General features: G+C 32.4%; 212 protein-coding genes and 1 tRNA gene (1 of these 213 cut by a window edge). 123 read left to right on the top strand and 90 right to left on the bottom strand.

The window, feature by feature from the left end:
* Positions 1-383, bottom strand: the start of a protein-coding gene (gene metG, locus Q0891_RS13910) for a methionine--tRNA ligase (protein WP_299102540.1). The gene continues 1678 nt to the left of window position 1, outside the view; only the first 383 of its 2061 coding nucleotides appear in the window; it begins with the start codon at positions 381-383; the stop codon falls past the left edge of the window.
* A gap of 150 nt (positions 384-533) precedes the next feature.
* Between metG and Q0891_RS13905 the strand changes: the two genes are divergently transcribed.
* Positions 534-1127, top strand: coding sequence for a hypothetical protein (locus Q0891_RS13905; protein ID WP_299102539.1), 594 nt, complete (start codon positions 534-536; stop codon positions 1125-1127).
* Positions 1128-1189: 62 nt separating this feature from the next.
* Here the strand turns inward: Q0891_RS13905 and Q0891_RS13900 are convergent, their stop codons facing one another.
* Both Q0891_RS13900 and Q0891_RS13895 read right to left on the bottom strand, forming a co-directional pair.
* Positions 1190-2797 (bottom strand): DUF1501 domain-containing protein, encoded by a 1608-nt coding sequence (locus Q0891_RS13900; protein WP_299102538.1) that lies wholly within the window; start codon positions 2795-2797, stop codon positions 1190-1192.
* Between the two features lie 9 nt (positions 2798-2806).
* Entirely contained in the window at positions 2807-4264 is a 1458-nt protein-coding gene (locus Q0891_RS13895) for a DUF1800 domain-containing protein (protein ID WP_299102537.1), read from the bottom strand.
* Positions 4265-4448: 184 nt separating this feature from the next.
* Between Q0891_RS13895 and Q0891_RS13890 the strand changes: the two genes are divergently transcribed.
* The gene (locus tag Q0891_RS13890; RefSeq protein WP_299102536.1) at positions 4449-5474 is read left to right on the top strand and encodes an LD-carboxypeptidase; all 1026 of its coding nucleotides are present in this window, start codon (positions 4449-4451) and stop codon (positions 5472-5474) included.
* A gap of 46 nt (positions 5475-5520) precedes the next feature.
* On the top strand, positions 5521-5880 hold the full coding sequence (locus Q0891_RS13885) for a YraN family protein (protein ID WP_299102534.1): 360 nt from the start codon (positions 5521-5523) through the stop codon (positions 5878-5880).
* A 29-nt stretch (positions 5881-5909) separates the two neighbouring features.
* Here Q0891_RS13885 and nadD read toward each other — a convergent pair whose 3' ends face one another.
* From nadD to Q0891_RS13870, 3 genes are read right to left on the bottom strand one after another with little or no spacing between them, the layout of a single operon-like run.
* Positions 5910-6488 (bottom strand): nicotinate (nicotinamide) nucleotide adenylyltransferase, encoded by a 579-nt coding sequence (gene nadD, locus Q0891_RS13880; protein WP_299102532.1) that lies wholly within the window; start codon positions 6486-6488, stop codon positions 5910-5912.
* 23 nt (positions 6489-6511) lie between these two features.
* Entirely contained in the window at positions 6512-7102 is a 591-nt protein-coding gene (gene gmk, locus Q0891_RS13875; protein ID WP_299102530.1) for a guanylate kinase, read from the bottom strand.
* Between the two features lie 39 nt (positions 7103-7141).
* Positions 7142-7999, bottom strand: a complete 858-nt coding sequence (locus Q0891_RS13870) for a YicC/YloC family endoribonuclease (protein ID WP_299102528.1) — start codon at positions 7997-7999, stop codon at positions 7142-7144.
* A gap of 132 nt (positions 8000-8131) precedes the next feature.
* On the opposite strand from Q0891_RS13870, the gene Q0891_RS13865 reads away from it, so the two are divergent.
* Positions 8132-8611 (top strand): thioesterase family protein, encoded by a 480-nt coding sequence (locus tag Q0891_RS13865; RefSeq protein ID WP_299102560.1) that lies wholly within the window; start codon positions 8132-8134, stop codon positions 8609-8611.
* 53 nt (positions 8612-8664) lie between these two features.
* Here the strand turns inward: Q0891_RS13865 and Q0891_RS13860 are convergent, their stop codons facing one another.
* From Q0891_RS13860 to Q0891_RS13850, 3 genes are read right to left on the bottom strand one after another with little or no spacing between them, the layout of a single operon-like run.
* Complete coding sequence (locus Q0891_RS13860) at positions 8665-9798, bottom strand: hypothetical protein (RefSeq protein ID WP_299102526.1); 1134 nt, start codon at positions 9796-9798, stop codon at positions 8665-8667.
* Position 9799: 1 nt separating this feature from the next.
* Positions 9800-10693 (bottom strand): DMT family transporter, encoded by an 894-nt coding sequence (locus tag Q0891_RS13855; protein ID WP_299102524.1) that lies wholly within the window; start codon positions 10691-10693, stop codon positions 9800-9802.
* Positions 10683-11039: an arsenate reductase family protein gene (locus Q0891_RS13850; protein WP_299102523.1), complete on the bottom strand. Its 357-nt coding sequence runs from the start codon at positions 11037-11039 to the stop codon at positions 10683-10685. Before Q0891_RS13850 ends, Q0891_RS13855 begins: the two co-directional genes overlap by 11 nt.
* Positions 11040-11122: 83 nt before the next feature.
* On the opposite strand from Q0891_RS13850, the gene Q0891_RS13845 reads away from it, so the two are divergent.
* Positions 11123-12367, top strand: a complete 1245-nt coding sequence (locus tag Q0891_RS13845; protein ID WP_299102521.1) for a sodium:proton antiporter — start codon at positions 11123-11125, stop codon at positions 12365-12367.
* Here the strand turns inward: Q0891_RS13845 and Q0891_RS13840 are convergent, their stop codons facing one another.
* Positions 12368-13087, bottom strand: a complete 720-nt coding sequence (locus tag Q0891_RS13840; protein WP_299102520.1) for a DUF3298 and DUF4163 domain-containing protein — start codon at positions 13085-13087, stop codon at positions 12368-12370. It lies immediately after the preceding gene.
* Between the two features lie 117 nt (positions 13088-13204).
* Between Q0891_RS13840 and Q0891_RS13835 the strand changes: the two genes are divergently transcribed.
* The gene (locus Q0891_RS13835; RefSeq protein WP_299102519.1) at positions 13205-14344 is read left to right on the top strand and encodes a cystathionine gamma-synthase; all 1140 of its coding nucleotides are present in this window, start codon (positions 13205-13207) and stop codon (positions 14342-14344) included.
* Between the two features lie 74 nt (positions 14345-14418).
* Here Q0891_RS13835 and Q0891_RS13830 read toward each other — a convergent pair whose 3' ends face one another.
* The gene (locus tag Q0891_RS13830; RefSeq protein WP_299102518.1) at positions 14419-15222 is read right to left on the bottom strand and encodes a glutamate dehydrogenase; all 804 of its coding nucleotides are present in this window, start codon (positions 15220-15222) and stop codon (positions 14419-14421) included.
* A 314-nt stretch (positions 15223-15536) separates the two neighbouring features.
* On the opposite strand from Q0891_RS13830, the gene gdhA reads away from it, so the two are divergent.
* The 5 genes from gdhA to Q0891_RS13805 all read left to right on the top strand — a co-directional run bounded on the left by gdhA (position 15537) and on the right by Q0891_RS13805 (position 23140).
* Positions 15537-16880, top strand: coding sequence for an NADP-specific glutamate dehydrogenase (gene gdhA / locus Q0891_RS13825; protein ID WP_299102517.1), 1344 nt, complete (start codon positions 15537-15539; stop codon positions 16878-16880).
* Between the two features lie 124 nt (positions 16881-17004).
* A complete protein-coding gene (locus Q0891_RS13820) occupies positions 17005-19392 on the top strand; it encodes an ABC transporter substrate-binding protein (protein WP_299102516.1) in 2388 nt (795 codons plus the stop codon).
* Positions 19393-19395: 3 nt separating this feature from the next.
* Complete coding sequence (recO, locus tag Q0891_RS13815) at positions 19396-20115, top strand: DNA repair protein RecO (RefSeq protein ID WP_299102515.1); 720 nt, start codon at positions 19396-19398, stop codon at positions 20113-20115.
* A 27-nt stretch (positions 20116-20142) separates the two neighbouring features.
* On the top strand, positions 20143-22563 hold the full coding sequence (locus tag Q0891_RS13810; RefSeq protein ID WP_299102514.1) for a TonB-dependent siderophore receptor: 2421 nt from the start codon (positions 20143-20145) through the stop codon (positions 22561-22563).
* 109 nt (positions 22564-22672) lie between these two features.
* On the top strand, positions 22673-23140 hold the full coding sequence (locus Q0891_RS13805) for a hypothetical protein (RefSeq protein ID WP_299102512.1): 468 nt from the start codon (positions 22673-22675) through the stop codon (positions 23138-23140).
* A gap of 241 nt (positions 23141-23381) precedes the next feature.
* On the opposite strand, the gene Q0891_RS13800 is transcribed toward Q0891_RS13805, so the two are convergent.
* Positions 23382-27941: a choice-of-anchor D domain-containing protein gene (locus Q0891_RS13800; RefSeq protein ID WP_299102510.1), complete on the bottom strand. Its 4560-nt coding sequence runs from the start codon at positions 27939-27941 to the stop codon at positions 23382-23384.
* A 214-nt stretch (positions 27942-28155) separates the two neighbouring features.
* Between Q0891_RS13800 and Q0891_RS13795 the strand changes: the two genes are divergently transcribed.
* On the top strand, positions 28156-28629 hold the full coding sequence (locus tag Q0891_RS13795; protein ID WP_299102509.1) for a regulatory protein RecX: 474 nt from the start codon (positions 28156-28158) through the stop codon (positions 28627-28629).
* Positions 28630-28686: 57 nt separating this feature from the next.
* Here the strand turns inward: Q0891_RS13795 and Q0891_RS13790 are convergent, their stop codons facing one another.
* From Q0891_RS13790 to Q0891_RS13760, 7 genes are all read right to left on the bottom strand, one after another.
* Positions 28687-29169, bottom strand: a complete 483-nt coding sequence (locus Q0891_RS13790) for a DUF6646 family protein (RefSeq protein ID WP_299102508.1) — start codon at positions 29167-29169, stop codon at positions 28687-28689.
* 61 nt (positions 29170-29230) lie between these two features.
* Positions 29231-30091: a cupin-like domain-containing protein gene (locus tag Q0891_RS13785; protein WP_299102507.1), complete on the bottom strand. Its 861-nt coding sequence runs from the start codon at positions 30089-30091 to the stop codon at positions 29231-29233.
* Between the two features lie 67 nt (positions 30092-30158).
* Positions 30159-30632 carry a hypothetical protein gene (locus Q0891_RS13780; RefSeq protein WP_299102505.1) on the bottom strand — a complete coding sequence of 158 codons (474 nt, stop codon included), beginning with the start codon at positions 30630-30632 and terminating at the stop codon, positions 30159-30161.
* A gap of 67 nt (positions 30633-30699) precedes the next feature.
* Complete coding sequence (locus Q0891_RS13775) at positions 30700-32124, bottom strand: flotillin family protein (RefSeq protein ID WP_299102503.1); 1425 nt, start codon at positions 32122-32124, stop codon at positions 30700-30702.
* 27 nt (positions 32125-32151) lie between these two features.
* Positions 32152-32775 carry a hypothetical protein gene (locus tag Q0891_RS13770; protein WP_299102501.1) on the bottom strand — a complete coding sequence of 208 codons (624 nt, stop codon included), beginning with the start codon at positions 32773-32775 and terminating at the stop codon, positions 32152-32154.
* 1320 nt (positions 32776-34095) lie between these two features.
* Positions 34096-34404 carry a GIY-YIG nuclease family protein gene (locus tag Q0891_RS13765; protein WP_299102499.1) on the bottom strand — a complete coding sequence of 103 codons (309 nt, stop codon included), beginning with the start codon at positions 34402-34404 and terminating at the stop codon, positions 34096-34098.
* Between the two features lie 551 nt (positions 34405-34955).
* On the bottom strand, positions 34956-36791 hold the full coding sequence (locus Q0891_RS13760) for a TonB-dependent siderophore receptor (RefSeq protein WP_299102497.1): 1836 nt from the start codon (positions 36789-36791) through the stop codon (positions 34956-34958).
* A 97-nt stretch (positions 36792-36888) separates the two neighbouring features.
* On the opposite strand from Q0891_RS13760, the gene Q0891_RS13755 reads away from it, so the two are divergent.
* Positions 36889-38385, top strand: a complete 1497-nt coding sequence (locus Q0891_RS13755) for a PLP-dependent aminotransferase family protein (protein ID WP_299102494.1) — start codon at positions 36889-36891, stop codon at positions 38383-38385.
* On the opposite strand, the gene Q0891_RS13750 is transcribed toward Q0891_RS13755, so the two are convergent.
* Together Q0891_RS13750 and Q0891_RS13745 are read right to left on the bottom strand one after the other, a co-directional pair.
* Positions 38372-38791, bottom strand: a complete 420-nt coding sequence (locus Q0891_RS13750) for a DUF2007 domain-containing protein (protein WP_299102492.1) — start codon at positions 38789-38791, stop codon at positions 38372-38374. The two genes, Q0891_RS13755 and Q0891_RS13750, sit on opposite strands and share 14 nt — an antisense overlap.
* A gap of 68 nt (positions 38792-38859) precedes the next feature.
* Positions 38860-39408 (bottom strand): hypothetical protein, encoded by a 549-nt coding sequence (locus Q0891_RS13745; protein WP_299102490.1) that lies wholly within the window; start codon positions 39406-39408, stop codon positions 38860-38862.
* Positions 39409-39556: 148 nt separating this feature from the next.
* Between Q0891_RS13745 and Q0891_RS13740 the strand changes: the two genes are divergently transcribed.
* Genes Q0891_RS13740 through Q0891_RS13730 form a run of 3 tightly spaced genes read left to right on the top strand, consistent with a single transcriptional unit; the run spans position 39557 to position 40766 of the window.
* Positions 39557-40066 (top strand): hypothetical protein, encoded by a 510-nt coding sequence (locus Q0891_RS13740; RefSeq protein ID WP_299102488.1) that lies wholly within the window; start codon positions 39557-39559, stop codon positions 40064-40066.
* Positions 40067-40068: 2 nt separating this feature from the next.
* The gene (locus Q0891_RS13735) at positions 40069-40557 is read left to right on the top strand and encodes a DUF2975 domain-containing protein (protein ID WP_299102487.1); all 489 of its coding nucleotides are present in this window, start codon (positions 40069-40071) and stop codon (positions 40555-40557) included.
* Positions 40558-40559: 2 nt separating this feature from the next.
* Positions 40560-40766, top strand: a complete 207-nt coding sequence (locus Q0891_RS13730) for a helix-turn-helix transcriptional regulator (protein ID WP_299102485.1) — start codon at positions 40560-40562, stop codon at positions 40764-40766.
* Between the two features lie 59 nt (positions 40767-40825).
* Here the strand turns inward: Q0891_RS13730 and dinB are convergent, their stop codons facing one another.
* Together dinB and Q0891_RS13720 are read right to left on the bottom strand one after the other, a co-directional pair.
* Positions 40826-42043: a DNA polymerase IV gene (gene dinB / locus Q0891_RS13725; RefSeq protein WP_299102483.1), complete on the bottom strand. Its 1218-nt coding sequence runs from the start codon at positions 42041-42043 to the stop codon at positions 40826-40828.
* 167 nt (positions 42044-42210) lie between these two features.
* Positions 42211-45231: a DNA polymerase III subunit alpha gene (locus Q0891_RS13720; RefSeq protein WP_299102481.1), complete on the bottom strand. Its 3021-nt coding sequence runs from the start codon at positions 45229-45231 to the stop codon at positions 42211-42213.
* 213 nt (positions 45232-45444) lie between these two features.
* On the opposite strand from Q0891_RS13720, the gene Q0891_RS13715 reads away from it, so the two are divergent.
* A complete protein-coding gene (locus Q0891_RS13715; protein WP_299102479.1) occupies positions 45445-46212 on the top strand; it encodes a LexA family transcriptional regulator in 768 nt (255 codons plus the stop codon).
* Positions 46213-46304: 92 nt separating this feature from the next.
* On the opposite strand, the gene Q0891_RS13710 is transcribed toward Q0891_RS13715, so the two are convergent.
* The 7 genes from Q0891_RS13710 to Q0891_RS13680 all read right to left on the bottom strand — a co-directional run bounded on the left by Q0891_RS13710 (position 46305) and on the right by Q0891_RS13680 (position 57237).
* Positions 46305-46580, bottom strand: coding sequence for a F0F1 ATP synthase subunit epsilon (locus Q0891_RS13710; RefSeq protein WP_299102477.1), 276 nt, complete (start codon positions 46578-46580; stop codon positions 46305-46307).
* A 76-nt stretch (positions 46581-46656) separates the two neighbouring features.
* Complete coding sequence (atpD, locus tag Q0891_RS13705) at positions 46657-48165, bottom strand: F0F1 ATP synthase subunit beta (RefSeq protein WP_299102475.1); 1509 nt, start codon at positions 48163-48165, stop codon at positions 46657-46659.
* Positions 48166-48357: 192 nt separating this feature from the next.
* On the bottom strand, positions 48358-49941 hold the full coding sequence (locus tag Q0891_RS13700) for an SGNH/GDSL hydrolase family protein (protein ID WP_299102473.1): 1584 nt from the start codon (positions 49939-49941) through the stop codon (positions 48358-48360).
* 10 nt (positions 49942-49951) lie between these two features.
* Complete coding sequence (locus Q0891_RS13695) at positions 49952-52684, bottom strand: TonB-dependent receptor (RefSeq protein WP_299102471.1); 2733 nt, start codon at positions 52682-52684, stop codon at positions 49952-49954.
* 175 nt (positions 52685-52859) lie between these two features.
* Complete coding sequence (glmS, locus tag Q0891_RS13690) at positions 52860-54707, bottom strand: glutamine--fructose-6-phosphate transaminase (isomerizing) (protein ID WP_299102469.1); 1848 nt, start codon at positions 54705-54707, stop codon at positions 52860-52862.
* Between the two features lie 11 nt (positions 54708-54718).
* Positions 54719-56416, bottom strand: coding sequence for a DUF4270 domain-containing protein (locus Q0891_RS13685; RefSeq protein ID WP_299102467.1), 1698 nt, complete (start codon positions 56414-56416; stop codon positions 54719-54721).
* A gap of 5 nt (positions 56417-56421) precedes the next feature.
* On the bottom strand, positions 56422-57237 hold the full coding sequence (locus tag Q0891_RS13680) for a glycogen/starch synthase (protein WP_299102465.1): 816 nt from the start codon (positions 57235-57237) through the stop codon (positions 56422-56424).
* 110 nt (positions 57238-57347) lie between these two features.
* Between Q0891_RS13680 and panC the strand changes: the two genes are divergently transcribed.
* The 14 genes from panC (at position 57348) to Q0891_RS13610 (ending at position 70246) form a co-directional block, all read left to right on the top strand.
* Positions 57348-58199, top strand: a complete 852-nt coding sequence (gene panC, locus Q0891_RS13675; protein ID WP_299102463.1) for a pantoate--beta-alanine ligase — start codon at positions 57348-57350, stop codon at positions 58197-58199.
* A 13-nt stretch (positions 58200-58212) separates the two neighbouring features.
* Positions 58213-58563, top strand: a complete 351-nt coding sequence (gene panD, locus Q0891_RS13670) for an aspartate 1-decarboxylase (RefSeq protein ID WP_173299659.1) — start codon at positions 58213-58215, stop codon at positions 58561-58563.
* A gap of 4 nt (positions 58564-58567) precedes the next feature.
* A complete protein-coding gene (locus tag Q0891_RS13665) occupies positions 58568-59527 on the top strand; it encodes a lysylphosphatidylglycerol synthase transmembrane domain-containing protein (protein ID WP_299102461.1) in 960 nt (319 codons plus the stop codon).
* 37 nt (positions 59528-59564) lie between these two features.
* Positions 59565-60713 (top strand): alpha/beta hydrolase-fold protein, encoded by a 1149-nt coding sequence (locus Q0891_RS13660; RefSeq protein ID WP_299102458.1) that lies wholly within the window; start codon positions 59565-59567, stop codon positions 60711-60713.
* Positions 60714-60791: 78 nt separating this feature from the next.
* Positions 60792-61988, top strand: a complete 1197-nt coding sequence (locus Q0891_RS13655; protein WP_299102456.1) for an alpha/beta hydrolase-fold protein — start codon at positions 60792-60794, stop codon at positions 61986-61988.
* A complete protein-coding gene (locus Q0891_RS13650) occupies positions 61978-62127 on the top strand; it encodes a hypothetical protein (RefSeq protein WP_299102454.1) in 150 nt (49 codons plus the stop codon). The genes Q0891_RS13655 and Q0891_RS13650 overlap by 11 nt, the downstream gene beginning before the upstream one ends.
* 62 nt (positions 62128-62189) lie before the next feature.
* Positions 62190-63548 carry a DNA repair protein RadA gene (gene radA, locus Q0891_RS13645; protein WP_299102452.1) on the top strand — a complete coding sequence of 453 codons (1359 nt, stop codon included), beginning with the start codon at positions 62190-62192 and terminating at the stop codon, positions 63546-63548.
* 47 nt (positions 63549-63595) lie between these two features.
* Positions 63596-63973 (top strand): hypothetical protein, encoded by a 378-nt coding sequence (locus Q0891_RS13640; RefSeq protein ID WP_299102450.1) that lies wholly within the window; start codon positions 63596-63598, stop codon positions 63971-63973.
* An 88-nt stretch (positions 63974-64061) separates the two neighbouring features.
* Positions 64062-67466: an isoleucine--tRNA ligase gene (gene ileS, locus Q0891_RS13635; protein ID WP_299102448.1), complete on the top strand. Its 3405-nt coding sequence runs from the start codon at positions 64062-64064 to the stop codon at positions 67464-67466.
* A gap of 5 nt (positions 67467-67471) precedes the next feature.
* On the top strand, positions 67472-67852 hold the full coding sequence (locus Q0891_RS13630) for a TraR/DksA C4-type zinc finger protein (protein WP_299102446.1): 381 nt from the start codon (positions 67472-67474) through the stop codon (positions 67850-67852).
* An 86-nt stretch (positions 67853-67938) separates the two neighbouring features.
* Complete coding sequence (locus Q0891_RS13625) at positions 67939-68550, top strand: hypothetical protein (RefSeq protein WP_299102445.1); 612 nt, start codon at positions 67939-67941, stop codon at positions 68548-68550.
* A 6-nt stretch (positions 68551-68556) separates the two neighbouring features.
* Positions 68557-69414: a hypothetical protein gene (locus Q0891_RS13620; protein ID WP_299102443.1), complete on the top strand. Its 858-nt coding sequence runs from the start codon at positions 68557-68559 to the stop codon at positions 69412-69414.
* 23 nt (positions 69415-69437) lie between these two features.
* Positions 69438-69599 (top strand): hypothetical protein, encoded by a 162-nt coding sequence (locus Q0891_RS13615; protein ID WP_299102441.1) that lies wholly within the window; start codon positions 69438-69440, stop codon positions 69597-69599.
* Between the two features lie 32 nt (positions 69600-69631).
* Positions 69632-70246 (top strand): lipoprotein signal peptidase, encoded by a 615-nt coding sequence (locus tag Q0891_RS13610; RefSeq protein WP_299102439.1) that lies wholly within the window; start codon positions 69632-69634, stop codon positions 70244-70246.
* A gap of 1 nt (position 70247) precedes the next feature.
* Here the strand turns inward: Q0891_RS13610 and Q0891_RS13605 are convergent, their stop codons facing one another.
* The 6 genes from Q0891_RS13605 to Q0891_RS13580 form a co-directional block, all read right to left on the bottom strand.
* The gene (locus tag Q0891_RS13605; protein WP_299102437.1) at positions 70248-70658 is read right to left on the bottom strand and encodes a response regulator; all 411 of its coding nucleotides are present in this window, start codon (positions 70656-70658) and stop codon (positions 70248-70250) included.
* A 5-nt stretch (positions 70659-70663) separates the two neighbouring features.
* Positions 70664-71791, bottom strand: coding sequence for a PAS domain-containing sensor histidine kinase (locus Q0891_RS13600; RefSeq protein ID WP_299102435.1), 1128 nt, complete (start codon positions 71789-71791; stop codon positions 70664-70666).
* Positions 71792-71892: 101 nt separating this feature from the next.
* Positions 71893-72456: a 5-formyltetrahydrofolate cyclo-ligase gene (locus Q0891_RS13595; RefSeq protein ID WP_299102433.1), complete on the bottom strand. Its 564-nt coding sequence runs from the start codon at positions 72454-72456 to the stop codon at positions 71893-71895.
* Entirely contained in the window at positions 72453-73421 is a 969-nt protein-coding gene (locus Q0891_RS13590) for a succinylglutamate desuccinylase/aspartoacylase family protein (protein WP_299102431.1), read from the bottom strand. Before Q0891_RS13590 ends, Q0891_RS13595 begins: the two co-directional genes overlap by 4 nt.
* A gap of 20 nt (positions 73422-73441) precedes the next feature.
* A complete protein-coding gene (rimK, locus tag Q0891_RS13585) occupies positions 73442-74317 on the bottom strand; it encodes a 30S ribosomal protein S6--L-glutamate ligase (RefSeq protein WP_299102429.1) in 876 nt (291 codons plus the stop codon).
* Complete coding sequence (locus Q0891_RS13580) at positions 74314-74742, bottom strand: RimK/LysX family protein (protein WP_299102427.1); 429 nt, start codon at positions 74740-74742, stop codon at positions 74314-74316. Before Q0891_RS13580 ends, rimK begins: the two co-directional genes overlap by 4 nt.
* An 89-nt stretch (positions 74743-74831) precedes the next feature.
* Between Q0891_RS13580 and uvrC the strand changes: the two genes are divergently transcribed.
* Positions 74832-76625, top strand: a complete 1794-nt coding sequence (gene uvrC / locus Q0891_RS13575) for an excinuclease ABC subunit UvrC (RefSeq protein ID WP_299102425.1) — start codon at positions 74832-74834, stop codon at positions 76623-76625.
* A gap of 49 nt (positions 76626-76674) precedes the next feature.
* Positions 76675-78912, top strand: a complete 2238-nt coding sequence (locus tag Q0891_RS13570; protein WP_299102423.1) for a patatin-like phospholipase family protein — start codon at positions 76675-76677, stop codon at positions 78910-78912.
* Between the two features lie 44 nt (positions 78913-78956).
* Here Q0891_RS13570 and Q0891_RS13565 read toward each other — a convergent pair whose 3' ends face one another.
* The 3 genes from Q0891_RS13565 to Q0891_RS13555 are packed head-to-tail and all read right to left on the bottom strand — an operon-like array spanning position 78957 to position 82627.
* Entirely contained in the window at positions 78957-81626 is a 2670-nt protein-coding gene (locus Q0891_RS13565; RefSeq protein WP_299102421.1) for a carboxypeptidase-like regulatory domain-containing protein, read from the bottom strand.
* Positions 81627-81651: 25 nt separating this feature from the next.
* Complete coding sequence (locus Q0891_RS13560; protein WP_299102419.1) at positions 81652-82392, bottom strand: GLPGLI family protein; 741 nt, start codon at positions 82390-82392, stop codon at positions 81652-81654.
* Positions 82385-82627: a hypothetical protein gene (locus Q0891_RS13555; protein WP_299102417.1), complete on the bottom strand. Its 243-nt coding sequence runs from the start codon at positions 82625-82627 to the stop codon at positions 82385-82387. Before Q0891_RS13555 ends, Q0891_RS13560 begins: the two co-directional genes overlap by 8 nt.
* A gap of 677 nt (positions 82628-83304) precedes the next feature.
* Between Q0891_RS13555 and Q0891_RS13550 the strand changes: the two genes are divergently transcribed.
* From Q0891_RS13550 to Q0891_RS13510, 9 genes are all read left to right on the top strand, one after another.
* On the top strand, positions 83305-84465 hold the full coding sequence (locus tag Q0891_RS13550; protein ID WP_299102415.1) for a homogentisate 1,2-dioxygenase: 1161 nt from the start codon (positions 83305-83307) through the stop codon (positions 84463-84465).
* 12 nt (positions 84466-84477) lie between these two features.
* The gene (locus tag Q0891_RS13545; RefSeq protein WP_299102413.1) at positions 84478-84918 is read left to right on the top strand and encodes a CCC motif membrane protein; all 441 of its coding nucleotides are present in this window, start codon (positions 84478-84480) and stop codon (positions 84916-84918) included.
* A 57-nt stretch (positions 84919-84975) separates the two neighbouring features.
* The gene (gene hppD, locus Q0891_RS13540) at positions 84976-86136 is read left to right on the top strand and encodes a 4-hydroxyphenylpyruvate dioxygenase (RefSeq protein WP_299102411.1); all 1161 of its coding nucleotides are present in this window, start codon (positions 84976-84978) and stop codon (positions 86134-86136) included.
* 239 nt (positions 86137-86375) lie between these two features.
* Positions 86376-87164 carry a DUF3108 domain-containing protein gene (locus Q0891_RS13535; protein ID WP_299102409.1) on the top strand — a complete coding sequence of 263 codons (789 nt, stop codon included), beginning with the start codon at positions 86376-86378 and terminating at the stop codon, positions 87162-87164.
* Positions 87165-87179: 15 nt separating this feature from the next.
* Positions 87180-88112, top strand: coding sequence for a tryptophan 2,3-dioxygenase family protein (locus Q0891_RS13530; protein WP_299102407.1), 933 nt, complete (start codon positions 87180-87182; stop codon positions 88110-88112).
* A gap of 12 nt (positions 88113-88124) precedes the next feature.
* Positions 88125-89432, top strand: a complete 1308-nt coding sequence (locus Q0891_RS13525) for a peptidoglycan DD-metalloendopeptidase family protein (RefSeq protein ID WP_299102405.1) — start codon at positions 88125-88127, stop codon at positions 89430-89432.
* Between the two features lie 9 nt (positions 89433-89441).
* Complete coding sequence (gene pgi / locus Q0891_RS13520) at positions 89442-91088, top strand: glucose-6-phosphate isomerase (RefSeq protein ID WP_299102403.1); 1647 nt, start codon at positions 89442-89444, stop codon at positions 91086-91088.
* Between the two features lie 162 nt (positions 91089-91250).
* A complete protein-coding gene (locus Q0891_RS13515) occupies positions 91251-93785 on the top strand; it encodes a carboxypeptidase-like regulatory domain-containing protein (RefSeq protein ID WP_299102401.1) in 2535 nt (844 codons plus the stop codon).
* Positions 93786-93797: 12 nt separating this feature from the next.
* Positions 93798-95441 carry a choice-of-anchor J domain-containing protein gene (locus tag Q0891_RS13510; protein ID WP_299102399.1) on the top strand — a complete coding sequence of 548 codons (1644 nt, stop codon included), beginning with the start codon at positions 93798-93800 and terminating at the stop codon, positions 95439-95441.
* A gap of 80 nt (positions 95442-95521) precedes the next feature.
* Here the strand turns inward: Q0891_RS13510 and gldD are convergent, their stop codons facing one another.
* The 4 genes from gldD to mutY form a co-directional block, all read right to left on the bottom strand.
* Entirely contained in the window at positions 95522-96088 is a 567-nt protein-coding gene (gene gldD, locus Q0891_RS13505; RefSeq protein WP_299102397.1) for a gliding motility lipoprotein GldD, read from the bottom strand.
* A gap of 5 nt (positions 96089-96093) precedes the next feature.
* Complete coding sequence (gene gldE, locus Q0891_RS13500) at positions 96094-97404, bottom strand: gliding motility-associated protein GldE (protein WP_299102395.1); 1311 nt, start codon at positions 97402-97404, stop codon at positions 96094-96096.
* Between the two features lie 19 nt (positions 97405-97423).
* On the bottom strand, positions 97424-97876 hold the full coding sequence (locus Q0891_RS13495; protein WP_299102393.1) for a single-stranded DNA-binding protein: 453 nt from the start codon (positions 97874-97876) through the stop codon (positions 97424-97426).
* Positions 97877-97961: 85 nt separating this feature from the next.
* The gene (mutY, locus tag Q0891_RS13490) at positions 97962-99002 is read right to left on the bottom strand and encodes an A/G-specific adenine glycosylase (RefSeq protein ID WP_299102390.1); all 1041 of its coding nucleotides are present in this window, start codon (positions 99000-99002) and stop codon (positions 97962-97964) included.
* Positions 99003-99138: 136 nt separating this feature from the next.
* Between mutY and Q0891_RS13485 the strand changes: the two genes are divergently transcribed.
* Positions 99139-99429 (top strand): HU family DNA-binding protein, encoded by a 291-nt coding sequence (locus Q0891_RS13485; protein ID WP_008270198.1) that lies wholly within the window; start codon positions 99139-99141, stop codon positions 99427-99429.
* A 304-nt stretch (positions 99430-99733) separates the two neighbouring features.
* Positions 99734-101278 (top strand): ribonuclease E/G, encoded by a 1545-nt coding sequence (locus Q0891_RS13480; protein WP_299102388.1) that lies wholly within the window; start codon positions 99734-99736, stop codon positions 101276-101278.
* A gap of 388 nt (positions 101279-101666) precedes the next feature.
* On the opposite strand, the gene Q0891_RS13475 is transcribed toward Q0891_RS13480, so the two are convergent.
* From Q0891_RS13475 to leuS, 6 genes are all read right to left on the bottom strand, one after another.
* The gene (locus Q0891_RS13475) at positions 101667-102383 is read right to left on the bottom strand and encodes a Bax inhibitor-1 family protein (protein WP_299102387.1); all 717 of its coding nucleotides are present in this window, start codon (positions 102381-102383) and stop codon (positions 101667-101669) included.
* A 130-nt stretch (positions 102384-102513) separates the two neighbouring features.
* On the bottom strand, positions 102514-103203 hold the full coding sequence (locus Q0891_RS13470; RefSeq protein ID WP_299102385.1) for a zinc metallopeptidase: 690 nt from the start codon (positions 103201-103203) through the stop codon (positions 102514-102516).
* 103 nt (positions 103204-103306) lie between these two features.
* Positions 103307-104407 (bottom strand): alanine dehydrogenase, encoded by a 1101-nt coding sequence (gene ald, locus Q0891_RS13465; protein ID WP_299102383.1) that lies wholly within the window; start codon positions 104405-104407, stop codon positions 103307-103309.
* Positions 104408-104621: 214 nt separating this feature from the next.
* The gene (locus Q0891_RS13460) at positions 104622-105056 is read right to left on the bottom strand and encodes a hypothetical protein (protein ID WP_299102381.1); all 435 of its coding nucleotides are present in this window, start codon (positions 105054-105056) and stop codon (positions 104622-104624) included.
* 4 nt (positions 105057-105060) lie between these two features.
* The gene (locus Q0891_RS13455) at positions 105061-105999 is read right to left on the bottom strand and encodes a hypothetical protein (RefSeq protein WP_299102379.1); all 939 of its coding nucleotides are present in this window, start codon (positions 105997-105999) and stop codon (positions 105061-105063) included.
* Positions 106000-106024: 25 nt separating this feature from the next.
* The gene (gene leuS / locus Q0891_RS13450; RefSeq protein WP_299102377.1) at positions 106025-108853 is read right to left on the bottom strand and encodes a leucine--tRNA ligase; all 2829 of its coding nucleotides are present in this window, start codon (positions 108851-108853) and stop codon (positions 106025-106027) included.
* 165 nt (positions 108854-109018) lie between these two features.
* Between leuS and Q0891_RS13445 the strand changes: the two genes are divergently transcribed.
* From Q0891_RS13445 to Q0891_RS13415, 7 genes are all read left to right on the top strand, one after another.
* Positions 109019-109714 carry a hypothetical protein gene (locus tag Q0891_RS13445; RefSeq protein WP_299102375.1) on the top strand — a complete coding sequence of 232 codons (696 nt, stop codon included), beginning with the start codon at positions 109019-109021 and terminating at the stop codon, positions 109712-109714.
* Between the two features lie 25 nt (positions 109715-109739).
* Positions 109740-110618 carry a permease-like cell division protein FtsX gene (locus Q0891_RS13440; RefSeq protein ID WP_299102373.1) on the top strand — a complete coding sequence of 293 codons (879 nt, stop codon included), beginning with the start codon at positions 109740-109742 and terminating at the stop codon, positions 110616-110618.
* Positions 110619-110667: 49 nt separating this feature from the next.
* Entirely contained in the window at positions 110668-111027 is a 360-nt protein-coding gene (locus tag Q0891_RS13435; RefSeq protein WP_299102372.1) for a hypothetical protein, read from the top strand.
* Positions 111027-111290, top strand: coding sequence for a DUF3098 domain-containing protein (locus Q0891_RS13430; RefSeq protein ID WP_299102370.1), 264 nt, complete (start codon positions 111027-111029; stop codon positions 111288-111290). Before Q0891_RS13435 ends, Q0891_RS13430 begins: the two co-directional genes overlap by 1 nt.
* 55 nt (positions 111291-111345) lie before the next feature.
* Positions 111346-112149: an undecaprenyl-diphosphate phosphatase gene (locus Q0891_RS13425; RefSeq protein ID WP_299102368.1), complete on the top strand. Its 804-nt coding sequence runs from the start codon at positions 111346-111348 to the stop codon at positions 112147-112149.
* Complete coding sequence (gene truB / locus Q0891_RS13420; protein WP_299102366.1) at positions 112149-112847, top strand: tRNA pseudouridine(55) synthase TruB; 699 nt, start codon at positions 112149-112151, stop codon at positions 112845-112847. Before Q0891_RS13425 ends, truB begins: the two co-directional genes overlap by 1 nt.
* Before the next feature lie 151 nt (positions 112848-112998).
* A complete protein-coding gene (locus Q0891_RS13415; protein ID WP_299102364.1) occupies positions 112999-113664 on the top strand; it encodes a hypothetical protein in 666 nt (221 codons plus the stop codon).
* 3 nt (positions 113665-113667) lie between these two features.
* Here the strand turns inward: Q0891_RS13415 and Q0891_RS13410 are convergent, their stop codons facing one another.
* Complete coding sequence (locus Q0891_RS13410) at positions 113668-114282, bottom strand: thioredoxin family protein (RefSeq protein WP_299102362.1); 615 nt, start codon at positions 114280-114282, stop codon at positions 113668-113670.
* Between the two features lie 79 nt (positions 114283-114361).
* Between Q0891_RS13410 and Q0891_RS13405 the strand changes: the two genes are divergently transcribed.
* Positions 114362-114925 (top strand): DNA-3-methyladenine glycosylase I, encoded by a 564-nt coding sequence (locus Q0891_RS13405; RefSeq protein WP_299102360.1) that lies wholly within the window; start codon positions 114362-114364, stop codon positions 114923-114925.
* Positions 114926-114969: 44 nt separating this feature from the next.
* On the opposite strand, the gene aat is transcribed toward Q0891_RS13405, so the two are convergent.
* From aat to Q0891_RS13390, 3 genes are all read right to left on the bottom strand, one after another.
* Positions 114970-115593, bottom strand: a complete 624-nt coding sequence (gene aat / locus Q0891_RS13400) for a leucyl/phenylalanyl-tRNA--protein transferase (protein ID WP_299102358.1) — start codon at positions 115591-115593, stop codon at positions 114970-114972.
* 282 nt (positions 115594-115875) lie between these two features.
* Positions 115876-116250 (bottom strand): DUF3127 domain-containing protein, encoded by a 375-nt coding sequence (locus tag Q0891_RS13395; RefSeq protein WP_299102356.1) that lies wholly within the window; start codon positions 116248-116250, stop codon positions 115876-115878.
* Positions 116251-116294: 44 nt separating this feature from the next.
* Positions 116295-117164: a flavin reductase family protein gene (locus Q0891_RS13390; RefSeq protein ID WP_299102355.1), complete on the bottom strand. Its 870-nt coding sequence runs from the start codon at positions 117162-117164 to the stop codon at positions 116295-116297.
* Between the two features lie 124 nt (positions 117165-117288).
* Between Q0891_RS13390 and Q0891_RS13385 the strand changes: the two genes are divergently transcribed.
* Together Q0891_RS13385 and Q0891_RS13380 are read left to right on the top strand one after the other, a co-directional pair.
* Positions 117289-118446 carry a HAMP domain-containing sensor histidine kinase gene (locus tag Q0891_RS13385; protein ID WP_299102559.1) on the top strand — a complete coding sequence of 386 codons (1158 nt, stop codon included), beginning with the start codon at positions 117289-117291 and terminating at the stop codon, positions 118444-118446.
* Between the two features lie 70 nt (positions 118447-118516).
* The gene (locus tag Q0891_RS13380) at positions 118517-118873 is read left to right on the top strand and encodes a hypothetical protein (protein WP_299102353.1); all 357 of its coding nucleotides are present in this window, start codon (positions 118517-118519) and stop codon (positions 118871-118873) included.
* 1 nt (position 118874) lies between these two features.
* On the opposite strand, the gene Q0891_RS13375 is transcribed toward Q0891_RS13380, so the two are convergent.
* Both Q0891_RS13375 and greA read right to left on the bottom strand, forming a co-directional pair.
* A complete protein-coding gene (locus Q0891_RS13375; protein WP_299102347.1) occupies positions 118875-119264 on the bottom strand; it encodes an HIT family protein in 390 nt (129 codons plus the stop codon).
* Between the two features lie 99 nt (positions 119265-119363).
* Positions 119364-119837 carry a transcription elongation factor GreA gene (gene greA, locus Q0891_RS13370; RefSeq protein WP_299102345.1) on the bottom strand — a complete coding sequence of 158 codons (474 nt, stop codon included), beginning with the start codon at positions 119835-119837 and terminating at the stop codon, positions 119364-119366.
* 139 nt (positions 119838-119976) lie between these two features.
* On the opposite strand from greA, the gene Q0891_RS13365 reads away from it, so the two are divergent.
* Complete coding sequence (locus tag Q0891_RS13365; protein WP_299102343.1) at positions 119977-120414, top strand: hypothetical protein; 438 nt, start codon at positions 119977-119979, stop codon at positions 120412-120414.
* Here Q0891_RS13365 and Q0891_RS13360 read toward each other — a convergent pair.
* The 8 genes from Q0891_RS13360 to Q0891_RS13325 form a co-directional block, all read right to left on the bottom strand.
* On the bottom strand, positions 120411-122606 hold the full coding sequence (locus Q0891_RS13360; RefSeq protein ID WP_299102341.1) for a TonB-dependent receptor: 2196 nt from the start codon (positions 122604-122606) through the stop codon (positions 120411-120413). The two genes, Q0891_RS13365 and Q0891_RS13360, sit on opposite strands and share 4 nt — an antisense overlap.
* 471 nt (positions 122607-123077) lie before the next feature.
* On the bottom strand, positions 123078-123482 hold the full coding sequence (arfB, locus tag Q0891_RS13355; RefSeq protein WP_299102339.1) for an alternative ribosome rescue aminoacyl-tRNA hydrolase ArfB: 405 nt from the start codon (positions 123480-123482) through the stop codon (positions 123078-123080).
* Positions 123482-125041, bottom strand: a complete 1560-nt coding sequence (locus Q0891_RS13350; protein WP_299102337.1) for a DUF4301 family protein — start codon at positions 125039-125041, stop codon at positions 123482-123484. The genes arfB and Q0891_RS13350 overlap by 1 nt, the downstream gene beginning before the upstream one ends.
* A complete protein-coding gene (locus Q0891_RS13345; RefSeq protein WP_299102335.1) occupies positions 125038-125607 on the bottom strand; it encodes an ATP-binding protein in 570 nt (189 codons plus the stop codon). The genes Q0891_RS13350 and Q0891_RS13345 overlap by 4 nt, the downstream gene beginning before the upstream one ends.
* Positions 125568-126200, bottom strand: coding sequence for a nicotinamide riboside transporter PnuC (pnuC, locus tag Q0891_RS13340; RefSeq protein WP_299102333.1), 633 nt, complete (start codon positions 126198-126200; stop codon positions 125568-125570). Before pnuC ends, Q0891_RS13345 begins: the two co-directional genes overlap by 40 nt.
* A complete protein-coding gene (locus Q0891_RS13335) occupies positions 126184-126444 on the bottom strand; it encodes a hypothetical protein (protein WP_299102331.1) in 261 nt (86 codons plus the stop codon). The genes pnuC and Q0891_RS13335 overlap by 17 nt, the downstream gene beginning before the upstream one ends.
* An 88-nt stretch (positions 126445-126532) precedes the next feature.
* A complete protein-coding gene (locus Q0891_RS13330; protein ID WP_299102329.1) occupies positions 126533-127267 on the bottom strand; it encodes a geranylgeranylglyceryl/heptaprenylglyceryl phosphate synthase in 735 nt (244 codons plus the stop codon).
* The gene (locus tag Q0891_RS13325; RefSeq protein WP_299102327.1) at positions 127267-127893 is read right to left on the bottom strand and encodes a 4'-phosphopantetheinyl transferase superfamily protein; all 627 of its coding nucleotides are present in this window, start codon (positions 127891-127893) and stop codon (positions 127267-127269) included. Before Q0891_RS13325 ends, Q0891_RS13330 begins: the two co-directional genes overlap by 1 nt.
* 132 nt (positions 127894-128025) lie before the next feature.
* On the opposite strand from Q0891_RS13325, the gene ahcY reads away from it, so the two are divergent.
* Both ahcY and Q0891_RS13315 read left to right on the top strand, forming a co-directional pair.
* Positions 128026-129342, top strand: a complete 1317-nt coding sequence (gene ahcY / locus Q0891_RS13320; protein ID WP_299102325.1) for an adenosylhomocysteinase — start codon at positions 128026-128028, stop codon at positions 129340-129342.
* Between the two features lie 112 nt (positions 129343-129454).
* Complete coding sequence (locus tag Q0891_RS13315) at positions 129455-129925, top strand: DUF1569 domain-containing protein (RefSeq protein ID WP_299102323.1); 471 nt, start codon at positions 129455-129457, stop codon at positions 129923-129925.
* Between the two features lies 1 nt (position 129926).
* On the opposite strand, the gene Q0891_RS13310 is transcribed toward Q0891_RS13315, so the two are convergent.
* Both Q0891_RS13310 and Q0891_RS13305 read right to left on the bottom strand, forming a co-directional pair.
* Positions 129927-130697, bottom strand: coding sequence for a hypothetical protein (locus Q0891_RS13310; protein ID WP_299102321.1), 771 nt, complete (start codon positions 130695-130697; stop codon positions 129927-129929).
* A gap of 116 nt (positions 130698-130813) precedes the next feature.
* A complete protein-coding gene (locus Q0891_RS13305; RefSeq protein WP_299102319.1) occupies positions 130814-132952 on the bottom strand; it encodes a S46 family peptidase in 2139 nt (712 codons plus the stop codon).
* Positions 132953-133031: 79 nt separating this feature from the next.
* Between Q0891_RS13305 and Q0891_RS13300 the strand changes: the two genes are divergently transcribed.
* The 4 genes from Q0891_RS13300 to Q0891_RS13285 all read left to right on the top strand — a co-directional run bounded on the left by Q0891_RS13300 (position 133032) and on the right by Q0891_RS13285 (position 136381).
* A complete protein-coding gene (locus tag Q0891_RS13300) occupies positions 133032-134174 on the top strand; it encodes a methionine aminotransferase (RefSeq protein WP_299102317.1) in 1143 nt (380 codons plus the stop codon).
* 69 nt (positions 134175-134243) lie between these two features.
* On the top strand, positions 134244-134762 hold the full coding sequence (locus Q0891_RS13295; RefSeq protein WP_299102315.1) for a hypothetical protein: 519 nt from the start codon (positions 134244-134246) through the stop codon (positions 134760-134762).
* A 65-nt stretch (positions 134763-134827) separates the two neighbouring features.
* Positions 134828-135496, top strand: a complete 669-nt coding sequence (locus Q0891_RS13290) for a hypothetical protein (RefSeq protein ID WP_299102313.1) — start codon at positions 134828-134830, stop codon at positions 135494-135496.
* A 108-nt stretch (positions 135497-135604) separates the two neighbouring features.
* Entirely contained in the window at positions 135605-136381 is a 777-nt protein-coding gene (locus Q0891_RS13285; protein WP_299102311.1) for an amidohydrolase, read from the top strand.
* Here Q0891_RS13285 and Q0891_RS13280 read toward each other — a convergent pair.
* Positions 136371-137930, bottom strand: a complete 1560-nt coding sequence (locus Q0891_RS13280) for an Ig-like domain-containing protein (RefSeq protein ID WP_299102309.1) — start codon at positions 137928-137930, stop codon at positions 136371-136373. The genes Q0891_RS13285 and Q0891_RS13280 overlap by 11 nt on opposite strands.
* A 128-nt stretch (positions 137931-138058) precedes the next feature.
* A complete protein-coding gene (locus tag Q0891_RS13275; protein WP_299102307.1) occupies positions 138059-138736 on the bottom strand; it encodes a ComF family protein in 678 nt (225 codons plus the stop codon).
* Between the two features lie 70 nt (positions 138737-138806).
* On the opposite strand from Q0891_RS13275, the gene Q0891_RS13270 reads away from it, so the two are divergent.
* Together Q0891_RS13270 and Q0891_RS13265 are read left to right on the top strand one after the other, a co-directional pair.
* Positions 138807-139712, top strand: coding sequence for a hypothetical protein (locus tag Q0891_RS13270; protein WP_299102305.1), 906 nt, complete (start codon positions 138807-138809; stop codon positions 139710-139712).
* Between the two features lie 77 nt (positions 139713-139789).
* The gene (locus tag Q0891_RS13265; RefSeq protein ID WP_299102303.1) at positions 139790-141328 is read left to right on the top strand and encodes a glycine--tRNA ligase; all 1539 of its coding nucleotides are present in this window, start codon (positions 139790-139792) and stop codon (positions 141326-141328) included.
* 72 nt (positions 141329-141400) lie between these two features.
* On the opposite strand, the gene Q0891_RS13260 is transcribed toward Q0891_RS13265, so the two are convergent.
* A complete protein-coding gene (locus Q0891_RS13260) occupies positions 141401-144844 on the bottom strand; it encodes a hypothetical protein (RefSeq protein WP_299102301.1) in 3444 nt (1147 codons plus the stop codon).
* 145 nt (positions 144845-144989) lie between these two features.
* On the opposite strand from Q0891_RS13260, the gene Q0891_RS13255 reads away from it, so the two are divergent.
* From Q0891_RS13255 to Q0891_RS13240, 4 genes are all read left to right on the top strand, one after another.
* Positions 144990-145757, top strand: a complete 768-nt coding sequence (locus Q0891_RS13255) for an exodeoxyribonuclease III (protein ID WP_299102299.1) — start codon at positions 144990-144992, stop codon at positions 145755-145757.
* Between the two features lie 44 nt (positions 145758-145801).
* Positions 145802-146761 (top strand): OmpA family protein, encoded by a 960-nt coding sequence (locus Q0891_RS13250; protein ID WP_299102558.1) that lies wholly within the window; start codon positions 145802-145804, stop codon positions 146759-146761.
* A 139-nt stretch (positions 146762-146900) separates the two neighbouring features.
* On the top strand, positions 146901-147938 hold the full coding sequence (locus Q0891_RS13245) for an aldo/keto reductase (RefSeq protein WP_299102557.1): 1038 nt from the start codon (positions 146901-146903) through the stop codon (positions 147936-147938).
* Positions 147939-147953: 15 nt separating this feature from the next.
* On the top strand, positions 147954-148460 hold the full coding sequence (locus Q0891_RS13240; protein ID WP_299102298.1) for a hypothetical protein: 507 nt from the start codon (positions 147954-147956) through the stop codon (positions 148458-148460).
* A gap of 1 nt (position 148461) precedes the next feature.
* On the opposite strand, the gene Q0891_RS13235 is transcribed toward Q0891_RS13240, so the two are convergent.
* A complete protein-coding gene (locus tag Q0891_RS13235) occupies positions 148462-148932 on the bottom strand; it encodes an Lrp/AsnC ligand binding domain-containing protein (protein WP_299102296.1) in 471 nt (156 codons plus the stop codon).
* A gap of 83 nt (positions 148933-149015) precedes the next feature.
* A complete protein-coding gene (locus tag Q0891_RS13230; RefSeq protein WP_299102294.1) occupies positions 149016-150380 on the bottom strand; it encodes a saccharopine dehydrogenase C-terminal domain-containing protein in 1365 nt (454 codons plus the stop codon).
* A 69-nt stretch (positions 150381-150449) separates the two neighbouring features.
* On the opposite strand from Q0891_RS13230, the gene Q0891_RS13225 reads away from it, so the two are divergent.
* On the top strand, positions 150450-150842 hold the full coding sequence (locus Q0891_RS13225) for a DUF423 domain-containing protein (protein ID WP_299102291.1): 393 nt from the start codon (positions 150450-150452) through the stop codon (positions 150840-150842).
* A gap of 62 nt (positions 150843-150904) precedes the next feature.
* Positions 150905-152521 carry a phosphoenolpyruvate carboxykinase (ATP) gene (gene pckA, locus Q0891_RS13220; protein WP_299102289.1) on the top strand — a complete coding sequence of 539 codons (1617 nt, stop codon included), beginning with the start codon at positions 150905-150907 and terminating at the stop codon, positions 152519-152521.
* Between the two features lie 77 nt (positions 152522-152598).
* Here pckA and Q0891_RS13215 read toward each other — a convergent pair whose 3' ends face one another.
* Entirely contained in the window at positions 152599-153348 is a 750-nt protein-coding gene (locus tag Q0891_RS13215) for a uroporphyrinogen-III synthase (RefSeq protein WP_299102556.1), read from the bottom strand.
* Between the two features lie 16 nt (positions 153349-153364).
* Entirely contained in the window at positions 153365-154015 is a 651-nt protein-coding gene (locus Q0891_RS13210; protein WP_299102287.1) for a DUF4271 domain-containing protein, read from the bottom strand.
* Positions 154016-154265: 250 nt separating this feature from the next.
* On the opposite strand from Q0891_RS13210, the gene Q0891_RS13205 reads away from it, so the two are divergent.
* From Q0891_RS13205 to Q0891_RS13195, 3 genes are read left to right on the top strand one after another with little or no spacing between them, the layout of a single operon-like run.
* Positions 154266-154988 carry a polyprenol monophosphomannose synthase gene (locus Q0891_RS13205; RefSeq protein WP_299102284.1) on the top strand — a complete coding sequence of 241 codons (723 nt, stop codon included), beginning with the start codon at positions 154266-154268 and terminating at the stop codon, positions 154986-154988.
* 6 nt (positions 154989-154994) lie between these two features.
* Positions 154995-156338 (top strand): dihydroorotase, encoded by a 1344-nt coding sequence (locus tag Q0891_RS13200; RefSeq protein WP_299102282.1) that lies wholly within the window; start codon positions 154995-154997, stop codon positions 156336-156338.
* Positions 156339-156803 carry a DUF4296 domain-containing protein gene (locus Q0891_RS13195; RefSeq protein ID WP_299102280.1) on the top strand — a complete coding sequence of 155 codons (465 nt, stop codon included), beginning with the start codon at positions 156339-156341 and terminating at the stop codon, positions 156801-156803.
* On the opposite strand, the gene Q0891_RS13190 is transcribed toward Q0891_RS13195, so the two are convergent.
* Positions 156784-157812: an NAD-dependent epimerase/dehydratase family protein gene (locus Q0891_RS13190; RefSeq protein WP_299102278.1), complete on the bottom strand. Its 1029-nt coding sequence runs from the start codon at positions 157810-157812 to the stop codon at positions 156784-156786. The genes Q0891_RS13195 and Q0891_RS13190 overlap by 20 nt on opposite strands.
* A gap of 150 nt (positions 157813-157962) precedes the next feature.
* On the opposite strand from Q0891_RS13190, the gene tyrS reads away from it, so the two are divergent.
* The gene (gene tyrS, locus Q0891_RS13185; protein ID WP_299102277.1) at positions 157963-159273 is read left to right on the top strand and encodes a tyrosine--tRNA ligase; all 1311 of its coding nucleotides are present in this window, start codon (positions 157963-157965) and stop codon (positions 159271-159273) included.
* A gap of 96 nt (positions 159274-159369) precedes the next feature.
* Positions 159370-159852: a DUF1572 family protein gene (locus Q0891_RS13180; protein WP_299102275.1), complete on the top strand. Its 483-nt coding sequence runs from the start codon at positions 159370-159372 to the stop codon at positions 159850-159852.
* Between the two features lie 131 nt (positions 159853-159983).
* Here the strand turns inward: Q0891_RS13180 and Q0891_RS13175 are convergent, their stop codons facing one another.
* Both Q0891_RS13175 and Q0891_RS13170 read right to left on the bottom strand, forming a co-directional pair.
* Positions 159984-160964, bottom strand: a complete 981-nt coding sequence (locus Q0891_RS13175; protein ID WP_299102273.1) for an acyl transferase — start codon at positions 160962-160964, stop codon at positions 159984-159986.
* Between the two features lie 135 nt (positions 160965-161099).
* Positions 161100-162779 carry a T9SS type A sorting domain-containing protein gene (locus Q0891_RS13170; RefSeq protein ID WP_299102271.1) on the bottom strand — a complete coding sequence of 560 codons (1680 nt, stop codon included), beginning with the start codon at positions 162777-162779 and terminating at the stop codon, positions 161100-161102.
* 233 nt (positions 162780-163012) lie between these two features.
* On the opposite strand from Q0891_RS13170, the gene Q0891_RS13165 reads away from it, so the two are divergent.
* Together Q0891_RS13165 and Q0891_RS13160 are read left to right on the top strand one after the other, a co-directional pair.
* The gene (locus tag Q0891_RS13165) at positions 163013-163699 is read left to right on the top strand and encodes a response regulator transcription factor (protein WP_299102269.1); all 687 of its coding nucleotides are present in this window, start codon (positions 163013-163015) and stop codon (positions 163697-163699) included.
* Complete coding sequence (locus Q0891_RS13160) at positions 163699-164742, top strand: ATP-binding protein (protein ID WP_299102268.1); 1044 nt, start codon at positions 163699-163701, stop codon at positions 164740-164742. The genes Q0891_RS13165 and Q0891_RS13160 overlap by 1 nt, the downstream gene beginning before the upstream one ends.
* Here Q0891_RS13160 and Q0891_RS13155 read toward each other — a convergent pair.
* Positions 164725-165777, bottom strand: coding sequence for a glycosyltransferase (locus Q0891_RS13155; RefSeq protein WP_299102267.1), 1053 nt, complete (start codon positions 165775-165777; stop codon positions 164725-164727). The genes Q0891_RS13160 and Q0891_RS13155 overlap by 18 nt on opposite strands.
* A 100-nt stretch (positions 165778-165877) precedes the next feature.
* Between Q0891_RS13155 and trmB the strand changes: the two genes are divergently transcribed.
* From trmB to Q0891_RS13120, 7 genes are all read left to right on the top strand, one after another.
* Positions 165878-166552, top strand: coding sequence for a tRNA (guanosine(46)-N7)-methyltransferase TrmB (gene trmB, locus Q0891_RS13150; RefSeq protein WP_299102266.1), 675 nt, complete (start codon positions 165878-165880; stop codon positions 166550-166552).
* Between the two features lie 2 nt (positions 166553-166554).
* Positions 166555-167184, top strand: coding sequence for a LysE family transporter (locus tag Q0891_RS13145; protein WP_299102265.1), 630 nt, complete (start codon positions 166555-166557; stop codon positions 167182-167184).
* Positions 167185-167517, top strand: a complete 333-nt coding sequence (locus Q0891_RS13140) for an MGMT family protein (RefSeq protein WP_299102264.1) — start codon at positions 167185-167187, stop codon at positions 167515-167517.
* Positions 167518-167736: 219 nt separating this feature from the next.
* On the top strand, positions 167737-168876 hold the full coding sequence (locus Q0891_RS13135) for an Mrp/NBP35 family ATP-binding protein (protein WP_299102263.1): 1140 nt from the start codon (positions 167737-167739) through the stop codon (positions 168874-168876).
* Positions 168877-169119, top strand: coding sequence for a NifU family protein (locus Q0891_RS13130; RefSeq protein ID WP_299102261.1), 243 nt, complete (start codon positions 168877-168879; stop codon positions 169117-169119). It abuts the gene before it with no gap.
* Between the two features lie 62 nt (positions 169120-169181).
* The gene (locus Q0891_RS13125; RefSeq protein ID WP_299102259.1) at positions 169182-170243 is read left to right on the top strand and encodes an NAD(P)/FAD-dependent oxidoreductase; all 1062 of its coding nucleotides are present in this window, start codon (positions 169182-169184) and stop codon (positions 170241-170243) included.
* Entirely contained in the window at positions 170243-170578 is a 336-nt protein-coding gene (locus Q0891_RS13120; RefSeq protein WP_299102257.1) for a 2Fe-2S iron-sulfur cluster-binding protein, read from the top strand. The genes Q0891_RS13125 and Q0891_RS13120 overlap by 1 nt, the downstream gene beginning before the upstream one ends.
* 156 nt (positions 170579-170734) lie before the next feature.
* Here the strand turns inward: Q0891_RS13120 and Q0891_RS13115 are convergent, their stop codons facing one another.
* From Q0891_RS13115 to Q0891_RS13090, 6 genes are all read right to left on the bottom strand, one after another.
* Positions 170735-171631: a metallophosphoesterase family protein gene (locus Q0891_RS13115; protein ID WP_299102255.1), complete on the bottom strand. Its 897-nt coding sequence runs from the start codon at positions 171629-171631 to the stop codon at positions 170735-170737.
* Positions 171632-171717: 86 nt separating this feature from the next.
* A complete protein-coding gene (locus Q0891_RS13110; protein WP_299102254.1) occupies positions 171718-175167 on the bottom strand; it encodes a hypothetical protein in 3450 nt (1149 codons plus the stop codon).
* Positions 175168-175311: 144 nt separating this feature from the next.
* Positions 175312-176490, bottom strand: coding sequence for an acyl-CoA dehydrogenase family protein (locus Q0891_RS13105; RefSeq protein WP_299102253.1), 1179 nt, complete (start codon positions 176488-176490; stop codon positions 175312-175314).
* A gap of 111 nt (positions 176491-176601) precedes the next feature.
* Positions 176602-177261, bottom strand: a complete 660-nt coding sequence (locus Q0891_RS13100) for a methyltransferase (protein ID WP_299102250.1) — start codon at positions 177259-177261, stop codon at positions 176602-176604.
* Positions 177262-177317: 56 nt separating this feature from the next.
* Positions 177318-177848, bottom strand: a complete 531-nt coding sequence (gene rimM, locus Q0891_RS13095) for a ribosome maturation factor RimM (RefSeq protein ID WP_299102248.1) — start codon at positions 177846-177848, stop codon at positions 177318-177320.
* 174 nt (positions 177849-178022) lie between these two features.
* On the bottom strand, positions 178023-178535 hold the full coding sequence (locus Q0891_RS13090) for a 30S ribosomal protein S16 (protein WP_299102247.1): 513 nt from the start codon (positions 178533-178535) through the stop codon (positions 178023-178025).
* A 213-nt stretch (positions 178536-178748) separates the two neighbouring features.
* Here Q0891_RS13090 and Q0891_RS13085 point away from each other — a divergent pair, with 213 nt between their 5' ends.
* From Q0891_RS13085 to Q0891_RS13055, 7 genes are all read left to right on the top strand, one after another.
* Positions 178749-179969: a DUF6252 family protein gene (locus tag Q0891_RS13085; protein ID WP_299102245.1), complete on the top strand. Its 1221-nt coding sequence runs from the start codon at positions 178749-178751 to the stop codon at positions 179967-179969.
* Between the two features lie 195 nt (positions 179970-180164).
* Positions 180165-180614: a PA2169 family four-helix-bundle protein gene (locus Q0891_RS13080; RefSeq protein WP_299102243.1), complete on the top strand. Its 450-nt coding sequence runs from the start codon at positions 180165-180167 to the stop codon at positions 180612-180614.
* Between the two features lie 201 nt (positions 180615-180815).
* Positions 180816-185201, top strand: coding sequence for a DNA polymerase III subunit alpha (gene dnaE, locus Q0891_RS13075; protein WP_299102241.1), 4386 nt, complete (start codon positions 180816-180818; stop codon positions 185199-185201).
* Between the two features lie 109 nt (positions 185202-185310).
* Positions 185311-185874, top strand: a complete 564-nt coding sequence (locus tag Q0891_RS13070; RefSeq protein WP_299102240.1) for a TetR/AcrR family transcriptional regulator — start codon at positions 185311-185313, stop codon at positions 185872-185874.
* Between the two features lie 64 nt (positions 185875-185938).
* Complete coding sequence (locus Q0891_RS13065; protein WP_299102239.1) at positions 185939-186685, top strand: SDR family NAD(P)-dependent oxidoreductase; 747 nt, start codon at positions 185939-185941, stop codon at positions 186683-186685.
* Positions 186686-186790: 105 nt separating this feature from the next.
* On the top strand, positions 186791-187771 hold the full coding sequence (locus Q0891_RS13060) for an alpha/beta hydrolase (RefSeq protein ID WP_299102238.1): 981 nt from the start codon (positions 186791-186793) through the stop codon (positions 187769-187771).
* Positions 187772-187780: 9 nt separating this feature from the next.
* Positions 187781-188746 carry an alpha/beta hydrolase gene (locus Q0891_RS13055; protein WP_299102237.1) on the top strand — a complete coding sequence of 322 codons (966 nt, stop codon included), beginning with the start codon at positions 187781-187783 and terminating at the stop codon, positions 188744-188746.
* A gap of 208 nt (positions 188747-188954) precedes the next feature.
* Here the strand turns inward: Q0891_RS13055 and Q0891_RS13050 are convergent, their stop codons facing one another.
* On the bottom strand, positions 188955-190523 hold the full coding sequence (locus Q0891_RS13050; protein WP_299102236.1) for a hypothetical protein: 1569 nt from the start codon (positions 190521-190523) through the stop codon (positions 188955-188957).
* A 357-nt stretch (positions 190524-190880) separates the two neighbouring features.
* Between Q0891_RS13050 and trxA the strand changes: the two genes are divergently transcribed.
* From trxA to Q0891_RS13015, 7 genes are all read left to right on the top strand, one after another.
* Entirely contained in the window at positions 190881-191198 is a 318-nt protein-coding gene (gene trxA / locus Q0891_RS13045; protein WP_179004445.1) for a thioredoxin, read from the top strand.
* A gap of 79 nt (positions 191199-191277) precedes the next feature.
* The gene (locus Q0891_RS13040; RefSeq protein ID WP_299102235.1) at positions 191278-192207 is read left to right on the top strand and encodes a DUF58 domain-containing protein; all 930 of its coding nucleotides are present in this window, start codon (positions 191278-191280) and stop codon (positions 192205-192207) included.
* A 210-nt stretch (positions 192208-192417) separates the two neighbouring features.
* Positions 192418-192491: transfer RNA gene (locus Q0891_RS13035), tRNA-Asp, on the top strand.
* A gap of 302 nt (positions 192492-192793) precedes the next feature.
* Complete coding sequence (locus Q0891_RS13030) at positions 192794-193111, top strand: hypothetical protein (RefSeq protein ID WP_299102234.1); 318 nt, start codon at positions 192794-192796, stop codon at positions 193109-193111.
* Positions 193112-193751: 640 nt separating this feature from the next.
* Complete coding sequence (locus Q0891_RS13025) at positions 193752-193928, top strand: hypothetical protein (protein ID WP_299102233.1); 177 nt, start codon at positions 193752-193754, stop codon at positions 193926-193928.
* 148 nt (positions 193929-194076) lie between these two features.
* On the top strand, positions 194077-196095 hold the full coding sequence (locus Q0891_RS13020) for a tetratricopeptide repeat-containing sensor histidine kinase (RefSeq protein WP_299102232.1): 2019 nt from the start codon (positions 194077-194079) through the stop codon (positions 196093-196095).
* Between the two features lie 3 nt (positions 196096-196098).
* Positions 196099-196767, top strand: coding sequence for a response regulator (locus Q0891_RS13015; RefSeq protein ID WP_299102231.1), 669 nt, complete (start codon positions 196099-196101; stop codon positions 196765-196767).
* A gap of 229 nt (positions 196768-196996) precedes the next feature.
* Here the strand turns inward: Q0891_RS13015 and Q0891_RS13010 are convergent, their stop codons facing one another.
* The gene (locus Q0891_RS13010) at positions 196997-197494 is read right to left on the bottom strand and encodes a DUF456 domain-containing protein (protein ID WP_299102230.1); all 498 of its coding nucleotides are present in this window, start codon (positions 197492-197494) and stop codon (positions 196997-196999) included.
* A 121-nt stretch (positions 197495-197615) separates the two neighbouring features.
* Here Q0891_RS13010 and Q0891_RS13005 point away from each other — a divergent pair, with 121 nt between their 5' ends.
* The 4 genes from Q0891_RS13005 (at position 197616) to Q0891_RS12990 (ending at position 202114) form a co-directional block, all read left to right on the top strand.
* Positions 197616-197975, top strand: a complete 360-nt coding sequence (locus Q0891_RS13005) for a BlaI/MecI/CopY family transcriptional regulator (protein WP_299102229.1) — start codon at positions 197616-197618, stop codon at positions 197973-197975.
* A gap of 2 nt (positions 197976-197977) precedes the next feature.
* On the top strand, positions 197978-200380 hold the full coding sequence (locus Q0891_RS13000) for a M56 family metallopeptidase (protein ID WP_299102228.1): 2403 nt from the start codon (positions 197978-197980) through the stop codon (positions 200378-200380).
* 11 nt (positions 200381-200391) lie between these two features.
* The gene (locus Q0891_RS12995) at positions 200392-201522 is read left to right on the top strand and encodes a tetratricopeptide repeat protein (protein ID WP_299102227.1); all 1131 of its coding nucleotides are present in this window, start codon (positions 200392-200394) and stop codon (positions 201520-201522) included.
* Between the two features lie 115 nt (positions 201523-201637).
* Positions 201638-202114: a hypothetical protein gene (locus Q0891_RS12990; RefSeq protein ID WP_299102226.1), complete on the top strand. Its 477-nt coding sequence runs from the start codon at positions 201638-201640 to the stop codon at positions 202112-202114.
* Positions 202115-202129: 15 nt separating this feature from the next.
* On the opposite strand, the gene Q0891_RS12985 is transcribed toward Q0891_RS12990, so the two are convergent.
* From Q0891_RS12985 to Q0891_RS12970, 4 genes are read right to left on the bottom strand one after another with little or no spacing between them, the layout of a single operon-like run.
* Complete coding sequence (locus tag Q0891_RS12985) at positions 202130-202867, bottom strand: Bax inhibitor-1/YccA family protein (RefSeq protein ID WP_299102225.1); 738 nt, start codon at positions 202865-202867, stop codon at positions 202130-202132.
* A 3-nt stretch (positions 202868-202870) separates the two neighbouring features.
* Positions 202871-203731: a hypothetical protein gene (locus tag Q0891_RS12980; RefSeq protein ID WP_299102224.1), complete on the bottom strand. Its 861-nt coding sequence runs from the start codon at positions 203729-203731 to the stop codon at positions 202871-202873.
* Positions 203732-203782: 51 nt separating this feature from the next.
* On the bottom strand, positions 203783-204919 hold the full coding sequence (locus Q0891_RS12975; RefSeq protein WP_299102223.1) for a glycosyltransferase: 1137 nt from the start codon (positions 204917-204919) through the stop codon (positions 203783-203785).
* Positions 204913-205875: a lysylphosphatidylglycerol synthase domain-containing protein gene (locus Q0891_RS12970; protein ID WP_299102222.1), complete on the bottom strand. Its 963-nt coding sequence runs from the start codon at positions 205873-205875 to the stop codon at positions 204913-204915. Before Q0891_RS12970 ends, Q0891_RS12975 begins: the two co-directional genes overlap by 7 nt.
* Positions 205876-205914: 39 nt before the next feature.
* On the opposite strand from Q0891_RS12970, the gene Q0891_RS12965 reads away from it, so the two are divergent.
* The 19 genes from Q0891_RS12965 to Q0891_RS12875 all read left to right on the top strand — a co-directional run bounded on the left by Q0891_RS12965 (position 205915) and on the right by Q0891_RS12875 (position 222619).
* Positions 205915-206553 (top strand): cell envelope biogenesis protein OmpA, encoded by a 639-nt coding sequence (locus Q0891_RS12965; RefSeq protein ID WP_299102221.1) that lies wholly within the window; start codon positions 205915-205917, stop codon positions 206551-206553.
* Between the two features lie 12 nt (positions 206554-206565).
* Positions 206566-207120: a crossover junction endodeoxyribonuclease RuvC gene (ruvC, locus tag Q0891_RS12960; protein WP_299102220.1), complete on the top strand. Its 555-nt coding sequence runs from the start codon at positions 206566-206568 to the stop codon at positions 207118-207120.
* A 43-nt stretch (positions 207121-207163) separates the two neighbouring features.
* Positions 207164-207529 carry a hypothetical protein gene (locus tag Q0891_RS12955; protein ID WP_299102219.1) on the top strand — a complete coding sequence of 122 codons (366 nt, stop codon included), beginning with the start codon at positions 207164-207166 and terminating at the stop codon, positions 207527-207529.
* 6 nt (positions 207530-207535) lie between these two features.
* Positions 207536-208663, top strand: a complete 1128-nt coding sequence (gene hemW, locus Q0891_RS12950) for a radical SAM family heme chaperone HemW (RefSeq protein ID WP_299102218.1) — start codon at positions 207536-207538, stop codon at positions 208661-208663.
* Positions 208664-208665: 2 nt separating this feature from the next.
* Positions 208666-209415, top strand: a complete 750-nt coding sequence (locus Q0891_RS12945; RefSeq protein ID WP_299102217.1) for a cyclase family protein — start codon at positions 208666-208668, stop codon at positions 209413-209415.
* A 68-nt stretch (positions 209416-209483) separates the two neighbouring features.
* Positions 209484-210095 (top strand): DUF4230 domain-containing protein, encoded by a 612-nt coding sequence (locus Q0891_RS12940; protein ID WP_299102216.1) that lies wholly within the window; start codon positions 209484-209486, stop codon positions 210093-210095.
* Positions 210092-210490, top strand: coding sequence for a GNAT family N-acetyltransferase (locus tag Q0891_RS12935; protein ID WP_299102215.1), 399 nt, complete (start codon positions 210092-210094; stop codon positions 210488-210490). Before Q0891_RS12940 ends, Q0891_RS12935 begins: the two co-directional genes overlap by 4 nt.
* On the top strand, positions 210490-210849 hold the full coding sequence (locus Q0891_RS12930; RefSeq protein ID WP_299102214.1) for an MmcQ/YjbR family DNA-binding protein: 360 nt from the start codon (positions 210490-210492) through the stop codon (positions 210847-210849). Before Q0891_RS12935 ends, Q0891_RS12930 begins: the two co-directional genes overlap by 1 nt.
* A gap of 145 nt (positions 210850-210994) precedes the next feature.
* Positions 210995-211369 carry a hypothetical protein gene (locus tag Q0891_RS12925; protein ID WP_299102213.1) on the top strand — a complete coding sequence of 125 codons (375 nt, stop codon included), beginning with the start codon at positions 210995-210997 and terminating at the stop codon, positions 211367-211369.
* Between the two features lie 133 nt (positions 211370-211502).
* Positions 211503-211913 (top strand): response regulator, encoded by a 411-nt coding sequence (locus Q0891_RS12920; protein WP_299102212.1) that lies wholly within the window; start codon positions 211503-211505, stop codon positions 211911-211913.
* Between the two features lie 2 nt (positions 211914-211915).
* Complete coding sequence (locus tag Q0891_RS12915; protein ID WP_299102211.1) at positions 211916-212455, top strand: heme NO-binding domain-containing protein; 540 nt, start codon at positions 211916-211918, stop codon at positions 212453-212455.
* Entirely contained in the window at positions 212455-214410 is a 1956-nt protein-coding gene (locus Q0891_RS12910) for a PAS domain S-box protein (protein WP_299102210.1), read from the top strand. Before Q0891_RS12915 ends, Q0891_RS12910 begins: the two co-directional genes overlap by 1 nt.
* 2 nt (positions 214411-214412) lie before the next feature.
* On the top strand, positions 214413-215546 hold the full coding sequence (locus Q0891_RS12905; protein WP_299102209.1) for an FIST N-terminal domain-containing protein: 1134 nt from the start codon (positions 214413-214415) through the stop codon (positions 215544-215546).
* Complete coding sequence (locus Q0891_RS12900; RefSeq protein ID WP_299102207.1) at positions 215546-216610, top strand: ATP-binding protein; 1065 nt, start codon at positions 215546-215548, stop codon at positions 216608-216610. Before Q0891_RS12905 ends, Q0891_RS12900 begins: the two co-directional genes overlap by 1 nt.
* Complete coding sequence (locus tag Q0891_RS12895; RefSeq protein WP_299102206.1) at positions 216597-216914, top strand: Hpt domain-containing protein; 318 nt, start codon at positions 216597-216599, stop codon at positions 216912-216914. The genes Q0891_RS12900 and Q0891_RS12895 overlap by 14 nt, the downstream gene beginning before the upstream one ends.
* Before the next feature lie 9 nt (positions 216915-216923).
* Complete coding sequence (locus Q0891_RS12890; RefSeq protein ID WP_299102205.1) at positions 216924-217640, top strand: LytTR family DNA-binding domain-containing protein; 717 nt, start codon at positions 216924-216926, stop codon at positions 217638-217640.
* Between the two features lie 368 nt (positions 217641-218008).
* The gene (locus Q0891_RS12885; RefSeq protein WP_299102204.1) at positions 218009-218506 is read left to right on the top strand and encodes a CAP domain-containing protein; all 498 of its coding nucleotides are present in this window, start codon (positions 218009-218011) and stop codon (positions 218504-218506) included.
* Positions 218507-218768: 262 nt separating this feature from the next.
* Positions 218769-221369 (top strand): T9SS type A sorting domain-containing protein, encoded by a 2601-nt coding sequence (locus Q0891_RS12880; protein WP_299102202.1) that lies wholly within the window; start codon positions 218769-218771, stop codon positions 221367-221369.
* A gap of 200 nt (positions 221370-221569) precedes the next feature.
* Positions 221570-222619, top strand: a complete 1050-nt coding sequence (locus tag Q0891_RS12875; RefSeq protein ID WP_299102200.1) for a nuclease-related domain-containing protein — start codon at positions 221570-221572, stop codon at positions 222617-222619.
* Positions 222620-222729: 110 nt separating this feature from the next.
* Here Q0891_RS12875 and Q0891_RS12870 read toward each other — a convergent pair whose 3' ends face one another.
* Together Q0891_RS12870 and Q0891_RS12865 are read right to left on the bottom strand one after the other, a co-directional pair.
* Positions 222730-224790, bottom strand: coding sequence for a tetratricopeptide repeat protein (locus Q0891_RS12870; protein WP_299102199.1), 2061 nt, complete (start codon positions 224788-224790; stop codon positions 222730-222732).
* A gap of 136 nt (positions 224791-224926) precedes the next feature.
* The gene (locus Q0891_RS12865; protein WP_299102555.1) at positions 224927-226063 is read right to left on the bottom strand and encodes a response regulator; all 1137 of its coding nucleotides are present in this window, start codon (positions 226061-226063) and stop codon (positions 224927-224929) included.
* 346 nt (positions 226064-226409) lie between these two features.
* Here Q0891_RS12865 and Q0891_RS12860 point away from each other — a divergent pair, with 346 nt between their 5' ends.
* From Q0891_RS12860 to Q0891_RS12850, 3 genes are all read left to right on the top strand, one after another.
* On the top strand, positions 226410-227672 hold the full coding sequence (locus tag Q0891_RS12860) for an oligosaccharide flippase family protein (protein ID WP_299102197.1): 1263 nt from the start codon (positions 226410-226412) through the stop codon (positions 227670-227672).
* A gap of 13 nt (positions 227673-227685) precedes the next feature.
* Positions 227686-228891, top strand: a complete 1206-nt coding sequence (locus Q0891_RS12855) for a glycosyltransferase (RefSeq protein WP_299102196.1) — start codon at positions 227686-227688, stop codon at positions 228889-228891.
* Positions 228892-229297: 406 nt separating this feature from the next.
* Positions 229298-230503 (top strand): glycosyltransferase, encoded by a 1206-nt coding sequence (locus Q0891_RS12850; protein ID WP_299102194.1) that lies wholly within the window; start codon positions 229298-229300, stop codon positions 230501-230503.
* The last annotated feature ends 183 nt before the right edge of the window (positions 230504-230686 follow it).

Here is a 230686-nt window from a genome sequence, read left to right as displayed (position 1 = left end):
TCGTAAAGTTGCTCAGTGACTTCTTCTACAAATTCATTTTTGTCGTAAAGGGTTTTAAAAAACTCTTGAGCAGTATCATGATGAATTTTTGCAGATGTACGAGAATAGTTGTCAAAAGTAATCCCAAAATCCTCAAAAGATTGCTTAATAATAGCATGATATTTATCTACAATATCTTGTGGTGTTACACCTTCTTTTTTTGCTTTTATAGTAATTGGTACACCATGCTCATCACTACCACAAATAAAGGCAACATCATTACCAGTTAAACGCATATAACGTGCATAAATATCTGCTGGTACATAAACACCTGCTAAATGGCCAATATGTATTGGGCCGTTAGTATAAGGTAAAGCTGCTGTTATGGTATATCTTTTTGACATGATCTTTCTTTTATTAATGCACAAAAGTAAACATTTTGTAGTGTGATTTATAATGAAAAGTGGAATCGCTTAGGCGAATAATGAAAGAAAAATCTTTGTGTTCTAATAAAATATTTTAAATTTAACCACTTAACCTATAAATCATTAACAATGAAAAACTTAAAGCAAATTATTTTACTATTAACCGTTAGTGTAATGTCTTTTTCTTGCGGAAGCGATGATGATGGAAACTCTAATGACAATGGCGTATTAATCTATGGAGGTACTGAATACCAACTAAAAGCGGGAATGATTCAAGATTACGGAGAATACTATGATGGTCTTTATAATTTTGATATTTATTTAGTAACATCTGATATTGTAGAATCTGATGGAGAACCAATACCTGAAGACAGTGAATTCTCTGGTGTTTATTTTGAATTATTTACAAGTAACCCATCTGATTTAGCTGAAGGTACTTACGCATTTGGTGATAATGTAGAAGTAAATAGTTATACTTATGCGAATTTATTTATTGATAGCTCAATTGAAGATTATAACGGAATTTCAATCAATTCAGGTACTTTCACTGTGTTAGAAAATGGTTCTACTTATGAATTTTCATTTCAAGGAACTTCTACTGATGGAACTTCTTTTTCTGGAAGTTACACAGGTTCTTTAGGAACATATGATTATTCAGATGAGTTTGATAGATCTGCAAATGCGTCTGCTGTTGAAACAAACAGAACATCTTTAAGAAAATAGAAACTACGATTTTTACCTTATAAAGAAAGACTGCTATGTAAATGGCAGTCTTTTTTTTATCCTTATTTTATGATTAAAGATTTACTATAACTCTGACTTCCAACTGAGATTTTATATATATACTGACCTATACTCAATTTTTTACCAATAGAATTTTTAACACTTATACTATTTTCGCCAGCAAAGAGCATGGCATTTTTAAGTGTACCAATTTCTCTACCCATTATATCATACAGTTTTATAACCGTGTGTTGTGTATAAGGATTTGTTATTTTAATTATAGAATCGGTATCTGTGTATAAAACATAGTGTTTAAATCTATCGCGATTAAAGTCATCTAAAGTAAGCGCATCACAGCTAAATCCTAGATCTACTCTAGCAAAAGTAGTATTCAATAAGGCTTCATCGACCAAACCACTTTCTATACAGAGCCAATTTTCTAATATACTTGCATAGACTTCTCTAAAATCTTGAGTGAATTCTAAATTGCCTTCGCCATCACCTGTGGTTAAATCTGGATGTGTACCTACAAAACCATTACCTTCTATAGCTGGACCAAATAATAATAGTGGTGCTGCTTTGCCATGATCTGTTCCGTTAGATCCATTCTCATAAATACGACGACCAAATTCGCTGATGCTCATGGACAATACTTTATCATCAAAACCACCTTGTGCTAAATCATCATAAAATAATTTTATAGAATTTGATAAATCTTGAAGTAATGTGCTGTGGTCTACAAGTTGATTAGCGTGCGTATCAAAACCGCCTAAAGTGACCATATACACTTTGGTGCCTAAATTTCCTTTAATAAGTCTAGCAACAATAGATAATTGTTGGCCAAGCTCAGAGTCCATGTATGTAACATTATTAGATCCGGCTGTATAGGCATCATGTATAGTACCTGCGTATTGATAAGTTGTATTCGTTGTGCCTCTCATAAACTCTAATTGTTCCCCATAGATACAATCGGGAAAACTTGTCATATCATGTACGGCTCCACTTTGTGCAATAGCTTCTAATTGATTGGGATTAGCAACTGAAAATGCATAATTATTAGAGCTACCATCAAATATAAGATTACCAATGCTTCCTATTTGTACAGCAGCAGGAACAGCTGGTGGATTTAATAAATACTCAGGATATATGTCTTCAAAATGACGGCCTAACCAACCCGATTTAACAGTACTTGTAGGATCAGTTGATGCCCAAATATCTGAACCAGCAAAATGCGATTGGTTGTGGTTTTCATAACCTACACCATGTACAACTTTCATAGCGCCATTATCCCAAAGATTAACGAGGTCAGACATGTAATTTGGTATCCCAAAATCTGGTGTTAATGCTGTAACATCATTTAGATTATGCTTAATGGTTGGTCTGTTAAATGCATAAGTATCATAATCATAAATTGGTACAATAGTATTAAGACCATCATTGCCACCTTTTAATCTAATAATCACAAGGATTCTATCTGATTCTGAATTGTTAATAGCGGAAGCTAACTTTGTTGAGGAAGACGCAGAAAGTGGCATTCCGCCCAACATCATTGTTCCTGCGCTAGATAAGCCTAAGGCTTGTAAAAAGGATCGTCGGTTCCATTTTTTATGCTCCATATCATGAGCACTTGGTCCTGATTTTGTTTTGTTTTTAGATTGATCATTACACATAATACAGGCTTATTTAAGTTGAAATTCAGGAAATTTTATAAGATGAATAAGTAAGAGAACGACCTGGTATGGAACAGAGTCCCATTGTAAATTCCAGATTTGGTTTTCGTAATAATTCTCGGGTAGGTCGTGTTTAAAAACATCAGTTGCAGCTTGGTAATCTTCAATAGAAAACAATTCTAGCGGCATAAACCTATCGATTATAGTTTTTGTGACTACATAAGGATCATTACTGTTATTAGAACTTTCTACCGCTAAGGTTCTTAATTCTTCATTATAACTATTCCAAGTATGCCAAATAAACCATTGTAATATTTCCCATCGACCACCTAAAGTACTAGAGTTAATCCAATCTCTATCGCCTTGCCAACCAGCCACATCAACTGGTTCAAACATATTCTGGCCCAAAACGCCGTTATAATAAATCATGCCTTGATAAAAATCTGGCGACAAACTAAAGTTAGTGACTTTAAGATATGAAATTGTCATATCATAAGGGCTTTTAATTTGGGTTCCAATGGTTTTCTGATCAAAAAAATGGTCGCTTTTAAAAAGAATTCTTAAAACATTTTCAATATTAAAATCTAAAACAAAGCTATTTGCCATTGCTGCAACGATATCTTCATTAACCGTAGGACTTACAAAATATTTATATAGTTTTTTGCATATATGTTGTGCTATTAATGGCGCTTTTTCCTGGAATAAAATATCAATAACATCATCATAACCCCAATTTCCAGTTTGACCAAAAATGGTCTTATCCGTTTCATTAAACGTACTATTGTCATAGTTAATTGGGTAAGTCCAGTTAACTCTATGGTTGTAACCAGTTAAAGCTTTGGACGTTTCAACAATATCATTCTGTGTATAACCATTATCTACACCAAGTGTAAAAAGTTCGTAAAGTTCTCTTGCATAGTTCTCATTAGGACTATAGCTTGTGTTTTCTACACCATTAAGAAAAACTAGCATAGCACCAGTTGTACCAATGGCTCTTACAAAATCTTGAAAGTTACCAAGCGCATGAATTTCTAGTGTATTATAATACTCGTAGAGATGATTACTCACATAATAGTCTTCTAAACGTGTCACAAAATGGTTACTCCAAAACATTATGAGTCTACTTTTTAAACCTACTGTTTGCATTTGGTCTACAAGAGCAATCATAAGTTCTACTTGATTGGCTTGTGTTTGTTCATCAAAATCAAAACCTAAATTATTATAATCATCATTTGTAAATTCTGCCCAAGTTGGTGTTGGCCAATGTGGAGCATTTAAAGACGCGTCAATAAGTTGATCTATAAAAACATCTGGCGCTAAGGATAGAGCATTCGAAATTGTTGATTTATTGGCGTCGTAGCCAATTCGGCGAAAAGCATGTCTTACTCTTTCTTCGTTCCATGGGTTTTCTGTGGAGGGTACATACGGTTGTAATGTTGAAGTAATACACGATGTATAAACAGCCATATCATTGTGGTTTTTAGTTGTTACCTTTGTCGATAGTAACTTAAAAGGTATGAAAATATTGAGGGAATTATAAAATATTTACGTTAAATACTTGAATTTTAGACGTTTTTAGTTAAAATAGTATTAATAATTTATATCCCTTAGCCTTCAGAATTAACTTTTTATCTTTACAAAAACTCAATTTATGATTTTAAAAAAGCACTTTGTATTTTTTACTTTAATTCTTCTTTTAGTTGTAAATACTACTATTAGCGCTCAATCTGAATCTGAAAATTCTACAGATATGACTTCAAAATTAATTCAACCACCATATTTAAAAGCTGGCGATACAGTAGCAATAGTTGCACCGTCTGGAATATTAAAAAATAACGAAGATGAGGTGCAAAAGGCAACTAGTATTTTACAAAGTTGGGGTTTACATGTAGTGATTGGTAAACATTTGTATAATAAAGCAGATCATTTTGCTGGTACAGATGATGAGCGTTGTGAAGATCTTCAAAATGCTATGGATGACCCTAAAATAAGTGCTATTTGGTGCGCAAAAGGAGGCTACGGAACTGTAAGAGTTTTAGATAAATTAAATTATTCAAAGTTTAAGGAAAGCCCAAAATGGGTTATAGGTTATTCTGATATTACAGCCCTACATAATCAGGTGCATAATGAAGGTTTTCAGTCCTTACATGCTTTAATGTGTATTAGTTTAACTAAAGATTTAAACGAAGTAGAAAATGCTCTTGAGACGTTTAAATCAGCAATTTTTGGAAATCCTGTAAACTATACATTAGAAGGCTCTAACTATAATAAAATAGGAGAAACATCAGGAGAATTGGTTGGTGGTAATCTTACCGTTTTGCATACCATGTTAGGATCAGAGACCAGTTTAGATACTTCTGGTAAAGTACTTTTTATTGAAGAAATAGGAGAGTATAAATATCATATAGACAGAATGTTGCAAAGTATGAAGCGTGCTGGTTATTTTGATAACTTAAATGGATTAGTTGTTGGTAATATGTCTAAGATGCGAAAGAATACCACACTTTGGGGAACATCTATAGAGCAATTAATCATAGATGCGTTAAAAGAATATGATTTCCCCATAGCTTTTAATATGCCTGCAGGCCATGAAAAAGACAATAGAGCATTAGTTTTAGGAAGAACTATTGATTTAAAGGTTAATAAAACGGAATCTTATATTAACTTTAATAAATAAGAAATAAAATAGATTATAAAGATTTCCACTTTTGTGGGTAGTAAACATGGCAGATCATAATGAACTTGGCAAACTTGGAGAACAATTAGCTGTAGATTTGCTAGTTGCAAAAGGTTACGAGATAATTACACGTAATTATGTGTTTCAAAAAGCAGAAATAGACATTATTGCCAAGCACAAAGATTTTATGATTTGTGTTGAAGTAAAAACTCGAAACTCTGATTTTTTTGGAGATCCTCAAGAGTTTGTGACACCTAAAAAGATTAAATTAATGGTTAAGGCTATGGATGAATTTATAACAAGTAATAATATAGATTTAGAAACTAGATTTGATATTATTGCCGTTCTAAAAAACAAAACTACCGAACATCTCACACATTATGAAGATGCCTTTTATCACTTTTAACTCCTACAGCCGCAGAAACCTGATAACCATTAGCGATAAAAATTCATTTCATCAATAAACTGCCATACATTTTCTGGTAACATAGGCCTCACATTTTTTCCTTCATTGATTTCTTTTCTTATAAAGGTTGAAGATATTTCCATTATTGGCGCATTTACTTTTATAATCTTAGGATGGTCATTAAATTGGGTTTCAATTTTTCCTTCAGAAATTCTAGGATAGACGTAAATACTGTGATTTTCTAATATGAGCTCATAGTTTTTCCATTTATGAAAACTCTTTAAATTGTCTTCGCCCATAATTAATGAAAAATCATGGTCTGGATGTTTTTCAAATAAATAGGTCAACGTATCAATAGTGTAGTTAGGTTGTTTTAACCCAAATTCTATATCGCTAGGTTTTAATTTGTCGTACTCCTTAGTAGCTTGATATACCATTTCTAAACGATGATAATTATCTAGCAAACTACTTTTCTTCTTAAAAGGACTTAATGGTGTGACTACAAACCAAATTTGGTCTAAATCGCTATGCTCTGCTAAATGATTAGCAATGGTTAAATGCCCAACGTGAATAGGGTTAAATGTACCAAAATATAGACCTACTTTCATTTCGTGTAAATTTATTTCAGAATCTATTTTTTTACAAAATCTGATACTAACTGATAAGCTTGTTCTAAAGCTTTATCTAAGACAGAGTTAATTACAATTTCATCAAAAAGTGGCGCAGTAGCTAATTCAGCAGGTGCCTTAGATACACGCATGCTAATTTTTTCTTCACTTTCTTCTCCACGATCTTTTAAACGTCTTACGAGTTCGTTTAAATCTGGTGGTTTTACAAAAATTGCGATTGTTTGGTCTGGGAATTTTCGTTTTATACGTAAACCACCTGATACATCAATATCAAAGATAACGTGTTTACCTTTTGCCCAAATTCGTTCAATTTCAGTTTTTAAAGTGCCATAAAAATTATCTCTATAAACTTCTTCCCACTCTAAAAACTCATCATTTTTAATTCGGTTTTTAAATTCTTTTAGAGATAAGTAATAATAATCTTTTCCATTTATTTCATTGCCACGCTTATCACGAGAGGTTGCTGAAATAGAAAATTCTAGATTTAACTCTTGTTGTTTTAGCAAATGACGAACTATAGTTGTTTTTCCAGATCCAGAAGGTGCTGAAAACACTATAAGTTTACCTTGTACTTCGTTTTTAATTTCTGACACTTTTCTTGTTTTTACGATATAATTAAACTGTCAATTGAGTTAAAGGACATTAAGCATTTGTTCCTTTATTTTTTCGAGCTCATCTTTCATCTGTACTACTAACTTTTGCATAGGTGCATAATTAGATTTTGAACCAATGGTATTGATTTCTCTACCAATTTCTTGAGAGATAAAACCTAATTTTTTTCCGTTAGAATCGTCAGAATTTAAAGTTTGGGTAAAATAATCTAAGTGATTATCTAGTCTTACTTTCTCTTCAGTGATATCAAATTTTTCTATGTAGTAAACTAGTTCTTGTTCAAAACGGTTTTCATCAACTTTTTCTTTAATATCTGAAATCCCTTTTTCTAAACGTGCTCTTACGCCATCAATACGATCTGGATCCATGGCAATAACCTCGTTGAGTAAACGTCTCAAGGTCGTAATTCTATCTATAAAATCTTGCTTAAGCATTTGGCCTTCGTCTTTACGGTAGCCTACAATTTTGGAAATAGCTTCGTTAATTTCTTTGCTGATAAGCGACCATTCTTCTTCGTCAATTTCTTCGCGTTCAGTAGTTACAGCATCTGGCAATCTAATCGCCATTTTAAGTAACTCAGTAGTGTCGCCATCTACAACCTCTTTAAGTTGCTTAATATACTCGTTAACAACCGTTTTGTTAATTTTAGAACTGGTATCTTCTCCTGTAATTTCTACAAATAATGAAAAGTCTACCTTTCCTCTTCCCAGATTTTTTGCAATAAGTTTTCTTATCTCTAATTCTTTTGCTCTATACATAGAAGGCATGCGAGCGTTGAGGTCTAAACTTTTACTGTTTAGTGATTTTAATTCTATTGAGATTTTTTTTGTTGGGAGCTGTAAAACAGATTTCCCATAACCTGTCATTGATTGTATCATTAAGACTTTGCTGTTAAAGTTGGGCAAAGGTACAAAATTGAACTGTTTTAGTGTGTATTAAAATTTTTACAAACACTTATGCGTGCATAGGATACTTTCTTAACTTTGTTTTTTTAAATTTAAGATATGAAGATGTACAAAAAACAGTTTGAAATAAGATGGAGTGATGTTGATGCTAATGGCCATTTAGCCAACTCTGCATATACCAATTTTATGAGTCATGCAAGGATGTCTTTCTTTTCTGAGCAAGGGTTTTCAATGCCAGAAATAATGAAGTATAATGTTGGTCCTGTGGTGTTTTATGAACATATGTTCTATTTTAAAGAATCATTTATTGGTACACCAATTACGGTAACTATAGAGGTTTCTGGTTTAAGTGAAGATGGTATGTTATTTATGTTTGAACATAACTTTTACAATCATAAAGGCGAAAATTTAGCCTATTGCGAAATGCAAGGAGGTTGGATAGATTTAAAAGCCAGAAAATTAACAGGCCTACCAAAACCGTTATTAGATTTGGCACAAACATTCCCAAAATCTGAAAGTTTTAAAGTATTAACAAAAGCAGATACGCGTAAACATGGTGTAAAGCCAAAACCAATGGAACTATAGGTTTATAGTTTTATTAATAGATAGTATTAAATTCCTACCAAGGCAGGAATTTTTTATTTAAAAACAGAATGTTGCTTAAAAGATTTGATATGCACATTTTGTATAAATGGTTTTAAAACCTGGTTTGGTAAATAGCATTTGTGCTTGCAATAACACGTTAACGTTTTGGGTTGTGCGCCAAGTGTACTTTTTATTTCAGAAGCTGTACGTCCTAAATTAATTTGGTCTGATTTGGTTTTGATGCCAAGTCTCACATAATCATTTAAAATCCTAGGATAGATGGAAAATTCTTTATTGATATTGTAATCGATACCAATAAAATGCGCATCTAAATATCTACCATTTTGCATAGCAGATAAAAAACCAACTAAGGTATCATCTAAAAAGTAACCCTTAACAATGAATTGAGTTTTGAAGGCTTTTTTAAGATGAATATAAGTGTCTAAATTTAATATTTGAGCATTAAAATCTGAATTATCAATAGTATTATGATACAATGCTTGAAGCTGATGTTTGTAGGTTTCAATATCAGTTTCAGAAAATAATTTAGCCTTTAAAGCTTTACTTTTGGCATCTGCTCTGTTGGCTTTTACGCGGTATTTCGATTTTAAAGCGTTGGTATAATCTTCAAAAGAATGCCATTCTAGTTTTAAACTAATAATCATATTAGGTTCTACTTGCATGACAGCATAATCAAAGGACTTCAAATGATTGGCAATAGGAAGTGATTCGTTTTCAAAATCTTTTACAAAAATAGCACTCAGTTTTTTCGTGTTTTTCGATAATTTCTTAACGCCTTCTGCAATGGCTTTAAAGGTTTCAATTTTGTCTTCGTCTTCTTTTAAAAATGTCCCATATTCTCCACTTAAAAATACATTACCACAAAACAAAACACGTACATGGTTGTTGCAAAACATATTATTTACAATCCGTCTAATTTTATCAGACATTTTAATGTTTTTGGTAATAGTTTCTATACCAATAGTTACAATTTGAGTGTTAGCAAACGCTATAGCTTCTTCGTCTTTTAAAATAAAAATATAATTGAATTCTATATCTGTATTAGCGATTTCAAATGCCTTTAAAAACTTTGGGGAGTAGTAAATATTTGTACAACAGTTTACACTATCCCAATATGGTTGTGGAATAGCATCTATAGATGTAAAAATTTTAGATGATAAGGACAAATTAGTCGTCTTTTTTAGATTTTAAAGAGACTAAATATACACCTGAAAATATAAGAAGCATGGCAATGATTTTTAAAGTGTCTATGTTGTCGGCTCCCATAACAAGTGCAAATAAACCTGCAATTACAGGTTGTAAATAAATAAAAACACCAACGGTTGAAGCTTTAAGTTTATTTAGAGCTATTGGATTAAGGAGATAGGTTCCAAAGGTGGCACCAACAATGACAAAGGCTAAGGAAAAATAGATATAAGGTGAAAACGAGGACCAGGACACAGCTTGTAATTCTTTATATCCAAATGGTAAGACCATAAAAAAACCAAAGAGGAATAACCATTTTATAAATGTAAATGGATGGTATTTTTTAGTTAATTGTTTAATTAGAATGACGTAAATGCTATAAAAAATAGCGTTTAAAAAAATAAAAGTATTTCCTAATACAATATTGTCAGCAGCTCTATTGGAGTCTCCAAAAAGTGTTAGAGCTAAGGCGCCAGATAAGGCAATTGTTATTCCTATTATTTTTAATACCGTTACTTTTTCTTTTAAAACAAAGGCAGATAAAATTAAAATAATAACAGGTGTTATAGTCGTTATTGCGGCTGCATGTATTGGTGTGGTGAGTTCTACACCTTTTAAAAAGAAAAGCATGTTTACGCATACACCAAACAAAGCGGCAATAAAAAATTTAAAAAAGTCCTTACGTTCTATTTTTTCCTTAGGTAGCCATATACTTATGAGCCAAAAAAGAATAGATGCACCACCAACTCTTAAAATGGTTAAAGCAAATGGCGGAACAAAATTGCCGTTCATTACAATTTTTGCAAACGTATAATTTAGTCCATATAAAACTTGGACCATAATGAGGGCAAAAATAGCAAAGCCTCTACTGTGCATGTATAGCTGTTTTTGCGGCTTCCACTGTTTTTTTAGAATTACCTATAAATATTTGGTTATTAAAAAGTATAACAGGTCGTTTTAAAAACGTGTAATGTTCTAAAATGTAGTTTTTAAAATCGTTTTCTGAAAGGGATTTTTCTTTTAAACCCAATTCTTTATAAAGTCTTGCGCGTTTACTAAATAGGTTTTCATAGCTATCTGTACGCGCTCGCATGTCTTCAATTTGTTGTTCAGTAATAGGTTCGGTTTTGATATCTTGTAACTGAAACACTTCTGGTAAATCTAGCTCATTAATTATTCTAGTACAGGTGTTGCAAGTGCTTAAATAATATATTTTTTTCATATCAGAAATCTATATAATTTTGAAAACACAAAGTAACCGTATTTAAAAGGAATTTTAAGTACATTTAAGAAAAATAATATTTTATGGATTACTATTCAATTGCCACTATATTAATTGTGTTATCGGCAATCTTTGGCTATATAAATGTGAAGTTTTTAAAACTACCAATTACTATAGGATTGATGGTTATTACCATAGTTTTTACAGTCGTTTTAGTAGGTATTGCACAGTTTGATGATACATTACTGGTTAAAGAACGAGAATTTATAGCATTAATAGATTTTGAAACAGTGCTACTAGATATTATGCTGAGTTTTCTACTCTTTGCTGGTGCTTTGCATACTAATTTTAATCAATTAAAAGTGCAACGTTGGCCTATAATGGCATTTGCCACTTTAGGGGTTTTAGTTTCTACTTTTTTAGTAGGTATTACGATGTTTTACGTTCTAAAAGTGATGAGTTTAGAAGTCAATTTTATCTATTGTTTATTGTTTGGTGCTTTAATTTCGCCAACAGACCCAATTGCGGTTTTAGGTATATTGAAAAAAGCTGGAGCGCCTAAAAAATTAGAAACCAAAATTGTAGGCGAATCATTATTTAATGATGGTGTTGGTGTGGTTGTCTTTTTAACCATTTTTGCTATTGCAGCTAAACCGGATACAGCTATTGAATTTTCGGATATTGCTACACTTTTTGGACAAGAAGTTATTGGTGGTATTGCATTAGGTCTTTTATTAGGTTGGGTTACGTATCGCTTAATGAAATCTATTGATAATTACGAAATTGAAGTTATTTTAACCTTAGCTACAGTTATGGGAGGAACCATGTTAGCACATCAGTTTCATCTGTCTGCACCTTTAGCTATGGTAACAGCGGGTCTTATTGTAGGTAACGATACGGTAAGAAATACGGCAATGTCTGAAACTACTGAAGTATACGTGGATAAATTTTGGGAACTTGTTGATGTGTTATTAAACACTATTTTATTTGTAATGATTGGTATGGAAATGCTGGTCTTAACCGTAGAAGGTAAATTTATTTATGCAGGCTTATTGGCGATTCCGATTATCTTAATGTGTCGTTATATTTCACTATTTATACCAATTAAATTCTTTGAAAAACGATTGGATTTTGTGCCTAAAACCAATTTAATTATGACTTGGGGCGGATTACGAGGTGGAATCTCAATTGCACTAGCGTTAAGCTTAACCGCAGAGATGCACAGAGAATTATTTTTAGTAATTACCTATGTGGTTGTGGTTGTTTCTATTGTAGGACAAGGTTTAACCGTTGGCCCAATTATAAAACGATTAACAAGAGTTAAATAATTATTTCATTTCTAGATACGGTTCCACGGCATCAAACGGAATTACAAATTCAAAATAACCTTGATCGTAAGACACAACTTCGTAAGGATTATAAAGTAAAACGAGTCCATCGTCGCTATAACCTATGTTTTCTGGTAATTGAAATGATTTACCAAAGAAAAAATCTTCCATGTTTAGAGCGGCCTCTTTTAATTCTGAAGCTTTTTTAAAATGGGTTTGTGCAAGGGTTTTAAAATCGTCTTTATTTTCAATAAGATCCTCAAATTTTAAAACGTTTCCTGTTTTTGCATCAAGATTTAAAAACTTAATTTGATCATTACCATGCGCACCACCTTTAAACTCGTAAGTACTAACAACAATAGTTAAAACATTCTCAGATTGATAAACGAGTTCAGTTTCAATATCTAACTCCCAAACCGGTTCTGAGGCTTCGTCAAAGTTTTTATTAAAATCAAGAAACTCTTTATTAAAATCCTTTAAAAGTGTCTTTAAGTCGCTATGCTTTTCAGTAGTACTTAAGGTTTCCACTATGGCATTTTCAATATTTGAGTTGATTGTTTTACTGAGTTGGTCCTTTCCTTCTGCCATACTATAGGTAGCAGTTATATTGGCATCAAAGGATTCTTCAACAGAAATAGTTTTAAAAGTAGCTGGTTTTATTTCTTCCGAACAAGACGTTAAAACAATAGTAAAAATGAATAAAGAAAGAATACGTTTCATAATAAATGATGCTTATGATTTAGAAACAATAAAGGTATTATTTAGATTTAAGATAGAACGAATATTCCATTAAATTTGTTGTGATTATAATTCGAAATTTCAAATACCATAATAATTATGAAATTCAATACAAAAACCATTCATGGAGGCCAAAAACCAGATGCTGCTTATGGCGCAATAATGCCACCAATTTATCAGACATCAACGTTTGCTCAGTCTACGCCAGGTGGACATAAGGGTTATGAGTATGCACGTTCTGCTAACCCAACACGTCATGCCTTAGAAGAAGCATTTGCTAGTATTGAAAACGGAAAATTTGGTTTGGCTTTTGGCTCTGGTTTGGCAGCTATTGATGCGGTTTTAAAATTGTTGAAGCCAGGAGATGAGGTGGTTTCTACTAACGATTTGTATGGTGGTACGTATCGCTTATTTACCAAAATTTATGAGGATTTCGGTATAAGATTTAATTTCATTGGTATGCAAAATGCCAAACACATTGAAGATTACATTACTGATAAAACCAAACTGATTTGGGTAGAAACGCCAACCAACCCAATGATGAATATTATAGATATAGTAACAACCGCTAATATTGCTAAAAAGCATAAGGTGCTTTTCGCTGTCGATAATACATTTGCTACACCTTATTTGCAACAGCCTTTAGAGTTGGGTGCAGACATTGTTATGCATTCTGCAACCAAATATCTTGGAGGACATAGTGATTTGGTAATGGGAGCTTTAATTGTAAAGGATAAAGAATTGGCAGACCGTTTGTATTTTATTCAGAATGCAAGTGGTGCCATTTGTGGTCCTCAAGATGCTTTTTTAGGGTTGCGAGGTATAAAAACATTACATGTAAGAATGCAAAGACATTGCGAAAATGGTAGAGCAGTGGCAGAATATTTAGAAAATCATCCTAAAATTGAAAATGTATATTGGCCAGGATTTAAACATCATCCTAATCATAATATTGCTAAGGTACAAATGACTGATTTTGGAGGTATGGTATCGTTTACAACAAAAGGGAATAATTATGAGGCATCTATAAAAATTGTAGAAAACTTAAAAATATTTACGCTTGCCGAATCTCTTGGAGGTGTTGAGTCTTTAGCTGGTCATCCTGCAAGTATGACGCATGCGAGTATACCCAAAGAAGAACGCGAAAAAATAGGAGTTGTAGATTCTTTAATACGCTTGAGTGTTGGTATTGAAGATGAAGCTGATTTAATTGCCGATTTAAAACAAGCTATTGGTTAATGAGGTTTAAGACTTTAAACAAAAAAAGACCAAGTCAGAAGATTTGGTCTTTTTTGTATAATATAATTTGATTTTTAATCTAAGTAATAAATATAACCAAAGTTAAGCCAAACCATCCAATCGTTAGCTTTGTTAGACTCTAATTGGTGGTTTAAACCATCTGTCCAATCACTAAAAAAGTATTGAAATCTAAGATCAATCATAAAATCAGATAGTACAGAAAGTTTATATCGTGTACCAACACTACTAACTATAGACCAAGTAGAACCGCTCATGTCATCAACAGAACCAGCTTCCCAAGGGGAATAAAAGTTATTAGGATCATTAGGGTTTCCTACATCATTAGGATTTAATGGATCAGAACTAACATAATCAGTATAAGTTTCGGGACGATAAGATACATAATGTGCACCTAAGCTAGCAAAAGGAGCAAACTTATAGATACCTGCCGAGAACGCTCTAATACTTCTTGGAAAAAATTCTAATTGCATACCAATATCCCAGTTTTGTGCCTGTCCACTATGACCTCTTAAACGATCTGCATTTTCGGAGTCTTTATCAGGATCTACCCATTCACCAAAATGTGTAAGATTTGTTTTGTTCCAAGATAATTCGCTACGTAATTTAAAATGGTCATTAAAGTATTTATCAGTTGTGTAACAGTTACAATCTGCTCTGTAAGCAAAATTAATGTAATGTATTAGACCCAATCCAATACCAGAATTACCAACGTTCGTTTCAAAATCAGAGCGTACTCCAAAATCAGATTGGTAAATCACTGGTCCTGCAATAATGCCAATCTCATGAGAGAAGCCTAATTGTGAGTAACTTAATTGCATTGTTAAAAGGAATGCAAAAGGGATGATTAATTTTTTCATGTTTAGTATTATGTAAATCAAAAAATTGAAATGCTTACGTCGCAAATATATAAAATATCGACGAACTACCAAATAAAACGGATAAAATGCATAAAATATTATTTTAAGTTGAAAATATTATAAATGAATTTTGAAAAACAAATTGAGAATAATAAAAAAATACACACTTATTTTTATAGATAATGTATATTTGCATGCAAAATATAGAAATAGAATAATTAATCTTTAATATATTGATTATTATATAATTCCATTATTTTGTAATTGTTAGTATAAGTCAACAATTTAAACATTAAATGTAACAAATCATAAGTATGAAACAAAAGATTGAAGCTTTTTTAGATTTAGTAGAAAAACGTAATGGTCACGAGCCAGAGTTTTTACAAGCCGTAAGAGAAGTTGCAGAAACTGTAATTCCTTACATTGTTGAGAATGATATATATAGTGGAAAAAATATTCTTTTGAGAATGGTTGAACCAGAACGCCTTATTTCATTTAGAGTGAGTTGGGTAGATGATTCTGGAGAAATACAAGTAAATAGAGGCTATAGAATTCAAATGAATTCTGCTATTGGTCCTTACAAAGGTGGTTTGCGTTTTCATCCTACCGTGAATGCTAGTATTTTAAAGTTTTTGGCATTTGAGCAGGTTTTTAAAAATTCATTAACAACCTTACCAATGGGTGGAGGAAAAGGTGGATCTGATTTTGATCCAAAAGGAAAATCAGATAATGAAATTATGCGTTTTTGCCATGCATTTATGTCTGAGTTGTTTAGACATATTGGTCATAATACTGATGTACCAGCTGGTGATATTGGTGTAGGAGCAAGAGAGATTGGTTTTATGTTTGGAATGTACAAGAAATTAAAAAATTCTTTTACAGGTGTATTAACTGGTAAAGGTGCGTCTTGGGGAGGATCTTTAATTAGACCAGAAGCAACAGGATACGGAAACGTATATTTTGCTCAAAATATGCTACAAAGAAATGGCGATTCATTTGAAGGAAAAACAGTAGTGATCTCTGGTTCTGGTAACGTGGCACAATTCGCGGCAGAAAAAGCAATAGAATTAGGCGCTAAAGTATTAACCTTATCAGATTCTGGAGGATTTATTCATGATAAAGATGGAATAGATACTGAAAAGCTTGAACACGTAATGTATTTGAAAAATGAAAAACGTGGTAGAATCAGTGAGTACTTAGATAAATATCCTAATGCAGAATATACCGCAGGAGAGCGACCATGGTCTGTAAAATGTGATATTGCTTTACCATGTGCAACTCAAAATGAGTTAAATGGAGAAGAAGCAAAGCTATTAATAGAGAATGGTTGTCAATGTGTATCAGAAGGCGCAAATATGCCATCTACTCCAGATGCAGTACACGAATTTCAAAAAGCAAAAATATTGTTTGCGCCAGGAAAAGCTTCTAATGCAGGTGGTGTAGCAACATCAGGTTTAGAAATGAGCCAAAATTCGTTACGTCTTAGTTGGTCTAGAGAAGAAGTAGATTCTAGATTAAAAGACATAATGGAAGATATTCATGATTCTTGTGTAGAATATGGGAAAAACGAAGATGGTTCTATTGATTATATCAAAGGTGCAAATATTGCAGGCTTTGTTAAAGTAGCAGATGCCATGTTAGCACAAGGTGTTGTTTAAATAAAATAAACTGTAAATAATTAAGCTTCTGTGATTTTCATGGAAGCTTTTTTTATGACATAATATATGATATACATCTTATTTCCGTTACTATTAAATATCTTTGACCAAATTTAATTATCGAATGCGTCATACCATTTTAAAAACTTTTGTACTTCTATTTGGGTTTTCAATGTCTTGTTATAGTCAAGATTTTGCGGCATTATGGGAAGGTCATTTCTCTTACAACAGTATAATTGATGTTGTAAAAGGCGAAGACAGAATTTTTGCGGCAGGAGAAAATGCGGTATTTGAATATAATACCTTAACCAACGAAATTAAGACCATTACTACTATAGATGGTCTTTCAGGAGAAACTATAACAACCATATATTATAGTGAAGCTTATCAAACCTTACTTATAGGTTATGATTCTGGTTTAATAGAATTGTATTCAGAAGACGAGGATCCGGTTTTAACTATTGTAGATATTTTAGATAAGCAAAATATTACACCTGCCAATAAACGAATTAATCATTTTTATGAACTTGATGGGTTAGTCTATATTTCTACGGATTATGGTGTTTCAATTTACGATTTAGATGGCTTAGAATTTGGTGATACCTATTTTTTAGGTAATGGAGGCGCTCAGGTTTCTGTTAAACAAGTATCTATTAGCAACAACGAAATATTTGTCGCCTGTTTAGATGAAAACGGTATTAAAAAAGCAGATCTCAGTAATCCTAACTTAATAGATTACCAACAATGGCAAACAGTGATTTCAGGTAATTATTATTCTATGAGTACATTAAATAATAAAATCTATTCGGTAAGATCTAACCGCGTATTGTATGAAATTGATGGTGCTTCTATAAATACATTATTTACGTTGCCATTGTTACCATTAGATACAGAGGTTACAGCTTCAAATTTAATTTTTTCAATGACCAATAGTAGCGTAATTTATAATACGAACTTACAAGAAGTAAATACGTTTCAGCCCAATTCAGAATTTAGTACAAGTTTTACATCTACAACGATTGTTGATGAGGATGTATTTATAGGTACAACAGATTTTGGCGTACTTAAAGCAAGTATAAACAATCCAAGTTTATATACAGAAGTCAAACCTAATGGCCCATTATACAACAATGTTTTTAGATTGAATTCTGAATCAGCAGCAGTTTGGGCAACCTATGGCGATTACTCGTCTAGTCTTAATTCTTTTCCTCTAAGAAGTAGAGGTTTAAGTTATTTTAGAAATGAAGCTTGGGAAAGCATTCCATACGATAGCCTCTTAGGTGCAAAAAACCTATCTGAAATTACAGTAAACCCATTCAATTTAAGTCAAGTATTTGTTAGTGCTATGCACACAGGTTTATTAGAGTTTAACAACTATGAGCTTACGGATTTATATGATGAAAATAATAGTGGATTAGAATCGCTCTTTGCTCCAACTAATCCAACGGCAATTAGTGTGAGAATAACAGACACTAAATTTGATAGTAATGGTTTGCTTTGGTCTGTGTCTAGTAGAATAGATAGTCCATTAAAATCATACAATCCTGCAACTGGTAATTGGCAGAGCTACAGTTTTACAAGCTTAATTGAAGATGGTTTTGACGATGAGGATGGTTTTTTTGAAATTGAAATAGACAATAATGGCACCAAATGGATTGGTTCTTATGACAATGGTTTATTAGCTTACAATGAGAGTATTACTAATAATCCGTTACGTAATATTAATTCGGCAGAACAAAATGTACAACCTTTTACAAGATTTATAAGTCTAGCCATAGACAACAATAATCAACTTTGGGTTGGCACAACAAAGGGTTTAAGAGTACTTTATAATACATCTGGTTTTTATGACGATCCTAACCCAACACTTAGTCAAGTAATTATATTAGAAGATGGCATTGCTAAAGAATTACTAGAAGGGCAAATAATTACAGATATTGAAGTAGATGGGTCTAATAACAAATGGATTAGTACAGCAGATTCTGGTGTTTTTTATTTTACTTCAGATGGTCAGAGCACCATTTATCATTTTACAACAGATAATTCGCCTTTGCCTTCAAACACTATTAATGATGTGGCATTAGACTCTAATAATGGTATTGTTTATATAGCCACAAACAAGGGTTTATTAGGTTTTAAATCTGGAGGAACCAAAGTGCAAGAAACTTTAGAAGATGCATATGTTTATCCTAATCCTGTAAGACCAGAATACAATATTCTTGGCTTAAATGACCTTACCGATATTAACAAAGGCATAAAAGTTAATGGACTTACAGATAATGTAAATATTAAAATCACTGATATTGAAGGTAACCTTGTAGCAGAAGCACAATCTAATATTAACTTAAGGTCGTCTAACAACAGTTATAATTTTGCCATTGATGGCGGAACTGCGATTTGGAATGGTAAAAACATGGGCAATTCAGTAGTAAGAACAGGTGTTTATTTAATATTAATTTCAGATTTAGATTCGTTTGAAACCAAAGTTCTTAAAGTCCTAATAGTTAGATAAGCCATGCTTTCAAAAAATAATAGTATTGTACTTTCCAAATTAAAATATAGAGAGTACGACCTTATTGTTAAATGTTATACGCAACAAAGAGGTGTCGTTAGCTATTTGCTAAAAGGCGTTTTAAAATCTAAAAAAGGATTATCTAAAACGGTTTATTATCAAGCATTGTCACAGCTTCAAATAGAAGAATCTTATAAGCCCAACCAAACCCTTCATTTTATAAGAGAAGTAAAGTTTAATTATATATACAAAACACTTCATACTAATATTTATAAAAGCTCTATCGTTTTATTTCTAGCCGAAATTCTTTCAAATGTTTTAAAAGAAGAAGAGAAAAATGACGATTTATATCAATTTATAGTAGCTGCGCTTCAATATTTAGATAACGAAGATGAGTTTTCTAATTTTCATCTTTTATTCCTTTTAAAACTAACACGTTATCTTGGTTTTCAACCCGAAAATTTAAAAAATAATTACCCTTTTTTTAATTTAGAATCCGGAATATTTGAAGCTCAAAACAACGGAATTTACTCAGTTTCTGGCGCAAATTTAACATTGCTAAAACAGCTATTGGGCACAAATTTTGATGGTTTAAATACTATAAAAATCAATGCTACGCAAAGACAAGAGTTTTTGAATATGCTATTGTATTATTTTGAATTACATTTGGGCAGCTTTAGAAAACCAAAATCATTACAAGTCCTAAACGACGTATTTCATTAAGTTTTTGTCAATAACGATTAATTAAAAGTGAAAAATAATTATCTATTTAGTATTATTATATTTTTAGTGCTGCAATTCAGTTATGGACAAACCGTAACGGTTCTAGAAGCAGATACTAAAACACCAATTTTGGGTGTATCGTTATATAATAATAGTAAAACAAAAACCTTAGTTACAGATATTAACGGACAAGCGCCATTAGACCGTTTTAAGAATAATGAAACTATTATTTTTAAAGACTTTTTATATCAAAAATTAGCATTAACCAAGTTACAAATAGCGCAATTTAATGATACTATTTATTTAATTCCAAAGGTAGAAGGGTTAAAGCAAATAGTTATTTCGGCATCTAAGTTTGAACAAAATAAACGCGAAATTCCCCAAACCATAGTTAGTTTAAGTGCTAATGATATTGTTTTTTCCAATCCGCAAACCAGTGCAGATCTATTAGAGAATACAGGTAATATTTACGTGCAAAAAAGCCAACTAGGTGGCGGAAGTCCTATGATTAGAGGGTTCTCTACCAACAGGTTATTAATTACTGTAGATGGTGTGCGTATGAATAATGCCATTTTTAGAGGAGGTAATCTTCAAAATGTTATATCCATAGATCCTCTTGCTATTCATAATACAGAAGTAACTTTAGGTGCAGGCTCAGTAGTTTATGGTAGTGATGCTATTGGTGGTGTTATGAGTTTTTATACCAAAAAGCCGCAATTATCTTACAAAGACAAGATGTATTTTAGTGCTAATGCAATGACGCGCTTTGCTAGTGCTAGTCATGAAAAAACAGGCCATGTAGATTTTAATTTGGGGTATAATAAATGGGCTTTTTTAACGAGTATCAGTTATACAGATTTTGAGGATTTACGTATGGGAAGTCATGGACCAGACGATTACCTGCGATTAGAATACGTAGAACAACAAAACGGCGAAGATGTGGTTGTAGAAAATCCGAATCCTAAAGTTCAGAATCCTACAGGTTATAATCAAATTAATCTCATGCAAAAGGTACGTTATGAGCCTTCAGACAATCTCGATTTTGATTTAGGCTTATACTACTCGTCTACTTCAGATTACTCAAGGTACGATAGGTTGTTGCGTTATAGAGACGACACCTTGCGTTCTGCAGAATGGAGTTATGGTCCGCAACAATGGTTTATGGGAAATTTTCAGTTAACCAAACTGAGTAGTAGCTCTAGTTTTTATAATAAAATACAAACTACTCTAGCGTATCAAAATTTTAAAGAGAGTAGAAGAGATCGCGATTTTCAATCGGTTCTACGGAATGTTAACGAAGAAAATGTAGATGCTATTTCGCTTAATGTAGATTTTGAAAAACGTTTTAATTCTAAGATTTCATTGTTTTATGGTGCTGAGTACCTCTATAATTTAGTAGGTTCAGTTGGCGAAGAACAAAATATAGAAACCCAAAACAGTGTTGCTGCAGTAACGCGTTATCCAGATGGTTCTACATGGCAATCTTTTGCTGCTTATACAAGTTTAAAGTATAAACCCAATAGTAAATTTATTTTTCAGTCTGGTTTACGATATAATCAAGTGATTTCTGAATCAGATTTTACAGCGAATAATGAATTTTTAAACTTACCATTTAACGAGGCTAAAGTGAATACTGGTGCCTTAACTGGTACTGCTGGTTTTACTTGGTCACCTAGTGATATGATTCAATGGAAATTAAATGCTTCTACGGCATTTAGAGCACCAAATATAGATGATATTGGTAAGGTGTTCGATTCAGAACCTGGTGCTGTGGTTGTACCTAATAAAGATTTAAAAGCCGAATATGCCTACAGTGGAGAACTAGGCCTAAAACTAAATTTTGACGATAAAGTCGTTATAGATTTAGCGACGTATTATACATTTTTAGACAATGCCTTAATCCGAAGAGATTATGAGCTAAATGGCGAAACAGAAATTATGTACAATGGCGAGTTGAGTACAGTACAAGCCATGCAAAACGCATCGAAAGCCTGGATTTATGGGTTTGAAGTGGCTATGGATGTTAATTTTTCTAAGCATTTACAGTTGCGTACGCAATACAACATTATAGGTGGCACTGAAGATAATGAAGGCGTGGAAGAACCTACAAGACACGTGGCGCCAAATTTTGGAAAAACACATTTAAAGTTTAAAAAGAATAAACTATTAATTGATGGATTTCTGGTGTACAATAGTAAGTTTACTAATAGTCAGTTAGCACCATCAGAAACAGAGAAGGATTATATATATGCTAAGGATAGTAATGGAAATCCGTATGTGCCATCTTGGTACACACTTAATTTAAGAACCCAATATAAGTATAACGACAATTGGACCTTAACGGCTAGTTTAGAAAACATCACAGACCAACGCTACAGACCTTATTCTTCTGGAATTACAGCAGCAGGTAGAAATTTTATTTTAGCTTTAAAATATACGTTGTTGTAAACACTGAAGAGAGCGTATTTACTCAACGAAAAGACTTGTTTACTCATTCATCATTTTATTACTTCAAAATAAGAAATAGATTTGATTGCAGATTAAAACCGAAAACAATATGAGAAGACTTTTGACCATAATTCTAATTTTGACCATTATTTCGTGTGAACAAAAAGAAACAACAAAAGCGGATTTATCATTTAAACTAATAAGTTGGGGAAGTTTTTATGGAGCAGAACCTGAACAAATCGAAAAATTTGAAAAAATATTTGACAGTATAAATAAAAATCCTAACTCTAGAAAACAAGACAAAGAATTAAATGACTTTTTCTTAAGGTTAAAAGATAATGGATTATTCACTTCACCTTACATAAACCTTCGAATTGGAACTGACTCGACTTTGGTTGTTTACCTTTCGGAATCTGAATACAAAAAAGTAAAAGATTTTAATCATAACGACTTACTCAAACGGAATAAAAAAGTGGAATTAGAATTAGATATTATAAAAAAAGACATTGACATATATTATGCTGAACGAATTATAAGCGTGAATGAAGTTGATGGACAGACATATTGGAAAAAATAACTGTTTACAACACCGTATATAAAAAATCGCTAGATTAGTGCTTAAATAAAAGGCGTTGCTTTTTTACCAACTTCCGATTTTCCTTCGGAAAATCATCGCTGATAAAAACGCAACTTTCCATATACCAAACCGTAAGCTAAATTTTAAAAGTTACAAAAAGCAAAAAACTTTCTTGATATAGTCATCAAGAAAGCTTTTTTTGTAATTGATTCATTGACTATGTACAATGAATTTCATTCTATTATTTCTTTATCGCCTTTTTACTTATTACTTGACCGTTGGATAAAGTGACTTTAGCAATATACGCAGCTTGGCTTAATTGGTTGAGGTTATAAACTTCAGTAGAACTATTCCCTTTTAAGTTGTAAATACGTCTTCCTAAAACATCTAATATTTCTACATTGGTAATGATTACCTGTTTAGAGTTTGTTCTAAATTCTACATTATCGTTAGCTAACTCTACAATTGAAATCGTATTAGCATCGATCACAGCATCATTAATAGAAAGGGCATTTGTTGTAAACACAATTTCAAAACGCTCGTTAAATTCACCAGTTTCAGATGTGAATGTGTAGTTAGACGCTTTTAAATTATGAGTTATGTTTAAGAGATTATCTTTAATATAGATGTTATTGTCTGTATAAAAAACGCCTTCAAATTGAGCAATCGAAATTGTATACAATGTTTCAACATCAATAATTGTTTTAAATCCTAGCGGAATAACCTCATTAAGGTCTAAACTATTTATGTCTTTACCTTGAATTACAAATTGTTCTTCTGAATTGTCTTCAATAATAGAATAGAATGTTGCAGCGAGGCGAGAAGATTTATTCTCTGTAACATCGTAGTAAGAGCCATCATAACTATCAGTTGCTCCATCTAAATGTGCTATGGCAATTTGTTTCGCAATACCATTGTCTGAAGTTAAGTTTAGCCATAATACTTTTCTATTGAAATTTTCACTTCTAAAAAACTGATCGTTATTTCCTGTTACTCTCATAGAGTTATTGAAAACTACATTTGAACTATTTAAGGTTTCAATAAAAAAGCCCTGACCTGAAGGAACAAAGTTATCAGGAATTAAAGATAAGTCACCACCAGCTGTATTCACTCCACTGCCAGAAATTATAGCATAATCTGAGGCAGAGAAGTTATATCCTTGACTACCTGATGCATTTGCATTTTCAGGAGTGGCATGACTCCATAAATATATCGTATTAACTATACCTGCATTCTGGGCAAAAAAGATTCCTGTATCGATAGCGGAAGGATAAGGATTTCCTATAAGATTCCAGTCTTTGTATGGACTGCCAGGCACATATACAACTGGAGGCGTAATTACTCCATTATTAAATGCTCCGCTAAAAGTGTATTGTTGAGCCGTTGGTAATGGTGGACCAAATGAATTTGCTGTGGCTGCATAGCCTCGTCCTAATACCATGGAACCAGTTGCATACTGCCAATCGTTACCATCGTCATCAATGTCATCTTGACCGTTAGTAAAAACACCTGTATTTCCTGTTTCTATTAATATATCAACAAAATTTGATGCGTCAAAAATAAAGCGTCGTCCTACAGGTACTCCTGAGAAAACATTTTCTACTGTTTCATTTGATACAGGAGAACTCCAATAGGTATATTCTAATGGAGTATTTATCATAGTACTAAATTTTTGTACAGTTATATTTCCATTCGCTGTTACTGTTGCTAAATCATTATTTTGTACAACTGAACCTTCGGTGAAAACTGTAATATCTCCATCTGCAGTGATATCATTTTCAATCTCAATATAGGTTGCGTTAGAAATTTGTAATTCATAGCCCGCGTTAACTATTAAACTACAGCCACTAAAACTAGTTTCTCCATTAGTGCCAACACTAGTGTCATAATCACCATCAATAATTATGGCTCTGTTTAAACTTGGAGGTGTAGACCAACTTGTCCCATCCCAAGTAGAAGATAATGCTTCTAATTTAACAGCATTGGAGGCTTCAAAACAAGTGGCTGTATCTTCTCTTAATTGGCAATAGTATTGGTAGCCATCAAAGTTAAATGTGTTTGGTATAGAAAGGGTAGCCGATTGTTGACCAGAATAATCTGTGTTACCTGCTAAAATTTCACTCCAGGTTGCTGAACCAGGCACATTGTAAAACCATTGGTAAGCAAGCTCTTGAGTGTCACCACCTGCATTATACCCTTCTGCTCCAGATATTGTAAAACTAGCAGAAAAAGCACAAGCAAATGCTGTAGCCATAGGATGGGTATTTACTGTTGGTGGTACACCTGTAGAATAACTAAAGAGGCCTATATCACTATAGTCATTTCCACTACATGAAGAGGCACCATCACCAACCCAATCAATGACTATCCAATTGCTTAATTCTGCCAAAGTAAATGTTGGGTCTGGTAATTGTGTGGCTGTATTAGAACGTCTAAAGTTAAATCCTCTATCTCCAGTAATAATGGTAGAATCCATCCAATCGTCATCTAAATACACTCCAAATTCATCTATTGTAGTTCCTGTGTTAACGAGTCTAATAACATCGTGCTGATCTGTCTTCTTGTTAATTCCTCCACTAGAGAATTGTGCATTTGCACTACTCGCCAATTCACCTGAACCACCTGTAATTGTAGTACAAGCGTTTGTAGTAGTAACTGGGCTTTGTCTACCAATTGCTATAACATAAGTGCTGCCACTAGGAACAATCACGTTTTCAAGATCAAAAATATTAAGAGCCGATGCTGTTGGGTCTCCATTGGCAATAACTTCAAGCGAGTAATTATCTATATTAATAGGTGAACCTGTACCGTTATACAATTCTACATAACTAAGACCGCCATAAGTTGCATCTGTAACCTCACTAATAAATAAATCTGTTGGTACTACGCCTGTATTACCTTCACAACTTGTAATTTGAGAATCAATAACTGTAAATGGTGTTGAAGCCGGACAACCTAAACTGTCAGAAATTTCTAAACTACCACTAGTTGCACCAACTGGTACAGTGACTTCCATTTTTGTTGCGGAAATATTATTAACCGTTGCTGCTAAACCATTAAATGAAGCTGTTGCTGTAGCTAAATTTGTTCCTGTTACCGTTACTATAGTTTCAACAGGACCAGATGCAGGACTAATTGTAAAACTACCTGCCGCACATATACCTTCACCTTGTACACCAAAAGTATATGGGTTTTCATCACTATCATTATTTACAATGGTAATTGTGCCATTTCTTGTTCCTGTATTTGTTGGAGAAAATTCTATATCAAAAGCAACTAAAGCACCAGGTGCTAACGTTAATGGTACAGGATTGGTTGAAATTGAAAACTCGGCTGCGTTTGATGAAGTAATACTAGACACATTTAAATCTGCTGAACCTTCATTTCTTATATAATATGTTTTTACAGGAGGTGTTGCTGTGCCAACTTCTGTAGAAGCAAAAATAGTATTGTTACCTGTGTTAGCTGCGTTTCCGTTAGCAATTGATGCATAAGTATTTCGTTCTACATCTATTTCATTTGCTGAGTATGCACAAAGATTAAAAGTGTCAAAATCATTATTGTTATATTCCCAAACACGCACGTAAATTGTGGAACCTGGTGTTAAACCAGAAGCTGAAATCATAGACATATTTCCATCGCCATCATCATCATCACATTCTATTAAGGTTAAACTTCCACAAGAACCAGAGTATAAAGCTAATCCTGAATCGGTAATACCACCATTATTAGAGGTTTCTACAGTTACTGCGCCACTTGTAGGCACTATCAAATTAAACCAAGCGTCGCCTCCACCATATGATCCACAACCAGGATCGGTTACACCACTATCAGTCGCACCGACATTTGTAAAGGATTGGGTTGTACACGATGAATTAACTGGAATATTTGTTGATGTTAAACAAGAATCATAATAATCATTATCGGTAATTGTAACTGTATGAGTTGTTATACCATTTATGGAGGCTGAATCACCTCCAGTAGGATTAATAAGATTTAATACAACCGTTTCATCTCCTTCTATAACCGTGTCATCATTAGAAATGTAGAAGGTAAAACACACATCAGCACTACTGTTAGCTGGGAATGTTATTGTCTGCGGAAACGAAATAGCTGCAGGTACACCAGCACCATCATCATAATCTGTACCATTTATTGCTGTAGAACTTCCATTTAATGTTATATCTACTGTGGTCGCTAATGTAGCAGAAGGATTAGAAATACTAGCGCAAACATCAAAAAATAAACCGTCTTCTGCAACAGTAGATGCTACTGTACTAAATTGTACAGTTGTTGTACTAGGAGCCGAATTATTAATTATTGTAAAATCATCGACATAAACTATTTCCGCTCCATCAAAACCTGTTTGGTCATAAAATCGTAATCCAACTTCTATACTTGTTGAGGTTGCAGTAAATGTATATGTAATTTCTTGCCAAGTTGATGTATTTCCATTTGCAGAATAACCTTCATAACCATCAACGTAAAGTCTAGCACGCATGTTTCCTTCTGTGTGTCTTACCCAACAGCTTACGGTATAATTATCTCCATTAATTAAAGGTATTGTTTGCCTAAGGTCTGTGCTTGCCTGTGTTCCAGTTGTGACATTGATACTTGCTGAAGAGCTGCCACCATGAACTATTGTTGTTTCTTCTGCAGTTGTGATTCCAGCATCAATAGTTGTCCAATTATCAGGTGTTGAACCAGTCCAAGATTCAAAATCACCATTGGATACTTGCCCATAACCTAAGCTAACAGCAAAACAAATAAGTATAAGTGGGAAAAAGTAGTTTTTAATCATAAGGGATAATTAAAATGAATTAATGACTCACAAATTTAGTTTAAAATGCTTGTAAGACAGTAACTTGTAAGTTACGTATTTATTAACAAATCATTTAGTTTAGATAGAATTTATCTATAAAAGACACGATATGTCGATGTAGTGTAAAACTCAGGTTTTAATCGTAAGAAATTTAAGATGTCTTCAAACAAAAATCTATCGTATTTTTGGCACAATGAATTCTACCAAAACTTATACTGTAACAGAAGCCAAACGAAAGTTAGAAAGTTATTGTGCCTACCAAGAACGTTGCCACAAAGAAGTGCGACAAAAGCTTAGAGATATGCGTATGATACCAGAGGCTATTGATGTTATCTTGGTGCATTTAATTGAACATAATTTTTTAAACGAAGAACGCTTTGCTCAGGCCTTTGTCCGTGGGAAATTTAGAATTAAAAAATGGGGAAAAAACCGATTGGTTAGAGAATTAAAACAGCGAGAAATTTCTAAATATAGCATTGATAATGCCCTTAAAGAAATTGACTTAGATGATTATTACCAAACCTTAGATGAATTAACTCAAAAACGTATAGCACAAGTTAAAGAAAATAATGTGTTTAAAAAGAAGAAAAAAGTAGCAGATTACTTGTTGTATCGTGGTTGGGAATCTCATTTAATCTACGAGAAACTCAATGAGCATTTAAAATAAAAAAAGCCTTTTCAAGTTAATGAAAAGGCTTTTTAAATTATAAAAACTTATAATAGGTTACATATTAAAAACAGCACCAATATTTAATGTAAATTGGTTATGTATATCAATAGAATCTGTATCGTATTTAGCTAATGGAAAGTTAGCTTCGCCATAGACACCAAAACCTTCAGAAAAGAAATAACGTGCACCAACATGGCCACCAAAGTTTTTAAGGCTAAGATTTAAACCAGGATATAAATCAAGATTTTCATCAATATTAATTACATTTCCTAAATTGGCATTAAAACGCGCTTTTAGATCAAAACGATCACCAAAATCTAATTTTGAGATAAAGCTTGAACCACCTAAAGCATAAGATGAAGATACACCTACAGAGATGTTTTCACCTAAGCCGTAATCGTAACTTAAGTTAATACCTGTAGCATAATCTTGAATATTTGCACCTACTTGAAATTTTTGGTCACCTTCACCAATAAAGGCTTGAGAATTACCAAAACTAAACGTCAGTATAGTGATAAAAAGTAAAATATTTTTCATGTTTTTTATTTTTAAATAATAGCGACAAAGATACAAATAGAATTTTAAATAGGTCAGAAAATTAACCGAATAGCTTCGTATTTGCAATTGCTTTATTGTTTTTATGGTCTATCCATTTTTGCCCTTTTAGGCGTCGCATTACATTGTCAAAATTCCGCATTATTAAAATATTATAAAATGCTTTACCTAAATTCTTAGGGTTTCTAGCAATAGCACGTAAACTCATAGAAAATCCTGGTGTATTATAACGCATATAATGCCAATAACCTTCTGGTATGTAGAGTGTTTCACCATGATTTAATTGGCAAGTCCAACCTTTGGCATGTTTTAAGGCTGGCCATTTTTTAAAATCGGGATTACTAAAATCTATATCTTCTCTAGTAATTAAGGAATGTGGTACTTTGTAAAGGTATTTGCTTTGCTTTTGATCGAATAAGATGCATTGCTTTTCACCTTCAAAATGAAAATGAAAAATATTAGCCAAATCAATATCGTAGTGCATAAAGGTGTACGAATCTGTACCACCAAAAAATAGCATAGGTAATTTCTTCATTAACCGAAGTCCAAAATCCGGAAAATTGAAATCCTCTTTTAGTTGAGGAACTTCTTTAAAAATATTCCAAAGGAAAATACGGAATTTGGTGGGTTTGCATTGTAATAAATTGATGTAATCACGCATTTTCATTTCTGCATGTGCTTGATTAAATCCATCTTTATAGTTTACTGGTCTATCATCATACAACGGAACGATTTTTTCACCTGCAACGTCTTTTATATAGTCTAAATTCCATTTGGTATAGGCTGGCCAATGATCAATAAAACGCTCAATCACAACCGGTTTTTGTGGCTTAAAATAGTGTGTAATAAATTCTTCCTTAGAGAGAGAGGTTACACGTGGAATATCTTGAAGATTAAGTTTCAAAAGTCAGTTGAATTTAGACGTCAAAATTATAAAAAGCTTTGTAGACTAACTTTTAAAAGTTGTTAAATTACAACCAAGTTGTTTCTCGTGTGGTCGCATCTAAAACATCAATTTGTAGAATTGAAGCGACTTGCTTGGCTTTTGTGAAGGCGTCATCTACGTCTTTAGTATCGTAAATTTCAATTTTCTGATTGGTGTTATAAAAAAGAATGACCTTAACAATATCACTAGAAATATTTGCGCTTGCACTAGCTGCCCAAACTGTTGTAGTTTCTATGGTTTTAAAAACAGAGACATAATCTATTTCTGGAAGTGGTTGCCATTTGCCTACACTAATACCAAATACGGATTTAGTACGTCTGTAGGTGTTTTGTTCAAAATTTAGCTCAACACCAGCTTGTATCAATAAATAGACACCTATAAATAGTGGAACTATGCCTTTTAGGTCATCTAAAGTGGCTATAACTCCAACAACTAAGGCAAAAATTCCTAGAACTTGCTGCCATAGTAAATTTTTTTGTTTGAATTTAAATATCGTCATAGTTGACTTTTAAGGTTAAAAAAAGCCCATTCGGTTACAAATGGACTTTTTTGAGTTTTAGTACGTCTTAAGACTTTTCAATTTTAGCATCTTCTGCTTCAATTTGTTTTTTGTCTTTACCTTTTAAATACTCTGGTAAATCCATACCAGCCATATTAAACATATCTTGTAAAGGTGGTACTGATTTGTACATACCTGATAAGAAATTAGCCGTAGATGATTTGCCATCTTCACTGCTAGAACCACCATCCCAAACAGTTACTTTATCTATTTTAATATTCTTAATAGCGTCTGCTTGTGCTTGTACTAATTCTGGTAATTTGTCTGCAATTAATAATAATACGGCATCTCTACTGTTGTTACCAGCCGCTTTTACAATTTGCTCCATACCAGCTGCTTGCTTAGTTAAGATTTCAAACTGACCTTGTGCTTCGGCTTGTGCTTTAAACAATATCGCATCTGCCTCACCTTTTGCTTTACGTCTAATACGCTCAGCTTCTGCTTCTGCATCAATTTCAGCCTTTTGTTTATCAATTTCAGCAGGTACAATAATATCTGCCATTTGAGATGAACGCTCACGTTCTGCTCTTGCGGTTTCTGCTTCTTGCTCTGCAGCATAAGACTCTTCTAAGGCTTTTGCAGCTTGTACTTTCTCAGACGCAATAGCCACACGTTCTGCTTCGGCTTCACGCTGACGACGTGTAGAATCTGAATTGGCAACTGCAATTTTTGCTGTGTTTTCGCCTTCTACAGCTTGTGCATTGGCAGCAGCAACTTGTGTTCTTTCATCTTGTACAGCATTAGCTTCACCAATAGAACCATCTCTAGTTTTCTCTGCAACCGATTTACGCGCTGCGTTAATAGCGTGTGCAGCAGCTTCTTTACCAAGGGCTTCAATATAACCAGACTCGTCAACAATATCTGTAATGTTTACGTTGATTAATTTTAAACCTACTTTCTTCAATTCCGTTTCAACCGACTGCGAAATGTTAGTTAAAAACTTATCGCGATCGTTGTTAATTTCTTCAATATCCATAGAAGCAACTACCAAACGTAACTGACCGAAAATAATTTCTTTCGCTAATTCTTGTACATCTTGTGCGCCTAAACCTAATAAACGTTCTGCAGCATTTTGCATTACTCCAGGTTCTGTAGACACACCAATTGTAAAACGTGAAGGTACATTAACACGAATGTTTTGTTTAGATAACGCATTAACCAAATTCACCTCAATAGAAATTGGCGTTAAATCTAAAAATTCATAATCTTGAATCACAGGAATAATAAAGGCTGCTCCACCGTGAATACACTTGGCCGACTGTCCGCCACCGACTTTACCATAGACTACTAAGATTCTATCCGAAGGACAACGTTTGTAGCGTTTGATTAAAATAATTAAGGTCAGTACAATAAATAAGACCACAAAAATGGCGAGCATAGGAACGCCTAAGCTGTCCACATTAAAATTTTCTTGAATGGTTAGTAATGTCATAGTTTTTAAATTTGAAGGTTTGTTTTTTTAGTTAGATATTTTCTTTTGAGTGTCGTTACTCAATAAAGGGTCAGGTTGTACTTTAGAAGCTTCAATAGGTTTTCGGGTTTGGTCCACAATTAAAATACCGTTTGAGGTTACATCAACGACTTTTATAATGGTTCCGGTTTTTAATGGTGTTAACGAATCTGTTAGTGCATCTAATTCTCTCATTGTACCTTGTACGCTAACATTTACTTTTCCCATTCTAGAACGGTCTTCGCCAATAGTTAAATAGACTTCGCCAACAGCATCAATAGCATTTTTATAATTTAAAGTACCACTATCCGTTAGTTTACTAATAAAGTAGAAAAGTGTTGCCATAATAACCATCATTAATAGACCACAAACTGTAGAAACTATAATAGTTAATGGTGTTGAAAGTCCTGTGTCTAAACACGCAATGCCACTCCAACCAAAAATGGTAAAGAAGCCAACAAGGTTTTTAAAGGAAATAAACTGAAATCCGGCTTCTATATCGCCATCAATATCATCAGCATCGCCTCCTGTAAATGCCATAATCATAACTACAGAAAACACAAGAGAACCAAGGATAGCCGTTAACCAATATATTTTGGAAAGTAATTCTAAATTTGAAAACCAGTCTGCCATAATTCTAGGGTTTTATTTGAGTTAATAAATATACAACCTAATAAGGTTTTAGGCTTATTAATTTGAAAGTAAATTAGACACAAAATGGCCACCAAATAAGACATATAATGTCCTGGTTATTTCTAAATCTTGGATTGGATAAGTATTTATCCAAAATTAGGAATGTAAAATGTATATGATGGTTATTTGTAGTGTGGTTGTTTTAATGCTTTTGAAGCTTCATAAAAGATTAAAATCTTAACCACTTTCAAGATATAAGTAGCAGATGAAAGAATTTTGTTACAGTTTTATTGAAAAATATTTTATTTGATTGATTTGTGGTTATTTAGAATACATTAGTCTATAGTTACTAAAACCCTCTGTTTGTCATTCCTGCTCTTTGTCATTCCTGCTTTTTGTTATTCCTGCGTAGGCAGGAATCTACTCAGTATCCTTAATTATTGTATGTGATACTACTTTATAAAATTACTCGTTGTTGGAATTATAGAAATTATTTAAGCTGTATTCTGTTATTGTGGATTCCTGCCTACGCAGGAATGACAGTAACTTGTTTACTTGTAAGAGTGAGATTGTTCGATTAAGGATTATAAAAATAAAAAGATTATGCGGTATAATTAGGATAAAAATTTTGTTACCGCTCTTTGTCATTCCTGCGCAGGCAGGAATCTACAACGACCTTTTTGTTAGTCTAGTTTTACTCTTTGCGTAATTGAATATTATAGGAATTATAGGAAATGTTGGAGCTGTGTTCTATTGTTGTGGATTCCTGCCTTCGCAGGAATGACAGTAACTTGTTTATAGGTAAGAGTGAGATTGTCCCATTAAGGATTAGAAAAATAAAAAGATTATGCGGTATAATTAGGATAAAAATTTTGTTACCGCTCTTTGTCATTCCTGCGCAGGCAGGAATCTACTAATGTCCTTTTTGTTCGTCTAGTTTTACTCTTTGCGTAGTTGAAAATTATAGAAATTATAGGAAATATTGAAGATGTGTTCAGTTATTGTGGATTCCTGCCTTCGCAGGAATGACAGTAACTTGTTTATAGGTAAGAGTGAGATTGTCCCATTAAGGGTTAGAAAAATAAAAAGATTATGCATTATAATTAGGATAAGAATTATGTTCCTCTGTTTGTCATTCCTGCGCAGGCAGGAATCTACTAATGTCCTTTTTGTTCGTCTAGTTTTATTCTTTGTATAATTGAATATTATAGGAATTATAGGAAATGTTGGAGCTGTGTTCTATTGTTGTGGATTCCTGCCTTCGCAGGAATGACAAATTGGAATGAAAATGTATATCCTAAATGATTAAAACCTATTCAACTATTGAAAACAAGTCCAGTCTTTAGATAAATCTTTCCAGATAGGATTCTCTTCTTCAATAAGATTTATCTTCCATTGACGTTTCCATTTTTTCATATTCTTTTCTCTCTTAATAGCATCATTAACATACTGATAGGTTTCAAAATATATTAATCTATTTAGACTGTATTTTTTAGTGAAACCTTCGATTAACTTGTTCTTGTGTTCAAACATTCTGCGCTCTAAATCATTGGTAACACCAATATACAAAGTTCCATTATACTTGTTGGATAGTATGTAGAGGTAATATTGATGTACGTTTCTATGCATGATTTTATTGATGCATTGTGGATGAACTTTTTTTAAACTGAGGGTTTGTCTCTTTTTTAGAGGTAAAAGAATTTTTGATTTTAATAAAGATATGAATTGTTTTTAAGTTGAGAAATTCAGTAGGTTTTTTTCTGTAAATAGCCGCATTTTCAAACATAAGCCCTTTGTCATTCCTGCGCAGGCAGGAATCCACTCATTATCATAATTATTGTATGTGATATTACTTTCTATAATTACTCGTTGTTAGAATTATAGGAATTGTTTTAAACTAGGTTGCTTTATTGTGGATTCCTGCCTGCGCAGGAATGACATAAATTTCAAGAATGCCAATAACTTTTTGTTTTTAAGAATGATATTCCTGTTTTACTCATAGACTTCTAGTTTATTCAAACGCATTCGTGACTAATTAGTTTAATAGCTGTCCTGAAAGGTTTCAAAAACCTTGTATGTATAAAAAAATCCTGCAAAATCAAAAAAAGACTTAGCAGGATTTTTACAAGAATAATTATGTTTACTCTGTTTGTCATTCCTGCGAAGGCAGGAATCCACAATTATTTAAATTTGTAACGCATACCAAACAACACATTACTTGGTGGCATTGGTGTAAACCCAGATTCAATATAATCAGCATCAAAAATATTACTTGCTGTAATTGATAATTCCACTTGTTTTAATGCCATTACAATAGAAGCATCCCAAACGTTGTAAGTTTGTCCTATGGTACGTTCCGCGTATTTGTAAACGATATTCTGACTTATATTTTTAAATAATTTTGTGCTTAATCGTGTTGTAAAATGATGTTTTAGCGTGTTTAAGGAGTAACGCGATAATTCTGGGTTTTGGTCTAAAATATCATCTTCTAAAAAGCTATAACCAATAGCTAAAGTTTGGCTGATGTTATTCAACTTAAAATTATAAGACGCATCAAACTCAAACCCTTTTGTGTTGACTTCGGCAATATTGGTTGCTGTAAAGGATTCTTCAGTAGTATTTTGTCTTACATAATCAATAAGGTTTTTAGCATCTCTGTTAAAAGCGGCCAAGGTTACTGAGAATTTTGGCGTTATATATTTTAGTCCTAGTTCTTGAGCTAAGGCATCTTCTGGTTCTAAATCCGGATTCCCAATACTTCCGCCACCGTTGTAATACAAATCTGTGTAGGTTGGTATTCTGTAGGTATAACCAACATTTCCGTAAGCTTTTAAGTTGTTAGTAATATCAAAACCAATTTCTAATCCAGGAAAGGCATTAAATTTAAAATCCGAAAAATACGTCATTGCCACACCAGGTGTAATGTCTAATCGGTTATCGGCAAGTTCAAATCTATGTTCTAAGAAAACCGTTGCCATAAAACGATTACGTTGCCCTAAATTGTTACTTTTTAAATAGGTTTTAGAAAGGTCGACACCAAAACCAGTTTCGCCTAATTCAGATTTATAGGACGCATTGGCTTCAGCACCAATTTTATTCGAAATATGAAAATTTCTAAAAAAATTAGGGTCATCACGTTGTAATAAGAACATGTCTTGATTACGTTTCCAATACACACGTGGTTGAATTTTTAGTCGTTCAGATTTAAAAGTTGTTGTAAAAGCAATTAAACTGTTTTGTGTTTCTTCATATTCATTAAAACCCCAACTCGATGGTGTATAGAAATTTTCAGCACCAAAATTCTTTTCAAAAAATGTGGCAATCATTTCAATAGGTTGTGCTTTTTTGTTGAAAACACTCTTTAAGAAATAATTCGAATTTTCATAATCTGTATTATTTCGATAACCATCAGACGTCATTTTCCCAGCATGAAAAATATGTGTTGAGTTTTCTAATTTTGATCCAACGGTTACAGAACCGTTAAGCTGACCAAAAGAACCAGCTTCAACATTTGCAGAAACAGCGTTGTTTACGTTAGATTTAGTCACAATATTAATAGCACCAGTAAAAGCATTTTGTCCAAAAACTCGAGCTGCAGGCCCTTTTATAATTTCAATACGCTCAATAACTTCTAGAGGTAAAGCGGCATTCATGGTGTGATGACCAGTTTGAGCATCGTCCATTTTTATACCATCAATTAATAGAAGTGTTTGGTCAAAACCACCACCTCTAATAAATAAATCGGCCTGACTTCCGCCTGTGCCACGTCTTCTAATATCTACACCAGCAACTTGCTGTAATAAATCTGCCATGTTGGTCGCAGAACTATTTTTAATATCAGTTGCTGTAATAATGTTTATGGTTCTAGAATTTTCTTTAAAGGGTAAATCTATTCGTGTAGACGTCACTATAACTTCACTTAAAGAATCCGTTTTAATTTCTGGTTGTTCGTTTTGTGCGCTCGATTGAAAGACACTAAAAGCTAAAACGATAAAAAGTAAGATTGATTTTTTCATCTCTATAAGTTTTGCAATACAGGTTATTGCTTGGTTTAATTTTATGTTGCAAAAGTCGTAACTTTCCGGACGATTAAACTAGTCCAGTTTTAAAACAATGAATAGTCCGGTTAACGATATTTTAAAGCAACTTGTCACGTTTAATAAGACTTTGGTTCAACCTGTTTACATTCAAGTGGCGCAGCAAGTCATAAATGCGATACAGCGTGGTTATTTAGAAAAAGGAACTAAATTACCAGGTACACGTGTGTTGAGTGAGTTATTAAATATTCACAGAAATACTGCAGTAGCTATTTATGATGAATTGGCATCACAAGGTTGGGTGGAAATTGTAGCCAATAAAGGCACGTTTGTATTAATACCAGATGCCTCAGACACCAAAATTAAAGCAGCAACGCAGCATATTCATCAAGCTTATGCATATCCAAAAGTGGCTGGTTTCCCGTTTCAGCAATCGTTTCATTTAGCATCAACAACAGAAGAAACTGTTGCAAAATATACCATTAGTGATGGTAAACCCGATTTAAGATTACATCCTGTGCATCAATTTTCAAGATGGTACAGTGCAGCCATGAAACGGAAACCGCTTATCATTAAGTGGAATAGAACGAGTGCGCTAATCCCTTCGGTTTTTAGTAAGCAACTTTGTAATTTCCTGAACGCAACACGTGGATTTCATATAAAACCCAACAATTTATTGAACACGCGAAGCACAGAAATGAGCTTATACATTGTATCTCAATTGATAATTAAACAAAACGATTTAGTCTTAGTTGGGCAGTTGAGTAATTATGCGGCAAATATGATTTTTCAGCAAGCAGGTGCAACTATAAGAACCATTCCTGTAGATGAAGAAGGTCTAAATGTTGAATATATAAAAAGCCACTTTTTAGCTGGAAGTATTCGATGTCTGTACATCTGCGCCAATAGAGATTACCCAACCACAGTAACTTTAAGTGCTAATCGTCGATTAGAATTATTGCAACTGGCTAAAAATTATGGTTTTGCCATTATAGAAGATGATTACGATTACGATTTTCAATTTACAGGTTCTGCCATGTTACCAATGGCAAGTGCAGATGTTAATGGTATGGTTATTTATTTAGGCAAATTAGGACAGTCGTTATTTCCAAGTTTTCATACAGGTTTTGTGGTGGCACCAGAAAATTTAATTTCAGAAGCTAAAAACTATCTGCAATTATTAGATAAGCAAGGTGATTTAATACAAGAACAAATGCTAGCCGAATTAATTTCTGAAGGCGAAATATACCGTTTAAAGAAAAAGAATATTGTTACTTACAAACAGCGTCTCGATAGCTTATGTCGTTTTTTAAAGCTGCATTTTGAAGCTATTATCACTTGGGAACAACCGTCAGGTGGATTAGCTATTTGGTTACAATTTATCGAAACCATATCATTAGTTAAATTGGCTGAAGAAGCTGAAAAATTAGATTTATTTCTGCCGAAAACCATTTTATATCAAGATAAAAATACCTGTGCTATTCGTTTTGGTTTTGGTCATTTAAACGAAGAAGAACTCGAAATTGTGATTCAGAAATTGAAAAATGCGTATACTAATGTTATAGCGCTTTAATTGGGAATTCAGTATTGCAATCTTCACATTTATACTTGTAACGTGTGCTAAAAGGTAAAGTGCCAGTAATAAAACCAATAAGAAAAGACATTAAAGATTTTAAATTAGTGATGGTGGTGTACATTTCAATATGTTCGCCTTTACAATTTGGGCAAACAATAGGATTACCATCGTCATCTACGGAATAGGCTTTAATGGATTGTAGAATAACTCTCGCTTTTTCTTCGTCTTTAGCCAGTACTTTTAGTTTTACACCACCAATAGCTTGGCTCACCAAAGGATCTGTGTCTATGGTTAAATTATCTCTAAGAAAAACGTCTATGCCATCTGCTTCTAAGCGTCCTTTGGCAATTTGGGCTTCCGTAGAATAAGGGAATTTTGCTATGGTTACAAAGATGTTTTGCATTTGGTAAAGATAATGTAATGTTGTTTAGACCTAACAGGTTTCAAAAACCTGTCAGGTCTATGTTCAGGTTATTCAGTTGTTCCAGAATTCATTTTAATTTTCCAAGCCTCTTTATCAACCCATTTAAAATTATTGGGTTCTGTGGCATCTAATAAATCAATGTTTAATTGTTCTGAAAGGTCAAAACCGATGAGAAAGGCTTCTTGGTAATCGTGTTCTTCGTAGAGTTCAAAATGTTTATTGGTATCGTACCAAAGGTTGACTTCAAAAATATAATCGCCACCAATTGTTGGTTGATGAAAAACCGAAACATATTGATAGTTTTTAATGGTTTGCCAAGACCCAAATTTTATAGGACCTATATTATAAGTAGGTCTAAATCTTGAATTTTTAATATCTATATGAATGCTTTTTGTTAAGGTAAATGCAATGCCAATGGATACTAAATAAATACTTGGTTCAATGCCATATATAAATTTTATAAATCCCTTCTCATTAAATTCTATGTTGTATAATGCAAAAAGTATGATTAGTGTGGCTATAGAAAAGAATAATGCAGCTATGGGAATTTGCCAAATTGGTCGCGGACTTTCTGAAATTATGGTGTTAGGTTTCATAGATTCAAATATATGAAAAGACCTAGTAGGTTTACTTAGCACTGAACTTGTTTCATTATCTAACCTGACAGGTTTGAAAAGTGTTTTTTTGATAAATATTATTGTTTATCGATAATTTTTATATATTTGTTATCGTAAAACGATAATTATGAGTTCCACGAAAATACTTTATGTAATACTAAATGTCATTATTATTCTTATTCTAGCAAGTATAGGTTTAGGGATTTTTGTTTTATCAACGACGCTTTTAGGTATTGAACAAAATTTTGTGCTTTTCAGTGAAGATGTATTAACATATAAAACTGAAGGCATGCTTTATCGTTATATCTTTTTTAAGCTTGTAATTTATGCTGTTTTTGTTGCTGCGCTTTGGAAATTAAGAAAGGCAACAAAATTGTTATTGAATAATGATTTTCATAACGCCGAACTTATAATGGAAATGTTCTCTTCGGGAAAACTTATGGTGCTTTCTTCAGTAGCTTTGTGGGTTATTGATGAGATGAGCAATATGTTTTTTAAAAAGAAAGTTATACTTGGTTTAAGTGAAAAAACATTAGTCTATTTATTAATAATTGCAATGGGATTATTTTTAATGCTAGTGAGTACAGTGCTTAGAGATACTAAGATTATAAAGGAAGAAAATGACTTAACTATATAATTATGAAAACAATGAATATTTTAAAAAAGCTAATAACGGTATATTATTATGTTGTTGGTATAGTATTATTAGTATCCATTTTATTACCTCTATTTTGGGTGTTTAATTTTATGGTTTTAGGTAATAATACGAATATAACTTTGCCTAGTGTATATAAACTTACTATCCTTATTTTGTTGTTAGTGTCTTTATTATTTTTTCATTTTAAATCTATTCGAATTATAAAAATGTCATTGAATGATTTATCTAATGGAGATTATTTTTCAAAATCGGTCATTGAGAATTTTAAAAAAGCAGGTATATACTTTTTAGTATGTGCTGTATTACAGACTATTTCTAAAATTTTTAGTTCTGTTTATCGTTTTGAAATAGAATTAGGTGTTGATGTAAGTGTCTTACCATTTATAATCACAGGTTTGTTTCTTATGTTTTTAAGTGAATCGTTTTTAAAAGGACAAAAGCTTCAACAAGAAAACGACTTAACTATATAATCATGCCAATAATAGTCAATCTAGATATGATGCTCGTTAAACGAGACATGAAAAGCAAAGAACTCGCTGAAATTATTGGTATTACCACAGCAAATCTATCTATATTAAAATCTGGAAAAGCAAAGGCGATTCGGTTTTCAACTTTAGAAGCCATTTGTAAAGCCTTAGAGTGTCAGCCTAGTGATATTTTAGAGTATGTAGAAGATTAATCATAGACTTTTATTAGACCTGACAGGTTTCAAAAACCTGTCAGGTTTTATATTATAATTCAACGTCGTCGATTTGCCAATAAAGGTGGTGGTTCGCCATTAAAAGGGTTAAAACGACTAATGGTTTTGGCTTCCATACCAGCAGCACTCATTACGGCTCTGTCGCCATAACGTTCGCGCATTTTGTCCATTGCGTTGGTTAGGTTAAGGTGCATTTCGTTGTCTTCAAATAAATTAACTTGATGTCCACCTTCTACCAAATGGCTAAATTTTACACCAATCAGTCGTACCAAAAGTCGACGATGGTATAGTTTTTTGAATAAATCTAACACCACAGGAATAATAGTGTGGTCCATAGCATTATAAGGAATCCTTTGCTGTTGCGTGTACGTCTGAAAATCTGAATATCGAATCTTAAACATCACACAAGCTGTTAATTTATTGCCTCGTCGTAATTGATACGCTAAATTTTCTGCCATAGCAATTACCATCCCTTTCAGCTTCGCCACATCTGTAGTATCTTGATTAAACGTACGTTCTGTAGAAATGGATTTACGCTCGTGGTATTGCACCACTGGCGAATTGTCTATACCATTGGCCTTTTTCCAGATGACAAGTCCGTTTTTGCCCAATACTTTATGCATGAGTTCCATAGGCATATCTTGTATGGTTTGAATGCGTTTGACACCCAAATCGCACAAAGCTTTATAAGTGACATTACCAACCATAGGAATTTTTTTAACCGAAAGTGGTGCTAAAAATGGTTTTTCGGTACCAGACAGAATACGTATTTCATTATTAGGTTTGGCTTCGCCTGTGGCAATTTTAGACACCGTTTTATTAAGCGATAAGCCAAAAGAAATCGGTAAGCCAGTTTCTTTAATGATTTTTTGGCGGAGTTCTGAAGCCAGTTTATGGCAGCCGAAAAACTTATCCATTCCGGTAAGGTCTATGTAAAATTCATCGATGGATGTTTTTTCGTAAAGCGGTACACTTTCCTTAATCACATCTGTAACGGCATTAGAAAATTTAGTGTAAACACCAGAGTTTCCTCTAAGCACAATAGCTTCTGGACACAATTGTTTTGCCATACGCATGGGCATGGCAGAATGAATACCAAAAGTTCGGGCTTCATAGCTACAAGAAGCCACAACACCTCTGTCGCTTGTGCCACCAATAAGTATAGGTTTGCCGTTAAGGCTACTATCCATATGCCTTTCGCACGACACAAAAAAGGTGTCTAAATCCATATGTACGATGCTGCGGTTTTTGTTCATTTTTTAATTTGGGAAATTTCCGTCAGTTCGAGTGGCCATTTTTGTAGCTAAAGCTGAAAAAAAATGGTTGTATCGAGAACCTTATGATTAATGAAAGCTTTTCGATACAAATTTGCTCGTGCCTCACAAATTCACTCGAAGTGACGAAATACTGTTTTTAAAATTCTTTAACTGATAGCCCTTCTCAAATCGATAAAACTGCGTTTATTCTGAAACGTAGGATTTAAAGATTTTACCGCATAACGCGGATCTTCAATAATGGCTAAGCGTTCCATTTTTGAAACTTCAATCGTGACACAATCAAACTCTACCATCACTTTTCCTATAATGCTATAAATGCCTTTCCCTCTAAAAGGGTATTTGGCAGCAATAGGAGGAAAGTGAACGGTGTCTAAAAAATCGCCATCGCGATCCAGAAAGGTTCCAAAATGCATTATTTTTCCATTGGCTGTTTTGGTGTTTTTTGTGGTTATTAAATAGCCTTCAATAATAACTAGCTTATTTTCTAGCTTTATAAGGTGTTTTGCTCTTAAGTTACTAATCGAAGGTTTTTCTAGTAGAAAGAAAGGATTACAAAGTGAAAAACCGAGTAATTCGATAGAGTCGAAAGCATTTTCTAATTCTGTACTTGGCAATTCTGGTGTGTTATAGTTAATCCGTTGGGTTTTAAATAGTGTAACGACCTCGTCTTGAATGACGGTTTTACTAATTTTTAAATGCGCTTCCCAAAGCAATTCACGTTTATTAATATTTGTAAACCGAAAAGCATTTATTTTTATTAAAATAGACATCTGCTCAATAGAAATGGGGACACGTTCTATAAAGTCATCTAACGATTGAAAAACCCCATTTTTTTCACGTTCATTAAGTATGCGATTGATGGTTTTAGATTCTAGAGATTGCAAAAACATAAAACCCAAGTAAATGGTTGTGCCTTTTATAAGGGCTTGCGTAAACGAACGATTTATACATGGTGCTTCAATAGTGGCATTGTGCATTCTGGCTTCGTGTACGTAGAGTTCTGTGCTATAAAATCCACCAAAATTATTGATGGTGGCTGTCATATATTCCAACGGATAATAGGCTTTTAAAAACAGACTTTGATAACTTTCTACGGCATAAGATGCGGAATGTCCTTTGGCAAACGCATAGCCAGCAAAACTTTCAATTTGTCGCCAAACATCAGCGACTAAAGCTTCAGGTTTACCGTCGTTTATACAATTATCGAAGAATTTTTGTTTCACTTTTAAAAACTCATTTCGCGAACGGAATTTTCCAGACATACCACGACGCAACATATCCGATTCGCCCAAATCTAAACCACCAAAAAGGTGCGCAACTTTTATCACATCTTCTTGATACACCATAATGCCATAAGTTTCTGGCATAATTTTTTGCAACACAGGATGTGCTTCTTTTCGTTTTTCGGGATAACGATAGCGTAAAATGTATTGCCTCATCATACCGCTTTTGGCAACACCAGGTCTAATGATAGAACTTGCCGCGACTAAACCTAGATAATTATCCACTTGCAACTTTTTTAAGAGCATACGCATGGCTGGCGATTCTACATAAAAGCAACCAATGGCTTTGGCATGTCGTAGTAAATCTTTTATGCGTTCATCTTTTTTAAACCCTTTTATATCATGGATATCAATTGGAGGTTGTTCTGTGTAATTGGCGTCAATAATTTCTACTGCTTCCTTTATTTTTCCTAGACCACGTTGACTCAGAATATCGAATTTGTACAAGCCAATATCTTCGGCAACCACCATATCAAATTGTGTTGTTGCAAACCCTTTTGGTGGCATAAATGTGGCACAATACGTATGAATGGGTTCTTCAGAAATTAAAATGCCACCAGCATGAATCCCTAAATAATTAGGAAAGCCTTGAATGTATTCCGCATATTTAATAACCAATTGTGAGAGTGTATCGAGTTGATTAAGATTGTATTTTCTTCGGGTTAATTTGTCCATTTCGGCTTTTGGTAAGCCAAAAACTTTTCCTAATTCACGCACCGAAGCCTTAAATTTAAACGTATTGTAAACCGCAATAAGCGCTGTGTGTTTAAAGGTTTTGAAAATGTAATTGGTAATATCATCTCTATCGCGCCAAGAAAAATCGAGGTCGAAATCTGGTGGATTTTGTCTGAATAAATTAATAAAACGCTCAAAATATAAGTCGAGCTCAATGGGATCTACATCGGTAATCCGCAACAAATACGCAATAATACTATTGGCACCACTACCACGACCAACATAGTAATAATCTTTGCTGCGTGCGTATTCTAAAATTTTCCAATTGATAAGAAAATAGGACACAAAGTTTTGTTGTTTTATAATATTAAGTTCTTTTTCAATACGGTCATACACCTTTTGCCCTACATCAGTTCCGTAGCGATACGGAATGCCATCGTAGGTTAATTGTCTCAACAGTTGATAATCTGACGTTTTATTGTCTGTCAGGCATTTTTGGTTTTTAGGGGTTACGTTTTCAAAATTAAAATCTGTCTTACAGCGTTGTAAAAGTTGTTCGGTATTACTAATGAGTTTTGGGAATTCGGCATAGGTTTCGCAGAGTTCGTTATAAGGTAACATCATGTCGTTTATGCTCCCTTCTTCAGACTTTGGAAGTTTGCTTAATAAGGTATTATTATTAATAGCGCGTAATAAACGATGTGTGTTGAATCCTTTTTTATTTTGAAAGGATACTGTTTTTAAAACCACGAGTTTGTGTTTGAATTGATTCCATTTTGAAAATTTAAGGCGATTAAGGTTTTGAGGTGTGATGCCTAAAAATTCATTGGGTTTTAATTCGAAATCTTTTCCGGATTGATACGGATAAATCACGAAACTATCTGGTATCGCTTCATCTGGTCGTTCAGGAATTTGTACGTCTGAATTATGAAGAAACTTTGAAAGGTAATTATTGATATTGTGAAAGCCATTATTATTTTTAGCAATAAGAATAAATTGTTGTTTGGCGCGGTTTCTAAAATCGACACCAAGGACGGATTTGATTTTATATTTCTTAGATAAACGCATCACATCTAGGCATGCCGATGTGCTGTTGATATCAGTTAATGCAAGGGTTTGTACGCCATTTTCTGAAGCAATAGCGAGTAGTTGCTCTGGCTTTATGGTGCCATAACGAAGACTAAAATAGGTGTGACAATTTAAATACATAAAAACGCTGTTTTTTTGATAAAAGACCGCTTTGCTTTTAGAGATAAGAACAAAGACTAAATTTTAACGAACTGATAAAGAGATATCAATGGATTGCTAAAAATATTTGCGTTCTACCCTTGATTATTTCTATTAGCAGATTGTAAAATTAGCTACTATGTGTAGTTTTTATTGCTTACATTTGTAGTAATATTAAATAAATCTCAAATTGTAATGAAACCTATTCAGGCCAACATAAAACATTTACGCGCGCTTAGAAAGCTGTCTCAAGAGCGTTTTGCAGACGAACTCAACTGGACACGCTCAGTTGTGGGTTCTTATGAAGAAGGGCGTTCTGAGCCACCAATAGACCGTTTAATAGACTTGTCTAACTTCTTTGATATTCCTATTGATATTTTAGTAAAAAACGATTTACGTAAGGCAAAGGACACCTCGTTTATAGAAGTAGGAAATAAGCGTGTGTTGTTTCCGGTAACGGTTAGTGAAAACAATGAAGATCTCATTGAAATTATACCAGCAAAGACCTCTGCAGGATATTTATCTGGTTATGATGACCCAGAATATATAGAGCAACTTCAAAAAATTAAATTGCCGTTTTTGCCCACAGGTACGCACAGGGCATTTCCTATTAAAGGCGATTCTATGTTGCCAGTAAAAGATGGTGCTTTTATAGTTGCAAAATTTTTGGAAGACATTGCTGATATTAAAAATGGACGCACGTATATTATATTAACTAAGGATGATGGTTTGGTTTATAAAAGGGTTTATATTCCGGAAGGAGATATAACGAGTTTATTATTAAGTTCAGATAATAAAACGTATCAACCGTATTTGGTTAAGCGTGAAACTATTTTAGAGGTTTGGGAATTTACTTGTTGTATTAACACTCAAGAATATGATGAAAAGGAATTGAAATTGAGTAGTATTATGATGTTGTTTCAAGAATTGAAAGTTGAGTTGGAGGCTGTGAAGCAGATGTAATTTCAACAGATTAACTGTCGTCGAAAAAGATTAGACATAAAAAAAGCGCGAAATTAATATTTCGCGCTTTTTTAATTTATATAATGAAGAGATTAATCGGCTAAAATAATTAGCTTATTATCTTTCATTTCTAATGTTCCAGAATTGATAGCTAACCAAACACCTTTATCAGATTTAGTGAACTTTTCTTCAACCTCTTTTTCAAGAGTAACTGAACCAGCAACTTTTACATGTCCTTCTTTAAGAATAGAGACAATAGGAGCGTGGTTGGTTAACATTTCAAACTCACCATTTACACCAGGAACCGTTACTGAAGTAACTTCTCCGCTAAATAATGTTGCTTCTGGTGATACAATTTCTAAATACATAATCTTTTAAGTTTGCAGTCGCAGTTTGCAGTTTGCAGTCACACTTTGGGCTGAATACTGAATACTACTAACTGATTTACGCTTCAGCTAACATTTTCTCTCCTGCTTCAATAGCTTCTTCAATAGAACCTTTAAGGTTAAATGCCGCTTCTGGTAAGTGATCTAATTCACCATCCATAATTTGGTTAAAACCTTTAATCGTTTCTTTAATATCTACTAATACACCAGGAATACCTGTAAACTGCTCAGCTACGTGGAAAGGTTGTGATAAGAAACGTTGTACACGTCTTGCTCTACCTACAGCCATTTTATCTTCTTCAGATAATTCTTCCATACCTAAGATGGCAATAATATCTTGTAATTCTTTATAACGTTGTAATAACTCTTTTACACGTTGTGCACAAGCATAGTGCTCATCACCTAAAATATCAGCAGTAAGAATTCTTGATGTAGAATCTAATGGGTCTACAGCAGGATAAATACCTAACTCTGCAATTTTACGAGATAATACTGTTGTTGCATCTAAGTGAGCAAACGTTGTTGCTGGAGCTGGATCCGTTAAATCATCCGCAGGTACGTAAACCGCTTGTACAGATGTAATAGATCCTCTTTTAGTTGATGTAATACGCTCTTGCATAGCACCCATTTCGGTTGCTAATGTTGGTTGGTAACCTACCGCAGAAGGCATACGACCTAATAATGCAGATACCTCAGAACCAGCTTGTGTGAAACGGAAGATATTATCTACGAAAAATAATACATCTTTTCCTTGTCCTTCACCAGCACCATCACGGAAATATTCTGCTATAGTTAATCCTGAAAGTGCCACACGAGCACGAGCTCCAGGAGGCTCATTCATTTGTCCGAATACGAAAGTTGCTTTAGAATCTTTCATAGCTGATTTATCAACCTTTTGAAGATCCCATCCACCATCTTCCATAGAATGCATAAAGTCATCACCATATTTGATAATTCCTGACTCTAACATTTCACGAAGTAAATCGTTTCCTTCACGTGTTCTTTCACCAACACCTGCAAATACAGAAAGTCCACCGTGACCTTTTGCAATATTGTTAATCAACTCTTGAATTAATACTGTTTTACCAACACCAGCACCACCAAATAAACCAATTTTACCACCTTTTGCATAAGGCTCAATTAAATCGATTACTTTAATACCAGTAAATAAAACTTCAGTAGATGTTGATAAATCCTCAAATTTAGGAGCTTGTCTGTGAATAGGTAAACCAGCTTCACCAGCTTTAGGTAAATCACCTAATCCATCAATAGCATCACCAATAACATTGAAAAGACGTCCGTAAACATCATCACCGATTGGCATTTGAATTGGAGCACCAGTTGAATGAACTTCTGTTCCTCTACTTAAACCATCTGAAGAGTCCATAGCAATAGTACGTACTGTATCTTCACCAATGTGAGATTGTACTTCTAATACTAATTTAGAACCATCTTGGTTGTTAATTTCTAACGAATCATAAATCTTTGGAAGCTCTGAACCAGCAGCGAATTCTACATCGATAACTGGGCCTACGATTTGTGCAACTTTACCTGTAACTTTTGACATTACTTATATGTTTTTGTTTTGCAATAGTTTAAATGCGAAAAATTAGCTTACCTAATCAAGTTGAGTGCATGCGTTTTTCGCGCTGCAAAGATAGGAGTTTTAATTTAAAAAACATATCAAAATTTCGGCTTTTTTAAGCATAGAAAACGCTCCCAATTTGAGAGCGTTTTTATAATTGTATTTAATCTGATTTTACTGTAAAGTTGGCGGGTAATTTGTTGGGTAATTACCAATATCTAATAAGCTACCCGAAGCTTCAAAGTTAGAACCATACGTAGCATCTATAGCTTTCATAAATTCATTTGCCAATAATGCGTAACCTCGAGCTGTTGGATGAACACCATCTAATGAAAATGCACCTCCTGTTACTAAACTTGATGTTAATATAAAATCTCCATCTGAATAACCACCATTATCTAATTGTTGCATTAACGTATTAGCATCTACAAAAGCAAATCCTGCAGATGTTGCTGCAGATTGTAATGTCGCATTAAAACTATCCGTTGCAGTTATAATTTCGGCTTGTTCTTCTGGAGTTAAAACCCACTTATCTGCTAAAGGTATCGCAACACCATTAACAGTGGTTGGATTTCCTGGTATAGCCTCTGTACCAATAAAACTAGAGGCAGGTAATACTAATAAATCATCTTCAGTAGCTTGACGCATACTAACCAAAGCAGCGTTTATAGCCGTTAAATCGGTTAAGTTTTCATCCATAATAACAACTGCATTGCCAGCGCCTTCAGAAAAGTAAATTTTTCTTTTAGCTATTTCAGCCGTTGCTAATTCCTCAGATGTCATACTATCATTAGGAGGAAAGAAGAAAGCAAGTTGAGCAGGATTGGCCATTAGAAACGCTAATGTCGCATCAAGTCCGCCGTTATATGCTCCATAAGCACTTGCACTGTTTAAAAAGCCTGCAGTAGCGGCATCTAAAGGAACAGGGTTATGAGGAACAGTTGTAAAATGTGGAATAGTTGTTACATAAGGAATATTTGCCATTACGCCTTGTGCGCCAGATGCTTGTATTGAATTTACAATAGCACCTATAGTTTGGTCGAACCCTACACCTGGAGGACCATCGATTGGAGTTATAGCTGCTGCAGTTTGATCTCCACCAGAAGTTGCATAACCTAATACGTCGTTATTTCCAATCCATAAAGAAACGAAAGTTGGTTGTTGTGCTAATGCATCTCCTAAAACAGTTGCGTTTGGAGCTGAAGCCATACGAACATAATAAGGGTTTGCAGTTGGCGGAGTTGTCAATAAGTTACCTGGATTACCATAACCGTCATACAACAAGTGATAACTTGCGGCACCAGGAACTCCCATATTATTTTGACTACCAACAGAAGGAGCAAAGGCCTCAGTTGTAGAAACAGCAGGTAAACCAGATGGTCCTGAACCGTCAAAAAAGAGTCGAGGTCCAAAACTTCCGTCAACATTTTGCATTCCACCAAAAAGTAATCCACCAATATTATCATCCATTAATGGTTGAGTAAAACTACCGCCACCTATCGATGCGAATTGTTGCGATAACATATTTGGTATTGAGTTTACTTGTCCTTGAATAAATAAGGCATTATCTGTAAAACCCGCAGTTAGAGAATTACCAATAGATACATAATTTGAAAAATTGGCAGAGCCAGCAGTTAAAGGTGGCAATACTTCTTCTGTTAATGGATTATCTAATTGGTCTTCAAAATCACTTTCATCATTACATGCCGTAAATCCTATTAGAACAGCCGATAATAATATATATTTAATATTTTTCATTTTGCGTTTTTTATAAGTTATTAATCGTCCATGATACATAATACATTGAACCAATATATCCAGAACCAAATATTGTGAAATATTCCTTACCTCCAATATTTGTACCGCCTACTTTTATAATAGATTTTAGGCTTGGGATCTTATAGTTAATCTGTGCATCTACCGTATGGAATTCAGGTACTATACCGTCACCAAATGTTGCTTGCCAAAAATAATCATCACTGAATTTGTAAGCGATGTTGAATCCGAAGTTTTTAAATAACTCAGTATTTCCAAAATGCGCTTTAAATTTGTGTTCTGGAGTATTAAAATTAGTTTCAAAATTTGGATTTGCAGCTTGATCAAAATCTTGTTTTGTGAACGTATAGCTTCCTCCTAGGTCAAAATCACCAAATACCTTTGCAGATAACCCAATAGATGCACCATAAGAATTAACATCAGCTTCGGAATTTGTATATGTGCTGTAAGTTCTGAAATCACTATTAGCTATTGCTGCAATTGCCGAACCATCAGCTACTGAACCATATAAAGGAGCAATAACAACTTCAGACGAGATAAAGTCTTCATATTTATTATAATACGTACTGAAATCTACTGTTAACTTATTAATTTTACCTCTATAACCAATTTCAAAAGAAGTGACTTTTTCAGGAGAAACAAGATCTGGGTTTGCAATCTCTAAAACGGAAGGATCACCTGTTGCACCTAATTGTTGTACAGACGTTGCAGTATAAGAATTGTTATATGCCGCAGCACCAGTTTGCGTATAAGTATTACCATCATTGGCTACAAAATCTCTAGAATAACGATCTAGGTTATCTGGTGAAGAACCAACTAATATAGCTCTACCTGCATCTAAACCAATAAATAAATCTTGTGTAGTTGGATTTCTAAATCCTGTCTGAGCGGAAGCTCTAATGTTATGATTTTCATTTAAAGTTAAACCTAGAGAAAGTCTTGGTGAAACGAAACCGTCAAAGAATTCAGACTTATCGTAACGTGCAGAAGCAGTAACTTTTAAAGCCATCATTTCACTTAATTCTAGGTTTTTCTGTATCTGAGTATAAACACCGAATTCACTATATTTAATAGGACCATCATAATCTGTGTAGATTGACCCTAAAGAATTTAAATCATATTGTCTAAATGAACCACCAACTTGAATATCTGCAAAATCTATTAACTCACTAAAATTGTAGTTACCATCTGCATGATAATACTTAGATTGATCTTGAAATTTAGATCCTGTTGCTAAATCTGGGTCTTTAATAATTCTATCAAAAGCATTGTTAAATTCTTCTGATCCTGGTTCAAATCTTCCGTTTTCAGCTGCTGCTCTTGCCGCGGCATGCGCTTGTTCATCTGTTGCGCCACCACCTAAGGTTGCGGCAACATATGTGTTTATGTAATCACCAAACCATTCTTCATCACTTTTCCAAGATCTGTTAATGTTAATTCCAGTAAATACCATATCATATGAATCTCCCGCTCTATCAGCTACGACATAACCTCTTAAAAAGTAATTATCGTTTTTTACTTCTAATTTGTGTTGTTGTTGAAAGAAACCGTCAATGTTATATCGGTTAGTTCCTTGGTAAATAGTTGTACCTGTACCTACTTTACCAACATATTGGATTTCAAAATTGCTATCAGTAATCGGACGGTAATATAAGCCCCAATCAGCTTTAACACTTTCAGCTTTATGTTCTGTAAGGTCACTTTCGTTATAACCTGTTCTACTAACAAACACGTCTGGTACAATTCCGGTACCACCTGCTAAATCGTTAAGGTTTGCAGATACTTCATCGCCATATACGTTAATACCGTTATAATTTCTGTTGGTTGCTCTCGTACCACCTGGCATATCACTATCAACTTCGCTAGTTGCTGCCCAATCCTTACCATGTAAGTAACCAAAGTTAACCTTTGCAGCAAATTTATCACTAAACTTATATGCCATTCTAACACCTAAGTCAGTATACGCATTATCTCCAGCAGCTTCTTGTGAAGTAATTCCTCTTTTTACAAAAGCACTTATACCTTGATGATCAAAAGGGCTTTTACTTCTCATAAAAAGTATACCATTAAAAGCGTTGGCACCATATAATGCCGATGAAGCTCCTGGAAGTAATTCAACACTTTGAACATCAGTTTCAATCATACCAACTAAATTTCCAATTGGAAAGTTTAAGGCTGGAGTAGAGTTATCCATACCATCAACTAATTGCATGAAACGTGTATTAGCTGTAGTTGCGAAGCCTCTTGTGTTTACGGACTTAAATGTTAAACTACTCGTATTAACATCTACGCCCTTTAAGTTCTCAAGACCTCCATAAAAATCTGCAGATGCCGTATTTTTTATCTCTTTAAGCCCAAAACGCTCTACTGTTACAGGAGATTCAAAAATTCGTTCTGGAGTACGAGAAGCTGAAATTACGACTTCATCTAGCTCATTCCCTTCTTTTAAAGAAATATCCACAGTTTGATTATTTGTAGTTATCTCAACGGTTGCTGTTTCGAATCCTGCATAACTTATTTGGATTGAAAAAGGAGGATCTTGATTTACGGTTAAAGAATAGTTACCATCAAAATCAGTTATAGTACCCGAACTGGTACCTAAAACAACAATATTTGCTCCAGGTAAGGGTAACCCAGTATTGTCAGTAATTTTACCTTTTACTGTGGTTTGTGCAAAAGATACCACGCAAAAAAGCATTGTGAAAAGCTTTAAGATTGTCTTCATGTTAGAAAATTAGTTAATTTATTAGACGAGCAATTTAATTAAATATATGATAATTCGGTAAGAAATCCATAAAAAATTATGCACGCATAGGAAAATTTAAAAAAATAAACGCCTTTAAATTGATGATTTCTCAATTTAAAGGCGTTTTAATGAAAATTTAATAGTCTAAATGTTACTATTCTACAGTAACTGATTTTGCTAAATTTCTTGGTTGATCCACGTTTTTATCTAACAAGACTGCGATATGATAAGATAATAATTGTAATGGAATTGTAGTTAACAGTGGTGTAAGGCATTCTAGTGTTTCAGGTACTTCAATAACGTGATCAGCTAATTCCTTTACACTCTCATCGCCTTTAGTAACTATGCCAATAATCTTACCTTTTCTAGATTTAATTTCTTGAATATTACTTACAACTTTTTCGTAATGTCCTTTCTTAGTTGCAATTACAAATACTGGCATTTGCTCATCTATTAATGCAATAGGGCCATGCTTCATTTCAGCAGCAGGATAACCTTCTGCATGTATATAAGAAATCTCTTTTAGTTTTAATGCACCTTCTAATGCAACAGGAAAATTAAAACCTCTACCTAAGTAAAGACAATTTTTAGAATCCTTGTAAATCTCTGCTACGGTTTTTACATAAGCATCTGACTTTAAGGCTTCTTCTACTTTACCTGGAATAGTTTCTAATTCTATTAAGTGATGTCTAAATTCTGAACTTGACATAGTTCCTTTTGCACGAGCTAAACGTAAAGCAATTAACGTTAAGACAGTAATTTGAGTTGTAAATGCCTTTGTAGAAGCAACTCCAATCTCAGGTCCTGCATGTGTGTATGCGCCTGCATCTGATTCTCTTGCAATAGAAGATCCTACAACATTACAAACACCAAATACAAATGCACCTTTAGATTTTGCTAACTTTATTGCAGCTAAAGTATCTGCTGTCTCACCAGATTGAGAAATTGCAATTACAATATCCTTTTCTGTAATTACCGGATTTCTATATCTAAACTCTGAGGCATATTCCACTTCTACAGGAATTCTTGCTAAATCTTCAAATATATATTCGGCTACTAAGCCAGCATGCCAAGATGTACCGCAGGCAACTACGATAATCCTATCTGCAGCTAAGAATTTTTTCATATTATCCTCAACTCCTGCCATTTTTATTATGGCTTCGTTACTTAATAAACGACCCCTAAATGTATCTAAAATAGCTTCAGGTTGTTCATAAATTTCTTTAAGCATAAAATGATCATAACCACCTTTTTCAATTTGCTCTAAATTTAATTGCAATTCTTGTACGTAAGGATCAACTAAGCTATCATTTTTGATTTTTCTAATCTTGATGTCTTTTCCTCGTCTAATAATAGCCATCTCTTCGTCTTCAAGATAAATGGCATTCTTAGTATATTCGATAAAAGGCGATGCATCACTAGCAATAAAAAATTCATCTTCACCAACACCAATAGCCAAAGGGCTACCAAGTTTTGCTACTACAATTTCATTAGGTTTGTTTTTATCAAAAACCGCAATAGCATAAGCTCCTACAACTTGATTTAATGCAATTTGAATAGCTTTACCAAGTTTAATGTTTTCGTTTTTCTTTACATCTTCAATGAGGTTGACTAATACTTCAGTGTCAGTATCGGACTTAAAAGTGTAACCACGTTTTATTAATTCTTTCTTAAGTGAATCATAATTTTCAATTATCCCGTTGTGAATAATCACAAGATCACCTGAGTTAGAATAGTGTGGGTGAGAGTTTACATCATTAGGCACACCATGTGTTGCCCAACGCGTATGTCCTATTCCTAAAGTACCATCAATAGAAATTTCATTTTCAAGTTTCTCTTTTAAATCAACGACTTTACCTTTGGTTTTAGAAAGTTTAATTTCTTTTCCGTCGTAAAGAGCAATACCAGCACTGTCGTAGCCACGATATTCTAATCTTTGGAGTCCTTTTATTACAATAGGATAGGCCTCTCTATGGCCAATATATCCAACAATTCCACACATAGGTTAATTTTTTAGTTATTTGGTTCTGTATAATAAATTTCTAAATAAACACGCTTATCGGCATCGCTTGTAGCGTTACCATGTAATATTAAACCTCTCGGTGAAACGGTAGAACTTGCAGGTATATTAAAATCTAAATTAGTTGGGGTTTGTACTTCTCTTTGTGTGATCGCTTCTTCAATATTAACATTTAAAGAAACAGCCAAACCTAGTTCTACATTAGTAGAATCCCTCAAAAGAAGATTATTTATATGCTCTGTAATTCTAAATTTATATTTAACACCTTCACTATTTGGATCATCGTTATCAACTCGTTCTAATGGACCAAGATGGTTTACTATTGAAAACGAAGGTAACGTATTATTAATACCATCTAAATAATAATCTACCAACGGTGACTTATTATCTATATCATACAAATAGAGGCGATTAGGTTCGTTGTTCTGCTCATTATTTTGGTCAACTAAGTAAAATATTAGGTTAGCTTCATTGACTAAACGTTTAGAACTTTCAAACTCATTGTTTTCATCGAGATTTACAAAATCACTTCTAAATTTATCAAAGTTTGTAATACCAGCACCTTCATCGTAGAAACCTTGAAACAATTTAATTCCGGCTACAGCTCCTTCACCTCCTTTTAAGTAAATTTCACTATCACCTGTTTCTGAATTACCTTCAGCTATTGGTTGCGTAAAATCGTTGTCGAAAAAATTGATTTTATTTGGGCCAAAGTTTAAAACATAAGTATCTGAGTTTGTAGAATCCACACCATCAGTAGATGTTGTTGTGTTACTGTAATAAATGGTAATATTGGCGTTAGCATTATTTGTATTTAAAATAAAGAAATCACCATCGTTATCTTCATTAGGTTCTGCTACAAAATATAAACCTCTAAAATAGTCCTCAAAATTGTTTTGACTACTTAAAACCGCATCACCTTCTTTGTCTATAATTTTGTTTTGCCAAAATGCATGATCTAATTTAATTCTAATACCTGGATTTTGGGTTTCTAATATAGTTTCAATACCATCATCATCTACATCATTAACATCAGTTAGAATAAAAGGGTCTGAATTGATTTTAATAGTGTTACCCACAACACTGCCTTCAGGATCTTCATTATCAGTAAATTCTAATTCTTCACCCATTAGCGTTGTAATAGTCTCAGTATTAGACGCTGTTTTATTTGAAAAATAAGCTTGACTTTCATTAAAATCGCCTTCAGGATCAAAATCTCTAATGAAATATTCATTCTCATAGATTCGCAATTTTAAATCTTTATAAGTATCACCATTTGGTATAATTGAATCTACATCGTAAACAACGTTTCCATCATCATCAAAACTAGAAGCTGTACTGAAAAATGGAATAGTTACAACCACGGAATCTATTATTGTTTCGTTGCCAAAATCTGGATCAAAAGTTTCAGGCGATAATTGGGTTACGAAACTAGCTGTGGTTCTACCATATACATCATCATAAATACCTAAAGTACTTAAACCTGTTCCAAAATCATTGGTTTGTACAGGGCCCAAAGGCTTTGTGTAAGTGATAATGTTGCTTGTAAAATCTTCTATAGTGAAGTTTGTTGCATTATCTGAATTAACAACATCTGATTCGATCGCTGCAAAATCATTATCACATGCAATAAAACTAAATACAATTAATCCAAAAACTAATAATTGTAAGGCAAATTTATTTCTTTTCATAGTAATTATTTACTGTTAAGTACAGTATTGGTATAAAAATCAGTATATGGATCTGCAAATTCTTCAATAGAAAAATAATCTAAAACTGGTTTTGATAAATCGTTTAAATAGGTATCTAACTCTTCAGATAAATTTTCAGATCCTCTAATAATTGCATCAGAATTATCAATTGCAATTTTCATTAAATTATTATAATCTGGCTGCTCTAATAATTTAGTCGATTCAGTGTCTAGTCCGTCAAAGTTAATTTTAGAGATCATGTTTTTATCTAACGTACCATCAAAAGATTGATTGTATACAGAGGTTACAATTTTGCTTTCAGTAAAAAGAGGTTCCGTTTTGTAAAATTCCTTTAGATATAAAGGTAATAGTGAGGCTAACCATCCATTTACATGAATAATATCTGGAGCCCAATTTAATTTTTTTACAGTTTCTATTACACCTTTAGCAAAGAAAATAGCACGTTCATCATTATCTGAAAACAACTTTCCATTTTCGTCAGTTAAAGTGGCTTTTCTTTTAAAATAATCTTCGTTATCTATAAAGTAAACTTGAATTCTTTCTTTAGGTATAGAAGCTACTTTAATTATCAATGGCATATCTAAGTCATTAATCACTAAGTTTATACCAGATAGTCTAATCACTTCATGAAGTTGGTGTCTTCTTTCGTTAATGTTTCCAAAACGAGGCATAAATATTCTTATCTGACCTCCTTGTTTGTTTACCATTCGAGGCGCTTCAAATGACATTGAAGAAATCTCTGTTTCTGGTAAATATGGAACTACTTCCGAGGACACATACAATATTCGTTTATCTTTCATAAATCTGCTTCTTTTGAAAATTAAGAGTAAAAAACATGCAAAATTACAAAATTTTGGGCAGATTGCTAGTATTATATTATGTTTGCACGCGTTAATTTTTTGTTAGAATTGTGAAAGTATATTACAATAAATCCGAATTATCTAAATATTTAGACAGCCTAAGAGAAAACGGAAACTCCATAGGGTTTGTTCCTACAATGGGAGCATTACATAACGGTCATTTATCTTTAGTTAATAAAGCGCTTAGCGAAAACGACTTTCTTGTAGTTAGTATTTTTGTAAACCCTACACAGTTTGATAATCAAGAAGATCTCGTAAAATACCCAAGAACTTTAGAAGCAGATGTTAATTTATTAAAAACGGTTAATGAAAATGCAATTATTGTCTACGCACCAACTGTAGACGATATTTACGGCGATAAAATAGAATCTAAATCTTTTAAATTTGATGGTTTAGAACATCAAATGGAAGGTGCTTTTAGAGCAGGTCATTTTGATGGTGTAGGAACTATTGTTAAACGATTGTTTGAAATTGTTGAGCCTAAAAGCGCTTATTTTGGAGAAAAGGATTTTCAACAACTACAAATAATTAGAAAGCTAGTAGAATTATACAATCTGCCAGTAAATATAATTGGCTGCCCAATCCACAGAGCTAAAGATGGTTTGGCAATGAGCTCTAGAAATACGAGGTTAACTTCAGCGCATAGAAATGCAGCACCATTTATATATAAAACTTTAGTTGAAGCTAAAAATAAGTTTGAAACTAGAAGTGCACAAAATGTGACAGAATGGGTAGAAATACAATTCAAAACACAAGAACTTTTAGAGTTAGAGTATATCATAATTGCAAGTATTGATACCTTAAAAACTGTAAAAAGAAAATCGTTGAAAAAGAAATATAGAGCATTTATTGCGGTATATGCAGGCGATATTAGACTAATTGATAATATCGCATTAAATTAATTATCTTTGTAAAATGCAAATACAAGTCGTAAAATCAAAAATTCACCGTGTAAAGGTTACAGGTGCAGCACTAAATTATATTGGTAGTATTACTATTGATGAAGATTTAATGGATGCAGCTAACATTATTCAAGGTGAAAAAGTTCAGATTGTAAATAATGACAATGGTGAACGTTTAGAAACCTATTGTATTCCTGGTCCTAGAAAAAGTGGAGAAATTACTTTAAATGGAGCTGCAGCTAGAAAAGTTTCCATAGGTGATACATTAATTCTTATTACATATGCCTTTATGGATATTGAGGACGCTAAAGTTTTTAAACCATCTTTAGTATTTCCTGATGAAGCTACAAATCTTCTAAACTAAGAAGTTGGCTTCCCCTAAATCCATCCTAAAAGTTGTCATTCCTCTTCTATTAGGTGTAGGTTTGGTATGGTATTCACTATCTAAAATTTCTGTACCAACGTTATTACAGTATTTTAAAGATGCGGACTATTCTTGGATAATTCTGGGTGTGTTTATGGGCCTTTTAAGTCATGCATCTAGAGCCTACCGTTGGCTTTTTATGGCAGAACCATTGGGTTATAAACCAAAATTTGGAAACAGTTTTATGGCAGTGTACGCCGCATATCTCATTAATTTTACCATTCCAAGAGCAGGAGAAATTGCAAGAGCATCCATATTAACAAATTATGAAGAAATTCCATTTGATAAAGGTATAGGATCTATAGTTGCAGAACGCGTGGCAGATACTATAATGTTATTGTTAATTATTGCAATAGCATTTTTTTTAGAATTTGAATTTATCTATGATTTTTTCGCTTCAAAATTTAATTCGACCTTGATTTTAGTTGGTATTGCTGTGCTCTTTATTGGTGCATTGATTGTGTTTCTCTTAATAAAAAAAAGCCACAGAAAGTTTGCCTTAAAAGTAAAAGGATTCGTTTCTGGTCTCATTCAAGGTGCGTTGAGTATTTTTAAAATGAAAAAGAAATGGGCTTTTATAGGTCACACCATATTTATTTGGGTTATGTATGTGCTAATGTTCTATATCACAACATTTGCGTTGCCAGAATTACAGAACATTTCTATAGCAGCTATATTAATTGGCTTCATTCTTGCAAGCTTTAGTATTGCAGCCACTAATGGCGGAATTGGATCATTCCCTGAGGCAGTAGTCATTGCTTTTTCGTTATTTAGTATGTTAGAAGAACCAAGTAGAGCATTTGGTTGGATAATGTGGTCAACTCAAACTTTAGTTATTATTGTGATAGGTGGCCTATCGTTATTATATTTGCCTATCTATAATAGAAATAAAACGGCAGCTTAGAAATATTTTTTAACTTGCTAATATTATCAATATAAATATGAAGAATTTTTACCTACTTCTAATAAGTTTCTTTTTTGTGTATAATCTTCAAGCACAAGCTATTTATAAAACAATAGATTCTTATAAACTTGAAGGAAAACGTGAATTAAAAATTCAGTTACCGAGAAATTATGATCCTGAAGAAAAACGAACCTATCCATTAATTATCGTTTTAGATGGAGATTATTTGTTTGAGCCAATAGCTGGTAACATTGATTATCAGTCTTATTGGGAAGACATACCAGATTGTATTGTAGTTGGTATTAAACAAGGAACTACCAGAAATGATGATTTCTTCTATGACGATGAATCTTTTTTTCCAGCGCATGAAGGTGCCGCTTTCTACGAGTTTATGGCAGCTGAATTATTACCATATATTGAGGATAACTACAAGGCATCAAACTTTAGAATAATTGTAGGGCACGACCTTAGTGCTAATTTTATTAATTATTATTTGTTTAAAAACGAGCCCCTTTTTAGAGCATATGTGGCCTTGAGTCCAGATTTTGCACCAGAGATGAAAGATAGATTGAAACAGCGTTTAGAAATTCTGCAACAAGAAACATTTTATTATCTAGCAACTGGTGATGCGGATTTAAAAAGTTTAAGATCTTCAATTATAGAAAGTGATTCCATTATTTCTACCATAGAAAATGAAAAATTACTTTACACATTTGATGATTTTGAAGATGCCAACCACTACGGTTTAGTAGGTAGAGGAATTCCCAAGGCTTTAAATCAAATTTTTGGGCTCTTTAAACCTATAAATGCCAAAGAATATAAAGAAAAAGTTCTCACTTATGAAGGTTCTCCGTACGAGTATCTGGTTAAAAAATACGAAGACATAGAATATTTCTACGGATTTGAAAAAAAGTTGATTGAAAATGATATTAGAGCCATAGCAGCAGCAAGCAATAAAAAAGACGATTTAGAATCTTTAGAAAAATTAACGAAGTTGGTTAAGAAAAATTTTCCAAAATCGATGCTAAGTTCTTATTACTCAGGTATGTTATATGAAAAAGAAGGTAATCTGCGAAAGGCCTTAATTCAATATAAATCTGGATTATTATTGCAGCCTTCACAATTTATAGATAAGGAAATTATGCTCGAAAAAATGTACGATACGCAAGAAGCATTAAACGATTAAGTGCATTTCATCGAAAAAAATTGACTATTTGACGATAATTAACTATGTTTGGTGTCCCAAAACTAAACCTACTTAATTATGAGAAAAACTATCTTAGTAGTTCTTACTTGTTTTATTTGCGTGCTATCCTATGCGCAAATTTCATACGAAGAGATTTCTTCGTCTCGCTTAAACTCTATTCGACAATTAAAAATTAAGTTACCAACCGATTATGATTCTAAAGCAGATAAAAAGTATCCGCTTATTATCGTTTTTGATGGTGATTACTTATTTGAACCCGTAACTGGTCAAGTAGATTTTCAAACCTATTTTGATGATATGCCAAGCTCAATTGTCGTTGGTGTAATGCAAGGTGAAGAACGAGTTTACGATAGTTACTACGAACCACAAACAGGATTACCTACAGAGTCTGGTATAAGATTCCACGAGTTCGTATCAGAAGAATTATTACCGTATTTAGATGACAAATACAAAACAAGCAAATTTAGAGTTGCCGTAGGTCATGATATAATGGGTAATTTTATAAACTCATATTTATTTAAAGAAGACCTAGAGTTTCAGGCCTATGTATGTATTAGTCCTGATTTCGTTGGTTCCTTGAGAAATTTTGTATCTAAGCGGTTAGCACTTTATAAGAGCGATGTCTTTTATTATATGGCAACTGCAGAAAAAGATATTCCAGCAATAAGAGAGAATATACTATCTACAAACGAATTAATTAAAACCGTTGAAAATAAAAACTTAACGTACTATTTTGATGATTTTAAAGGCGAAACACATTATACTTTAGTAACAGGAGCCATATCAAGATCTTTTGATAAAATTTTCTCAATCTATAATCCACTTCGTGAAAAAGAATTAGAGGAAAAGGTCTTAACATATGAAGGGACTTTAGATGAGTATTTAGTTGATAGATATAGAAGAATAGAGAAACTATTTGGAATTGAAAAAGATATTAGTGAAGAAGAGTTAGAAAAAGTGGCAAAAGTAGCCGAGCAAAGAGAAGATTATAAATCTTTATTTAAGTTAGGAATTTTGGCAAATAAATTGCATCCAGAGACCTTATTAGGTACATTTTACTTGGCTCAATCTGCTGAAAAATTGGGAAAAACTAAGAAGGCAAAAAAGCTTTATGAAGATGCATTAACTTTAAATGATGTAAGTCATATTAATAGAGATTTTATTTTCTCTAAAATTGATGAACTTGCATTGACATTAGTCGATACAGACGATGAGGATGCCGAAGAAGAGGAGGAGGTTGAAGATGAAAAATAAAAAGAAAACACCTTCAACAGATTATTTTTTTGAATCAATATTTAGAAAATCTAAGCAATTCTTGTTATTTAACTTACCTTCAAAATTAGCGGCATTAAAAATTATGGCAATTATATCTTGGTTTAGAGACATCAACTAAAATTGTTTTAATTTAGCTGTTCTTAATTTAAAAATTGATTGTTGTGTAAGCAGCAAAAGAACATGGCTAAAGTAAAAACAACTTTTTTTTGTCAGAATTGTGGAAGTCAGTATGCAAAATGGCAAGGGCAGTGCACGTCTTGTAAGGAATGGAATACCATTGCAGAAGAAGTTATTCAGAAACCTGAAAAAAGCGATTGGAAAACTCCGACAACAACCACTAAGCGCGTATCAAAACCATTACTTATTAATGAAATTGATACCTCCCAAGAGGCACGTTTAGATATGCAAGATGGCGAGTTTAATCGTGTTCTTGGAGGCGGAATGGTTAATGGATCCTTAACACTTTTAGGTGGCGAACCAGGTATAGGAAAAAGTACGCTTTTACTTCAAATTGCTTTAAAATTACAATACAAAACACTTTATGTTTCTGGAGAAGAAAGTCAGAAGCAAATTAGAATGCGTGCAGAACGTATTAATCCTAATAGCAATAATTGTTACATTCTTACAGAGACTAAAACTCAAAATATATTTAAACAGATTGAAGCTTTAGAGCCAGATATTGTGGTAATAGATTCAATTCAAACCTTACATAGCGATTATATAGAATCGTCTGCAGGAAGTATTTCTCAGATTAAGGAATGCACAACCGAACTTATAAAATTTGCCAAAGAAACGTCAACACCAGTTTTATTAATTGGTCATATTACTAAAGATGGAAATATTGCAGGTCCAAAAATTTTAGAGCATATGGTAGATACGGTTTTGCAGTTTGAAGGCGACCGCAATCATGTGTTCAGAATTTTAAGAGCTAATAAAAACCGATTTGGTTCTACTAATGAACTCGGTATCTACGAAATGCAAGGCAAAGGATTAAGAGAAGTTTCTAATCCTTCTGAAATACTAATTTCAGAAAAAGATGGCGAGCTTTCAGGTAACGCCATCGCTGCAACTTTAGAAGGCTTACGACCTTTAATGATAGAAGTACAGGCTTTGGTAAGTACAGCAGTTTATGGAACACCACAACGTTCTGCCACAGGTTTTAATGCTAAGCGTTTAAATATGTTATTAGCCGTTTTAGAGAAACGTGCAGGTTTCCGTTTGGGAGCAAAAGATGTATTTTTAAATATTACTGGAGGCATCACTGTGGATGATCCTGCAATAGATTTAGCCGTTGTTGCAGCTATTTTGTCTTCTAACGAAGATGTAGCATTACAAAGTGATTTTTGTTTTGCAGCAGAAGTAGGTTTATCTGGTGAGATAAGACCAGTACAACGTGTAGAGCAACGTATTTTAGAAGCTGAAAAATTAGGGTTTTCTACCATATTTGTTTCCAAGTACAATAAAATAGCCTTAAAGAATACGGTTATTAAGATTCAATTGATTTCTAAGATTGAAGATTTGGTTGGATTTTTAGTTTAAAATTCCTTTGAAAAAAGGAATCTCACAGTTATTTACAATTCACGAAGATGAAAAAGCCACTATCATCTACATTAGGACAATTATTCGCATTTATTTGTTATGCTTTATTGGCAGCTTCTATTGGCATTATAGCATATTCATTGGTGGTTAAGGACTGGCCAGGAATAATTGCCGGAATTTTATTTGGAACATTCAATTATATCATCTTTGGAAGAAAATTATTCAGAACACAAGCCATAACTTTTGATGAAAACTATTTCTATTTTAAAGACCAATCTAAAGTTGAATTATCCCGAATTCAAAATATAGAAGATGGAAAAATCACATATTTCCATGATGGCATAGAGAACATTATATATGTAAATCCTTATTATCCTTCAAAAAATCATCAATTATTCTACAAATATTTTAAACTAAAAACCTAAAAATTTAGTAATCTATACATAGCATATAAAACCTTTAACTATTTCCACAAAATTCTGTAATTTCGCACCTCGAAAAGAAAACAGAATAATGAGTACAAAGTTCCCTGAATATAAAGGACTTAACTTGCCAAACGTTGCCGATGAAATCGGTAACTATTGGGAAGCTAATAATATCTTCGATAAAAGTGTAACTACAAGAGAAGGAAAACCACCTTTTGTGTTTTTTGAAGGACCACCTTCTGCAAACGGTTTGCCTGGTGTGCATCACGTTTTAGCACGTGCTATTAAAGATATTTTTCCACGTTACAAAACCATGAAAGGGTTTCAGGTTAAACGTAAAGCCGGTTGGGATACGCACGGACTGCCAGTTGAACTTGGAGTAGAAAAAGAACTCGGAATTACCAAAGAAGATATTGGTAAAAAAATCACTGTAGAGGAATATAACGAAGCTTGTAAAAAAGCCGTTATGCGTTACACTGATATTTGGAACGACCTAACTCAAAAAATGGGGTATTGGGTAGATATGGACGATCCATATATTACTTACAAATCCAAATATATGGAATCTGTTTGGTGGTTACTAAAACAGATTTATGAGAAAGATTTAATCTACAAAGGTTACACTATTCAGCCATATTCACCAAAGGCAGGAACGGGTTTAAGCTCGCATGAGTTGAACCAGCCAGGAACATACCAAGATGTTACAGACACAACGGTTGTAGCACAGTTTAAGGCGAATGCAGAGTCATTACCAGATTTTCTTCAAAATGAAGGCGATATTTTCTTTTTAGCTTGGACAACAACACCTTGGACCTTGCCAAGTAATACTGCATTAACTGTTGGGCCAAAGATTGAATATGTCTTAGTTGAAACCTATAATCAATACACATTTAAACCTATGAATGTGGTTTTGGCTAAGAATTTAGTCAACAAACAATTCGATGGAAAATTTAAACGTGTTGAAACAAAACCAGAATTAATTGAATACAAAGAAGGAGATAAAAAGATTCCTTACTTCGTAGTTAAAGATTTTGTAGGTAAAGATTTAGTTGGAATCACATACGAGCAGCTTTTACCATATGCGCTACCAAACGACAATCCTCAAGATGCCTTTAGAGTGATTTCTGGAGATTTCGTAACGGTTGAAGACGGAACAGGTATTGTACACACAGCACCAACATTTGGAGCAGATGATGCTATGGTTGCAAAACAAGCAACACCAGAAATTCCACCATTATTAGTTAAAGATGAGAATGGAAATTTAGTGCCATTAGTAGATTTACAAGGGAAATTCAGACCAGAATTAGGCGAATTTGCAGGTAAATATGTGAAAAACGAATATTACGATGATGGCGAAGCACCAGAACGTTCTATTGATGTTGAATTAGCCATTAAATTAAAAACAGAAAACAAAGCCTTTAAGGTTGAAAAATATAAGCACAGTTACCCAAATTGTTGGCGAACTGATAAGCCAATTTTATACTACCCATTAGATTCGTGGTTTATTAAAATCACTGATGTAAAAGGGAGAATGCACGAGCTAAATACCACGATTAACTGGAAACCTAAATCTACAGGAGAAGGGCGTTTTGGTAATTGGTTAGCAAATGCAAACGACTGGAATTTATCGCGTTCTCGTTTCTGGGGAATTCCATTACCTATATGGAGAACAGAAGACGGAAAAGAACAATTATGTATTGGTTCCGTTGCTGAGTTAAAAGAAGAAATGGCAAAGTCTGTGGAAGCAGGCGTAATGTCTGAAGATATTTTTGCGGAGTTTGAAGTTGGTAACATGTCTGATGCGAATTACGAAACTATCGATTTACATAAAAATGTAGTTGATAAAATTGTATTAGTTTCAGCATCAGGTCAACCCATGAAACGCGAAAGCGATTTAATAGATGTTTGGTTCGATTCTGGTTCTATGCCTTACGCACAATGGCATTATCCATTTGAGAATAAAAACTTAATTGATAAAAATGAAGCATTTCCTGCGGATTTTATTGCAGAAGGTGTTGACCAAACACGTGGATGGTTCTATACATTGCATGCTATCGGAACTATGGTTTTCGATTCTGTGGCTTACAAAAATGTCGTTTCAAACGGATTAGTTTTAGATAAAAACGGTCAAAAAATGTCTAAGCGTTTAGGTAATGCCGTAGATCCATTTGAAACCTTATCTAAATATGGAGCAGATGCTACACGTTGGTACATGATTAGTAATGCCAATCCTTGGGATAACTTAAAATTTGATAGCGAAGGGATTGCTGAGGTAAGCAGAAAATTCTTCGGAACATTGTATAACACCTATTCATTCTTCACGTTGTATACAAACATTGATGGTTTCAATTATAGTGAAGCAGATATTGCTTTAAATGAAAGACCAGAAATAGACCGTTGGATTTTATCTGAGTTGAATACTTTAATTCAGAAAGTAGACGATTATTATGCAGAATACGAACCAACCAAAGCTGCGCGAGCAATTTCAGACTTTACACAAGATTATTTAAGTAACTGGTATGTACGTTTAAGTAGAAGACGATTCTGGAAAGGCGATTACCAAACAGATAAGATTTCGGCATATCAAACACTTTATACATGTATGGAAACCATTGCAAAGTTAGGCGCACCAATAGCACCTTTCTTTATGGATCGTTTGTATTTAGATTTAAATGCAGTGACTAAAAAAGAAACGTTTGAGAGTGTACACTTAGCAGATTTCCCTGTTGCAAATACCACTATTATAGACAAGGTATTAGAACGAAAAATGGAAAGTGCGCAAACAATATGTTCACTAGTATTATCGTTAAGAGCTAAGGAGAAAATTAAAGTACGTCAGCCGTTACAGAAAATTATGATTCCTGTTGATAATCAGCAACAAAAGGAAGAAATTGAAGCAGTTGCAGATTTAATTAAACACGAAGTAAATATAAAAGAAGTTGAACTTTTAGAGGATGCTTCAGATATATTAGTGAAACAAATAAAACCAAATTTTAAGGCTTTAGGACCTAAGTTTGGTAAGGATATGAAGTTGATTGCTAGTGCGATAAGTGCTTTTGATGCAAATGACATTAAAAATATCGAGCAAAACGGTAATATTGACGTTGAAGTTAACGGAAAAAAGATTAATTTGGGACTTGATGATGTTGAGATTACATCGCAAGATATTGAAGGATGGCTTGTTGCTAACGAAGGTGCATTAACTGTGGCTTTAGATGTTACAATCAATGAAGAATTACGTAAAGAAGGAATTGCAAGAGAGCTTGTAAATCGTATTCAAAATTTACGTAAGGATTCAGGATTTGAGGTTACAGACAGAATTGACGTACAACTTCAAAATGATTCTCAAGTAGCAGCAGCAATTGTTTCAAATGAGGCGTATATTAAATCAGAAACATTAACTGAAGATTTAAAAATTATGGACACCGTAGACAATGGTATAGAAATTGCGTTCGATAACGTAAATACTAAATTGTTTATTAAAAAACATTAAAAAATATGGCAACAGATACTACAAGCAGATACTCTGATAAAGATTTAGAGGAATTTAGAACTATCGTTTTAGATAAAATTAAAAAGGCAGAGCACGATTTAGAGTTAATTAAAAGTGCATATATGAATGACCATAATAATGGTACAGATGATACTTCACCCACATTTAAAGCATTCGAAGAAGGAAGTGCGACGATGAGTAAAGAAGCGAATTCGGCTTTGGCTATACGTCAAGAGAAGTTTATTAGAGACTTAAAGAATGCTTTAATTCGTATTGAAAATAAGACTTATGGTGTATGTCGTGTAACTGGTAAATTAATTAAAAAAGAGCGTTTAAAGTTAGTGCCTCATGCTACATTAAGTATTGAAGCTAAGAATATGCAGTAACCAATTCCTACGAAGGTAGGAATCTCTATAATTGAGGACTTATTTTGAATAATACAGAAATCATAAAGCCGTGGAATTTTAATTTCATGGCTTTTTTTTTGCTTTTTATATTTAACCTTACAGCTATAGAATCTCAGAATGTTATAGAGAATACTATACAAGCCGATGGTATCACTTCTGTTTCTATTAATGGAAATGATATTTTTAATATTTCGGTGTCAACTTCAGAAACAGATCAAATTAAGATTACTTCAACTTTAGATGGCGAATACCAAAATGATTTTCAAATTGTTGTAAAAGAAGGAAAATCAACATTAAATCTAAGCTTAGAACACGTATCCTTAGAAGAAATACCAGACGATAAACGTAATGCGCATAAGGTAATTGCAGCCACATTACACCTTGAAATTCCTGAATCTCTTAAAGTAAATATTCTTAGCGATATTGGCTCTGTGAGCTTATTAGGGACTTTTAATACGCTAAATGTTGAATTATTACGAGGACAATTTAATATAAAAGGAAAAGTTAAAACAGCAACTGTAAATACGTTAGACGGAAATATTCACGTTATTACTAATAGTGCTACAATTGAAGCAAATTCTAATCATGGTGAAATAGAACTAGATGAATTTTTTAATACATCTTCTGTTTGGATATTGAGGTCAATTCATGGTGATATTAGAGTAGTAAATAGCTAATTATATATGAGAAACTTAATATTAACTTTTTTATTAATACTAATAAGTTTCACAACAAAAGCCCAAGCCAACGATACTGAAGCCGCCTTGTACAATGTAGGTTTTGGAGCTGTATTTGGTACTGTAGGAGCAATAATCAATAAATCTCCAGATGAGCCTTTAGGTAAAGTGATTAAAAAATCTTTATGGCAAGGCGCTTTAGGCGGTTATATTACTTTTGAGAGTAAGCGTGTTTTAAGAGAAGCAAGAAGACAAGAACAGTGGGAATATTTTTGGATGGCTAAATTGATTAATGCGGCTGGCACTTCTATTAAGGAAAATACAGCGTTAAATAAGAATTTTTACGAGAAATGGCACTTAAATATTGGTTTTAGTAGACTAGAATTTAATACAAAGGATGAGTTCTCTGTAAAGTATAAATTGATGCCTGTAGCATTTGTGTATAATGTAGATGCTCTATTTAGGTATAAATTTGAATTAAAACATAGTCTGCGTGTTGGTGAGTTTGTTTATTCAATTAATCGAAGATTAGAAAATAGTAATTATGACGAAATTGTGGCTTCTGCTACCGCTGGCTATATGGTTTTTAATAAATCATATTTAAATCAAATAGATATTAATGTACACGAAATAATACACTTATATCAATCTAATGACTTTTCTATTTTCAACACTTATCTTAATAAGCCATTAACGAAATGGTCTGCAGAAAACAAAACGGTTAAATGGTTAAACGAACATTTATATACGGAATATCATTATTTAATCTTAAGACCACTTTATATTTTTGAAGCTAATAAAGCAGAGACTCATTATGATAACATCTTTGAACATGAAGCTCAGTACTATGGTAGAGGTTTTTAAAAGGAAAGGTTAAAACAGCAACTGTGAATACGTTGGAAGGAAATATTCGCGTTACTACTAATAATGCTACAATTGAAGCAAATTCTAATCATGGAGAAATAGATTTAGATACATTTTTTAGTAAAATTTCTATTTGGACATTGATTTCAATTCATGGTGATATTACAGTGCTTAAACAGGAATAATCCTTTATTTTTGCCTTTCATTATTTTTAAATATGTCCTTAAAAAAAGCCTCAATTCTCATCGTTTTAATTCTACTGATTGATCAAATCAGTAAAATCTACATCAAAACTCATTTTCAATTAGGTGAGGATGTTAAAGTATTCTCATGGTTTCATATTGCATTTATAGAAAATGATGGTATGGCTTGGGGAACAAAATTGAGCGATTTCACAACCTTAATTTCAGACCGTTCTGCAAAGCTTATTTTAACTTTGTTTAGAATTATAGCCGTTACAGGTATTGCCTTTTGGTTGCTAGATGTTATAAAAAAGAAGAAATCTAAGACTTTAGTATTCGCTATTTCTATAATATTTGCTGGCGCTTTAGGGAATATATTAGATTCTGTGTTTTACGGATTTTTATTTAGTGATAGTATTATGCAGGTTGCTACTTTTTTACCAGCAGATGGTGGTTATGAAAGTGTTTTTCATGGTAATGTAGTAGATATGTTATATTTTCCTTTGTGGAGTGGTGTTTTACCAGAAGGTATTCCTTTAATTGGTGGTAAATACTTTTCGTTTTTCGATCCTGTTTTTAACATCGCAGATGTTGCAATAAGCACGGGAATTGGGATTTTAATTGTATTTAATAAAAAGGCATTTAAATAAATTATGCTGTTTTATTAAATACAGCTTCTAATTCATCTATTCTTACAGGTTTTACAAGGTAATTATGGACTGTAGACAATGATTTAGCTTTGTCTATATCTATTGCGTTAATGGAAGAACTAACCACATATAGTGTAATTGGGTTATTAAACTTATTTTTAATTTTTGTGAAACGCTCTAAAAATTCCCATCCGTCCATAATTGGCATATTTAGATCGAGTAAAATCACTTCTGGTATTTGTTCTTCTTTAAAGTTTTGAAGTAAGGTTTCAAAATAATCGATTCCTTCTTTTCCATCTTTAAATATGAGTAAGTGATCACAGAGTTTTTTAGTCTCAATGATTTTTTTAACCAAATTCACATAGATTTTGTCATCATCAATTATACAAGCGAGTTTTATTTTATTCTTCATGTTATTTAAAATTTAATTGTGAAGGTTGTACCGATATTTAGTTCACTTTCTACTTGTATTTCGCCATCTAATGACTCTATTTGGTTTTTAGTTATAAATAAGCCTATACCTCTAGCGTCTTCATTATAATGAAACGTTTTGTACATACCAAAAATTTTGTCTCCAAACTTCTTCATGTTAATACCAGAACCGTTATCAGAGATTTTTAAAACTACACGGTCATAATTTTTATAGTCTCTAGATGCAGAGATATTAATTACTGGATCTCTGTCTTGGTGTTTATATTTAATAGCATTAGTGATTAAATTTAAAAAAATACTATCTAAATATGCGGGAATATACTTAATAAATTCTGCTTTGCTAAAATCAGCATTTATTGTTACATTATTATTGTCAATAATTTGATTAATTGATGTTGTAACTTGCTCTAAAGTATCGGCAAAATTAACTTCAACTTTAAGCTGGTTAGAATTGGTTTGAATAGAAACCACTTCGTTTAAATGTTCTATAGTAGTATTTAGACTCTCTGAAACATGAGAAATATTATCAAGCAGTTCTAGTTTTTCCTCTACTGTATTTAAATCGTTTATAAGTTGAACTATTAACGTTAAATTACTAGAATGTGATCTTAAGTTGTGTGAAACAATGTGAGCAAAATTGAATAATCTAGAGTTTTGAGACGCCACAATTTCTGAGGCTTTCTCTAAATTAATTTCCTTTTGTATAATGTAGTCTATATCTTGAAAGATTCCGCGTACACCAATAATTTTTTGATCGTCATTATATACAGGTTTACCAATTGCTCTCGCCCAAAACTTTCTTTTGTTGGCCGTTAACATTAATACTTCTGTATCAAAAGGAATACCAGAAATTGCACATTCTTTAAATGTATTGGCAATAAAACTATGATGTTCTTCTGCATATAAAGTCATCGCTATTTTTAGCGAAGGAACAAAATCTACTGGATATTCTAATAAATTTCTAGTAATATCATCCCAGTAACTTTTTTTGTTAACAAAGTCTATGTACCAACTTCCTGTAGAGGTCATTAGGGCTGATTCTCGGTAATAGAAATTGTCCTCTTCTAGTTTTCTGCTAGAGATAATATGTTGTGTCAGGTCAGATTCCAGCATTCTACAACTTAAATTTTAAAGAAATGTATTTTTTCGTATTGCAATATACAACAATTTTACACTTAATCTAATTAAAGTGCATTTCGACGATAAAAAATATGTTAAAATTTGTAAATTTTATTGGGTGTTATGCAGAAATCTAGTGCAACATCATCTGTGGAACTATTGAAAATTTCGGTTTCTACTTCAAAGAAGGACAGTCCAATTTTTAAAGTTTCTGGTTGACATTGATTTAAAAAACGGTCGTAAAATCCTTTACCATAGCCAATTCTGTTTCCAATCTCATCAAAAGCTAAAAGTGGAATAAAAACAACTTGTAATTGGTTTGAAGCAATAGAAATGCCATCTACAGGTTCTGGAATATTATAACTGTTTTTTTTAATAGTTGTGCTATCAGTTAGTAAGTAGTGAGACATACTGTAATCTTCAAAATTACTTTTTGAGATAATAATATGCTTGTCTTTACCAGCCAATATATTGAGGATAAAATCAGTGTTAATTTCCTTTTGTTCTTCAATAGTTAAAAATATATGGTAGAATGATTTATTCCATATGTCTAAATTTAATAACCGATTGGCTATAGCTATGCTATGCTCATCAATCTCAGATTCTGTAAGTGATTGCCGTAATGCTTTATACTTTAGTCTTAATTGTTTTTTAGTCACTTTTTTACTTTTGTAGAAATATGAAAAATAGCATCGCCTTGATAGATGATAGGTGATTCATTAATATTAAAAACATAGCCATCATTTGGCGCTTTCACAAAATGGTTAAAACTACCATAAGGATCTGTAATATTGCCTAAGTCATCCCCTTTTTTAACTTCAGAATTAATAGCAACTGTAGCTTTAAACATGCCAGAATATTTTGCTCTTATCCATTTGCTTTCTAACAGATGAATGCAAGTTTGTTTAGGTGGCGAAACTTTAAATTTACTGCTAAGCATTTCAAGATGATGTAAAACACGTTTAACGCCATTTACACCAGTGTTAGTGATAGTATTGTCTATATTAAAAGATTTTCCGCCTTCAAATAATAAAATAGGGATTCCTAATTTGTGACAGGTGTTTCTAAAAGATTTACTTAGGTTTTTAGAGTAATAAATAAAGGGAGCGCCAAAAATTTTAGCCAGTTCATCTAAAGTTTTTTCGTCTTTTATGATTCTAATTTGTGCCGCATTAAAGCGATCTGCACCACCAGTATGAAAGTCCATTACTAAATCTGCATGAGGCAAAATTTCCGTTACCAATTTAAAAGCAACTCTGCTCGCTAAAGAACCACCTTTAATTCCTGGAAAAACACGATTGAGATCACGACCATCGGGAAATTCACGATTCATATTTAAAAATCCAAAAACATTAATCACAGGCACACAGATTATTGTACCTCTTTTTGGTTTGTTAATACCTTTAGAAATAATTTGACGTACTATTTCTACACCATTCACTTCGTCACCATGAATACCAGCTGTAATTAAAACAGTAGGTCCTGGTTTTTTAGACCGTTCAATAATTACAGGAACATCAATAGTATTCTGCGTATGCAGTTTTGCGACATTAAAACTCACTTGAGCGCTTTCGCCTAATGCCACTTCTTTACCTAATATATGAAGTATGTCTTTTTGGCTCATATTTAATTATTGGTAAAATTTTAGTTTTTACTACGTTCTATAAATGTAATTATAGCTCTAGCAATATTTTTATGTGTTGCACCTTCAATACCTTCTAGTCCTGGTGTGGAATTCACTTCTAATAATAAAGGACCACGAGCAGATTGTAGCATGTCTACACCACAAACAGGGAGTTTTAAAACCTTCGCAGCATTCATCGCTAGCTTTAGTTCGTCTTGGTCTAGTTTTATAATATTAGCAGATCCACCACGATGCAAGTTAGATCTAAATTCACCTTCCTTACCTTGGCGTTTCATAGCGCCAACAACCTGGCCATCTACAACTAGAGCTCTTAAGTCTGCGCCTTTAGCTTCTTTTATAAATTCTTGTACAATGACTCTAGCTTGTAAGCCATTAAACGCCTCTAAAACGGATTCAGCAGCGTTTTTACTTTCTGCTAAAACAACACCAAGACCTTGTGTACCTTCTAGTAACTTAATAATTACTGGTGTTCCGCCAACATGCTCAATAACCTCTTCTACATCTCTAGAGTAATTAGTAAAAACAGTTTTTGGCATTCCAATTCCGGCTTTACTTAGCCGTTGTAAACTTTTTAGTTTATCTCTAGATCTTAAAATAGCCTCAGAGGATGCAATGGTAAATACACCCATTTCTTCAAATTGACGTACAACAGCGCAACCATAAAACGTTACAGAAGCTCCAATTCTAGGAATAATGGCATCAACATAATCGAGATATCTATCTCTATAATAAATAGTTGGCTTTTCTTTTTCTATTATAATATCGCATTTTAAGGGGTCTATTATTTCTATAGAATGACCTCTTTTTTCGCCTTCTTCAACAAGCCGTCTTGTCGAGTAAAGTTCAGGGTTTCTAGAAAGAATTACAATGTTCATTTAATAAAGGATTTTTTAAAGGATTGGTTTTCTAAATCAACATCGACCATAAATTTTAGTTTTAAAAATTGACGACCAATTAAAACAGGAAACTTCATATCGTCTCTAGTGCTTAAAGTTAAGTTAATCTTATAAGTTTTTCCAAAGAATATAACGGTAGTTTTAATTTTGTATCGGTTTTCTTTGTGCCCATTACTACTTTTTACATCCGTATATGTATAGGTGTTAAAAACAACTTCATCGCTTTTAAAGTTTGGATGCCTATTACTATCAAAAATACAATATAGTTTACCATCTACTTCTCTGATTTTAGAGCAATGAATGGCAGACGTATATGCGCCAGTATCTATTTTAATATCAATATTGTTAAGCTGTAAATCCGGAAAATTAACTCTATCAACACGTCCTAAGATTTTTTTTGTCATAACTTAATTATATAAAAAAGAGGCGCAAGATATAATAACTTTAAGTACTTGTAACTCTTAACTTATAAGTTTTATTTACCTTTGGTTATATGCCAGATTCTCCTTTAGAAATACAAATTAAAACCCTTCCTCATCAACCTGGTGTGTATCAATATTTTGATGCAGATGAGCGCATAATATATGTTGGTAAGGCTAAAGATATAAAAAAGCGTGTAAGCAGTTATTTTAATAAACGCCACGATTATGGTAAAACACGTGTTCTTGTAAAAAACATAGCGTCAGTAAAACATATTGTTGTAGAGACTGAAAATGACGCTTTACTTCTAGAGAATAATCTAATTAAAAAGTATAGACCAAAGTATAATGTTCTATTAAAAGATGACAAATCTTATCCGTGGATTTGTATAAAGAAAGAAAGTTTTCCAAGAGTTTTTCCAACTAGGCGTGTTATAAAAGATGGATCAGAATATTTTGGACCATATACCAGCATGAAAACGGTAAAAACACTCTTAGGATTAATAAAAGGATTATATCAACTACGCACTTGCAATTATGATTTATCTGAAGCAAAAATAGAAGCAGGCAAATACAAAGTATGTTTAGAGTATCATTTAGGTAATTGCAAAGGTGCTTGTGAGGGTTATGAAACTGAGGAAGAATATCAGGCAAATATCATTGCTATTAGAGAGATTTTAAAAGGAAATTTTAAAGATTCTTTACAACAATTTAAAATACAAATGAGGCGTCATGCAGAAGCTATGCAGTTTGAAGATGCTCAAAAAATAAAAGAAAAACTTGAGGTACTAGAGAATTACCAAGCCAAATCAACTATTGTAAATCCTAAAATTAGTAATGTAGATGTATTCTCTATTGTTAGCGATGAGACGTATGCATATGTTAATTTTTTACAGCTAAGTTATGGCTCTATTATAAGGTCTCATACGCTAGAATTGAAGAAAAAACTGCAAGAATCTGATGCAGAATTATTAGAGTTGGCAATTACAGAAATAAGACAACGTTTTGATTCAAGATCTAAGGAAATATACGTGCCTTTTAAAGTTAATTTGGGAGATGATATAAAGGTTACAATCCCAAAACTTGGCGATAAAAAAAGTATCCTAGATTTATCGCTTAGAAATGCCAAATATTTTAGGATGGATAAATTTAAGCAAGTAAAACTTGTGGATCCAGATAGGCACGCTAATAGAATAATGGCTCAAATGAAAGCAGATCTGCGTTTGTCTGAAGAGCCAAGACATATCGAATGTTTTGATAATTCTAATATACAAGGTACAAATCCGGTTGCTGCATGTGTGGTTTTTAAAAACGGAAAACCAAGCAAAAAAGATTATCGTAACTTTATTATAAAAACAGTTGAAGGCCCAGATGATTTTGCGTCTATGGAAGAAGTTGTTTATAGACGTTATAAACGCTTAGTTGAAGAAGAGCAGCCATTACCACAATTGATTATTATCGATGGAGGAAAAGGCCAATTATCATCAGCGTTAAAAAGTTTAGATGTTTTAGGATTGCGAGGTAAAATTGCTATTATTGGTATAGCCAAACGATTAGAAGAATTATTTTATCCAGATGATCCAATTCCATTGTATTTAGACAAGAAAAGTGAAACATTAAAAATAATTCAACAATTAAGAAACGAAGCGCATCGTTTTGGTATAGAACATCACAGAAATAGAAGAAGCAAAGGAGCGCTAACAACTGAGTTGGAGAACATACCTGGTATAGGAGAGCAAACCATTATAGATTTAATGAAGCAATTTAAAACCGTTAAGCGTATCGCTAATGCAAAAGTAGACGAGTTAGAGTCCATTGTAGGCGTTTCTCGCGCAAATAAAGTTTATAACTATTACCATAAAGAATAAATTGTAACTAGTAAAACGCTACCGTGAATAATCAATCGGTTTATAATCAATGAAAATAAAATACCTTATATTATTCATATTACTTACGGCTTTTTTAAATGTAAAAGCTCAGGATTCTATAGTTAAAAAAGAACCCAAAGTAGGTTTGGTGTTAAGTGGAGGAGGAGCTAAAGGTTTTGCACATATTGGTGTTTTAAAGGTTATTGATAGCTTAGGTATAAAAGTAGATTACGTTGCAGGTACAAGTATGGGAGCCATTATTGGCTCATTGTATGCGTCGGGATATTCTGGTAAGCAATTAGAAGTAATGTTTGAGGCTCAAAATTTTGATGAGCTAATTAATGACTCATTTCCTAGAGGATCTAAATCATTCTATGAGAGAGAAAATGCTGAGAAATATGCAGTAACCTTGCCATTTGATAATTTTAAAATTAGTCTGCCGTCTGCATTATCTCGTGGTCAAAATGTGTATAATCTTTTGTATCATTTAATGCTTCCTGTTGATTCTACTGAGGATTTTAGCAAATTACCAATTCCATTTTTTTGTATTGCTACAGATATAGAAACAGGTGAATCTCTTGTTCTAGAAAGAGGCAAACTGGCAGAAGCAGTCTCAGCTAGTGCAGCATTACCATCCTTGTTTCAGCCCGTTATAATTGACGATAGGATTCTTGTGGATGGAGGTGTAACAAATAATTTTCCAGTTGAAGAATTACGTGCAAAAGGCATGGATATAATTATTGGAGTTGACGTGCAAGACGGTTTAAAGGATCGGAAATTATTAAAATCAGCTCCAGATATTTTATTTCAGATTAGTAATTTTAGAACCATTAATGCTATGAGAACTAAATCGAAGTTAGCAGATGTTATTGTTAAACCAGATATTACTAATTACTCCGTAATTTCATTTAATGAAGGCGAAAATATAATAAGTAATGGAGAGGCAGCGGCAAGAGTTCAGCTTTTAAAACTAGAAGAAGTAAAAAGACAACAGGTAAAAACTAGAGAGTATAAAGAATTAACTGTATTGGATAGTCTTAAAATAAATAAGGTTAGTTTAGACGGTAATGAACGTTATACAAGATCTTATTTAATTGGAAAACTAAAATTAAAAGGTAATGAGAAAATAAGTTATAAAGATTTTAAGGATGGTATAAACAGTCTTATTGCTACAAATAATTTTGATACATTTAGATATCATTTAGAGCCAACAGAAAATGAAGGCGAGTATAATTTCGCAGGGAAAGTAATAGAGTCGGAAACATCTACCTTTCTCCGATTAGGTATACATTTCGATGAACTTTACAAAAGTGCCATATTGGCCAACTTAACAAAGAAAAAGTTGCTGTTTAGTAATGATATTGCTTCTTTGGATATTATTCTAGGCGATAATTCGAGGTATAATTTCGATTACTTTATAGATAAAGGATATTATATAAGTTTAGGAGCAAAATCGCGTTATAACCAATTTCGTAAGAGCATTAGTCCATCTTTAGCTCTAGATGAAGATTCGCCATTATTAGAAGGGGTAAATAAATTAGATGCTAGAGCGTCAGATTTTACAAACCAATTGTTTTTACAAACTATTTTTCAGAAAGATTTTGCTTTACGTTTAGGAGGAGAGCATCGTCGTTTTAAAATTACATCTGAAACTATTACGGAAGATGATCAATCCGACAGGATAACTTTTGATAACACAAACTACTTTAGTGTTTATGGTAATTTGCTGTATGATGATTATGACAATGCGCATTTCCCAAAAAGTGGATTTTATGTTAATGCTAATTTTCATTTGTACTTAAATGCTTATGGTTTTAATAAGGACTTTAATGAGTTTTCTATAGCTAAAGCAGATTTAGGATATGCCTTTAGTTTTAATGATAAACTAGCCTTGAAAACAGAAGTTAATGGCGGATTTAAAATAGGAAATAAATCTACGAATACTTTAGATTTTGCCTTTGGAGGTTATGGCGCCAATTTTATAAGTAACTTTTATTCATTTTATGGCTATGATTTTATCTCCATTATAGGTAATAGTTTTGTAAAATCCACTTTTACCTTAGATTACGAATTTCATAAAGGGCATCATATCCTTGGCGCAGCTAATTTTGCTAATATTGATGATGATTTGTTTGAAACAGGTCAGTTTTTCTCATCTCCAGATTACACAGGTTACGCTTTAGGCTATTCCCTCGAAACATTTATTGGGCCATTAGAAGGGAAGTATTCTTATTCACCAGAAACTGGTAATGGCTATTGGTATTTTAATCTTGGGTTTTGGTTTTAATAAAAAGAATGTTTTGTCATGCTGAACTTGTTTTCAGCATCTCACTAAAGATTATAACTAATCTTAAACATCAAAATTCTAGGTAATACAAATGTTTTGTTATCACTTATAAGATAAGAATTAAATGAATTTTGTTGTTTAAATGTTACATCAAATAAATTAGTCCCATTAATCTCAAAACCCCAAGGGCTATCTTCTTTTTGGTAAAATAGGGATGCATTTGCAGTATCAAAAGTGTTGTTAATACTTTGATTTTTATTGTTGTAATTATCAAAGGTGTAGTCTGCCTTAAAGATAAAGTCTTGTAAAAAATCGTATTCTAGAATGATTTCTAATTTGTCGTTTTCAAACTTAGACGTGTTGTTAGAAGCTTTATAATTACTGAAATCTTTAGTGTAATTAATTTCTATATTGGGATGATTTTTAAAAAAAGTTTCAATACCAACTGTTGAGGATATAGATTTTGAAATATTAAGATTGGTGTCCTCATTTAAGATTTGATAAACATCATTATAACTATAACGACCACTCAAGTTATAACGTATTTTTTTTATCTTTTTTGAAACACGTCCACTAACGGTCCAATTATGTTCTGGTTGATTAAACATAATTGCTGTATTAAAGGATTCTATACCATTGAGTTCTGTAACTGTTTTTATGCTTTTTGTACGTTTGTTAAAACTAGTATTAAGGTTAAAATTTAAGTTTCTAAATAAACTAAATTTATAGTAACTAAGGGTTGCGGAATGATACAATTGATTTTCTAAGTCGCTATTCCCTTTGTAAACGCTATTAAAACTAGATAATAGAAAATTATTAGCTAATTGGTTAATACCAGGAAAACGCGCATTTAGTTTATACCTAAAATTTAGTTTCTCACTATTATTAAAATCTACTTTGGTTGTAAATTGTGGTAAAAGTAGATTTTTAGAAAATGTTTCTGCATTCTCAAACTGTTGTGTACGCCATAGATAACCATGATAAAATAGCGCAGGTTTAAAAGTAGCATTACCAATTTGAAATTTATATTCTAAGCCTAAATACGTATCAGCAAAACTATATATGAAATCATTCCCAAAACCAGCAGAGCTAAAATCATTGCTAGTGCCATCATTTAGTAACTGTACGTCTTTATTGTAGAAATCATTAAAAGATAAATTAACACCAACACTTGTGTATAGATGATTAAAGTTATTAAGCACCCAATAATCTTTAACAATGGCATTAAAATTGTGCGACGTTGATTTTTTAGTTTGAAGAATATTAAACACATCTTCATCTTCTAAAGGAATTAAACCTTGCAATATTTGCTGATTAGTCAGCCATTCTGTTAATGGTTTGTCATTCTGAAAATTATAAGTAGCTTCTAAAGTAGCAGTATGTACTTTTGATAGTTTACGGCTATAACTTATATTTTGTTTTAGATTAAAAGAGGTGACATCAGTTAGTGTAGTAATATTATTAGTATCATCTAAGCTTATAGTATTTATTAAGCCATAACTATCATTATTGGTCACTTTCACAAAAGCATTATACGCAAAGTCTTCTTTATAACTTGGGTCATAATCTATGGTTAGTTTACCAATGGTAAAAAAGTTGTTTAGGTTGTTAGTAACCGTTCTGTCTTCTGTAAAAGGGTCGCTAATATTTTGGTAAGTATTTAAAGTGTTACTAACTGTTTGGGTTTTAGAGTTAGAGGTAATTAAATACCCACTAACATCTGTATGTTTAGAAACCGACTGCCTAATATTTAAAGCGCCAAATTGGTTAATATTATCTGTAAAATCTTGGTTGTTGAGGTATTGCGCAAAATCACTATTAAAAAGACTAAAATAACTACCAGCATCATCTAAGAGTTTGCCAAAACCTCCTTCAAACTCTAAGTAATCACTGAAACTAAAGCTTTTTATACCTTGGTTATTTAAGTCTCCAATAAAGTTTAGATTCGTTTTTGGGCTATAATAAAAAAGATTAGGATGCACAAGGTAACGTTCCTTAATACCAGCACCAACCTCAATATCGCCAAACACAAACTTCTTTTTATCTTCTTTTAGTAATATATTCATTGCCATATCCTCAGAGTTTTGCAAACCTTTAAGCATGGCAACCTCATTATAGTTGTCTAAGACCTCTACTTTTTCTACAGCATCTGCAGGTATATTATTTACAGCGAGTTTACTGTTGCCAGTAAAAAAGGTTTTATTTTCTACTAAGACTTTGGTTACTTTTTTACCCTGTACCATTACATTACCTTCCCTATCTACTTCTACACCAGGTAATTTTTTTAAGGCATCTCGTAGTTTACGTTCTTCGCCAGTTACAAATTTTGTTATATCATAGGTAGTAGTATCTGTTTTTACTACAACTGGTGGTATATAATTGATAGTAACCTCATCCAATTGGTTTGGTTTTTCGATTAAAACAAAATTTTTAATTAAATCCTGGTTGATTGAAATTAAGGAATGAATATTGGGTTTATAGCCCAAATAACTAACTGTTATGTCGTAAGAAATATTTTTTACTAAGCTTAATTTATAGCTGCCGTCTTTTTCTGTAATGGCAAATCTTATTTCCTGATTCTCGGTATTTGGTACAGCAAGGATATTAGCATAGGGAAGTTGGTTTTGAGATGAGTCAGTTACTTTGCCTGTAACTTGGATTTCTTGAGCATTAATCATAGAAGAAAACCCTACTTTAATAAGTAGGATTGACAAATAAAATAAATTGTTATTTAAATTTTTAATTATCAAAAAATGAGGGAACTTTTTTCTTAGCCAAAAGATTAAACTCCTTAATGGTTATAATTTCTGCATCAATTGGCTTTTCGACACGAACATTTTTTTTGTTTAATTTAATTTTTTTTGCAATGTAAGTCATCTTTGAATATTTCAATTCAATAATCAATCCTGGTAAACCAAAAAATTCTACAGGACCATAACTTAATGGAATACTTGGGCAAAACCAGGCTATTGCACCAATTTTATCAGTTATATTTTCATCATCATTTTTATTGTTAGATTTAATGGTATATGCTTTATAACAGGTTAAGTCATCAATTTTTTTTGTTTCTTTAGTTATAATCCATTTAGGCGCATCACGTTTTATGAGATATGTCTTGCCAAGTGAAGAATTTGATTGAAGTAAACTTAAAGAATCTTTAGAGTGATAAAAGACATTATTTCCACCAGCAAATAAAAAGGTAATATTTATTCCTCCTTCTTTGTCAATATTTAGTTTTTTATCGGTCGAATAGGAAGATTCATTTTCATTAAAACTTAATGTAGCAGTAATACTTTCTGCGTCACTAATTAGTTTGTTTGCACCTTCAATTCCTTCTTTATCTCCAAACTCGCTATCTAATGAAATTAATGTGTTGTCATAAGTTACTTCGTAAGTAACTTCTCCGCATTTATTATTTTGACCTTGAATGCTCATATACAAGGTCAAAATAAATATTGACAAATATTTTGTCTTAATCATTTAGACAGCCATTATAACCAATCATATAAGCTTCCATATAACTCATAGTTGGATTTATAATATCTGTATTAGCATCGGCTCCATTGTTAGCTGCTAAAGTTAGTATTGCATTTCTCCAATACCTTGCGCAATCAGATGCCCTTCCAAACTCTTCGAACTCTACTTTTGGAGTTGCACTTACTATTGTGCTCATAAACATTACCACAGCCATAAGGCTAAATACTTTTTTCTTCATAATTTAAAACTTTAAACCCATCACATTTTTTAAGATAGGTTGGTTAATAAATAAATTCGCCCTAAAATTTAGGGAATAGAAGTTTTTTAAATTTTAGAAGTTATTTGTTGTCTCATATTAAGGGTATGAGAGGTAGAAGTTATTTTGTGCTATCTGTATTATTTTTAAGGGATAAAATTAAAAAAGCTTGCACAAGCTATATGTTAACATTTTTGTTGATTGCAATCTTGTAAGTAACTTCTAAATATCTTATAATCATGCTTGCAACTCTGTAAATCTAGAAAAAAAAAATAGGAACCACCAAAGGAAATGTGAGAATTTTCTAAAATTTTTTTAATTACGTGAAAACCGTAATTAGCTGATTAATAAAACTTAAACTTCAACAATTTTCTATTTGGAGTTTAACAAAAATATTTCTTATTGGTTTATGCTACCCTTTATTATCTCGTTTCAATATCTCAAATAATTTTTCGATATTTGTAGAACATGAAACCATTCTGGCAAAACATAAAACTTCACTTACACTTCCTTATTAAGAGGAATCCAGAATAGCACGCCTAATTCTTGTGAAGACAGGAATCTCTACAAATTTTGTACCTTTAGATGTAGTCTATAGTTAACTGCAAATTACCACAGTTAATAATAAGCTCAACTTTTGAACTTAAAACAAAAAGCAAATGCCATTCTATCATAAATTAGGGAAAATTCCACCAAAACGCCACACACAGTTTAAAAAACCAAACGGCGATTTTTATTACGAGCAATTGTTCGGCACTATTGGTTTTGACGGCATGTCTACCAACAGTTACCACGAGCAACGTCCAACACAAGTAAAAGACATAAAAAAACAATATAGTGTTGCACCTAAAATTGCGAAAGCAAACAATATGCAATCCTATCGCTTACATGGTTTTAAAACAAAGCCAGAAAACGATTATTTAGAGAGTAGAAAAATCGTCCTCACTAACAGTGATTGTCATATTATTTTGGCCGCACCAAAAGAATCGACACGAGATTATTTTTACAAAAATACAGATGCAGACGAGTTAATTTTTATTCATAAAGGCACAGGGAAATTACGAACACACTTAGGAAACTTAGATTTTAAATATGGCGATTATCTTTTAGTACCAAGAGGTGTTATTTATAAAATCGATTTTGATACAGAAGACAATCGCCTGTTTATTGTAGAATCTCGTAGACCAATTTATACACCAAAACGCTACCGAAATTGGTTTGGTCAGTTGCTAGAACATTCGCCATTTTGTGAACGCGATTTACGTCAGCCACAAGAGCTAGAAACGTATAATGAATCTGGAGAATTTTTAATTAAAATAAAAAAACAAGGCGATATTTTTGATATGATATATGCCTCGCATCCTTTTGATGTGGTGGGTTATGACGGTTATAATTATCCATATGCCTTTTCAATTCATGATTTCGAACCCATAACAGGTCGTGTGCATCAGCCACCACCTGTGCATCAAACTTTTGAAACTGATGCGTTTGTAGTCTGTAGTTTTGTGCCAAGGCTGTATGATTATCATCCATTAGCTGTGCCAGCGCCATACAACCATAGTAACATAGATAGTGATGAGGTATTGTATTATGTAGATGGCGATTTTATGAGCAGAAACGATATAGCTGCAGGTCATATTTCGTTGCATCCAGCAGGTATTCCTCATGGTCCACATCCAGGAGCAATGGAACGTAGTATTGGTAAAGTAAAAACAGACGAATTGGCTGTAATGGTAGATACGTTTAAACCATTACAAGTTACGGAAGAGGCAATGAAAATTGCAGATGAGGATTATTATAAATCGTGGTTAGAGCATTAAAAGAAAAAATAAATGTATAAAAATAAATTATCGGCTGATCCATTATCTCTTATTTTAGGCGTATTGGCATTAATTATTGGTTTAGTGGGTTGCTGTTGTTATGGAGTAACAGCGATTGTACCGCTTGTTATGGCAATTATTGGGTTAGTAACTGCTAATAAAAGTATTAGAGAATTTCATAACAATCCTGAAGCTTATGATCCGCAATCACTAAGCAATGTTAATACAGCCAAAATCTTAAATATAATAGCGGTTATTTTAAACGGAATAATTTTTCTTGTTGCTTTTGCAGCATTAATTTTTTACGGAACCATTATATCTTCAGCCGTGTTAGATGGTATAAGAAGTGGAAATTACGAAGAAGATGACTTTCATTATGAATACGAAACAGATAGTATTGAAGATTGGGAGGAAGACGATTACATTCTAGAATCTGAAGTAGATTCTATATAATAGATTAAAAAACTAATAAGATAATTAAAAAGCATATAATTTTTAAAATATAAAATTATGACTAAAGAAATAGAAAACGTTAACTACGGTTTAGAAAAAATATTTGAAGACGCTCAAGATTTCCTACCGCTTTTAGGTACAGATTATGTAGAGTTTTATGTTGGTAATGCCAAGCAATCTGCACATTTTTATAAAACCGCATTTGGTTTTCAGTCGTATGCATATAAAGGGTTGGAGACGGGTTCTACGGATTCGGTAAGTTATGTCTTAAAGCAAGATAAAATCCGATTAGTTTTAACCACACCATTAAATAGTAAATCAGAAATTAATAACCACATCGTTAAGCATGGTGATGGCGTAAAGGTAGTTGCACTTTGGGTAGAGGATGCGCGTAAATCTTATGAAGAAACTACAAAGCGAGGTGCAAAATCGTATATGGAACCTACTGTAGAAAAAGACGAATTTGGTGAAGTCGTTAGAGCAGGTATATATACTTACGGAGAAACAGTACATATGTTTGTGGAGCGTAAAAACTACAAAGGCGCATTTATGCCAGGTTTTGTAGCGTGGAAAAGTGATTACAATCCAGAACCAGCAGGCTTAAAGTATATAGACCACATGGTTGGTAATGTTGGTTGGGGTGAAATGAATACTTGGGTAAAATGGTATGAAGATGTTATGGGCTTTGTTAATTTCTTGTCTTTTGATGATAAACAGATTCATACAGAATATTCAGCATTGATGAGTAAGGTAATGAGTAATGGAAATGGTAGAATTAAATTTCCTATTAATGAACCAGCAGAAGGTAAAAAGCGTTCTCAAATTGAAGAATATTTAGACTTTTACGAAGGCGCAGGAGTACAGCATATCGCTGTAGCAACAGATGATATTATTAAAACAGTTTCGCAATTAAAATCTAGAGGTGTAGAATTTTTATCTACACCACCAGAAGAATACTACAGCGCTGTACCAGGTCGTTTAGAAGAGCATAGTCATGCATTAAGAGAAGATATTGAAACCTTAAAAGGCTTAGGTATTATGATAGATGCAGATGAAGAAGGCTACTTACTTCAAATATTTACAAAACCAGTAGAAGACAGGCCAACTTTGTTTTTTGAAATAATACAAAGAATGGGAGCACGTGGATTTGGTGCAGGTAATTTTAAGGCCTTATTTGAGTCTATTGAGCGCGAACAAGCTAAAAGAGGTACGCTATAAACTGACTTAAATAAGTTTTTATTGATTTGGTTAAATATCAAGAGGTGTTTTTAGTTTTTTAACTGTTTCTAATATTTGGAATAGTAATTGTATTTAAGATAATTGTAACACAAAAAATGCGTTACATTAATTATATTTACAATCTATAAAGTTTATGCTTTGAGACTTAAGTATTAAGTGCTGATGGTAAAAGATTTATAGAAATCACATGTGACCGTAAATATTAAAACATAAAACACATGAAATATTTATTTACAATCATATTATTTTTTGTTGGATTTCAGGCCTCAGACCTTGAAAAGGAATCCTCTTTTCAAGAAGGAGAGTGGTTTAAATTTGAAATGAGTTATAGTGGCTTTGTAAAAGCAGGAAACGCTACAATGTCAGTAAAAGAAACCAATTTAGATGGAAAAGAAGTTTTTCATGTTGTTGGCAAAGGGTGGACAACAGGTGCAATAAAATGGTTTTTTAAAGTAAAGGATCGTTACGAAAGTTATTTTGATAAAGACACAGGAGTACCATACAAGTTTATTCGTAAAATTGATGAAGGTGGACATACTAAGGATATTGAAATAAAATTTGATCATGTTAAACAGAAAGCCGAGGTTTATAATAAAAAGAAAAAGAAAGTAACCACTGTTACTACTGAACAAGATGTTCAGGATATGGTGTCTATGTATTATTATCTAAGAAATAAGATTGATATAGATGCTTTAAGAACAGGTGATGAGATTAAAACAAACATGTTTTTTGATGAAGAAAACTATGGTTTTAAACTAAAGTTTTTAGGTAGAGAAACGATAGAGGTAGACGTTAACGGATCTGATGTAAAAGTAAAAACGCTTAAGTTTAGACCTTATGTAATGGCTGGCCGAGTGTTTAAAGAAGAAGAAAGTTTAACCCTTTGGGTAAGTGCAGATAAGAATAAAATTCCTTTAAAAATTAAAGCAGATTTGGCAGTAGGTTCCTTACGTGCAGATCTTATAGAGTTTAAAGGTTTAAAGCACTCTTTTAAAATAGAATTCTAAGATATTATTGATAATATGACAGATCAACCTAACTATGATGAGGTTATAAAAGCACTTCAAGAGAAGTACGAAAAAATAGATCAAGACACCGACGACCATTTACATGGTTTATTATATAGTAAGCCTATAACGTATTGGGACTACATACAAACAGATGCATTGTTAAATCTTCAAATTCAGCGTACAACTCTACCTGATGAGATGGTGTTTATTGCGTATCACCAAATTAATGAGCTAATTTTTAAAATGATACTCTGGGAAATTTCTCAGGTAGCAGAAAAGGAAGATTTAGATGTTATTTTTTTTGAAAGTAAACTAATGCGTATTAGTCGCTATTTTGATATGTTATCAACTTCTTTTGATATTATGAGAGAAGGGATGGAAGTAGAGCAGTATATGAAGTTTAGATATACGCTTACACCAGCTAGTGGATTTCAAAGTGCACAGTACAGACTCGTTGAATTTGCATCAACAGAGTTAATTAACCTTATTGATTACAGGTTTAGAAAGGATATAGATAGAAATACGCCTTTTATGCATGCATTTGAGCATTTATATTGGCAAGCCGCAGGGAAAGATCATAAAACAGGAAAGAAATCCACCCTTTTAGTTAATTTTGAGAAACGTTATAAAGATGAGTTTTTAAGGTTTATGGAAACATATAACACTAAAAACCTTTGGACACGCTTCAAAGAACTTCCAGAAAAAGATCAAAAGGATGAGGAGTTAGTAAAAGCAATGCGTCATTACGATTATACAGTAAATGTATCGTGGGTAATGTGTCATTATAATGCAGCAAAACACTATATCGATAGTGGTATTGGTGATGGTGAAGCTACAGGAGGAAGTGATTGGAAAAAATACATGCATCCAAAATATCAAAAGCGTATCTTCTTTCCGGAATTATGGAGTAAAGAAGAAATAGAAAATTGGGGAAATAATTTATAATTAGCTTAATTAATGCAATTAAAACCATTAATCGCAGTACTAGTGATTGCAATGAGTATTCTTGCTTGTAAAGAGGATAACTCAGCAGAAATTGAATATGAAAATGAACTCGCAGAAATTGTAGAAGAAGAAAAAATTCTTGAGTTTGGCTTTGATATAAATAACTACATTGTTAAACGAGATACTATTAAAAAAGGGGATAGTTTTGGCGAGATTTTACAACGCAATAATATTGGGTATCCACAGATTTTTCAGATAGCTGAAAAAACAAAAGACAGTTTTGATACCAGAAAACTTCATCCAGGAAAACCATATACTTTATTGTTTTCAAAAGAATCATCCACTGATAGTCTTCCTAGTCCAGAAACATTTATTTATCAAGCAGATCAAGTAAAATATGTCGTTGTAAATTTAAAAGATTCTATCTACGCATATTCAAATAAAAAACCAGTAACCTATATTGAAAAAACAGCTACAGGTGTAATAGAAAGTAGTATTTCAAAGACCTTAGAGGAAAAAGGATTAAGCCAGAAATTGGCCTATAAAATGGCTGATGATATATATGCATGGACTATAGATTTTAGAAGATTGCAAAAAGGAGACCGTTTTAAAGTTATTTACACAGATAAATATATAGACGATTCAATTTATGCAGGTGTACACAATGTAAAGGCTGCTTATTTTGAGCACAATAGTGATTCTCTGTATGCCTTTCAGTTTGAAACAGATTCTATAAAAGGAATTGTGGATTATTTTAATGAAGATGCAAAAAACTTAAGAAGAGCCTTCTTAAAAGCACCCGTTCAATTTAGTAGAATATCGTCACGATATAATTTAAAAAGAAGAATAGCGGTTTATGGATACAAAGTTCGTCCGCATAAAGGAACCGACTTCGCTGCTGCGGTAGGTACGCCAATTATGGCAACAGCTAATGGTACTGTTATAGAATCTACACGAAGAGGCGGTAATGGTAAATATGTAAAAATTAGGCATAACGATACTTATACTACACAATACCTCCATATGAGTAAACGCCTTGTTAAAAAAGGTGACTACGTAAAACAAGGAGATATAATAGGTAAGGTAGGAATGACTGGAAATACAGGTGGACCACATGTCTGTTACCGTTTTTGGAAAAATGGAAAACAAGTAGATCCGTTTAAGCAAAAGTTACCAGAAGCGAAACCGATTTCTGATAGTTTAAAAGTTAAGTTTTTAGAACATATAAAACCTATAAAGCAAAGATTAGATAATATATTCTTTTTAGAAGCAGAACCAAAAGAAACAGAAAACACAATAACGGAAGATCCGATTTTATAATAACAAAATATGGCATTAAAAGCAACTAACCCAACAACATCAAATGCTTGGAAAAAATTACAAGCACATTTTGACAGCATTAAAACAGAGCATTTAAAAGATTTGTTTAAAGCAGATGCCAATAGAGCAAATGATTTAACTATAAAATGGGAAGATTTTTATGTCGATTTTTCAAAAAACAGAATGACAACAGAAACGGTTGGTTTGTTAGTTGAACTAGCAAATGAACTAGATTTGAAAAATGCTATAGCAAAATATTTTGAAGGAGATATTATAAACGCGACAGAAGGAAGAGCTGTTTTACATACTGCATTACGTGCACCAAAAGATGCTAAGGTTTTAGTAGATGGTGAAAATGTAATTCCTGAAGTACATGATGTAAAGAAGAAAATAGAAAAATTTACGGATTCTGTAGTAAGTGGTAATCATAAAGGGTATTCGGGTAAAAGTATAACAGATGTTGTAAATATAGGCATTGGTGGTTCAGATTTAGGACCAGCAATGGTTGTAGATTCGCTACAGTTTTATAAAAATCAATTAAACACGCATTTTGTAAGCAATGTAGATGGTGATCATTATCAAGAAGTCATTAAAAACTTAAATCCTGAAACAACTCTATTTGTAATTGTATCTAAAACATTTACAACGCAAGAAACTTTGTCTAATGCCAATTCAATTAGAACTTGGTTTTTAAAATCGCAACCAAAAGAGGCTGTTGCTAATCATTTTGTAGCTGTTTCTACAAATATTGAAAGCGTAAAAAACTTTGGGATTGATGAAGCTAATATATTTCCAATGAAAGATTGGGTTGGTGGTCGTTTTTCATTGTGGAGTGCAGTAGGTCTTTCAATTAGTTTGGCTGTAGGTTATAAAAATTTTGAAAGTCTGTTAGATGGAGCGCATCAAATGGATGAGCATTTTAGAACTGCAGATTTTAATAATAATATTCCTGTAATTTCAGCATTATTGACCATCTGGTATAATAACTTTTTTAAATCTGAAAGTGAAGCAATTATTCCCTACACGCAATATCTAAATCAATTTGCGACCTACCTTCAACAAGGTATAATGGAAAGTAATGGTAAGAGTGTAGATAGAGGTGGTAATAAAGTAAATTACCAAACAGGGACATTGATTTGGGGAGAACCAGGAACCAACTCACAACACGCATTTTTTCAATTAATACATCAAGGCACTAAATTAATACCAACCGATTTTATTGGGTATGTAGAGTCATTGTATGGAGATAAAGATCATCATGATAAATTGATGTCTAATTATTTTGCTCAAACTGAAGCGTTAATGAATGGTAAAACGGAAGAGGAAGTAATGTCTGAATTAAAAGGGCAATCTGCTTCAGCTGAAGAAATAGAACAACTGTTAGCTTTTAAAGTGTTTGAAGGAAATAAGCCAACGACATCAATATTAATTCAGAAATTATCTCCTAAGAGTTTAGGAAAATTGATAGCTATGTATGAACATAAGATTTTTGTACAAGGTATAATTTGGAATATTTATAGCTATGACCAATTTGGTGTAGAATTGGGTAAACAACTTGCTAAATCTATACTAAATGAACTCTCAAATGATGATGTTACGGCAAATCATGATTCATCGACTCAAAATTTAATATCATTTTATAAGAACAATTGTTAAAAATTGTTAAAAACATTTGATAAAATCTATTATGCATGCATAAAATTTAAGGATTTTATAATTAACTTCGTTTTGCTTAATTGTTAACATTAAGTTAATATACTAGCTCATTGAGCTGTGTAATTTTGCGATAATTATAAAACCAATTAACTTAAATTTTATATGAAAAAATTTAATCTTTATTTATGCTTTGTTGTATTAACATGCTTAACAACATTTGCATATGCCCAAACCACTATTACGGGTAAAATTATTGATAGTGACATGAGCTCACCGCTTCCTGGTGCTAATATCATAGTGAAAGGAACTTCAAATGGTGCAACTACAAATTTTGATGGTGATTTTACTTTAACAACTGATTCAAAATCAGGTGAAGTGGTAATCTCTTATGTAGGTTTTATATCTCAAACTATAGCCTTTAGTGGAGATACTGATTTAGGTACAATTACTTTAATGTCTAGTAATGTAGGTTTAGATGAAATTATGATTGTTGCTTCTGTAGCTGTGGATAGAAAAACTCCAGTAGCTGTTTCTACAATTAAGGCAGAAGAAATTGCAATTAAATTAGGAACGCAAGAATTTCCTGAAATTTTAAAATCTACTCCAGGTGTTTACGCAACGAGACAAGGTGGTGGATATGGTGATAGTAGAATTAACCTTAGAGGGTTTAGTTCTGAAAATGTCGCTGTAATGATTAACGGTGTACCAGTAAACGACATGGAGAATGGAGCTGTTTATTGGAGTAACTGGGCAGGTTTAGGAGATGTAACTTCTACAATGCAGGTTCAGAGAGGTTTAGGTGCATCTAAAGTAGCTGTAGCATCAGTTGGTGGTACAATTAATATTATCACAAAAACGACAGACGCTGAAAAAGGTGGAAACGTACTTACAAGTATTGCTAATGATGGCTATTTAAAATATGGAATGACATATTCTACTGGTTTATCAGATAAAGGATTTGCTGCAACAGTTAGCGCATCTAAAATTGATGGTGACGGTTATGTAGACGGAACTGAGTTTTCAGGATACAATTACTTTGTAAGTTTAACGCAACAAATAAATGATGCTCACAGATTATCATTTACAGCTTTTGGTGCGCAACAAGAACACGGTCAACGTTTTAATCGTTCTACAATTGCTGATTTAAAGGATACTGATTCTGGTCCACAAAAAGCCAACAGAGATTGGGGTTACAAGAACGGTGAAGTTTATCATCAATCTTACAACTTCTATCACAAACCTCAAATGTCTATAAACCATTTATGGAAAATTAATGACGCTTCTGCATTATCTACAGCAGTTTATGCATCATTTGGTTCAGGTGGTGGACGTAGAGATGAAGGTTCTAAAATTGGATCTGATGAATATAGAATAGGGTCTTCTGGATTAACTCCTATTGATTTTGATAGGGTAATTGCAGAGAATCAAGCAAACGGTGTAAATGGATCAACGGATATTATTTCGTCTTCTAGAAACTCTCACGAATGGTATGGTGTTTTATCAACGTATAAAAACAAAGTGAACGATCAGTTAACAATTTCTGGTGGTTTAGATGGACGTTATTATGTAGGTTCTCACTGGTACCAAGTAGATGATTTATTAGGAGGTCAGTTTTTCCTTGATAATGAAAGTGATACATTTGCTTTTGGTCAGCCCTTAAAAGTAGGTGATAGATACAATAAAGATTATGATGGTATTGTATTAAGATATGGACTTTTTGGACAAGCAGAATATCAAGTAAATGAATCAGTGAATTTATTTGTTGCTGCAGACGTTTCTAATAGTAACTATAAGCAAGAGGAGTTTATGAACAATACTATCACAGGTGATAGATTATCTGAAGCTGTAAACTTTACAGGATACGGAATTAAAGGTGGTGGTAACTATAATCTTGATGGTAATAATAATGTATTTGTAAATGTTGGATATTTCTCTAAAGCACCATTTTTAGATGATGTATTTTTAGATGAAGACGGAATTATTCCAAATGAAGACGCAGTAAACGAAAAAGTATTTAGTGCAGAATTAGGATACGGTTTCCGTGGAGAAAAATTAAGTGCCAATGTAAATGTTTATTATACAAATTGGTTAGATAAATCTTTAGGTGGTTCTATAGGAACAGGTGAAGACTTATTTTTCTATAACTTACAAGGAATTGATGCATTACACCAAGGTATCGAAGTTGACTTTAGATATAGAGCAACTGATAAATTAACTGTAACAGGTATGGCATCTTTAGGTGATTGGCAATGGAAAAGTAATGTTTCTGCAGATATTAGAGATCAAGCAGGTGATGTTGTTGATGTAGTAGAAGTATATGCTGAAGATTTAAAAGTAGGTGACGTTGCTCAAACTACATTTGCATTAGGTGTTGATTATAAATTAGCGCCAAAATCTAATATCTATGTAGATTATAACTTTGCAGGAGATAACTATTCTTCTTACGATGTTACTAACAGAGGTAGTTTAGATTTACCAGATGTATGGAAGCTTCCTGATTTTGGTTTATTTGATATAGGTTTAAGACATAGTTTTGTAATGGGATCGTTTGATGCTCAGTTAATAGGAAAAGTAAATAATGCTTTTAATACAGAATATGTATCTGATGCAAATGATTTAGACGGGACTTCTTCTACTGCTCAAGTTTATTTTGGTCCAGGAAGAACTTATAGTGTTGGATTGAAAGTTAATTTTTAAAAAATATTGAAAATGAAAAGAATAATTTATTGTTTAGCAATTTTAGGATTAGCCTTTTACGGTTGTGATCCTATGGATGACATTTATGACGGATTAGATTCAAGTGCAGAACCAATTGTAGGTTCAGAATCATATACTCTTGTTAGTGATGATTATGACGAATTAGAATTGACTTATGGAAGTTTCAATTCAGTTGATGAAGCCAAAGTTTTATTACCAGGATTTTTAGCTGATAAATATCCGTTTTGGGGAGAAGGTTCATCAGTTGTAGTAGGTTATGATCTATATATTGGTAATGCAGAAGGTGTAAGTGATTTTACTTATTCTGATATTTATGAGTTTACAAACTCTGATTATGCTACAACTGGTAGTGATGCTTTTGGGTTTTATCCAGATGTAAATGCAGCAGATCAAATACCAGCTATTTTAGATGCTCAGGTTACAGATCCTGTAGAGGGGCAATTAATATTAGCTAAGTATGACCAATATACTCAAGATCCTGTAGTTGGTTTAGCTGACTTAGTTTCTTACAATTTTGCAGGAAGCATGGAAGGATGGACTGTTGGTGAAGAGTTTGGTGATGATGCTGTTTGGACATCTGAAACAGGTTATGTTCAAGGAAACAGTTATTTTGGCGGACAAGTAGCAAATACAGAATGGATTGTATCACCTACTATAGATTTATCTGCTGAGAGTGATCTTAAATTTCAAATTACTCACGAACTTGATTACGCTGGTGACGCATCATTATTGAAAATAATGGTTACAACAGATTATACAGGTGATGTTTTAACAACAACTTGGGATGAAATTACTTTAGCAAATCCAGCTACAGGAGATATGGCTTCATCTGAAGATTACGATTTTTCGGCATATGATGGTGAAACAATTAATGTGGCTTTTAAATATGAATCTACTGATTCAGATGCTGCAAGATGGAGAATAGAAAGCATGGCGATAAAAGCTTTAGGAGCAACGGGAGATATAAACTCTAAAGGTGAGTACTTTATGTATTCTGGTGGTTCTTGGGAAGCAGTTGAAGGTGTTTATTACTTAAGTTCTAAAGATTTTGATTCAATGGGTGAAGATTTTAACCAACCTGGTCAATACGATAACTTTGGTAGTTCTGTACCACCAGATAACTATTTACCAACGTTTTTAGACCTAACGTTCCCTTATGCACAGGAAGAAGAAGAGTTATTTATAATTTATGATTATTACTCTAGTTCTAGTGGAGCACAAAGAAGAGGTAATCTTTATACTGTCACTAACGGTGAGTTTGTTGGTCATGAGTCTACAATATCTACAACTTTACAGTTTGGTTTTGAAGATGGAATTTGGGTGCCAGATAACACTATTAGATATACATTTTCTGCAGATGATTACGTATTAGTAGCAACAGAATTAGGAGATGTTTACCCTAATGCAACAGCTAGTATGAGTAACTACGGAAACATGGATAGAAGAGCTGGTAATGCAGCGGAGTGGACAAATCCAATGGTACTTGAAGCAGCTGCAGTAGTCTTAGATAATTTAGATCCTAGTGCTGCTGAAGAGCAAAAGTATATTGTTACTATAGAAGTTTATAATGGTAGTAATACCACTGAAGATTTCGCAGTAATAAAAATGGGAGGAGAATGGGTTTACCAAGATTAAGGTAAGCAGAACATCCTATTAAATAATAAAAAAAAATGCCACTGAATTTCAGTGGCATTTTTTATGTTATAAATTGAAGCTTATTCTTTCCAATGAACACTTTCCATAATGTGTCTAATATCCTTTTTTAGATACTCTGCAGCTGGATAGATATCATAATTAGGTTTAGCATAAAAGTAAAGTGAGCCACTTAAAAAGTGGTTGATGCTATCAGTAACATAAAATTGAGATTGAGAGGCTGCATCGCCTCCAATTTCGTATATCATTCCATAAACATTCTGAGTTTTGTTTTCATACAAATTGCTAGAAATTTCATCAGCCTTAATGGTGTGCTTTTGAGTAAGGTTTTGAGCATCTCGCAGTAGGCTATCTAAATTTCCATTATTAACTTCTTTATACGTAAGGTAAATAGTAGCTTTTAAAGCTGGATATTTAATATCAACACCTTTAGAATTAGGCGTAGATTTTACCGCACTAATTGGGTTGGCTAATTCATTTTTTTCAAAAGAAAAAGGCAAAGGCACAATAGCTTTTTTATAGTTGGCATTAGGGTATTCTAATCGTAAATAGCCTTTAGGTTTTGGTAATGGGTCATTACCACAGCTTAACATTAATAAACTTAATATAGGAAGAGCTAATCGTTTCATTATGGTTATTCTAATAAAGTGAGTTTAATTTGTTTAATGCGTTTTCGTTCTAGAGACTCTATAGTAAAAACGTAATTATGAAAATTTATTTTACTTCCAACTCTAGGAAATCCACCTGAAATTTCTAATACAAAGCCTGCGAGTGTTTCTGCTTCTCCTTTCTTAGATTCAAAAAGCTCATTATTTGTATCAATTCCAATTATTTTATATACATCCTTTAGAGGTGTTTTACCTTCAAAACTATAGTTGTTATCGTCTAATTTAGAATATATTAAATCATCATCGTCGTATTCATCGCTAATATCACCTACTATTTCTTCAATAATATCTTCTAATGAAACTAAACCAGAAGTACCACCATACTCATCTACCACAACAGCGAGATGAACTTTTTTGGTTTGAAACTCAACCATTAGATCATCTAATTTTTTATTGGCAGGTACAAAAAAGGGTTCACGTAAAATGGTGGTCCAATTAAATTTTTTCTTGTTTATATGTGGAAGTAAATCTTTTACATAAAGTACACCAGTAATAGTATCTATACTTTCTTCGTATACAGGAATTCTAGAATAGCCATTGGCAATAATTTCCTTAATAATAGTTTCAAAAGGAGTATCAATTTTAAGAGCAAATAAATCCATCCTAGGACGCATTACTTGCTTTGTATCTGTATTTCCGAAGGAAACAATACCTTGTAATATTTTTTGTTCTTCTTGTGTAGTATCGTCATTATTTGTCAATTCTAACGCTTGTGACAATTGGTCTACACTAAGATTAGAACGTTGCTTACCAAAATTGTCTTGTATTTTTATAGTTACAAAGCGCATAGGTAAGCTAATAGGCGAAAATAAAACATCTAATACCTTTAAAGGTCTAGACATAAACGAAGAAAATTTCACACTATTTCTACTCGCATAAATTTTTGGAATTATTTCTCCAAACAATAAGATTAAAAACGTAGCAGAAACCACTTCAACCAAAAACCTTAATAGTGTACTAGAAATACTACTAAAAATGGTTTCTCCTATAAAAGCAAACAGTAAAACTACGGCAATATTTATAAAGTTATTGGCAACCAAAATTGTAGCTAATAATTTTTTGGGACGTTCTAATAGCGTAACAATGATTTGCATGGCTGGTAATTCATTTTCTAAACCTTCTTTGAGATCAGATTTTGTAAGTGAAAATAAAGCAACCTCTGCACCAGAAATTAATGCTGAGCAAATAAGTAATATTATAAGTAATAGAATACTCGAAATAAATGAAGTACTATTTACAATTAAATTAATTATTAAAACCGTGGGTTCTGGGTCCAAGATAACGTTAGATTAAAAATTAAAATGGTAAATCATCATTATCTTCTGCAATGTCAGCATTTTTAGCCGATTGCTGCGATTGAGGATTGGCCTTTGGTAAATTAGGTTTTTGCGATTGATTGGGCTGTTGGTCGTTTTTAGGTGTTAAAAACGTAAATTCATCACATTGTATTTCTGTAGAATAGCGTTCCATACCTTTGTCGTCTGTCCACTTTCTAGTTTTTATTTTACCTTCAATGTATACCTTATCTCCTTTAGATAAATATTTTTCGCAAATTTCTGCGGCCTTATTTCTTACTACAATATTGTGCCATTCAGTATTGGTAATACGTTCATTGGTTTGCTTACTAACATAAGATTCGCTAGTAGCGATAGGAAAACGACCAACACAATTTTTATCATCAAAATAATGCATTTTTACTTCGTCACCTAAGTTTCCTATAAGCATTACTTTATTCAATGTTCCAGCCATAATATTGTAGTTTTAAGTAGCAAAGTTACTCAATTGAGCAATCACTACTTTAAAAGTAGTAAAAAAATGTGATTTCTTTAGGGTTCTAAAAATTGAATTTTTCTATAAACTCACTAATAAGTACTGGTGTAGGTAATTTTTTTAATGATTTAATTGAGACAGCATCGTTTGGTAGTTCCTTAACATTTATAATCCAAAACTTAGTATAAAGATGTTGATGCGATAATTTGTGTACAATATCTTCATCATTATATAATGAGTAATCAAAATCAATATGATTTAAAATAGTGTCTGTTAGATCTAAAACATCAAAATCACTTGAAGAAAGACTTTTTTTAGATTCAATCAACGGAAACTGGTAGAGGTTTTGCCAAATGCCCTTATGGGTTCGTTTTTCAAAAAGCGTTTTACCGTTATTGTCTATATACACTAAAAAGTTAAAATGCTTAACGGACACTTTGGTTTTCTTTAACTTTATAGGAAGTGTATCAACCTTTTTTTTCTGAAGAGCAATACAGCTTTCATTAATAGGGCAAGAATTGCAATCTGGATTTTTAGGTTTGCATTGCAACGCGCCAAACTCCATAATGGCTTGGTTATAGGTGTCAGGTTCCTCCTTATCTATTAAAGTAGAAGCTAAAGTTTTAAATTCTTTAATTCCTAAAGTTGAGTTTATTGGTGTGTCAATACCAAAGTAGCGCGATAAAACTCTGTATACATTACCATCAACAACAGCGGCAACTTCTTTAAATGCAATTGATGAAATAGCACTAGCTGTATAATCGCCAATACCTTTTAATTTTAATAAATCTTTATAGTTGTTAGGAAAAACACCATTAAAGGTATTTACAATATGTTTTGCAGTGGCATGAAGGTTCCTTGCTCTAGAGTAATATCCCAAACCTTGCCATAATTTTAGTACCTCAGTTTCAGAGGCAGATGCAAGGTCAAATATTGTTGGGTATTTTGCGACGAAATTTTCATAATATGGAAGACCTTGTTTTACTTGAGTTTGCTGTAAAATAATTTCTGAAAGCCAAATATAATATGGATTCTTAGTCTCTCGCCAAGGCAGTTTTCTCTTGTTATCTGAGTACCAGTTAATTAATTTGTATTTGAAATCCATTTTTCATTTTAAGTGTTAAAGCAAAATTAAATGTTTATCATCTTAAATTTTAATTAATTACGTTTGAAATATTGAAATTAAATTACATATATTTGCAATCCCTTAGAATTAAAAAGTAACCCTAAAACTAATAGTAATGACAAAAGCCGATTTGGTAGCAAAAATATCTGATAAGTTAGGTATTGAAAAAGGAGACGTTCAAGCGACAGTTGAAACTTTTATGGAAGAAGTAAAAACATCTTTAGAAAGTGGAGATAACGTTTATTTAAGAGGTTTCGGAAGTTTCATCATTAAAACAAGAGCTGAAAAAACAGGTCGTAATATTTCAAAGAATACTACAATAAAAATTCCAGCTCACAACATACCAGCATTTAAGCCTGCAAAAGTATTTTTAGAAGGTGTTAAATCTAATGTTGAGGTTAACTAGAAAGAATTTAAACTAAATATTAATTAAAAAGCATTATTTATTATGCCAAGTGGTAAAAAAAGAAAAAGACACAAGGTAGCGACGCATAAGCGTAAAAAACGTAGACGCGCTAATCGTCATAAAAAGAAATAAATTGTTAAAAGTAGTTTTAGAACTACTTTTTTCATTTTTAAAGAAACGTTCTTTGATATAGAATTGACAACATTTAATAGAGTGTTGTATAATTTGTTGGATATTAATCCTGTGTCAAATAATTTAGTAAAATCCATCTACCTCAATGAAGAGTTAGATATAAATTAACATTATGAACAAAGAATTAATCGTAAGATCGAGTTCAGATATTGTTGATTTTGCCTTATTAAAAGATGGAAAACTTATTGAATTACATAAAGACGAAGAGGATAATGACTTTGCTGTTGGTGATATTTTTATTGCCAAAATACGCAAAGTTATGTCTGGTCTAAACGCTGCGTTTGTTAACGTTGGCTACGAGAAAGATGGTTTTTTACACTATCATGATCTAGGACCACAATTACCTTCGCTTATGAAATTCATTAAACGTGTAAGCACAGGGAAATTAAGGGATTACACCCTTAAAGACTTTCCTATGGAGAAAGATTTAGATAAAAATGGCACTATTGCTAATGCTATTAAATCTAATCAATCCATATTAGTACAAGTAGTAAAAGAACCAATCTCAACTAAAGGACCTCGCATTAGCTCAGAATTGTCTATTGCAGGTAGATACATTGTCTTAGTACCTTTTTCTAATCGTATTTCAATCTCTCAAAAAATTGAATCGCAAGAAGAAAAAGATCGCTTAAAAAGACTTGTTAAAAGTATTACACCTAAGGGATTTGGAGTTATTATACGTACAGTAGCAGAAGGCAAAAAAGTTGCCGAGCTCGATAGTGATTTACAAAATTTGCTGGATCGATGGACAGCAATGTGTAAAAAATTGTATAAAGCACATCACCCAACTAAAGTATTGGGAGAAATGAACAAAGCATCCTCAATTTTGAGAGATATATTTAATGATTCATTCTCTGGTATTGTTGTAGATGATGAAGAATTGTACATACAAGTAAAAGATTATGTGCAGCAAATTGCACCAAACAAAGAGTCCATAGTAAAATACTATAAAAATGGTGTTCCTATTTTCGAAAAATTTGGCATTGAACGCCAAATAAAAACATCATTCGGACGAACCGTATCTATGGCAAAAGGCGCTTATTTGGTTATTGAACACACCGAAGCCCTTCATGTTGTAGATGTAAACAGTGGTAATCGCTCTAACAAAGAGAAGAACCAAGAAGATACTGCTTTAGAAGTCAATATGATTTCTGCCCAAGAAATTGCTCGCCAATTGCGCTTACGTGATATGGGAGGAATAATTGTTATCGATTTTATTGATATGGGTAAAGCAGAGAACAGAAAAAAGCTTTTCAATTATCTTAGAGATGAGATGAAGGATGACAAAGCAAAGCACAAAATATTGCCGCCGAGTAAGTTTGGATTAGTGCAAATAACCAGACAACGCGTTAGGCCAGAGCGCAATATTAAAACAAAAGAAGAAAACCCAAACCTTGTAGGAGGTGATGAAATCGAAGCACCAATAAAAGTGGTAGAACGAATAAATCAAGACCTAGAGCGTGTTTTCAAAAAAGACTATAAAAAGGTAACACTCAATACACACCCTTTTATAGCAGCCTTTTTAACCAAAGGGTTTCCATCAGTACGTTCAAAGTGGTTTGTTGAACACAAAAAATGGGTAAAAGTTTTACCTAGAGATGCTTACACTTATCTTGAATACCATTTTTATGATAAAGATGGTAACAAAATCAAATAATATCTATTAACAAAGCCCAATTGAATTTTCAATTGGGCTTTTTGTTTTTAAAGTAATTTCTATACTTATTTAAAACGTCGTTTAGTATTCCATACCATAGAACTAGCATTTCCAAATTTTAATGTCTTAGTTCCTACTTTACTTTCTACAACTACTCTGTTATTTGTTTTCATAATCTAATTGTTTATTCCTTTGTTTGGGGTTAAATAAATTCGGGTGCAAATTTATGAATGATGTAAGCTTTAGAAAACAATAGAATTGACAAGATTGTGTGTTATTTTAACTTTTATATCGGTTTTTTGCTTGTTTTGGGTTAAAATAAAATATTTATAGAAAAAGCCCAACTAATATTTTTAGTTGGGCTTTTATATATTTTTGGATTTCTATTTTAATCTCTAGACATAAATATTCTAAGAATGTACCAAAACAACAACATTAAAGAAGCAAATAAGCCTAATGCTGCAGGTATATAATCCTCAACACCATACGTGTTTACTAAATTAGATGTTTGGTATAAAATAGAACCTCCTGCGAGTAAACACATACCAACAGAGAACCATAAACCTAAATTAAATCCGAAAAGTGATCCTGCTATAATTAAACCAATAGCAATAAAGAAACCAATGGTTAAGCCTGTTTTTAAGAACGAAAAATCAGTTTTGGTTAGTAAAACTGCGGCAGATAAGCCTGTGAATAGTGCTAAAGTAACTATTGCGGCTTGCTGAAGGATTTCTGGTCCAGATTCCATATATCCTGCGGCTATTGCAATCATAGGAATAAAAATTAAGGCTTCAAAAAATATATAAATACCATAGGCTAAGTACTGTATATTTTTATCGGTAGTTTTCATAGCCATACTTTCCGCATAGTTTGTTGCTAGCATAAAGCCACCTAACATTAATAGCCATTTATAACCTTCGGTCATAGAAAACATAAAGTTTACTATAGTGTCACTTTGAAGTAATAAGTATTCAAATAATACAAAAACAAGTACACCGCCCGCAACATGAGCATAAGTTTTTTTATAAAATGCAGCACGCTCTACGTCTGAAAGGTGCCCAATCAGAACTTTTCCAGTTGGATGGTTTGGGATTTGATTTTCCATAAATTTATTTGTTTAGGTAAGAATTGATATAAATGTAGGTGTTTTCGGTATTGAAAACAAAATAAAAGCTTTGAAAAAATCAAAGCTTTTAAAGATATTATTAATATTTAAATTGATTTTTTTTAAACCATTATCTTCTGTTTAAAAATATACTTACAAAGTAGAGTAGTGTTGCCAAAGAGCCTAATGCGGCTACTAAATATGTTCTTGCGGCCCATCTAAGTGCATCTTCAGAACCTTTATATTCTTCTGGTGTAACCATGTTTTTGTTCTTTAGCCAAGCTAAAGCTCTGTTACTAGCATCGTATTCTACGGGTAAAGTAATAAATGTAAACAACGTAGTAACACCAAACAATACAATACCAATTAAGAACACTGTACTTCCAAATACAGTACCAGAGGCAGATAAAAATAAACCAGCCATAATCACAATGTTAGAGAGTTTACTACTAATACCAACTGCAGGTACAATAGCAGATCTCATTTTTAACCAGTTATAAGCTGTTGCGTGTTGTACAGCGTGACCAACCTCATGAGCAGCAACGGCTGCAGCAGAAGCATTACGTTGATTATATACAACTTCACTTAAGTTAACGGTTTTATTTGCAGGATTGTAATGATCTGTAAGTTGACCAGGAGTAGAAATTACCTCTACATCATAAATGCCATTATCAGCAAGCATTTTTTCTGCTATTTCTCTACCACTAAGTCCATTTCTAAGACTTACTTTAGAGTAATACTCAAACTTACTTTTTAATTTTCTACTTACAAAAGTACTTACTAAGAAGATAACTCCTGCAATGATATAATAACCCATCATAATTTTAATCGAATTTTGAATTTACAATTGTAAAGATAACAAATAGTAAGCCAAATTTGAGTTAGGTAATATTGTCAGTTAAAATTATGACAGGATAAATTTATTACATAGCGTCTACTGACCAGTTAAAAGCTTCTGCGATCTCTTCATATACTATTTTGCCATCAACGATATTTAATCCTTTTGCTAACATGGCATCTTTTTCACAAGCCTGCTTCCAACCTTGGTTGGCTAAACGAAGCACATAAGGTAAAGTTACATTAGTTAAGGCTAATGTTGATGTGTAAGGTACAGCACCTGGCATGTTTGCCACACAATAATGTACAACATCATCAATGATATAAGTTGGATCTTCATGTGTCGTCGCTTTCGTAGTTTCCATACAACCACCTTGGTCAACGGCAACATCTACCAAAACAGTTCCTGGTCGCATATCTTTAAGCATATCTCTCGATATCAATTTAGGCGCTTTTGCACCTTTAAGTAAAACACCACCAACAATTAAATCGTGGTCTTTAATACGTTTTCTTATATTGTATTCACTAGAAAATTCCGTAACTACATGACTAGGCATTACGTCATTTACATAACGTAATTGTTTCATGTTAATATCCATAACGGTTACATGTGCTCCTAATCCTGCCGCCATTTTTGCAGCTTGGATGCCAACAACACCAGCTCCTAAAACTAATACACGTCCTGGAGGTACACCAGGAACACCTCCTAATAATACACCACGACCTTTAATTGGTTTTTCTAAATATTTTGCACCTTGTTGTATGGCCATTCTTCCGGCAACTTCAGACATTGGTGTTAATAATGGTAAAGAACCATCTTCATCTTCTACAGTTTCATAGGCAATACAAACGGCTTTGCTTTTTAACATAGCCTTTGTTAACGGTTCGCTAGAGGCAAAATGAAAATATGTAAACACGACATGGTGTGATTGTATTAAAGGATACTCTTCAGCAATAGGTTCTTTTACTTTTACAATCATATCACTAGATGCGTAAACGTCTTCAATAGTGTCTAAGACAATAGCACCTGCATCAATATAGTCTAAGTCTGAAAAGCCACTGCCAAAACCAGCACTTTTTTGAACATAAACAACATGTTTGTTTTTTGTTAATTCAAAAACACCAGCTGGTGTCATACCAACTCTGTTTTCATTGTTTTTAATTTCTTTTGGGACTCCAATTTTCATTTTTGTAGATTTTAATAGATTAATAGCTTTTGAAAATTACTATTAAATAAGGCGTATTTCCAAATTTGAGTATGAATTTGATTCCATTTTTACGAAATTAGTATTATTGTGTTAATATTTTAGAGACTTCTAAAAACCGTGTAGATTTTTAGTGTAAAGTGATATTCGACCAAAGTTAAAAAGTTTCGATTACCGTAAAAGTGCTCATATTGAGTTAGTTAGTGCTTGGTAATAATAAGACCTTGATAACCTTGTTATTTTGAAAGATTAAACTAAGCATTGCGGTTTGGTCGTTAGAAACTTTAAGACCTGTACCGATATAATAATTATATTGCTTGTTTGTAGAAGAATTTAATATTCTGGGTTGCCCTAATTTAGAAATCACGACTTGTTTAGAATCATTTATAAAAAGATCTCGATCGATAATATCATCTACCATTTGGTAGCGTTTCATAGGACTTTGTTTCCAACTTTTTTCAGAAAAGCGTTCGTCAAATACATATATGAGCGAACTGCTTATTATAAAAGATATAAATAAAATGAGACCTACTTGATTAATTTGACTGTTGCCATATTCAAAATAATCTTTGAAACTTTTTCGTTTTTTTTTAATTGGTGATTCTTCTTCCGAGGGTTTGTCTAAATACATAACATTACGCTTTTATAAGTTCAGCGTAACTCAGAAAATAGTGATCTTCGCAAGGCGTCATTGCATGCGGATAATTCGGTATAAGAATAACACCTTCTGAGGTTAAATTCCATGTCTTGTATTGCCAATAACTGTCGTCTACAAAAGTTTCACACTCTTCATCTGCAACATCATTTTCAGAATCTTGATATTTGTCTTTTAATTTCTGAAAGAAATCAACCTTTGGATATAAAGATTCTACGTCCTCAAGGACCTCTAATGTTTTAAGGTTAAAATTATAACCTACGTTGCCATGCGAAGGATGTGCTCCACCACAATAGACACTGTATTGTTTTAAATAACTTATAAATTTATCATTGACGAGGTTGATTTCGTATGAAATCTCAAACCAAGAATTACAGTCTAAATTATCTTTAGCATCTTCAAGGTGAATAGCATCTAAAATAGGATTGAACTTAGCTCTTTGTGCTTTTGTAAAACCGTTGCCTAATCTAAATAATGGTAATTTTGAATATTTCTCTGTAAACCAAACCAACTGTTTGTCCTTGAAATTAACAACACTATCTTTTACAAAAGTTAGTTTAGGATTTCTAAAATCTTCTAATGGTTCTTGTTCTGTTTCGGTTAAAATGACTTTATAAGTATCATCTTTTAAAGTGAAATTGCCTATAAGTTGATTGCCTTTTTTTGTTAAGTCAAAAACTTCGTCGGCATCAAAAACCTTTTCATGTGAGAAGTAATATCCATCAATTAAAGCGACACTTTCTTTATTAAAACGACCACAAATAGGAATACTTATTAATTTAGAATCGTAAAAATAATAACCTTCTAATTCGCCAGAGGTTGAGTCTTTTTCATGTGGATAAACGTTGACTTCTAAATGAATAGGATAATTACCAATAGTACCAACATAACTTTGAGACCAACCTATAATTGGTAACAAAGTTATGATGATATGTTTTATCAGTTTACCCAACAATATTTACAATTTTACCAGGCACTACGATGACCTTTTTAGGTGTTCTGCCATCTAATTGCGCTATGGTTTTCTCGTGTGCCATAACGGTTTTTTCGATATCGTCTTTGCTCATATCCATTGGTAACTCTAAAGTAAAACGCATTTTACCATTAAATGAAATAGGATATTTTTTACTGCTTTCTACTAAATGACTGGCTTCAAATTCCGGAAAATCTACAGTGGATATAGAGCCTTCATGTCCTAATTGCGACCATAATTCTTCAGCAATATGCGGTGCATAAGGCGAAATTAAAACCAATACTGGTTCTAATATATCTTTACTTGTACACTTTTGAGCCGTTAATTCGTTTACAGCAATCATAAAGGTAGAAACAGAGGTGTTAAAAGAGAAATTCTCAATATCTTCTTGTACTTTCTTTATGGTTTTATGTAAGGTCTTTAAGTTGTCTTTTGTTGGTTCTGCATCGTTAACTTTTAAACCATCTTCGCTAACATATAATTTCCATAGTTTCTTAAGGAAACCGTGAACTCCTGTAATACCAGCCGTATTCCAAGGTTTGTATTGTTCTAATGGACCAAGGAACATTTCATAAAGTCTTAGGCTGTCTGCGCCATAATCTGCTACAATATCATCTGGATTAACGACGTTGTATTTTGATTTCGACATTTTTTCAACGTCTCTTCCAACTTTGTAAACACCGTCTTCAAGAATAAATTCAGCATCAGCATAATCGTCTCCGAATTCAGAATCTTGTTTTAACCCTTCAATATCTAATTCATCTGAAGCGTTGATGTATTTAACCTTTACATGAATTGGAAGCACATTTTTATCTTCAGTTAATCCTTTAGATAAGTATGTATTTGTGTTTTCTTCTCTATAAACAAAAGCACTAGTCCCCAAAATCATTCCTTGGTTAATTAGCTTTTTAAAAGGTTCTTCAACATTTACAAAACCTCTATCTTTCAATAATTTTACCCAAAAACGAGAGTACAATAAATGACCTGTTGCATGTTCGCTTCCTCCAATGTATAAGTCTACATTTTCCCAATACTTTAAGGCTTCTTCACTTGCAAAAACGCCATCTCTATTGGCTGCATCTTCCATATAACGGAAAAAATACCAAGAACTTCCTGCCCAACCTGGCATGGTGTTGAGTTCTAAAGGATGAATAGTTGTATGGTTTATCTTATCATTAGAAACCACAGCATTATTTTCTGTATCCCAAGCCCAAACGTCTGCACGTCCTAAAGGTGGTTCGCCTTCTTCTGTTGGTAAATATTTTTCAACTTCTGGCAATACAATTGGTAAATGTGCTTTATCAATCATTTGAGGCATGCCATCAACATAATATACTGGGAACGGTTCGCCCCAATAACGTTGACGAGAAAATACTGCATCTCGTAAACGGTAATTGGTTTTACCTTCGCCTTGTCCTAATTGCTCAAGTTCATAGATAGCTCGTTTGCTTGCTTTTTTATAGTTCATTCCGTTAAGGAAATCGCTATTGGCAATTTTTACATTGTCTTTAGAAGCAAAGGCTTCTTCAGAAATATCTACACCTTCAAATATATTTGGTATTGCTATGTCAAAATGTTTTGCAAAATCAAAATCGCGTTGGTCGCCACAAGGTACAGCCATAACTGCTCCTGTTCCGTAGCTGGCTAAGACGTAATCGCCAATCCAGATTGGAATAGGTTCTTTAGAAAACGGATGCTCTGCATAAGCGCCTGTAAATACACCAGAAATGGTTTTTACATCTGCCATACGATCGCGTTCGCTTCGTTTTGCTGTTTTTTCTATGTAAGCTTCAACTTCTGCTTTTTGTGCTTCGGTTGTAATTTTTGATACTAATTCGTGCTCTGGTGCTAAGGTCATAAATGATACTCCAAAAATGGTATCTGGTCTTGTGGTAAATACGTCTATGGTATCATCATGACCATTCACATTAAAAGTAACAGAGGCTCCAACTGATTTTCCTATCCAGTTTTTCTGAATGTCTTTTAAAGCATCTGTCCAGTCAATAGTATCTAAACCTTGCAATAAACGTTCTGCGTAAGCTGAAATTCGCATGCTCCATTGTGTCATTTTTTTACGCACAACAGGATGTCCTCCTCGTTCTGAAACTCCGTTTACAATTTCGTCATTGGCTAAAACGGTTCCTAATTCTGGGCACCAGTTAACTTCAGTTTCTGCTAAATAGGTTAATCTGTATTTTAAAAGAATGTTTTGTTTTTCAACTTCAGAAAAAGCGTTCCATGCTTCAGCAGTGAACGGTTCTATATTTTCATCGCAAGCAGCATTTACTGTGGTATTACCTTCAGCTTCAAATTTTGAAATTAAAGTTTTTATGTCTTCAGCTTTATTTGATTCGTTGTTGTACCAAGATTCAAATAATTGAATAAAAATCCACTGCGTCCATTTGTAATATTCAGGATTACTAGTTCTTACTTCTCGGCTCCAATCAAAAGAAAAACCAATTTGGTCTAACTGTCTTCTGTAAGTTGCAATATTAGCCTCTGTTGTTACTGCAGGATGCTGACCAGTTTGAATGGCATATTGCTCTGCTGGCAACCCAAAACTATCGTAACCTTGTGGATGTAAGACGTTAAATCCTTTATGGCGTTTATAACGTGCATAGATATCACTAGCAATATAACCTAAGGGATGACCAACGTGTAAACCTGCACCAGAAGGATAAGGAAACATATCTAATACGTAGTATTTTGGTTTGTCGCTTGTATTTGAAGCTTTAAACGTTTGGTTTTTTGCCCAATGGTCTTGCCATTTTTTTTCAATGGTATTGAAATCGTACATCATTATATTTTGCCTTGTATTGAAGTCGCAAATTTAAACTTATTGACTGATAATTAAAGGGAGAAGCGTAAAAATTATAGTATCGATTTCATTCAAAATTATAGAGATTATTACTTGCGTGGCTATAATATTTATTAATTTCGTGGTACGTAACCTTAGCGCATAAAAATGAGCGAAAAATTTGAATCTATTCTTTTAGAGCACGAGACTCTAAACAAGCTTATCACGGAAAAAGACCTGAATACGTTTGTGAAATTTCCATCTTTTGATACGTTTAGTACAGAATTTATTGATTGGCTAAGCCCTAAATATTATGAGGCTTTTGTTGAAATATACAACACGCATTTAGGTACAAAGAAAGAAGCAAAGGTTGTTAAGCTTATTAATTCTACTTGGTTTTGTAATGCAGAAACAACAAATCGAATTGTAGAATTTTTATCTGAGCGTTTAGATGCTACGGTAGAATTATCAAAACAATTAAATAAAAAAATTACAGGAAATAAAAACCTTGAAGACATTATTAATGTCAGTGCAGCAATGGTAAACGATGTTTTAAATTACATTAATAAGGCCATTTTTGAAAAAAACCTTCCTGTAATTACAAAGAAAAAGGATGAAATTTTAGATAATAGTTTGGCTGTTTGTGAAGAACTAAAACAATATAAAGCATCGAGGGAAGTAGAATTTCAGATGTTTAATGGTATTTTGGATAGACTAAAAAGTATTAAACTAAACCCAGAACAACAAGTGCGTTATGATGCATGTATTTCTAAATCGAAATCATCATCTAATAAATACGTAATAATAACCGTTATTCTTGTAATTCTATTTATAGTTAGAATGATTGCGAGGTTTGCGAATTAAATAATAAAATTTACAGAATAAAAATATGGCATCATCTTTTGACAAATATCAAAAACGTAAACTTATATCTTCTTACATATCTGTGGTAATTAGTATTGCTTTGGTATTGTTTCTTTTAGGTTGTTTAGGCCTTTTAGTAATTAATTCTAAAAAAGTAGCAGATCACTTTAAAGAGCAGGTGATAATGACGATTTACTTAAACGATACAGCAAAAGAGGTCGAGGTAAATCAGCTAAAAAAGAGTTTAGCGATGGCAGATTATACTAAAGATGCCCTTTATGTCTCAAAAGAAGAAGCTGCCGAGTTTATGAAAGCTGAAACTGGTGAAGATTTTATGGATTTTGTAGGATACAATCCATTAAAGAATTCAATAGACGTGCATTTAAAAGCCGATTTTGTAACCACAGAACAATTAACAGAAATTACAGAGAGTTTATCTAATAAAGCTTTTATTGAAGAAATTAGATATGATAATGATTTGGTTGAATTAATGAACGATAACGTAAAGAAAATTACATTTTGGGTATTGCTCATAAGTGGCATATTTACCTTAATTGCTGTTCTGCTGATTAATAGTTCAATCCGTTTGGCAGTTTATTCTAAACGATTTATAATTAAAACGATGCAAATGGTTGGCGCAACAAAACGCTTTATTCGTAAACCATTTGTTTGGAAAAGTGTACAACTGGGCATTATTGGTGCTTTAGTAGCTTTAGCTGGTATGGCTGTGGTTTTGTATTATTTAGATATTTCATTTCCAGAATTAGAATTACTTAAAAACACTGTTTTAATTGTTGCTCTTTTTGTTGGAATTTTCTTGTTAGGTATTCTTATCACTTGGATTAGTACGTTTATTGCAACACAACGTTTCTTGAACTTAAAAACAGATCAGTTGTATTACTAAGAGAGAAAATAAAAATGTTTGCTTTTCGTTATTACTGAAAACGCCAACAATGAAATCCTCAGTTAGAAATGCCATTATTATTGTTTTGTCTTTAGTTTTAGTACCAGTTCTCTTTTTTAAGTCGTGTGTAATTCAAAACCCAAAACCATCAGAATGTAAGGTGGTAACAGCAAAAATAATCGAACTTAGAGCAGGACCAACATTCGATATTGGTTTCACAGGAGATCAAGGAGAACGATTTTATATTAATAGAGGTATAGAGTCTGGTTTAAATTTAGATTCCCTTAACGCAAAAGTTTTAAATAAAACCGTTACTTTGCATCTACCAATTTTACTGTATGGACCAACAAGACATATAGCACAGTTGGAGATTGATGGTCAAATCCTTTATTCAGAATTTAAAAACTAATGGGAGAGCAAAAAAGAAAAGAAGAATCTAAATCCGAATTTATCTTTGGAAAGAAAAACTACAAATTCTTATTTATAGGTTTAGCATTTATCGTTATTGGGTTTATCCTAATGTCTGGTGGAGGAAGCGATGATCCTAACGTTTTTGATGAATCTATTTACAGCTGGAGACGTATTCGTTTAGCACCAACTTTAGTGCTTATTGGTTTTGGTATTCAGGTTTATGCTATTCTTTTAAATCCAAATAAAGAATCCAAAAAATAACACTCAATTTGTTTACTTTTGCTACGTATCTTCCCTTAATTGATACTTTAGTCCCATGGAAATTATAGACGCTGTTATTTTAGGAATTATCCAAGGACTTACCGAGTTTTTGCCTGTATCATCTAGTGGTCATTTAGAGCTAGGAAAAGCCATTCTTGGCAGTGATGCTATACCAGAAGAAAGTTTAATGTTTACCGTAGTTCTTCATTTTGCTACGGCATTAAGTACTATGGTTATCTTTAGAAAAGATATTCTAGAGATTATTAAAGGTATAATTACTAGCATAACGACATTAAAGTGGACAGAAGAATCTAAGTTTTCACTCAAGATTATTGTATCCATGATTCCTGCAGTGATTATTGGTTACAAATACGAACGCGTTTTTGAACAACTCTTTGGTAATAATATTCTGTTAGTAGGTGCAATGCTTATAGTCACAGCATTATTACTGTTTTTAGCAGATAGAGCTAAGAAAACACATAAAAAAGTATCATTAGCAGACGGATTTATAATTGGGATTGCTCAAGGCATAGCCATGTTACCAGGTATTTCTAGATCTGGTGCTACTATCTCTACTTCAGTTCTTCTAGGAATTGACAAAACCAAAGCGGCTCGATTTTCATTTTTAATGGTTGTGCCATTAATATTTGGAAAAATAGCTAAAGATGTTTTATCTGGCGAATTAACCTATAGTAGTACAAGTTTTACTTATTTAAGCGTTGGTTTTATTGCAGCTTTTGTTTCGGGTTTATTCGCTTGTACCTGGATGATTGCTTTGGTTAAGAAAAGTAAATTAACCTATTTTGCTATCTATTGTGTAGTTGTAGGTGTAATAGCAATAATCTGGACTCAAATTTAATGCAAACAAAAGACGATTTTTTAAACGGCCAAGTCTTACTTATAGATAAGCCATTGACCTGGACTTCTTTTCAGGCTGTAAATAAACTGCGTTGGGAAATAAGGCATGCTTTCAATATTAAAAAAATAAAAGTCGGTCATGCTGGGACTTTAGATCCTTTAGCAACAGGTTTGTTAGTGATTTGCACAGGTAAAATGACTAAGCAAATTAATACGTTTCAAGGACAAGAAAAAGAATATACAGGGACTTTTGTTTTAGGTGGAACAACACCTTCTTATGATTTAGAAACAGAAGTCACGGAAACTTTTCCAACAGAGCATATAACAGACGAATTAATTCACGAGGCTACGCACCAATTTATAGGAAAGATAGATCAATATCCTCCAGTTTTTTCAGCGCTTAAAAAGGACGGAAAGCGATTATACGAGTTTGCAAGAGCAGGAGAAGAGGTTGAAATTAAATCGAGACAAGTAGAAATCTCAGAATTTGAAATTACAAAGATTGATGGTTTAGAACTCCATTTTAGAGTGGTTTGTAGTAAAGGAACTTACATAAGATCTTTGGCAAATGATTTTGGTAAAGCCTTAAACTCTGGTGCTCATTTATCGGCTCTACGTCGCACAAGGATTGGAGATTTTAAAGTTGAAGATGGATTAACTCCTGAAGAATTTATAGCCGGTTTACCTTCTAAAGATTGATTTAACAAGGGTTTAATATTGGTATTTAAACTATTTCGTTGTTATATTCGTATATAAAATATCATATAAATCGCTTACTACTCTGAACTTACTTGATAAACATAAGGCATTAATTATTACAATTCTTCTTTCAGGAATTGTAGTTCTTGTATTGTTTAGTGCGCAGTTAAAACTTAAAGGAGATCTCATAAGTGAAAGCTATTATCTTCTAGAACCCGAACCAGAAAAAACGGAAGAAGACATTAAAAAGCTTGAAGATTTAAATGCTGAGTCTACCAATAAAGCTTTTAACGAAGATCAGGAATACAAGGACATGATGCGCAACTTTAAATCAGTTAGTGCAAATGATTTTGAGCGAACGACTAAAGCCATAGAAGAGGCAAGAGAAAGCGCAGAAGAGACTGAAGAAACGAGTGCTAGTAAATCGTATGCTAATTCAGGTGAATATGCTTTAAATACTGATGAAACCAGTTCTTACAAAAAACTACAAGAAGAATTACAACAGCGCTTAAAAAACAAAAAGCAAGCTGATGAGCATGCTAAAAATAAAGGTACATTAACCTATTCGCTCAAAGGGAGAACTTTAGCATATTATAAGATTCCGCGTTATCTCTGTGAGGTTGGCGGAAAAATAGTAGTTAATATTAAAGTTAACGGCTCTGGTAATGTTTATGATGCTTATGTCAATGGTTCGTCTAACTCTAGTAATAAGTGTTTAGTAGACCATGCAATTGCTTACGCAAAGTCTGTTGAGTTTAATAGTTCTGATAGAAACGATCAATTTGGAACAATAACATTTTTGTTTAAAGGCAAATAGAATTTAACCAATCAAATTTGCCAAATCTTCTAAAGTAGATTGCCCTTTGTCTTTATTATACCAACGTTGAAGGTCTTCTTTAAATTCTGCAGTAATAACACCATGCGCTTCTTTATAAGCTTTAACCATATTAGTTGCAACTGTTGGTCTTGGACCAAAAGTATTTAAGACCTCATTGGTTTCAGAATCTAGCATTATTAACTTAGGTATTGCTTTTCCGCCATTAGTTAAAAACTGATTCATTAAAGACTCATTTTCATCTCTTAGTACCACTTTATAATCAATATTATCATTGAGTTCTGCAGCTTTATGAATAATTGGCATTATGTGAGCAGCATCACCACACCAACTTTCCGAAATAACTAACCAAGTGATTTTCTTATCAAAATCTTTAAATTTGGTCTTTAAGTCTTCAGCAACTTTTCCAGTTTTATCCCAACGTCTCATTCGTCTATCGTTTAACTGTGTGTAATTTGCCATTGCTTCAGATTTGTCATTACCAGTGGAAGAGTTTTCTTCAACTAAGTTTATAACTAATGCTCTGTATTCAGGATAAGTCATACTTTTTTCTAGACTTTCTGAAATAATTGTATTTATTGCGAGTGTATCTGTGTTCATATAACAAAAATAAGATTGCATTGCATTTTTTTGTGCAACTGTTGTTACATTAGTAGCACTATTTTAAAATCCTTACAATATGAATAAAAACAGATGTGGTTGGTGCGTTGGTAACGATTTATATGAAACCTATCATGATGAAGAATGGGGAAAACCTGTTTATGATGATGATACGTTGTTTGAGTTTTTAATGTTAGAAACATTTCAAGCTGGTTTAAGCTGGATTACTGTTTTAAAAAAGCGAGAGAATTTTAGAAAGGCTTTTGATGATTTCGACTACAAAAAAATTGCCAATTATAAAGCTGATAAAGTTGAAGCTTTATTGCAAGATGCTGGCATAATTAGAAATAAATTAAAGGTAAATGCCACCGTAACTAATGCTCAGGCTTATATGAAAATTCAGGAAGATTATGGTTCTTTTTCAAAATATATTTGGGATTTTGTAGATGGAAAACCTATTAAAAATAAGGTTGGAAATTATAAAAATGCACCTGCAAATACGCCAATTAGTGATGCTATAAGTAAAGATTTAAAAAAGCGAGGTTTTAAATTTGTTGGTTCTACGGTTATCTATGCGCACATGCAGGCGACAGGTATGGTAAACGACCATGAAACATCTTGTTTTAGATATGATGAAGTTTAAACTATTTGCTTCAAGCAAAATTGAAACTAAATTGAAAGCTTATTTTAAAGAAATTGAATAAATTCTGATCGCGAAATATGCTTAGCACCTAAACTTTCTAAATGCTTGGTGTGTAATTGACAGTCAATCAGTTTGTAATTAGAGTTTTGAATAAAAGTAATAAAGCCAACCTTACTAGCATTACTAACTTTAGCAAACATACTTTCTCCACAGAAAACGGAATCGTTGGTTTCTATGCCATATAATCCGCCAACAAGTTCATCATTTTGCCATACTTCTATGGATTTTGCGTAACCGAGTTCATGTAATTTTAAGTATGCTTTTATCATATCGTCAGTAATCCATGTGCCATGCTGATTTTCGCGTTTAGCTATTGCGCAATTTTCAATAACAGCTTTAAAAGCTTTATTTATGGTCACCTTAAAAGTGTCTTTCTTTAAAATTTGCTTCATGCTTTTAGAGACTTTTAAGTCTTCTGGAAATAATACAAATCGAGGATCTGGTGACCACCAAAGAATAGGTTCTGCAGGATCAAACCACGGAAAAATTCCGTTGTTATATGCATTTATAAGGCGCTCCGTAGATAAATCGCCTCCAACAGCCAAAAGCCCATCTGCAGAGGCTTCAGTAATATCAGGAAATTCTATTTTTTGAGTTAAAAAGTGCATTGTTATTAACGGAATTCGTTGCCTATTAGTGAAATTAAGGCTTTTTTAGCTTTGAAACTAACAGAATTTTCACCATATTTGAGTTAATCTTTATAAATTAAATTTTTGTTCATCATTGCTTTTTTTAATTTACTTATAAAGGTTAAACCTAAAACCAAAATACTAAGTCCTGACTAACCATCGGGACTTTTTTATTTTAATGACCTTTCCTAGTTAAACGGCATAAAAAAAGACTTGTTTTTATAAAAAACAAGTCTTACTTATATCTATTTGATTAACGACTTAGAATGGTAAATCGTCGTTATCACCTTCGTTTAAATCACTTACTGGCTCAAAAGCTTCCGTTGGTGGTACAGGTGGCATATCTCCACTTGCAGCCGCTTGTAAAGCTTCTATTCTCCAACCTTGGATAGAGTTAAAGTATTTAGTTTCTCCTTGTGGATTAACCCATTCTCTTCCTCTTAAGTTGATGTTTATTTTAACTTGTTGTCCTTCTTTATAGCTGTTAAGTAAATCACACTTATCTTGAACAAACTCCACCATAATGTGTTGTGGGTATTGCTCTTCTGTAGTGACTACAACTTCTCTTTTTCTAAACCCATTACTACCAAAAGTTTGAGTCTCTCCTACCATTTTAATACGTCCTTGTACTTCCATTTTTGCTTAATCTATAATTTATATAATTCTTTTTTAATTTGAGGCTACGAAAGTAATAACTTCCAAGCACTTTTTACGTCTCCAAAGCTCAAATAATTTCGAGCCAATTTATGTTTCTCTCTATGCGATGCTGATTTAATGTCTGGATAACGTTCAGAAATATCATCAACAAATTTATTTATTTCTTCTTTAGTTGGCAAAGCTTCTACATTAGCAAGCATACCAAGATTATTACCAGTTAAAATCATGCTATTCCTTACATGTTCTGGTATATTATCTACACCAATTCCCATTTTTTGTAGTGGTTTAGGGATTTCAAAAAAGCCTTTTTTTGCCCTACTGTAATAACTTCCACCAGCTCTAGCAACCAAATCTAATGCTTCTTGGTTAACTGTTTGGTCGTCATTTAAAACCTCTTCAGTAATATGAAGTTTTACGACTTCGCAAATTACTAAATTACCTGCGCCACCTTCAGTTCCTAATTTTACAATTTCATTGACTTTACATTCTAATTGTATAGGTGATTCTGCAACTCTAAATGGTTTTATAAGGTCTGATGCTACCATTGTTAAACCGGCTTTGTCAAACTCATTAGTCCCTTTAGGATACTCAGTGCTTGATAAAGACATTTGCTGAACAATATCATAATTTACAACATTTATAACCACTTCCTTTGTGGCTTCAACATTCTCTAAAGTATGTTTTATTGTGTTGTCTCTAACACGTCTAGCAGGCGAAAATATTAGAATTGGAGGATTAGCACTAAAGACATTAAAAAAGCTAAATGGCGAAAGATTAGGATTGCCGTCTGCATCCATAGTGCTTGCAAAAGCAATAGGTCTCGGCGCAACAGCACTTAATAAATAACCGTGTAATGTGCTTGTTTTTAAGTCTTGAGGGATAAATGAAACCATGTATTTGACTGATTTTCAACAAATATAATTAATATCGATAGCCAATAAAAGTATTTAGTGCTTATTAAAGAACAATAATATTAACATATTTACATTATATTTAAAATTGAAATTATTCTCTCTAATGACTTTTAGCTTAAACCGAAATGTAATCCGTTGGGTTATAATTATATCTTCTTTTGTTATTATTTCCCTTATTCTTTGGAATACCTATACGTTTTTTCAAAATTTTAAGATTGAAGAACGATCAAAAATGAAAACGTGGTCTGTCGCTCAAATAGATCTCAACAGCATGGATAATTTAGATACAGACGTCAATCCTGTTACATCACACGTCGTTACTCAAACCATAATTAGTACACCAGTTATTGTGCTTGATGAGAACGGAGAAGTTAATAGATCTAGGAATATTGATAGTTTAACTCTAACGAGTCCGAAAAAATTGGAGTCGCTGGTCAATAAGTTTAAAAATGAAAATCAACCAATACCTGTTGTTATAGGTAAAAAAGTAAAGCAAACAATTTATTATGGTAATTCTCCTTTATTAAATAAACTTAAATATTATCCATTAGCCCTATTACTCATAATTTTTCTATTTGCTGCCGTTGTGTTTTTCTTTTACAGAAGTTCTAAAATTGCTGAACAAAACAAATTATGGACTGGGATGGCAAAGGAAACAGCACATCAAATAGGTACACCATTATCCTCACTTGTAGGTTGGGCAGAAATTTTAAAATCCGAACAGGTTAACCCTGAATATATAGTAGAAATCGAGAAGGATATAGACAGACTACAAACCATTACTGAGCGTTTTAGTAAAATAGGTTCTGCACCGACGTTAAAACAAATGGATATTGTAGAGGTAACAAAATCGTCTTACGAGTATCTAAAGTCACGTTCTTCCAAACTTATAAATTTTGATATCGTAATTCCTGATAACCAAATTCATGTTAACTTAAATGAACAACTCTTTAGCTGGACGATAGAAAATTTAGTTAAAAATGCTATCGATGCTATGAAAGGAAAAGGCGATTTAAAACTAGAATTATCACAACAAGAAAGTCAAATATTTATTAATATTTCTGATACAGGAAAAGGAATTCCAAAATCGTCTTATACTAAGATTTTTGAACCTGGCTATACGACTAAAAAGCGAGGTTGGGGACTTGGCTTGTCTTTAGCAAAACGAATTATTGAAGATTATCACAGAGGTAAAATTAAAGTCTTAACTTCTGAAATAGGCAAGGGGTCAACAATTCAAATAGTGTTAAAGCAGGTTTAAGTAATTATAAATCAGATAATAGACTTTAATAATTTTGAACGGTGTATCGAAAAATTACCTAAATTTGAACATGAATTCGTTCAATTTTTTCACATTAAAAGAAGCCAGAATTAACAACAATTGCCCTGAGTGTTATTCTAACGATAGTTTAGAACTTATTTTTGAGCAAAAGTTAACAGAAACAAGGTTTTATAAAGCAATTACAAACGAAACACGCAGCGAGATAAGATGTCTAAATTGTGAAGTTCAAATTTTTCCTGTAATGTGGACAGACGGAATAGAACAAGTTGTAGATTACCATAAAAGAGGTTTACATACAAAACCTAAATCGCTAAAATTAAAACCAATTTCTTGGGCAATAATCACATTTGTGTTGGTCGTGCTAATTGCCATTATTTTATTAATAAGTGGCGTAATTTCTATTTAAATTATAAGTTTGATGCGATCTTTTTTGCGATGTCCTCAAATTCTTGAGGTTCTAATTTTTGTTTGTTAGAAAAACGTGCATCATCCATACTGTGTAATGGAATTAAGTGAACATGTGCATGTGGAACTTCTAGACCAATAACAGACAAGCCAATGCGCTCACAAGGAATAGATTTTTCTAAAGCAATGGCTACTTTCCTCGAAAACTGCATTAATCGTGCATATGTATCTTCATCTAAATCAAAAATTTTATCAACTTCCTTTTTAGGTATGCATAGTGTGTGGCCTTTTGAGTTGGGATTAATATCTAAAAAAGCATAGAAATCTTCAGTTTCGGCAACTTTATAAGATGGTATTTCGCCAGAAATTATTTTTGTAAAAAGTGTTGCCATAATTTTAAATGTTGAGTCTTTTATAAATATAAAAAGATTCCTCTAATAAGGAATCTTTTTACGTTATAACTATGGTAATATTACTTTATTAGTGATTTATTATCTCGAAATTTCTAATATATCAAACTTCATTGTGCCACTAGGTACTTGTATTTCGGCAACATCTCCAACAGATTTTCCTAATAAACCTTTACCAATTGGTGAATTGATAGATATTTTACCTGAAGCTAAATCTGCTTCACTTTCTGCCACCAAAGTATAGGTCATTTCCATACCATTAACTTGGTTTTTTATTTTTACAATAGATAATGCTAATACTTTAGAAGTGTCTAATTGAGATTCATCTATAACGCGAGCACCAGATAAGGTTTCTTCCATTTTAGAAATTTTCATTTCTAACATACCTTGCGCTTCTTTTGCAGCATCATATTCTGCATTTTCACTTAAATCACCTTTATCTCTTGCTTCTGCAATGGCCTGTGAAGCCTTTGGACGCTCAACGTCCTTAAGTTGGTTTAACTCTTCTCTTAATTTTTTTAAACCTTCAGCTGTGTAATAAGATACTTTACTCATAATTCCTTCGTTTATTATCATAAGATGTTGAAATACAATCAACATAAAAAAAATCTCGCGCTGACGAGATTGTTATACAAATATATAAAATATTTACGGCATAGTTGAATTAATCGTAAATTGCCTTTTAAAATTGAAGATGAAAAAAATACTCTTAGCGCTTAGTTGCATCGTGATATTTTCGTGTAGTAATACAGATGATAATAACAACTGTAATTTTTTGTTAGATGTAGGTGTTAACCTAACCGTAAATACTAATTTTCCTCAATTTAGTCAATTGCAATTTACAGGAAATGCTGTTTATGTCTCTGGATATGGAAATAGCGGTATTTGGCTCTACAGAGCTAGTACATCAATTCTTTACGCTTGGGATGCAGCAGATCCAGGATTAGTGCCTTCTTCTTGTACCACCTTAGTGTCAACAGGCGTTGGCGATATTGTAGAAAACAATTGTAATGACGCCAATCAATTTAGTTTAGCAACTGGAGTAGGATTTAATAATAATTCTCACTCCTGCACGTTGTTGCCGTACAGGGTTGAGAATATTGGTAATAATACGTATTTGGTAAGTAATTAAAATTTTAAAGTTACACCAACCAAAAAGTTTCTAGTGGCTTGTGGATAAAAACCAGCACCTTCTATAGTAGTAATACTTCCTGGATTAGACCAGCTGTCATCATAAGTATAGTAGTATCCATTAGAAATATATTCTTCATTAAATATATTATTCACTAGGCCAGAAAATACAATTTCTTTAAAAATAGAATTTGTTTTTAATGTGTAATTAATGTTAAAGTCATTGATAAAATAATCATCTAATAAAGATGATTTAGCTTGAGTATTACTCATAAATTGTTCACCAACAAATTTGCTTAATAATGACATTTGAAGATTGGCTACAGGTTGAAAAACAATAGCATTTGCAGCAACTAAATCTGGAGAAAACGAAATGTCAGTTTTTCCTAGGTTTTGTAATTCACCATCAAAGTCAATTATCGTTTCTTGATTTTTATTAGTGCTAATTGTTACATTAGGTTGCAATGTTAATTTTGAAGTTACTGGTATTATAGCTTCTAATTCTAAACCTAAACGGTAACTTTTACCACTGTTTGTTCTAATTGGGTTACCAACGTCATCTAATCTTCCGGATAACACTAATTGCTCATTATAACTCATATAATAAGCATTGGCATTAAACGTGAAGTTGCCTTTGTTGTGTCTCCAGCCTAATTCAAAATCATTTAATTGTTCTGCTTCTATATTTTCGTTGCTTTCAAAATCAGTTCTGTTTGGCTCTCTGTTAGCTCTAGCATAAGAGAAATATAGGTTGTTTTCATTGTTTAATTCGTAAGTAATTCCGGCTTTAGGATTAAAAAATGTAAAGTCTTTATCTACAGCAAATTCTACTAAGTCAGATGTTGTTCCTGTCGTTTTATAAGTTACATTTCTCACTTGCAAATCGCCATACAGACTTATTTTATCGTTTAGCTTATAGTTAGCTTTAGTAAAAACAGAAAGGTCATTCTTAACACTGTTTCCATCGTAATAACGATCTCTAATTTGAGACTGACTTGCATACTGAGCCCATATCACTTCACCAAAATGGTCACCATCGTAATGGCTATAAGATCCACCAAAAATAAGGTTGATCATGTCATTTTTATAGTTGGCATTGGCATTAAAAACGTAAAAATCATTATCTAACCAACGTCTTCTAATTAAATTGGTTTCGTCTACTATTTCGCCATTAAAATCTAAAGGTTCAAGACCGTAATCTGCAAAGTCCTCACCTTCTTTATATTGTTCAAAATAACCACTTCCTTTTGTGTAGTTTAGTCCAAGTGTTGTAGACCATTGGTTGGTAATACGTTGATTCCAATGCAACTGATAATGGTTTTGCGTATAATTATCTACTTGATTGTCATGAAAACGAGTAACGCCGTCATAATCTGTGTACTCTCCTGCAGTATTGTAAGTACGATCGTTTTCTAATTTATCTAAATCTTCAAGTCCATTCCAAGCTTGGTATGTAATTTCCTTTCCACCAAAAGTGATGGCTTTTATTAAGGTATTATCATCTACATAAGAGCCTTGCAAAAAGTAAGATTTTAAGTCTGAAGACGCACGATCTATATAACCATCTGAAACAATGTTAGATAAACGACCAGCAATTTCAAAGTGATCATTCATTAAACCTGTACTAAATTTAACCGTGTGCTTTCTTGTGTTATAACTACCAAAAGAATTTGAAATTTCTCCAAATGAAGTTTTAGAAACAGCATCTGTTAAAACATTGATACTTGCTCCGAAAGCACCAGAACCATTGGTAGATGTACCAACACCACGTTGCAATTGTAGACTTTCTGTTGATGACGCAAAATCACCTAAATTAACCCAAAACGTCCCTAAAGATTCAGCATCATTGTACGGAATTCCATTAATAGTTACATTGGTAGATTGTGAGCTAATACCTCTAACTCTAATGCCAGTGTAGCCTACACCTGCACCTGCATCTGTTGTGGTAACCACTGATGGTAAAAAGTTAAGCAGCATTGGGATGTCTTGTCCCAAATTACGTTTTGCTAAACCTTCTTTACTCACATTGCTATGGGTAATTGGTGCTTTAGCATCTACACGTACTGCTTTTACTAAGACTTCGTCTAGTTTTTCAACTTTGGTTGAATCTTTTTTGTGTTGTTTTTGGTTTTCTTGCGCTGTAGCGCTGACTGATAACACTAAGAGTGTTAAAAAAAGAAATAAATTTTTCATTACGATTGTTTTAAAATCGAATAAAAAGAGGTAATTATTCTTTATTATTAATAATTAATTGTTTTGAGCTACAGGTATAAGCAAAGCTAAAAAATGTCTTTTTCTTTTGAAATTTATTCATTGCATATACAATGACAATAAATTAGAAGTAGAAAAATAAACATTGATAACTGTTGCGTTTACCAAAAACAATATACTATCGTTTTCTTTACGCTCGTTTCCTAAACAGCATTACCTGTTCTAGGTTCAATGGGTATGATCTCAGCCGCAAATAGGCACCCCTTTTTTGAGAACGCGGCAAAGATAAGGTAGAATTTATAATTTCGAATTATGAATGATGATTTTTTTGTTGCAACCCAAAATTGTATGAAGAAGCTATAAAGTTTATGTGCCATTTTTATCTTAAAGGCGTGGCTTCTCTAATAATATCTGTAAAGCTTTGCTTTGCGCCTTTGTGAGATAACTTTAATCTTATTCAATAATTGGTCGTTTACGATTTGCCTTTTTATCTGCATTGATTCGTTTATTTTTTAAACGTTTCTTTTTTACACTTCTTGGAACTCTTGTTGCAATACGGATTTTATCTTCTTTTAAGCCTTCTTTAATTAGTTCTAAAAAGCGTTGTGTTACTAAAGCTTTATTTCTAAACTGACTTCTACTGTCAGAACAAGCCAACATTAAAACTCCGTCTTTTGTTAAACGCGTATTAAAGAATTCTGAGAGTTTTTCGCGTTCTTCTTCAGTTAAAGCATTTGAATTTTTTAGGTCAAAATACAATGCTGCTTTAGAAGATACCTTATTAACGTGTTGTCCTCCACTTCCTGAGCTTCGGACGTATTTATAGGTTATTTCAGATTTTAGTAAGCTAGTGTCCACTATTTTTTAATTTGATGTGGTGCTTTTAGCAAATCGTTTACTGTTTTTACAGGATTGAAAGTAATAATGGGTACTTCAACAAATATGGTGGTCCAATCTGCCATACTTCCGTTCCAAAGTCCTGGTAATTCTAATGCTTTTAAATCTTTTCCGTTTTTAGTTTTCTGAGTTATAAAAGCAGCATTGTAATCTACGTAATTTTCTAAATCAAACTTTTCTCCTTTGTAGTTTTTTACACCACAAACTAAATCTACAGGATTAAAGTGAGTTGCATTTTTAAGTAGATTGGCTTGCTGAGAGTCCTCTAAATTTATTTGTGCAGATTCTACAATTTGAAGCGATTGATTAGATTTTTCATCTTTAACCCAAAATGGTCCTCCTCCTGGTTCGCCTTCGTTTTTAACCATACCACAAATACGGATTGGACGATTTAGTTTCTCTTGTAAATATTCAATTTTATATTGATCAGCATATTTTTTATACTCATCAGTTATCTTAATGTTTAAACCTGAAGTTAAGAATTCTTCAATAGATTTAAATGTAGCTTCAGAAATAGTATTAGCATCTAAAGTATGTAAATATTCAAAAGTTTTAGCTTGTAATTTTAGAAGTATACCAGCTAATACCTTTTTGTATTTCGCAATGTCTTCTTTGTATTTATAGACTACAACATTATCAATGTTTTTTACAAAAATGATATCAGCATCTAAGGTGTTTAGATTTTTTAAAAGAGCACCATGACCAGATGGTCTAAATAAAATAGAACCATTAGATTCTCTAAACGGTTGGTTGTCTAAAGTTACAGCAATGGTGTCTGTAGATTGCTGTTGGTAAGAGAATGAGATATCAAAAGTTACACCAGTATTCTCTTCAACGTCTTTCTGAATTTTAAGAAATTCGTCTGTAAATTTATCTTTATGCGTTTCTGAAATTGTAAAGTGTAATTTTGCTAAACCTTTGCTAGAAGCATACAATGCGGCTTCGTATAAATGTTCTTCAAAAGCTGTAGAAACATGGTCTGTTTTATACTCATGGAATGGTAATAAACCTTTGGGCTGGTTTCCAAAATTCAATTCATCTTCATCTAGCATAGTTTTAGCAAAAAGCCAAACTTGTTCATGTTTTGGTAAGGTTTCAAAATCAGTGCCTTTAGACTTAAGTACTTCTAATATTTGATTGTAAAATGGAAATTTCTCCATACCAACCATAAATAGAGATAATTCCTTTATTTTGTTCTTATTGATGTAAGCATTAAGAGATTGTTCATCTGCATTATATTCATTTACAAATTGAAATAAAAACTTAAACATTCTAGTAGCTGCACCAGATGCAGGTACAAATTTTAGTAACGATTTATTATCCTTTTCGTTATTGAATTCCTCAAGGTATGTTTTAATAGTGTCGTCATTTAAAGCAATGATTCCATTGTTTATAGTTGCTGCTTTAGAAATATTAGTAAACGGAATTCCTGTTTTAAAAAGTTCAATTTGTGCTTTTATCTTTTCGGAATTTAATCCTTTAGACGCAATCTGATTTATATCTTCTTTAGTGAATTTCATCTGTTGTTTTCTAATAATTTATCGATATGTTTAGTCGCTAATTCTAAACGCTCTTTTTTGTTTCCTTTTAAAAGTATATAAGGTCTATTATGCATTTCTAAAGCTGATTGAAAAGCTTTAAACATACGTTCTCTCTCATTGGGTTTATCTCTAAGGTCATCTGCTTCCCAAGGCGTGTCAATATATGTTAAAAAATAAAGGTCGTAAGAATTTTTTAGAGCATATGTATCTAAAATCGGGTCACAAGTACCTAAGTAATATGCTTCGCTATATACTTTAGTTTCAAGTAAGTCTGTGTCACAAATTAATACTGAGTTGGTTTTTTGGGCTAAACTGTTTTCAAGGTTCATTTGCCCTATTGCTATTGGCAATAAATCATTGGGTTCGCAAGTTTTACGCTCATTATTCCACTTGTTTTGAAGATATTCTCGAGCATATTCGGGAACCCAAACGGAATGATAATGCCTTGCTAGTTGACGAGACAAAGTTGTCTTTCCTGTTGATTCTGGGCCAAATAAAACTACTTTTACGCAGCTACTGGGTTGTTGTTTAAGCTTTTCTTCCATGCTAAATATCCAAAAATGGCAATTACTGTGAATCCTAAATATTGAAAACTTGTGAATGTAAAACCTTTGTAAAAATACAAAGGAATTGAGATAAGGTCTCCAATTATCCAATAAATCCAGTTTTCTAGTTTTCGTTTTGCCATTAACCACATACCTACAAAAAAGGTAGCTGTTGTAATGGTATCAACATAAGCAACCCAGCCTGTCCATTTATCAAAGGCTTTATAAACTACAAAAACAAATACTAATGTTGCTATAAATATAGCGAGACTAATTTGTTTTTCCTTTTTTGTGGTTCTAGATATGGGTGTTTCGTGTTTTGCATCTACCATTCTTGTCCATACATACCAACCATATACGCTCATAATAAAATAATAAGCATTAATCATCATGTCTCCTAAAAGTTGCCATTTTAGTAACAGATATACAAAAATACATGTGCTTATCATACCTGTTGGAAACACCAAAATATTATTCTTTTTGGAAAACCAAACTGAAAGAAAACCGAAAATTACAGCAACAATTTCTAGTATAATATCCGCGGTTTGGTAATCGGCATATTGACCGAAAAAGAAATCAAAAATCTGGTTCATAATCACTTCTATTAGTTTTAACCAACTTAATGGTTAATACAGAAATATCTACTTCTTCAAAAGATCGTTTTATTTCTTTGGTTAAAAAAGGCATTAGCTCATCGTAATGTCCAAAAATTTGAGTGCTTAAAGGATTTTCTAAAACTTTAAATTTAGAATCTCGTAAGGCTTTTATAAAATTAATTACATGTATTTCGTAATCATTTTGTAAAGGTGAAAGTGTTAAATCTACTGATATTTCCATGTTTTTTGCCGTAAAAACGGTAATCTTTTTAATTAAACAATAGGTTATAAATTGACTTCGACTGCCTACATTTACAATAGGTAAAAACTCAGTCTGATTTCTTTTTCAGTTCATTAAAGAAAGTTTCGTCTTCTTCAAAAGCGTTTCCAATAACTATTAAATCTGCACCAGCTTTATAAATTGCATTCATTGTCGCTTTATTTCTAATTCCTCCACCAACAATAAGTGGAATATTAATCTGTTCAGCTACTTTTTCAATGATATTAGTATCAATGGCGTGTGTTGCACCACTTCCGGCTTCTAGATAAATCAGTTTTTTACCAAGTAATTCTCCGGCTTTTGCTGTATGAACTATTTGGGTTATATCCTCTCTTTTTATTGGTTCAGTTTTACTAACGCGTTGCACAGATGTTTTCTTTCCATTTTGAATTAGGATATAGCCTGTTGGTATAACTTCAAGATTAGAATTTTTTAATTTTGAAACCGCTTCAACATGTTTTCCTATTAAATAATCTGGATTACGACCAGATAATAAAGAAAGAAACAAAATCGCATCCGCTTTTTGAGTTATTTGAGTGACATCGCCAGGGAAAATGACAACAGGTAGATTGGTGTGTTTTTTAATTTCAATAACTAAAACCTCAGTTGCATTTTCACGGACTTCACTTCCTCCAACAAAAATGTGAGTTGCTACGGATTGATTTACCTTGGCTATAAAGCATGAAACATTAGTTGGAGACATCTTATCTGGATCGATAAGAACGGCTAACAATTTTTCGTCCTTAGCTTTAGAGTTTATTATATTTAGGAATATAGTATTCATTAAGGGATTACGTATGCACAAGTAAATCCTTCAAATTCTAAAAATGCTGTATTATACCTGTACTTTTTATCTTTATAATCTATCCAAGCAACAGTAGTGCCATCTTTCATAACAAATGGAATGACAAGAAAATGTTCTTTAAATAACATGCCTGGCGTAGCAAAAAGTTTGTAGAGTGATTCTTTAATTCCCCAAATAACAGTGAGTTTATTTATGTAATCAGTATCAGTAGATTTTAAATAATTGTATTCATAATCTATAAATTTGTGAGCGATGACACCTATTTTATCACGCTGCTTTTCTATATCTATACCAACTTCTTTATCACTAACAATAACGCCAGCAAACGTAAAAGAATGCGTTACGGAAATTTGTTTACCATCTTTTAGATGAGGTTTTCCGTTTTCATCATAATACAAGTCATGATCTGAATAGCCAAATTCATGCAATAAATGTCTTACGCTTAAAAATCCTCGCTGATGAAGTTCACTTTTCATGCCTAAAACACGAGATAAACTTTGTGGTTTTAAGTCTAAAGGTTGAAATAAAGCATCGTAGGATTCTTCAATCTTCCAGATTTTAACAGTAGTTTGTGAGTTTACACTAATGGATTTGTACAGTGGCATTTAATATTCTGAATCCTAATGATTATCTTTGCATCGCCTAAGGCGAATTTGGCTTTTTTTAATATAGCGAATTTAGTTATTTAAGCCAAAAACCCAAAGGCAAGTACAATTTTAAAAAAAGATAAAAAAGATATGAGTACAAAAACTGTTGCTTACGTACCTAACAAGGTAAAAGATATGTCGCTTGCGGCTTGGGGAAGAAAAGAAATTAATTTAGCCGAAGCAGAGATGCCAGGTTTAATGAGTTTACGTGAAGAATATAAAAACGAGCAACCTTTAAAAGGTGCACGTATTGCTGGTTGTTTACATATGACGATTCAAACTGCGGTTTTAATTGAAACATTACAAGCTTTAGGTGCAGAAGTGACTTGGAGTTCTTGTAACATTTTTTCTACACAAGATCAGGCTGCTGCTGCAATTGCAGATGCGGGTACTGCTGTGTATGCATGGAAAGACATGACAGAAGAAGAGTTTGATTGGTGTATTGAGCAAACTTTATTTTTTGGTGAAGACAGAAAACCATTAAACATGATTCTTGATGATGGTGGAGATTTAACAAACATGGTTTTAGATAAATATCCAGAATTAGCTGATGGAATTAACGGTTTATCAGAAGAAACAACAACTGGTGTTCACAGACTTTACGAACGTGTAAAGAATGGAACGTTACCAATGCCAGCGATTAACGTAAACGATTCTGTAACGAAATCGAAATTTGATAATAAATATGGTTGTAAAGAATCTGCAGTAGATGCAATTCGTAGAGCAACAGATATTATGTTAGCAGGTAAACGTGTTACTGTTTGTGGTTATGGTGATGTAGGTAAAGGTACAGCGGCTTCTTTTAAAGGTGCTGGTTCTATTGTTACTGTTACTGAAATTGACCCAATTTGTGCATTACAAGCTGCAATGGATGGTTTTGAAGTGAAGAAATTAGAAACTGTAGTTGGAAATAGCGACATCGTTATTACTACAACAGGAAATAAAGATATCGTTAGAGCTGAACATTTTGAAGCGATGAAAGACAAAACTATTGTTTGTAACATCGGACACTTTGATAACGAAATTCAAATGGCTTGGTTAAATGAAAACTTTGGCGATACTAAAGATACTATTAAACCACAAGTTGATAAATATACGGTTAACGGAAAAGAAATTATTATTCTTGCTGAAGGTCGTTTAGTAAACTTAGGTTGTGCAACTGGTCATCCAAGTTTTGTAATGAGTAACTCATTTACAAACCAAACGTTGGCACAAATTGAACTTTGGAACAACAAAGAAGCCTACGGAAACGATGTGTATATGTTACCAAAACATTTAGACGAAAAAGTAGCAAAATTACACTTAGAAAAAATTGGTGTTGAGCTTACTGAATTAGCAGATTACCAAGCAGAATATATTGGTGTAACTGTTGAAGGTCCTTACAAGCCTGAGCATTATCGTTATTAATGTTATTCCTGCGAAAGCAGGAATCTTATTAATTGAAACCTAATTATAAATAAAACCCTTACAGAAATGTGAGGGTTTTTATTTTAATTATCTTTCGGTAAAATTAACCATAATGAAGGCATTAGATATTGCAGTTTTACAAAAGGCACTAAATGATATTGAGAGTTATTTACCGAATAGTGAGGTTATGAACTCTAAGATTTCAAAAGTTAAAGTCGCTTGGCATTTAGATCATAGTTTAAAAGTTTTTAACGCTGTTATAACTAATATGCAAAACTCTAATCCAGAATTATATAAAGATGATTTTAGCTTTTTAGGTAAGTTACTGTTAACATTTCGGTTTTTTCCAAGAGGAAAAGCGAAAGCACCAAAACATGTAATGCCATCAGAAACAATTTTTATAGATGATATAAAAACTCAATTGGTAAAGGCAAGACAGAACATTAAGTTAATTCCAAGTTTAGATAAAAACGCTTATTTTAAACATCCTTTGTTTGGAAATGTAAATACAACACGAGTTATTCAATTTTTAGATGCACATACAAATCATCATCTTAAGATTGTTAAGAGTATACTGAAATAGATTAATTACCTGTAACCAACAATCTTCTAGCGCCATTTATGCCACACTTCTGATATTTATGATAAGCTTGTGCAGCACGTTCTTTAACTTGACCATCAGTTTCATCTAATATCCAACCATCAATCGCAGATTTTAAAGTATAAGCTTCTGGAGCCATTAAACCTGTGGTCCAGATTAATGGATTGACTTTAGTTTTTTCAAAATAAGGTTTAAAGTAAGATTTACTGATGCATGCCAATACAATTGCATCGCGTTTTATATTATTAATAGGAGAAAAATTACCTTCTACGTTAAATTCCATTAAACCATCGTGGCCAACGTAAGATAGAAGACTTGATTTTCCGCCAAATTGTAATTCTGTTTCATTGTATGAAACAGAAATAGGGTTTTTTCCTGCTGTTGCTTCAATAAAATCTATGGTAGTTTGCTTTATATATTTTCCGTCATAAGCATCAGCAAGCATATAGGTATTGGATGTTTTGTGTTTAAATAAAAGACGCTCTAAAATATTTGGATTATCTGATGTAATAGTTTTTATCAATGACCAATCTTTACTGTTTTTAAAATGGGTTTTTACACCATATAATGCGCCCCAATATAAATTGTTTTTAGGGTCTTGGCCATTACCTATTTTACTTGGAACAGGAACTATGCCTTGATTTTCATTATCACATAAAGCGACAAAAACATGTACGGTTTTTATAGGTTTTTCTTGTTCGGAATATTTATTAATTGATAGTAGGCAAAAAATAGCGAGTAATATATTTTTCATATTTACGAAACGAAAAATAAATTGATTTCGTATTGAAATGTAAAAAGACCTCAAAGTTCAAAAAACAATGAGGTCTTATATTAAAAATGTATTAACTATAAACTAGTTACCAACAACTAATCGCGTTTCTTACGATTTTTCTTCTTCTTTTTCTTAGAACTAGAATCATCCTCTTTAGGATGCACCAAAGTCATTTCGTCAATTAAATGGGTGGCACCTGCATATTTATCGACAATAAAAAGGACGTAGCGTATATCTACCATAATGTTTCGGCAGATTTCTGAATCGTAGTTCATGTCGCTCATTGTACCTTCCCAAACACGGTCAAAGTTTAAACCTACTAAATTCCCTTCGGCATCAATAGCAGGACTTCCAGAGTTTCCACCAGTGGTGTGGTTGGTACCTAAAAAGCAAACTGGTACTTTTCCATTTTTATCTGCATATTGTCCGTAATCTTTAGCATCGTATAAATCTCTTAATTTTTGTGGTACATCAAACTCATAATCGCCAGGAATGTATTTTTCAATAACACCATCTAAATAACTCACAGGATTGTAATACACCGCATCTCTAGGCGAGTAACCTCTCACTTGTCCGTAAGTCACACGAAGCGTGCTATTAGCATCAGGGAAATAACGTGCATTTGGTAAGGCTTCCATTAATGCCGTCATATACTTAGTTTGTAATGCTGTAATTGGTTCGTTTTTTTGTTGGTATTCAGGATTTAGTGTATTAAAAAATTCATCAATAATTGGTTTTGCATACGCAAAAGCAGCATCATTGTTTAGGTTTTTTATAACGGTTTTTGCATCGCCTTCAAGTAAACTTAAAGCAGAATCTAAATTAGTGAAAGCTGTTTTATCATAGATAGAAGCATCAACGTCTTTGCCATATAAAGGCATCACATTGAGGTAAACACCTTTGTCTAATTCAGCGTTGTAATTTTTATGAATGCCTTGTAATTGACCAGTTAGAACTTCTTTTCCTCTTTCTAAATTATCAGGATTAGCAACTAGAGCTTGTTCAACTTGGTAAGCTCTAAAGGTCATTTGCATTAATTCATTGGTAATTAAAAAGACTTCAATAAAGTTTCTACGTTTAATATTTATTGGCGCGAAGTCCTTGTAAAGTCTATCAAATTCCGGAAGAATGTTTCCATATTTATCCTCTAGTCCTTTTTCTTTCAAGGCTTTAGTAAATGTAGCTTCAAATGCTTTTCGTTTTTCAACAGCATTACTTTTCTCAATACCTAAGTTTTCGCCAATCCATTTTTTCCAAGCATTCGCAATTCGTGCTTGTTTAGATGCGTATTTAATTCGTACGTCATCACTTTCTTTCATTTTTTGGTCAATGACTTTTAAAGCCGCTTCTCGTATGGCAATATTTGTAGGATTAAATTCTTTTGTAATATGCTCAATGGCAACAGCAGGTAAATACTCGCTTGTTGTTCCAGGGAAACCAAAAACCATTGTAAAATCGCCTTCTTCAACACCATCTAAAGACACTGGAAGGTAATGTTTTGGCTTATATGGCTTATTATCTTTACTATATTTTGCAGGTCTATTATTGGCATCAGCATAAATTCTAAACATAGAAAAATCGCCAGTATGTCTCGGGAAAACCCAGTTGTCTGTGTCGCTGCCAAATTTACCAATACTTGTTGGTGGTGCACCAACTAAACGAATATCTTCAAAACGTTCAGTAACAAAAAGGAAGTACTGATTACCTTCGTAAAACGCTTTTGTTTTTACATCTTGCCAAGCTTCTTTCGGCCAGGTTTTTAAAGCTGCGTTTGTGTTTTTTGAGATTAATGATTGCTTTTCAGTTTCCGTCATGCTATCAGTGATGCCTTTTAAAGCAACTTCTGTTACATCGTGAATACTGACAATAAATTCAATAAATAAACCTTTATTTGGCAATTCGTCTTCAAGAGACATTGCCCAAAAACCGTCTTTTAAATAATCGTTTTCTAAAGAGGAATGTGATTGAATTTGTCCAAATCCACAATGATGATTCGTTAACACCAAACCTTGGTCTGAAATCACCTCACTTGTACAGCCACCATTAAAGTGACCAATGGCATCCTTTAAACTAGAATTGTTAACATCGTAAATATCTTGAGCTGTTAATTTACTGCCCAAACTTTGCATTTCAGTTTCGTTCATACCTCCTAAAAGCGAAGGAATCCACATGCCACCTTGTTGGGCAGACACTTGAAAAACAAAGAATAATAATAGAATTTTTATAAAGCGCATAACCTATATTTTATTAGTTTTTGTAAAGATAGAAAAGCTTGTTTTATATCTTTAATGTTTTACTAGTTAAAGTATGCATATGAATCACCAATCAAAATTACCAGACGTAGGCACCACAATATTTACTGTTATGAGTGCTTTGGCGAACGAGTATAGTGCTATTAACTTGTCTCAAGGTTTTCCTAATTATCCGAGTTCTCAAAAATTGAATGATTTGGTAACCAATGCTATGAATAATGGTTACAATCAATATGCACCAATGGCAGGCAATTTAGATTTGCGTTTGGTAATTGCTCATAAATATGAGTTGTTGTATAAAAGCACCTATCATCCTGAAAAAGAAATCACAGTAACAGCAGGTGCCACACAAGCTATTTACACTATAATTTCCGCATTTGTAAGACCAAATGATGAAGTTATCATTTTTAAACCAGCATACGATTGTTACCAACCAGCCATAGAACTTAATGGTGGAAAAACGATTTCCATTCAATTATCTGCGCCAAATTATAATGTGAATTGGGATGAGGTGGCTTCAAAAGTTTCCTCTAAAACCAAGATGATAATTATAAACACACCTCATAATCCTAGTGGAACTATTTGGTCTAAGGATGATATGCTTCAACTTCAAAAATTAACCAAAGACACTGATATTATAGTATTAAGTGATGAGGTCTATGAGCATATTGTATTTGATGAAGCTCAACACCAAAGCACATGCTTATTTAATGATTTAAAGCAGCGCAGTTTTATAACGGCGTCTTTTGGGAAGACATTTCACAACACAGGTTGGAAAATTGGGTATTGCTGTGCGCCAGACTATTTAATGTATGAGTTTAGAAAAGTGCATCAGTTTAATGTGTTTTCTGTGAATCATCCCGCACAAAAAGGAATTGCCGATTATATGCAAGATGAATCAACGTATTTAGGTTTGAATACCTTTTTTGAGCGTAAGCGCGATTTGTTTTTAAGCTTAATTTCAGAATCCCGTTTTAAATTCCAACCTTCAAAAGGGACTTATTTTCAAGTTTTAGATTATTCTGAAATCACTGATGAATATGATGTTGATTTTGCCAAGCGACTCACTAAAGAATTCAAAATTGCGTCTATTCCACTTTCCGTTTTTAACGAAAATAGCAAAGATGATAAAGTGTTGCGATTTTGTTTTGCTAAAACTGACGATACCCTAATACAAGCCGCAAACGTATTAAAGCACATATAAGTTTTATATCAGTTAACATAGTTTTTAGCCTTGGTTTATATTGAAAATATAATTAAAAAATAAGAAACTATGAAAATTTTAAAGAGACCAGCGATACTTTTATTACTTATTGTTTTTGCATCATGTGGAAGCAGTCAACGAGTTATTACAGATGATGGCAAAGTGTATGAAGTGGAGAAAAAAGCCATAAAAAGTAATGGTGTAGATGTTACTGATGATTTAAGTGCGGCAGAAAAAGCATCCATAAATAACTTGATTAAGGAGAAAGAAGAAGTGAAAAAGGCTTATGATAAACAGTATGAAGAATTAGAAAAAGCTATTGAAAAGCAAAAAAAGGTTAAAGAAGAAGCTGAAAACAATCAGAAAAAATTAGAAGAAAAATTAAAAAATTTAGAATCTTATCTTGAAGAAAAACAAGATAGCAGAGATGATTATGCGACTGCGAAAGAGCGTTATAATAACAAAAAAGCTAAGTTTAAAAAACTAAAAAAAGAAGGTAAACTCTCTCCTAATGATATTGAAGATTGGAAGGGAAAATTAAAAGATTTAAAGGACAAGGTAAGAGAAGCAAAAAACAGTTTAAAATAATTAAAACAAGCTGTTACCTTTTGTAATTTTGTGTGTCTTAATACTGAACAATTAAAACAAAAACAATGAAATATTATATCGTCTTATTATTCTTAAGTTTATCACTTTCAACATTTGCACAAGAGGTAACAAAAGAAGGGAAAATTTACGAAGTAAAAAACGAAAAAATCTTTTTAGAAGGTGTTGACGTTACCGAAACTTTAAAATTAGAAGAAAGAACTTTAATTTTTAAAGAGGCTGCTTTAATTACGGAAAAAATGAAGGCTGCAGAAATTGCCAAAAAAGCAGAAGAGAAAGCAAAAATGGAAGCAGAAGCAGCACAGAAGGAATTAGAAGCAGCTAAAAAAACTGAAGAGAAGGCAAAGATTGAAGCTGAGAAGTTAAAAAAGGAAGAAGAGAAGGCTCAAAAAGAAGCTGAAAAGCTAAAGAAAGAAGAAGCAAAGGCCTTAAAGGAAAAAGAAGAATTAGCTGAAAAATTAGAAAAAGAGACTAAAAAAGCAGAAAAGGCACAGAAAAAAGCCGAAAAAGAGCAAAAGAAGGCAGAAAAAGCTATTAAGAAAGAGGAGAAGCTTCAAAGTAATTTTGAGAAAGCAGAAAGCAATCTTGAAAAAGCACAAAAGAAGTACGAGAAGCTTAAAAGAAAAGGTAAATTATCTCCAGTTGACGAAAACAAATGGATGGATAAAATTGAAAAGTTAACAGATAAAGTAACTAAAGCGAAGAGCAAACTATAATAAATAATAGAGTTCTATTATTGAGCGCGCTAAAACAAAAACTTAGGTTTACGTTTTAGCACGCCTTTTTTATGCCTTTTTCTTAAATGTAATTTGTAATTTTAAAATATGAATACAGATTTAAAAGTAGCTCTTATTCAAACCGAATTGGTTTGGGAAAATCCATCAGAGAATAGGCGAATGTTAAATGATAAGATAAATGCTGTTTCGCAAGATGCAGACCTTATTGTTTTACCAGAAATGTTTACATCTGGTTTTACTATGAATCCTGAAGCTGTTGCAGAAACTATGGAAGGTAAAACCATAGTGTGGCTTAAAGAAAAAGCGAAAGAACACCAAGCTGCAATTATGGGAAGTTTGGTAATTGCAGAAAATACTAACTATTATAACCGCTTGGTATGTGTAGAGCCTTCAGGTAAAATTACGAGTTACAATAAACGTCATACATTTACTTTAGCAGGCGAACATAAAGTTTATACAGCTGGTACCGAAAGGGTAGTTTTTGATTATAAAGGTTGGGAAATTTGTCCATTGGTTTGTTACGATTTACGGTTTCCAGTTTGGGCAAGAAACACAGAAGATTATGATTTGTTAATCTACGTAGCCAATTGGCCAAAAATAAGAATTGATGCTTGGGATGCTTTACTAAAAGCCAGAGCTATTGAGAATATGACGTATTGTATTGGTGTTAATAGAGTAGGGTTAGATGGTAATAATTATCAGTATTCAGGCCATTCTGCGGCTTATGATATATTAGGAAAACGATTAAGCAATCTATCTCACAATGAAGACACTATAGAAATTGTAACTTTAGAAAAAGCTGCGATTAAAAAATACAGAGAAAAATTAAATTTTCTTAATGATAGAGATGATTTTAGTCTGTAAATTGAAATTCTATAATCCAATCAAAATTTGCTCTAACTTCCTCAATTGGTTCAGAATATATAACTCTTTCTGGTTGAATACCTAATAAGAAATTTCCAGTATCAAATATCTTATTTTTATTAGTATCCACAATTACACGCAATTCATATTTACTAGGAGAAAGGTCTGTAAAATCTACTACAGGAGAATCACTAGCATATTTCTCATATTTTATGTCTCCTTTACTATTTATTAATTGTACAATTAATGGGAGTTTTGCATTTCTAAGGTTTACTCTAATATTTCCGTATTCAGATTTTAATTTGGTATTTAATGAATAAATTAAAGTGTCTTTATGTGTGTCATCATAAAAATCGGTTAGAGTACCTGGTAATAATCTAAATTTATAGGTTTGTCCTTCTTGTTTATCAATCAGAAATTTATATCTGTTGTAAATTGAATCGTATTTTACAGTGTAAGGAACAGCTAAGGAATCTTTATCAATAAGAGTTATTTTGGTCGTATCAATTTTTGATAAAGGAATATTACCCTCTAAAGAAAAATCTTCATTAAAATTTAATGTACCTGAAAGCAAAGATTTTATTTTTAACGAATCTTTTTTTATGGTTCTAAAGCGATGTTTAAAGGTATCAACCTTTACGCCGTTTGTAACGATGAAAAACGTGGAGTCTGCTTCAAATTTTGGTTTATACCAATAGTAAAGCGTGTCTGTTTGTGTATCTTTTATTTTTCGGGTTTTATAATCGTTTGGTTTTTCGCCTAAAACACTTATGCGAATATCTTCATAGCTTCCTTCGTACGGAAAAATAATTCTAGATTCGCCATCTTGTATAGGCTTAATCGCCTTAAAGTTTACTTTCTCGTTAAAGAGTTTTAATTTATAAGTTGTGTCTGTTGGTACAGTAATAAACCCTTCGTGAAAACCAATCTTATCCTTTTTTTGATTGAATAGGTAATTGGAATTTTCATCCTTTAAGGCAATCAACTTGTAAGTGCCTGCTTTTATATTATCAATACTAAATGTTGTTACACTATCTAGCGTATTAGTGATGTATCTTGGTTTTTCTTTAAATACTATAGAATCTGAATAAGTAGAGTCTTTTTCATAAAGCATCACAGAAATAAATGTGTCTGGCTCCTTGAGTAATGCATCTTCTACAAAACCCTTTACTGACAGTGAGTCAATAACATTTCCTGTAGAAAACACATAGCGATAATACGGAAAAGGATTACTTTCATTATTATCTACAATACTTTCTCCAAAATTAAACGCATAAGTCGTATTTGCTTTTAGCGTATCTATGATTTTAATGGTAATAGTTTTACTTGCTCCACTTGCAGGTGTAACAATAGGTGTATTATCCATAGGTGGAGAAATAATAAGCTGTTTTCTAAGATCCTTTATTTTTACATACTCGTTAAAATTAATAATGATCTCATCGCTTTTAAAATTTGTTGAATAATTTTCTGGTTGCGATTTTAAAATTTCAGGTGGTTCAGTATCTATTTCGCCTCCATTAGGTGTACCACGATTTGCACAACTGGCCAAGGTTATTGTAAGTAAGACAAGATAAAAAATTCGTATTAAAGGTACACGCATCTATTCAATATAATTTAGCACAAAGAAACAATATTATTACTCAAATTCAATAAGTTTAAAGCATTGAAACGAAAAAATCAATCTGCAATTGCCATTGTAGCAACACTTAACTTAATATTATCAATTTTTAACAAAACGGTAGTACATGCTTCTATGGTTGCGCCACTTGTTATAATATCATCTACTAACAATATGTGCTTACCCACTAAAGATTTATTTTCAGAAATATCAAAAATGGCGCCATCATTGTTCCAACGCGTTATACGTTCTTTAAAGACTTGCGTTTTAGTTGATTTAGTTTTAATAAGTACAGTGTCGTTATAATCTGCATGTAATGCTTTGGCAATATTTTTTCCAAATTTTGCCACTTGGTTATAACCACGTTTTCTAAGTTTAGTTTTGTATAAAGGCACAGGTATAACAACATCAATATCTGCATAGTCATCTATAGTCGCTAATTCTGCACCAAACCATTGGCCAAAAAAAGCACCAATTTCTTCATGACCACGATACTTTAAATTATGAAGTATTTGTTGCACAATTCCTTTTTTAGAAAAATGCAATAAAGCCGAAGCATTTTCTAATTTAACTCTACCGTAAAGTATTTTTTTTACAGCCTCTGGATTGTCAAAATGATAATTGGTTGTCGGTAAATGATGTCTACAAGATGTGCATAAGGTGATCTCATTATCTGATAAAGACGAGTTGCAAGCTTCACAAACCTTAGGAAAAATCAAGTTTAACAAGTATTTCATCACTTAATCGATTAAAACAATACTGGTTTATAAATAATTATAATTTCGCATTAAATTAAGAAAAAAATTAATGATAGTTAACCCTCAATTATTTAACTACAGATTAATTATAAGTTCTTTATTGGTCGTTTTAACTGTTTTAGGCATATATAGCTATACTAAATATAAGTCTAATGAATCCTACGAAGCATTTTTAAAACAAGAAAAAGTTTTGATAGAAACTGAACTGTCAGAATTATTATCGAGTTACGACGATTTAAGCAAAGACTATAATCTTATGGCTTCGCAGCTCCAAGAAGCTAAATTAGAAACTAGGAATGCCCTAGATTCTTTAAGATTATTAAATAGTGATTTACCAATTATCACTAGGTTTAAAGATCAACTTATAGTTTTAAGGTCTAAAAGTAAGGTGCTTTTAAACACCATAGATTCTTTGAATTCTGCGAATATAAAATTGCAGTCAGAAAATCGTTATGCTTTAAACACAATTAAAAACAATAAGCTAGAGATTACTGGTTTAGAGGAAATTAATGGTAATTTATCTGCTGCTAATGATTCTTTGCATATTTCAATCGACAATGCCGCCATCTTAAAAGCGAGCAATCTTATTGCGCAATCTTACAAATTAAAGTCAGGTAAAAAACGATTAACAGAACGTGCTAAACGTGCTAATGCTATCGATGTTTGTCTTACTTTAAATGAAAATCCATTAACATCTAAAGGAAAAAAAGATATTTATATACAAATTGTTGGTCCTGATGGTAATGTGGTTTCAGATAAAGGCGAAATTACTTTTGGTAATACTTCGTTAATTTATAGTAAAAAGGAAATTATAGATTATAAAAATGAAAACTTAGAAGTTTGTACAGAAATTGTAGCGGACGAGGATGATAAGCCATTTCAAAAAGGCTATTATTTTATCAGTGTATTTCATAGAAACGATAAGTTAGGAGGTACCAGTATTCTCTTAAATTAAAAGAAGAAATTAATTAACGATATAATTTTTAAAAAACCGTTCTGTTAATCAGAGCGGTTTTCTATTTTTGCAACATTATGGCAAACGAAGATCAATTTAAAAAGGTAATCTCTCACGCAAAGGAGTATGGTTACGTGTTTCAGAGTAGTGAAATCTACGATGGACTAAGCGCAGTATATGATTATGCTCAAAACGGAGTAGAATTAAAGAAGAATATTAGAGACTATTGGTGGAGAGCTATGGTACAGATGAATGATAATATTGTAGGTCTTGATGCTGCAATATTTATGCATCCTACAACTTGGAAAGCTTCTGGCCACGTAGACGCTTTTAGCGACCCCTTAATAGATAATAAGGATTCTAAAAAACGATATAGAGCAGATGTTTTAGTAGAAGATTATTGTGCTAAAATTGAAAACAAGATAGAAAAAGAAGTTAAAAAAGCACAAAAACGTTTTGGCGACGCTTTTAATAAAGAAGAATTTGTTTCTACCAATGGTCGTGTTGTTGGTTATCAAGAAAAAATTGATACTATATTAAAACGTTTAGGTCAATCTTTAGAAAAAGAAGATTTAGCAGATGTTAAGGCTTTAATTGAAGAGTTAGAAATAGCTTGTCCTTTAAGTGGAAGCAGAAACTGGACAGACGTTAAGCAATTTAACCTAATGTTTGGGACTAAATTAGGCGCTTCAGCAGAATCTGCTATGGATTTGTATTTAAGACCAGAAACAGCACAAGGTATTTTTGTAAATTTCTTAAACGTTCAGAAAACAGGACGTATGAAGATTCCTTTTGGTATTGCACAAACAGGTAAAGCATTTAGAAATGAAATTGTAGCAAGACAATTCATTTTTAGAATGCGGGAGTTTGAACAAATGGAAATGCAATTTTTTATTAAACCAGGTACTCAAAAAGAGTGGTTTGATTATTGGAAAGACGCACGTTTAAAATGGCATAAGTCACTTGGTTTAGGAGAAGATAATTACCGTTTTCACGATCATGAAAAATTAGCACATTACGCAGATGCAGCTACTGATATAGAATTTAAATTCCCATTTGGTTTTAAAGAATTAGAAGGAATTCACTCACGTACTGATTTTGATCTTAAACAACACGAAGAATTTTCAGGTAAAAAATTACAGTATTTTGATCATGAAGATAACGCAAGTTATACACCTTACGTTTTAGAAACCTCTATTGGTTTAGATAGAATGTTTTTAGCGGTATTTTCTAATGCTTTAATGGAAGAAGAATTAGAAAACAATACAACAAGAACAGTTTTAAAGTTACCAGCAGTGTTAGCACCAACAAAAGCAGCCATTTTACCTTTAGTTAAAAAGGACGGTTTACCAGATGTTGCCAAGAAAATTGTTGAAGATTTAAAGTGGGATTTCAACGTTACTTACGATGAAAAAGATGCAGTAGGTAGACGTTACAGAAGACAAGATGCTAACGGAACACCATTTTGTATCACAGTAGATCATGATACTTTAGAAGATAATTCAGTTACTATACGTCATAGAGATACTATGGAACAGAAGCGTGTTAAAATTGAAGATTTAAAAGATATTATAAAAGCTGAGGTTGATGTGAAACATTGGCTCCAGAAGATGTAACACTAATTCCTGCGAAAGTAGGAATCTCAAAATAAAAACGCCCAAACTTAATTGTTTGGGTGTTTTTTTGTTCTAAAAATAAGCTTTCAACTGAACGGTTCCTGTATGAATGGTTTTTGAAGTTTCAGATTTTCTTCCGAAGTAAGTTAAATTTAAATCTAAATATTTAGTTAGTTTTTTCTGAGCTAATAAACTCCAAGTATAGTTTTTACCAGCTTGTAGACCTTCTAACATTTGGTAACCAACAGGTGTGTTTGTATCACCTTCAAAATCATTTTGAAAGAAATTAAACTCACCTGTTAATGCTATTTTCTGAGTGCTATTGTATGTGAATGATAAACCGTAATTATTCTGAGCTAAGGACTCTAAACTACCAATGGTATTTTCTTTTGATGTGTATTGGTAAAAGACATCAAACTGCGCATTTTCGCTGAACAAATAACTCAGTTTAGGTTTAAATTGGTAGTTGTCTATAGTGTAATTTCGGCTCGTGTAATTTTCACTTCTGCTATCGTCTGTTCCTAAACTTGCTATGGAGTTTACTAGCCAGTTCGCATTAAATTTATGAGTAAAATTGAGTTGATGACTATTCGTTTTGTTTTGCTGAAATCCTATAGATAATAGATTACGGCTCTTATTGGTTAAAAAGGTATAAGACGTGGTGTAGCGTTGTTTTCCTCTATTTAAAAACAACACATTCCTTAAACTGTAATTTAAGGATACATAGTCTTCAGTGTCTAAATCGTCTTTTAAAGCTTCAAACGGATTTAAGTTAAAAGAATTTCCATTTTTAAAGGTTTTACTATCCACAATAAAAGAGGCTTGGTCATAGAAATGCGACCAAAATTGTTTCGATTTGTCTTTAGAAACACTCCAGATTTGCGGATTTATAGTTACCGTTTGCCCAAATCTATTCTGATGCGTTTGCACATAAACTTGATTTGGCAATAAGACTCTAATATAACTGCCTTGGTCTGCAAATTGCGCAATTTCAAATTCGTCTAATTCTTGAATGTTGTTTTCATTATAATCTATCCATGTGTAAGCTCCTTGACCAGCTTCTACTTCAACATAAGTAAAATCTTGCTGTGCTAAGGTGCCAGAATTGGTTTCAAAATTTGTGTTAAGAATAATAAGGTTTTTGAATAATTTCTGATTAAAAGTTAAGCGGCTGTTTAAACTTTGTTCATCCTCTATATTAGTGTCCTCAGACTTTAAATCTCTATAATTAGCATACAATTGAAGCGTTGTATTTTTATTCTGAATTAATCTCGAATTTAAATAATAGGTATTAGAGCTATTAACACGTTCTAGACTATTGTTGCGTAAACTGTCATTAAAACGTTTTATATACCCGACTTCTGCAAAAACTTTAGTGCTATCTCCAATACCAACAAAAGCTTCGTAGGCTTTATATTTTTGACTCAAAGGAGTTAGTGAATCATTAGATATTGCGCGTTGTTCGTTGTCTTCTGTAGAGAATTTTACGCCAGCCCATTTTTTGTCTTTTCCATATACAACGCTATTAAAAGACCTTACAAAAGTGGATTGATTTATGGTGCTTTCATTATTTAAAACACTAGAGTTTGAAAATATTTTAAAATTTCCCAAATGCAAATTGGCTGCAATGTTATGACGATTTCCATTAAAGTTTTCAGAATAGTTGAGATGTTCAAAATTATAAGTAGCATAACCTTTTTTTAAATGCGATAATTTTAAGCCAGAAGTAAAAAGAAGTTGGTTGCCATAGTCAATATTACTATCATCTGTGATTTCAGAGGTATCTAAATTCCAATCACGATTAAATTCTGCTCTGTACAAACGTTGAATGGTATTAAAATTTTTCTGAATATAATCGGCATCAACAAGAGCAGAAAGATTCCAGAGACTATCCGATTTAATTAAATTTTGTTTCAATGTAAATTTTCCAGCATAACCATCATTGTTGGCATCATCTAAACTCGAAAATAAATTCTCATCCTTTTTACTTCCTGCTAATTCAAAAAAGACAGCTGTTTTTTCGCTTGGTTTATATTGACCATTTATAACGGCAATTTGTAAACGTTCTGGTGCTATTAATTGTGTAATAGGTTCGTAATTTCCTTGCGGAACACCTGCAATTGGCGCAATGTATTCATAAATATTAGTAATAGCATTGGTATTGCTTAGTATATAATTTCCTTGGTTGGTACCAACTAATGTAAAACGAACATTGTACAATTCGTCTTCAGGATCATTAGAAAACACAAAAATTTCTTCAGTGCCAAATACTTCTTTTTTATAGAGAATTCGGTTTTCAGAATAGGAGGTTAGGGTTTCAGAAGGTGCTGTCATTAAATCTACATCATCTCCTGCTTCAGCTAAAATTTGGGTTTGTTCTGTAGATAAGTTTTGTTGTAAAGGTTGATTTTTAGCATCACTCTCGGAATACACAGAAACATTCAGTTTTAATTTTTTGGTTTCATATTTGGCACCTCCAAAAACGGTAAATCTTGAGTAATTCCGTTCGCTAAACTGGTAATCTACTGTAATTCGCATTTCGGAAGTGATAGGATATGTGGAATTAAAAATAATTTCTCCAGCATTGTAATCAATAATATAATCATTGTTTTCGCCACGTTCTAAAGGTACTCCATTGACGTAAACGGTTTCACTTCCCGAAACCACAAGGACATACAATTCATTATTAGATCCACGTAATTTGTATGGTCCTTGGTTACCCTCTTCTGCTGTAAATTGTGTGGTTGTAAATTGACCTCTAACCAAAGCACCAGAAGCAAAAACGGAGGTTTTTTCACTTAAATTAGCATTGACTAGTAAGCCTTGCACACGTTTAGAAAAATTAGCGAAATAACTATTAGTGTTTACTAAATCAATGTCTCCTGCTCTTATATTCCAATCGTCACTATAGAGTTCAATAAACACTTGGTCAAACTCATCTAAACGTTGCGAATACCCACTTTCTTGCAGCGGAATATTAGCATCTTGAATTGAAGCACGTAGTGAAACTTTATCGCTCAATTTACCTGAAATCTGTAAATCGAGTTCACTATTCAGTACTGAGTTTTGATTGTTTCCTATCGTTACACCTCTCGAAATGCTTCCAGACGTGGTTAAGCCATCAAAAGGCGTATACGTACTTTTATTAGAAGCGTTTTGTAACGTATACAATTGTTGATTTTGAGACGAACGGTCTACAATAACACCATCATCTAATTGTCTATATACTTGAGTTAAAAATTTAGGATAACGTAAGTATTCAATATGAATTGTATCGATTTCTATTGGTTGCTTAAACCGTAAAATGGCTTTTGCAAAATCAACCGAATACAACGTAGAATCTATGAGTTTGTTGTCTTTTGTTTTAACTTTAAATCTCGAAGGATTAATGCTAATGGAATCAATTTTAATCGAATCTGAAACCGCTACTTTCTTTTGCCTAAGATTACTATCCTGCTCTTGAGAAAAACCCAAAAATGTGGTAAGTAATAATATAATAAGTAACGAATTCTTCATGTATTGTAATAACTGCGGAATACTTAAATTATTTTATCGTTAAAAGCAGTATAAATTTATAGGGTAAAAGTACAGTATTATTTAATTTAGCAGTTCACGGAATGTTTAACTTAAAAAGAGATTTTTACTAAGGTAGAAAATGGGTATGAAAATAGTTTCTTATAACGTCAACGGAATTAGAGCAGCTTTAAAAAAAGGTTTTATAGAATGGTTAGTAGCAACAGATGCAGATGTAGTTTGTCTGCAAGAAATTAAAGCTATGGAAGAACAACTAGACCTGAGTTTATTTACAGAAGCGGGTTACGAGTATAATTATTGGTTTAGTGCACAGAAAAAGGGTTACAGTGGTGTTGCGGTTTTATGTAAAACGAAACCGAATCATATAGAATTTGGTACTGGTATTGAATCTATGGATTTTGAAGGTAGAAATATTCGTGTAGATTACGATGAGGTATCTGTAATGAGCATGTATTTGCCATCTGGTACCAATGCAGCTAGATTATCTCATAAGTTTGAATACATGGATTTAATACATGATTATTTAAACGAATTACAAAAGGAAAAGCCAAACTTAGTTGTCTGTGGCGATTATAATATTTGCCATGAAGCTATAGATATCCATAACCCAAAAATGAAAGGTGTTTCTGGTTTTTTACCAGAAGAGCGTGAGTGGCTTGGTAATTTTATAGATAGCGGATTTACAGATAGTTTTAGATACTTGCATCCAGAACGTCAGGAATATTCTTGGTGGAGTTACAGAGCAAACTCTAGAGCAAATAATAAAGGTTGGCGTTTAGATTATGCCATGGTAAGCGCACCTTTACAAGATAAAATAAAACGTAGCGTTATCTTAACAGAAGCCGTTCATAGTGATCACTGTCCTATTTTATTGGAATTGGATGTTAAATGCTGAAATCAAATTTTAAAAAAACGAAACAACTTAAAGACTATAAAAACATCATGAAAAAACTCTCAATACTAGTCCTTACAATTACATTATTTACATCTTGTGTGTCTAAGCAAATTTATACAGATCTCGAAGATAAATATGCGAATCTTAAAAAAGAGAATCGCAGTTTAACTGATGAAATGGAAGCCTTATCTCAAGAAAAAACAAAGATTTATAACGATTTAAATGCGTTGCAATCTGCTTATGAGTCTGCTGTTTCCGAAAGAGATAAGCTTCAAGCAGATTATGCAGCTTCACAATCAAATCTTGAAACTTTAAAAGCATCATACAAAGCGTTAGAAGAAAATAGTTCAGCTTCAATTGCTAAAAATTCTCAAAAAAACAGAGAGCTATTAGCCCAATTAGAAGCTAAGGAATTAGCATTGGCTGCAGAGAACGAACGTTTAAATTCTTTAAAACAAGAATTAGAAAGTCGTTCTAAACGTGTTGCAGAATTAGAAAATGTAATAGCATCAAAAGATGCTGCAATGAATAGTTTAAAAGACGCTATTTCTAAAGCATTAACCAATTTTGAAGGTAAAGGATTAACTGTAGAGCAACGTAATGGAAAGGTTTACATTTCTATGGAAAACAAGTTGTTGTTTCAATCAGGTAGTTGGTATGTTGGTTCTCAAGGAAAACAAGCCGTAAACCAATTAGGAAACGTATTAGCCGAAAACCCAGAAATTTCAGTATTAATTGAGGGTCATACGGATAACGTGCCATATAAAGGAAATGATCAATTAAGTGGAAACTGGGATTTATCTGCAAAACGCGCAACAGCGATTGTAAATATCCTCAGAGAAAATGAAGCTATCAATCCTGAAAACTTAACAGCAGCTGGTCGAGGTGAATTTGCACCAATAGCTTCAAATGAAACATCTGAAGGCAAAGCAAAGAATAGACGAATTGAAGTTATTTTAACACCAAAATTAGATGAGATTTCTAAACTATTGAATGATATATAATCATTTGTAATAATAACAAGACATCTATATTTAATTAAGAAATAGACCTTTCAGGTTTTCAAAACCTAAAAGGTCTTCTTATTTTTACAGTGAAAGATCCGTTTAACAAAAAATGATTTCTGCTTTCGCAGAATTTGATATGAAATACACAACACTACCAAACACAGATATAAAAGTTAGTAAAATATGCCTTGGCACTATGACTTGGGGAAATCAAAATACCCAAGAAGAAGGTTTTGCTCAAATGGATTATGCTTTAGATAAAGGTGTGAATTTCTTTGATTGTGCAGAATTATATCCTGTGCCAGCTACAGCAGAAACTTATGCCGAAACTGAACGTATTATTGGTAATTGGTTTGCCAAAACAGGTCATAGAGACAAAGTAGTTTTAGCATCTAAAATTGCAGGAACAGGCGATTATACCGCTCATATTAGAACTAGTGGTTTTAGTAAAGAGGCATTAAATGAAGCCGTAAACAATAGTTTAAAACGTTTACAAACGGATTATTTAGATCTTTATCAATTGCATTGGCCAGAACGTAAAACTAATTTTTTTGGTGTTAGAGATTACAAGCGTATTGAAGATGAACAATGGGATGATAATTTTAATGAAATTCTACATAATTTAAATGACATTATTAAATCTGGTAAAATAAGACAAGTTGGTATTTCTAATGAAAATTCTTGGGGAACGATGCGTTATTTACAAGAATCGAAACAACATAATTTACCTCGAATGATAACCATTCAAAATGCTTATTCTTTAATTAATAGAGTATTTGAAAGCCAGTTATCAGAGGTGTCACATAGAGAAAATATTGGATTACTAGCCTATTCACCAATGGCTTTTGGTGTATTATCTGGCAAATATATAAAAGGAACGGCAGGAGAAAATGCGAGGTTGAAATTGTTTCCAAGATTTGCACGTTACAGTAATGATCAAGCTACAGAGGCTACAAAGCGTTATTTAAAAATAGCAGAAGACCATAATATGTCATTGGCTCAAATGTCATTAGCTTTTGTGAATGAAAGACCTTTTTTAACAAGTAATATTATTGGTGCAACAAGTATAGAACAGCTCAAAGAAAATATTGATAGTATTAATATGTCGTTATCCGATGAGGTAATGAAAGCCATAGATGCTGTACACGCTGAAATCCCTAATCCTGCGCCTTAGTCCTTCTTAAATTAGATGGAACAATCAGAATTTAAATATAGATTAACAGAATCAACGAAAGAATTAATTGAGTTTACGCAAACATTGGTTGTTAATTCAATTTCTACTAATGTTGAATATCTAATAGAACCTAATTCAAGAGAAGTAAGTACTCATTTGAATGAACAAGAATTAGATAAACTAAATGAAATTAATCTATTAGAAGGTAAACCTCAATTTCATAAACAAGTTGTAGATAGTTTGTATGATTTTGGACGAGTTCCATTATGGGTGAACGCAGAAATTCATTATTCTACAAAAAGAAAAACTATAATTAAACTTACTTGTTCTCGACGATTTAGAAATGAGAATGATTTAAATAAGATAGTCAATAAATTTCCTCCATTTAGTATTAAAATTCCTTTGCCACCTTGGTATATAAAAGGTGAAAGGTTTAATATTAATTGGAAGCATCAAAAATTAAAGCGTAAATGGCATGCTTTAATTTGGAGGTGGAAGTATGGCAAGAGGTTAAAGACCTAAGTTATATCTTAATTTGACGATTGATCTGTTGTTGCAAAGAAATAAACGTTTCCGTTCTAGAAACCCCTTTTATACTTTGAATTTCAGAATTAAGTACATGCATTAAATGCTCATTATCCTTGGTAAGGATTTTAATAAAAATAGACCAATTTCCTGTGGTGTAATGGCACTCAATAACTTCTGGTATTTTTTGTAATTGCTTTACGGCTTCTGGATTACTAATAGCTTTATCTAAATACACACCAACAAAAGCCATTGTGGTATAACCTAAAGCTTTTGGGTTTATAATAAATTTTGAACCAGCTAAAAGACCAGATTTTTCTAATTTTTTTAATCGTTGATGAATGGCTGCGCCAGAAATGCCAACATTACGAGCAATTTCAAGAATTGGTGTTCTGGCATCTTCCATTAATGCTCTTAAAATTTTTTTGTCTATTCCGTCAATATAAATGCCGTTGTCGCTTACTTTCATGTTTCGAAAAGATTGTAATTTGAAAGTTAAAGATAAAAAAAGCGTTTCATATTGAAACGCCTTGTGCTAATTTTCTATTTAAATTATAAATTTAATGGGTTGTAACCTAAATATGGGACTTCGTGTTCTTTGAAAACAATATCATAAGATTCTAATTCTTTTAAAATGGGTGTATAAACTTCATTTGTAATAGGAATTTGAACGCCTGGTGTTTTAATCTTTCCGTTTAGTATTGCTAATGTTGCAATTGCTACTGGTAAACCTACTGTTTTTGCCATTGCTGTATAAGTTTGATCCGTGCCTAACGTTACCATAGTGGCATCAATTTGATATTTTTTTCCATCAAGTTCATAGCCAAATTTATGATACATAACTATCATGTCTTTATCATCAGAGCTCAGTGACCAACTATCCATTAATATTTTTTGAAGAATTTGAGCAGGCGTCGCTTTGTCTAGATTAACCATTTTTTCAGAGTTGAAAATATCGAGTTCTAAAAACTTATCCCAAACGATATCATCTTGATCAATCTTAAGTGCATGTCTAAATTTAAGTTCAACAGAATCTGTAGGACTGTATGGCAAAAATGAATTAACAAAATCACGATAACTCATATTAATACTGTCGTCAATAGTGTAGCTGTCGTCTGTCATTCCTAACTGCACAAAAACATTCCAGGCTCTACTAAAACCAACACGTCTCATAGTGCCTCGATAAAGCGTCTTTATATGATCTAAACCATATACGGTTTGATATTTTAATGAATCTCTGTTGGCATAAGCTTCAAAACGGCCAAAACCATCAACATCTAAAAATTCAGTACGTCTAAATAATCTGTGATACGGAATGTATTTAAATTGGTCTTCTTGTAAAAATTTGGCAGCACCACCTTGTCCTGCAACAACAACATTTCTTGGGTTCCATGTAAATTTGTAATTCCAAAGATTGTTGTCACTTTCGGGAGCCACTAGGCCACCAGTAAAAGATTCAAACAAAATCATTTTACCACCTTTATCTCTAATGCGGTCTATGACTTGCATGGCACTCATGTGATCAATACCAGGATCTACACCAATCTCATTCATAAAAACGAGATTATTGGCAATAGCATCTTCATTTAAAGCATGCATTTCTGGACTGACATAAGAAGCCGTTACCATATGTTTTTTATAAGTAATACAGTCTTTGGCCACTTCAATATGAAAGCGTGCAGGTAGCATTGAGACTACAATATCGGCATTTTTTACAGCCGCAACTCTAGATTGAGCATCAAATACATCTAAATGAATAATGTTTGTATTTGGGTGGTTGCCAACTAATTTTTTGGCATTTTCTATATTAAGATCTCCAACGGTAATTTGTAGTTGTTCTGTTTCTGACTTATCAAGTAAATATTTTATAAGATAAGAACAGGATTTACCTGCTCCTATGATTAAAATTTTGCGCATTATAACTAATTTTGTTGGTACGAATGTAACAAATAGAAAATCGACTTTAAACCAAAATTGAGTTTTAATATGAACAAAAAGTTATTAATTACTGGATCATTTTTAGGAATTTTAGGGATAATTTTAGGCGCTTGGGCTGCTCATGGATTAGAGAAATTAGTTGATGAAAATGCCGTTAAATCCTTTGAAACCGGAGTGCGCTATCAAATGTATCATTCGTTTTTATTTTTGATTTTAGGGAGCACAAATTTTATCAATTTAAGAGCGAAAAAAGCAGTGTTTTTTTTAGTGATTTTAGGTGTTTTTTTGTTCTCAGGATCTATTTACGGATTATCAACTAACACAATTTATAGCTTTAATTTTAAGATTTTCGCAATTTTAACACCATTTGGTGGTTTATCGTTAATAATTGGTTGGATTGTTATGTTAATCGGAATATTAAAGACAAAGGACGATAATTGATATTCTGCGCTGTAGTTTTAAAATAAAATCATAATTTTGTGATCTAAAACAACACAATAATTATGGTAAACCATACACAATTTTCGAAAACGATTTCGTTAGATCAATATGGAATTAAAAATGCAAAAGTTAATTTTCAATTATCTTCAGAAGAGCTTCATGCTGAAACCATTGCAAAGGGACAAGGTGTAGAATCTTCGTCTGGTGCTATCGCAGTTAATACTGGTGAGTTTACTGGTCGTTCTCCAATGGATCGTTTTATTGTTAAAGATGCCATTACCGAAGATAAAATTTGGTGGGGAAATATCAATATTCCTTTTGATAGTGATAAGTTTCAGAAGCTTTATGATAAAGTAAGTGATTATTTATCTGAGAAGGAATTATATGTAAGAGATAGTTATGCTTGTGCAGACGAGAACTACAAGTTAAATATTAGGGTAATCAATGAGTACCCTTGGAGCAATATGTTTGCTTATAACATGTTTTTACGTCCTACAGAAGCGGAGTTAGAAAACTTTTCTCCAGAATGGACTATAGTCAATGCTCCAGGTTTTATGGCAGATCCAGAAGTAGATGGTACACGTCAACATAACTTTGCTATTTTAGATTTTACGCGTAAAATTGCTTTAATAGGAGGAACTGGTTATACAGGTGAAATTAAAAAAGGTATTTTTTCTGCTTTAAACTTTATTCTTCCTGTATTTAAAAACACTTTACCTATGCACTGTAGTGCTAACGTTGGTAAAGATGGCGATACTGCTATTTTCTTTGGATTATCAGGAACAGGGAAGACAACACTTTCTACAGATCCCAATCGTAGTTTAATTGGTGATGATGAGCATGGTTGGACAAATGAAAACACTGTTTTTAATTTTGAAGGTGGTTGCTACGCTAAAGTTATTAATCTTTCACAAGAGCAAGAGCCAGAAATTTATGCAGCTATTAAAAAAGGAGCTATCCTCGAAAATGTAGTTATGGATGATAATGGCAAAGTTGATTTTGCTGATACTTCAATAACACAAAATACAAGAGTAAGTTACCCAATTTACCATATAGATAATATTAGAAAGCCTTCAGTAGGTGAAAACCCAAAGAATATCTTTTTCTTAACAGCAGATGCTTTTGGTGTACTGCCTCCAATTTCAAAATTAACACCTAATCAGTCTGCATATCACTTTATTTCTGGTTATACAGCTAAAGTTGCTGGTACAGAAGCAGGTGTAGTAGAACCAGTACCTAGTTTTTCTGCTTGTTTTGGCGCACCATTTATGCCATTACACCCAACTAAGTATGCTGAAATGCTTAGTACAAAGATGAAAGAAGCAGGCGTAAATGTTTGGTTAGTTAATACAGGTTGGACAGGCGGACCTTACGGTGTTGGTACACGTATGAAATTAAAGTATACGCGTGCTATGATTAATGCAGTGCTTAATGGAGATTTAGGTGCATACACATACGAAGATTACCATATTCATTCTGTATTTGGAGTGGCACAACCAAGAACTTGCCCTGGAGTACCAACAGAAGTTTTAAGTCCTAGAGCTACTTGGAATGATGACGAAGCATATTATAAAATGGCATTTAAATTATCTAATGCTTTTAGAGAAAACTTTAAGAAGTTTCAAGATGATGCTAATGAAGATATACGTAGAGGAGGACCTCAACGTTATGCATTTTAGTAAAAGTTATAAAAACCAAAAAAGCGATTCTAAATTTAGAATCGCTTTTTTTATGTTATAATCTTAATAGTTTATTACTATTTTCCTTTATTAACAGAGTCAATATATTTCTGTAAAGCCATTGTCATAGAAGGTGTTTCCGGTGTCGGTGCAGAAATATCTACTCGCAATCCTTTTTCCTTGACAGCCTTTACTGTTGTATTACCAAATACAGCAATACGTGTTTCGTTCTGCTTAAAATCTGGGAAATTATGGAATAATGATTCTATACCAGAAGGACTAAAGAATACTAATATATCATAAGTTACATTAGATAAATCTGATAAATCACTAATTACGGTTTTGTAAAAAGTAGCCTGTTTCCATTTTATACCAAGTTCGTCTAATGTTTCAGGTATAATAGGTTTTACTTTGTCCGTTGTTGGTAATAAAAACGATTCGTCTTTATATTTTTTAATTAACGGCATTAAATCTGCAAACGTACGCTTACCAACATAAATTTTACGTTTTCTGTAAACTACGTACTTCTGTAAATAATAGGCAACAGCTTCAGACTGACAAAAGTATTTCATGGCATCTGGTACTTTAAAGCGCATTTCATCGGCTACTCTAAAGAAATGATCTACAGAATTTCTACTGGTAAGAATGATGGCAGTAATTTTGCTTAGATCAACTTTTTGTTGTCTTATATCCTTTGAGGATACGCCTTCCACATGAATAAAGGGTCTAAAGTCTACTTTAACTTTTTGCTTCTCTTGCAAGTCAAAGTACGGAGAGTTCTCTACTTTAGGCTCTGGTTGTGATACTAAAATCGTTTTCACTTTCATACGTAAACCTTGTGTTTTAACCGTTATACTCTCTAATAACCTTATATAAAAGTACATAAGGCCCAATTTCGAGAGCGCAAAGATACAACAAAAAATAGAAAAAATTAAGATTAATTATTTTTTGATAGGTTTTGAAAGATGTTAAAAATCCAATCGTATTTATGATACAGACCAATGAAAAAGCAATAATGAAAATAATTTCAATAGAAACCTTAGTGTATAAGAAAAACAAATTAGCAATGAAAAATACCAAACCAGATAGGTTTTTAAAGGTGGTTTTCTGAAATAGGTAGTAATCAATTATATGATCCATTTCAAACAGACTACCAATAAGCCTTTCAATTAAAGTTTTTATAATAATTATTGTTGAAATCGTAAAAAGTAATTTTAAGAAAGTAACAAGATCAAAGGTTAAAGGAGAAACGTATGTAGAATATACGAAGTAAATAAAAATGCTTAACGATAAACTAAGGTTTACAAAAAGGAAACTATCAAATTGATCAATAAACTTTTGTTCTTTAGAGTAAATCTTTAAATATTTAGAATTACCAATAACATACAGAAAATCATTAAATCTCAATGTGTTAATATATTTAGCGACAACAATAGTGCACAAGCTTATAATTGTAAAAATAGTAAACCAATCGAATGTTATGAAATTTCGCATACCGCTAAGTTATAAAGAAATTTAAGCAATATTTAATTAAATTTCTAAAGGATAATTTATTCTTATTTTAAATTCTAAAATCATGAAAATTAAAGTACAATATTAAGTATTATTCTAAATTTATCTTAATTATAAAGATATACATAAAACGAATCTATCAAAAACGTTAATTTCAATTATTATCTCATTAAAAACTTTACTTTTGTTAAAATTCAAAACCTGCTAAATAGCGTATTTTAAAATTGAATTAATGTCTGACGCACTAGTAATAATCCCTACATATAATGAGATTGAAAATATAGTATCTATTATTAGTGCTGTGTTTTCTCAAAGCAAAGACTTTAATGTACTTATTGTAGATGATAACTCGCCAGATAAAACAGGTAATAAGGTTAGAGAGTTGCAAGAGGTTTTTAAAGATCAGTTATTCTTATTAGAACGAACGGAAAAAAGTGGCTTAGGTACAGCTTACATTGCTGGTTTTAAGTGGGCTTTAGAGAATGACTATCAGTATATTTTTGAAATGGATGCAGATTTCTCACACAATCCAAACGATTTAATAAAGTTATATGAGGCTTGTGCAAAAAATGGTGCGGATATTTCTGTTGGCTCTAGGTACGTAAGAGGGATTACGGTTGTGAACTGGCCTTTGTCTCGTATTTTATTATCTTATGGTGCATCTCGTTATGTTAGATTTATTACTAGGATGAAGGTAAAGGATTCCACAGCTGGTTTTGTTTGTTATAAAAGAAAAGTTTTAGAAACTATTAATCTTAATAAAGTAAAATTTGTTGGTTATGCGTTTCAAATAGAAATGAAATTTAAAGCCCATAAAAAAGGATTTAAAATAGTTGAAATACCAGTTATATTTAAAGATAGAACTAAAGGAAATTCAAAAATGAGTGGAAGCATTATTTCCGAAGCTATATTCGGTGTAGTGAGTTTAAAATTAACAAGTTTATTTGCAAAGTAGAAGATTATGAACGGACAGACTCTTATTAAAAATGCAAGAATCGTCAACGAAGGAAAAATTGTTGAAGGTGATATTCTAATAGAAGGAAACATTATAAAAGAAATAGACCTTTCCATAAGTGTTAAATCTGCGGATATGACTGTCATTGATGTAGAAGGAAATTATGTTATTCCAGGAATGATTGATGATCAGGTACACTTTAGAGAGCCTGGATTAACGCATAAAGCAAATATAGAGACTGAATCTAAGGCAGCATTAGCTGGTGGAATTACGTCTTTTATTGAAATGCCAAATACTAATCCACAAACTACAACAGTAGAAAAGTTAGACGAGAAATTTGCTATTGCAGCAAACACATCGCACGCTAACTATTCGTTTATGTTTGGCGGAACAAATGATAATTTAGAGGAAATTTTAAAGGTAGATCCAAAAACTGTTGCAGGTTTAAAATTGTTTTTAGGTTCGTCTACAGGAAATATGCTCGTTGACGACCCTAAAGTTATTGAGAAAATATTCTCGAGTACAGATATGGTTATTTCCGTACATTGTGAAGATGAAGCCACTATAAAAACAAATTTAGCTAAATATAAAGCGGAATATGGTGATGATATTCCTATGGAAATGCATCCTATAATTAGAAGTGAAGAAGCTTGTTATTTATCTTCTTCAAAAGCTATTGAGTTAGCTAAGAAAACAGGAGCAAGATTGCACGTGTTTCATTTGTCTACAGGTAAAGAAACAAATCTGTTTTCAAACAAAATACCATTGAAGGATAAGAAGATAACGGCTGAGGTTTGTGTACACCATTTGTGGTTTTCTGATGAGGATTATGCCAAAAAAGGAAGCCATATAAAATGGAATCCTGCGGTTAAAACAGCTAACGATAGAGATCAGCTTTGGAAAGCTCTATTAGACGATAGAATTGATGTTATTGCAACAGATCATGCACCTCACACGCTCGAAGAAAAAACAAACCCATATACTAAAGCGCCTTCTGGTGGCCCATTGGTTCAGCATGCTTTGGTGGCTTTGTTTGAAGCACATCATCAAGGTAAAATCACTGTTGAAAAACTAGTAGAAAAGGCATGTCATAATCCTGCAATATTATTTAATGTAGCGAAACGTGGTTATGTAAAAGAAGGTTATTATGCAGATCTTGTTATTGTAGATCCTCAAAGTCCTTGGACCGTTAATAAAAGTAACATTTTATACAAATGTGGTTGGTCACCTTTTGAAGGTAACACATTTAAAAGTAGAATAACTCACACTTTTGTCAATGGCCAATTGGCATATAACAATTTTAAGGTTTTAGACGTTAAAGCAGGACAACGATTAACTTTTGATAGATAAATGTTAAAGAATCTAAGCATAGTATTGGTTTTAGGACTTTTGGTTATTGCATGCGATGGTATGGATAAACCCAAAAAACCAGATAATTTGATATCTAAAGCTCAAATGTCTGATCTTTTATTTGATATTTATGTAGTTAATGCTGCCAAGGGAATTAATAGAAAAACCCTTGAAAAAAACGGTATTGTTCCCAGAGAATATGTTTTAGAAAAACACAATATTGATAGTTCTCAATTTGCAGAGAGTAATGCCTATTATAGCTATGATACTGATGTGTACAAAGCTATTGTAGAGCAGGTAAAAGAACGAATAGAGAAGGAGAAAAAGGAATACGAAAATATAAGAAGCGAAGAAAACAAAAAGACTAAAACACGTACTGATTCACTAAAGAAAAACGCGAAAAGACGTAAGGATTCTATAAAAAAAATTATAGATAGTATAGGTTTTAAAGGCTTGAGTTCTTAATATCTTGTAAATACAACTTACTAACGCTTTTAATGGTATCGTTTATAGGTGTAAATTGAAAATCTATAGTGCTTTTAATTTTTGAGGCATCATATTTATCAATACTTAATATTGATTTCGCTGTATGCTTAGTTAACTTTCTTGGTTGACCTAATACTTTACCCTTTAACCAGTCTAATCGCCAAACTAAATTTATTAACCAAGGTTTTGCCTCCTTTTTCGGTGGTTTAGTGTTTAAGGCACTTGCAACTCTTTTAAAAAATGATTTAAAACTTAGGTTTTCTGAAACTAAAATAAAATTTTCGTTTGTACTGTTGCCGTTCATTAATTTTAGCATCACATTAATTACATCCCAAACGTCTATAAAACCTGTTACGCCGTTTGTATAATAAGGCAATCCATTGTAAATCTTATTAAAAAGACTGCTACTACCAGTGCTTTCCCAAAAGCCAGGTCCTACGATAATACCAGGATTTACAATAATAGCATCTAAACCTTCTTGTGTACCTCTCCAGACTTCTAGTTCAGCACCATATTTGGTAATGGCATAAACGCTATTGTCATTTTCTGCATTCCATTCCGTTTGTTCGTCAATTAGTTTTTCTGAATCAGCATGCTTTCCCATAGTGGCAATTGAGCTCACGTAACAAAGCTTTTCCACCTTAGAAGTTAAACAGAGGTTAACAATGTTTGCTGTACCTTCTATATTTACTTTTCTAAGTAATTTGTATGCTTTTGGCTCGAAAGAAACAAGAGCAGCGCAATGGTAAACGTGAGTTATATCTGTAAATGCTATTTGAAGTTGAGGAACATCATTTAAATCTGCTTTCACCCATTCAATATTATTAAACAGGGTATCATAGTCTTCAGAATAATAGGAGAACACTTTTTTTACATCTGTAAGTGTGTTGTCATTTCTGTAAATAGCTCTAATTGTTGCATTACTTTTCAACAGTTGAAAAAGTAAATGCGAGCCAACTAAACCTGTTCCTCCTGTTACTAAAATCATTACGCGAAAATACAAATCTTAAGCTTAATTCGATGATAGAAAGTTGTTAATAAGGGTTACTAAGATAATCTAAATTGAATTAAAATTGTCTTTTGTCTTTAACATCGGAAACATATCTTTGTGCAATTAAAATTTGAAACTAAATAAGCAATGGCAAATAAGTTTGTAGAAGAATTACGTTGGAGAGGAATGGTACATGATATCATGCCAGGAACAGAAGAGCAATTAGATAAGGAAATGACCACAGCTTATATAGGTTTTGATCCTACTTCAGATTCATTGCATATTGGTAGTTTAGTGCCAATTATTTTATTAGTACATTTAGAAAGAGCTGGCCATAAACCAGTAGCTTTGGTAGGTGGTGCTACAGGTATGATTGGAGATCCTTCTGGTAAAAGTGATGAAAGAAATTTATTAGATGAGGCAGCACTAGCTCATAACGTTGCTGGTATTAAAGTTGTCTTATCTCGGTTTTTAGATTTTAGTTCTACAAACAAAAATGCGCCAGTACTTGTAAATAACTATGATTGGATGAAGGATTTTAGCTTTATTGATTTTGCAAGAGACGTTGGTAAACGTATTACTGTAAATTATATGATGGCTAAAGATTCTGTTAAAAAGCGTTTGAGTGGAGATGAAGGCAGTGTAGGTATGTCTTTTACAGAATTTACTTACCAATTAATACAAGGATACGATTTTCATCATTTGTACAAAACCATGGGCTGTAAATTACAAATGGGTGGAAGTGATCAATGGGGAAATATCACGACAGGTACAGAATTAGTAAGGCGTATGCATGATGGTGAAGACCAAGCTAAAGCTTATGCTATGACTTGCCCGTTAATTACAAAAGCAGATGGTTCTAAATTTGGAAAATCTGAAGGTGGAAACGTTTGGTTAGATGCTGATAAAACATCAGTATTTAAGTTTTACCAGTTTTGGTTAAATGCTACTGATGAAGATGCGGAAAAGTATATCAAAATCTTTACATTTATAGATAAAGAGGCTATTGAAGCTCTAATTGAAGAACATAAAGAAACACCTCATTTACGTTTATTACAGAAACGTTTAGCGGAAGAAGTAACTGTTTTTGTGCATAGCCGAGAAGAGTTTGATAATGCAGTAAAAGCATCTTCAATATTATTTAGTAAAGATTTTAAAAATGAAATAAAACAATTGCCAGAATCTTTATTCTTAGATGTTTTTGAAGGCGTAAAACATGCTGAAATATCTGAGGCAGAATTTAAAGAAGGTATAGATATGATTGGTGCATTAGCTGCAAAAACTAATTTCTTAAATTCTAATGGCGATGCAAGACGTGCATTAAAAGAAAATGCAGTTGCAGTAAATAAAGAAAAGATTAAGGAAGATTATATGTTGTCTTCTGAAGATTTAATCCACGATAAATACATTATTATAAGTAGAGGGAAGAAAACTAACTTTCTTTTAAAAGTAGTTTAAGACTTCCTTAAATAACAACTTAAGACCTCATTGTTTTGTAACATGTGAGGTCTTTTTTTTTATCTTTAAATTCCAATGTATAAGTTTTTACAACCAATGAATCAGGCTCAACAAATAGCAAGTAGAATTAGGGAAGTATTTCTTAGTGGAACATGGATTGCTAATACTAACTATAAAAATGAGTTAGAGAATTTAGATTATAAAATAGCCAATAAAAAAAAGGACGAACTGAACTCAATTTCAGTTTTAGCGCAACATATTCATTACTATACAGCAGGAATTCTAAATGTATATATCAATAATAAATTAGAAGTAAGAGATGCGTTTAGTTTTGATTTTCCACCAATTGAATCTCAACAAGCATGGGAATCTTTCTTATTGCGCTTTTGGGATGATGTGGAATTATTGATGCAGCATGTTGAAAACATGCCTGAAGAAGATTTAGAAAAGGAGTTTGTTGATGTGAAATATGGAAATTACACTCGTAATCTCAACGGAATGCTCGAGCATAGTTACTACCATCTAGGACAAATAGTATTAGTTAAGAAATTAATTTTAGCTAAACAAAAAATGTTGTGAATAAAAAAAGTGCCCAAAAATAATTTTGAGCACTTTCTAACCAATCAATCAACTATTGAAAATCTTTCTTTTTCATAGCGATAGTTAAGTCGTAGATGAGTTTAAGTCCTTACAAAAATTTAAAAATAATTTTAAAGTGCCATTAAATTACAGCCTCTGATGTCTGAATTATCAAAACGACCAATGATTTCAAACTGACCGTTATTGTAAGCCTTTCCTAGATCTTGTGTAGCTATAAATGAGCAAGAATTAATATTAGCTAAATCGATAACATTAATGCCTCCTGTTTTGTTTGGTTGTTGTATGGTCAGCGCATCTTCTGTATCTCGCGTTAAGATTTTCATCCAAGGTGGACTTTCAAAAACACCATTGCCTTTAGAGTACGCTTGGCTTAATAATTCTGTCATGCCGTATTCACTATGAATTTGTTCTACACTAAAACCTGATTGTAGAATTTGATGCAACTCTTGTCTTATAATTTCTTTTCGTCTGCCTTTCATGCCACCTGTTTCCATTATTGTGGTATGCTTTAAATTCAGTTGGTATGCTTCAACTAAATCTAATAACGCAAAAGAAACACCAATGAGTAGCGTTTTCTTTTGTTTTGCTTCAAGTGATTTTAATGTGTTTGCTAACTCGTCAAGATTATTAAGATAGAATCCGCTTTCCGTTTGGTTAGATTTTTCAATTAAATCATTAACCATATAGATTAAGGAAGAACCATCACGTTCTAAATAAGAAGGTAACAAGGCTAAAACAACATAGTCCTCAATATTTCCATAGAAGTGCTTAAAAGCCTTTAAATAACTCTCCTCGTATAATTTTAGATCTGTAACTAAATGGTTACTTGTAATACTTCCTGTCGTGCCAGAGCTTGAAAACGTTTTTTCAATAGTATTTGAATTGCTAACAACATCTCTAGTTTTAAAAAATTGAATGGGTAGAAAGGGAATATCTGAAACCTGTTTAACATCAGAAGGATGCTTGTAGAGCAAATCACAAAAGGAACGATATACGTTGTTTTTCTCAAACTGAAACTTAAACACTTTTAAGGCTAATGCTTCAAAATCGGCATCAGTTTTTATATTAAAAATATCTTCCTTTAATTTCATAATGCAAAAATATGCAAAGAAGTGATTTAACCTTTTTCTTTTAGTTATAATTTAAGGCTTAAAAAGTAAGGGATAAAAAAAAGCGTAACTCTAAAATTGAGTTACGCTTATAATTTGTATTAAAACTAATAATGCTTAGTTAATTACTAATTTCTTAGTAGTAGAAGCATTGTTTTGAGTAATTTTTATGATGTAAACACCAGATTTTAAGTTAGAAACATTTAACGTGTTGTTAGATAATGTCTCGTTTTTAACTTGCTTTCCTAAAATATCATAAACTTGTACAGAGATAGCTTCGCTATTTGTAGAAGAAATTGAAACCGAACCAGTGTTAGTTGGGTTAGGGTATAAGCTAAATGAAGCATTGTTGAAGTTGTTTACACTTAAAGGCGCTGCAATATCACTAGCATATCTAGGGAAAATTTGGTAAACACCATTAAACTCACCACCTAATCCTGTAATACTTGAAACAGTAGTTGGGATTGCAGTACCAATAATATCTTCATCACCAAAAGCAACTCTTGCAACAGTTACATCAGTACCATCAGCAACATCATAATTTGTGTTGTCTGCGAACATTCCTGAATCTGCAAAAGTTACATTGTTTAGCGTGATTAATCTACTTTCATAAGTTTCTCCATTATTAATTAATTCTGATGCACTTACTACTATTGGATTTAAAAGCGTACCAGTAGAAGAGGCAGAAGCTACATTCTCTGTAGGCACAAATTGCAAAGTGCCAGCAAATTCTGTAAGTTGACCTTTTAAACCAGTAATACCATCACCATTGTTAAATACAGTAGTTATAGTACCAGCAGTGTCATCAATTAAGATTCCAGCACCAGCATCTTGAATGTACTTTTGATTTCTTGTACCTTCCGTAACAATGTAAGAGATAATAGCTTCACCTGTTAATTCGTAGAAATCTCCAACAGTTCCAGCTCTTAATGCAGTAATATCTGCAACTTGAGAAATACCTGCAACTGAGAACGAAATTGTAGTAGATTGTGCTGGACTTAAAGATGCACCAGAAGGATCTACTAACTCATAAGTTACAGTGTAAGCTTCTCCATCAGCAACAGAAATAGTTTCTGGGTTAGTGTCAAACTTATCCATATTAAAAGTTCCACCAGGACTAACTAAAGTTGTTTTAATGTAACCATCATCAGTACCTGTATTTCCAACGTTAAAGTTTAAAACAGAAGTCGTAACATCTACAGATGTAGTACCAGAATCTAAAACTTCTCCATCAGCTGGTGCAGTAATGTTAACTGTTGGTGTAGTTACAGCTTGTTCTACAACTGAAAAATCATCCCAAGATATAACTGAAGAACCATATGCTCTTACTTCAAAGTATAAACTAGTTGCTGTAGCAGGAGCAGGTATTGTTACTGTATATTCAGTCCAAACACCATCCGTAGCAACGAAATAAGCGTTTCCGGCTCCACCGCCTCTTAATTCATCTGCATTATCTGTAATGTTTCCATCAGATGCATCTCTCCAATAACTCCAGATTCTAGCATCTGTACCATCACCAGATTCAACATTAAACCACATAGTTATCGTGTACATGTTACCAGGTGTAATACCTGTAATAGTTTGACCTAAATCTTTTGTTCCATCTGCAGTGTGCTTTGCAGCATTAGTGCCACCATGAATTGTGGTAGTTTCTTGAGTAATGTTTTCAACTTTTGTCCATCCGTCAGGAGTATTAACATCTGTCCAAGTTTCAAAATCACCATTCACTAATAAATTCTGTCCAAAAGAAATGGAAGAAATTAATAAGGCAATAAATAGAAAGTAAATTTTCTTCATAATTGAATTTTTATTAAAGTTAGAATACAAATATAACAACAAATCTGAATTACTAAGAATCGTGATAGTTAATACTTAGCATATTTACAATAACATAATATGGTTAATATCAGGCGCTTCTCACCAGCAACGAATTACGTTTTTAATGTTAGGTAATTGTTATCAATTCACTAAATTTAAACAGTTATACAGATATATTTTATATTTACAATTCTTAAAATATAGAAATTCCATTGAAAAAGAAAGACATTAAAATACTATTAGTAGATGATGAGCCAGACATTTTAGAAATAGTTGGTTACAATTTATCTTCAGAAGGTTATCAAGTTATAAAAGGTGAAAATGGTTTAGAAGCTATTGAATTGGCAAAGAAAAACAAGCCACATTTAATAATTTTAGACGTTATGATGCCCAAAATGGATGGTATTGAAGCTTGTGAACGTTTAAGAGAGTTACCAGAGTTGAGTGATACCATTATTACCTTTTTAACAGCAAGAGGAGAAGATTATTCTCAGGTTGCTGGTTTTGATGCTGGTGCGGATGATTACATCGCTAAACCTATTACGCCAAAGGTTTTAATTAGCAAGGTTAAATCGTTACTAAGACGATTAAAGAAAACAGATGAAACTGCTGAATCAATTGTGAAAATAGGAGATTTAGTTATCTACAAAGAAGAATATAAAATCACATTAAAAGGTAAAGAAATTACCTTACCAAGAAAAGAGTTTGAATTGTTATCTTTGCTAGCAACCAAGCCAGGAAAGGTTTTTAAACGCGATGAAATTTTAGATAAAGTCTGGGGAAATGAAGTCGTAGTTGGCGGAAGAACCATAGATGTGCATATCAGGAAGCTTCGAGAAAAAATTGGCGATAAATCTTTTAAAACTGTTAAAGGTGTTGGGTACAAGTTTGTAGACTAATGCAAAATACTAATTTTAAGAAATCTTATAAATTCGCACTGCGAACAGCGTTATACATTACGTTGTTTTCTTCATTACTAGTTTGTGTATTTTTATATGTCTTGCATTCATTGCATTGGCAAGTTATTTTTTATCCACTTATTTGTTTTCCATTATGTGTTGTAATTATTCAGTATAGAGTTGAACGATTCATTTATAAGCGTGTAAAAAAAATATACGATGATTTAACGTTGTTAGAATCTACAAGTCTCAGGCAACAGCCCATAACTACAGATATGGGAACCTTAACAAAGGAAATTGATAAATATGCCAAAAACAAAAAAATAGAGATTGAAACATTAAAGGTAAGAGAAGAATATAGAAAGGAGTTTATTGGTAATGTTTCTCATGAGCTTAAGACGCCATTATTTTCTGTTCAGAGTTATTTACTTACATTATTAGATGGAGCGATTGAAGACGAAAAAGTTAAGAATAAGTACCTCGCTAGGGCAAGTAAAGGCGTAGAACGATTAACATACATTATTAAAGATTTAGATATGATTACGAAACTAGAGGTTGGTGATCTAAGTCTAAATAAAGAAAATTTTGATATTGTGCAATTGGTACAAAATGTGTTTGATCTGTTTGAAATGAAAGCAGCAAAAAAAGATATTACATTAACGTTTGATATTGATTACTTTGAACCTATCATGGTTTTTGCAGATAAAGAAAGAATTCAGCAAGTATTAACAAATCTTATTGTCAATTCTATAAAATATGGTAGAGAAAGAGGAACTACTGAAGTTAGTATAGAAAATCTAATAAAAAATAAAGCTATTATAAGAGTTACCGATAATGGTGAAGGGATTGCCAAAGCAAATCTTCAGCGTTTGTTTGAGCGCTTTTACCGCGTAGATAAAAGTGGTTCTAGAAAAGAAGGAGGTTCTGGCTTAGGCTTATCTATAGTAAAACATATTATAGAGGCTCATGAAGAAAAAATATATATTGAAAGTCAACTAGGCGTAGGAAGTGAGTTTTCTTTTACCTTAGAAAAGACCAAATAATTTTTTATAATTCAATTCAAAATCTTCAAATTTGAATCCCTTGTAGTCGTCGGTTTTAGAGAGTGCTTCAATGTTAAATTCGTCTTGGCTACAAAAAGGAGCTATGCCTTCAGCCTGAAACTTAATTGCTAAATATTCTTGCTCAAATTGCCCTGGAGTTGGTATAAAAAAGGCTTTCTTCTCTAATTTTGCTAAATCCATTATTGTGGTATAACCAGATCGACTTAATATAAGTTCACTTTCATTGATAGCGACTTCAAGCTCACTACTTGTCATAAAATTATACAATTCTATATTGTCAATGATTTCTTTTTGCTGTTGATCTTCTACTTTACCTTTAACAAATAGAACATTACCTTTAAATAGTTTTAATTCTTTTAGCAATTTTTCTTCTAAAAATGTGCGCTGAGGTTCTGGTCCAGATAATAGAACAAATAAATTATAACGAGTTTCTAAATCTGATTTTTTAAATCTGGTTAAAGGACCTAAATATTTTATTGGAGCTTTAAAGCCATTAACATGACCCAGTTTACCACTTAAATTGTTCATTCCTATATGGTCAGGAACCCAACATTCGTTATATTTTAGAATGATTTTTTGATGAAGTTTACTGCTAATCCAAGTCGTATTACCGCTCAATACACGCAATTGGTGTGTAATAAAAACAGAAGGGATTGTTTTATTTCTTACTCCAAATCGGTTGTCTGAAATAATACCAGAGATATTTTCATCTTTTATTAAAGTTTCTACAATTTTCTTTTCCCTTTTTATCGTTTTCATCAAATGCGGAGAATCTTTTAATAATTTGGTTTTAAAACCATTTGCATTTTTAGAGTAGGTAATGTTATAAGAAGGGAGTTCAAAAGCACTGAGATTTGGAAACTCTTTTTTTAATAACTCAATGGCAACACCATCACTAGCAATAACAGGTTCAAAGTTATGTGTAATTAACGCGTTTATTATGGGAATACATCTTGTGGAATGCCCTAAGCCCCAATTTAAAGGCGCAACTAAAATCCTTTTTTTTGATTTCAACCTAAGTAAGTGTTTTTAATTTTAGATTAGATGGTACTTTACAAAGATAAACCTAAAATGTTTGCTTAATTTTACCAAATTATTAATAAATCTAAAACTAGTGGGAAGTAAAAATAAACAGAAACGCTTTAGAGAAAATGAAACTTTTCATAATGTATATCAACCATCTCGTGAGGAATTAGTTGATGCAACCTATAAATTAAAAGGAAATTGGAAAACAGAAGTTTTTAAAAACGATAATCCTGTAGTTTTAGAATTAGGTTGTGGAAAAGGAGAATACACTGTTGGTTTGGCAAAACGCTATCCAAATAAAAATTTTATTGGCATAGATATTAAAGGCGCTAGATTCTGGAGAGGTGCTAAAACAGCAATTGAAGAAAATATACCAAACGCGGTATTTATAAGAACTCAAATAGAACTTGTAGAACATGTTTTTGAGGAAAATGAAGTCGATGAAATCTGGATTACATTTCCAGATCCACAAATTAAATACCAGAGAACAAAGCATAGAATGACTAACCTTAAGTTTATTGAACGCTATAAAAAGATTCTAAAACCAGGAGGTTTAATGCATCTTAAAACCGATAGTGAATTTATGCATGGCTATACATTAGGTTTGTTGCATGGTTCTGGTTACAAGGTATTATATGCCAATCATAATGTTTATAAATTAGAAGGTAGTCCAGACGATGTTACAGAAATTCAAACGTTTTATGAAAACCAGTATTTAGAAAAAGACAAAGCAATTACGTATATTAGATTCAAAATCAATTAGGCTTGAGTATAACGGTCATTTTCTTTCTAGGTTTTATTGTGGCATTAATCGGAGTTATTCCGCCGGGATTGCTCAATATGACAGCAGCTAGAATTAGTTTAAAAGAAGGAGCAGGTCGAGGTATTATGTTTTCTACAGGTGTTTGTATTATTGTATATATTCAAACCTATTTAGCAGCAATATTTGCGAGGTATTTATCAATGAATCAAGATATAGTTGAGATTCTTCAACGAGTTGCATTTGTAATTTTTGTGCTGATAACCATCTATTTTTTAGTTTTAGCATCTAAGCAAAAAGAAGCCAAAAAAGAGAAAGAGATTAAAAGTAAACATGGCAGATTATTGCATGGCATGTTATTATCTGCTCTCAATGTTTTTCCGATACCTTACCAAGCTTACATGACCATAACATTGGTGTCTTTTGGTTGGATGAATTTTGAAAAATTAAGCATCGTTACTTACGTTACAGGAGCTGCAACCGGCACATTTGCGATGCTATATTTTTATATTTTCTTCTTTGATAGGATTAAAGACCGAAAGTTTACCTCACAAAAAAGTATGAATCTTAGTATAGGAATCATTACAGGTCTAGTAGCATTAATTACATTTATTAATATTATAAGAGAATTATAAATGAAACCTGAAACTCTAGGATTTTTTGAAAAAGTCTATGACGTAGCTAAGCAAATACCATTTGGTAGAGTTACAAGTTATGGCGCAATTGCGAAATATCTAGGAGCAGGCAAAAGTGCAAGAATTGTGGGCTATGCCATGAATGGTTCTCACGGAAAAGATGTGCCAGCACACAGAGTAGTAAACCGAAAAGGCCTTTTAACAGGCAAACATCATTTTGAAGGCACCAACTTAATGCAACAACTTTTAGAGAGTGAAGGTATAGAAGTGGTAGAAAATCAAATTCAGAATTTAGAGGCTGTTTATTGGGATCCTTTACAGGAATTAAAATAAATTAATTGACAGATTATCGTTATAAGCTATCGCATTTTCTCATTATTCATAAACTGAATAAATCCATAATACAATTCAATTTATCTACTTCAAAATCTAAACTATTAGCAGTATCTTTGCTTTTAGAATTAATCTTAATAAGAATGCAAATATTTCTAGTTTGAGAATAAACTAAAGTCTTCTAATTTAAAGATTTAATATTTTCATTGTCAAAATAATATGAAACTAAACAAACAAGATATACTTAACGCACTCAAAACTATAACAGCACCAGGAGAAGGTGAGAATATGGTAGATAGTGGAGCGGTAACTAATGTTGTCACTTTTGCAGATGAAGTCATTGTAGATATTACTATTAAAAATCCAAGTCTTCAAGCAAGAAAAAAGACCGAAGTTGAGATTTTACAAACCATTCACAAAGAGGTTTATGAAAAGGCAAAAATAAAAGTGAATATCAAAGTTGATGCAGCAACTGCTCAACCTAAGAATGAGATAAAAGGTAAGGCTATTCCTGGAATTAAAAATATAGTGGCCGTTGCTTCTGGTAAAGGTGGTGTAGGTAAATCTACAGTAACAGCGAATTTAGCTGTTACTTTAGCAAAAATGGGATTTAAAGTTGGTGTCTTAGATGCTGATATTTATGGCCCTTCGATCCCTATAATGTTCGATGTAGCTAACGAAAGACCTCTATCTGTTAACGTAGATGGAAAATCTAAAATGAAGCCCGTAGAGAATTATGGAGTAAAAGTGCTGTCAATAGGCTTTTTTACAAAACCAGATCAGGCGGTTATTTGGAGAGGACCAATGGCGTCTAAGGCATTAAATCAAATGATTTTTGATGCAGCTTGGGGCGAATTAGATTTTTTACTTCTCGATTTACCTCCAGGAACTGGTGATATTCATCTAAGTATTATGCAAGCATTGCCAATAACGGGAGCAGTGATTGTGAGTACACCTCAAAATGTAGCCTTAGCAGATGCTAAAAAAGGTGTGGCAATGTTTCAACAAGATAGTATTAATGTACCAGTTTTAGGTATTATTGAAAACATGGCTTATTTTACACCAGAAGAACTACCTGATAATAAGTACTATATTTTTGGTAAAGAAGGTGCTAAACATTTAGCAGAAGACCTTAAAGTTCCATTTATCGGAGAAGTGCCAATTGTACAAAGTATTAGAGAAGCAGGAGATGTTGGAAGGCCAGCTGCGTTACAAACTGCTACGCCTATAGAAGAAGCTTTTGAAGCTATTACAAGAAATGTTGTTGAAGAAGTTGTTAATAGAAACGAAGATTTACCAGCAACGGAAGCAATAAAAATAACAACAATGGCAGGTTGCTCTGCAGTTAAAAAGAAATAAATGAACTCAGAAGATCTAAGATTAAATGTTGAAAAAGCATTAGACGAAATCCGTCCGTTTTTACAAAGTGACGGTGGAGATATTAATTTATTGTCTATTGACGATGATAAGTTTGTAAGGGTTCAATTGGTTGGTGCATGCACATCTTGTAGTGTTAACCAAATGACTTTAAAATCTGGAGTTGAGATGACTATAAAAAAATATGCTCCTCAAATAGAAAAAGTTATTAATGTAGAAAAGTAATGTGACAATTGTCACATTACCATCAAATTGACATTATTAATTTAGTATTCAATTTTATTTTCATGATTACAACAGATATACTTATCATTGGTGCAGGACCAACAGGACTTTTTACTGTATTTGAAGCTGGTCTTTTAAAACTAAAATGCCATTTAATTGATGCATTACCACAAGCTGGTGGACAATGTTCTGAGATTTATCCTAAAAAGCCAATTTATGATATACCGGCTTATCCAGAAATCTTAGCTGGTGATCTTACAGAACGATTATTAGAACAGTGTAAACAGTTTGAACCAGGATTTACGCTGGGAGAACGTGCAGAAACAATAGATAAACAAGACGACGGAACTTTTATTGTAACCACAAACAAAGGAACTAAACACCATGCGCCAGTTGTTGCTATTGCAGGTGGATTAGGAAGTTTTGAGCCTCGCAAACCTAAAATTCATAATATTACTGATTTTGAAGATAAAGGTGTAGAATACATTATAAAAGATCCCGAAATTTACAGAGATAAAAAAGTTGTTATTGCAGGAGGAGGAGATTCAGCTTTAGATTGGAGTATATTTTTAAGTGACGTAGCAGCTGAGGTTACATTAATTCATAGACGAACTGAATTTAGAGGGCATTTAGATTCTGTAGAAAAAGTACAAGAGTTAAAGAATAAAGGAAAAATAAATTTAATTACTCCTGCAGAAGTTGTAGGTATTGTTGGAGATCATAAAGTAAAAGCAGTAGTTGTAAAACAAGCACAGCATATTGAAAAAGAGTTTGAACTAAATTGTGATCATTTCATTCCTTTATTTGGCTTATCTCCTAAGTTAGGACCTATTGCAAATTGGGGACTTGAGATAGAAAAAAATGCTATTAAAGTAAATAATGCATTAGATTACCAAACTAATATATCGGGAATTTATGCTATAGGTGATGTAAACACCTATCCAGGAAAATTAAAATTAATCCTTTGTGGTTTTCATGAAGCAACGTTAATGTGTCAGTCTGCTTATCAAATTATTAATCCAGGAAAACGTTTTGTATTAAAGTACACCACGGTTTCAGGAGTAGATGGTTTTGATGGTACGCGAAAAGAAGCACCCAAAGCTGTTGTAAAGTCAATTGAGTAATGGAAAATGTTGATATAAATATTACAATCATTGATAGAGAAGGTGAAAAGCATCACATTGAAGCGCCTACAGATATGGCAATGAATCTAATGGAAGTCGTTCGTTCTTATGAGCTGGCTCCAGAAGGAACTATAGGTGTGTGTGGTGGTATGGCAATGTGTGCATCTTGTCAGTGTTACGTGTTAAGCGATACAAAACTACCAGAAATGCAAGATGATGAAGAGGCGATGCTTTCTGAGGCGTTCGATGTAAAGGATAATTCGCGTTTAGGATGCCAAATTCAGATGACGCCAGGCATGGAAGGTCTAGTTGTAGAGTTAGCGCCTGAGAGTTAAATTCATTAACCAAATATGACTTAAAAAAAATTAGATAAAGGTAGAATTCTAATTGCCTTCGATAACTTAAGTTTCAAAGAGAAATCTTCTCAAGATAGTTCTACAGATATTTTAGTTAAAAGAGCTAGAGTAAATTAGAATATATATTTACTCAGGTTATTTAGTCTTATAATCAATCAACTTAGTAGGTCCTTCAAGTAAAAACCGATCAATTTTTAAATTACCATCTTCAGAGGTAATAATTTGCCATTTAATTAACGAAATAGCGCCATTCTCAATTTCAAGACCTGTAATACTTCTTGGGTGTACACAACTACCATCATTAAAATAAGCGATGTCTCCTGGTTCAGGAAAACGTGGTCTATGTGTGTGGCCAACGATAGTGATAAGATTATTGTTTTCTGTGATCCAACGTTTAGTTCGTCGTTCTATTTTAATTAACTCTGTATAGTTTTTTGCCGGACTTGTAGGGTCTGCAATTCCCATTACGTTTAGCGGTTTCCATAGCACACGAACCATAAATCTACTCCATTTCCAGAATAAGAAATTCCACCAATCGGCTTGATGACCATGAGTTAAGAATAACTCTTGTTGTGTTTCAGCATGTTCTAAAACAATACCTTCATGATAGTTTATGCCACAAAATAGATCTTCATCATTACCTGTCTTTGGGTCGAAATAAGTAGATAAATGTTTTTCAACATAGTTGGGATCCCGATACACCATATCATGATTTCCCCAAATCATATGTAAACGTTCTTCATCATGAAACTGCTTCATAAGCATATAAACGTTTTTGTGAGCATGGAAGATAGATTCAAATGATAAGTTTTCCCACAATTCATCACCATCACCTAATTCACAATACTCAAAACCTTCAGAATAATAGTGTCTTAAGGCATGGAAATATATATTACGATTATTTGCAAAATCATCGGCAAAGCTATTATCTCCACGATGACAATCACTAAATAAAATAAACTTAGAAGCATCATTAAATCTAATGCGTTTTGCATTTTTATAAGCGCGATCTAATCTGGTTTTTGAAGACATAAAGTAAATTTAAACAAAAAATGCTTCCCGTTTAGAGGAAGCATTTTTTATTTGAATAATGTGTTTAACAAAATTAAGGTATCACATTATTTTTTATATAAAGGATCTACACCAATTGTACCTGCTAAATGATTTAAATAGTCAGTAGATTTAATGTTTTCGAATAATTGCTTCGTTGTATTTAAACGATTATTCAATTGCATTTCTTCTACTAAAACATCATTAATTGGTTCTTTAATAAAAGCCTCTAAATAGGCAATTTGAGAACTATAGTATGCTATATCTTTTTGTTGTTTTAAAGCTAATCGTTCTTTATACCAGTCTGAATTAATTACATAATCTCTATTGAAATATTGACGTAATTCAGGATCACTTATAGACTTACCTTCATAATGTCCATACGCCATAATGTTCAGTAAGATTTTTAATGGTGGAATTGCCGCTTCAATACTACCATCTTCAAAATAATTTAAAGCCACTTTTTGTTGAGCTTCAACGATGTTGTTAATACCATCTACGAAATCTTCAAAATTTTGCAATTCTGGTTTAAGCATTCTTTCATTGAATACAGCAGTAGGCTCATCAAACAATCTGTTTAAACACAATAAAGAGAATCGCTTTGTTATTCTGTAGCCTAATCGACTTGCTAATACTATTTCTCCATTGTGCTCAAAGTCTTCGAGTTTTTCTAAAGATCCATTTGTAATTAAATTTTTAGGATCTCTATCTTCTGGTGCCATTCTTGCCCAAATTTCAGGAATCAATAGACTCACATCATGATCTATTTTGTTTTCTGCACCAACATAACCAGCAGCAGTACTAAATCCGTTAGACTCTGTTAAAATATGAGATAAAAGCGCATTGTTTAAATCCGTTGTTGGTGTTAGCATATTAAATGGCGCTTTAGTTAACGCACCTTCAGAACCAGCTCCTGTAGTAGATGGTGATTTACCTGTTAAGCTACAGATAAAGTCCATAAACAATTCTGGAGTTTCTTGATAATGAATTGGGTTGTACACAGCCAAAGGTCTAATGCCTGCTTCTCTATCTGCAGGATTATTTCTTCTGCCAGGTAAAACAGCATTGACAACATGAATTACTGGGTCTTCAGGCTTAATTCTTCTACACAAACGAACTCCAATATCTGAAATATAAGTGGCTTCGGTTTCTGAATAGAATTTATTAGGCTCTAAATAACGTGGGTTTTTGGTTGGTTCTCCATTTACAATTCTTGGATGAGAAGGCAACACAAATTGTACATCTTCTTCATTAGAATCAATTATTTCTTTGATAAAATCTTTTACAGGTTGTGTGTATTTGTCATAATTTATGGTGTCTTCATAGATAGCAATTGCGTCTTGTTTATTCAACATTTCGTAATTGGTTAAAAACCTTCCGTCAGTAATAATATCTAACTCGGCAAGTTTATCATAACCTCTCACAATAGCTTCATCTGGTCTTTGGAATAAATGGGCCTCACAATTGGTTAATACCTTTACACTTTTATTGGTGTATTCTGGATTTAGGTTCTTAAATTGTTCTTTTGGTAACGTAATAGAAGCCGTTATGTCGTCCTCGGTTTGAATTTTCTCACATGCAGAGAAATCAGAACGGAGTTTGTTTAGCATCCAGTTGCCATCTCCATTAAATCCAATTCTCACATAGCTACCAACAACAGGCGTATGGTTATAAATTAGTGAAGTGCCTTTTACACCATTGATGAATTCCACAGACATCATGTCTTTCCAATTTAAATTTGCACCATGAGCTTGTCTGAATAATCGTTTTACAAACAGCACTAATGAACGAATATGAACAGGAATGTTATTTAAAAATGCATTGAATTCGTCTGAGTTTTCCTCATTAGGCGTTAATAATTTTACTACAGATCCTAATGTTCTTTTTTCACTTAATAGAGATCTAGAAATTGGTCTGTTGGGATCTTTAGTTTTCCAACGAGTTGAATAATTAAACTCTATAATTTCATCAGCTTTCTTAAAGTCTTCCTCTATATTATGAATATTGAAAGGACTATAAGTAATGGCATTCTGCATTGATTTTGAAATCTCTGATTTTCCGCCTCCCGATACTGTACATGGTTTATGGCAGAAAACACCTTCAGGATACGTTTCAACCATACGCCATAAATTAATAGACTTATGTTTTTCTAGTCTTAATTTATTTCCAGACGGATGAATATATGTTTTTAGTGGTGATAAAGTAAGTTTTTGTTTTTGACCTTTAAAGTCCCATGAAATACTATTAGTTGCAATGTTAAAATATGATGATTCAGGTATGTAAATGATATTAGGATAATTTTTATCTATCGCATAGTTTTCTGGTTGAACGTCAATTCTATCTGAAATTAAGTTTTTTACTTCTTCAAAAGTATGATCTAAACCATAATATGTAGCATAATCAGTGCTGTCTACAGTTTCTCCCATAACGCGTCTTGCATAAGCAATTGCACCACCAGCATGTTCCTCTTCGGCTAAACCGTATAAGTTAGCAGAATAACTAATTTGAGTTTTTATTTCTTTTTTAGAGTAACCAAAATAATTATCTGCAATTAGTGTTACCACAACACCTCTCTCGTCTCTACACGTTATTTTAAATGCGCCTCCATCATTATAAAGTTCATTTTCATTTGTCCAACACATACCATCTTTTCTTTGACGTTCTGTTGCAAGGTCGTAGTGAGGAAGTCCTACATCTTTCTTTTTTAAGGTTAAAAGTTGCGGTGCTAAAACAATACATCCTGTGTGACCTGTCCAATGTTCAGGATCCAAAGCCGCATCATTATGTGCTAAATTAGGATCACCTGCATTACCAAATATTGACTCAACAAAGTCTAAATTACTGACTAAAGTACCTGGAGCGAAAAAGCGAACTTCTAAGGATTTTTGTGAAATTACACCTTTAACTTCAGGGCTAACAACAGGTCTTAATAACATAGAAACCATGGTTTCTGCTTTTGTGTCTTGGTTTGCAGTAAATGGTAAAGTTGTAAGCTCTTTTGAAGGATTAAAGGAAGCACGCAAGAAATGAGCTAAAACGACTTTGGGTACTTCTTTTTTATCTAAAGGAACAGGTAAATTACCTTCAACGATATGAAATGTACCTTTAGTTGTTCTTTTATCATGCAACGGATTATTTAGTACACCTTGTTTAATGCGTTTAGACGTAATTAAATCACTTTCAAATGATGTGCCATCTGGTGGTAAACTAGCTTCTCTAGCTTGTCCTTTTCTTGATAATACTAGTGTGTTATTTGGAAGTACAAATGAATTGCCTAAATCAATATCTTTTAAATAGTCATCTATAAAGTTTTGAATTCTTGCATCTGCAGGACATAAATGACTTGCTAACAGTCTAGACTTTTCACGTAAACTTCTAATTAAACCTTGAGATAACAATTCAAACTCTGAATCACAGAATTTTTCTTCACTGTTTTCTGCATCTTTATATATGGGTTGTCCTATTGCGGCTAATTGTAAATTAATAAATTGAATAAGCTCTTTCCTTGTGTATTCCATACTGTTAAATGTTACTTGATAATTTAATTCTGTACAAATTTAGGATAGAGAAGAATCAAAAAAGCTGTCAAAAATCAGTTTATGAAAATTAAAAAAGGCCTACGTTATTAACGTAAGCCTTATTTAATAAAAAATATTTTTTATCTATTTAAATGCATTTAGCCCAGTAATATCTAAGCCAGTAATAAGTAAATGAATATCGTGTGTGCCTTCGTAAGTGATTACACTTTCGAGGTTCATAGAATGACGCATAATGCTGTATTCACCAGATATTCCCATGCCTCCTAACATTTGTCTTGCTTCACGAGCTATGTTAATTGCCATCTCTACATTATTTCGTTTTGCCATTGATATTTGTGCAGAAGTTGCAGTACCATTTTCTCGCATTACACCAAGTCGCCAAGCTAATAATTGCGCTTTAGTGATTTCTGTAATCATTTCGGCTAATTTCTTTTGCTGAAGCTGAAACTGTCCAATCGGTTTACCAAATTGCATACGTTCCTTACTGTAGCGTAGCGCTGTATCGTAACAATCCATAGCTGCTCCAATTGCTCCCCAAGCAATACCAAAACGTGCTGAATCTAAACAACCTAATGGAGCACCTAAACCAGATTTGTTTGGTAACAAATTTTCCTTAGGTACTTTTACATTATCAAAAATAAGTTCACCAGTTGCACTTGCTCGTAGTGACCATTTATTATGAGTTTCTGGAGTAGAAAAACCTTCCATACCACGTTCTACGATAAGACCATGGATTCTTCCTTCTTCATTTTTAGCCCAAACAACAGCAACGTCACAAAATGGTGAATTACTAATCCACATTTTCGCACCATTTAAAAGGTAATGATCACCATTGTCTTTAAAGTTAGTAACCATGCCACCAGGATTAGAACCATGATCTGGTTCTGTTAATCCAAAAGAGCCAATCCATTCACCAGAAGCTAATTTTGGTAAATATTTTTGGCGTTGTTCTTCGTTACCATATTTCCAAATAGGATACATTACCAATGAAGACTGAACAGATGCTGTGCTACGTACGCCAGAGTCACCGCGTTCAATTTCTTGCATTATTAATCCGTAAGAAATTTGATCTAGACCTGCACCACCATATTCTTCAGGAATGTAAGGGCCAAAAGCACCAATTTCCGCTAAACCTTTTACAATTTGTTTAGGAAATTCTGCTTTTTGAGCATATTCTTCAATAATAGGAGAAACGTCACGTTTTACCCATTCTCTTGCTGCATCACGAACCAATTTGTGCTCTTCAGTTAGTAATTCATCAAGGTTATAATAATCTGGTGCTTCGAATAAATCTGGTTTCATTCTAAATTTGATATTTATAGCTTCTAAATTTGATAATTTAATAAAATAAAAGCTGTTATTTTATAAGTTCAACAAAAGTAACGAAAACGTTTTCATGGTGCAAAAGCTAGATTACATTTTCAGATAAAATTCTTTAGTTAGTTTTATATAGGCTTCAGTATATTGATGTCTATTTGTTTCTATAATTAATTCTGAAGTTTTGATTTCATTTTTTATAAATGAAAATTCGATTAAACTCCTTTTTATATCTGATTCAGGATTCCCTTTAACATGAAGTATTCGCTGAGGAAATAATTGAAGATCTGATGCTAGTTTTATGAAATGAATTTCTTCTTTTTTAGGAATAACTACCGAAAAAATGCCATCTTCAGAAAGTAAATTGGCTACAGCGTAGATTAAATGTTCAAAAGGCATAGCATCGTTAAAGCGTGCCAAATCTCTAGATTCATTTTTAGATTTGAAATCATCTGTATAAAAAGGAGGATTACAAATAATAAGATCAAATTTGTCTTCTACTTCTTCGACAAATTCTAATAATGACGCATGATAGCAAAATAGACGATCTGCCCACAATGAATTTTCAAAATTTTCTGCACACTGCTCGTAAGCATCAGCATCTATTTCAATAGCCTCTAAATTTTGAGCGTTACTTCGTTGAGCAATCATAAGAGATAAAACGCCTGTACCAGATCCTATATCTAATACGGAATAAGGATTTTTTTTAACGGATGTCCATGCGCCAAGTAAAACACCATCTGTGCCAATTTTCATGGCACACTTATCTTGGAGGATTGAGAATTGTTTAAATTTAAAAGGAAATGAACTCATTATTCTTCGAGATACAAGTCAATTAATCCTTCAGGTGTATCTACTTCTATAGTATTATTTTCTCGGTCTACTTTAACAATAAATTCATCATTCATCGGAATCAAAATTTCAATACCATCTCTATCAATTTCAAATAAGGCTTGAGCTGTGGTGTCGTTAATTCCGGTAATGGTACCAACTGTTCCAAAATTTTTGTCCTTAATGTTAAAACCAATAACTTCATGAAAATAGAATTTGTCACCTTCAAGTTTAGGTAGTAAATCTAATGGTAAATACAATTCAGTTTTTATTAAAGCGTCTGCATCTTCTTCAGAGTTGACATCTTCAAACTTTAAACGCAATAAATCTGATTTGTGTAATTGAGAAGATTCAATAAAAAAAGGCACTAAATTCCCTCTAAGGTCTATAAAAATAGCCTCTAGATTATCATATAAATCTGGTTCGTCTGTGTCTAGCTTGGCTAAGAGTTCGCCTTTAAAACTGTATTTTTTTACAATTTTTCCTAAATAAAAACAATCTTCTTTTTTCATGACAATTTCTTGGTGTGTTATTCCCGTGAAGACGGAAACCTTATAATAGTTATTTCAATACTTTATATGATCCTCATTATTATGATAATTATGATATAAAATCATTATGGGATTTTATGCAATAAAAAACCCAGACTAAAATAGTCTGGGTTTAAAAGTATAAAAAATATTTTTTTATTCTTCTTCGTTAGAAGCTGCTGCTTCTTCCGTTGCAGTTTCTTCAGCTACTTCTTCAACAACAGGAGCTGCTGCTGCGATACGCGCTTCGTTTACTGCTTTTTCTGCTTCTAATGCTTTAGCTCTCGCTTCTGCATCAGCTTTAGATAAACCATCAGTTTTAGCTGCGATTTTAGCTGTTTTTTCTTCTAACCAAGCATCAAACTTCGCTTGCGCTTGCTCTTCAGTTAAAGCACCTTTTCTAACACCACCAGCTAAATGATTTTTCAACATAGCACCTTTATAAGATAAAATTGCTTTTGCTGTGTCAGTTGGTTGTGCACCATTTTGTAACCATGTTACGGCACCATCAACGTCTAATTCAATAGTTGCAGGATTTGTGTTAGGATTGTAAGCACCTAATTTCTCAAGGTATTTACCATCTCTTTTTGAGCGTGAATCCGCTGCTACGATCCAGTAATAAGGTTTTCCTTTTTTACCGTGTCTTTGTAATCTAATTTTTACAGGCATAATAATTAATTAGTGAGGTTCTCGACCTCTGTTATTAATGAGGGCGCAAAGATACTATAATTTTAGGAAACTCAATGTATTAAATACATTTTAACTAAAAGAACCTCTTTTTAACTAAAAGAAAAAATCTAGTTATGCTCAATATAAAAAATTATTATACTTTTGGGACTCTTGTTTCGTTATATGAGACAAAGATAAAAGACCAATTTACACATGAAGAAACTAATCCTCCTATCTCTTGTTTTTTTAACTGTCTTTAGTTGTGGTGACGAAGTGCAATTTAATTCGCCTGCATTTCAAGGTGATCGCGAAAATGCATTGTGGAGAGCTAGTGCTTTTTCAGCTAGTATAGAATCTAATGGATTTTTAACAATAACTGGTACTAATAATTATGAAGTAGTTAGGTTAACTGTTCCTTCAGTTGTAGAAACTTCTGAGAATGCGCCTTTTGTGGTCGGAGATGTAGATGCTATTGAAGCACAGTATGAAGATGCTTTCGGAACCATTTACTCTACTAATAATAGACCAGATGAAAGTGTTTCAATATATCCAGAGCTTGGCGAGATTTATATAAGTGATATTGATTTAGTAAATAAAACGTTTACAGGATCTTATAAGTTTTTGGCTTTTGATGAAGATGGATTAAACTCCGTAGGCTTTACAAACGGTATTTTTTACAAAGTTCCTTTAGTATCTGGTGAAATACCAACCAATCCAATTACATGTGACGATATTCAGGTTACGGTAGATGCTGCTCTTTTAGCATTTGAAGCTACAACTGCTTCTAGTTTAGAATTTATTTCAAGTGATGCTTATTCTGCTGCTTGTAATTCTTATACTGAAGCATTAATTAGCCAACAAAGCTATTGTGGTGACCAAAATAATTTGATACAAGCTCAAATAGATGATTTAGGTGATTGTACAATTACTTGTGATCATGCTACCTCAAATGTAGAAGAAGCAAATACCCAATACGCAAATGCTACAATTGGTAACTATAACGAGAAGTGTGCACAATACGAACTATATTTATTAGAACAAATTGAATTTTGTGGAGATGAAGATGGTAGTATTCAAGGAAAAATTGATGCTTTAGATTGTGGTGACGATGATGGTGATGGAATACCAAATGTATTTGAAGATTTCAATGGTAACGATGATTTTGAAGATGACGATACAGATGGCGATGGAATACCAAATTATTTAGACAATGATGATGATGGTGACGGTGTCTTAACGCAATATGAAGCTGTTGACGTCGATGGAAATCCGGCAGACACAGATGGTGATGGCGATGTGGATTATTTAGATAACGATGATGATGGCGATGGCATATTGACTATCAATGAGAATCCAGATCCTAATGCAGACGGTAATCCAGACGATGCTACAGATACAAATGGCGATGGTGTACCAGACTATTTACAAGCATAAATACACTTTAGACATATTTAAAAAGCGTTACTTCTAGGAGTAGCGCTTTTTTTTTGTTAAAGACTTATCAAACCTTTGTTAAAGATGTTAATTCATTTGTTGTAGGCTTATATGATGGTTATATTGGAATAACTAGATGTTAAACAATACGCATCAAAAAATAATGGTATTGAAATTAAAATGATAAAAGATAGAATGAAGTATTCAGAAGAAATTTCAAATAAGTTAAACGAATTATTAATTAAAAATTACGATGCCGAAAAAGGATATCTCAACGCTATTGATAATGTAGATAGCGACCGATTGAAGATGTATTTTAAACGTAGAGCTTCAGAACGAAGTGATTTCGCTAAAGAATTAAGGTTAGAAATATTAAGGTATGGAGAAATACCAGAAGAAACAGGTAGCTTAAAAGGAACTTTACACCGTAATTGGATGAGTTTAAAATCTACTTTCAGTTCTAATAATGAAGAGTCCATTTTAGAAGAGGCTATTAGAGGCGAAGAAGCAAGTTTAGATGAGTATAATGATTTGTTACAAGAACGACATTTACCACCATCTATCGATAGCTTATTAATTAAGCATAAAAATGCAATTCAAGCCGCTATTAATACCGAAAAAGTCCACGAGGAATTAGTGTCTTAATAAGCATTAAATTTAATAAAGAAGTCAGCTCTAAGAGCTGGCTTTTTTTATGTTTAAAACTCTTTATAAATTCATTGCAGATAAGTTGAAATTCTATGTAATTTTATATGCTATTTTATTTTGAGATGCTGAACGTGCTTCAGTACTTGGTTTATAGCTTGTTATAAAGCTTAAAACCATAATTTTTTTGAACGCTACAATATGTACTTAATATTCGATACAGAAACCACAGGATTACCAAAACGTTGGGATGCACCAATTACAGATACGGATAATTGGCCAAGATGTATCCAAATTGCATGGCAATTGCATGATGGTATGGGAAACTGTATTGAGCACCAAGACTATTTGGTACAGCCAGAAGGATTTAATATTCCGTATGATGCTGAGAAAATCCATGGCATTTCAACTGAACTAGCCCAAGAGCAAGGTGTTCCATTGGCAGAAGTATTAGAGAAATTCAATATTGCTTTATCAAAAACCAAATTTGTTGTTGGACAGAATGTAAAGTTCGATTTAAATATTATGGGAGCCGAATTTGTACGTGAAGACGTTACAAATCCACTCCAAGAATTACCAGTTTTAGATACCTGTACAGAACATACAGCAGAACTATGTCAGTTGCCAGGTGGACGATACGGAAAGTTTAAATTACCAACTTTAACGGAATTACATGAGTATTTATTTAATCAGCCATTTGCAGAAGCGCACAATGCAACTGCCGATGTTGAAGCGACTACACGTTGTTTTTTAGAGTTAATAAGACGTAAGCAATACACTAAAGAGCAATTAGATGTTGAGCCAGAATATTTTGAAAAATATACACAAGAGAATCCTGCGGAGATTCAGCTCATCAACTTAAAACATATAAATTTAAAGAAGGCAAGTGCAAAAATTAACGCACGCCTTCAAAAAGAGCAATCTGAAGCTACACCAATTGTTGTAGATAAAGAAGCAGCATCGCAAATAAAGGATGTAGATTTTGCGCATTTGCATAACCATTCGCAGTATTCCATTCTTCAATCTACTATTAGTGTTAAGGATTTAGTAGCTGCTGCAGCTAGAGAAAATATGCCAGCTGTTGCGATGACGGATCATGGAAATATGATGGGCGCTTTTCACTTTGTTAGTGCAGTTTCTGGACATAATAAAAAAGTAAAAGCACAGCATAAAGAGGCAGAAGAAGCGGGTTTAGAAAAGAAAGGTAAAATCATAAAACCAATTATTGGTTGTGAGTTTTTTGTGTGCGAAAATCATGCAGATAAAACAAGAAAAGACAATGGCTACCAAATTGTGTTAATGGCTAAAAATAAAAAGGGCTATCACAATTTGGCTAAATTATCGTCTGCCGCTTTTACAGATGGTTTTTATTATGTACCAAGAATAGATAGAAAACTTATAGAACAATATAAGGAAGACTTAATTTGCTTAACAGGAAATCTTTATGGAGAAGTACCAAGTAAGGTCTTAAATGTTGGTGAGAACCAAGCCGAAGAAGCATTATTGTGGTGGAAAGAAACATTTGGTGACGATTTATATTTAGAAATAATGCGTCACAATCAGGAGGATGAAAATCGTGTAAATCCTGTGTTGATTCAGTTTTCAAAAAAGCACGATGTTAAGTTGGTTGCCACAAATAACACCTACTATGTTGACCAAGAAAATGCCAATGCGCACGATATTTTACTCTGTGTAAAAGATGGAGAAAAGCAAGCCACACCAATTGGTCGCGGACGTGGTTATCGTTATGGTTTACCTAATCAGGAATATTATTTTAAGTCGTCTGAAGAAATGAAGGCCTTGTTTAAAGATGTGCCTGAAGCGATTGTAAACATTCAAGAGGTTGTTGATAAAATTGAACCTTACGAGTTAGCAAGAGATGTATTATTACCTGCTTTTGATATTCCTGAGGAATTTAAGTTTGAAGAAGATTTAGCAGATAACGGAAAGCGTGGTGAAAATGCTTTCTTAAGACACTTAACATACAAAGGCGCTAAAATTCGATATGGCGACATTACACCAGAAATTGAAGAACGTTTAGATTTTGAATTGGCTGTTATTGAAAAAACAGGTTATCCTGGTTACTTTCTGATTGTTGAAGATTTTATTCGCGAAGCCAGAAATATGGATGTTTCCGTTGGTCCTGGTCGTGGTTCTGCAGCAGGTTCTGTAGTGGCTTATTGTTTATGGATTACCAATATAGATCCAATTAAATACGATTTACTTTTTGAGCGTTTCTTAAATCCGGATCGTGTAAGTATGCCAGATATCGATATCGATTTTGATGATGAAGGTCGTGGTCGTGTTATGGATTATGTAATTGAAAAATATGGTGCCAACCAAGTAGCGCAGATTATTACTTACGGCACCATGGCAGCTAAATCATCTATTAGAGATACAGCCAGAGTTTTAGATTTGCCATTAAATGAAGCGGATCATATTGCTAAATTAATTCCTTTAATGTCTAAACTCGGAAAGATTTTTGGTTTAGATGAAAAGGAACTCGCTAAAAAATTTAGGGCTGAGGATTTAGAAAAAATTAATGAATTATTAAATATTTCAGATGGTGACGACTTACAAGCCGAAACCATTAACCAAGCCAGAATTTTAGAGGGTTCGGTAAGAAATACTGGTATTCATGCCTGTGGAGTAATTATTACTCCAGGTGATATTACCAATTATGTTCCGGTGTCATTGGCAAAAGATTCCGATTTATATGTCACTCAATTTGATAATTCTGTCGTTGAAGATGCAGGTTTATTGAAGATGGATTTCTTGGGTCTAAAAACCTTAACTTTAATTAAAGATACGGTTAAGATTGTAAAAGCAAAGCACGATATTTTGCTCGACCCAGAAAATTTTCCGCTAGATGATGTAAAAACCTACGAGTTATTCCAACGTGGAGAAACGGTTGGTGTGTTTCAGTATGAATCGCCAGGAATGCAAAAACACATGAAGAATCTTAAACCAACGGTTTTTGATGATTTAATTGCCATGAATGCCTTGTATCGTCCTGGTCCAATGGAATATATTCCAAGTTTTATTGCGCGTAAACATGGTGATGAAGAGATTGTATACGATTTGCCAGAAATGGAAGAGTACCTTAAAGAAACTTATGGTATTACCGTTTACCAAGAGCAAGTAATGCTTTTGTCTCAAAAATTAGCAGATTTTACCAAAGGTGAAGCCGATGTTTTGAGAAAAGCAATGGGTAAAAAGCAGATTGCGGTTTTGGACAAAATGAAACCAAAATTTATAGAGCAAGCAAGCGCGAAAGGTCTAGATGCTAAAAAATTAGAAAAAATCTGGAAAGATTGGGAAGCCTTTGCAAGTTACGCCTTTAATAAATCGCACTCAACATGCTATGCTTGGATTGCCTACCAAACGGCCTACTTAAAAGCACACTATCCTGCAGAATATATGGCTGCAGTTTTATCTAATAACATGAATGATATTAAATCCGTTACCTTCTTTATGGAAGAATGTAAGCGGATGAGATTACCAGTTTTAGGTCCAAGTGTTAATGAAAGTTTTTATAAGTTTTCGGTAAATAAAGATAATGCGGTTCGTTTTGGAATGGGAGCCATTAAAGGTGTTGGTCATGGTGCAGTGCAAACCATTGTAGATAATAGAAAAGAAGATGGACATTACAAATCTATTTTCGATTTAGCAAAACGTATAGATTTACGTGCAGCCAATAAAAAAGCCTTTGAAGGTTTAGCAAATGCAGGTGGATTTGATTGTTGGCCAGAAACGCATAGAGCACAATATTTTGCACACGAAGGTGATGGAATTACCTTTTTAGAAAAGGCTGTAAAATATGGTGCTAAACATCAAGAAAATGAAAATTCTGCTCAAGTAAGTTTATTTGGTGAAGCTAGTGATGTCCAAATAGCAGAACCAGTGGTTCCACCTTGTGAAGATTGGGGCACCATGGAAAAATTATCTCGCGAAAGAGAAGTAGTTGGTATTTACATTTCTGGGCATCCATTAGATGATTTTTCAACTGAAATGAAAACCTTTTGTAACGGAGTGGTTGCGCATTTTAGTAACTTGGAAGCTATAGTTAATAAAGAAGTAACTTTTGGAGGCGTGGTCACTGATGTGCAGCATCGTGTAAGCAAGCAAGGCAAAGGTTGGGCTATTTTTACAATAGAGGATTATACGGACAGTCATGAATTCCGCATATTTGGTGAAGATTATCTAAAGTTTAGACACTTTTTTGTCATTAACTCATTTGTGTATGTACGCGCTTTTGTTCGCGAAGGTTGGGTAAACAGAGATACAGGTAAAAAAGGTGATCCAAGAATTCAGTTTAATAGTTTCCAGTTGTTACATGATGTTATGGATACTTATGCTAAAAAGTTATCTATTCAAATTAACATTAGGGATTTAGAAACCAACACCATTTCTGTACTGTACGATTTAATTAAATTTCATGAAGGTAATCAAACCTTAAATTTTATTGTTTATGATAATGCTGAAAAAATAAAAGTTGTAATGCCAAGCCGGAAGAATAAAATTAAGATTTCTCAGGAATTGTTAAATGGTTTAAAGGAACATGATGTTGTTTATAAGTTGAATTAAATTTTTCCTCTTACTTCTAATTGAGGTCATTTATCATCTATTTTTATTGTAATACAAATAAAAACAGACAGACCTGTCTGTTTTTAAAAATATTGTATATATTTGCATCATGAAACATGCCGAAGTCAAAGATAGAATTACAGAAACGGCCTCATTTTTATTTTATAAGAATGGGTATAATTCTACAGGTATCAATCAAATTATAGCAGAAGCGGGCATTGCTAAGGCAACCCTTTACAATCATTTTAAATCCAAAGAGGAGATTTGTTTGGCTTATCTTCAGCATAAGAATATCAATTTTCTAAAAGATTTTGAAGTGTTTACGACGTCAAAACCGAAGGGGAAAGCCCAGATTTTGGCAATATTTGATTTCTTGCAATTGTTTTATCAAGATAAAGATTTTAATGGCTGTTGGTGTATAAAAACGGTTTCAGAAATTCCTAAAGATAACGAGAGTATTAGAAATGAAATTCAATCTCAAAAAAACGATTTTATAGTACTTATTGCTAAACTGATTACGAATAATTTAGAAACCGTTAAAAGCGCGCAAGTCAATTCTCTAGCTAGGCAAATTTATTTACTGTACGAAAGTGCAGTAGGAGAGAGCCACCTACATCAAGAAGACTGGCCTATTGTGGAGTCTAAAAATTTATGTGAAAAAATAATAACCTAAAAAAATTTACACAAACAAAGACAGACTTGTCTGTCTAATTTTAACACTTAAATAAAAAAATAAAATGAAAGAATTTGAAAACAAAGTTGCCTTAGTTATAGGCGGAACAAGTGGAATAGGTGCAGCAACGACAAATGCACTTTTAGAAGGAGGAGCAACTGTACATATTGTAGGTAGAAATACAGCAAAAGTGGCTGATGCACCAAACCTGGTAAAACATACGGCCAATATTTCTAATACCACAGACGTCGATGCTTTAGTGGCTGAAATAGATGGCTTAGATAATTTAGACTACTTAGTAAACGCATCGGGAATTTTTGGCCCTAAGCCATTCTTAGATCATACGATGGAAGATTACAATTCGTATTTAGATTTAAACAGAGGTTTTTTCTTCTTAACCCAAAGTGCGGCTAAAAAAATGAAAGCCACCAAAGGTGGATCTATCGTTAATGTAGGATCCATGTGGGCAAAACAAGCGGTAAAAGCGACGCCGTCATCTGCATATTCTATGCAAAAAGCAGGTTTACATTCTCTAACACAGCATTTAGCGATGGAGTTGGCCGAGGATAACATTCGTGTTAATGCGGTGTCTCCAGCTTTAGTAAACACACCAGTTTATCATGGCGTTTTTGGTGGTGAAGCAGCAGCTAAAGAAGCTTTAGTTGGCTTTAACGGTTTTCATCCTATAGGTCGTTTTGGAGAGTCTGAGGATATTGCGCATAGCATTGTCTTTTTATTATCAGATAAAGCCGCTTGGGTAACAGGTGCTATTTGGGATACCGATGGTGGTGTTATGGCTGGAAGAAACTAAAAACTAAAAATTATAAGTAAAGAGCCATAACTACAGTTGCTTTGGTTATGGCTTTTCTGTATTACAAGTGTCACAAAATCTTGATGCATTAAATAAAATTTAACTATGAAAAAGTTCTTATTAATAGGGAGTCTATTGTTACTGTTTGTCTCGTGTAATGACCAAGACGTTGTAAAAGAGAATTCTTTGTCTCAAGGTTCAACAACAATAGAAACTAGCAAAACAGCACCTGTAAAATACAAATCATTAGAGGTTAATGGTGTCACTATCGCTTATAGAGAAGCTGGTAATCCTAAAAACCCAACCATTGTGTTATTACATGGTTTTCCGGCATCCTCTTATCAATACCGTAAAGTATTGGCACAACTTTCTGATGCGTATCACTTAATAGCACCGGACTATCCTGGTTTTGGTAATAGTGATTTTCCCGATGCTAATACTTTTAAGTATACTTTTGATCATATAGCTGAAACAATCGATGCCTTTTTGGAGCAGTTACATGTGAATTCTTATGCGATAATGATTCAAGATTATGGCGCGCCAATTGGATTTCGTTTAGCGACTGACCATCCCGAGCGTATTACGGCTATAATTAATCAAAATGGTAATGCTTATGAGGAAGGTTTAGGAGAAGCTTGGGCTGGTATTAGAGCACTTTGGAAAGACAGAACTAAAGCTAATGAAGACGCCCTGTTATCTGCTTTTTCTTTAGAAGGTTTAAAATGGCAATACACACATGGTGTAAGAGATATTGAGACTGTAGATCCTGATGCTTATAACTTAGATTACTTGAGATTGTCTAGACCCAATGCACATGCTGTAAATTTAGATTTGTTTTACGATTATCAGAATAACGTAAAATTGTATCCCAAGTGGCAACAATATTTAAGAGATCACCAACCGCCATTACTAATTGTTTGGGGCAAAAATGATGCGTTTTTTCCTGAAAGTGGTGCTAAAGCCTTTAAGAAAGACGTAGAAGATATTGATTATAATATATATGATACAGGCCATTTTGCATTAGAAGAAGAAGGGGATGCAATTATTGAAAAGATTAGATCTTTTATGAACGCTCAAATGAAATAGAATTTAAGAATGAAACATTTATTAATACTTATTACGGTTTGTTTAAATTTTTATGGTTGTGAGACGACTACTAAAACAACTGAAAAACACTATTTTTTACCACCTGCAACCACCTATAATAATGTAGACATCGATGGCGTAAAATTATTTTATAGAGCGGCAGGCGATAAGAGCAATCCAACCATCGTATTATTACATGGTTATCCGTCCTCGTCGCATTCATATAGAAACCTTATTCCAATGTTAGCAACACATTATTATGTGATTGCACCCGATAATTTGGGTTCGGGTTATAGTACGCATTTAGATCCGACCACAACGACCTATACGTTTGATTTATTAGCCGATTATACCCAAAAATTAATCGACACCTTACAAATTGACACGTACGTAATGTATATGCAAGATTTTGGTGCTCCTGTAGGTTATAGAATGATGATGAAAAATCCCAAACGCATAGAAGCCTTAATTGTACAGAATGCCAATGCCTATTTAGATGGTTTAACACCACAGCGACAGGTTTTTTTTAGAACCGCACAAACCGATAGCTCACAAGTGAAGCACGATTTCTTATACAGTTTAACAGGAAAGGAGGCTATAATTAACAAGCAATACTTATTTGATTTAGACAGTACGAATATCAATATACAAAGTCCGGATGCATGGACACACGATTTGGCATTTCTGAGTTCTGAGAAAGATAGAGAAATTCAGGTGCAGCTGTTTCAGGATTATAATACCAACTTAATCCGTTACCCAAAATGGCAAAAGATGTTGAAAACCCATCAGCCTAAAATCTTAATTGCTTGGGGGAAAAAGGATTTGAAATTCAATTATAAAGGAGCGGAAGCTTATTTAAGAGATGTGCCAGATGCCGAAATACACTTGCTAGATGCCGGTCATTTTGCTGCAGAGGAAAAGACTCGAGATATCGCCAAACTTATTTTAGAATTTTTATCTAAACATGGTATATAATAGTCAATTAATATAGTAGTGTTGTTTTATTTAAAGTCTGTTGGCAACATTTTTTTACATCTGTACATGAATAAAAAAGATACATTGCATTACCCGACTCCTGAAATGAGCCCAAAAGTAAAATAGCTGAATTAGTTTTAATTAAAGTTGAAAAGTATCTATAGATGCTTAGCCTAGATTACTTTGTCGTAATAAAATAATAATTGAACTATTTGGTAAAAGCTAATTCTTGGCAGAATTTGATTAAGTCTTCGGCATTGTTTTTAAAAACTTTGTTATTTACTTTTTTAATCAATTCGGCGTTTCCTTTAGCCAATCTCTCAAGGTTCTTGGTAAAGCTAAAAATATAAGATTTTGATAACGTAGATGTTCCGGTTTCACTATCTGGTAATACAATTACAGGTTCTTCATTATAAAAAAGATATAGATTTATTTTATCAGACTCAACTAATACTTTACAAAGTTTTTCTTGTGTAGTATTGAGAGGATCTTGGTTTCCTGTTGTCTCTTCAAAATTTATATTTTTATAATGTGTACCATCGATAAACAAGACCTCATTTAATTCTTTGGCGCTTCTTATTTCAGTTCCAATTGGTGTGCCATTATCAGCATATCTTACCGTATTAATTTTATAGGCAATATTCTTAATGTCTTTAGTGTCCATTTCTACTAGAGTGGTATCGCTAGTTTTAGTGACGATGTAGGCTTTAATTAATTCTAAGCTTAATGTAGAGCTGTTTTCAGGTTGTTCTACAATTGGTTCTGCCACTATATTACTTAAGTCTTCAGTAAGTACATCAAAGTGTCTTGTATTAGTTTGGTTGGCATTAAATCGTTCTATTAATTCATTTGCTATACGAATTAAATATTTACCATCAGATTTATCGTAGTCATTATCAATTAATTTTTGAGCATACAGTTTGGTATCTTCTGGCATGTCTAAATAGTAATACATTTTAGCAATGTTATAATAACTGGCATATCTCATTTTTACCTCTTTCTTTTTGGTGCCAGTATATTTAGGTACTAAACTATTAAAGTAGTCTATAATAGGTGCTAATTCGTTTTTTAAGTTGTCTACAGATTCGTCAGATCTCATTTTAGAGAAAGCTGCTTTCATCGATTCAAAAGCTTCCATGTGCTTACCATATTCTGGATGTTTCTTTTTGCCTAAAATCCAGAAATGTTCACTTTTTTTATTTATAATTTGATAACCATAAATATTATTTAAATTACTATTAATTGTATTGAGTATAAGTTTTTGGTGTTGAGAATTATGGGTGTTTCTCAAATTACTACGATTGTTATTGTAATAGTTTTGCGCGGCTTTATAGGTTGAAAACTTTTTACTTTGATAATTATCTTTTTCGGAAAAATCATTTTGATAATCATTTTCAATATTTTCTGAATTACTAACAGAAATGCTGGCAGATGAAGTGTAAGTAACGTGTACTTTGTAAGAATAGGTAGTAGAAATAACGTTACCATCATCGTCTTTTTTTTCGTGTTTGGTCTTTTTTATTTCAACTTCTCCAACGTTTGTGCCATTAAAACGGTAGTTGATATCTAATGTTCCGTTTTCATTTACTCTAGAAAAGCCAGATAACGCAATTGCTCTTTTATTCGTTGAGAAAGTTCTTTTGAGATCATCTAAAATAGGATGTGTAGGGAGTTTTACATAAGATACATTGAAGTATTCTCTGTCTAGATTTGCACTTTGAGAAAATGCAAAAGTATAAGTGAAAATAATAAAAATTAGAGTAATTGTGTTTTTCATAAGTAGGTGGTCAATTTGTTTCTTATGCAACAAATATATATAAATATTTGAGTGCTTAAATGAACATTTTCAGGTAGTAATGTGATGGTTACGTTTAAATTGTGAAAATTAATCATCTATCGAGTAGATTTAAAGAATTATACTTGTTGATTACATAAGATGCTTCCTAATTGTTTAATTGACATCTATGATTAAATTTAGAAAGTATGTTTAAATTTGATAAGCCTAGAAAATACATGTATAGTCAAATCCTATACAGCCATTGTAAGGTTTGACAAATATTTTGACTAATTTTGTAGTTCCATTGGTAGAGCAATGGTAAAAAAACGAAGTAGAATATTATAAAAAATAAATATTATGGCATTAGAAATAACAGATGCAAATTTTGAAGAAACAGTTTTAAAAAGTGAGAAGCCAGTAATGGTTGATTTCTGGGCTGCTTGGTGTGGACCATGTCGTATGGTAGGACCAATCATTGATGAGATCAGTACAGAATACGATGGTAAAGCTGTAGTTGGTAAAGTAGATGTAGATGCTAACCAAGAATTTGCAGCAAAATATGGTGTAAGAAACATACCAACGGTTTTAATTTTTCAAAACGGAGAAGTTGTTGGTCGCCAAGTTGGTGTTGCACCTAAAAATGCATATTCAGACGCAATTGACGCATTATTATAGTCTGAAATTAAAATAAGTTTCTAAAAGAAATGATAAAAGGTTTGCCTATATGGTGAACCTTTTTTAGTTTCGGTAACGAATGGATTTACAACAAGAACTCAACAAAACAGGAGGTTTTAAAAACCTAGAATTATTGGCAAAGCAAGTTGTAGAAGGCTTCATTGCTGGTATGCATAAAAGTCCGTTTCATGGATTCTCTGCGGAGTTTGCTGAGCATAAGGTTTACAATCCAGGAGAAAGCACAAAACATATTGATTGGAAATTATACGCAAGAACCGATCGATTATACACCAAACGCTACGATGAGGAAACAAATTTGCGTTGCCACATTATTTTAGATAATAGTAGTTCAATGCACTATCCGGAATCTGCTGGTGCCACAATTGAAAACCTTAATAAAATTGCATTTTCAGCCTTAGCGAGTGCATCGCTAATGCATATTTTAAAAAAACAACGCGATGCAGTTGGCTTAAGTATATATAGTGATAAGTATGATTTTTATTCTCCAGAAAAAGGGAGTGAACGTCATCACCAGATGTTAATGCATAAATTAGACGATGCTGTAAAGTCTAAGCCTGATACAAAAACGACCGAAACATATAGATACTTGCATCAGATTGCTGAAAAAATGCACCGAAGATCGTTGATATTTATATTTACGGATATGTTTCAAACATCCGAGGATGATGAGAAACTGTTTGAAGCCTTAAGGCATTTAAAACATAATAAGCATGAAGTCGTATTATTTCATGTGTATGATAATGAAAAAGAAGTAGCCTTTGATTTTGATAATAGGCCAAAGCGTTTTATTGACGTAGAAACAGGTGATTATATAAATTTATACGCAGATAACGTAAAAATAAATTATGAAAAAGCTGTAAAAGAATACTTTACAGACTTAAAGATTAAGTGTGGACAATACCGCATAAAGTATGTAGAAGCCGATATAAATGCAGGTTTTGATAACATACTTACTACATATATGATAGAACGTCAAAAATTCGTTTAGCTAACCAATTTAGTATTATGATTTATCTCAATTTGCTCACTTATTGTGATATAATACAGAATATGAAAGGAAAATGACTTTTATTAAAGTGCTAATTATTAGTGTTTTAGTTTAAAAGGGGATTATAATGTAGAATCAATTTTTATTTTTTCAGTTTTTTATTTGTCAAATTAAAAATGCAGTGTATATTTGCACTCGCAATTAAGCAACGGTCTGGTAGTTCAGTTGGTTAGAATGTCGCCCTGTCACGGCGAAGGTCGCGGGTTCGAGTCCCGTCCAGACCGCTAAAATTGCAAAATAAAGCTTCAAGAAATTGAGGCTTTTTTTAAGCAATATAACGATGTTGTGTTGTTCTCAGAGGAATCTGAGAAGTAGTTTACCAAAGTAATTTGGTATTCCAATGAGAAGCTTTCCTTTCTTTCTGAATAAGAAGATTGGGATGCTTTTTTGTTTTTTAGCAAGTCTATTTCTGTTAATATGTCTAAAAATCAACAAGTTAGTTCTAAAAATACGTAGTTCTACGTATATCTTTTATGATATTTTGGTTGTAATTTTATCTGGTGTAACCAATTAATTCAAGAATATCATGGCAAGAATAATCGCAGTAGGTAATGTTAAGTCTGATGGAACTATTTATAGTTCAACTCCTGGAATTACAATAAACACTAGAGATGTTTATGATGGTAATATGTATAAGGTGGAATTACCACGAGGTTTGGTTCTACACAATGACTATACCATTCAACTTACACAAGAGTTGGTAGATGATGGCGATCAAGACCATTATTTTACAGCCATTGGTTATCTTTTTAGAACCAAGAGAGATTTTCAAGTAGGAATTATAAGAGGAAATAATGGGCAGTATATTAAAGGAAATTGGAGTTTCACGCTGCTAGATCTTTAACAAACTCTTATCTCTATTCATTTTTTACAATTATTTGGTAGAATTAAGGGGTCTAGTTACTTGTTATGAATTAATTCTAAAAATAATTGTAAAAAATTAAATTTTTAAAACACTGATTTTCAAAATGTTTAATAGAAATTGTATGAATGATTACTTTTTATAACTTATAACATGTGACGCCTTTTATATCTGAGTGTCTTATAAGTGCTATTAATCGTTAGGGAAAATTGGATTACAAGAAATTGTAGTCCTTTTTTATTTTCTATAGTTTTTAGCTTATTTATCTCAATTCGTCTTAATTTTTAAGCATGACTTAATCATCTATTAATCAGCGCTTTGCAGGTTTGTTGTTTGTTTTTTGTCGTTATAAAAACGTTGTTTATCGATGATTTATTAGGATATTATAAAAATACTTCTATCTTTGTCGTCCTTCTTAAGACCTCAAATCGCTTATAAAGGAAAAGTTTAGTCCATTTTACTAGTTAGGCATTAACTTGTCTAGAAAACTTCCCTCGTTTTTAATTTAGTATAGTTTTAGGTATTGCCTAGAGCAGTTAATAATCCATTCCCTTCCCTCTATGTATCGCTTTGCGTTACAAATTTTGAAATTGAATAAACGTTAACCCTAAATTAAATACTTATGAAAACCCTTAAAATTACTTTTGCTTTAGCTGCTGTTTTATTATTAACTGTATCTGGAGTGCAATCTGATGGTGTTGTTGCTACAACTGCTGAGAACGATGAAATTAAGCAACCAACTAAGATTGAATTATTAGCTCACGTAAAAACAAAGCTAAAGAAGCCAAACAATGGTTAATTAGTAAATATAATATGGAATAAAAAGTCCTCATCATTATGATGAGGACTTTTTTTGTTTGTTATTTTTAGTTTAGTAGAAAAAGAAAATATTTTATTTTAACTTTGAGAGACATATTAAAATCCGGATATTGAGATTAAGTGTTTTAATGATTCTACTATTATTGTTTTTCGTTACGTATAGTAGCGCTCAAACAACAGCTAATAAAACCTTATCAGATAGTGTTTTTGAATTAATAAGAAATTCTAAAAACAAAAATATTTCAGAAGAGGGTAGGTTCACTTTTGCGAAAAAGGCTAATTCTCTTGCAAAGAAAATTAGTGATGATTCTCTTTCTTTAATAACAAATAGAAATATTCTTAGTTTCTATTTTGACAATGATCCAAACGCGTACATTCAAACTAACCATAGGATTCTTAAACTATCTAAATCTTTAAACGATTCTCTTTCTCTTGGTAATGCAAATTATGCACTTGGTTATTCATACCATGTACAGCAGTTAAATGATAGTGCCTACTATTATTATTCAACAGCAGTTAAAGTTTTTGATGGGTTAAATGATAATGAACAACTTTCTTATAGTTTAGGTAGCTTATCAGCATTACAATTTGAAAGTAAAGATTACTATGGAGCTGAGGAAAATACGGTTAGAGCGATTAAAGCTTTAGATAATGTAGAGGAAACTAACGATATTCTAGATCAAAAATGGATCTTAAATACTAATTTAGGAAGCATAGCAGGTTCATTAAAAAATTATGATAAATCATTAGAGTATCATGAAGAAGCCTTAGTTACGGCAAATCGTATGGATGAGGATTTTAACAATGGCATATATAGTTTAAATAACATTGCATTCGTCAAAAGAGAACAAGGGTATTTTGAAGAAGCGAAAAATATTTTTGCCGATGTTTTGCAGAGTAAAGACTTACAACAAGAGGATCCTTCTTTTTATGCTCTAATACTAGAGAATTTGGCTTATACAACTTACTTAACAGGTTCTTATACTGAAGAAAATGTAATTGCACTTTTTGAGCAATCCAATAAAATAACCGATAGTATTAATGATAGAATTACAAGAACAGGTGCAGCTGTTAGCATGTCTAAATTTTATAAAGGTATTGGCGACACTAAAAAGGCCAAAATTTATGCAAAAGTGGCGTACGATTTAGCTAAAGAAACAGAGTCTAATGAAATTTATTTAGAGTCAATGAAAATTCTTTCTAAATTAGATAAAGGTGAGGAAGGGAAAAATTACCTATATGAGTATATAAGGGTAAGCGATAGCTTATTGCAAGTAGAACGAAACGTTAGAAACAAATTCGCAAGGATTGAGCTAGAAACAGACCAGTTAGAAGCAGAAAACGAGCAAATTTCACAAGAAAATGTATATCTCATCTTTATATCCTTAGGTTTATTTGTTACCGCTGTTTTAACTTATCTATTTATTTCTCAGCGTGCCAAAAACAGAAAATTAAAACTGATTCAAGTTCAGCAAAAGGCAAATGAAGATATTTATAATTTAATGCTTGGTCAACAAGATAAAGTTGATGAAGCACGTGCTAAAGAAAAAATTAGAGTGTCTAAAGAATTACACGATGGTGTTTTAGGAGGACTTTTTGGCGTAAGACTAAGTTTAGATAGTATAAATTTTAACGAAGGAAAAGAAGCGATGATGACTAGGGCAAAATATATAAGTCAGCTTCAAACTATAGAACAAGATATTAGAAAGATATCTCACGATCTTAGTGTAGATTTTGAATCTGGATCTAGTTTTATGGATATAGTTTCAGAACTTATTGACACCCAGGCACAAGCCTATAATATAGAAAAAGAATTCATTTATACTGACACTATAAGTTGGGAGTTGGTGCCAAATAAAACTAAAATAAATATTTATAGAATTATTCAAGAGTGCATGCAGAACATCTATAAACATGCCAATGCAAATATCATAAAAATTAGTATTTCACTAGAAAAAGAGTTAATTTGCTTAGATATCATTGATGATGGCGAGGGCTTTGATACTACTAAAAGTAAAAAAGGTATCGGATTAAAAAACATGAAGTCTCGAGTTGAGGATTTTAGTGGTGAAATCAATTGGTCTTCCCAATCTGGTAATGGTACAACAGTTAACGTTAAGATTCCCTATTTAAATCAATCAGAATAACTTATGAATCACATCAGCATTTTAATGGTAGACGATCACCCAATCATTATTGAGGGATACCAAAATGTATTAATGGCTACAAAGCATGACGATCAAGAACTACACGTAGAAACTGCAAATAATTGTGATGAAGCTGTTGCAATGATAGAAAGAGCTTCAAAGAAATATCCATATAATGTCTGTTTTTTTGATATAAGTCTTCCTGGATCTAAAGACGGAAAATATGCCTCCGGAGAAGATTTAGCTTTATTGGCAAAAGAATTAATGCCAAGAGCAAAAATTGTAATTCTAACGATGTTTAATGAAACTTTTAGAATACATAATATAATTAAAGAAATAGATCCTGATGGCTTTTTAATTAAAAGCGATCTTACCTCAATGGAATTAGCTGATGGTTTTCAGCAAATCATAAAATCACCTCCTTATTACAGTTCTACAGTTAGTAATTACCTCAAGCAAACTATTTCTAGTGATATATATGTAGACGATATTAACAGAAAAATTTTACATTTATTATCTCAAGGTATAAAAACTAAAAACCTATCTGAGTACATAAGTATTTCAAAAAGTGCTATCGAAAAGCGAAAAAAACACCTCAAATTATTATTTGGAATAGAGGATGGAAAAGACGAATCTTTGTTAAAAGAAGCTCGAGAAAAAGGTTATTTATAGTAATTGTGGTGTTTTTTAGTGAAAAATATAAGCTTGAAACTACTGTAAAATAAAGAAAGTACGGTTTTACCACAACAAGTTTGCGGTTTTACCACAGCAAAAAAAGAATTCACTTACATATATTTACCGCATCAACAAGAATTAATTGATCCCTCATTAAGTATTTGTTGAATTAATAGCAAGAAGATTAAACCTAGTTACAATTATGTAGCTAGGTTTTTTTATTTATTTAATACCAAGCTGTATTATGTTGTGATAACTTCACGATAAAAAAACCTAGGTAAATAATTGCAACAACAAATTTCATAAATGTTGAAGCAATGAATCCTAAAAATGATCCAAAAGCTGCTTTTAATGCTTTATCAATATCGTTCCTATGAATCATTTCACCTATAAGTGCGCCAATAAAAGGACCAATTATAATTCCGAAAGGTATAGGTGATAAGATACCTATAATTAAACCTAGAGTTGTACCAATCATTCCTGCTTTGCTTCCTCCAAAACGTTTAGTGCCAATGGCAGGTATAATATAATCTAGTATATATATAAAGATGGCAAACACTAATGTAGCGATTAAAAAGGTCTGACTCATTTCTACACCATCAGTAAAATCAAGTACCAGAAGACCTGCCCAACTCGTAAGAGGTCCAGGTAAAATCGGTAAAAAACTACCAACGATACCCAAAATGATTAAAAGAAGTGCAGCAAGCACCAAAAAAATTTCCATAAAATGTTTTAATAATATTTAATAATAAGACGCAAAAAGTAGACCAAAGTTACAGTTTTGTAACTAAAAAATTAGTTTGAACTAAATATTTAGTTATATTTGAGAAAATAAATATCCAATTATGAGGCAGTTAACAAAAGCAGAAGAGGAAATAATGCAAGTCTTATGGCAGTTGCAAATGGCAAATGTTAAAACAATTATAGATACGCTTCCAGAACCAAAACCAGCATATAATACAGTTTCTACAATTGTGAGAATATTAGAAAGCAAAGGTTTTGTGGATTATGAAAAAAGAGGCAAAGGACATGTTTATTTTCCTATTGTGGCAAAAGAATCTTATAGTAATCAATCTATAAACAAACTGGTAGATAATTATTTTCAAGGCTCATTTCAAAGTATGGTTTCGTTTTTTGTAAAAAAGAATGATGTAGACATAAAAGACATTGAAACTTTATTAAATGAAATTAATAAAAACAATTAATTATGCTACATACTATTCTACAAATTGTCGCTTTTCAGGCCTTGTTTTTATTAGTCTATGATGTTTCTCTTAAGCGAGAAACCTTTTTTAATAACAATAGAGCTTACTTAATTGTAACCTCAATTTTGTCATTGGTTTTACCATTTATAAAGTTTCCAGAATTAAAAACAATGACCTCTAAAGATGTAGTTATACATCTTCCAGAAGTATTTATTGGTGTAAAAACACCAACATCTTATGATATTGAAATTGCAGAACAAGTAGGTATTATAATAGAGCAACCTCAGACACCAATTTGGCAGATCGTTGCAGTTTCTGGTATTGTAGTTAGCGCTTTAATTTTTTTGATAAAGCTCACAAAAATATATTGGTTAAAGCATAAAAACCCAAAACGTTGGAATGGCAACATACTCATCGTAAACTTAATAAAAAGCAGTGCTGCCTTTTCTTTTTTCAATACCATATTTTTAGGTGATCATATTTCTGAAACCGAAAAACCTACCATTTATCAACACGAGTTAGTGCATATTAAAGAATATCATACCATCGATCTATTGTTTTTTGAGTTGCTAAGAATCGTGTTTTGGTTTAACCCTTTAGTGTATATCTATCAAAATAGAATAAAAGAATTACACGAATATATTGCAGATGCCAAAGCTGTAAAGGAAACAGGAAAATCAGAATATTATACCAGTTTACTTAATCAAGTATTAGACGTTAATCATGTCTCATTCACCAATACTTTTTTCAACAAATCATTAATCAAAAAACGAATTACCATGTTACAAAAATCAAAATCTAAACAACTTCATTTAATTAAATATGCTGTATTAATTCCTATGGTATTTGCAATGTTGATTTATACCTCTACAGAAGTTAGAGCACAGAAAACTAACTCAATAAATCAAGAGCAGGTTCAAGAATTAACTGATGCAGAATTAATTAAAAAGTATTATGATGAATATGTAGCCATGGAGAAAAAAGGCTCAACATTTTTTGAAATTATAGATTATGCAGGATTTGGTAGTTATGACAAAATGAAATATTTAAGTTCAAGAACTGAATTCTTAAAGTTGAAAGCTTATTTGGAATATATAGCTGATGGAATATTAAAAAGTAAATCAAATAAAGGCACCTTAACGCAAAAGGACATTGAGACCACTGACCTTATGAGAATGTCAAAATTTGAAACCTATAATGACTATAAGGCTTTCAAAAACACAAAAGAAGCGAAAGAACGTTGGGTAGCTAATGCCGATGATGGTATTTTAAGACTATTTGTAGAAGAAATAGGTAATCACACATCAAAGGAAAAAAAGCTTTTAGATGACTTATTAAAACAATTAGAAAAAGGAGATTATGAAAAAATAGTAATGACTGATGGTCAGTCAACATTTATAATTGAAGATTACCAAAGTCCTATAGCACATAAGGAAGAAATAGAAGAAATGGAAGTGCCTTTTTCAGTCGTAGATGAAACACCAACGACAGTAGATTGTAAAGATTTAGAAAGCAATTCAGATAGAAAAAACTGTATGAATATGTTTGTAAATAAGCACATAGCTAAAAAATTTAATACAAGTATTGGAGATAGTTTAACGGCTGGTAAAAAGCGCATTTTTGTACAGTTTAAAATAGGTAAAGATGGTATTGTAAAGGATATAAAAGCAAGAGGGCCAAGTAAAGCATTAGAAGTAGAGGCAAAACGTGTTATTGCAACGTTGCCACAGTTTATTCCTGGCAAACAAAAAGGGAAAGCGGTTATAGTACCTTTTTCAATACCTATTGTTTTTCAAGTGGAAGGCAATGATAAAATCACTCAAGAAACCAAAACCTATAAAGAGCTTGTTGCCAAGAGAGACCGAATTTTACAAAGCTCAGATGAAAACAATCCGGTTGTAACGCAACTAAATAAACAGATCTCAGAATTAGAGCAAAATTTAGATCGTAACATGGATAGTTTATATCTAGAAATTTTAAGAAAGCGTGAAGAAAAATTGATTGAAAGAAGCTTAAAAGATGGCTCTGTAGATATTCCTTTTAGTGAGGTAGAAATCGCTCCAATGCATCCAGATTGTGATGCTATAGCTTTAGAAGAAGACAAGAAAAGCTGTTTTGCAGCAGCCATCAATAAACATGTTGGACAGAATTTTAATATGCAAATAGCAGATTCTTTGGGTTTATCTGGTGGTAAAAAGCGTATATACACCTACTTTACTATCGGTAGAAATGGAGAGGTTGATCACATAGTAGCTAAAGGTCAACATCCAAAATTAGAAGAAGAAACCGTAAGAGTTTTGAAGTTACTGCCTCAATTTAAGCCAGGAAAACAAGATGGCAATTCGGTTGATGTGCGCTATTCTTTACCAATTGTTTTTCAAATCCATGATACTAAAAAAGATTAATTAAGTTACGTATGAGATTACTTGGGTTTCTATTCAGTCTGGTTATTACGTTTAGTGTTCATGCACAAAACCAAAAAGTCAAAGCCGATCATTTATATGCAAGCGGAAATTTTTCTAAGGCTATTGAGATTTACAAATCGTTAGATAATTTAGATGATGTTTATGATGAAATCGCTAAGGCATACATGGCTATTGGAAACTATGGTGAGGCCTTAAAATATTACGAGAAAGCAAACATAGCTAATGAGGATAATTTACTAATTCAGTATGAATACGCTAAACTTTTAACTAAAACTAAAAAGTATGATCTTGCTAATGTGATGTTTTTAAGTTTAATAGAATCAGATAGTGTTAATCCCAATTATTACTATGAATTAGGAGTTGTTTTAGAAAAGCAAAAAGATACAACAGCGTTGCAGCAATTTATAAAAACGTACGACTTAGATGGTACACACCAAAAAGCAATCTTTAAAATTGCTAAGCATCATTTGCGAAAGCGAAATTTCACAGACGTTCATAGTTATGTGGACAGAGGCCTTGATAGTTATGAAAATAATGTAGAACTTATTAGTTTAAAAGCTCAAACGTACTATCATCAAGAGTTTTATACACATGCAATAGTTTGGTTTAAAAAACTGTTAGCATTAGGAGAGAAATCAGAATTTATTCACGAAAAATTAAGTCTTTCTTATAGCCATAATTCCGATTACGAGGATGCTATTTATCATAGAAAACAAGCTTTGAAATATAATCCTTACGATGCCAATGCTATGTATGTCATTGGCACATATTATGAAAGTTTAAAGCAATTTGAAGATGCTGAAGATTACGTTAAAAAATCATTGTTTATCCAAGATCAGCCACTTGATAAAGAATATCAGAAGCTCGGAACACTGCTAAATAGACAGAAGAAATACGAAGACGCTATAAAAGCTTTTCAGAAGTCCTTAAAAGAAGATCCTACTAATCCTATGGTTGAGTTTTATATCTTGAGAACAAAAGATGAGTATTATGCAGATTTAGATAGTAAAATTAAACTCTACGAGCAATTTATAGCTAAGCATAAAAAAAGTTATTTTATAGAATATGCTCAAAATCGATTGCAAGAGTTGAAACGCGAAAAACTCTTAGAGGAAAATTAATTTAGATCTTATTAATTAGGCAAAGATAGTTGTCTAAGTTATTGATTCTAAAAGCGAAGCGATCAAGCACGTTTTAAATAAAATATTCGTACTTTTCGGCTTCAGAATTCTATAAATGAACCGAATAGTTTGTCTTTTAATCTTACTTTTTGCAACCTCTTGCAATTACTTTGAAAAGAAGAAAGTTTATCCTGAAGATTTACTTGAGGAGGAACTACAAACGTTTAATTGGAATGAAGTAGACACTTATCCAACCTTTGAAGGCTGTGACTCTTTAACCGAAAAGGAAGAAAGTAAAGTTTGTTTTCAGCATACTTTAATATCAAGTGTAAATAAGTTTTTGGCAGAACAGAATATTATCGTTGCAAATGATGTTTTTGATACTATAAAGCTTAATATTATTATAGATAAACAAGGCGATTTAGTAATTGAATCGATGAAGATTCATCCAGAAACCGTTATTGAAATTCCAGAAATTGACAGCCTTTTACGTCAAAGCTTAGAAAGTATTCCAAAAATATATCCTGCGATAAAAAGAGGTCAACAAGTTACAACGGCCTTTGAGTTACCTGTAATTATTCAGATTAATTAATGTAGAGAGCTGTTCTTAAAATCGGATAGCGAATTTTTGCATTAGTCGTAACACTTCAATATACAACCATATTAAAGTTGCTAAAAGTCCCCAAGTTGCAATCCATTCCTTATATTTTGGTGCTTTGTTTTTATAACGTTCTATGTAATCAAAGTCTAATAGTAATGCAAACGAGGCAACGATGGCGGCCAATATATTAAAAGCAATTGCAAACCAAGATGTTCCCCAAATATAATTCTTGATGCTAAAAAAACTGAGGATCCAAGACACTAAATACACCACCATAATGCTTACAGTTGCAGTAATTACTACACTTTTTAGTTTTTTAGTAACAACTATAATTCTAAGCTGATATAAGAGTAACATTACAAAGAAGGTAACTATAGTAACACCAATGGCTTGGTAAGGCAATTCAGGGTAATGACGATGTGCGTATGCAGAAAAACCGCCAAGAAAACAACCTTTAGCTACAACATAAAGCGGCACCAAAAAAGGCGACCAATGTTGTCTTACGGAAATGAGTACACTGATAATTGCAGCTGCTAGCATACCTCCTAAAGTATACCATTGCATAGAAACACCAGTTTCATTTAGTTTCCATAAATAAGTTGTGATACCAGCAATAATTAAAATTCCGAAAATAGATTTAAAAAAAATACCAAAAACGGTCATTTTTTTGGTCGTAGATTTTCTGTCATCCCAGAAATAACGATTAAAAATTGGATTAGAAGTTTTAAAATTGCGTAAAGACATTCATTATAAATTAAACTTATATCCTAATGAAAAATCGGTAGAAAAGTTACCTTGATTTTTTATGAATATACCAAATAATTCACCGTAAGCTAGAGTAATATAGCCATTTTTTCCAACTTTAATATCAGAACCAATTCCAAAAATAAAAGGCGCATCAAATGAGGTTGCACTATTGTCAACGTCATTATTATCAGCATCTTTAAGAGTAGAATCAAAAATATTTACTGTGACTAGTTTTACCTGACCATAAATAGAATAGTTTGACTTATTAATTATTCTATAGCGATAACCTAAAGAAAATTCAGTGGTGCTGTAATCAAATTCATCGGTTTCAAATACTTGACGTGCTTGTAAAAAGCCAGAATGCCTTGGTAATGAATCAGCTTCAAAAAATTCTAATTCTCCACCTAAAAGAAAGCCCATCGCGTTTTCAGAATTTTCAACAAAAGGACTATTTGTTAAGCCACCAAATACACCTAATCTAAAAGCCATTTTAGCTTTTTTCACAGTTGCATTATAAGATTTGTCTTCAGAGACATTATAAGAATCTACATAAGACTTAATGTCGTAAAGTCTAAAATTTAGAGATTCTGTAGTTTTACCATTGGTAAGCTTACTTAAAGTTGTTTTGTATTCTGCACGATAATTTTTGTCATCACCTTTGGTGTTTTTTAGTTCTGTAATAGAATTATTCTTCTTTACAAAGTACCTAAAATTACCATTTTTGCTCGTCCAGAGTAATCCTATTTTACCTTCAATTTCGGTGTTTAACTCCAATGATTCGCCTTTAATTGTGTAGTTGTCTTGACTGTAGTTAAATTGAAAAGTAAAACACAATAGTATAAATAAGTATAAAGTCTTCATGCGTAATAAGATTTGGTTACGGTAAAACTATATGAAATATTTTATGTGACGTTATTTTTTCGATGTTCTACCTTTCCAACGGTATGATTTAAAGAATGATAGGATGAAAACACCAATATTAAAGACAGGATAAAGTAGGCTAGAAATAATATAAGAAAGTAAAAGAGTTTCTTGTTTAAAGAATCGAGCTGTTTTAAATACTAACAAAAAGTCAATACTAAACTTATTTACAAATAAGGCAAGGGCTACATTTATTGGTATAAGCCCAAACAAAGCAGTAGGTAAAAAAGCTAAACATATTAAATTGCTGAGAATAACAATTGAACCAATGAGTTTGGGTGTCCATTGCTTTAAATGACTCGTTTTAGCAGCCCATCGAATACGTTGGTTTATTAATATTTTGAAGTTTTCTGCAGGACGAGTAGTAACTATAGCTTTCTTACATTTTAAATATTGGACTTTCTTTTTATTGCTTTTTACTAATTTTTCGAGGAGAAAAACATCATCTCCACTGGCTATACTGTCATTACCCTCAAAACCATTAAGATTTTTAAATTCTGCTTTCAGATACGCAAAGTTTGCGCCATTACATAACATTGGTTTACGGATCCCAAAACTACCAATAGTTACGCCTTGTAAGCTTAAAAAATCTAAGGTCTGAAAGCGATTAAAAAATGAGGTTTCTCCCTTATAGATTACTGGCGCAACAATACATTTTGGTTGGTTAAGTTGAATGTATTCATCAAAACTATCTAACCAATATTTTGGTAGAATACAGTCGGCATCTGTAGTTAAAATCCATTCGTTTTTAGCTATGGCAATGCCTGAGGTAATTGCATCTTTTTTTGGTGCATTAGAACTTCTTTGATTATCTATAATTTGAAGATTTAAATCCAAAAATGGTTTTTTAGACATCATTTTCTCAATAATTTCTACTGAATTGTCTTCAGATTGATCGTTAACTAAAATAACCTCAAAATAGGAGCGTGAGTAATTTAATTGATTTAAAGATTTTAATAATACTTCTAGGTTTTTGGCTTCATTTCTAAAGGGAATAATAACAGAAAATCTTGTTTTAGCTGGTAAATCTTGAAGCTTAAATTCATCCACCTTGTCAAATCCTAAAATAAGAACACCAATAACTAGTAAGTAACAAATAGTAATTACAATAAAAAGTAAAGTTAGCATTGTGTAACAGGTTTTGGAAGTTTAAAATTAAGCACAAAATAACTCCCAATAAGACTTGGGAATACAAAATTGAGAAACCACATTAAGGTGGTTATTGATAAAATGGTCAATTCATCAATGCCAAGGTAACTAAACAAATAAACGGCAATACTACCTTTAACAATAACATCAAAAAGGACTATTGTTGGGATGATTGAAGATAATAAATAGAAACAAGAGATAACAATCATAGCGTCTGTATAGATGATATCTACTCCAAAAATTCGTAATAAAACGAAAAACTGAAATGAGAAAATCGCATAACGAAATAGAGACAATAATAAAGTTATGCTCTTCGTTTTTATAGAAATTGATTTGGTAAATGCTACTATGGTAGCCATTGAAAATCCTTTTATTTTAAAACGTTTTTGCTTTATACCTAAAAAGGTAAACAAAATCACGATTACAAATACTAGAGCGATTTTAGCGATTTTAAAATAATTAAGGTCAATATTATATCGATTAGTGAAAAGCAAAAAGCCAATAGAGCCAGCTATCATCGTGATAATCATTTGGGACAAATTACCAATGAGATTTAGCAGTATAATTTTAGTTCTTAAGGGTTGTAAGTAGTACATGGCTTTAGCGCCATAATCGCCAATTCGGTTAGGTGTTATTAATGATGTTGTAAGCGCTGAAAAACTTTGAACAAAAGCAGAATTAAAGGAAATAGAATTTATTGTTTTAACTAAATGTTGCCATTTTAAAATTTCGAAAAACCAATTAAAAGTGCTTAAAATGATTAAAAAAAGTATGTTTTTTATCGAAAAAACACTGCTTTTGTTTAAAAATGAGAGAAAATCAACAAATTTTAAATTCTCATTATCAGTAATTTTAGAATAAATAAAATAAAATGCACCAACTACAATGCTCAATTTAATAAGTACAAAGAAGAATTGTTTAGTTTTGTAATGCATTGTAACATTCATACTGCAAATAAAATCAAAAACTTAGAGATGCAATACAATTTTAAACAATACCTTTTCTTTTTTACGCTTGTAATTATAACCTTTAGTAGTGAGGCACAGTTAAGAGATACGGCAAAGTGGAAAGCACTTTTTGCTGTAGGTATTAATTACCCAACAACAGATGGTTTTGTAACTGGATCTTATGCGCAGTCTGTAAATTTTCCGACAGTAAATTTAGGTGTTCAGCATATGTTTAAATCGGCATATGGTGTAAAGTTAGACTATGGTTTTAATCGTTTTAAAAATCATAAAGACACTCCGGAATTTAAATTAAATTATTCAAGAATTAATGCACAATTTGTATATGATCCTTCAAACTTTATTGGGTTTTTACCATCAAGATTACGAACCGTTTTGCATGCAGGACCAGGAATTACATTTGCAAAGCCTTTAGGGATTTTAAAAGAAAATAAACAGACATTTTTAAATCTACTTGGCGGTCTAGAAATTCATTATGCGATAAACGAAAAGGTTTCACTTTTTACAGATATTGCTTATATCTATGGTGTAACGTCATTAGATGTTTATGATCCTGCTTTAAATGGTCTTGGTGCTTTTAATGGTAGTGTTTTTAACCTTACCTTTGGGTTGGCAGTGTCACTTAGTGGTTGTCAATTTTGCGACTAAGCAATAGAATACATGAGCGAAGAAAAAATAATTTTAGGCATTGATCCTGGTACCACCATTATGGGTTTTGGACTCATAAAAGTGGTGGGCAAAAAAATGGAATTTTTGCAGCTCAATGAGCTTATGCTTAAAAAATATGACGATCATTATCTAAAGCTGAAACTCATTTTTGAACGTACAGTAGAATTAATTGATACGTATCATCCAGATGAAATAGCAATTGAAGCACCATTCTTTGGGAAAAACGTACAAAGTATGCTTAAGTTGGGACGAGCACAAGGTGTTGCTATGGCAGCAGGTTTATCTCGCGAAGTACCAATTACGGAATATGCTCCTAAAAAAATTAAAATGGCAATTACCGGAAACGGAAATGCCAGTAAAGAGCAAGTGGCTAAAATGTTACAAAGCATGTTAGGACTAAAAACCATACCAAAAAATCTAGATTCTATGGATGGTTTGGCTGCTGCGGTTTGTCATTTTTATAATCAAGGTAGAGTAGAAGTTGGTAAAAGTTATTCAGGTTGGGCATCTTTTGTTAAGCAGAATGAAGGACGCGTAAAAAAGTAAACTGATTTGTCATTTCTGCGAACGCAAAAATCTATACTACTAAATGAAATACATAATTATATTATTAGTTTTTAGCTTATCACTCTTGTCCTACAGTCAAGGGCAAGTGGAATTAAATGATATAGCACATGAAGACTGGTATCAATCTCAAAAAATTAAAGATTCCTTAGTAATAGCGTTGTTGCAAGTTAATGAATCAGATTCTACATTTATTTCAGCATTTAAAAACACAGAGAAACTTTGGGATAATTTTGTAGAAGAACAATTTAATCTAAAGTTCCCTGAATACGAATCTTGGGAAACCAGACGAGCAATTTATGGAAGCCAATTTGATATGCTTTATTATCAATTTTTAAAACAGTATTGCGATTTAAGAATTGCTACCTTGTATAATTTGTTTGAAGAATAAAACTAAATGGCAGGCATCTACATTCACATACCATTTTGCAAACAAGCATGTCATTATTGCGATTTTCATTTTTCAACATCATTGAAGAAAAAAGATGAACTCATAAATGCTTTATCTAAAGAAATAGAACTTAGAAAAACCGAGTTTAAAAACACAACCGTTGAAACCATTTATTTTGGAGGCGGAACCCCTTCATTATTAACCAATGAGGAGTTGCAATTTTTAATTGATTCGGTTTATAACAACTATCAAGTTTCAGAAAATCCAGAAATTACACTAGAAGCAAATCCGGATGATTTAACTGTAGATAGAATCATTAAATTATCTAAAAGTAAAATCAATCGTTTATCCATCGGTATTCAATCTTTTTTTGAAGCCGATTTAAAACTGATGAATCGCGCACACAATGCAACCGAAGCAAAAGCCTGTTTAGAAGAAGCTACAAAGTATTTTAACAATATTTCTTTAGACTTAATTTATGGCATTCCTGGTGCGTCAAATGCACAATGGTTACAAAATATAGAAATGGCATTGAGTTTTGGTGTGCCTCATATTTCGAGTTATGCGCTAACCGTTGAGCCTAAAACGGCTTTAGCCTCTTTTATAGAAAAAGGTGTTATAGAAGATGTAAATGATGAGCAAGCACACGAACAATTTCATATTTTAAAAGATAAGTTAGAGGCTTCAGGTTTTGTACATTATGAGTTGTCTAACTTTGGTAAAGATGGATTTTTTAGTAAAAACAATACAGCATATTGGCAAGAGAAATCTTATTTAGGTATTGGTCCTTCGGCACATTCTTTTAATGGCACGCAACGTGGTTGGAATGTGAGAAACAATTCAAAATATATAAGAGCATTAGAATTAAATGTACTTCCAATAGAAATTGAAACCTTAACCCAAACCGACCAATATAACGAGTATATAATGACAGGTTTAAGGACTATTTGGGGCGTTTCAATACAAAAAGTAGAAAATGACTTTGGTTTAGACTACAAAGATTATTTAATTGAGCAGTCTGAAATTTTTATAAATCAACAATTATTGTATATTGATGATGCACATATTCGAGTCACAAAAAAAGGACAATTTTTAAGTGATGGTATTGCATCAGAATTATTTAAAATCAACTAAACGTGTTAACAACCATACAATACAATTCAAGAAAATTAAAAATAGATTTATCGCAACCTTTAGATATATCCATACCACTAAAAGGAGATGTTTCTAATGTAAACGCATGGTATATTGGACCACCTAAGATTGAGCCCGAAGTTATAGATGGCGATACTATTAGTGTAGAAAAAGGTGCTGTGGTCAATTTTAATACCATTAACTTTAATCCACATTCTCATGGCACGCATACAGAAACAGTTGGCCACATAACAGAAAAAGTCTATTCTATAAATAAACATTTAACTCAGTTTTTCTTTCTAGCAGAAGTGATAACGGTTGCGCCAGAAAAATTAGGAGATGACTATGTGATTTCTAAAAAGCAATTGCAATTTGCATTAGGAAATAAAAAACGAGAAGCGGTTGTAATAAGAACGATGCCAAATACACGCGATAAATTATCGCGTCAGTACTCTAACACCAATCCAACTTATTTAAAAGTCGAAGCTGCGGAATATCTTAAATCCAAAGGTGTAAAACATTTACTTATAGATTTACCAAGTGTAGATAAAGAGCAAGATGGGGGTGAGCTATTAGCCCATAATGCGTTTTGGAACACCAGCGGAAAACTGCGTTTAGATGCTACAATAACCGAGTTTATATATGTGTCTAACAAAATAGATGATGGTAATTATATGTTAAATCTACAGATCGCACCTTTTGAGAATGATGCAAGCCCAAGTAAACCTATACTGTATAAAGTATTAGATTGATTGAAACTGACATGTGACCATAAAACGCACTGAGGGTCACATTATATAAGTAGAATAAAATAATTTAAATGGAAACTTTTTTTATCATCATCATTAGTATTCTTGTTACTTTAGGTATTGTTACTGTATATAAACAATGGAAAACTAAGAAGGTAGCTAGCGAGCAGTCAATTCTTATTTTAGATAAAATAAAACGCGTTTGTAAATTTATAACTGTAGAAGGCGATTTTGCAGAAATTTACCATTATGAAGACGTAAAAGAAAAATTTCTAAAATTAATTTCTAGTCGCAAAAAGGCACTGGTTGTTATAAATGCTAAAGCGCATGTTGGTTTTGATTTAGGTAAAGTACAAATGGTTTCAAACCCAAAAAATAAAACTGTTAGTTTAACACATTTTCCACAACCAGAAGTACTGTCAATAGAAAGTAATATTAATTATTACGATAAGCAAGATGGTATGTTCAATAGGTTTGAAGCTTCGGACTTAACTGATCTTCATACTAAAGCAAAAACCCATATTATGGATAAAATTCCAGAAAGTGGTTTGTATAACATAGCCAAACAAGAAGCTTTAGAAGCGATTCATCTTATAGAGAATTTGGTAGAAACCATAGGATGGAAGTTAGATTATTCTGCGCTAAAAATTGAAGCTAAAGAAATAAAGAAAATTGAGAAATGATAGAAATATCAACTCTTAAAGATCGATTACAGTTAGATGTTATTCATGGCTTTTTAACACATAGTTATTGGGCAAAAGGGAGAACTATAGAAGACGTAAAAACAACTATTGAGCACTGTCTGTGTTTTGGCGTTTATATAGATAATAAACAAATTGGCTTTGCAAGAGTAGCAACAGACTATGCTGTGTTTGCTTATATCATGGATGTGTTTATTTTACCTGAACATCGAGGAAAGGGATACGCGAAGCAGTTAATGAAGACGATAAATGAAGAATCAAAGTTAAGTCTATGCAAAGTATGGATGCTAAAGACCGCAGATGCACATAATTTGTATAAGCAGTTTGGCTATACTGAATTACAACATCCAGAGAAGGTAATGGAAAGACTCTTATAATGAATATAGAAGACTACAGAAGTTATTGTTTAAATAAAAAAGGGGTTACCGAGCATTTTCCATTTGATAATGATACCCTTGTTTTCAAAGTATGTAATAAAATGTTTGCCCTCGCATCTCTAAAGCGATGGGAAAACGGTGAAGCATTTATAAACTTAAAATGCGATCCAGATTACGCGCAAGAACTAAGAGCAGAATTCGATAGTGTTAAGCCAGGTTATCATATGCATAAGAAGCTTTGGAATAGTGTTTACGTGCTTACCGGTGAGCTATCTCCAACACTAATTACAAAACTGATAGATCATTCTTATGAATTGGTAGTTAAAGGTTTACCTAAGAGATTGAGAGAACATATTTAAGCATTTATTTTAAAGACTATTGTTTTTGTTCAAAGAAGCTTAGCCTCCATTCGTCTATTCAAAAAGTTGACTTACCGAAAAACGATTTTTTCGCTTAATATAACATTTAGCTTTGTCGTATAATTAATTAATATACCTCAAGACTATGACAACTTTACTAATTTATGGAACATTATTATTAGGACATTTGTGTGTTTATTTCTATTTCAGAAATAACTTTAAAAGCTTCTTGAATTCTTCAAGTAAAGAGACTTTAAAAATTGAAAAACCAAAATCTCCTGAGTATTTTAGATCTAAAAATCAGTCAACAAACGCTGTAGACAATACGTTCGTTTTATTAAATAAAAGTCTTAGACAGTTAGAATTTATTTCAGAGTTTGAAATGTACTTAGAAGAAAATACTCTAAAAAATTATTCTTTAGAATTTCTTCAAGAATTTAGTAAGATAAAAATGGAAGCACAGCTATCTACGCTAAAAACAACTAATCTTATTAATAGTCAAGTGAAAATAGCAGCATAAATTTACTTTAGGATTAATTACCGTTCGTCGACACTTATCTGCCATCTGCCGACACTTATTTACGACTAAGCGAATGTTAAATATAGAACATGTTTATTGCTGTAATTTAGCCGAATATAAAACACAGTAATTAATGAAAACCCTTAATATTTTATTGATAGAAGATGATATGATTGAAGTAATGAAGTTAAATAGAGCTGTAACATCACTTCAATTAAATCACAAAATTACGGAAGCGAATAACGGAGAAGATGCACTTAAAATATTAGAGCAAAAAGATAATCTTCCAGATATTATTTTATTAGATTTAAACATGCCAAAAATTAATGGAATAGAATTTTTGAAAATTTTAAAATCTGATGATAGGCTAATGTATATACCAACAATTATTCTCACAACATCTAATAATCAGCGTGATTTATTAGAATGTTATAAGGTTGGTGTAGCAGGATATGTGTTAAAGCCCTTAAAATATGAAGAATATGTTTCAAAAATTGAAAAATTATTATCATATTGGAGCATAAATCAATTAATAACCACTTAGAAATGAAAGGAATCGTTTTTACAGAGTTTTTAGAACTCGTTGAAGATAAGTTTGGATTAGAAATGGTAGATAGGATCATTTCAAGCTCAGATTTAGATTCTCATGGTGTTTATACTTCGGTAGGTACTTATAGTTTTTCTGAAATGCTACAATTATTACAGCATTTAAGTGAAAACACAGGTATTTCAATTGATAATTTATTATTAGTCTATGCAGAACATTTTTTCAGCGTTATTGAAAAGAGTTATCCAGGACTTTTAGCAACATACAAAGACCCAATAGAAATGATATCTTCTATAGAAAATCATATACATGTTGAGGTTAGAAAAATTTATCCAGATGCTGAATTGCCAACTTTTGAAGTTATAGAAAAAGCAGAGAATCATTTAGTTTTAGATTATACTTCTAGCAGAGCAATGCATCATTTTGGACTTGGATTAATGAATAAAACATTTGAACATTTTAATTCTACGGCCACAATAGAATTAGAAAAAATAAAAGAAGACGGAACAAAAGTGAGGTTTGTGATTAATAAAAATTAATGGACCAAAGCGTTGAGATATTAAACCGTGCTCTCAAAAGAGAAAAAGAAGCTCGAAAAGCAGCTGAAAGAATCCTTGAAGAAAAATCTAGGGAGCTCTACTTCACATCTCAAAAACTCGAAAACTTATTAGATGAAAAATCATCAGAATTACAAGGTGTCTTTGAAAATATCATTGATGCTTACGTAGTTATGGATTTTAATGGCAATATTTTAAAATTTAATGAAGCCGCAACAAAATTATTTGGATATGATATTGATAATGAGGAAATAAAAGTCGCGAGCCTCATCTATAAAGAAGATTTTCAATATGCAATAGATTGTTTTGCCCAACTAACTGAAAAAGGCTTTTTTAAAGATTACGAAACTAGAGTTTATACCAAGTCAAAAGAAGTAAAATGGGTGCATGTAAATGGAAGTATTATTTTTGATAGGCACCAAAAACCCATTGCAGCGCAAGGAATAGTAAGAGATATTACAGCCGAAAAAGCTTCAGAAGAAAAGTTAAAAGCATCAGAAAATAGGTTATCTACGCTTATATTAAACCTTGATAGTGGTGTTGTCTTAGAAGACGAAAACAGAAAAATAGTACTTACCAATAATAAATTTTGCGAACTTTTTAATATTAAATCAAATCCGTCTGATTTGTATGGCTTAGATTGTACATATTCCTCAGAGAAGAACAAAGTTTTATTTAAAAATCCCGAGGACTTCATTGAGAGAATGCGATCTATTGATGCAGCTAAAGAAACTGTACTAGGTGACGAATTAGAAATGTTAGACGGTAAAATTTTAGAGCGAAATTATATACCCATACAAGAAGGTGGTTTTAATAAGGGCTATTTATGGACCTTTAAAGATGTAACCTTAAATAGAACTTATAGAAAATCACTAGAAATCCAAAAAGAAAAATATTACAGCATAATTGCCAACATGCATTTAGGGTTAATTGAAGTGAACCTTGAAGACGAAATATTAATGGTTAACCAGAGTTTTATAGAGATGTCTGGTTACTCCGAAGAAGAATTATTAGGTAAAAGTGATCAGATGTTATTTCCTGTTGAAGGCGGTTTAGATATAATTAAAGCGGAAAATGAAAAAAGGATAAAAGGGATATCAAATTCTTACGAAGTTAAAGTAAAAACAAAAGAAAATGATATTAGATACTGTTTAATTAGTGGTGCACCTAACTATGATTTAAATGGTAATATAGTTGGATCAATAGGTGTTTATTTAGATATAACAGATTTAAAAAGCCTGCAAATACAGAAAGAAAGTCTATTATCTAAATTAGAGCGAAGTAATAATGAATTACAAGAATATGCACATATTGTTTCACACGATTTAAAATCGCCTCTACGAAGTATAGATGCCTTAGTTAGTTGGCTAAAAGAAGATAATAAAGGTAAGTTAGATGAGATGAGTTTAAAGAATTTTGAACTTATTGAATCGACTTTAGAGAAGATGGAGCAATTAATTTCAGATGTTTTAGATTATTCTAGTGTTGGTACAGATAGTAATGACAAAGCAGATGTTAATTTAGATCAAATGTTAACTGACCTTACAACTATTCTTTACATTCCAGAACATATAGTAATAAATACATTAAATCCATTACCTACAATACAGGGAGATCCTACTAAATTACAGCAATTGTTTCAAAATTTAATAAGCAATGCAGTTAAGTTTATTGATAAAGAAAAAGGATTAATAACTATAGACGTAGAAGATTTAAAAAGCCACTACAAATTCTCAATAGAAGATAATGGAATTGGTATAGATAAGCAATTTCATGATAAGATTTTTAAAATTTTCCATGCTCTAAATAAAAGTAAAGATTCTACAGGAATAGGACTGTCAATAGTTAAAAAAATTGTTGATTTACACGAAGGTCAAATCTGGTTAGAAAGCCAAGTAAATGTAGGAACTACATTTTATTTCACACTTAAAAAATAAACATGAAAATAGTACAGCTTGTAAAACAGAACAATAAAGATTGGACTTATATTGGCGAAAATCAAGAACTAAAGGAGCCTTTAGTTGTCGTTTTTGGAAATCGATTACTTTTAGAAGATACTTCTGTTTATGATGAAATTAGAACGATATTTCCAGATGGTCATATTGTATTTGGTTCAGCATGTGCGGAAATTTCATCGAGAACTGTAAATGAAAATAGCATAACTATAACTGCTATGGAGTTTGAAAGGAGTCAGTTTGTTATAAAAACTAGTAATGTTTTAAATCGGGATTTAGATAGTTACAAAACAGGAAATGATCTTATAAAACAGTTTCCAGAAGAGGGTTTAAAATATGTTTTTGTAGTATCAGAAGGTAGTTTTATAAATGGTAGTCAACTTACACAAGGCATGAGTACAATAAATAGTGGAAACCTTCTAATTACGGGTGGTTTATGTGGTGATGATACGCGATTTGAAAAAACACTAGCATCATATAATGAAAATCCAAAGGAAGGAGAAATTGTTGCAATTGGTTTTTACGGTGACTCATTAGAAATTACCTTTTCAATTCATGGTGGTTGGACACCTTTTGGACCTGAGCGAATCGTAACGAAGTCTAAAGGCAATACACTTTATGAGTTAGACGGTTTACCAGCATTAGACTTATACAAAACTTACTTAGGAGATAAAGCTAAAGATTTGCCAGGAGCGGCATTATTATACCCGTTAAATGTAAAATCTGAAGATGAAGAGCAATCTATAGTAAGGTCTATTCTCAACATTAATGAAGAAGAAAATGCCGTTATATTGGCTGGTGATATTAAGCAAAATTCAAAAGTTCAATTGATGATGACAAACGTTGACAATATTGCTAATGCATCAGAACGTGCCGCAACGCAGGCATTAGAGTTTAGGAAAAATAAACCAGAATTAGCCATGTTAGTAAGTTGTATTGGTCGAAAATTGGTTTTAGACCAACGTGTAGAAGAAGAGATTGACGAGGTTATAGAAATTTTAGGAGAAGGAACTGCTGTGAGTGGTTTTTATTCCTATGGAGAGATTGCGCCATTCCACGGAGAAATGGCATGTCAATTACACAACCAAACAATGACCATAACGTTAATCAGTGAATAATGAATTCATTACTTAGTCGCCAGTTGCGTAAATACTTAAGTGAAGAATTAAAGTCAAATGGAGAATTATCAACATTTCTTGACGCTGTAGATAGTTCCTATAATAATTTTGATGAGCAATCTGCAATGATTCAAAGAGCTATGGCAATCAGCTCAGATGAATTATATACTGCCAATAGAAAATTACAACAAGAAGCAAAGGAGCAGCAAGAGTTAATAGATAAGTTAAAAGATGTTATTAATACGCTAAAATTTTATAATCTCAATGAAGAAGACAAGGCAGATGCTGTAGAATTAAAAAGTACAGATTTAGTTGATTTTATTGATAATCAAACCAAGGAGATTATTGAAATGAATAAACAGCGAGAGTCTTTATTAAATGAACTTGCCTATCAAAATCAAGAATTGAGTGATTACGCGCACATGGTGTCTCACGACTTAAAGTCGCCTCTTAGAAGTATAGATACATTAACAGCGTGGCTAAAAGAAGATTATAAAGAAGCTTTTGATGCTAATGGAGAAAAAACTTTAGACCTTATTAGGACTAATGTAGAAAAAATGGATGCCTTAATTAATGGTATTTTAGAGTATTCTACCATCGGTAAAAATCAAATTGAAATATATGACGTAGATTTAAATAACCTTGTTAATAATGTTGTAAGTATCTTAAGGATACCTCAAAATATCAGTATCAATAAAGCAAATTTGCCTACAATAAGAGGTGATAAGTATAGATTACAACAGTTGTTTCAGAACCTTATTGGTAACGCTATTGCTTATAATGATAAAGAAGAAGGTAAAATTAATATTTCCTTTAAAGAGAAAAATAATTTCTGGGAATTTTCAATTGAAGATAATGGAATGGGTATTGACGAGGCCTATTTTGATAAGATCTTTAAAACTTTTGAGAAGTTAGAAAACAATGGAGAATCCACAGGTATAGGCTTAGCTATAGTTAAAAAAATAGTAGATTTGTACGGAGGAGAAATTTGGTTAACATCAAAACTTAATCAAGGTACAACCTTTTATTTCACATTAAAAAAACAGCCTAATGGAACAGCCTAATCTTTCATATATTACCAGCATGTCCGGAGGAGATAAAGCCTTTGAGCAAAAGTTAATTAACATAATAAAACTTGAGTTTCCAGAGGAGAAAAATGTATATTTTAAAAACTTCGAAGCTGAAAACTACAAACTTACTGCTGAGAACGTTCATAAACTTAAACATAAAATTAGTATTTTAGGCCTTGAGAAAAGTTATGATGTTGCTGTAGATTACGAGAATAGTCTCATAGACGGCAAAACTGAAGGAAGAATTGAGTTTGAATCTATTCTGCAAACCATGACAGATTTTTTAGAGACCTTATAAAGTTATTTTATGAATTGCATTATTATTGATGATGAAGCCACAGCAAGAGCTATTATTGGCCAATTATGTACAAATATACCTAGCTTGAAAGTGTTAGAGGATTTTCCCAACGCAATGCAAGCCATAAAATATTTAAACTCTAATGAAATTGATTTAATATTTCTAGATATACACATGCCAGATTTTACTGGTTTCGATTTCATAGATACTATTAAAAATCCACCTAAAATTATTCTTACGACATCAGATCCAAATTTTGCTATCCAGGCTTTTGGTTATGATTGTATTGTAGATTATTTAGTGAAACCGATTTCTCCAGAACGGTTTAAAAAAGCTATTGATAAGGCAGAAGCGATCAAGCCTAAACCAGTTGAGTCTAAAAGTAAGCAGTCAGGGCAAGTAGAAACGAGCTCTGGTAATGATCTGTATGTAAATATTGATAGACGATTAATTAAAATAGATATTCCAAGTATTTATTTAGTTGAAGCAAAAGGTGATTATATTCAGGTGAAAACAGAGGATAAAAACTATACTGTTCACTCTACATTAAAAAAAATCGAAGAGAAGCTTCCAAATGATTTATTCTTAAAAATCCACCGTTCTTATATTATTAATGTAGATAAGATAATTGATATTGAGGACAATAGTGTGTTAATTAAGAAAGATGTAATTCCTGTAAGTCGTTCTAATAGACCAGAGTTAATGAAGCGTCTTAACTTGCTCTAATCTTTAGGTTAAAACATAAGCAAACATTCCGCAACGCTATTTGACTTCATTTTGTAATTGTTTAAATTCATTAGTCGATACGTAATATCTTTTCGTCGAGCCAAAAGTGGCATCGAACGAAATAAAAAAATACAACTAATTAGTACTATTATCTTTGTACTATAATTACATAATAATGATATAGGTTTATTGGTTAGGCTTATGGGCAAAAGAGAAATCTTTTGCCCTTTTTTTTGTTATAAAAACACAGCTAATCTGCTTAACCTTATATGGTTACCTTTCGTCTATACTTTGGTTTGATTTAATCGAAATATCCAAAAACGGAGTGTTATTCCCAATATTTTTGTCATGTAATAAACAACAAAATCATGAAAAATTTATCCCTCACATTTACTGTATTAGTATTTAATCTACTACTTTTTTCTTGTTCAGTAGAAGAAGATTATTCCATTTCTGAAGCCTATAATTCAGACAATTTTAACGTAGTATACGAACCTATAGATTATGAAATTTTAGAATTTATAAATATTCATAGAGCTATGTTAAACCTACAGCCATTAGAGCTTTTAAATGAGGCATCAAAAGAAGCTATTTCTCATAATTACTATATGATAGATGAAGGCACTGTTAGTCATGACTTTTTCTTTTTAAGATCTCAGAACCTGATTGATGCTGTTGACGCAAAAAAGGTGTTAGAAAATGTAGGGTTCGGCTTTTACAATGCACAATCTGTTGTAGATGCTTGGTTAGATAGCGATGGTCACAGACAAAATATAGAAAATCCAAATGTTACAAATATTGGAATTTCATCAACTCATGATGAAAATGGCAAATATTATTTTACAAACATTTTTGTTAAACTGTAGAGAACTATTAATAATCGTAGTAATCATTAAATTTTATCCCTAAAATTGATTACTTCCTAACCCTTAATTATCATCTATAGTGTGAGGCAAAAGAGAAATCTTTTGCCTTTTTTTTTACGTTAAAATAAAAATCTTACATATTAATAGCATTCGTCGATACTTAGCCGTTAATCAAGGGTGTTTTTTGCATATTTAACCGAAAATATCAGCTTACAGTCTGATATTCAGATATATTTGTTTCGAAATTAAATTTAAAATAAACATGAATTACTTTACCCAAAACAAAAATCAATTCATAATTATTGTTTTTACAATAATGAGTATTGGAGCTCAAGCTCAGAATAATCCTTTTAATTGCGATTATAATGCCTACTTATTTCAGTACAACGATGTGTATGCTATTGATTTAGCCTCAGGAAATTCTTACCAAGTAGCGGCTGATGTAACGCCAGGTAGTATTAATGCCACAGCATATAATCCTGCAGATGGTTTTATTTGGGGCTCTTTAAGTACACCAGCAAAATCTATTGTAAAAATAGGAACAGATTTTACAACCACCACTTACTATATAGATGAGTTACCAGATAGTGGTCGTTATGTGGGTGATGTCAGTGCAGATGGTATTTATTATTTAAAAGGTGGAGGAACAACTTTTTATAAAATAAACCTAAATCCAGAGTCTGAAAATTATACACAATTCGAGGCGACTGGGACTTTGTCTCAAAATATAAGTATTCATGATTGGGCATTTAATGCAGTAGATGGTCAGATATATGCAGTAGCTAAGAGTTCAAATATTTTATACCGTATTAATCCTACAAACGGACAAGTATCTGCCCTAGGAGAAGTGCCAATTTTATCGGGTTTAAGCTACACCTATGGAGCCGTTTATTTTGATAATGAAGGTCGTTTTTACATTTCTGCAAACCAAACAGGTACTATATATGTGATTCAAGCAGTACAAACTATACACACAGTAGCAGATATTGAATCTAACTTATTTGCTTTTGGACCATCGAGCGCAAGTAATGACGGTGCACGTTGCCCAACAGCACCAGTATTACAAGAAATTTGTGATAATGGAATTGATGATGATGGTGATGGACTTATAGATTGTGAAGATCCTTCTTGTTCTGGTTTTGGGTCTTGTGAAGTAATTGCAGCACCAACATCAAGTTCTAATAATGGAGGTTTAGAAAGTAATAACAGGTTAGCAGAGCAAATTAACGCACGTAATTTTAAGAGAGCAAAAACTGGTTATAAGTTTGATCCTACAACAGCACCAAGAGCGGTAAAAAGACCTAGCTATGCAACTAAAAATGCGAATTCAAACTTTACATTAGAAGATTTTATACCATTAACTACTATTAATGAAGATGAAGCGGTTGAGGCTTCACCTTCAGACTTAATAGGCATTACCAATGCAACAGAAATTTATGCAATAGATTACATAAAAGACAATAGTCCTATTGCTTCTGTATTAGCATTAAAAACGGAAAATGGTGTTTACGAGCATACTAAATATATCTGTGATCGTCTATTGGGTGGAGAGTTAGTTAATGTTTCTACAATGGATATTAACGAACAACAATTTATAAAATCTATTATAAAGAACGAAGATGGAACTTTTGAGTTTGTCTTAAGTTTATCTGCGAAAGTGGTAAACAGTGATGCTAATTTTGCGATAGAAAGCCACTGGAATTTAGATCAGTATGAAGCTAACGTAACGTTTTATAACTTTCAAATATGGTCTAATTCTATTGATGATTTGTATTTGTTAGGACAAGAACTGTTAAACTTATTAGAAGTAGAAAAGCCAATTTCATCTTATGAACTTTCTACACCACCAACAGTATTTGTAAAAAGTGGAGGTTACTCAGATGGTGGATTAGATTTACAGATTGTAAATACTAATGGTACACAAAGTATTACGCTAGATGCAGGTTATAGAACAACAGAAACGGAAGCATTTCAAAATCTTAATTCTACAATTAACTTAAACGGAAATTACATTACAAATCTTAGAGTAGAAACAGGTAATTTATTTGATATAGGATTTAGAATTGGTGATGGTGTTGCAACACCAGATGACTTATTTATGTCTGATGGTCCTTGGGGAGTTGATGATTCTCAATCTGGTACTAATGTAAGTCTTTACGAAGTGTCTACAAACACAAATACGTTTGCAGAAGAAGATTTTCCGATAGAAAGAAATGTAACTTTAAATGCAACTACAGATTCTTACGTTGCAGCTTATAGAGCTTTAACGCCTAGATTTCAAGCTGTAGATGTATCAGATTTCGCAAGTTTTCAATTTAGCGCACAAGGAACAGGTAATTTAGAAATTACTTTTGTAAAAGAAAGTATAGAAAACTGGGCAGAACAGTTTAAAACTAATGTGGCTTTAACAAACGAAATACAAGATTTTACTATACAAATAGAAGACTTAGAAAATAATTCTTTTGATACTGCTGAATTAAATGATGTAGTGACTATAGTATTTACTATGGTAGCAGAAAATGGAACAATGACTTCAAAATCGTTAAATATTAACGATCTAAGATTTACAGCGCCATCGTCATTATCTATTAATGATTATACTAAGGATTTAGAAACCTTAACTGTTTTTCCTAATCCTATGAGTTCAAAAGCTACAATTAACTTCTCAGTAAATCAAAGTGAAACTGTACGTTTTGAAATGTACAACCAACTAGGCAAGCAAGTATATAGCACAATATATACAACAATACCAGGAAGTAATAGCATAGAAATTAACAGAGAAAACTTGAGCTCTGGTCTTTACTTCTGTAAAATTGTTAGTAATCAATACAATTTTACACCAATAAAACTTATCATAAAATAACCCTTAATTAATAGCTATAAGAAAAGGCAAAAGCGAAAGCTTTTGCCTTTTCTTTTTTATGTTAGTTTGGGTTTTAATGCTATCTTTATGAGATGTTTAGCTTCTTTTTAAGAAGATAAATACTTAATTTTATATTTCAATAATATGTTATCGATGACGATGTGCGTAAGTTTTAATTAGAAATGTTTTAAACCCTTTAAATGGCGAGAATATATGGAACCATAGAATCATTAAAATCTCTAAAAACTGAATTAGAGGATAAAGGAATAACAAGATTTAATTCTATAGGGCAGATAAAGGACTTTATAAAAAATTACAATTATGAAAGAGAAAATATTTATGATGATATTAAGATTAAACTGGATAAAGAATATTCTGAAAAGTGTTTTGATAATGAACAAAGAATTCAGAATAGAGCTGAAATAATCAATTTAGAAACAGAAAATAAGGATAATAAGATTTCTGATTTACTGAAGAAAATTGCTCTAATTCAAAATGATAAAAGCAAAAATGTTCTAAAAAAACTATTTTTAAATGTAAGGCTCTACTCTCTTAAATATAGATCTAAACGCTTAATAAAAAGTAAAGCAGAGCATATCAGAGCAATTGTAAAAGACATCTCAAGAAAGATTGAAATTGATGGAGTTTTTATAAATAGATATGAAAATAAAAGGCAGCAACTCATTGAACAAAGAGCAAAGGCTAAAATTGAAAAGTTAGAGTATACACGTGAGGTTGTTGAGAATTCAATGAATCTAATTTCAGGGGCAATAGGAGAAAATTTAGTGGTTAAAGAAATAAAGAAGTTATCAGATGATTATGTTTTAATTAATGATTTTAATTTAAACTTTTCTGATCCAATTTATTTTAAAAAATATAATCAAAGAATTAAATCTATTCAGATTGATCATCTCTTAATTACAAAGGCTGGTATTTTTATTATAGAAACTAAAAACTGGAGTAAATCCTCAGTTAATTCCCGTAATTTAAGATCACCAATAGAGCAAATTGAAAGGTCAAATTTTGCGCTTTATATACATGTTTCAGAAAGCATAATTTTAAATGAACATCATTGGGGAGAACAAAAAATTCCTATACGAAATCTAATAGTGATGATTAACCATAGACCAGCAGAGAATTTTAAATATGTCAGTGTAAAATTATTGAAAGAATTGAATAATTACATCAAATATTTTGATCCTATTTTAACGGAAGACCAAGTGAATAGAATAACAACTCAGTTGATTTAATATATAGTTGTGGCATTAAATGAATGTCTGTAATTAAGAAGTTAGATAATCTAATGGGTTTTTATGCAGATTAGTTACCTATATACCTAAGCTAGGTTACAATTTTTTGTTTATCTATTAAAAACCGCTTTCTTCAAGAATTGCCACTTAAAACGCAACCCAATTTCAGTAAATGTAAAACCAGCAGCTGTTGCTGATGCTATATTACTGCGTGTTCCATAAACATTTAATAAACTGCGCTCAGAGAATCTATACCCAAACGCACCTTGTATTCTATAAGCTGTTATTTTAGGATCGTCTTCAATGTATTGGTAACCAAACGCACCTGTTAAATTATAAAACCATTCTTTTGGTTTTGCTGCAGCTTCATCTTTTATAAGGTTTACAAATATTTCGTAGGCATTGAACTTTTCTGGGCTAAAATAAACCGTTGGTACTTGGTCTTTAAACGTAATATATTGGTAGTTAAAACCAACCTTTACAGATGGTTTTGGTAATAGGTTATAATATAATGAAGTAAATAATAGATTTCTACTATTACCATCATTTTGGGAGGTATGCATTAATTGTGTAAACCAACCTAAATTGAAGTTTGTACCTAAATTATAATTTGCGTAATAATTGTTTTGAACTAATTCTCTATCTAATAAATCGGCATTAAAACTTTCGATTTGCCTTTTATAACCAATATCTAATGTTTGAAGTTTAAAGGATTTAATATTAAATGAAAGATCTGTTAAGAGTTGTGTATAATCAATAGTTTCTGCTTGTGCTGATGTCATACCTGCAGTACCTTTAAAAGTAATACTAGGTATAAATTTGTAAGATAACCCTAAAGATAGGTTATTTGAGGTTGCACTATTATTAGTTATTGTATTGTTTGTTGTTCGGTAGTTATAGTTTCCTAATAATGCAAATTTTGTAGATAATGGAAATATAACATTGTTATTAAAGGCAAAGGCTTTATTGTCTCCGTTATCAAATGTATGCGATGCTTTAGACTCTAAAGTGGGTGCAAAGCTATTGTTTAATTGATTAATAAAATTGGTAGCATCTTTTTGTTGATCGTAAAATTTTAAAGTGTTTTCAGCAGAAGTATAAGCTTCGTCTGTATAACCTAAAGCCTTTAATACGTTTGCTTTTCCGAGGTTTCCATCAAAGGAGGTGCTATCGTTTACTAATATTTGATTGTAATCGGTTAAACTCTTTTTAAAATTACTCTTGTATATATTTAAAGTAGCGCGTAATGCCAAAACCCAATTTTCATTTGGGTTGTCAGTAATTAAAGTGTTAATTAAGTTTGTGGCAGTTTTAAATTTTTTATTCCAGATTAGTGCTTGTGCATAGCGCTCTGTTGTTTGCTTAGCAATGTTTTTATCTGTTGTTTTATTTATACTATTAAAGGCTTCTGTACTTATACTTAAAGCTTTTTTTTCTTTTCCGTTTAAGTGTTCTACTAAAGCCAACCCGTTGAGAGCAATAATTTTATGTTCTGGTTGCTCTGCTAACCTATTATACATAGTTTTTGCACTGTCTAGTTTGTTCCAAATTAAATAGAGATTAGCTAAGTTTAATAGTGTATCCTTATCATCACCGTAAAGCTCTAAGTTTTTGGTTAATAATGCTTCAGCTTTGTCATAATTTTGTGCTTGTTGGTTTTGGTATGCGTAGCCTAAATAAATATATTTTTTAGAAACCATAGCGTTAGGGTTTCCTGGTGATACCTCTAAAGCTTTATTAACCATAGCTAATGCATCTTCGTATTCCTTTAAATTAGAAAGCGTATTGGCAAAACCAAGAAGCGCTGCGAAACTTTGAGAGTCTTCAGTTACCAAGCTATTGTAGTAGACTTTGGCATCTGTAAAATTACTATTCCATAATAGAGACTCGCCATAATTTAATTTTACTTCAAAATCATCAGGATATTCAGCGAGTAAATCTGTAAACAATGTATTTGCTTCGGCAGCTTTTCCATTAAGCCCTATAGCACGTCCATAACATAAGCGTGCCGTTTTGTTATCTGGAAAATCATTAAGAATATCATTAAAGAAAGTTTCTGCTTGGGCATATTTTCCAGTCTCTAAATACGTGAATCCTTCTTTCATATCTTGAGCAAAAATCCACTGTATGATAAATAAGGATATTAAGAATAACAATTTTTTACGTGACATATTATATTTAATTAATTACAAGTGCAAGTTAGCTTTAAGTATTATTTTATTAATCTGTAGTAACTAACCATTCATCTACACAAAAAGCCCATTGGTACTTTATATAGAGTTTAGGGCTCTTAATTATTAAATATTTCTATCTATAGTGTATTGCAATTTGACCAAGTTGCCCTACAATTTTTACAGAATCTTTCATAGACAATTTAGAACCATCTGCATGTATCCATCGTTTTAGTGGTTGTTCGCAGATGTATGAAATTGCTTTTTTCTTGCCATAATGTTTTCGCATTCTAATAAAGATTTCAACATCAAAAATCCATCGTGTAATAAACTTATCTTTAAACATAAGATTAACTATGTCTTTATCCATAATTTTTGCGCCACATTGGGTATCGTTAAAAGGCATACCTAATATAGTACGGATAATAAGGTTTATAGTTTTACTTATAATTTTACGTGCAGATTCTTTAGTGATGTCTGCACCCATTCTGCTCATTCTAGAACCACTTACAATTTTAAAGTCTGAATCTTCAATAGTTTTTACTAAATCGTCAAAATCTCTAAAATCGGTTGACAAGTCGGCATCTAAATAACCAATATAATCTAATTGAGGATCTTTAGCTAAGTGCAATACACCTTGTCTTACAGCTTCAGCTTTACCACCATTTTTTTCACAATCGTATACAAGAATATTGTTTTCTCTACCTTTTTTCAATGAATTTAAAACCTCTAATGTTTTATCGGTACTACCGTCATTTACAAAACACAATTGGTAACCTAAATTACTATCAATAAAATTGAGAAATTCTTTACTAGAAAGTCTGTCCTCTTCATTGTAGCAAGGTATAACAACACCAACACAACGCTCTTGTAGTATTTGATCTTTAGTAGTTTTATTTTGTGCTTTATTAGTTTTAATACCAAAAAGTCTATTAATTCTCACAGTTACCTCATTCAGTGATACGGGTTTTTTCATGTAGTCATCTATACCTAAGTCAAATCCATCAATAACAGTATCTTCATTAGTGTTTCCAGAAAGTACTAAGATTTTAGTATCAGATTGCTTTTCGTTTCTAATATTCTTTACGACCTCTAACCCAGACATGCCGTCCATATTAATATCTACAATTACAATATCTGGTTTAAAACTGTCAAACAAGGCGAGTCCTTCTTCGCCAGATTGAGCACATTGTATTTCAAATCCTAAATCGCCTAAGTGTTTTTCTAATGATAACAATATTAATTGTTGATCATCAATGGCAAGTATTTTAATCATAATAGTAGGTTTTTGGGGTTGATTTTTAGTTAAACAAACTCTTTTTCAGTCGTTTAAAGGCGTAAATGTAAACTATTTTTGAAAGAAAACTATGATAAACCTTAATTTTTTACCGATTAAATGCTATATTTGCCTGCTTAAGTGCGTCAAAATTACTTTGTTACACTGAGAAAATGGTGTTAAATGCTAGTAAAATGGACTATTAATTTATAACAATTAATAAAACGACACTAATAGTAGATTCGTCTTATGCAAAGCGTATCTGAACGAAATTTAATCTCCCTCCACTGTTTCAAATTAGATATTTGTATTATAAATTATACAAATACATTATTATAGAATCATGCAAATATTAGCAATTTTAAAATCTAGAAAAATTACACCAGAGCAACTTTTTATGCTGAGTGTGTTAGCCGTAAATGGTGGGAACTATTTATATAATTTAATTCTAGGTCGTGTTTTAGGGCCAGCTCAATTTGCAGATGCTGCCGTATTAATTACATTTTTATTGGTACTAAGTTTTGCTGCGATGACATTTCAACTTGTAACTGCTAAATTCTCTGTGCTTTTTGAAAATGAGGTTTTCGAGAGCTTTGTTTCTAAAATATATAAAAATTCGCTTGCGGTTGGTGTAATAATGGGATTATTGATAATCGTTTTTGCAGACCAACTGCAAAGCGTGTTTAACACATCATCATCATCTAATATGTTTGTTGTTTTTGGGTTTGGTGTTCCTCTATATTTTTTAATGAGTGTAAATCGAGGAGTTTTTCAAGGAAAAAAGTCTTTTAAGTCTTTATCTATTACTTATCAAAGTGAAATGTTAAGCCGTTTAATAATTACTTTAGGACTAATTTTAATTTTTAATATTCAATCATCTGTTGTTATTGCTGCTGGTATACTAGCTTCATTTGTATTTGGATTATTTCCGTTTAAGTTTCCAAAACTAATTTCAAAGAAAGCTTTAGTATTAAGTAAAACGCATTCAAAAGAAATTAAAAGCTTTTTTGTGATAACTGCTTTTTATGAGTTAACTCAAATTATTATAAATAATAGTGATATACTTTTAGTTAAACATTACTTTGAGTCATACGAAGCTGGTTTATATGCCTCTTTGGCCTTAATAGGTAGAATAGTATACTTCATAGCTTGGATGTTTGTAATGTTGCTATTGCCTACAGTGGTTCAACTTAAAAAAGAGGGCAAAGAAACTGCATCAACTCTTTTTAAGTACATTGGGTATATAGCCGCTATATCAATTACAATTATAATAGGTTGTTTAATTTTTCCAGAAACCATAATCACATTACTATTTGGAGAGAGTTATATAGCTATGGCACCATTACTATGGAAATATGCATTAGCAACCTCAATGTTTGCCATTTCTAATATTTTCGCTTACTACTACCTGTCTTTAGACAAATATATTCCAGTTGTTATTTCTGGAGTATTTGGCATGCTTCAAATGGGTTTGGTAATTTTCTATCACGAGAGTTTAGAACAAGTAGTACATATGCAAATAATAGCTATGCTATTGTTGTTAACAATTCAATTAGCCTTTTTTAAATACGATCAAATAAAAATTAAAAACTTGTCCCAATACTAAAACCACAGAAATTATGAAATTAGTAATCGTAACGGCATATCCGCCTAGTAAAGTTACTTTAAATGAATATGCATATCATTTAGTCAAGCAATTTAGAAAAAATGAAAAAGTAACAGAACTTATATTGTTAACCGATAAAACAGAAGGCGCAAAGGATATTGAGTTTAACGAATCTGGTTGTAAGATAACAGTAAAGGAGTGCTGGTCTTTTAATAGTTATAAGAATATTTTTTCAGTAACTAAAGCGATTAACCAAACTAAGCCAGATTCAGTTTTGTTTAACCTACAATTTATGAAATTTGGCGATAAAAAAATTGCCGCTGCTTTAGGATTAATGTTACCTTTAGTATGCAAGTTGAAAAAAATTCCTAATATAGTATTACTACACAATATACTTGAAGAAGTTGATTTAGGCAGTGCTGGTTTTACATCCAATAAATTAATGCAAAAAATTTATGGATTTATAGGTACATCGTTAACTAAACTAATTCTTCAAGCTGATACAGTAGCGGTTACTATGCAGAAATATGTGAACATATTACAGGATAAATATGGTGCCAATAATGTAAAATTGATACCACATGGTACTTTCGAAATTCCTGCTGAACCAGATTATAAATTACCAGAAGGTCCATTGCAAGTAATGACTTTTGGAAAATTTGGAACCTACAAAAAAGTAGAAGGAATGATTGAAGCCGTTGAGTTAGTGCGTGCATCAACAGGATTAAATTTAGAAGTTGTTGTTGCTGGTACAGACAACCCAAATGTTCCAGGTTATTTGTCAAAAGTTAAAGAAGATTATAAACATGTACCACAAGTACGTTTTACAGGTTATGTTGAAGAATACGAAGTGCCAATTTTATTTAATGAGAGTGCAGTTGTCGTTTTTCCTTATACATCTACAACAGGTAGCTCAGGAGTTTTACACCAAGCTGGAAGTTACGGAAAAGCAGTGGTAATGCCAGATTTAGGAGACTTAGCTTTATTGGTACAAGATGAAGGTTATAGAGGCGAATTTTTTGAACCCACAAGCGTTGAGAGTTTAGCAAAGGCTATCGAAGCAATTGTTACTAATGATGCTTATAGATTAGAACTTGCAAAAACAAATTATAAAGCCGCTACAGCTCATCCTATGTCTCAGATTGCAGAATTATATTTGCATACTTTTAGTACTATTATCGAAAAAAAATCTACAGGAATAGCAACGGCTTCTGTATAATAGAAAAATATAATTATTCAAAATAGTTTACCTATTGTAGGTCTCTGTTTTATTAGTAAAACCCAAAAACTCAATTGCAATTTATTATGTGCAATTGAGTTTTTGGGTTTTTTGTTCGCACCCTATTAATACAAATGTTACATAGATTGTATTTTGAAGATGTTCTAACTTATTCTTCAATTCAATAGATTAGTATTCTTACTATCCAGATCAAAATAATTAGGTGTTGGTAGATCCAGACTTTAATTGATTTTTAGCAATAATACTAAAACTGAAAAACCTTTGTCTTAAGATTTATTCCATTCGTCTACAGTAAAAGTTAACCTATCGAAACTTTCAAAAACCAGTGATTTTAAATGCCAAATTTGTAGTGTAATTAATTAAAACATTTATAAAATCCATTACCATGAAACTAGCAATAGTAACAGCATTCCCTCCAAGCAAAGTAACATTAAACGAGTATGCATACCATTTAGTTAAACAATTTAGACAAAACGAAAAAATAACTGAACTAGTTCTGCTAACAGACAAAACAGAAGGTAAAAAGGACATTACATTCACAGAAGCTGGTTGTAAAATTACCATAAAAGAGTGCTGGTCTTTTAATAGCTACAAAAATTTGTTTTCAGTAACAAAGGCTATTAATAATACTAAACCAGATGCTGTATTATTCAATTTACAATTTATGAAATTCGGAGATAAGAAAATTGCGGCAGCATTAGGTTTAATGTTACCATTGGTTTGCAAATTAAAGAATATTCCTAACATCGTATTGTTGCACAATATTTTAGAGGAAGTTGATTTAGAAAGCGCAGGATTTACCTCAAATAAGCTAATGCAAAAAATCTACGGTTTAATAGGAACTAGTTTAACTAAGCTTATTTTACAAGCGGATATAGTTGCTGTTACAATTCAAAAATACGTTCATTCTTTAGAGTATAAATATTATGCGCCAAATGTTGAGTTAATTCCTCACGGTACGTTTGAGATTCCGGCAGAACCAGATTATACGTTGCCAAAAGGTCCATTACAAATAATGACTTTTGGGAAGTTTGGCACCTATAAAAAGGTAGAGGGTATGATTGAAGCTGTAGAATTAGTTAGAGAAAGAACAGGGCTAGACTTAGAAATTGTAATCGCAGGAACAGATAACCCAAATGTACCTGGTTATTTGGCTAGAGTAAAGGAAGATTATAAACATGTTTCACAGATACGTTTTACGGGTTATGTAGAAGAGGAGGTAGTTCCAAAAATCTTCAAAGAAAGTGCAGTTGTTATATTTCCTTACACATCTACAACGGGAAGCTCAGGTGTATTACATCAAGCAGGAAGTTACGGTAAAGCAGTAGTTATGCCAGACCTAGGGGATTTAGCGTTACTCGTAAAAGACGAAGGCTATAAAGGAGAGTTCTTTGAGCCTACTAATACAGAAAGTTTAGCAAATGCAATAGAGGCTATTGTTACAAATGAAGAGTATAGATTAGATTTAGCAGAAACAAACTTTAAAGCAGCGACGGCTTATCCAATGTCAGAAATTGCAAATATGTACATAGAACATTTTTATAAAATTATGGATAAAAAATCTATTAAACCCGCTGTTTGGTCAGTATAAATTAAAGCTAAACAGTAGTAATCTGCCTACTCAGATTGAACCTACACTACTGTTTAGTTAAATAATTGAATCACCTTTTTTGCCCCAAAAAGTAGAAGCCTACAACTAATTAGAAACCCCTAAGTTCTAATTTATAAGAATGCAGACCCGAAGAATCTTAAAGATTGAGTTAGGACATGAACT

The sequence above is a fragment of the uncultured Winogradskyella sp. genome (assembly GCF_947498005.1).
In the GTDB taxonomy this organism is placed as follows: Bacteria; Bacteroidota; Bacteroidia; order Flavobacteriales; family Flavobacteriaceae; genus Winogradskyella.
The sequence above is the reverse complement of the archived record's forward strand: the minus strand, read 5'-3'. Positions and strand labels throughout refer to the sequence as shown.

Coding starts and splice junctions, on each gene's coding strand:
- Q0891_RS13905 (WP_299102539.1), top strand. CDS start 534: ATGAAAAACTTAAAGCAAATTATTTTACTATTAACCGTTAGTGTAATG.
- Q0891_RS13900 (WP_299102538.1), bottom strand. CDS start 2,797: ATGTGTAATGATCAATCTAAAAACAAAACAAAATCAGGACCAAGTGCT.
- Q0891_RS13895 (WP_299102537.1), bottom strand. CDS start 4,264: ATGGCTGTTTATACATCGTGTATTACTTCAACATTACAACCGTATGTA.
- Q0891_RS13890 (WP_299102536.1), top strand. CDS start 4,449: ATGATTTTAAAAAAGCACTTTGTATTTTTTACTTTAATTCTTCTTTTA.
- Q0891_RS13885 (WP_299102534.1), top strand. CDS start 5,521: ATGGCAGATCATAATGAACTTGGCAAACTTGGAGAACAATTAGCTGTA.
- nadD (WP_299102532.1), bottom strand. CDS start 6,488: ATGAAAGTAGGTCTATATTTTGGTACATTTAACCCTATTCACGTTGGG.
- Q0891_RS13870 (WP_299102528.1), bottom strand. CDS start 7,999: ATGATACAATCAATGACAGGTTATGGGAAATCTGTTTTACAGCTCCCA.
- Q0891_RS13865 (WP_299102560.1), top strand. CDS start 8,132: ATGTACAAAAAACAGTTTGAAATAAGATGGAGTGATGTTGATGCTAAT.
- Q0891_RS13855 (WP_299102524.1), bottom strand. CDS start 10,693: ATGCACAGTAGAGGCTTTGCTATTTTTGCCCTCATTATGGTCCAAGTT.
- Q0891_RS13850 (WP_299102523.1), bottom strand. CDS start 11,039: ATGAAAAAAATATATTATTTAAGCACTTGCAACACCTGTACTAGAATA.
- Q0891_RS13845 (WP_299102521.1), top strand. CDS start 11,123: ATGGATTACTATTCAATTGCCACTATATTAATTGTGTTATCGGCAATC.
- Q0891_RS13840 (WP_299102520.1), bottom strand. CDS start 13,087: ATGAAACGTATTCTTTCTTTATTCATTTTTACTATTGTTTTAACGTCT.
- Q0891_RS13835 (WP_299102519.1), top strand. CDS start 13,205: ATGAAATTCAATACAAAAACCATTCATGGAGGCCAAAAACCAGATGCT.
- Q0891_RS13830 (WP_299102518.1), bottom strand. CDS start 15,222: ATGAAAAAATTAATCATCCCTTTTGCATTCCTTTTAACAATGCAATTA.
- gdhA (WP_299102517.1), top strand. CDS start 15,537: ATGAAACAAAAGATTGAAGCTTTTTTAGATTTAGTAGAAAAACGTAAT.
- Q0891_RS13820 (WP_299102516.1), top strand. CDS start 17,005: ATGCGTCATACCATTTTAAAAACTTTTGTACTTCTATTTGGGTTTTCA.
- recO (WP_299102515.1), top strand. CDS start 19,396: ATGCTTTCAAAAAATAATAGTATTGTACTTTCCAAATTAAAATATAGA.
- Q0891_RS13805 (WP_299102512.1), top strand. CDS start 22,673: ATGAGAAGACTTTTGACCATAATTCTAATTTTGACCATTATTTCGTGT.
- Q0891_RS13800 (WP_299102510.1), bottom strand. CDS start 27,941: ATGATTAAAAACTACTTTTTCCCACTTATACTTATTTGTTTTGCTGTT.
- Q0891_RS13795 (WP_299102509.1), top strand. CDS start 28,156: ATGAATTCTACCAAAACTTATACTGTAACAGAAGCCAAACGAAAGTTA.
- Q0891_RS13790 (WP_299102508.1), bottom strand. CDS start 29,169: ATGAAAAATATTTTACTTTTTATCACTATACTGACGTTTAGTTTTGGT.
- Q0891_RS13780 (WP_299102505.1), bottom strand. CDS start 30,632: ATGACGATATTTAAATTCAAACAAAAAAATTTACTATGGCAGCAAGTT.
- Q0891_RS13775 (WP_299102503.1), bottom strand. CDS start 32,124: ATGACATTACTAACCATTCAAGAAAATTTTAATGTGGACAGCTTAGGC.
- Q0891_RS13770 (WP_299102501.1), bottom strand. CDS start 32,775: ATGGCAGACTGGTTTTCAAATTTAGAATTACTTTCCAAAATATATTGG.
- Q0891_RS13765 (WP_299102499.1), bottom strand. CDS start 34,404: ATGCATAGAAACGTACATCAATATTACCTCTACATACTATCCAACAAG.
- Q0891_RS13760 (WP_299102497.1), bottom strand. CDS start 36,791: ATGAAAAAATCAATCTTACTTTTTATCGTTTTAGCTTTTAGTGTCTTT.
- Q0891_RS13755 (WP_299102494.1), top strand. CDS start 36,889: ATGAATAGTCCGGTTAACGATATTTTAAAGCAACTTGTCACGTTTAAT.
- Q0891_RS13750 (WP_299102492.1), bottom strand. CDS start 38,791: ATGCAAAACATCTTTGTAACCATAGCAAAATTCCCTTATTCTACGGAA.
- Q0891_RS13745 (WP_299102490.1), bottom strand. CDS start 39,408: ATGAAACCTAACACCATAATTTCAGAAAGTCCGCGACCAATTTGGCAA.
- Q0891_RS13740 (WP_299102488.1), top strand. CDS start 39,557: ATGAGTTCCACGAAAATACTTTATGTAATACTAAATGTCATTATTATT.
- Q0891_RS13735 (WP_299102487.1), top strand. CDS start 40,069: ATGAAAACAATGAATATTTTAAAAAAGCTAATAACGGTATATTATTAT.
- Q0891_RS13730 (WP_299102485.1), top strand. CDS start 40,560: ATGCCAATAATAGTCAATCTAGATATGATGCTCGTTAAACGAGACATG.
- dinB (WP_299102483.1), bottom strand. CDS start 42,043: ATGAACAAAAACCGCAGCATCGTACATATGGATTTAGACACCTTTTTT.
- Q0891_RS13720 (WP_299102481.1), bottom strand. CDS start 45,231: ATGTATTTAAATTGTCACACCTATTTTAGTCTTCGTTATGGCACCATA.
- Q0891_RS13715 (WP_299102479.1), top strand. CDS start 45,445: ATGAAACCTATTCAGGCCAACATAAAACATTTACGCGCGCTTAGAAAG.
- Q0891_RS13710 (WP_299102477.1), bottom strand. CDS start 46,580: ATGTATTTAGAAATTGTATCACCAGAAGCAACATTATTTAGCGGAGAA.
- atpD (WP_299102475.1), bottom strand. CDS start 48,165: ATGTCAAAAGTTACAGGTAAAGTTGCACAAATCGTAGGCCCAGTTATC.
- Q0891_RS13700 (WP_299102473.1), bottom strand. CDS start 49,941: ATGAAAAATATTAAATATATATTATTATCGGCTGTTCTAATAGGATTT.
- Q0891_RS13695 (WP_299102471.1), bottom strand. CDS start 52,684: ATGAAGACAATCTTAAAGCTTTTCACAATGCTTTTTTGCGTGGTATCT.
- glmS (WP_299102469.1), bottom strand. CDS start 54,707: ATGTGTGGAATTGTTGGATATATTGGCCATAGAGAGGCCTATCCTATT.
- Q0891_RS13685 (WP_299102467.1), bottom strand. CDS start 56,416: ATGAAAAGAAATAAATTTGCCTTACAATTATTAGTTTTTGGATTAATT.
- Q0891_RS13680 (WP_299102465.1), bottom strand. CDS start 57,237: ATGAAAGATAAACGAATATTGTATGTGTCCTCGGAAGTAGTTCCATAT.
- panD (WP_173299659.1), top strand. CDS start 58,213: ATGCAAATACAAGTCGTAAAATCAAAAATTCACCGTGTAAAGGTTACA.
- Q0891_RS13660 (WP_299102458.1), top strand. CDS start 59,565: ATGAAGAATTTTTACCTACTTCTAATAAGTTTCTTTTTTGTGTATAAT.
- Q0891_RS13655 (WP_299102456.1), top strand. CDS start 60,792: ATGAGAAAAACTATCTTAGTAGTTCTTACTTGTTTTATTTGCGTGCTA.
- Q0891_RS13650 (WP_299102454.1), top strand. CDS start 61,978: ATGAAAAATAAAAAGAAAACACCTTCAACAGATTATTTTTTTGAATCA.
- radA (WP_299102452.1), top strand. CDS start 62,190: ATGGCTAAAGTAAAAACAACTTTTTTTTGTCAGAATTGTGGAAGTCAG.
- Q0891_RS13640 (WP_299102450.1), top strand. CDS start 63,596: ATGAAAAAGCCACTATCATCTACATTAGGACAATTATTCGCATTTATT.
- ileS (WP_299102448.1), top strand. CDS start 64,062: ATGAGTACAAAGTTCCCTGAATATAAAGGACTTAACTTGCCAAACGTT.
- Q0891_RS13630 (WP_299102446.1), top strand. CDS start 67,472: ATGGCAACAGATACTACAAGCAGATACTCTGATAAAGATTTAGAGGAA.
- Q0891_RS13625 (WP_299102445.1), top strand. CDS start 67,939: ATGGCTTTTTTTTTGCTTTTTATATTTAACCTTACAGCTATAGAATCT.
- Q0891_RS13620 (WP_299102443.1), top strand. CDS start 68,557: ATGAGAAACTTAATATTAACTTTTTTATTAATACTAATAAGTTTCACA.
- Q0891_RS13610 (WP_299102439.1), top strand. CDS start 69,632: ATGTCCTTAAAAAAAGCCTCAATTCTCATCGTTTTAATTCTACTGATT.
- Q0891_RS13605 (WP_299102437.1), bottom strand. CDS start 70,658: ATGAAGAATAAAATAAAACTCGCTTGTATAATTGATGATGACAAAATC.
- Q0891_RS13600 (WP_299102435.1), bottom strand. CDS start 71,791: ATGCTGGAATCTGACCTGACACAACATATTATCTCTAGCAGAAAACTA.
- Q0891_RS13590 (WP_299102431.1), bottom strand. CDS start 73,421: ATGAGCCAAAAAGACATACTTCATATATTAGGTAAAGAAGTGGCATTA.
- rimK (WP_299102429.1), bottom strand. CDS start 74,317: ATGAACATTGTAATTCTTTCTAGAAACCCTGAACTTTACTCGACAAGA.
- Q0891_RS13580 (WP_299102427.1), bottom strand. CDS start 74,742: ATGACAAAAAAAATCTTAGGACGTGTTGATAGAGTTAATTTTCCGGAT.
- uvrC (WP_299102425.1), top strand. CDS start 74,832: ATGCCAGATTCTCCTTTAGAAATACAAATTAAAACCCTTCCTCATCAA.
- Q0891_RS13570 (WP_299102423.1), top strand. CDS start 76,675: ATGAAAATAAAATACCTTATATTATTCATATTACTTACGGCTTTTTTA.
- Q0891_RS13560 (WP_299102419.1), bottom strand. CDS start 82,392: ATGATTAAGACAAAATATTTGTCAATATTTATTTTGACCTTGTATATG.
- Q0891_RS13555 (WP_299102417.1), bottom strand. CDS start 82,627: ATGAAGAAAAAAGTATTTAGCCTTATGGCTGTGGTAATGTTTATGAGC.
- Q0891_RS13550 (WP_299102415.1), top strand. CDS start 83,305: ATGCCATTCTATCATAAATTAGGGAAAATTCCACCAAAACGCCACACA.
- Q0891_RS13545 (WP_299102413.1), top strand. CDS start 84,478: ATGTATAAAAATAAATTATCGGCTGATCCATTATCTCTTATTTTAGGC.
- hppD (WP_299102411.1), top strand. CDS start 84,976: ATGACTAAAGAAATAGAAAACGTTAACTACGGTTTAGAAAAAATATTT.
- Q0891_RS13535 (WP_299102409.1), top strand. CDS start 86,376: ATGAAATATTTATTTACAATCATATTATTTTTTGTTGGATTTCAGGCC.
- Q0891_RS13530 (WP_299102407.1), top strand. CDS start 87,180: ATGACAGATCAACCTAACTATGATGAGGTTATAAAAGCACTTCAAGAG.
- Q0891_RS13525 (WP_299102405.1), top strand. CDS start 88,125: ATGCAATTAAAACCATTAATCGCAGTACTAGTGATTGCAATGAGTATT.
- pgi (WP_299102403.1), top strand. CDS start 89,442: ATGGCATTAAAAGCAACTAACCCAACAACATCAAATGCTTGGAAAAAA.
- Q0891_RS13515 (WP_299102401.1), top strand. CDS start 91,251: ATGAAAAAATTTAATCTTTATTTATGCTTTGTTGTATTAACATGCTTA.
- Q0891_RS13510 (WP_299102399.1), top strand. CDS start 93,798: ATGAAAAGAATAATTTATTGTTTAGCAATTTTAGGATTAGCCTTTTAC.
- gldD (WP_299102397.1), bottom strand. CDS start 96,088: ATGAAACGATTAGCTCTTCCTATATTAAGTTTATTAATGTTAAGCTGT.
- Q0891_RS13495 (WP_299102393.1), bottom strand. CDS start 97,876: ATGGCTGGAACATTGAATAAAGTAATGCTTATAGGAAACTTAGGTGAC.
- mutY (WP_299102390.1), bottom strand. CDS start 99,002: ATGGATTTCAAATACAAATTAATTAACTGGTACTCAGATAACAAGAGA.
- Q0891_RS13485 (WP_008270198.1), top strand. CDS start 99,139: ATGACAAAAGCCGATTTGGTAGCAAAAATATCTGATAAGTTAGGTATT.
- Q0891_RS13480 (WP_299102388.1), top strand. CDS start 99,734: ATGAACAAAGAATTAATCGTAAGATCGAGTTCAGATATTGTTGATTTT.
- Q0891_RS13475 (WP_299102387.1), bottom strand. CDS start 102,383: ATGGAAAATCAAATCCCAAACCATCCAACTGGAAAAGTTCTGATTGGG.
- Q0891_RS13470 (WP_299102385.1), bottom strand. CDS start 103,203: ATGATGGGTTATTATATCATTGCAGGAGTTATCTTCTTAGTAAGTACT.
- ald (WP_299102383.1), bottom strand. CDS start 104,407: ATGAAAATTGGAGTCCCAAAAGAAATTAAAAACAATGAAAACAGAGTT.
- Q0891_RS13460 (WP_299102381.1), bottom strand. CDS start 105,056: ATGTATTTAGACAAACCCTCGGAAGAAGAATCACCAATTAAAAAAAAA.
- leuS (WP_299102377.1), bottom strand. CDS start 108,853: ATGATGTACGATTTCAATACCATTGAAAAAAAATGGCAAGACCATTGG.
- Q0891_RS13445 (WP_299102375.1), top strand. CDS start 109,019: ATGAGCGAAAAATTTGAATCTATTCTTTTAGAGCACGAGACTCTAAAC.
- Q0891_RS13440 (WP_299102373.1), top strand. CDS start 109,740: ATGGCATCATCTTTTGACAAATATCAAAAACGTAAACTTATATCTTCT.
- Q0891_RS13435 (WP_299102372.1), top strand. CDS start 110,668: ATGAAATCCTCAGTTAGAAATGCCATTATTATTGTTTTGTCTTTAGTT.
- Q0891_RS13430 (WP_299102370.1), top strand. CDS start 111,027: ATGGGAGAGCAAAAAAGAAAAGAAGAATCTAAATCCGAATTTATCTTT.
- Q0891_RS13425 (WP_299102368.1), top strand. CDS start 111,346: ATGGAAATTATAGACGCTGTTATTTTAGGAATTATCCAAGGACTTACC.
- truB (WP_299102366.1), top strand. CDS start 112,149: ATGCAAACAAAAGACGATTTTTTAAACGGCCAAGTCTTACTTATAGAT.
- Q0891_RS13410 (WP_299102362.1), bottom strand. CDS start 114,282: ATGAACACAGATACACTCGCAATAAATACAATTATTTCAGAAAGTCTA.
- Q0891_RS13405 (WP_299102360.1), top strand. CDS start 114,362: ATGAATAAAAACAGATGTGGTTGGTGCGTTGGTAACGATTTATATGAA.
- aat (WP_299102358.1), bottom strand. CDS start 115,593: ATGCACTTTTTAACTCAAAAAATAGAATTTCCTGATATTACTGAAGCC.
- Q0891_RS13395 (WP_299102356.1), bottom strand. CDS start 116,250: ATGGAAGTACAAGGACGTATTAAAATGGTAGGAGAGACTCAAACTTTT.
- Q0891_RS13390 (WP_299102355.1), bottom strand. CDS start 117,164: ATGGTTTCATTTATCCCTCAAGACTTAAAAACAAGCACATTACACGGT.
- Q0891_RS13385 (WP_299102559.1), top strand. CDS start 117,289: ATGACTTTTAGCTTAAACCGAAATGTAATCCGTTGGGTTATAATTATA.
- Q0891_RS13380 (WP_299102353.1), top strand. CDS start 118,517: ATGAATTCGTTCAATTTTTTCACATTAAAAGAAGCCAGAATTAACAAC.
- Q0891_RS13375 (WP_299102347.1), bottom strand. CDS start 119,264: ATGGCAACACTTTTTACAAAAATAATTTCTGGCGAAATACCATCTTAT.
- greA (WP_299102345.1), bottom strand. CDS start 119,837: ATGAGTAAAGTATCTTATTACACAGCTGAAGGTTTAAAAAAATTAAGA.
- Q0891_RS13365 (WP_299102343.1), top strand. CDS start 119,977: ATGAAAAAAATACTCTTAGCGCTTAGTTGCATCGTGATATTTTCGTGT.
- Q0891_RS13360 (WP_299102341.1), bottom strand. CDS start 122,606: ATGAAAAATTTATTTCTTTTTTTAACACTCTTAGTGTTATCAGTCAGC.
- Q0891_RS13350 (WP_299102337.1), bottom strand. CDS start 125,041: ATGAAATTCACTAAAGAAGATATAAATCAGATTGCGTCTAAAGGATTA.
- Q0891_RS13345 (WP_299102335.1), bottom strand. CDS start 125,607: ATGGAAGAAAAGCTTAAACAACAACCCAGTAGCTGCGTAAAAGTAGTT.
- pnuC (WP_299102333.1), bottom strand. CDS start 126,200: ATGAACCAGATTTTTGATTTCTTTTTCGGTCAATATGCCGATTACCAA.
- Q0891_RS13335 (WP_299102331.1), bottom strand. CDS start 126,444: ATGGAAATATCAGTAGATTTAACACTTTCACCTTTACAAAATGATTAC.
- Q0891_RS13330 (WP_299102329.1), bottom strand. CDS start 127,267: ATGAATACTATATTCCTAAATATAATAAACTCTAAAGCTAAGGACGAA.
- Q0891_RS13325 (WP_299102327.1), bottom strand. CDS start 127,893: ATGCCACTGTACAAATCCATTAGTGTAAACTCACAAACTACTGTTAAA.
- ahcY (WP_299102325.1), top strand. CDS start 128,026: ATGAGTACAAAAACTGTTGCTTACGTACCTAACAAGGTAAAAGATATG.
- Q0891_RS13315 (WP_299102323.1), top strand. CDS start 129,455: ATGAAGGCATTAGATATTGCAGTTTTACAAAAGGCACTAAATGATATT.
- Q0891_RS13310 (WP_299102321.1), bottom strand. CDS start 130,697: ATGAAAAATATATTACTCGCTATTTTTTGCCTACTATCAATTAATAAA.
- Q0891_RS13305 (WP_299102319.1), bottom strand. CDS start 132,952: ATGCGCTTTATAAAAATTCTATTATTATTCTTTGTTTTTCAAGTGTCT.
- Q0891_RS13300 (WP_299102317.1), top strand. CDS start 133,032: ATGAATCACCAATCAAAATTACCAGACGTAGGCACCACAATATTTACT.
- Q0891_RS13295 (WP_299102315.1), top strand. CDS start 134,244: ATGAAAATTTTAAAGAGACCAGCGATACTTTTATTACTTATTGTTTTT.
- Q0891_RS13290 (WP_299102313.1), top strand. CDS start 134,828: ATGAAATATTATATCGTCTTATTATTCTTAAGTTTATCACTTTCAACA.
- Q0891_RS13285 (WP_299102311.1), top strand. CDS start 135,605: ATGAATACAGATTTAAAAGTAGCTCTTATTCAAACCGAATTGGTTTGG.
- Q0891_RS13275 (WP_299102307.1), bottom strand. CDS start 138,736: ATGAAATACTTGTTAAACTTGATTTTTCCTAAGGTTTGTGAAGCTTGC.
- Q0891_RS13270 (WP_299102305.1), top strand. CDS start 138,807: ATGATAGTTAACCCTCAATTATTTAACTACAGATTAATTATAAGTTCT.
- Q0891_RS13265 (WP_299102303.1), top strand. CDS start 139,790: ATGGCAAACGAAGATCAATTTAAAAAGGTAATCTCTCACGCAAAGGAG.
- Q0891_RS13260 (WP_299102301.1), bottom strand. CDS start 144,844: ATGAAGAATTCGTTACTTATTATATTATTACTTACCACATTTTTGGGT.
- Q0891_RS13255 (WP_299102299.1), top strand. CDS start 144,990: ATGAAAATAGTTTCTTATAACGTCAACGGAATTAGAGCAGCTTTAAAA.
- Q0891_RS13245 (WP_299102557.1), top strand. CDS start 146,901: ATGAAATACACAACACTACCAAACACAGATATAAAAGTTAGTAAAATA.
- Q0891_RS13240 (WP_299102298.1), top strand. CDS start 147,954: ATGGAACAATCAGAATTTAAATATAGATTAACAGAATCAACGAAAGAA.
- Q0891_RS13235 (WP_299102296.1), bottom strand. CDS start 148,932: ATGAAAGTAAGCGACAACGGCATTTATATTGACGGAATAGACAAAAAA.
- Q0891_RS13230 (WP_299102294.1), bottom strand. CDS start 150,380: ATGCGCAAAATTTTAATCATAGGAGCAGGTAAATCCTGTTCTTATCTT.
- Q0891_RS13225 (WP_299102291.1), top strand. CDS start 150,450: ATGAACAAAAAGTTATTAATTACTGGATCATTTTTAGGAATTTTAGGG.
- pckA (WP_299102289.1), top strand. CDS start 150,905: ATGGTAAACCATACACAATTTTCGAAAACGATTTCGTTAGATCAATAT.
- Q0891_RS13215 (WP_299102556.1), bottom strand. CDS start 153,348: ATGAAAGTGAAAACGATTTTAGTATCACAACCAGAGCCTAAAGTAGAG.
- Q0891_RS13210 (WP_299102287.1), bottom strand. CDS start 154,015: ATGCGAAATTTCATAACATTCGATTGGTTTACTATTTTTACAATTATA.
- Q0891_RS13205 (WP_299102284.1), top strand. CDS start 154,266: ATGTCTGACGCACTAGTAATAATCCCTACATATAATGAGATTGAAAAT.
- Q0891_RS13200 (WP_299102282.1), top strand. CDS start 154,995: ATGAACGGACAGACTCTTATTAAAAATGCAAGAATCGTCAACGAAGGA.
- Q0891_RS13195 (WP_299102280.1), top strand. CDS start 156,339: ATGTTAAAGAATCTAAGCATAGTATTGGTTTTAGGACTTTTGGTTATT.
- Q0891_RS13190 (WP_299102278.1), bottom strand. CDS start 157,812: ATGATTTTAGTAACAGGAGGAACAGGTTTAGTTGGCTCGCATTTACTT.
- tyrS (WP_299102277.1), top strand. CDS start 157,963: ATGGCAAATAAGTTTGTAGAAGAATTACGTTGGAGAGGAATGGTACAT.
- Q0891_RS13180 (WP_299102275.1), top strand. CDS start 159,370: ATGAATCAGGCTCAACAAATAGCAAGTAGAATTAGGGAAGTATTTCTT.
- Q0891_RS13175 (WP_299102273.1), bottom strand. CDS start 160,964: ATGAAATTAAAGGAAGATATTTTTAATATAAAAACTGATGCCGATTTT.
- Q0891_RS13170 (WP_299102271.1), bottom strand. CDS start 162,779: ATGAAGAAAATTTACTTTCTATTTATTGCCTTATTAATTTCTTCCATT.
- Q0891_RS13160 (WP_299102268.1), top strand. CDS start 163,699: ATGCAAAATACTAATTTTAAGAAATCTTATAAATTCGCACTGCGAACA.
- Q0891_RS13140 (WP_299102264.1), top strand. CDS start 167,185: ATGAAACCTGAAACTCTAGGATTTTTTGAAAAAGTCTATGACGTAGCT.
- Q0891_RS13135 (WP_299102263.1), top strand. CDS start 167,737: ATGAAACTAAACAAACAAGATATACTTAACGCACTCAAAACTATAACA.
- Q0891_RS13130 (WP_299102261.1), top strand. CDS start 168,877: ATGAACTCAGAAGATCTAAGATTAAATGTTGAAAAAGCATTAGACGAA.
- Q0891_RS13125 (WP_299102259.1), top strand. CDS start 169,182: ATGATTACAACAGATATACTTATCATTGGTGCAGGACCAACAGGACTT.
- Q0891_RS13120 (WP_299102257.1), top strand. CDS start 170,243: ATGGAAAATGTTGATATAAATATTACAATCATTGATAGAGAAGGTGAA.
- Q0891_RS13115 (WP_299102255.1), bottom strand. CDS start 171,631: ATGTCTTCAAAAACCAGATTAGATCGCGCTTATAAAAATGCAAAACGC.
- Q0891_RS13110 (WP_299102254.1), bottom strand. CDS start 175,167: ATGGAATACACAAGGAAAGAGCTTATTCAATTTATTAATTTACAATTA.
- Q0891_RS13105 (WP_299102253.1), bottom strand. CDS start 176,490: ATGAAACCAGATTTATTCGAAGCACCAGATTATTATAACCTTGATGAA.
- Q0891_RS13100 (WP_299102250.1), bottom strand. CDS start 177,261: ATGAAAATTGGCACAGATGGTGTTTTACTTGGCGCATGGACATCCGTT.
- rimM (WP_299102248.1), bottom strand. CDS start 177,848: ATGAAAAAAGAAGATTGTTTTTATTTAGGAAAAATTGTAAAAAAATAC.
- Q0891_RS13090 (WP_299102247.1), bottom strand. CDS start 178,535: ATGCCTGTAAAAATTAGATTACAAAGACACGGTAAAAAAGGAAAACCT.
- Q0891_RS13085 (WP_299102245.1), top strand. CDS start 178,749: ATGAAGAAACTAATCCTCCTATCTCTTGTTTTTTTAACTGTCTTTAGT.
- Q0891_RS13080 (WP_299102243.1), top strand. CDS start 180,165: ATGAAGTATTCAGAAGAAATTTCAAATAAGTTAAACGAATTATTAATT.
- dnaE (WP_299102241.1), top strand. CDS start 180,816: ATGTACTTAATATTCGATACAGAAACCACAGGATTACCAAAACGTTGG.
- Q0891_RS13070 (WP_299102240.1), top strand. CDS start 185,311: ATGAAACATGCCGAAGTCAAAGATAGAATTACAGAAACGGCCTCATTT.
- Q0891_RS13065 (WP_299102239.1), top strand. CDS start 185,939: ATGAAAGAATTTGAAAACAAAGTTGCCTTAGTTATAGGCGGAACAAGT.
- Q0891_RS13060 (WP_299102238.1), top strand. CDS start 186,791: ATGAAAAAGTTCTTATTAATAGGGAGTCTATTGTTACTGTTTGTCTCG.
- Q0891_RS13055 (WP_299102237.1), top strand. CDS start 187,781: ATGAAACATTTATTAATACTTATTACGGTTTGTTTAAATTTTTATGGT.
- Q0891_RS13050 (WP_299102236.1), bottom strand. CDS start 190,523: ATGAAAAACACAATTACTCTAATTTTTATTATTTTCACTTATACTTTT.
- trxA (WP_179004445.1), top strand. CDS start 190,881: ATGGCATTAGAAATAACAGATGCAAATTTTGAAGAAACAGTTTTAAAA.
- Q0891_RS13040 (WP_299102235.1), top strand. CDS start 191,278: ATGGATTTACAACAAGAACTCAACAAAACAGGAGGTTTTAAAAACCTA.
- Q0891_RS13030 (WP_299102234.1), top strand. CDS start 192,794: ATGGCAAGAATAATCGCAGTAGGTAATGTTAAGTCTGATGGAACTATT.
- Q0891_RS13025 (WP_299102233.1), top strand. CDS start 193,752: ATGAAAACCCTTAAAATTACTTTTGCTTTAGCTGCTGTTTTATTATTA.
- Q0891_RS13020 (WP_299102232.1), top strand. CDS start 194,077: ATGATTCTACTATTATTGTTTTTCGTTACGTATAGTAGCGCTCAAACA.
- Q0891_RS13015 (WP_299102231.1), top strand. CDS start 196,099: ATGAATCACATCAGCATTTTAATGGTAGACGATCACCCAATCATTATT.
- Q0891_RS13010 (WP_299102230.1), bottom strand. CDS start 197,494: ATGGAAATTTTTTTGGTGCTTGCTGCACTTCTTTTAATCATTTTGGGT.
- Q0891_RS13005 (WP_299102229.1), top strand. CDS start 197,616: ATGAGGCAGTTAACAAAAGCAGAAGAGGAAATAATGCAAGTCTTATGG.
- Q0891_RS13000 (WP_299102228.1), top strand. CDS start 197,978: ATGCTACATACTATTCTACAAATTGTCGCTTTTCAGGCCTTGTTTTTA.
- Q0891_RS12995 (WP_299102227.1), top strand. CDS start 200,392: ATGAGATTACTTGGGTTTCTATTCAGTCTGGTTATTACGTTTAGTGTT.
- Q0891_RS12990 (WP_299102226.1), top strand. CDS start 201,638: ATGAACCGAATAGTTTGTCTTTTAATCTTACTTTTTGCAACCTCTTGC.
- Q0891_RS12985 (WP_299102225.1), bottom strand. CDS start 202,867: ATGTCTTTACGCAATTTTAAAACTTCTAATCCAATTTTTAATCGTTAT.
- Q0891_RS12980 (WP_299102224.1), bottom strand. CDS start 203,731: ATGAAGACTTTATACTTATTTATACTATTGTGTTTTACTTTTCAATTT.
- Q0891_RS12975 (WP_299102223.1), bottom strand. CDS start 204,919: ATGCTAACTTTACTTTTTATTGTAATTACTATTTGTTACTTACTAGTT.
- Q0891_RS12970 (WP_299102222.1), bottom strand. CDS start 205,875: ATGCATTACAAAACTAAACAATTCTTCTTTGTACTTATTAAATTGAGC.
- Q0891_RS12965 (WP_299102221.1), top strand. CDS start 205,915: ATGCAATACAATTTTAAACAATACCTTTTCTTTTTTACGCTTGTAATT.
- ruvC (WP_299102220.1), top strand. CDS start 206,566: ATGAGCGAAGAAAAAATAATTTTAGGCATTGATCCTGGTACCACCATT.
- Q0891_RS12955 (WP_299102219.1), top strand. CDS start 207,164: ATGAAATACATAATTATATTATTAGTTTTTAGCTTATCACTCTTGTCC.
- hemW (WP_299102218.1), top strand. CDS start 207,536: ATGGCAGGCATCTACATTCACATACCATTTTGCAAACAAGCATGTCAT.
- Q0891_RS12940 (WP_299102216.1), top strand. CDS start 209,484: ATGGAAACTTTTTTTATCATCATCATTAGTATTCTTGTTACTTTAGGT.
- Q0891_RS12935 (WP_299102215.1), top strand. CDS start 210,092: ATGATAGAAATATCAACTCTTAAAGATCGATTACAGTTAGATGTTATT.
- Q0891_RS12930 (WP_299102214.1), top strand. CDS start 210,490: ATGAATATAGAAGACTACAGAAGTTATTGTTTAAATAAAAAAGGGGTT.
- Q0891_RS12925 (WP_299102213.1), top strand. CDS start 210,995: ATGACAACTTTACTAATTTATGGAACATTATTATTAGGACATTTGTGT.
- Q0891_RS12920 (WP_299102212.1), top strand. CDS start 211,503: ATGAAAACCCTTAATATTTTATTGATAGAAGATGATATGATTGAAGTA.
- Q0891_RS12915 (WP_299102211.1), top strand. CDS start 211,916: ATGAAAGGAATCGTTTTTACAGAGTTTTTAGAACTCGTTGAAGATAAG.
- Q0891_RS12910 (WP_299102210.1), top strand. CDS start 212,455: ATGGACCAAAGCGTTGAGATATTAAACCGTGCTCTCAAAAGAGAAAAA.
- Q0891_RS12905 (WP_299102209.1), top strand. CDS start 214,413: ATGAAAATAGTACAGCTTGTAAAACAGAACAATAAAGATTGGACTTAT.
- Q0891_RS12900 (WP_299102207.1), top strand. CDS start 215,546: ATGAATTCATTACTTAGTCGCCAGTTGCGTAAATACTTAAGTGAAGAA.
- Q0891_RS12895 (WP_299102206.1), top strand. CDS start 216,597: ATGGAACAGCCTAATCTTTCATATATTACCAGCATGTCCGGAGGAGAT.
- Q0891_RS12890 (WP_299102205.1), top strand. CDS start 216,924: ATGAATTGCATTATTATTGATGATGAAGCCACAGCAAGAGCTATTATT.
- Q0891_RS12885 (WP_299102204.1), top strand. CDS start 218,009: ATGAAAAATTTATCCCTCACATTTACTGTATTAGTATTTAATCTACTA.
- Q0891_RS12880 (WP_299102202.1), top strand. CDS start 218,769: ATGAATTACTTTACCCAAAACAAAAATCAATTCATAATTATTGTTTTT.
- Q0891_RS12875 (WP_299102200.1), top strand. CDS start 221,570: ATGGCGAGAATATATGGAACCATAGAATCATTAAAATCTCTAAAAACT.
- Q0891_RS12870 (WP_299102199.1), bottom strand. CDS start 224,790: ATGTCACGTAAAAAATTGTTATTCTTAATATCCTTATTTATCATACAG.
- Q0891_RS12860 (WP_299102197.1), top strand. CDS start 226,410: ATGCAAATATTAGCAATTTTAAAATCTAGAAAAATTACACCAGAGCAA.
- Q0891_RS12855 (WP_299102196.1), top strand. CDS start 227,686: ATGAAATTAGTAATCGTAACGGCATATCCGCCTAGTAAAGTTACTTTA.
- Q0891_RS12850 (WP_299102194.1), top strand. CDS start 229,298: ATGAAACTAGCAATAGTAACAGCATTCCCTCCAAGCAAAGTAACATTA.